The organism is Rossellomorea sp. LjRoot5 (assembly GCF_964253455.1).
Classification (GTDB): Bacteria; Bacillota; Bacilli; order Bacillales; family Bacillaceae_B; genus Rossellomorea.
In genome coordinates, this window is the sequence record NZ_CAXUQN020000001.1 from 2,985,782 (window position 1) to 3,216,467 (window position 230,686).

The following is a 230,686-nucleotide window of genomic DNA, read 5'->3' on the forward strand; positions in this document are numbered from 1 at the left end:
ATATTGTCAAAATCGAAACATGTTCTCCATTTCCCCTTCATATACATGGTTATAAGACAACTTACGGAGGGAATGGCTATGCTCGCAAAAATGAAATATGGAATCCTCCTTTTACTGATCGTAATCAGCTTCTTCATAAATATCCTTGGCCTTATGCACCTGGTACCTGTTTATATCACATCACCCATCCTCTTTCTCTCACTCCTCCTCTTCTTCCACTCCCTCGGAAACCGTAACCGCTTCAAGGGCTTCAAATCGATGAAATAAATGAGGGTCGGACCTATATGATCAAATATGCCAAATTAAAAACACCCCTCCTGAAGGTAACCCTTCAGGAGGGGTGTTTGGTTCCGTAGTGTTCTTTATTATTGCAACTTCTCAAGCAGTTCTTCCATTTCATTCAGCTTTTCTTCAAAGACTTTACAAGCATCTTCCACCGGTTTGGATGTTGTCACATCCACTCCTGCTTTCTTCAACACTTCAATCGGGTAATCGGAGCTTCCAGCTTTAAGGAAATCGATGTAGCGTTCCACTGCAGGCTCCCCTTCTTCAAGGATCTGTTGACTAAGGGCCGTTGCTGCCGAGAAGCCTGTTGCATATTGGTATACATAATAATTGTAATAGAAATGTGGAATACGGGCCCATTCCAGTCCAATCTCTTCATCAATCGAAATTTCTTCCCCGAAATATTTCTTATTCAGTTCATAATACTGTTTAGTTAAGAACTCTGAAGTCAAGGCCTCTCCTTCCTGGGCTTTCTTATGGATAAGATGCTCGAATTCAGCAAACATCGTCTGACGGAAAACAGTCCCTCTGAATCCTTCAAGATAATGATTCAACAGATACAACCTTTTCTTCTCATCATCGATCGTATTCAACAGGTAATCATTTAATAATGCTTCATTGCAAGTGGAAGCGACTTCTGCCACAAAGATGGAATAATGACCGTACGTGTATGGTTGGGAGCTGCGCGTATAGTAACTATGGACACTGTGACCGAATTCATGGGCAAGGGTGAATAGATTATTTACATTATCCTGCCAATTCATAAGGATATAAGGATTGGTGCCATATGCCCCTGATGAGTAGGCACCACTTCTCTTACCTTTATTTTCGACTACGTCCACCCAGCGATTTTCAAAGCCCATTTTCAGCACATTGGCATACTCCTCACCGAGTGGCTTTAATCCATCGAGGATCATGTTCTGTGCTTCGTCATAGCTTATATCCATTTTGACTTCCTTCACAAGTGGAGTATAGAGATCATACATATGAACCTCGTCCAGACCCAGCACTTTCTTCCGAAGCTTCACATAACGCTGAAGAAGATGAAGGTTTTTATTCACTGTATCAACAAGGTTATCATACACTTCTTCCGGAATATTGTTATTCGATAATGCCGCATGTCTCGCCGAATCGTAATGTCTGACGTTGGCGATGAAATTATCTTTCTTCACCGCTCCGCTTAATGTAGAGGCGAATGTGTTTTCAAATTTCCCGTACGTTTCATACACCTTTTTAAAGGCATCTTTCCGGACACGGCGATCACTGCTCTCCAGGAATCGGATAAAACGACCATGTGTAATATCCACTTCTTCCCCATTTTCATCTTTGATGCTCGGAAACTCAAGGTCCGCGTTATTCAGCATGCCGAATGTATTACTTGCAGCACTGAACACTTCAGATGCCTGGGCCAGCAGCGCTTCTTCTTCAGCGGAGAGAACATGTGGACGCTGAAGGTTGATTTCCTCTAAAGCGTGCTTATACTTCTTCAGTTCATCCTTCTCCTCAAGGAAACCATTCAGCTTCTCTTCGTCAATCGATAGAACTTCCGGCACCAAATAAGCAAACTTGCTTCCTAACTGGGTATAAAGACTTTTGGCACGGTCATCGAGACCCTGATAATAGGAATTGGTCGTATCCTGGTCATAGCGCATATGAGAATATGTATACACCTTCCCCATACGTTCCATTATTTCATCCTGGAAGGCAAATGCTTTATAAAGCTGATCTGCACTATCACCCAGTGTTCCCTTAAATTCGTCTGCTCTCATTGACATTCCTTTGATTTCTTTATATTCTTTCTCCCATGCTTCATCACTTTTGAAAATATCTTCCAATCTCCACGTTAACGTTTCATCTACCTCTTTTCTTCCAGGCAGACTTTTAATAGCTGTATCTTTTGACATATACATCCTCCATTCTGAAATCTACAGAAAATTCCTTATAGTTACATTCTCTCTCATCTACCAATTTCCTGCAACAATACAATCTTTGTTACAGCTTTTTTAATATATGCTTCCTTTTAGGAAAAAAAACATGCCTATGCTGTTCGAAGGCTGAAAAATGATCCGGGCAGCTCCAGGGTTCAGTGAGTTGAAAAGCATCATTTATTTTTCTGAGAACCTGCACCTCTTCAAGTAATCTTAAATACCCGCTTGCGATAATCTTTATCACTTCTTCGCTTTTTAGGAGAGGAAAGGAACGGAGCTCGATATGTCCTTTGATGAGTCTCCCATTTAACGCTTTGCACACACTCTCCACTGAGAAAAGACGGTCTTTTTTCAAACAATCTTTCCATACATAATATTGCCACTCTACTTCGTGATTTCTGATATGAATGCCATGGGGAATGACAGGAAGGCCGATATACAGGGGCAAATACAAAAACGTATCCCCTTCCTCGTACACTTCCCTTAAGAATACATCTGTTCTCGCCTTATTATAATGAATTTTATTGTATATCCACTTGGTTCTAAAATCGTTCCATTTAGATAAAGAGTAGGGAGGATGAACCGGTTCATTCGGAATGGAAGGAGGAAGTGTGAACTCAGAAACGGGGATGGTGATGGGCGCTCCACTCATAAATGCCGTACCTGATACCGGAAGGAGATGGGTGTATAGTTGAAAGATGCTTCTATCCGGGAGAAACTGAAGGAGAAAATAATCCAATGATGGAGAGTATCGGATAAAAGCTTGTTGGAAGGACGTTAGATTCAGGAGCTTTTTGGACTTAAGGGGCTGGGTCAGGATCCAGAAGGGGGTAATCCTCCGTCGATGATAACCTCGAGTGCGTTGCACTATATCTGAAATCGGTATGGTTGAACACTGAATCTCGATGGCAATCTCTGCTGTATCTGTTTTCACATAAATATCTGCGACTTGCTTAAGCTCTCTAATATAATGTTCGAGACTCACTTGATTATAGAGGGAGCTGATCCTGTCATATAAAAGCTGCTTACTTAAGAGATGTTGAGGAGTCTCACCCCTCATCAACTCGCAATCAGCGCGGGACCTATGGGCAAAATGGGGTATGTTGCGGCTACCGATTCTCATGGTCAGTATAGAAGAACAATGGGGACAGACAAATGAGACATCTTTCCTTCTTAACCCTCTCAATTCCTCCCTTGAATGATGGATTGTAGTAAATACTTGCTGGTTTAATAATGCTGTTAACATAGAACACCTCCTTCTGTTATCATTCGACATAAATCATGAAAATCCTGCATAAACAAAGCCCTCAAGCAAAAAACACTTGAAGGCTTCACTCTATAACAATGGAGACATCAGTCGGGAAGTGGATTCCAAGATCCTGTATCCCATATGTCGCTTCTGAAATTCTTCCAGCTGCAATTCTTCCGATTCCTCCAGGTCATGTAAATATTCTTTTACAATGGAGGAAGTGCTTTCTGTTTTATACAGAAATGCATTCACTTCAAAATTCAAGTGAAAACTTCTCATATCCATATTTGATGTTCCGATTGATGCCATTTCTTCATCTACAATCACGATTTTACTATGCATGAACCCTTTTTGATACTCGAATATGCGTGCCCCGGCTTCCAGAAGATCAGGAAAATAAGAGCGGGAGGCATGGAATACAATCCGTTTATCCGGTTTATGGGGAACCAGTAGTCTCACATCCACACCACTTAAAGCGGCAATCTTAAGAGCTGAGAAAATATCTTCATCCGGAACGAAATATGGAGAAGCTACCCACACACTCTTTTTCGCCGACGTGATCATCGAGAAGAATATATTCTTTAATACGCTCAATTCATTGTCAGGTCCCCCCGCAATCATCTGTACTCCACCGTCGTTCGCATTTTCAAGAGGATCAGGACTTAAATATCCAGGTGTTAAGAAGTCATCGTTCGTCATATAATACCAATCCTGCAGGAAGATCAGCTGTAAGGTCCGAACCGCTTCTCCCCTTACAAACAGGTGAGTGTCCCTCCAGAAACCGAAGTGAGGATTCTTTCCTAAATATTCATCACCAATATTAAGTCCTCCCACAAATCCGATACTCCCGTCGATTACAATGATTTTACGGTGATTCCGAAAGTTGAATTTGTTGTTCAGCACAGGGATCTTGACAGGGCCGAACGCAACCACTTCAACACCTGCACCTTTTAGATCATTTATGTAGTCCTTTGATAATTGCCAGGCCCCGACGGCATCGTAAAGGAAGCGTATTTTGACTCCATTATTAGCACGCTCAATTAGGATGTCCTTAATCTGATTTCCAATTTCATCATGACGTACAATATAATACTCCATATGAATATGATGCTTTGCCGTCTTTAACCACTTTAGAATTTCACCAAATGTTTCATTTCCATTAGTAAGGAGTTTTGTTTCACTTGAAAAAGATATGGCGCTGTTCCCGATTCTTTGCGCAAGCTGAAAATGCTTCTCTTGAAATAAACCAAACATATCAGCGTTTATTTCTTTAGGACCAGGTTCAAATTTATTATACGTTTCCTGATCCAATATGTACTTCTCCTTATACATCTTCTCTTTTCTGTAGTTACGGCCAAATAATAAGTAAAAAATGAAGCCCAAAAACGGGAATGCTCCTAATACGACGAGCCATGTCAGTGTTTGGGCTGGATGACGATTTTCAAAGAAAATGAGAAACCCAATGACAATGACCGAGAATGTAAAGACAATACTAAAATACTTCACCATGCCCGAAAGATATTGATCAAAATAAAAAATATAACTTAATGCCAGGACAGCAATAAACAAAAGGACTCTTACTGTATTCTTCATATATATGACACCTTCCACCGGCTTAATGTTTCAAAAATTAAAACCCTTATACAGAGAGTGGATATAAAAAATACCGATTTCTATATGAAACCGGTATTAATCCTTACGAAAAGTGTTCACTTAACGTCTCAAAGACATGGTCATGGATGACCACTTTGCCATACTCTTCAAGGCGATGAACGGTCATTCGTGACTCATCAGCATATTCAAGCAGTATACTCAACGTATTGTCGATATCTTCTTCAGAAAAGTGTTCTTCAGAAAATTTAACATAAATAAAATATCTATCTTCGAATGCAAGCAGCTTTGTTTCTAAATGCTCCATAGGCATGTCTTTCAATCGTTGGGATAGAGAGATCGCATCTTCGAAATCATTGAATTTCAACGTGAAGTCCAATGCTACTTCTGCTTCCCCATCCTGATCCTGTTTGATTTGGAAATGCTGATCGAGAAGATCCTCTATACGCTCATCGACAGGAAGTTCCTTGAGCTTATCCTCTGGAATGGGAAGCTCGAATCGCTGGCCATCCTTTGAGACCTGAGCTCTTGTTACAAGTACTTCAAGCCCTTTATCTAAAGCCTGAACTTGAATCCAAAGCGGTCCTTCAATTCCGAAATCTTCTTCCTGATGAACCTCATCCATCATTTCCCAGAAGAGCTCTTCACTCCGTTCGCGATTATACCAGATCTCCTCACGGTCAAATCCGCGATCTTCTATATCCCCGTAAGAAATATAGAATTTAACTGTATTTTCATTAATGCGCTCGATTTCCAATTAACACCTCTCCCTTCTTGCATGATGTTAGTGAAGGGACTACACCCTCTGAGCTCTTTCGCTCCATTGCTGGTGAAGATAGAAGATACATTTAGGTTAGTTTGTACCTTGTACTTCTATTTTATGATAAAACCTCAGTAAATGGAATTAAACTAACACCCATTTTTTCTCACAAATCCCTCTAGGTGTTTTTGACATTTTAGCGGATATTTGCAGAAAATTCAAGTGATAAAACTTATTCTAATATAAAAAGACTGACCCGAAAGGAGACGCAACGTTCCTTAAAGGGTCAGCCCCTTTTACTTATATATTCCCATACTTAGAAAAGGATACTTTAGTTTACCATTCTTTGAGCTTCGAGAAGTTGGAATGTCCGAACCTTTCTTGGAAGGAAACGTCTGATCTCATCTTCATTGTATCCGACCTGAAGACGCTTTTCATCCAGGATGATCGGACGTCTTAAAAGTCCGGGGTTTTTTTGAATCAATTCGAACAGCTCTTGAAGTGGTAAAGTTTCTAGGTCTACATTAAGCTTTTGAAATGTTTTAGAACGGGTTGAAATGATTTCATCTGTTCCATCCTCAGTCATACGAAGGATTTCTTTGATTTCATCAATGCTTAATGGCTCAGAAAATACGTTACGTTCGGTATATGGAATCTCATGCTCTTCTAACCAAGCTTTTGCCTTACGACAAGATGTACAACTAGGTGAAGTGAATAATGTAACCACGAATCATTCACACTCCCTTAAGGAATTTTTATAATATAGAGTATTTTATTTAAACGCCGTTAATTAAAATTAGTTTAAATAAGAAATCTCTATTATGTATTATACATGAATTACAGTCCCATGAACATAGTTTTAACTAATTTGTCAAATTTCCTATACAGAGGTTTAACATAGCTAAATATTCTGTTTCTATTAAGGGTTTACCCGGTACAACATGATCCTAAACATGATATTGAACATTTCCATTTTTTCATTTAGAAAACCTTATTGCGAATAGGCAATAAGGTTTTTCTTGGTTTAAAGATCTTTTAATACATCCCCATCACGTTCTTCATCTTTCTTAAGAACTTCTTCGACGGGTTGATAAGATGCACCATAAAATTTATGGTCATTGTAGGTATGAATGAGCTCGTATGTTTTTTTCATGGATTCGAAGATAAGATCTTCAGATTCATGTCGGGGAGCCCAATATAGGATTTCCATTTCATTTATTTCGTTTGTGGCGAGTGAACGGCGGGCATATCCAATGCTGACGGCGTGTTCGAAGCCTTCACGCTTGTAGAATTTCAACCGTTTCTCTGTGTCAGTGTCATCGTAGTTCACCGGTTCGACTTCCAAAATGATCGCTTTCTTCTTTTCTTTTAACTGATCGAGTAATTTATGGCCCAGACCTTGTCCACGGGCATCCTTTGAGACAAAGAGATAATCGATAAAGATAAAGTCTTCAAGTTCGACGTACATGAGTACATGGTGGGGCCCTTCATCTTTGTGATAGATGTCGCTTCTTTCTTTTAACAGAGATTCAAGATGTTCTTTTGATTTCATTTCCTCTACAGGGAAATATTGATTTAATTTTTCATACCAGTGCATGGATCTACTCCTTTGATTGAATTTTTAAGAGACATTGACTAACGTGATACCATTATCATTCTCAGAAAAAAATAGGTTTATGTTAGATGTTAGTCTTATCCGTGGGATAATCGTACGGAATCACAGGCTGTACGCCTATGAAGAGGGTAATGTGGTTGAAAGCGGTTAATCTTACCAATACTTTAATGATAACAATATTTGAACTCTTTTTCAAATGGAAAGCAATGCTTCGGTCCCGGATTCTCCTTAAACGAGAAAAAAGACTGACCTGCATGGTTCTGAGGTCAGTCTCTTCTATTAAGGAGTGTAGTCAACACCTTCAGTATAGGAATTACCTGCATCCCACAGAAGGAATTCATTGATTCCTTGATCATTCAACGCTTTGATCTGCGCCTCTACTTCTGCTTTTCCATAAGGTTTATAGTTTCCGCTGCCAAGCCAGGAGGCGGTGAAATCCTGAAGCCATGGCCTTGAGATCGGCTTATTTTTCAGGTCAGCTATTTTCGCTTTTTCTACCTTGGAGTATTCCGTTACCAGTTCGTACGGCTGTAGATCCGGTTTTGCAATTCCGAAATAAGGTGTCCAATGACTTGGATAAATCATGGATGAAATGACATCCACATTCTCAGATATCTTCGAGAAATTCTGGCCGATACCAGGTGCCTCCGGAAGAGTTGCCGTATACCCGAAAATATCAACGGATACTTTCACTCCATATGGTTCCAGCTTTTTATGAGCATATTCCACAAAATCAGTAACGGCATGTACACGTTTCTGTACATTATCACTGTCTTCCTTCGCATACTCCCCTCCATTATAAGTGAGTTCATCATCACGCTTCTCGAATCCTTCAGGGAATCGGACGTAATCGAACTGGATTTCCTGGAAGCCCATTTTTGCTGCTTCAATGGCGATGCCTACATTATAATCCCATACTTCTTTGAGGAATGGGTTGACGAAGGAGTCCCCTCCTCCATTTGACCATACCTTATCTCCGTCTTTAAATGATAAGTCAGGCCGCTGATTCGCGAGCACCGTATCCTTAAAAACAACGACACGTGCAATCGGATAGATTTTCTTTTCTTCTAAAGTCTTTAACATCGCTTTGGGATCTTTGATATATGGCTGACCCACTTTAGCATACGGGGAAGACTCTTCCGGTTCATATGTTACATTCCCTACGTCATCTTTAATATCAATGACCATGGCATTCAAATCTGTATTATCCATTAATTTCGTAAGAGTATCAAATCGGGCTCCGCCAGCTGAATGTGCCGTGACATATACCCCTCTTACCGCATCCGGATACTCGAAGTTTAGTCCGGAATCATAGACAAATCGTGGCATTGGGCTTGTAATCTCTTTTTTACTCATTGAAAAAGCTCTCTTCTCATGTTTTACCGGACCATCTTCAGCTGCACTTGCTGACTGGAAGGGCAAGATGCACATTGTGACTACACATAAAGATGTCGCTACCTTACTCCATTTCAAAATGAACCTCTCCTCTATTAAGTATGCTATCTAGTAAATTATGTAACTCCTTATCCTATTCTAACAAGGAAATTACTTGAAAGAAAAGGGTTATTCCACCTAGTCTGTCGAAATTTCCAAGGAAATGAATATTCTTCAATATATAGTATGAATCATCTTAAGAATTAGACTTTATCAACGGAAAAAGCTCCCCTCATTGAAGGGAGCTTTTGTTATCCTCTTAGCTTTTGTATGATGCTTGATATTGTGCAAATTCTTTCTCGGAACAGTAAACGAAATGTCCCGGGACCACTTCACGCATTTCAAGATTGTCATCCTCTGTATAGTTATGAACAGAAGGATTGTACTCTTTTCTCCTGCGGGTGCGCTCATACTCTGGATCCGGTAACGGGATCGCTGATAGAAGCGATTGAGTATAAGGATGAAGCGGATTTTTGTACAGGGCGTCACTTGTTGTCAACTCTACAAGCTTCCCATAATACATAACACCAATCCGGTCACTGATATACTTCACCATGGAAAGGTCATGGGCGATGAAAAGATAAGTTAATCCTTTTTCCTTTTGAAGCTCCTGCATCAGATTGACGACCTGCGCCTGAATCGAAACGTCAAGGGCTGAAATCGGCTCATCGGCAATGATGAAATCAGGATCTACAGCAAGCGCACGGGCGATCCCGATACGCTGACGTTGTCCCCCTGAGAACTCATGAGGATAACGTCCGGCATGTTCCTTGTTAAGTCCCACTGTTTCAAGGAGCTCATGAACTTTCTTCAGGCGTTCTTCCTTAGAAGTAGCTAATCCATGAATGTCAATGCCTTCAGCAATGATATCCGCTACCTTCATACGGGGATTTAGACTCGCATAAGGATCCTGGAAGATCATTTGCATTTTACGATTGAATTTCTTTAATTGAGAGCGTGACTTCTTCCCGTGAACATCCTCACCGTTAAAAAGAACCTGCCCGTCTGTTGCATCATAAAGACGGATGATCGTACGGCCTGTCGTTGATTTTCCACAACCGGATTCTCCAACAAGTCCAAGGGTTTCCCCTTTGTAAATATCAAAGCTGATATCATCTACCGCTTTAACCATATTCGGTTTTCCCGGATTAAAGTACTGCTTTAAATTTTTAATTTCAAGTAACTTTTCTGCCATTATGAACGAACCCCCTCAACAAGTACCGGCTCTCTATAATTTGAAGGCATTAGTCTCTGCCTAACTTTCACTGCTTCTGGCGGCTCTACTTGTGGAGCGCTTGGATGTAATAACCATGATTTCACGTAGTGAGTGTCTGATACTTGATAATATGGCGGTTCCTGTTCAAAATCCACTTTCAATGCATATTCACTTCGGAGAGCGAATGCATCCCCTTTTGGAGGATTCAGTAAATCAGGCGGAGTACCAGGAATCGCTACAAGCTCCTGTTCACCTTCCGTGTCGGTTGTCGGCATCGAACCGATTAATCCCCATGTATACGGGTGACGAGGGTCGTAGAAAATCTCATCGACCGTTCCCGTTTCTACAATCTGACCACCATACATGACCGCTACACGATCCGCAACGTTCGCCACCACTCCAAGATCATGGGTGATGAAAATGATGGATGTTTCAATTTTATTTTGAAGGTCCTTCATTAGCTCAAGGATCTGTGCCTGAATCGTAACGTCCAATGCTGTTGTCGGTTCATCGGCAATAAGGATTTTAGGATTACATGCAAGAGCGATGGCGATGACGACACGCTGACGCTGTCCACCTGAAAACTGATGCGGATATTGCTTAAAGCGGGTTTCAGGGCTAGGAAGACCAACCAGCTTCAATAATTCAATCGCGCGTTTCTTTGCGTCATTTTTATTCATGTTTTGATGCTTTACAAGTGGTTCCATAATCTGTTTCCCGATTGTCATCGTTGGATTTAAAGAAGTCATCGGATCCTGGAAGATCATCGAGATATCTTTACCACGGATTTTTTGCATATCTTTTTCGGGAAGCTTCGCTAAATCTTTCCCTTCAAAGTGGATCTCCCCGCCTTTAATGAATCCCGGCGGGTTTGGAATCAATCTCATAAGGGCTTTCGTCGTTACAGACTTACCTGAACCCGACTCCCCTACAATCGCTAATGTTTCACCTTTATCTAAATGGAAATCTACACCGCGGACAGCCTGTACTTCTCCACCATGCGTATTGAAGGAGACGTGTAGATCTTTCACTTCTAAAATTTTCGACATATTCATAATCTCCCTTCCATTACTTACGCATTTTCGGATCTAGTGCATCACGCAGTCCATCGGCCATTAAGTTGAAGCTTAGAATGACTAATGAAATAACAGCTGACGGTACTAGCATCATATGTGGATATGACTGGATAGATCTGTATCCTTCATTAACCAATGATCCCAGAGACGCTTTAGGTGGAGCAATCCCTAACCCGATAAAGCTTAAGAATGCTTCTGTGTATATTGCAGCAGGAACCGTGAACATTGTCGTAATGATGACAGGTCCCATTACGTTCGGTAGCAGGTGTTTGAAGATCAAACGATTACTGCTTGCCCCTAAGGTACGTGATGCAAGGACGAATTCCTGATTCTTTAATTGAAGAACTTGACCACGGACAATCCTTGCCATACCGGTCCAACCGGTTATGACCATCGCCATCGTAATCGAAAAAATACCAGGTTCAAATATCAGGATGAAAAGGATGACAACAATCAGATTAGGAATCCCTACCAAAATTTCTATGATTCGCTGCATAATGTCGTCGACTCTTCCGCCGTAGTAAGCAGAAATCCCCCCGTATGAAATTCCGATAAGGAAATCAATTATTGCGGCTAGTATACCGATGTATAAAGATACCCGTGTTCCATTCCAAGTACGTGTCCATAGGTCACGACCCAGGTCATCTGTACCAAACCAATAATTCTCTTTGATTTGTCTAGATTCATATACATCAAAACCGTCAGCATCTTTACCGTCAAACGGCAGCCAGCTGATTCCTGAAAGCGCTTCGATTTTAGGAGGCAGCTTAGCGTGGCGAATATTTTGATCACTGAATTTGTATTCGTTCATTCCCGGTCCGAATATGGCAAAGAATACAATGATCAAAGTTATTATCATACCAAGCAGGGCACCTTTATTTTTCCGTAAGCGAATCCAGGCATCTTGCCAAAAGTTAAGACTCGGTCTTGAAATCACCTCTGATGCATCTCCACTTGCCTGCTGGGGTTGAAAGAGGTCTGGACTAAGTTGCTCTAGTTTCTTTTTGTTTGCTTCCATTATTTCTTCCCTCCAGCTAAGCGAATACGCGGGTCAATGATTCCATATAGGATATCTACCAAGAAAATAACACCGATGAATAAAGCACTAAAGAAAAGGGTAATACCCATAATAACCGTGTAATCATTAGTGTTGATTGATAATACGAATTGTTCCCCTAATCCAGGAACCGCAAAAATCCGTTCAACAACTAGTGATCCAGTCATAACTGCTACTGTCATTGGCCCAAGAATAGTAACAATAGGAATCATGGCATTTCTAACTCCGTGCTTCACAATGGTACCTGTCTTTGAAATACCTTTGGCAGTTGCAAGTAAAATATAATCAGAGTTTAGTATCTCTAACATTTCTGTTCTCATAAAACGTGCAATAGTAGCTACTACACCGACTGTAAGTGCTAGTGTAGGAAGAATGGTATGCTTATACTCGCCCCAAAGTGCTACAGGGAGCCATTCGAGTTTGACCCCTACATAGTATTGTAATAGTGCTGCAAATACAAAGGACGGAATCGATATTCCCAATACGGCCATGAAAGTAGATCCATAATCTAACCATGTATTGTGTTTAATTGCAGCAATAATACCGACTAACAGTCCTATAAACGTTCCTAATACCATGGCTTGAAATCCTAAAAGTGAGGAAGGACCAATACGACTGCCAAGAATCTGTGTTACCGGGCGATTATCATATTGGAAGGACAACCCTAAATCTCCTTTTGCCAACCCAACCATATAGTTGATATATTGTTCCGGCAGCGGGTCGTTGAGACCGTATTTATCCAGGATGATTTGTTGTTGTTCCGGAGACAGCCTTTCTGTGTTTTGCAGTGGAGATCCAGGCAGGAGCTTCATCAGAAAGAAAGTGGCGGTTGCAATGATAAGCAAAGTGATGATCATATAGACGATACGTTGAATAGTATATCTGACCATTCTTTAGCCCCCCTTTATTTATCTTATTTTTTCTACATTTTCAATTATAGCTATTTTCGACAAATTTTCAATGTATTTTTACTTTTTTGATAATTATCGACATTCACTGGAAAAGGAGAGCATATGCTCATGCATACGCTCTCCCTTTAAAGGTGTGTCTACTGAGTTAATACTTACTCAATTGAAGCCCATTTGTATGAATAATCTGCACCAAATGAATGACGTAGAACATTCTTAACATACGGACGTTCTAGATAAGAAACGCCTTTTTGATACATTGGACTGATCGCTTGATCATCAAACAGGATCTTTTCTGCGTCAACCATTGCTTGCCAGCGTGCATCTAAATCGTCAAGAAGTTCACCTTTAGCTTGTTCAATTTTCTTGTCATATTCAGGATTCGAGTAACCCATTTGGTTATGAGCTCCGTCAGTCACGAACATGTCAACGAAAGTCATCGGATCTGGATAGTCAGGACCCCAACCAGCGAATGAGAAGTCGTATTGACCTTTCGTTTCTAACTCAAGCTTTTGCTTGAATGGTTGAGCTTTGATACTTACCGTTAATCCTTCTAGGTTTTGCTCAAGTTGTTCTTTTAAGAACTCACCGATTTTCTTAGAGCTGTCAGAGTCATAGTTTAATAGTTCTAATTCAATAGAATCTTTACCTAACTCTTCTTTTGCCTTAGCCCAGTAATCTGCAGCTTTCTTAGCGTCGAATCCACCGAAATCGCCAACCGCTTCACGGTATTCAGTTCCGTCAGGACCTGTTACGAAATCTTTTGGTACTAAGTAGTACGCAGGGATCGATCCGTTATTAAGAAGTACGTCAACCATACCTTGCTTGTCATAAGCAGCATCGATTGCTTTACGAGCGTTAACGTTTTTCAATACTTCATTACCTTGGTTTAAACGTAAGAAGTATACAGACGTAGCAGCTCTTGTTTTGAAGTTTTCATCTGATTTGTACTTGTCAACGAATTCAGCTGAAAGACCAGCGATATCCGCTTTGTTTGTTTCATAAAGGTTAACACCAGTAGCAGTATCTTTAACGATGTTGAAGTTAACTTCTTTCAACTTCACATTTTCTGCATCCCAGTAACCGTCATTTTTAGATAGTTTGAAACTTTGCTCATGCTTCCACTCAGAAAGTGTGAATGGTCCGTTATAAACAACCGTGTCAGCTTCAAGACCGAATTTGTCGCCTTGCTCTTCCACGAATTTTTGATTTTGAGGATAGAATGTTGCGAAAGAAAGAAGAGCTTTGAAATATGGTACCGGAGTTTCAAGCTGTACTTCTAACGTTTTGTCATCTGTTGCTTTAACACCTAATTCTTCAACTGGTACGTCACCATTGTTTACTTTAGCAGCGTTTTTGATATCGTACATGATGTACGCATACTCTGCACCAGTATCCGGGTTTAAAGCTTTTTGCCAAGCGTAAACGAAATCGTTAGCCGTAACGGGATCTCCGTTTGACCATTTCGCATCGCGGATCTTGAACGTGTATGTTTTACCGTCTTCACTGATTTTTGGCTCTTCAGCAGCCATACCAAGAACTGCCTCGTCATTTTCACCTAAACGGTAAAGACCTTCTAAGACGTTGTTCATGACGTTGAATGAAACTGCGTCAGTTGCCAAAGTAGAGTCCATTGATGGGATCTCAGCACTCTCAAGTAAGTTAAGTACTTGTTCTTTCTTTTCGTCAGAACCGCCTGCACCTGATCCTTCTTCACTGTCAGTCTTCTTGTCGCCGCCACAAGCAGCTAGGAAAGTACTGAGAGCCAGAAGAAGAACCAGCAAGAATGAAAACTTTTTCTTCATCTTGAAATTGACCTCCTCGTAAATCTCATATTTATTTATCTTCTAATTTTCAGAAGATTTGTTACTTATTATACATGATAGAGAAATTATTGCAATATGAATTTAACAGTTTTTTTGCTAAATTATCAGATTAGTAGGTATATTGTTGTTAAAATACTGGTGTATCAACGTTTTGTCTAAACATTTTGGAGAGTTTGTCCCATTACAAATGTTACAATCGTAAATTTCATCTAAATGAAACACTTTACATTACGGATGATTTTTCATCTTCTAACGCTCCCATTTTATTATAATTATTAAAACATCAGACTAAATATAAATAATAGAATTAATACTTATTTCACTCTGTATCAGTATTTGAAATGAGATACCGTTGCTGAAAGATTTGTATATATATGAATGAGGATTGAATTATTCTTCTTCCTTCATGTATACTTTGGATAAAAACATCTTAAGGAGCATTATGAAACGAATGATACTGTTCAACATACTTACCTTTGTTATTTTCATCATTGCCTTAGTAGTTGCTTCACTGCAGGAAAAAGACCTGCTTCTTTCTATTATTGATAGCCTGTTTGTGATCGGGATTGCATATATCAGCATTGGTGCCCTCCTTTATATTTTTGAAAGAGGATTTTTTAACGGGATCGTGTATGCTCTTAAAAGATTTCGCAACAGCACGAAACAGGGAAAGTATATTTCTCAGTTCGATGACCTGGATGAGATGAAAGAAGCTCACGAAGAATATGGAGTCCAACGTTCCTACTCCATTACAAAATCCTTTTTACTTATAGGGGGAGTGACACTTATTCTTTCCATTGTCATGACCTATCTTCTGTACACTTGAATTTACCTATTTTTTCTCATATAATATCTACATATGAATGAAATTATAAGCATGGATGAAGAGTAGTACTTTTCAGGATGATTAAAAGAGAGCTTGTGGTTGGTGCGAACAAGTATTCATTTGAAAAGGAATGGACTTCGGAGCTTTATGTGTGAAACGGAGTAGCATATAACGGGATGACCTTACGTTAAAGAGGTTCCATGCACGTCATGGACTAAGCTGGCTCTAACGGGCACTTAGGGTGGCACCGCGGAAATCATCCCATTCGTCCCTATTTTTCATAGGACGGGTGGGTTTTTATTTTGGGTAAAATTAGGGAGGAAATGAAATGAAGACAATATTCAGTGGCATTCAGCCGAGTGGTACGATCACTCTCGGCAATTACATCGGGGCGATGAAGCAATTCACCGAGCTCCAGGAAGAGTATAATTGTTACTTCTGTGTGGTGGACCAGCACGCGATCACGGTTGTTCAGGATAAAATGAAGCTGCGCAAAAACATCCGCAGCCTTGCCGCCCTGTATATCGCCTGTGGCATCGATCCTGAGAAATCCACATTATTCATTCAATCGGAAGTTCCTGCACACGCACAGGCAGGCTGGATCCTGCAGTGTGTGACCTATATCGGGGAACTTGAAAGAATGACGCAATTCAAAGATAAATCTCATGGTAAAGAAGCCGTTTCAGCAGGATTATTGACATATCCACCGTTAATGGCCGCTGACATTCTGTTATATGGAACAGATCTTGTTCCAGTCGGGGAGGATCAGAAGCAGCATCTGGAACTGACCAGGAACTTGGCAGAACGGTTCAACAATAAATACAATGATATCTTTACTGTACCTGAAGTAAGAATCCCCAAAGTCGGTGCCCGTGTGATGTCCCTTCAGGACCCGTTGAAGAAGATGAGTAAATCCGATTCGAATCAGAAGGCGTTCATTACACTCCTTGACGATCCAAAACTGATCGAGAAGAAAATCAAAAGTGCCGTAACCGATTCAGATGGCATCGTAAAATACGATAAAGAAAACAAGCCCGGGGTGTCGAACCTCCTTTCGATCTATTCGATCCTTGAAGGTACTTCTATAGAAGAAATTGAACAGAAATATGAAGGGAAAGGATACGGGGCCTTCAAAAGCGACTTAGCACAGGTGGTCATAAGCGCCATCAAGCCGGTACAGGACCGCTACTATGAATTGATTGATTCCGAGGAATTGGATGATATTCTTGATCGCGGTGCCGAAAAGGCAAATTTCGCAGCAAACAAAATGCTGAAGAAGATGGAAAAGGCCATGGGATTGGGACGAAAAGAGAGAAAGAGGAAATAATCGTGGGGACCAGAGACTGCTTGTGCGGTACCTGGTCTTTTCTTTCGATTTATTCCCTGCCCGCATATAAAAAAACCTCAAGCCCTTTCCGGACCCAAGGTTTACTACGACTATTAATTTACCTTTGGACGATTTTCCACTTCCCATAGTTTCTCAAAAAACGGCTGCCCCTTTATCAAATTCTCACAGAGAGTGAGGTGCTTGTCCGACCAACCGTACTGGGTTTCTTCATATAGCATCTGCCATATGTCTTCAAAGTCCATTTCCCGTATGGTGCGGTAGCGCTCTGGTGCCCATTCGGTGTACCAATACCGGATTTCCGCCGTGTTGTTTGAACTGTGAAGTTGATCAAGGGCCATGAATAACAGCTGCTTCAGTTGTCTTTCCTTCCTCGTCAGTCCACTCATCATATAAGGATTCGGGGAAAGAATGTGATATGCATCCTCCCTTTTGCCATCCGGCTCGATGGGAAACTGCATCGTTTCATGACTTTCAACCATTTCATACACCAGTTGTTCCTGTCTTGGTATGAGCCTGCTTTTTCTGATTGGGACAGTGTAACCGATTGTATCCACTGCCAGTATCCCGGTACCATCTGTCACAATGAAACAATAATCCAATTGGATCCGTTCGTGGTTTTTTCGCAGATATGCTTTTTGATAAACTTGATGGAGCAGTTGTTGAGGTAACTCTGATAGATCATTCTCGATGTAATGAAACAGTGTCGTGTCTACTTTAATCAGAGGAACCTGATCCAGTAATTCAATAACGTCCTCTTTTCTCCACTCATGAAAATGGCAGACATTGTAGCCATTTTCTTCGCCTTCGAACCAATTTACCCATACATCATGAAGATATAACATGATTGACCCCTCGCTTTGCTTCAATCTTATTTGTCAATCAGTATAGGCTAATCCGTGTTAATTTATTCCTATCATCAGGGGTTTTATGATAGTCATTATATTTTTCTGCGGGGTATATAGATCGAGAGGGTGATGATGAAGATTCCCAAAAGGAATAAATAACATTCAACACGTGTCGTGACGAAGAATATATAATCTGTAAACGTCATTCCGGTCGTAAGCAAATTTAAATACATGATTAAACTCACTCCTCCTGAAACAGCCAGTCCAAATCCTATAAAGAGCCCAAACAATTGTACCACCATACCTTCCGCCTCTATCCTTGCATTAAGATATTGGAGCCCGTCCATGCTTAGTATATTTTATGATAGGAACAGGAAGATATGACGGCACAGGACATCCTATTTTCAGGAAAATCCCACTGATTCAGCAATCCCCCTGCTTTCTATGGCAAAAATACTGAGGACGGTTCTCCTATGAGGGAAATGGTTGACGAATCCTGCTTCTTTAAAAGGTGTTGTACCAATCGATAGCCCGAGGAGTAGCCGAGCATTTTCGGAAAGGATTTCTGTCCAAGAAGGAGCTGATCGTGAAGGGGGCTGCTCCGTTTCACTTCCAAGTTAGGCTTTATCCATTTTTCGTAAAAGCGGGCCAACTCTTGTTCGTCATACGCTTTAGTCCAGGGAGCTACATACTTCTCTCCACAGTATTCCTTGACAGCATTTTCTGCCAATCCTTCAAAGATGATGGAGTCAAGGAGCGTGTATTGGTCCTCCTTTTTGCTTAACCGCTGCATTCGGACACAGTGATGATATTCATGGACAAATAACGCTTCGTATTCTTTTGGATCTTCCTGGTCAGTAACGAAAAAGAAGATTTCATCTTTAAAGCATACCCCCGATTTTTTCATGGATGATTGGAACATCCCCCTATTTTCCTGAACGGGGAATAGATAGATCGGGACGCTCGGTCCATTCCACTTCCGCTTATATTTTTTCTCAAAGAGAGCAAATCGTTCCCAAAGTTTCTTTTCTTTCATTTTTTCGTAAATATCTCCGGCGAGACGTGCAGAGCGATACATTCCGTGTTTCGTGAGGTATTGATAAAACGATTGCTGATCGTCCTTTCCATTTTTCGTTTTCTTAAGGAGATCCAAGGGATTATCGATCCACTCTGCCAACCATTCATCTGTAGGTACAACTGCCACCTTCATCCCTCTTTCCATGCTTTTTAACATGTATATGTAAAAGAGGAAAGATTCACAACAAAAAGAGCCTGCTACATGTAACAGGCTCTTCTTTGTTAACTCTGATATTTTTTGAATACGATGGTGGCATTGTGACCACCGAATCCTAATGAATTACTCATCGCTACATTTACTTCTTGTTTTCTTGCTTCGTTTGCAACATAGTCGAGATCACAATCAGGATCCGGTGTTTCAATATTGATCGTAGGAGGAAGGACACTATCTTTCATCGCCAGTACAGTGAAAATCGCTTCAACTCCGCCTGCTGCACCTAGAAGGTGGCCCGTCATTGATTTCGTCGAACTCATGGCCAGTTTATAAGCATGATCCCCGAATACTTCCTTCACAGCCATCGTTTCGTATTTATCATTATATGGGGTACTTGTTCCGTGGGCATTGATGTAATCCATCTCTTCCGGAAGGATCCCGCCATCTTCAAGTGCCATTTTCATCGCTCTTGCGCCGCCTTCTCCAGCCGGTGCCGGGGCAGTGATGTGATGGGCATCTCCGGTACATCCGTACCCGACGATTTCTGCATAAATCGTCGCTCCACGTTTTACAGCATGATCAAGTTCTTCCAGAACTACGATTCCCGCTCCCTCTCCCATTACGAAGCCATCACGGTTGGAATCAAAAGGTCTTGATGCTTTCTCAGGATCTGGATTGGTGGAAAGTGCTGTGTTTGCACAGAATCCAGCAACGGACATTTTCGTGATGGGTGCTTCTGCTCCACCGGAAACCATCACATCCGCATCCCCACGCTGAATGACCTTGAAGGCATCACCGATTGAGTTTGTACCGGTTGCACAAGCCGTTACGGTACAAGAGTTGAACCCTTTCGCTCCGAGCATAATGGATACTTGTCCAGCTGCCATATCAGGAATGATCATCGGCACGAAGAATGGGCTCACCCGGCGATATCCACGTTTTTGGAATGTCTCGTATTGCTGTTCGAATGTTTCCATTCCCCCGATACCCGAACCGATCCATACACCGACACGATGTGCATTTTCGTCTGTGATATCAAGTTTTGAATCTTTTACTGCCATTAACGATGCGGCAATCGCATAGTGAGTGAAGCGGTCCATCTTCCTTGCTTCTTTTCTTTCCACTCCGAACTCTTCAATGTTGAAGTCTTTTAGTTCTGCCGCTACTTTAGCAGGATAGTCATCGGCGTTTAAACGCGTTAAAGGCCCTACCCCAGTCTTTCCGGCCAAAATATTCGACCAGGTCGATTCTACATCATTACCTAAAGGCGTGACGCTTCCTAATCCTGTAACCACTACACGCTTCTTATTCATTCTAATCCATCTCCTTTATCTGCAAGTTGTCGATAAGCTTCTGATACTCTATTATTTACCCCAGCGCATAATGATCGCGCCCCAAGTTAAACCGCCACCGAATCCTACCATGACGACAACATCATTCTCTTTCACTCTTCCCGCTTCAAGATCTTCAACTAAAGAAACCGGGATCGAAGCCGCTGAAGTATTTCCATATTTATTTACGGTCTTAGACATTTTTTCCACCGGCAGCTCCAGGCGTTGCCTCGATGCTTCCATGATACGGATGTTGGCCTGGTGAGGAATCAGGAAATCTACGTCCTCTTTACTTAAACCTGCCTTTTCAATTACATTAATACTGGATTCGCCCATTTGACGAACAGCGAACTTAAACACTTCCCGACCGTTCATGATCAATTTTTCATCCTGATATAAATGCTTCGCTCCTGATCCGTCCGCTCCCAATTCAAAGGCAAGAATCCCCTTGCCGTCAGGAACCGGTCCAAGGACCGCCGCACCGGCAGCATCCCCGAATAGGACGGCCGTGTTACGATCCTCCCAGTCCGTGATTTTGGATAATTTCTCCACACCGACCACGAGGACATTCGTGTACGCACCATTATCGATGAATTGCTTTGCCGTAATCATACCATACATAAACCCGGCACAAGCGGCACTGATATCCATTGCAGCCGCCTTCTTTGCACCCAATCGTTCTTGAAGGAGGCAGGCAACAGATGGGAATGGATGATCCGGGGTAACGGTTGCAACCATGATCAGATCGATTTCCTCGGGATTGATCTCCGCATCAGCGATTGCCTTCTTTGCGGCTTCGAAAGCCATATCAGAGGTATTTGTTTCATTATTTGCTATTCTTCTCTCTTCAATGCCTGTTCTCGTACGAATCCATTCATCCGAAGTATCCACCATTTTCTCAAGGTCCGCGTTTGTTAAGATCTTTTCAGGAAGATAACGTCCAATTCCAATAATACCTGTATTCATACTGGCGTTCCCTACTTTCATTTATAATTTTTCCTATACTCAATGGTTATTATCAATTATTATGACTTGGTACTAATTTTATCGAAGATTTCTACTTTCTGCAATTATTTTTTACTTTTCACTACCTTCTACACGTTTTTGACTGACGTAATAAAAAACGGGCCACCGAAATTTTCCGATGACCCGTCCTTTTATAACTATTCTTTATGTAAGGCATCCTGCTTGCCTAATTCATAGGCTTCACTCATGACCTGTGTGAAAAGCGTCATGAATGGCTGCAGCATTTCAGGAGAGAACTCGACACCTGCTTGATCGAGTTGTTCCTTCGCTTGGGGGAAGTACTTCATGGCAATCTGCATAAACTCCATTGTTTTATCTTGATTCATTGCTTCGATTCCTTTCCATTCGGCAATTTGCCGGTGTCAATATAGTCCTTTACATGTTGCTTCATTTCAGATTGAAAATCTTTCGGAATGAGCGGACTGAATTTCCCCATGGAAATCACACCGTCTTCAAAATCAAATTCCAGGTTGCCTGACTTGAGCTCATCGTGAACGAACCTTTCGGCTACTACTTCATACAACTTATCAGCCTCCTGGACGGTGCTTGTCAGGACCGTTGATTCCCCGAGATCGGATTGATCGGATACGTACCCAATGGCATAAAGTCCCTTTTCCTTAAGTTTTTCGATTACAGCTACATTATAGCCGTCACCTGCAGGATACACAACATCGATATCCTCATTCAGGAGGGTGTCCAACTCTTTAAGGGCCCTCGCTTGATCGTCCCAATGATTGGTGTACTCTGCCTTAACCTCGGTCTCACTGTTCTGATACTTCGCTCCATCTATAAAACCTTGTACTTCAGGCTGCCAATCAAAGGCCGCTATCACACCGATCTTTTTCGTTTTAGAGTGAAAGGCTGCTGTCATTCCTCCGAAAAAGCCCATTGCATATCCCTTGAACTGTAGGCTTGTTGTGTTTTTCTCCGTGGCATGTCCATTAAAGCTGACAAAATGCATGTTGGGATGTTCCCCTGACAAATCGTTAAAGACATCCGCATACTCACTTCCATGTCCAAATACTAAGGTGACATCCATATCATCAAATTCTTCCACTGCATGCTTGATTGATGTATCATTCTTCATTCCCTCTTTATAGAAGACGTCTGCATTATAATCCGATTGAATTTTTAATAATCCTCTGTATCCTTTTGTTCCCCATACTCCATCATTCACTGCTTCAGGAACAAGTAAACCAACCTTTTCTATTTCCTCGCTGTTTCCTGTTGAACAGCCACTTATTCCAATCAGGAATACAATCATGAAAAACATGTACCATTTCTTACTCATGTTCAGCAACTCCTTTAAAGCCCATGCAGCATCTATAAAAGGTTCATTACATCATCCCTATTTTACCCTCACCTCTATCCACATGAAAAGAAAAAGTTTTCTCATTCCTCCATTTCATGCAAGCGTATCCCTTTTTCTTGTTGATCAATGATGCTCATGTGTGACTTGGATGGTCTGACAATCACTTCTTTTCCGACTGAATCGATTTCACGGTGACCAGCTGAAAATGTTTCATTTGTAATGTATGATAGAACTTCATTCCAGCTCATGTCTGAAAGAGGCTTCAAGGTAAAGGTGTCTTTCTTTGAGGAAAGATTGACAATCATTTTGGCTGCGTCCTTCACATAGATCGCCCCCGAGGGATCATCCACATAATCCGTCACTTCCCCTCTGCCGGTCAAAATCTGTGCAAACAGAAATTCTTCCGGTTGATGGATGCCATATAATGTTGGAAGGTAGAAAGCAGCTCCTTCCTCTTCAAGACCTATGTTTCCTTTCCCATTGGAATAGATTCGAATCATATGGAAGGGTTGGTCCACTTTTCTGAGCAGTTTATCTACTTCCGACAAATAACCGGCTCTATTCCCTCTTACCTGGTCATAGTAAGGAAGGAATACACTGGACCCTCTGCGTACGTTCTTATCCCATTCCCCATAAGGAACATACTCCAGATTTGCATTCCTTCCAATTTCCATCCATTTATCCTTCGTCTTTTCGTCCTCATCGATGGCGGTCACGGTCCATCCTTTTTCCAGAAGGGCATTACAGAGTTCGAATCCCAAAAACTGTTGTGCTGCAAAAACGAATGCATGATGGTCCAAGTCAATCACTCCAATTAATTTGTTATAACTCTTTCTCATGCAGGGAAAAGTAAGAGGCGATCTTCCCTCCAAGAGACCCTCGCTTCTCAGGAAGAATAAAGAACAGATCCGTTGAAATCCCTTTTGCTAAACGCTCCGTATATATATCTTTTATGAGAGTGAATTGATTTTTATAACGATTTAGAGTCATTGACTGAACAATATACAGGGGAATAGGGATCTCCTGGAGTATTTTGTAGTCCTGTGATTGTTGTGAGATGAAGGCTTCACAATCCTCTTCCTTCATCTTCAGCATGAATGAAAGTTCTTTTATCACTTTTTTATAAAAGAATTTCTGTTCCTTTTCTTGTTCTAAATGGTCATACATCGATACGCAGGGGGAGAGCAGGACGGCACTTCTAATATCATGTGCCAATTTCGGATAGAGATTTTTCAATACTAATGCTCCCATCCCTTCAGCCAATATGTGAATCTTTCCATTGATGATTTCGTTGCGTTTCACATACTGATAGAGGCGCCTGGCCAGTTGCACGGCTTGATCGCTACCCCAATTCGCTCCATACAGATTACTATAATATACAATGTACCCCTTGGCTGTCAGCTCTTGAATCCACTTATACCTTGCCTCATGCTGCACCCAGAAACTGCTCTTTTCATCTACATAGTGATGGGAGTCCCCTATAATCATTACAGCGAATCCATTTGGTCGTTCAGGGTAATGGATCATGCACCACTCTTGCTCTAATTGAAACAATCGTTGATACATTTAAATTTCTCCTTTTACATACTAAGTCTCTATAGTTTATGTGATGAGGCTGCATTTGTAAGGGAGATAGCCCATGGAAAACCATTTATTTGTAAATTTTGTCCACTCTCCTACAACGGATGACAGGGTTTACATTTCACAGATTAGTCATTTATTAATTGTTAAAGCTGTGGTAAACTAATAAAGATTGAAATGAGTGACAACATACGATTGTATGTGAAATACATAGGAATGAGGTGACTTGGCGTGAGATTTTTTTGGATGTTCTTCTGGGCTTTTGCATTGTCCGAAATGCTGACTTACGTTGTAAGTTCTATGAATGGTAACGAATTCCATTTTCAAACAGGATTAATCCTTTCCGTTTGTTTTACGGTATTGGTATTCCTCATCACGCTTGTTATTCCAAACGAGCCTGTAGAAAACCATTAAGAAAAGCAGCCAAATCCGGCTGCTTTTTTTAGTTTAATGAATCGATAGACCATTTTCACGTGCATCAATCGTGATGGTTTGACCCTGTCGTATGTGTCCTGAAATGAGCTCCCTTGCAAGCTTAGTCTCGATTTCCCTCTGAAGGTACCTTTTTAAAGGACGGGCTCCATAAACGGGATCATAGGCAGATTCTGCAATGAATTCTTTCGCCCCTTCCGTCAGTGAAAGGATGATTTGCTGTTCCTCTACCCGATGCTGAAGGTCCTCAATGAGTTTATCTATGATTCCCTTTATATTTTGAATGGTTAAAGGTTTAAATAGGATAATATCATCCACACGGTTAAGGAACTCAGGGCGGAAAGCAGATCGCAGCTGGCCCATGACGAGATCTTTCGTCTTAGAGTCAATCTCTTCTTCCCCTTTATTCCGTTCAAGGAGATGAGCAGAACCGATATTGGAGGTCATGATGATCACAGTGTTCTTACAATCAATGGTCCTCCCCTGAGAATCGGTGATCCTGCCATCGTCAAGCATTTGCAGAAGAATATTGAATACTTCGGGATGGGCCTTTTCAATTTCATCAAGTAAAATGACAGAATACGGTTTACGCCTTATGGCTTCCGTCAGCTGACCCCCTTCTTCATACCCTACATATCCAGGAGGTGCACCGATCAAACGGGAAACCGCATGCTTCTCCATATATTCAGACATATCGATTCGGATCATCTGTTCTTCACTGTCAAATAACGTTTGGGCGAGTGTCTTCGCAAGCTCTGTCTTCCCGACTCCTGTCGGCCCCAGAAAAATGAAGGAACCAATCGGTCTGTTCGGATCCTTGATCCCTGCCCTTGCCCGAATGACGGCATCACTAACCAGCCCAACAGCTTCATCCTGGCCGATAACCCGTTCATGCAGGATGTGATCAAGCTTCAACAACTTCTCCCTTTCTCCTTCTACAAGCTTTGTGACCGGGATCCCCGTCCATCTCGCCACAATATTCGCCACTTCTTCTTCTGTCACTTCTTCACGAAGCAGGCGCCCTTCCTGTTCTTTCAGCATTTCCTGCTCTACCGCCGCAAGTTCTTTTTCCATGGCCGGAATCCGTCCGTGCCTGAGCTCCGCGGCTTTATTCAAATCATAATCACTTTCGGCTTCTTCCAACTGGCGCCGGAGTTTCTCTAATTCTTCACGCTTCTCCTGTACCACTGAGATGCTTTCTTTCTCCTGTTGCCATTTTAATTTCATGCTATTCGCTTTTTCCTTCAGATTGCTTAAATCTTCACGGATTCGTGCGAGCCGCTCAAGACTTGCAGCATCTTTTTCCTTATTCAACGCTGCTTCCTCGATTTCAAGCTGCATCACCTTACGGGTGACTTCATCGAGTTCTGAAGGCATTGAATCGATTTCCGTCCGGATCATGGCGCATGCTTCATCGATAAGGTCGATAGCTTTATCTGGGAGGAACCGGTCTGATATATAACGATCAGAAAGCCTGGACGCAGCTACGATGGCCCGGTCATGAATATTGACCCCATGATGGATTTCAAATCGTTCCTTCAACCCTCTCAGAATGGAAATCGTATCCTCCACATCCGGTTCCTGTACGAGCACTTGTTGAAACCGTCTTTCCAGGGCAGGATCCTTCTCTATATACTTCCGGTATTCATTGAGGGTCGTTGCCCCGATACAGTGAAGCTCCCCTCTGGCAAGCATCGGTTTCAGGATATTCCCCGCATCCATGGCTCCCTCTGTTTTTCCTGCTCCGACAATCGTATGGAGTTCATCAATGAAAAGAAGAATGCGTCCTTCACTCTTTTTCACCTCTTGAAGGACGGCCTTCAGCCGCTCCTCAAACTCACCCCTGAATTTCGCTCCTGCGACTAAAGAGCTCATGTCCAGCTCGAAAATCGTCTTATCCTTCAAGCCTTCAGGAACGTCCTTACGAACAATCCTCTGGGCAAGACCTTCCACGATGGCGGTTTTCCCTACACCCGGTTCTCCAATCAAGACGGGATTATTCTTCGTTTTCCGGGAAAGAATGCGAATCACGTGGCGGATTTCACTATCTCTCCCGATGACAGGATCGATTCTCCCCGACCTCACGTCAGCCACAAGATCCCTTCCGTATTTCTTGAGTGCTTCATATTTCACTTCCGGGTTTTGTGTCGTCACCCTGCTCCCTCCTCTTATCTCTTCAATGATTTCTCTTAGGTTCTTTTCCGTTACCCCTTGCTGTGTTAAGTACAGCGTAATCGGATGATTCTTCTGCATCCACAGGGCAAGTGTAAGATGCTCAATGGAAATATAGTCGTCTTCCCATTTACGTTTCAAACTCTCACTGTCCGCGAAGAGTTGATGGACATCCCTTGAAAGATACTGTCCATATTGAATCCCTTCCCCTTCTACTGCAGGGATGTCATGTAACTTCTCATCTACCCATTTTATCAGACTCTGAATGGTTCCCCCCGCCCGCTCATATATGGTACGGAGGAAGCTTTCTTCCGACCCGAGAAGGGATTTCCATAAATGAAGGGCGCTAACATCTGTATGTAGCTTTTCCTTTGCCAATTGACCAGCCGAAACCAACCCTTCCTGAATGCTGTGGGTCATATTATCAATATTCATTATCTGCCACCTCGTATTTGACCTTTATTGACCTTTAATTTCATTATATCCCTTTCTTCCGAAAAAGGGAAAGAAAAAGGAACAAGGATAGCCTTGAACGGGGCACCCTTGCTCCTAATGGTTAAGGTTTTCTCATATACGACCAAAGACGGTTGTGATTGGAGTTCTCAGGAAACCTGTCCCCTGCTTTCAAACGCAGTTTTTGCGGATTCTTCACCATGCTCCCGGTTTCACCGATTTCTATATACTCACCATTGTTCGGTGCTTTTTCTCCGGCCCTGAATTGTCGTGACTGTCCCATTTTTCCCCCTCCTTTTTCGAAGCAATGCTTCTTTCCTATTTTTCTACAAGCATGACCTTTCATGCATGCCAGATGAAGGATAAATATGATAATTACGTTACGGTTCGGTTAACATTCGGAAAAGGGGGTTTACAGTCTTTCCCTTAATGGTGTTAAATTAAAAAATGTGGAGAAAAAAAGCTTGGAGGATATATAATGGATTTTTATTTGATTATTAAATATTTATTTTTGGGGATTTTTCAAGGGTTCACTGAACCGATCCCGATCTCATCGAGTGGACACCTGCTGCTTGCTCAGCATTTCCTCGGAATCAAAGACACAACACTGACCTTTGAAATTCTGGTCAATACGGCTTCATTACTCGCCGTGCTCATCATTTACCGGGAAGACATCATGCGACTCATTGTGAATGGACTCGGTTATTTCAAACAGAAAACACCTGAAACAAAACGTGATTTTCATTTCATTATATATTTACTGATCGGCACAATCCCTGCAGGGGTAATCGGTATATTATTCGGCGATGTCATCGAAGAACATCTTACTTCTGTCATCACGGTAGGAATCACTCTCATCATCACAGGTATCGCCCTTTGGATGATCCGTAACTTAAGAGGAAGAAAAAATGATGGAGACTTAAATGTAAAGGACGCGATCATCATCGGTCTTGCACAGGCAGTTGCCCTCATCCCTGGAATCAGTCGTTCAGGTGCAACGATCGTCGCAGCCATGGCAAGCGGTATGAAGGCAGAAACAGCCCTCCGTTTCTCTTTCCTCCTTTATATTCCCGTCAGTGTGGGCGTAATGGTATTTGGAATAAGCGACATGATGGGTGATCCGAACCTTGCTTCCATGGCGATTCCATATATCGTTGCATTCATTGCATCCCTGATCGCTTCTTACTTCTCATTGAAGTGGTTCATGAATATTATGGCAAAAGGGAACTTGAAATACTTTGCTATTTATTGTGTCGCGGTGGGAGCTGCCGTCCTGATTTTCACCTAACCTTCTATCCGCCTGAGTTTCTTTGATATCTGAAGAATGAAATTGACTGTGAAAATTGCCCGGTCTCCATTTGCCGGATCGATTGATTAACCTAAAAACCCCCTGAAGCTAACCTGCTTCAGGGGGTTTCTCATGTATTGGGTATTACCTGATTCCCAATGCGATCTTCGCATAGCGGGACATATTGTCTTTGCTCCATGGTGGATTCCAGACGATGTCAACCTCTGTTTCTTTCACTTCGGGAATGTCACTCAATGCTGTTTTCACTTGATCCACAATGGTTCCGGCCAGGGGACAACCCATTGACGTGAGGGTCATGGTCACTGTCGCTTTTCCTTCTTCATCCAGATCCACATCATACACTAAACCTAAGTTAACTATGTCTATTCCTAATTCAGGGTCGACAACCTGCTCTAAAGCACCCATCATATTATCTTTAAGATCTTGATCCATGCTAATCACTCCTTTACGCTTATACTTGTCTCTTACCCATTTTCATTACTCATCTTAACAAATAACCACATATAAAACAAAAGGTTACGCTGATAAGTGCTTCTCGAACCACTCGACGAGCCGTAGCACGCCTTCTCTCGTGACTTTGTGATCGGCTTTATCATCTTCTATGAAAAGCAGATGGTCTTCTCGTTCCTCATAATAAGGCAATATGCTGTCATAGAATTCCCTGGTAAAATGGAAGGGGACGACTTTGTCGCGCTTTCCATGCCAGAACATAAGGGGTCTGCCCCCAAGCTTCTCGGGTTGAAGGCTTAGATCATAATGGGCAAGCTCCCTCATCATGCTTTCGATTTCCCCCTCGCCAAATGGCAGATCATACCCCAAAGCTTCCACTTGAGCCAGCTGGGCCTGTGCAAATTTTACATATGTAGGATTCCCCATCAGTGAAACGGCTGAAGAGATCCATTCATATTGAGTCAAAGCACCCAATGTAACAATCCCTCCCATGGATGTACCTGCAACACCGATTCCATTGGGTGCAATCATCCCTTTTTCATCAAAGTGCTCTTTCAAGATGGATAATTCATGAATGGTATTCAACACGATCTTCCAAAAAACTTCTCCCAATTGATACTCTGACTTTCCAGAAGATCGTTCTCCGTGCTCTAAACAATCCGGGAGTATCACTCTGAACCCCTTTTCAGCAAGAAGGTATGCGTAGTGGAGATTATGCTCTTTCGCACTCGTAAAGCCATGAATAAAGAAGCATGTCGGTAACGGTTTATTCATGTCCTCTTCCTTCACAAGATGAAGAAACGGGATCATTTGTATGTTTGATTTATCAATAAGAATCATGTTGGTTCTCTCCCTCCTGATGGCTTTTCACTTTACTATGATATCCTAGATTTGGTAGTATGTATAATATTTAAATCGAAGGCGTATGTAAACATTTCTTAAAATCTATGTGCAGGCGGTGGACAACTTTCTACGTGTAACGCTACACTAGAATAGCCTTCATACCAATAAGATTGGGGATTTGTATTGATGAACTCACAAGAAAAACATCTGATTGTTCTGGATCTCGATGGAACATTATTAACCGATGAGAAGAAAATCTCGTCCAAAACACATGATATTTTAAAAAAAGCCCGCCTAAGAGGGCATGAAGTGATGATTGCAACAGGCAGGCCGTTCCGTGCAAGTGAATTGTATTATCAACAATTACAGTTGACGACCCCCATTGTCAATTTCAATGGAGCATTCGTACATCACCCAACTGATCAGTCATGGGGAATCTACCATGAACCAATGGATCTAAAAGTGGCAAAGCAAATCATTGATGCATGTGATGATTTCACGTTCCGTAATATCGTCGCTGAAGTAATGGATGATGTCTATCTTCATTATCATGACGAAAAGATCATCGATGTATTCATGATGGGTAATCCATCCATCTCAACAGGTGATATTCGGAACGTATTATCAGATCACCCTACATCCATGCTCATTCACGCTGAGGAAGAAGATGTAGCTGACATTCGTGCACACTTAGATGATGTTCATGCAGAATTGATTGACCATCGTCGCTGGGCTGCACCTTGGCACATCATTGAGATCGTTAAATCCGGATTGAATAAAGCTGTAGGAATAGAGCGTGTTGCTTCTTCCTTGAACATCCCTCAAGAAAGAATCATCGCATTCGGTGATGAGGACAACGATCTTGAGATGCTCGAATACGCAGGAACAGGTGTTGCCATGGGTAACGCCATTGATCCACTGAAGGATATTGCGAATGCAGTGACACTTTCGAATGAAGAGGATGGCATCGGACGCTACCTGCAAAAACGCTTCGACCTATAAATCTGATGGAAACGGTGGGTAAATCTTCTTACTGTACGTTCCCCATCCGAGAGCCATACTAGAAAAGAACGCATCCAGCGTTCCAACTTGCACAAGGGGTGGTAAGTGATGGGTAGAAATAAATCGAAACGATTTGTACAACAAGGTAAAATTGCTGTATCAAAACATGACGAACGTATCCCGTATCATCTGACGTATGCAGAAGCAGAGGCTAAGAAGCTCGCTTCACATGGTGACGGTGCAGGGGGGCTGGAATAATGAGCAATCCACTATTCCAGCAGGCACGTAACGCTGTAGCTTCAGCTAAACAAGCATGCAATACGGGAGAAAACGCTCAAACGTCCATTGATAAAGCGAAGAATGCTTTGTCATCTGCTTACGCTAACTCGAATGTCGAAGAGCAGAAGCAGCTTCACGCTTTTCAAGATGAGTTGAACCGCCTATCATAAGTGAGATCAAAAAGGGTTGCCCGTAAAAAGGCAACCCTGTTTATTTTAAGGAAGAGCGACAAAATAAGTGTGAATGGCTTTCAAGGTGATACCCCTTTCTATCCAGGTTCACCCAAAGTATTTGTTAAACACGAGAATCTAATCTTTTCGAAAGAAACCGAATATCCCTGTTGTCTGGACGATATTTGTAAAGGCATTGGGATCCACGTCCTTGATCGTATGTTCAAGCTCGTACAATTCATACCGTGAAATGACGATGATCAACATCTCCTTGTCCTCTCCGGAAAATGCCCCTTTGGCAGGTAAAGTCGTAATCCCCCTTACCAGCTTGGAATGAATGGCTTCACGTAATTCATTCGATTTCTTGGTGACGATCATCGCAGTCAGCTTCTCATGACGTGTATGAATCGTGTCGATCACACGTGTGGAAGCGTATAATGTGACTAGCGTATACAGTGCTTTTTCCCAGCCGTAAAGGAATCCTGCAGATATGATGATAACGGCATTCATTAAGAAGAAATAAGATCCGACCGGCTTATCTTTCATTCTTGACAGGATCATGGCGATAATATCCATCCCCCCGGTGGATGCGCCCCATTTCAATGTGATCCCGACACCGACAGCAGCAATGACCCCGCCGAATACGGCATTCAGAAGGATGTCCGGTGATAATTTAATGACAGGGAGCACTTCCAGGAAAAAGGAAGTCAGAAAGACCGAAATAAAGCTATACACAGTAAATGAACGGCCGACCTTAAGCCACCCCAGAATGGTGACAGGAATATTAAGGATGAATAATAAAATACCTGTTGAAATATTGAATGGTGCAAATTCCTTCAGTAAGCTTGACAACAACTGGGCAAGTCCCGTAAAACCACTTGCATACACATTTGCGGGAATAAGAAAGAAGTTCATGGCAATGGCTCCTAAAAGGGATCCGACCAGAACCACGACAAATTTCTTCGCCTCTAATTGAACATGATCTCTCGACATACACATACCTCCTGCATCTAGTTGTTATTTTCTATGTTCCACATTTCATCTTACCTAAACTCCTTCTACTATTCATCTTTTTATCATAAATTCATGTTCAATCGATTGTTATTTTCACTGAAAATCGCTAGACTAAAGCTATAAGATAAGTCAAAGGATGATGAGGATGACAGTAAAATTATTTGCTGATAGTGCAAGCGATCTTCCTGCTGCCTATTTCAACGAACACAACATAGAGCTTCTTCCACTTAAAGTACATATTGATGGCCAGGACTACGAGGACTTGATCACCATTGAACCGAAAACCGTATTCAATAAAATCAGGGACGGACATATGCCGAAAACGTCTCAAGTCTCACCGGACCTGTTCCTAAAAAAATTCACACAGCTTGCAGAATCGAATCAATCCGGCATTTACGTTGCCTTCTCTTCCCAATTATCAGGCACGTATCAAACGGCTGTCATGATCCGGAATCAGGTAAGAGAAGATTATCCTGATCTTGATTTGACCATCATCGATTCGAAATGTGCTTCATTAGGATATGGGTTGGTCGTCATGAAAGCGGCCGAACTCCTGAACAACGGCGGGACAAAAGAAGAAATCATCGAAGCCTCCCGATTTAACTCTGAACATATGGAACATCTTTTCACCGTAGAAGATCTTGAATATCTCGCAAAAGGTGGGCGGGTTTCAAAAGCTTCAGCCTTTTTAGGCGGACTGCTTAACATCAAGCCTCTTCTGCATATGGAAGATGGTAAGCTTGTCCCGATTGAAAAATTACGTGGAAAAAAGAAACTTCTTAAACGCATTTTAGATATGATGGAAAAACGTGGTGAGAATCTTTCTGACCAGGTGATTGCCATCAGTCACGGCGACGACGAAGAATTCGCTTTTGAAATGAAGCAGCTCATAGAGGAAAAATTTTCACCGAAGGACGTCTACATCAGTATTATTGGATGTGCCATAGGGTCTCATACAGGTACAGGAACCTTAGCCATATTTTTCCTAAACCAGCACTCATAAACTTCTCTCCCCTTCCCCATACTAATAACGAGATCCAATACGGAAGGGAGAATCACCATGCCACATACATCTGATAATGAAAAAAAGGCGAAGGACAACAATGCCCTGCGCCAGGAAAAGAATAAAATCAAAGACACAAACCGGAAAGCCGGTAAAAATCAATACTCCAAAAAAACGGATCATCTGTAAGAGATGGACCGGCCAGAAGACACCTGTTCTTTCATGAAGGGGTGTCTTTTGCGTTTGTTATTCGATGGGATTGGTTGATTCGTCATTATATGATCGACTTACTTCACTATCTTTTCTAAAAAACCTTCATCATTTCAACCAAAGAAGTTGTATGTCCCATCACTGCTTGTCTATAATGAAAAGAGAAAAAAGTATGGAGGGGTTACATATGGCAAAGGAAAGTTCGTTTGACATCGTATCCAAAGTAGATATGTCAGAAGTGAGCAATGCGATTCAAATCGCGTTGAAAGAGGTTCAAACCCGTTATGACTTCAAAGGCAGCAAGAGCAACATTAAATTAGATGGTGAGGAAATCGTCCTCGTCTCCGATGATGAATTTAAAATGAATCAGTTGAAGGACGTTCTTCTAAGTAAACTGATCAAGCGAAACGTCCCGGTTAAAAACCTTGATTACAGTAAACTTGAAGGTGCATCAGGCGGCACTGTCCGTCAGCGTGCAAAACTTGTACAGGGAATCGATAAAGAGAATGCAAAGAAAATCAACACCATCATCAAGAACTCCGGCGTGAAGGTGAAGAGTCAAGTTCAGGATGATCAAGTCCGCGTTACCGGTAAAAGCAAGGATGATCTCCAAAAAATCATTGCAGCCATTCGTGAAGCTGATCTTTCCATTGATGTACAATACGCAAACTTCCGTTAATACGGTTTTTCTAAGAAGTCTAATGGGTACAATAATTCCATTAGACTTCTTTCATTTAGGAGGAAAAACATGAAAAAAAAAGTCATCATTATCGGGGCCGTCGGCGGAGGAGCGACAACAGCCTCTCAAATCAGGAAGCTCGACAGTGAAATCGAGATCATCCTGCTCGAGAAAACCTCTTACTTATCTTACGGAGCCTGCGGCATGCCCTATTACTTAGGCGATGTAATCAAAGACAGGGAAAGTCTGTTTGCCGCCACTCCTGAACAATTACATACAAAAAAGAATATTGACGTCAGAATGCATCATGAAGCGTTAAAAATCGATCGTGAGAAGAAATCTTTACTCATAAGGGATCATGACCGCAATGAAGATTACGATGAAACATATGACTATCTCGTGCTCGCAACCGGTGCATCCCCTTTTATCCCGGACATTCCCGGGCTCGACCAAATCCCGGCGTTCCATCTCAGAACCGTCGAGGACATGGACAGGATCAAGCAGTTCATAGAAACATCAAAACCTGACTCATGCACCATCATCGGCGGTGGTTTCATTGGGGTCGAAATGGCTGAAAACTTCACCCATCTTGGAATGAAGGTGAATATCGTCGAAAGGTCTGAACACGTCATCAGTATCATTGATGAGGAGACAGCTACAGGATTGCAGAATCATATCATGGAAAAAGGGGTAAAGCTATATACGAATGATGGTCTGAAAGAGGTCCTGCCGGAAAATATGTTAAAACTCGACAGCGGTGAAACCCTACATTCCGACTTCATCCTTCTATCAGTCGGAGTGAAACCCCGGAACCAACTGGCAAAGGAAGCAGGTTTATCGATCGGGGAATCAGGAGGGGTCGTCAGTAATGAGTTCATGCAAACGGACGATGACTCCATTTATGCAGTCGGGGATGTCGTCGAATCCATTGACTTCGTTGACGATACGCCGAAACAAGTGCCCCTTGCGTGGCCGGCTCACCGGCAAGCCTACATAATCGCTAAGCACTTATCCGGGAACCCTGTCCCTTTCAAGGGCATGCTCGGAACTGCGATTGCCAAAGTATTCGATCTTTCCATCGCTTCAACCGGACTGGGGGATAAAGAATTAATTGAAAAAGGCTACATTTATCAAACGGCCGTGCACGAAGGAAAGTCCCACGCCGGCTACTATCCCGGGGCTCATGATGTGTATGTCCGTGTCCACTTCTGCCCTGAGACCGGTAAGATCTTCGGTGGAAATGTGGTAGGCGGTGAAGGTGTCGATAAACAAATCGATATCCTAGCCACTGCCATCTACGGTAGACTCTCGGTCACCGACCTTCAGGAAATCGAGACCTGCTACGCCCCTCCTTTCTCTTCACCTAAGGGATTGTTGAATATGATTGGATATAAAGCTGCAGGGTTAATGAAAAAGAAATGATTACAGGCAGGCTTCTCATTGGAGGGGCCTGCTTTTTATGTGGGGTGGTTTTATTTGCTTAATGATGATGTGAATCGTACTGAGTCTCTTATCTTGAGGTGGATAAATTTGTTAATTGGCTGGATTATGTTTCAAATCGGCTGGATTCTAGGTCATTTCGGCTGATTTTCCTGTGAAATCGGCCGGATTTTTCATTGGATCGGCTGGATTCTCGTCAATATCGGCCGGATTTTCGATTAAGACCGGCAAAATCTCCCTTCAATTTCGTCCAATCCCCCATAAGCCCAGCTAAATCTTCCTCACATTCGACCGAATTCCCCCAGGCTCTTCTCACCATCCTCTAAAAAACACGTTAATAATTATTTTTTCCGGGTAAACACTATCTTAAGATAACCTAAACCCCTAAAGGAGTGTTTGCATTGTCTCAACAACAACAAAACCAGAAACAGACTTTCCCACCTCAGCACCAGGATCATCAGCCTGGTACGGTGGATGAAATGAACCCTCAACCCATTCATACGGATCAAAACTATAAAGGCAGTGGCAAGTTGGATGGAAAGATCGCACTTATCACAGGAGGCGACAGCGGGATCGGACGGTCGGTTGCCTGGTACTTCGCAAGGGAAGGCGCTCATGTAGCGATTTCTTATTTGGATGAGCATGAGGATGCGAACAAGACGAAGGAACTGGTAGAAGCAGAAGGAGTCAGATGCATCCTGCTACCAGGTGATGTCGGAAGTTCGACTTTTTGCAAAGATATCGTGAATAAGACGATATCCGAGTTCGGGAAACTTGATATCCTCGTGAACAATGCTGCCGAACAGCACCCACAGGCAGGGCTTGCGGATATTAGCGATGAACAGTTGGAGCGTACATTCAAAACGAATATCTTCTCCATGTTCTATTTGACGAGGGCTGCCCTCCCCCACCTTAAGAAGGGAGCCTCAATCATCAATACGGCTTCGATCACAGCATATAAAGGAAACAAGGATCTGATCGATTATTCTTCTACAAAGGGGGCCATTGTCAGCTTCACCCGTTCGCTGGCTGAAAACATTGCCGCAGATGGCATCAGAGTAAACGGGGTCGCGCCAGGACCGATTTGGACTCCGTTGATACCCTCCACTTTCAGTTCACAAAAAGTGTCGGAATTCGGAGCGAACACACCCCTTGGACGGGCTGGACAACCATTTGAATTAGCACCTGCCTATGTGTATCTTGCAAGTGATGATTCAAGCTATGTGTCAGGACAGATGATTCATGTGAATGGCGGTACCGTCATCAACGGATAAGATAAAAAGCGACTGAAGTTTATGACTCTCCTCTTTTGGAGGGAGTCCACACTTCAGTCGCTTTTTATTATGACTTCACTTTACGTTCAGCGCAGGTACACCGGGTCACAAGATGATGTGGAACAATGATCCTCTTGATCGGTTCTTTCGGGTTCTCAATTTTTTGAATCAGGCTTTTCGCAGCCTCATTCCCGAGATTATAAATATTGATATCCACTGATGTAAGCGGTGGTCTGGACATTTCGGCAAGAAGTACATTATTGAAGCTGACAATGGATATGTCTTCCGGGACGCGAATGCCCATCTCATCCAATGTGTTCAAGACTCCAAGAGCCATCAAATCATCGGCTACGACCAGGGCAGTCGGGGGGGCTTCCAGCTGCATGAGCTCTTTAATGGCTTCCCGTCCCCCTTCCCGTAGGAATTCCTCATGTATGATATATTCGTCCTTCATATCGATCCCCGCATCACGGAGGGACTTTTCGTATCCTAATAAACGCTCGACCGTCACAACAAGATTCAGGTCTCCCCCGATGAAGCCGATGCATTCATGCTTAAGTTCGAGGAGATAATCCGTCACTTCTTTCGTTGCACGGTAGTTATCATTATCCACATGTGTGATTTCTTCACAATACTTATATGGCTTACCGACGACGACAAAGGGGAAATCACGATTCTTTAAGTAGTTCATCACTTTATCTTCTACCTTTGAATATAACAGGATGATTCCATCCACCCGTCCACCCTGGACCATCTGAACGACACCTTCGTAGATTTCCTCTTCCGATTGGCCAGTGGACATTTGAAGGGCATACTGTTTTTCCTGGGCTCCTTCACTTAACCCTCTTAAGACAGTCGGAAAGAATGGATTTTGTGAAAAGGCACTTGCTGAACCCGGTAATACCAGCCCTATCACTTGAGTTGACTGATTTGCCAGGCTCCTTGCAATGAAGTTGGGATGGTATCCAAGATGCTCCATCGCTTCCCGTACTTTTTGTTTAGTTTTTTCACTTATTCTTGGATTGTTTGCGATCACACGTGATACCGTAGATGGTGCAACGTTTGCAAGCTTCGCAACATCCTTTATGGTAACGGCCATATATTCCACCCCCCTTTTTTTAAAAGCGGACCCTTAGGCGGGCTGCTCATTCATAAAATTAAAACGCTTCCAATTCATTCTGCTTAAAATGGCAGCAGGGCTCATCTTTTGGGCCCTGCTCTTATTACTTGTTCTTCGCTTTTCCACGTTTCCTTACAAGATACAGGAAGAGGAAGAATAGGAAGTACATGGTTCCCAAGGCGAACAGGTAAGGATAATTCAGGCCACTCTTGTTTTTCAGCATATAGATCTCTGACTCTTCACGATCAAGAACAAGATGATAATTTCCATCCTTATCGCTGCGAACCAGGTCATCACTGATTAACCCTTTTAATTCATGATTATCCCCTAATTCTTCTTTTGTTAATTGAACATTTTGTGTTTCACTCGTATTATTGATCGCTATGACGATCGTCTGATCTTTGTACGTACGCTTAAAGATTCCCATCCCATCTTTATTGTAAATCGGTTTGATATCCCCTCTCGTCAGTGCGGGATATTCTTGACGAATTTCACCTAACCGGGTGATATAATCAATCAGCTCCTTATCAGCCCTGAAATTCATAAAGCGGCGGTTGTCAGGGTCATTCCCCCCGTCCATCGCTATTTCAGATCCGTAATAAACGATCGGGATTCCCGGGGTTGTATACATATAAGTGAGGGCTAGCTTCCATCTCGTTCCAGGGAAAAGTTTTTCTTGAACAATCATTCTCGTAAATCGTTCCATATCATGATTATCTATGAACGTTCCCATTACATATGGATTCTCATAAAAGGTTTTATTGTATTTCCAAAAGTTGAATAATCGATCCATGGATGTGTCGGGCTTTTGGAAGACGGAACGCATTTCTTCTGCTTGGGGGACATTGACGAATCCATCGATCCCTGTCCCATTGTACGCTGCGATTTTTTCCGGATCCCGGTCGTTCACTTCACCTAACAGGTAGAAGTCTTCTTTCACCGACTTCACCTCATCGCTGAACTCATTCCAGAACTCTTGAGGCACATGACGTACAGTGTCGAGACGATATCCATCGATATCGGTTTCTTTGATCCACCATTTTGCCGCATCGAATAAGTAGTTTTTCACTTCGGGATTTTCTGTATTTAAATCGGGAAGATCATATAACCAGGCATTCTGAAGACTTTCTTCATTATTGAAGTTCATCGGCTGTTTTTCATGGAACCAGTCCTCTTTTTCAGGGTCATTCACAAAAGGGTGCTCCGGTCCGACATGGTTCACAACAAAGTCCAGCATCACTTTCATATCCCGTTTATGGGCTTCTTCCACAAGCTTCTTGAATGTCTTCATCGAGCCGAAATGTTCTTCGGTTTTGTAGAAGTCTGTAATCCAATAGCCGTGATAACCCATCGGTTGATTATCAAAGACCGGGGTCAGCCATATGGCAGTGAATCCCATATCCTTGATGTAATCCAGTTTATCGATGATTCCTTGGAAATCACCGCCCTGATAGGCTTTCGGATCCTTCGTGTTAACATCTTTATCATTGCTTGTATCCCCATCATTAAAGCGATCGACCATCAGAAAATAAATGGTCTCATCCTGCCATTTTCGTTCTTCTTTTTCAACTGCACCTACCGGAAGGGCGTAAAAAAGAAGAAACGGGACTAAAATGAGAGATAATACTCTTCTTTTCATCTCCGCTCCTCCTATAAATGTTAGTAACGCCTATAAGATTATCCTTTTGTACCCCCTGCCGTCAATCCTGAAACGAAGTATTTCTGGAAGAACAGGAATAATAGGGCAATCGGTACGGCTATGAGTACAGATCCGGCAGCAAATGTTGTAAACTCCGCCCCGAATTGTTTGGCCACCATATCATAAAGGGCAACCGGTAATGTATACATCTTTTCTGAACGTAACAGGATACTTGCAATGATAAAGTCTGCGAATGGGGCAATGAATGAAAACAGTGCCACAACCGCAATGATCGGTTTCGCAAGAGGCATGACGATCTGGAAGAAGATCCGTAGATGTCCCGCTCCGTCCATCTTGGCTGATTCATCAAGCTCTTTCGGGATTGTATCCAAATACCCTTTCATCAACCACGTGTTCATTGGAATCTGTCCTCCTACATACACAAGGATCAATCCAATGTGAGTATCTAATAATTTCGTTAGTAGTGCCAATACGAAAATCGCAATCAGTGCTGCAAAGTTCGGAATCATTTGCAGGATCAAAAACGTCATCAGCCCATTCTTACGTCCTGCGAATCTGTAACGGGAGAATGAATAAGCCGTTAAACTGACCAGTAACACCGTAAGGGCCATGGTGGATAAACTGACCTTCAATGAATTCCAGTACCAAAGCATATAATTGCTTTTCTCGAGATCAAAAAGTTCCTTATAATGTGCCAGTGTGGCATTTTTAGGAATGATGGATGAACCGGATAAACTTTGACCCGGGTTGAATGATGATCCGATGATCCATGCAACCGGGTAAAGAATGATGGCAAACATGATTCCGATAGCGGCGTATGAAAGTGTCAAACGTATGAGTTTCTGTCTCTTCATATTCATATTACATCATATCCTCTTCTTGGAATGATTTCGTTCTCTTGAACTGCCAAATCGCTACAGTGATCACGATGATGGATAATAATAATGTGATGGCAGCAGCTTTCGAATACTGTGCGGATGTCATCGTCAGACTGTAGATCCAGGAGATCAGGATATCCGTCCCACCTGCATTTTGTCCGGTTAAGGCCGGTCCACCGCCGTTAAATAAGTAAATGACGTTAAAGTTATTAAAGTTAAACGTATATTGTGTAATGATGATCGGCGCCGTTGCAAAAAGGACAAGTGGCAGCGTGATATTCTTGAATTTCTGGAATGCCGATGCCCCATCGACTGTTGCTGCCTCGTAAAGTTCATCGGGAATGGATTGAAGCACTCCCGTTGTCATGGCAAAGATGAACGGGAAGCCGAGCCATGCCTGGATTCCAATCAAGGCAATTCGTGTATACATCGGTTCGGTCATCCAAGGTAATCCTTCAATACCGAAGAACCCCAGGATATCCCGGTTGATCGTTCCGAATGATTCATTGAACATTCCGGCGAAAACGAGGACCGATACGAAAGCCGGGATTGCCCATGGCAGTATGAATACTGTACGGATGATGGCTTTCCCTTTTAAATCCTTTTGATTCACAAGGATGGCAAGGAATACTCCAAGTGCCACTTGAAGCGTTGTCGCGCCGAACGTCCAAACGAGTGTCCAGGCAAGTACTGTGATGAACGTTTCTCTCCATATATCAATCTTGAAGATATCAACAAAGTTTTGAATCCCTACCCAGTCGACCAGTTTAGCCGGTGGTGAGTGATACAAATCGTAGTTTGTAAACGCCAGTAAAACGACAAAGATGATAGGGAAAATGACGACGAATACAAGTAGTAAGAACCCTGGAGACATAATGAGATATGGAAATCCATTATCGATCAGATTTTTGTACTGCTCGCGGATTGTGCTAAGCTTCTCTCCCCTGTCCCGCTTTTCCCCATTCTTATACGCATCCCGGAGATTAAACAGATAAAAACCGATTCCAAAAATAGATACAATGATTGCTAAAATACCGTATACCATTAAGAAAATGGAATGATCTCCGTATGAGACGTCTGTCCCAAGGGTCGTAATCCCCCATAATCCGTAGCCGATCAAGTCTCTAAAGACAAGAATAAAGGCGGCAGTCATGATCAGGAAGAATCCGCCTTTTAGAAACTGTCTATGATACATCTGACCTAAACCAGGGATTAGGGAAAGGGCCAGCGCTGTTTTTCTATGATTTGTTTGATAGGATTGTTGCTTCATCCTATATTCCCCTTTCTACGTTCACAGTTTTGATAAGCTTCAAGAGCTTTTTAAGAAAAGAAAGCTTTATTTCCTTAAAAAGCCCTTGAATGGTCTTTAAAAGGATAGCAGTACCTCTCAAGGTGAGTAGGTACCGCTATGTTAGTGATTAGTTGGAATGACCTGCTTCAATTTTTTCTTCAATTTGTTTCACTGCTGCATCAAGTGCCGCTTTTGGTTCCTGCTTGCCTGTTACAACCGTTTGAAGGGAATCAGCCATAGGATCCCATACTTCTCCCATTTCAGGAATGTTCGGCATTGGAACCGCATATTGAGATTGCTCAGCAACCGCTTTTGCACCAGGATTGTCAGCGATCGCAGGATCGTCGATCAGACCTTGGTTTGTTGGAACTTCCTGTGTTTGTTCGAAACGTAATTTCGCATACTCATCTTGAGTGATGAACTCGATGAATTTTTGAGCCCACTCTTTATTTTCAGAGTAGCCTGACACATGCCATCCTTTTACACCCATGAATGTTTTCATCGGCTCACCGTTTGGAAGCTTTGGCATAGCAGAGATTCCAATATCAATGCCGGCATCTTTATATCCCTGGAAAGACCAAGGTCCGTTCATGACAGAAGCCACTTTCCCTTCTCCGAAAAGACCGTCAAGTGCAGATCCTCCGTTTTCCCCGATGATCCCTTTAGGGAATAGTCCTTCTTTGTACCATTTTTGGATATATTCAGTACCCTCTACAGCACCATCATTGTTTAAGCCAAGATCTTTCGCGTCTAATGCTCCATCTTTTTCCGCAAATACATATCCGCCAAATCCACCCATCGGTGCATGTGCGAAATAGAAGTTATCCCATAAAGCTAAGAAACCGTAGTTTCCATCTTTCGTGAAATCCTTAGAGAAAGTGTATACTTCATCCATTGTTTTTGGTGCTTCTTCCATCAACGCTTTGTTGTAAATAAAAACAGGCGTTTCTGAAGATTTTGGAAGACCATATAATTTACCATCATAGCTCTCAGCCGTCATGGAAGATTCAGTGAAACGCTTTTCAATGTCCCCGTCGACTTCTAAAGGAGCGATATGCCCTGCAAGAGCGAGCTCACCGATTTGGTCATGTGGTAATGTCAAAACGTCCGGGCCAGTTCCCGCAGGACCGTCTAAACGTAATTGTTCCTTCATTTTAGAAGCCATTTCGACTTCTTTCACTTCAACCTTGATGCCTGTCTCTTCTTCAAACTTGGCACCTACTTCATCCAGCCAACCGGATTTTTCTTTATCTTCCCAGACTACCAGCTTTTCTGGTTTGTTCGCATCGTCAGCTTTTTTCTCTCCGCTGTCACTTTTTGATCCTTCCTCACGGTTTGGACCACAAGCAGCGAGCGCCCCTAGTACAAGCATGATTACCATAAGCAATGATAACGCTTTCTTCATTTCGACCCCTCCTAAGTATGGTGAAACTATTAATTCATGTTTTAGATTGAACAAACGCTTGCACATACTGTGACTTTTTCTCTAAAGATATCGCTTGCATTCTTTTGTGAAAACGATTGCACAACCTACTTCTTATTATACAAACTAAATCTCCGTTGACAATACTTATTTTGAAAATTTTTGCTTTTTACTTGTAAGAAAAGAAAACGCTTTACTGGTTTAGTTGCCTATCATTGACAACATTGTTGGTTTGGAATACTCTTTAATGGAATGAATAAGAGGAGGATATACGATGCTACTGGAAGCCATCTATCATAGACCGAAAGATAATTATGCATACGCTTGCACAAATAACGAACTACACATACGGATTCGTACGAAGAAGAATGATGTTGAAACCGTCTCGCTTCTGCACGGAGATCCTTATCAATGGGAAAACGGAAAATGGCTATATAATCGTAAGGAAATGGTTTTAACAGGAACGGATCAGTTGTTTGATTATTGGTTCGCTTCCATCTCCCCTCCTTTCAGACGGCTTCGCTATGGTTTTCTCCTCGATGACGATACGGAAGAAGTCTTTTATGGAGAAAAAGGATTTAACGAAGTCCCTTCTTCTGATATAGGTGATTATTTCTGCTTCCCGTTCCTGAATTCCATCGATGTTTTTCAAGCACCTGAATGGGTGAAGGATACAGTCTGGTATCAAATCTTCCCTGAGCGATTTGCAAATGGGAATGCGGAGAATGATCCAGAAGGGACTCTGGATTGGAATAGCACAGAGCCCACTCCGACCAATTTTTTCGGAGGGGACTTAGAAGGCGTGATCCAGAACATTCCTTATTTAAAAACACTTGGAATCTCCGGGATTTACTTTACCCCGATCTTTAAAGCTCATTCCAATCATAAATACGACACGATTGATTATTTCGAAATCGATCCCCGGTTCGGGACGAAAGAAACATTGAAGGAATTAATTGAGGTCTGTCACGAGAATGATATCAAAGTCATGCTGGATGCCGTCTTTAATCATAGCGGCTTCTACTTTGACCAGTTTCAGGATGTACTTGAAAACGGCGAAGACTCTCCTTATAAAGAGTGGTTTCATGTAAATGAATTCCCATTGGATATAGAAAGGAAGCCCCCTAATTATGATACCTTTGCATTCGAACCTTCCATGCCGAAGTTAAATACTGAAAATGAAGAGGTTCGCCATTATCTATTGGAAGTTGGCCGCTACTGGATAAAGGAATTCGATATCGATGGATGGCGTCTCGATGTCGCTAATGAAGTCGATCACCACTTCTGGCGTGAATTCCGAAAAGAAGTAAAGGGTATAAAACCGGATTTATATATCTTAGGGGAAATTTGGCACGATTCCATGCCTTGGCTGCGGGGAGATCAATTCGATGCTGTCATGAACTATCCTTTTTCGACAAATCTATTGAATCTGTTCGCCCACCAAACCATTTCTGCTTCTCAATTCGCAGAAAACATGACGTCTGTCGTGCATATGTACCCTAAAAATGTTAACGAAGTGAACTTCAACCTTGTCGGGAGTCACGATACACCACGTGTATTAACAGAGTGCTGTGAAGATATCCGACGTGCTAAACAAATCTACACGTTCATGCTCACCTTTACCGGAACACCTTGTATTTATTATGGTGATGAAATCGGTCTGACAGGTGAACAGGATCCAGGATGCCGTAAATGCTTCCCATGGGAACAGGAGCATCATAACGAGGAGCTCTTCGGGCATATACAGAAACATATAGCCCTTCGCAAGAAATACCCACTGTTAAGCAACGAAGGAAATCTGACATTTTTACCCGGTGATCTTCATGAGCATTGCCTTTCATTCACCAAGTCTAACGGAGAGGAAACAATTTTTGTTCTATTAAACTGCGGGGAAGAATCGACCACCTACTCCCTTCCTTTTGAGTTAAAAGGAAAGAAAATCACCAACCTGTGGAACGGGGAAGATTTTGCCGCAGAAGCAGAGTCCATCGATGTGGCACTCGATGGGTATGGATTTGCCATCCTGAAATTTTAATGATGTTTACTTTCTAAAAAGCGGGACTATACCAAAACGGTTAGTCCCCTTATCTATTTCATTTGTAACGAATGCCGAGGTATTTCCCCGGCAAGCAAAAGGAGAAAATCTATGAGCAATAACCAAAAAAACATGACCCTCTTTGCCTTAACCTGGCCAATTTTCATTGAAATCTTTCTTCACATGCTGATGGGAAATGCCGATACGTTAATGCTGAGTCAGTACTCGGATGACTCAGTAGCAGCTGTCGGGGTATCCAATCAGATCCTTTCTCTTATCATTGTGATGTTTGGATTTGTCGCGACGGGTACAGCCATCCTCGTGGCCCAGCATCTGGGGGCGGATGAGAATCGCACGGCAGGGGAAGTATCGATCGTTTCCATTGCTGTCAATCTACTATTTGGACTCTTATTGAGTATCGCCCTTGTATTTTTCAGTAAGCCAATCTTATTATCGATGGATCTCCCACGTTCACTTATGAATGAAGCTTCTTCCTATTTAAAAATTGTAGGAGGCTTTGCATTCATCCAGGCCTTGATCATGACTGCGGGAGCAATCATGAGGAGCTACGGCTTTACAAAAGACGCCATGTATATCACAATCGGCATGAATATTGTCAATGTGATCGGAAACTACTTATTTATTTTCGGGCCGTTCGGTGTCCCTGTATTAGGCGTAGAGGGTGTGGCGATTTCCACCATCACCTCGAGACTTATTGGATTCATCGTGAGTATCCTCGTGATAAGGAAGCGGATACCCAATGCTCTTCCATTAAGAAGACTATTCAAGCTCCCCGTCTCTCACGTTAAAAATTTATTACGGATCGGAATCCCCTCTGCAGGAGAGCATCTTTCCTATAACGGGTCACAAATGGTCATTACCTACTTCATTGCGAGTATAGGGACCAACGCTCTAACGACGAAGGTATATGCCCAAAACCTGATGATGTTCATTTTCTTATTCAGTGTCGCCATCAGCCAGGGAACACAAATCATCATCGGTCACATGATTGGCGCCAGGGAATTCGACAGTGCATACCAACGATGTCTGAAAAGCTTAAAGATCGCGATCATCATCTCGCTCATCATGGCAGGAATTTTTTCCGTTGCAGCAGAACCTCTCCTCCGCATCTTTACAAGCAACGAAGAAATCATTTCCCTTGGTAAAACATTGATCTACCTGACCATCATTCTTGAACCGGGCAGAAGCTTTAATTTAGTTGTCATTAACGCACTAAGAGCAACAGGTGACGTACGCTTCCCGGTCTACATGGGGATATTATCTATGTGGGGAGTAAGCGTCACGCTTTCCTACATTCTCGGAATCTGGTTCGGCCTCGGACTTATCGGAATCTGGATCTCCTTCATTGCCGATGAATGGCTGCGGGGCATCATCATGCTCAAACGCTGGCGATCCAAAGTATGGATCCATAAACGATTTGTCCAAAATGAAAAAAACGCCGTTTAGAGGGACGGACCTTCCTTAAGATGTATGTGAATTTTGAAACAGACCTACCCCTACCCTTTCATTTTCAATAAAGAGTCAGCTCTCAATCGGGCTGACTCTTTTTTTCTCCAAATGAAAACGCCCTCATTCATAAATGTTATGTTTTTTTACATAAAAACGTTTTCATAACAAATTAACACTTGAACTTTTGTTATTTTCTGAATATGATAAATGATATAACTTATTCATGTCATAAAACCTAACATGTAAATTCGATTTATTAAACCACATTTACAAAAGGAGGAAATCACAATGAAAAAAGTGGAAGCCATTATTCGTGCAGAAGCATTTCTATCCCTGCGAGAAGCATTATGTCTCCGTGGATTCAGCGGCCTGACCGTATCAGAGGCAGCTGGGTGTGGAAAACAAAAAGGGAAGCAGGGGATCTTCAGGGGGAATAAATTTGAACTGCAGTTAGTTCCCCGCGTAAAGGTGGAAATGATCATCGACGATGGGCAGGTGGAAGACATCATTGATCTCATCGTTGAACATTGCAGTACGGACACCGTGGGCGACGGGAAGATTTTCATCTATCCCGTCGAAGATGTCATCCGCATTCGTACAGGCGAACGAGGAAAAAAAGCCGTTTTGTAAATCACCTCTTTACTCAACCACTAAGCCGCTTTACCAAACCAATATTGGAGGGATTCCATTGATAAAAAAAATTACATTGCTTCTGTTCCTGTCGCTTTCCGTGAGCACTACCGCTTTCGCAGCTGCCCCTACCGCAGAGTCTGTTCAAGCATCCGTCGACTCCATGTGGGTCATGATTGCTGCAGTCCTTGTATTCTTCATGCACGCCGGATTCGCCATGGTCGAGACCGGATTCACCCGTGCCAAGAACTCTCTTAACATCCTCATGAAAAACTTCTTAACTATAGCCATTGCCTCTGTTCTTTATTTCATAGCAGGGTTCGGGTTCATGTTCGGAGGGTCATCTGGCGGCGTCATCGGCACGGACAGCTTCTTCCTATCAGGACGGGAAGACATCGGTTTCTTCTTATTTCAATCCGTATTTGCCGCTACTTGTACCACGATCATTTCCGGTGCTGTAGCTGAACGCATGAAACTCAAAAGCTATATCCTTTTGACCATCGCCATGACAGGAATCATCTATCCGATCGTCGGGCATTGGGTTTGGGGCGGAGGCTGGCTTTCTGAACTGGGCTTCGTCGATTTCGCCGGATCTACTGTCGTCCATTTGACAGGTGCGGTAGGCGCCTTCATCACGGTCCTGTTCCTTGGATCCCGCGTTGGGAAATACAGCAAAGGAAAAGTGAACGTCATCCCGGGCCATAATATTCCGATTGGTGCACTCGGTGTGTTCATCCTCTGGTTCGGCTGGTTCGGGTTTAATGGAGGAAGCAGCCTGGCAGCTGATCCCTCCCTTGTCCCACACGTCATCACGACGACCTTATTTTCAGCTTCCTCCGCCATTCTTTCATCCGCTTTTTACACGTTGATCCGATTTAAGCGAATCGATCCATCCCTTACATTAAATGGCGCCCTGGGTGGACTAGTAGGTATCACTGCCGGCTGTGCCAATGTATCACTGGCAGGTTCTCTCCTGATCGGTCTGATCGCAGGAATCGCTCTGGTGGAGGCCGTCACCTTCATCGATTCGAAATTGAAAGTCGATGATCCTGTTGGAGCCATTGCCGTTCATGGGATTTGTGGAATATGGGGTACAGTGGCTGTCGGATTATTCGACGTTCAGAACGGACTTTTATATGGCGGAGGGGCTGCTTTGGTCGCCACTCAAGCCCTCGGGGTGTTGGCAGTCATTGCCTGGACGTCTGTCACCGTTGGCGGATTCCTATTCATCGTAACGAGAATATCAAGTATTCGCGTCTCCCGTGAGGAAGAACTCTCAGGGCTCGATTTTACGGAGCATGGCTCCAATGCCTATGAGTTAAAAGATACAGTATTGGAATCGAACGTTTCTTCCGCTTCCCCTTTTGGATCTGACTTAGTCGAGCGATTGAACTCGATCGGAACGGGAAAAGTAAGTGACATGAATCAACGGAACACAATCTAATCTGAGTAAGAGCTGCCTTATGCGGCTCTTTTTTCTTTTTCCAAAATGGATGCCAGACAACAATAAGCTCATATGGAAGGCATCGGTGCAGCCTCCATACGAGCTTATTTATGAAATGGATGATATGATTTTCTCTTTTGCATCTTTTGATACAAAGTGCTTCTTGGAAAAAACATTATAGTGACTATTTCTAACCTCGGAAAGAATCGCACGGTATAATAGGGCAGCTCCCTTTACCGGGGTTCTCGAATATACAGGATAAAGATTCATGGTACGAAAAGCTTTTTCATAGTAATCTTCTGCAAGTCGGGCCATTTCTTCCCATATAGACTGAAAGGCGTCGTTGATTTTGTGTTCTTTTAAATCTGTTACGGTATATTCATATTTTACTAGTAGATCCTGAGGGATGTATAATCTACCCCTTTCAAGATCCTCACCGATATCTCTTAATATATTGGTCAGCTGCATGGCATATCCAAGATAGATTCCATCTTCCCTCAATGGCTGTTCTTTCCCCGGGGCAAGGATGGGCAGGAGCATTAATCCCACAGTGCTCGCTACGTGATAGGAATAGTCAAGGACATCGTCCATATTGACGTAGACCCTTTCACCAAGGTCCATCCTTTGCCCCTTTATCATGTCCCGGAAAGCTTGAACATCCATGTCAAACCGTTTAAACACATCATCCAATGCTATCCACATCGGCTCATTTTGAGGATAATATCCGGTTAAATACGATTCGAATTCCATCTCGAATAGGCGCAATTCCTCCGAAGGATTTGCGCCCTCGTCAACGATATCATCTACTTTGCGGCAAAAGGCATACACGGCCCATACAGCCTTCTTTTGGTCTTTCGGCAGTAAGGAAAAAGCTCTGTAAAATGTTTTGGAATGAACCTTTATGATATTCTCACAATGATCGTATGCTTCCAAGATCTTGTTCATGTAAGGACACATCCTTCCCTTCTGATTCTGTTTTGCAATATTCTTTAAAAGCTTGGGCAACGAGCTTCGCACCCTGCATGACAATCGGTACTCCTCCGCCAGGGTGAATGGATGCCCCGACAGCAAAGATGTTCTTCTCCGGAAAGGGTTGTACCTGGGGTCTGAAGGGACCGGATTGACCCAAGCTTGGCGCGATTCCAAAGCTTCCCCCAGAATATAACCCTTCTTGTATTGCCTCTTCAGGCGTTCTGATTTTCATCCACGTAATCCGTTTTCTCAGTTCTTCGAATCCCCTTTCTTCCATTGTATCCAATACAAGGTCTGAAAGAAATTCTGAAACTTCTTTCCAATCCAATTTCTCTGACACCGGAACCGGTATGAGAACATAAAGGACGCTTTTACCTTCAGGGGCAAGTGAAGAATCGACCTTGGAAGGATTAAATACATAAAAGGAAGGTTCTTTAGGAATTCTCTTATTCTTGAAAATATCCTCCATATTCCCGGAGAAGTCATCATTCAAATAAAATTGATGCATTTCCTTTTCATCATACTTTCTATCGACTCCCATATATAAAAGCACACAGCCGGAAGAAGGTTTATACGATTTAGGTGCTTTCTTCCTTACTAATTTTGATGCTGTAGGGAAATCCCCATTAATGATAACCGAATCGACCGGCTCCCTTTGGTCCCCAAGGATGATATGAGTCGCTTTGCCTCCTTTCGTTTCGATTTCTGAGACGGATGAGGAAGTCTTGATCGTGACCCCATGCAGGTTGCACGCTTCCTTCACATGGTCCAGTAAGCCCGCATATCCCCCTTTTATATAATAGATGCCGTGCTTGTGTTCACTGAAGGACACCAGGCTGTAAATCGCCGGGGTCGTGTAGGGATTCCCACCGATATACAGTGTTTGCAATCCATAGGCCGTCTGCAACTTTTCGTGATGAAAATAATGCTTTAAGTTCCCCATCACATTGCGGTATGCCTTTAGCTTGAGCAATGAACCAAGCGTTTGAGGATTGAGATAATCCCTCGTTTTCAGAAAAGACGTTTCAAGAAATTGCGGCTTCCCAATTGCAAATCGTTCATCCATATCGCTCATAAATTGAAGGAAGCCTTCTTCATCCCCTGGAAACTTCTCCTTGATCTCTTCATATTGCTTATGGATATCGGCATATTTCGTATACGTTTGCCCATCTGCAAAATGAACGTCATAGAGGGGATCACAGCGGACAAATTCTATTTCATTTGTATCTATGCCTGCTTCTAAAAGAATGGACATAAGCATGTCTGGCAGGAGGACAATGGTAGGTCCCTTATCAATCTTGTAATCCCCTTCCTGAACAAAGGCAAGGCGTCCGCCGATCGTCTCCTCTTTCTCATAGACCGTGACGTCGTGACCATCCTTCGCGAGTAACAATGCCGAAATCAATCCACCGATCCCTGAACCTACGACTGCTGTTTTCATAAAGCTTCCTCCATCGTTTGTTCTTTAGTGAACGAGCACGAAGGGTCTTCATTCATCAACATATTGGTCGTGATCCTCGCCGATTCTAATATTGTAGGCAACCCACTCCCCGGATGCGTCCCTCCACCTACTAACCAGCAATGTTCAAGTTCTTCAAATTTGTTATGCGGGCGGAGTGCCATCATTTGCGTTAATTGGTGACCAAGATTGAAGGTGGCACCTTCATATATATTGAAATCTGTCTCCCAGTGATGGGGGGAGATGATCTTCTCCACTTTTATATGATCCCGGATATTCTTTAAACCTGTCTTACTCTCAACGGCATCCAATACCAGATTCCGGAACATTTGTTCATTTTCTGTCCAATCGATCCCGCTTACATTATTAGGGACCGGGGCGAGGATGTATAGTGTTGAATGTCCCGGCGGAGCCAGTGTTGGATCAGTCACCGATGCATTTTGGATATAAATGGAAGGGTCCGCAGAAAGGGTAAATGTCTTCGTTATCTCCTCTACATTTCGTCTATAATCTTCCGCAAACACGATACTGTGATGGGGGAGATCAAATTGTTTATCGAGCCCCAGATAAACCATAAAAGTGGAACAGGAGTATTTCTTCTTTTTCAGCTTTTCTTTGCTGTATTTTTTCAAAGTCCCATCTTCCACCAGATTGGTCATGACATGGGCAAAGTCCCCGTTGATAATCACTTCATCTGCTTCAATTCTTTCTCCATCCTCTGTTATGATTCCTTTTACGTCATTGCCGTCTTCAATCCACAACTTCTTGACACCTTGACCGAGGTGGATTGAGCCTCCATGCTCCTTCACCACTCTTGCCATGGCTTTCGATAGTTGATTCAACCCGCCGATCGGGTGAAAGACACCGTATTCGTGCTCCATGAAAGACAGGATGGAAAATGCGCCAGGACACTCCCAGGGGGACATACCTAAATACTTTGACTGAAAGGTGAACGCCAATCGCAATTCATGTTCTGTAAAGTAATCACTCAACACGCTGTATAGGGATTTACCCAAGGATAATTGAGGAAGTGCCCTCAACACCTTCCAACTGATATATTGATAATATCGATCCATCGGGCTCTGTAAAATCGGTTTCAACCGTTCCATTTTTTTACGTGTATCATTCATGAAGCGCGAATAACCTTCTGCATTCCCTGGATAATGCCGTTCAATTTCCCGGGATAACCTTTCAGGATCTTTATACATTTTGACTTTTTTATCTTTAAAAATGAGTTCATACATCATGGAAAGCTCCCGCAGGTCAACATAATCATGAAGATTCCTTCCTGAGGTCTCGAATAATTCTTCTGCTATTTCCGGCATGCTGAGAAATGTCGGCCCAATATCGAATGTATAGCCCTCCATCGTGACAGAACCGTTTCGCCCGCCAACAAATGATTGCTTCTCATAGATTTCAACTTTGTAACCCTTACTGGCAAGAAGCATTGCCGCGGCCAGGCCCCCAGGACCTGCACCGATGACGATTATCTTATCGACCATCGTTATAGCCTCCAATGTATTTTATTTGTACAATTATTATACAATACTTATACAACTGTTTTCCACTAGGAAAAAACAATAAACTTCAATTTTCCAACTAAATTCGTTTTTTCCTCTCTATTGGACTTGTCCTACACTCCATAAACCCTTTAAAACCGCAATCGGATCTCTTTTCCATCAATTTGTTGCTAGTTAGCAACAAAATTCACAACCTGAACAACTAGGAGGCATAGTAAAGGATTTTATCCTTTTACTATGCCTCCATTTCAATCATTCATACTTTCATTCTATGTTTGTACCTGTCTCTAAATTCTTAGTCCCTTTCCTCCATTGCTTTACTCCACAATTTCAATATTATAATCCTTGAACCACACATGGATTTGGGCAAGGTGGGCAAGTAGTTGGGGACCGGTCATGAGTTGGCCGTACCAGGGGACTTCAAAGGCTGCTCCTCCGCTTGCGACGATTTCCTTCAGTTTCTCTTCGTCAAATAATTCATAGAGAATGCTTGATTTGTCTTCCAGGATTTCATTGAGCCAGCCACTGACCAATTTTGTATACTCCGGGTGATGGGTTTTCGGGTATGGGCTTTTCTTTCGATATAGGACTTCATGGGGAAGTACGCCTTCAAGTGCTTTCCTCAGGATGCCCTTTTCCCTTCCATCGTGCATTTTCATCTCCCAAGGGATGTTCCACACATACTCTACAAGTCTATGGTCGGCAAACGGGACGCGGACTTCAAGGCTCGCTCCCATACTCATGCGGTCTTTTCTATCCAGCAAAGTCGTCATGAACCATAGTAAGTTTAAATAGAATAATTGTCTCCTCTTGGTCTCCACTTCATTTTCCCCATCCAACAACGGGGTTTCCGCAACCGTGCGGTCATACTGCTCCAGGACATATTCCTCGAGGTTCAATTTCTTACTCCACTCTTCTTTCAGAAGACCCTGTCGTTCTGCAGTGGAACGCATCCATGGGAATCCCCTGCGGTTAAAATCCTCCGCCCGGTGAAACCAAGGATACCCTCCGAAGATTTCATCTGCGCATTCACCCGACAGTCCCACGGTAAACTCCTCTTTGATTTCCCTGCAGAACCATAAGAGAGATGAATCCACATCGGCCATTCCCGGAAGGTCCCTTACATGGACCGCTTCAATCAGATAGTCCTTTAACTCTTGTTGACTGATTTCACATTGGTGATGGATCGTGTCGAATTCAGCTGTCATCTTTTCAATCCAAGGGGCATCGGAGTTCGGTTGGAAATCATTCTCTTTAAAGTATTGATCATTTTCTTCATAGTCTATGGAGTACGTATGAAGTTTCCCTTTTCCCTCTTCTTTATATGAATTTGCTGCCACTGCCGTAATCGCACTTGAATCGAGTCCTCCCGATAAGAATGCGCACAATGGTACATCGGAAACAAGCTGCCTCTCTATGGCATCTGTAAGCAGAAAACGGACTTTCGAGACCGTTTCGATGAACGAATCCGTATGCTTCTTACTTTTCACATTCCAGTATCTCCATATGTTCAAGCCTTCCTTGGAGAAGATCATGCTATGGGCGGGACGCAGTTCCTTCACCCCTTTGAACACACCATTCCCGGGTGTGCGGGACGGACCGAGCCCCAGCACTTCCGAAAGCCCCTGCAGGTCCACCTGTGGCAAAACATCGGGATGGGCAAGTAAAGCCTTGATTTCTGATGCAAACAGGATCCCGTCATCCTTTTCAAAATAAAATAAAGGCTTTACGCCCATTCTGTCCCTGCCTATAAATGCATGCCCCTTCTCACTGTCCCATATGGCAAAGGCGAAAATCCCGTTCAGATGCTGGACACATTTTTCCCTCCACTCAATATAAGAAGTCAATAGGACCTCGGTATCAGAGTGCCCTTTGAAGGTATATCCCTTATCTATAAGTACTTGTCTCAGATCTTCTGTATTATATAGCTCTCCGTTATAGCAAATCGTGAAAGTGTGTCCGTTATGGAGGAGGCTCATAGGCTGCCTTCCTCCTGCCGGGTCGACTACGATTAATCGTTTATGACCGAAAGCAACATGCTGGTCAACCCAGACATTCGTTTCGTCAGGTCCTCTTTTAGAAAGGGTTTCCGCCATTTTTTCAACAACATCTTTTTCATTGGACATATCTTGTTTATAATGGATCCAACCTGTAATTCCGCACATAGTGATCATCCTCACTTTCAAGTCAAACAAACTGGGCTCACTGACACATAAATTATTCTATGCCCCTTTAGAGAAATGGTTAATTGTCTCAATCATTCTTTACATGAATGAAATATGATAATTATGACAAGAAATGTAGTTAAGGAGGGATATTCACTTGAGCAACATATTTCGATCAAACATTTTAAAATCCCAAAAAAGATCTTTTTCCGAAGGCACTGTTTTATTCGAAGAAGATACATGGTTCTTTTTCGAGATCGACGCCGAGGAAGAGTCTGAGCTCGAATTTTACCTCAATCATGAACTGAAAGTGTATAGAGATGGAGAGTGGCTTTCTGGCGTTCTCTTAGAAGATGGTCTCATCGTCACCCCCTATGAGCGAATAAGAATCGAGAATGGCGATCGAATTCAAATAAAGAAGAATATATTGTATTCGTTGGAGAATTTATTAGAAGAGATTTCTGATGATGCCTTTCATCAGTTTACAACAGCCTTAAATAACCTGGGCTATTCGATTTATGACAGTATCTTTTGCCATAACCACCTTGTATTCCTCGGAAACCAAAAAATCAAGGAAGGCGTGAACTTCATCACTTTCGATAACGGTGTGGAAGTTTGTGCAGTCCAGCATCACTTCACCTACTACAAAAAGAAACGCGACCGCTTTGAATTCACTTTAAGTACGGGTAGACGAATTGTAATTGAAAGCTTCAATATCTGATCTGATCACCAGATCAAATATGCAAATGCCTGTCAGGTAATGTACCTGACAGGCATTTGTTTTTTTTATTGATCCGGGCTTGTCACGAGATGCCGTTTCTTTAAAAATGTGTTCATTTTCTCCAATGACATGGGTCTTTCGAAAAGAAATCCTTGTGCAAAATCACAGCCCAACTGCTTCAGCAGTTCTAGCTGTCCGCTGGTTTCCACGCCTTCAGCGACCACCTTCATGTGCAATCCTTTCCCCATTGTGGATATGGATTGAACGATTGCGACATCAGGTGTATGATCGCTCATATTCTGTACAAACGAACGATCGATTTTCAGTATATGAAGGGGGAGATGCTTCAAATAACTTAAAGAAGAATAACCTGTGCCGAAATCATCAATCGCAAGCTTCACCCCTAGATCAGCAAGTGACTTCATGGCATCGATTGTATGAGCGGCGTCATGCAGCATGATTGTTTCCGTCAGTTCTAAGCACAAGTATTCTGCCGGCAGACCGGATATTGCCAACGCTTCTTCCACATCACGCACAAACGTAGGATGCTGGAATTGCCGTGCTGAAACGTTCACAGAAATATAGAACTCCCCCACCTCTTGATCCAACCACTCTTTTAACTGTATACAGGATTCGACCAGGACCCATTTTCCGATATCATGAATCAGCCCTGTTTCTTCTGCCAGGGGAATGAATTCACTCGGCGGGATCAACCCCCAGGATGGATGCTGCCATCTGAGCAATGACTCACAGCCAATCGGAGTTTGACTCTGTATATTAATGATGGGTTGAAAAGCGATGAACAACTCCTGTTTCTCGATTGCTCTTCTAAGATGAGCCTCCATCTCCACTTTCCGCGTAATCTCTTCTTCCATATCCCTTGAAAAGTAAACGGTGTTATTTCCACCCTTCAATTTGGCCCAATTTAGAGCAGAATCGGCATTTCGCAACAAGTCCGCAGTCTTTTCCCCATCCCGGGGATAGATGCCTGCACCGATGCTGACGGATATGTAGAATTCTTTACCCTGATAAGAAAAAGGCGCCTGCACGGTTTCCAATATATCCTGTGAGATATCTGAAATAGTGGCTTCATTCACCTCTTTGGTGAGAAGCACCGTGAATTTGTCACCGCTGAAACGGCCAAGGTAAGCACCCTTGGGGAGAATGCCTTGAATCCTTTGGGAAAGTTCTTTGATGATCACATCCCCTACAAAATGACCAAGCGTATCATTAATCATCTTGAAACGGTCCATATCCAGAAATAAAACCGCCAGCTGCCGTTTCTTCTTCTTTGCCCTCTGAATATGCTCGTCTACAATTTCCCTGAATTTCATCTTATTAGGCAGATCGGTTTCACCGTCATAATATGCGAGTTGCGTGATTTTCTTCTCAAATTGACGCTCTTTCGTAACATTTCGCCCTATCCCGAAGATCCCGACACATTTTCCTTCAACGGTAATCGGGATATTCTTGATTTGAAAGAAATTCACCTCACCTTTCTTCGATGCAATGGGAAGATCATAATACTGTTCCCTTCCATCCATGGCCCGGTAAAAATGCCTTCTTACCCGCACCGCATCCTCTTCCCTGATAAAGTTAAGGGCGGATTTCCCAAGAACCTCCTCCCTCGTAAATCCAAATGTTTTCATAAAAGAAGGGTTGAGGGAATTAAATCGGCCATTCAGATCGGTACTGTAGACAAAATCCGTATTATTATCAAATAGGGACCGGTAATACTCCTCAGAGATCTGGATGTTTTGTGTTAATTCTTTTATATCCTTTTCTGCTGTATTGATTAAATGGGTCAAACTCATCATCACATCGGCTTCAGGCGTTAATTGGAAATCGATCTTCATATCACTGATAGGTTCACGTATACCTTCAGACAATCCAAGATACGAAAGGGAATGAGCCATCAGCTTTGGTTTCCTCCCACTGATTCCTAACTCTCCGTAAGAGAAGAAACCGGTCAAGGGCGATACCTGGTTTAAATAGGATAACTCCTGATTCGTGACATCACGAACATACCTTCTTCTGGCTATACAATTATATACAAAATGCGTTTCTACCGGATGGCGTTTCAATCGAGACAAAAGCTTTGTTGTGGAACGGATTAAATCCTGTACATCAACAAATCCAAACGACACCGTGTCACCTTCCGTCACTTCCTGACTGAGTTCAACACTTCCATTTGGCAGCACATTAACGATATAGACCGCCACTTTATCATTCTTTTTCTGAGATAGAAACGGGAACTCTATCGATGAGTCAGGAAGATCTTCCACAAATCTCTTCCCTAAATAGGTCTCAAGGATACGGATAGGTTTCACATGATTGATTTCCTCCAAAATATTCCCTCGTGCTTTCGTGATGTTGAAGACGGGGCCAACTTCCTGCCACTCTTCTACGCTATGAGAATGGACCTTTAACTCCTCACCACTCAATGAGGCCGTTACAAAGCCTTCACTCGTTATTTCGTGGTTCGTGAATACGTATGCCGGTCTTTTATGAGGCAAATCAGAAGAAACACCACCGACGATGGCGACTTCACCCCCTCTTTCCGATACACCTTCCATGAATTCCTGGATTCCCAGCTGTAAATGGCTCGCAAAAATAATGAAGGCTTTGGTGTCGGATTTCCCCACAGCTTCGTACAATTGTTTACCAAGTTGCTTACTTGTACCTGACTTTTCTTGTAAAAGGGATTCTATCGTAGTTGTTTCAAATATCGTAAATGATAAGACGATTTCTGAAACAATCGCCTCTTTAATCACTTGACCGGTCGAGTTGCAGCCAATGAGGGTGCCACGGGGTAATATGCGGTTTAGGTGACTTTGCAAACCTTCTATAACCGCTACCGGGGAATCGCCGACAAATGCCTGGATCAGGAGGGAGGGATATTGATCTATACCGTTCTCTTGAATAAATTGGTTTAAGGATTGTTCATCTTTATATATGAATTGAAAGGACTTAACCATTTTCTACACCTACTTGAAAGACATCGTTTCTATCAAAATACCACAATTCGACAGATTTGGATATCCATTTATATGAAAGTGGCAGCACCTGATTCCTTAATCTGAGGAAAAGAGCTAAATAAAAAAGCCCGCTCCATAAATGAGCAGACTTTTTCACCTTATGCAAATGGATGAAGACCAAGTGGTAAACGCAGTCCCAAATACAGAACAATGAGCAAGGCGATAACCATGATAATCCACAATACATTTGTGCTTTTTCCTTTATTCATGCGGATCAGGATCATCTCAAACATCCCGATCACCCCTATTCCCACCAATCCTTTAATGCCGTAAAGGGCCGGATTAATTCCCTGATGCTTCCAGAATAACAGGGCACCGGTTAAAATAATGAGCAAGTAAAATAATCGTAAGATCATATGTACAACTTTCATGCCTTTTTTCTTCCCTGCGTTATGTAAGCCGACCGCTACAAAGAAAAGAATGATGGCAACGACCCACGTTGTAATATGGGCATGTGTATTATCAAACATATTGAACCTCCTAAAGGTAGATAGTTTACGCTCATAATATTACCACAGTCTGTACATCAACAGAAATTTTAACTAATCCTGTAACGGATTTGTCAAAATTCCCAATCCTTCTATTTCGATTTCCACCATATCACCCTTTCTCAAAAAGCGTGGAGGCTTGTAACCTTTCCCCACTCCAGAAGGTGTCCCTGTCGCAATGACATCCCCCGGCAACAGCGTCATTCCTTTAGAGATGGTGGAAATAATCGTCGGAATGGAGAAAATCATTTGTCCCGTATTGGAAGACTGGCGGATTTCACCATTGACCTTCGTGGTGATGGAGAGGTTCTGAGGGTCATCCACTTCATCCTTTGTCACAAGGAACGGACCCATCGGACATGTTGTATCCAGACTTTTCCCGAGGAAAAATTGGCCATGCTTTTTTTGAAGGTCCCGGGCTGTGATATCATTCAGAATCGCATAACCAAATACATGGTCCATCGCTTCTTCCGGAGAAATCCCTCTCCCTTTCTTTCCGATGATCACGGCCAGTTCTCCTTCATAATCGAGTTCTTCCGTTATGTCATCATGATGAAGCACCGTTTCTCCATGACCGATGACCGTATGGGTTGCTTTCGTGAAAATCATGATATTCTTCGGGATATCCTGTACACCACCCATTTCAATGGCATGTTCACGATAGTTCTTTCCTACACATATGATGTTTCTCTTCACTTTGGGAATTGGGGAAAGCCATTTCACTTCATCCTCTGCGAAAGATGGCAGAGCTCCCCCCTTCTCCCTAAGAACTGCTTCTACACTTTCAAGAAAACCTTCTCCGGCTTCAATTCCCTGAAGTAAATCCCCTGGTAAATCATCCACCCCCGCTAAATCAAGGATCCTTCCGTCTATTTTCGCCCCATACAGTTCTTTTCCCTCAACTGTAAAACTAACGAATTTCATCCTTACCCATCCCCTTTTCCAGTATTATACTTCTCCCTTTTTAACAACATTGCTTCTCCCATAACTCAACACTCGCCAAAGCTTTTCAACTGGCCCATATCGAAACTTGGATAACCAGATTTCAGATAGAATCACCTGTATGATATAAATCCCCACTGCAAGCATCGTCCCCGTTGTTAAGGTTACTTCTCCGTAGAGTCCAAATCCATAAGAATAGAAGAGAAGTGTGCCGATGATGGATTGCATCAGGTAATTCGAGAGGGACATCTTCCCTACTGAAGCGAATGGCTTGCTCCATTTCATCATTTTTTCATTCAACAATAATAATGAAAGGATTATTGCATAAGATACTGATAAGAACGGACCTCCGAAAAAGTCCTGTATATAGTTGTAAGCGAAATTGGACTCGATGAATAGTGGCAATGATTTAATGATGATTCCAAAGAGTAACGTAAATCCACCTGTTATCATCCAAACCTTCTTATGGTTTCTGACCTTTTCCAACAGTTGCAGTTTACTTGCGCCTGCCCCGATCATCATCATAGGAAGAATCGAAAGTAACAAGAATAAAAGATTGTCAGGTGAGTTCACCATATACCAGTCCTGAAAGCGTTGTTCCATGATATTGCTGAAGCTGCCCGAGGCATAGGCTGAGACCGAATCCTGCAATGCGGCAATATTCGTATAGTGCGTCACGCCTGTCGGATCAGAAAAGGTCATCAATACTAGTAAAATACTGAAAAACATTTGCGGCATCAGGAATAATATACCCCCGAGCCACATCAGGCCCTTCCCGGAAAGCCGCATGAAACCAAGAAGAATCAGACCGAATACGGCGTAATTTATCAGGATATCCCCTGACCAGATCAGGAAGGCATGAATACAGCCGATTCCCAATAAAGTAAGAAGTCTTCTTACCCCAAACAGGTAAAAGGATGTCCCTTTCATTTCTGCCCTTTGTTGTTGAATCCCTAACCCGTATCCAAACATCATGGCGAATAACGGATAAAAGCTTGCTTGGACCAATACATCGATCCAAGGAAATAATGCCATATCTTCAGGTGTTTTCCACCAGGTATACGGATCAAAGTACAGAAATGGTGAATGGAAGGAAATCATGTTGATGATAAAGATGCCGAGCAAAGAGAATCCTCTGATCACATCGAGACTTACAATACGTTCTGACTGTTCAATTGGCGATAAGGTGTTCATTCATCTTCCTCCGAAATCATTAATCTTGTTTCTATTCTAACCCGAAACAGGAATTTAGGCGATTATCACCTATTCATGTTCTTAACATAGAATAACAATAATTAACTTTGTCTTAAAGGTGTGAGTCGAAATGCCTGCAATTGTAGGAATTGCACAAGTCATAAACGTCGGTTCCAGTGCCGTTTTTCACATCGGGGATGTATTTAACATCAGCCCGATATCAACAGCCAAAACCTTTGCCGGTGCAGGTTCATTTATTACAGGGAGAGGGATCTCCGTCTATAACGAAAGCTCCTTGACCTACACGGTGGACGATGATGGAATGGATCAAGGAATAAACTTTACCCTATGAGTGTGATGCGAAAATGACGAATTATTATGTTCAACAATCCATACAGATTCAATTCATTAAAATCGGGGGAATGTCCAATTCTTCCATATTGCAGATTGGTACATGTGGGCAAATAAACACAAATGATTACCTGTATAATACCGGTGGTTTTACAGAGCCTGCCCCTGAAGCAGAAAAAAACGGGAGTGTTTCAATAGGACCATCAGCATCACCCTTAGTTCCTCTTCAAAGGCCTTAAAAGAGTCCGCGACAAGAAAAGAGGTGGCAGAATGACTAATTACTATATGACACCCCAACAACTGTATCAGTATATCGAGATGTTGAATACGAGAATTGTCGCGTTAGAACAAAAAGTAGATGAGCTTTCTCAGGAATTGACGGCCATCAAGGATAACCCTAAGATCAACGTAGAAAGAATTGAGTATAAGTTCGATCAGCTGAAAGTCGAGTCCCTGGATGGCACTTTGAATATCGGCCTTAACCCAAGTAATTTAAAGGATACGATAGAGGACTTAGCCGTTGATCAGAATGTGAATGTCGAATCAATCAAAGATCTGACCCCTTACAAAGAAAGAATAACGAAAGAGATACATGCTTACATTCAAAACGAATTGCCTACCCTCATCCATGACAATGAAATGCAATTCCAGCGATCCCTCGACCCTTCTTATTATGAAATGGTACAACAGGATCTGCTAAATCAGATGCCACAACGAATCGATTTCTACCTGGAAAACATACCTCATGTCGAATCCAAACAATCAGAAGGGGAATGGGAAAGAAAAATCATTTCAAAAATCAAACAAGATATTCAAACGGCACTCTTCTCCTTTATGTCCCAGATGCCGGAAAATATGGAAGGGATGAATCACAATGAACCTCCAAGTAATCAACCGTGAATTGTCAGTCGGCAGTATCGATATTGCGGGGGTAGCGAGCTCCTCCCTTGTTCTGATCGGGGATGCTGATATCATTCAGCTTACTTCTGCATTCGATACACCGCCAGAGTCATTGATCGTCGGTCCATTCGTCCCACTGACACCGAAAGGATGATAGATGTTCAAGCGATATTCGATTGTTAATAAATTAGACGGCATTACGTTATCCTTTAGCTCTCTCTATCAAATAGGCGATTCCCAAAACATAAACGCCGTATCATTTGCCTACGCTGTGCAACGAGAGAAGGAATTTTTCTTGACGAGTGAAGGAAGCTTCGATTCCAGCGTTTTTCAGGGACCACTTACTAAACCTCCGGTTGATCCCACAGTGAGGGTCAGCCGACTAAATCTTTGTCCGATCAAAGTGGATCAAGTATTTGTCAAGGCTACGGCATTTTCTTCCATTGTTCATATTGGAAATACGTCGAATGCCGCTATGGAAGCAAGAGTGAAACACATCCGTCAGCTTGAGTCTAAAAAGCATGAAGATCTGGAAAATTCCGAAACCATAGACCAGCCGGACTAAAAGCCTATAGGAACATGAACATTCTATTCTATTTCACATAGGTTAACTGTATAGATATTATTGAAGAGGATGTTGTATATGCCCGCTTTAGTAGGTCCTGTCGCTATTCTTAATGTTGGTGGAGGAAGTGTACAGTTTGGAGATACAGGTATTATTTCGCCTAAGTCCGCTTCCAAGACATTCAGCGGTTCCGGTGGCTTCAATACTGGTCCATTTCAACTGAGCTACAATGTCTTCAGTGTTAATACGACCTTTGATTGTAATGTCGTAGACCAGCCAATAACCGGAAATAACTAAAAAACCAAAAAGCCCACCAACAGGCTTTTTGGTTTTTTTATATCGACTATCTCTTCTTTCTTCGCTCGTGACTTTTCTTCGTTTTAATTAATTTGGTAGACGGCTGCTTGCGGATCCATTTTATGAATGCACGAATCTTCTCATCTTTTCTTAACTCCTCAATTGAGTTCAATCTTGATCCAAGCTCATCATTAGTGTAAAGGGAATGAATCTGCTTATGACATGGAATGCATAGTCGCGCCGTGGGGAGGAATGTTCCCCCCACCTCCTTGGGTGTGAGGTGATGAATCGTGATTTCTACATTTCTCCTGGCACATAATTCACATGCACCAATCGCTCTTTTACTCATCTTTCACCATTCCTCAATAAGTGATTAGTATAGGTATTCCCTGCGGCAGCAAAAAAAATGGGCTGGGACATAACTAAATCCATTTCCTCTAAAGACGAACAATAAAAGTTAGGATTACTTATTACACCGCTATTGATTTCCGTGCAAGACTTCGCTTTCCTCGGGCGGAAGGCAAGCCTCCTCGTCACTAACGTTCCTGCGGGGTCTTACCTATTCCGCTTTTCCCGTAGGAGTCTTCGTCTTGCACTCCAATCAATAGCTAGATCCTGCTTTATACACTGGATGTGCTTTAGCAATAATTATAAAAGTACCATTTCACCAGAATGTTATACATATACAGACTGCAGGTTTCGAATGATCGTTCAGATATTCTTTTAACAAAACACTTCGAAGCCAATGCTCCGAAGTGTTTCCTTTTATAGCTCCAACACATGTCCCCCATCAAAGAAATACAGGTACTTTTCTGAGACTGGTTCTTTCCATATGGATTCCAATGCCCGGGTGTATAATTCGAGTTGTACTTTATACCTCTCTTCAAGGACGTGCCTTGCTTCAGTGAATCCGCCCTGATAGCGGTCATGGATACCGTCTGTCTTGTAATCCACCAGGACGATTCCCCACTCATCCCTGAATACACAGTCGATGACCCCTTGAACAAGAATGGTTTCTTCAGGTGCTTCTTCACCCGTTTCTGATATTTCACTAAGGGGAACGCTCATACTGAAGGGAATTTCCCGCTCTATATTCCGGGCATTTACCATCCTCTTACCAAGTCCACTATCGAAGAAGCCTGCGATGTGTTCGACTGACACTGCTTCTTTCTGTTCTTCCGTCAGGATTTCTTTACGAACCAACTCCGATAAAAGATCTTCAACTTTTTCCTCTGTCGGCACACCATCTTCAAATGAAATATGCTGCATGACTGTATGCATAGCTGTTCCCTTTTCTGCAGGGGACAGTTCTTTCGATTGCATAAATTGAGGTCGATTATACACAGGTTTATGGTGCTGCCTCAGTATATCGATACTTGAGGTTTCATCCCTTATTTCAACCATTCGTTTCAGCTCTGAGACCGATTGCTTTGAACGGAGGTTTGTAGCGCGAATATGAGGGTATTTCCACGATAATCGTTGTAACACCTCTTCATGTTGGGAAGACACAATATCCACCACTTCCCCATTTTTCACTTTCTCCTGCCACGTTTTTTCTTCACTCATTTCCTCATCCTCGTCCGCAACCAACTCAGATTTATGAATCGTCTTGATATGAAAGCAGGAAGGATGCGTGAGAATCTCTTCATTAATCAAGCCAACTCCTGACGCGCCAAGCTGTCCACACTGAGGGTGACGCATGAGGGACGGACCTATCCAATCAAGATAAGAACTCGCCGCGGCCCGGTCATAATCAGATAATAACCACTCGGTCTGACTTAAAGCCCCTCGCCATTTCTTCAGCGATTTCTCCACGCTTTTCACGGTACCCACCAGATATAACTTCTCCTTGGCCCGGGTCAATGCCACATACAGCACCCGCATTTCCTCCGAGATCGCCTCCATCCGCTTCTTCCGCTTGAACGCCAATTGTGGAAGGGACGGGTAGCTGATTCGTTTAGCTGCATCGGTATATTTCACGGCCAATCCAAGGTCTTTATCCAATAAGTATGCTGCATTCAGATCCATCAGATTGAATTGTTTAGAGGTACCGGCGACAAATACGACAGGGAACTCAAGGCCTTTACTGGAATGGATGGTCATTAACCGGACCACGTCTTCCTGTTCACTCAGGGCTCTCGCCACTCCCAGGTCATCTCCCCGTTCCCTCATCCTGTCAATGAATCGCAGGAACCGGAATAATCCCCTGAAGGAAGTTTCTTCGTATTGCCGTGCACGGTCATAGAGGGCCCTAAGATTAGCCTGACGCTGCTTCCCGCCGGCCATCCCTCCTACATAATCATAGAAACGGGTGTCCCGGTACAGTTGCCAGATCAATTCTGTCACCGAGCCCTGCCTTGCCTTCGTCCGCCAGTTCCCGAGGTGATAAAGGAACACTTTGACCTTTTCGAATGTTTCTTCTTCACGGGGATTGCCCGGCTTCTCACCGGCAAATGTCTTCAACGCTTCGTAATACGTCCCTGCCCTTGAATGGATCCGGATACTGGCAAGACCCTGCTCATCGAGCCCGACAATCGGAGACCTCAGAACGGACGCAAGGGGGATATCCTGGTACGGATTATCGATCACTTTCAGCAGGGAAAGCATGATGGCAATCTCGGTCGCCTCGAAATATCCTGTAGATAAATTTGCATAAATCGGTATCCCCTGCCGCTTGAATTCTTCCATGATTTCTGCCGCCCAAGGCATGGAGCGAAGCAGGATCACGACGTCACGGTATTGTATCGGACGCTCGGATTTCGTTTTGGCATCATAGACCGGTGTCCGCTCTTCGATCATCTTTTTCACTTTGTTTGCCATATAACGGGCTTCAAGGACCGATTTCTCGATATCTCCTTCGTCAAAGATGGACAGCGCCTCTTCATCACCACCGGCAGAGGATTCCTCCGTTTCCTGATCGATGATGGCCACTTCAATCGGATACTCCGTTTCTTCAGGATACGGAGCACCTTTTACAAGTTCGGCTTCCCTGTTGTATTCCATTTCACCAACAGATGGACCCATAATCTGTTTGAATAAAAAGTTCGTCCCTTCTAACACTTCTTTCCGGCTTCGGAAGTTTTGGGAAAGATCGATTTTCAATCCGGCTTCCCCTCTCTCCGGGAGAAAACGGGTATACTTTCCTAAAAACAGATTCGGTTCCGCCAATCGGAAGCGGTAGATGGATTGCTTTACATCCCCCACCATGAACCGGTTTCCAACTTCTTCACGTTCCTCCGTTATGAGACGGAGAATGGATTCCTGAACCATATTCGTATCCTGGTATTCATCCACCAGTACTTCTTTGAACTTATTCTTGTAAAGATTCGCTGCTTCTGAAGGAACCAATGCAACAGATGAATGGTCCCTTAAAATGTCGAGACAAAAATGTTCCAAATCGGCAAAATCGACGAGTCCCTTTTCTTCTTTCACTACCCTGAAACGTTTACCGAATTCGACCACCACTTCCGCCAGGGTGTGGATCACGTCCTTCATCCTCCGCATATCTTCAAGGAATGAACCGGGTCTTCTTGAAAAGAAATCCTCCTGAAGCTTTTCCAATGTTTTCTTTCCTTGATCCCGGAGTTTCTTCGCTTCATCCACTATTTCTTTATTATAATCGTCCCCCCTGCAGGCTTTCAGCTTCGTAAAGGGCAGGGTTTGAATCGTTTCGTATAAAGTGTTCCAGGAATCGGCGAGACTTGCCTCAAGGCTCTCGACGATCTCGATATCGCTTAAGAAATTCTCCGCTCTCGGACCAGGCCCCCCAGGCACACGGGTAAGATCCAGTGCGCGCTGAAATAAGCTTTTTGCACCATGAAGCTGTAATCGGATGTCTGTCAGAAGAGGCTCTATAAAGGAGAGTTGATCTATTTCCTTCCCCTCTTCCACCTCATACAGAACCTCGAGCCTTCTCAACCACTCATCGGGGTTCGGATGGGAGCGAGAAAAATCATACAGCTTCCTGATCATATCCTGCAGGGCCCCGTCACTTCGGTCGTTCGTAAATGTATCGACGAGCCTAAAGAAGTCCTGATTATCTTCTTTGCCGTACTCCTCTTCAAAAAGTTCGTCAAGGACCTCATCCCGAAGCAGGTCTCCTTCTGTCTCATCTGCGATCCTGAATCCAGGATCGATATCAATGAGATAATAGTATTTTCGTATCACTTCGAGGCAAAAGGAGTGCAGGGTCGAAATGGACGCCCGGTTCAGTAAACTGAGCTGCTTCCTTAAATGACGGGAATGGGGATCCTCATCGATTGCCTTCTCCAGCGCAACGCCAATCCTATGTCTCATTTCAGCCGCTGAAGCATTTGTAAAGGTAACAACCAATAATTCATCCACATCCATCCTGTCTTCTTCTGAGAGGATTTTCTGAATGATCCTCTCTACCAGGACAGCTGTCTTACCCGACCCTGCCGCTGCAGCGACAAGGATATCCTGCCCTTTTGCCCAGATCGCCTTCCACTGATCATCCGTCCATGTAACATGATCCGGCTTGACTGGAATACTATCATTATTCATTTGATTCTGCCTCCTCTCTCACTTTCCGTAATAAATCTTCCGGTTTCGCTGTCGGCAGCACTCTGTACTCGTTTTCTTCCAAAGACTGGTCAAATTGACAGACCGAACGGAACGAACAAAATTGACACGGAGTCCGGTCCTTCAGCTTATATGGAGCTATATCCGTCTCTCCTGAGATGATCCGGTTCCCGGAGGCTTCATAGAGCTTTCTGACATGTTGACGCATATAATGGAAGTCTTCACCTGAAACCGCCTTCGAACGGGAAGATAAAGTACCATCCTTCTTGATCCCTGCTGAAATGATATCAGAATTACCCGTATCCAGCGTCTGATCCATTAATCTGACAATGTCAGAATCCCCAAGGACGAGCCCCTTCATCTTAAAGCTCTTGAAAATTTCTTTCTCGATTTGATCCATAGTCAGGATCTTCTTGCTGTTAATCATCGGGTTGTGAACATGGAAATAGAGGACACCGGCAGGCTTCGCTTCCTTTCCGACGAACTGTTTCGAATTGGTTAACACAATGTCCAAATATGTCAGCATTTGCAGGGCCAATCCGTAATAGACTTCCGTCATATCCAAATCCCTGGCGCTTGATTTGTAATCGACTATTCTGAGATACACCCCGTTTGCATCCTCCGCCTTGTCCACCCGGTCAATCCTTCCCTGAAGCTCCATCTTCGTCCCATTTCTCAATTGGAACTGGAACGGCGGCAGGGTCGCATGAGGACCGAATCCAAGTTCCACCCCGACAGGCACAAACCCGCTTGCCTTTGCATGTTCACTTAGAATGAGGCTTGCCCTGCCTATGATTTGCTCAAGCTTCTGAGCGATATAATAATGCCGGTTCGAGCTTAGTAGGATCTGATGCTGCAGCTTCGGTGCGAGCATCAGAACCGCTTCTTTCGCCAACTGCAAACACTGGGATTTCGAGAGTGATGCCCATGTCAGACCATGTCGCTCCACTTCTTCTGATATCCATTTTAATGCCGAGTGGAACATTTCACCGATATCCGGTGCTTCTAATTTGAAGAAATCCCGTTCTCTGAGCTTCAGTCCGTGACTGGCAAAATGTGAAAATGGGCAGCTATGAAAGAGCTCCATCCGGGAAACACTCGCTAGGATATGATCCCCGTACAAATCTTTGCTCGTATCCTCTGACAGTTGATTTCCGCGATTTTCATAAAAAAGGCTCGACAGGATATGCCCGGCATGCCATTTCCATTCATTGGACGCAGTATAAAAATTGTACACATCCCACCAGAAGTCATGGATCGGATACTCCCTCTTCTTTAACTGAAGCTGCGACGTCAGATGGGAAATCGTCACATTCGGATGACAGACGTAATGAAGCTGATCTTCTTCAGATAGTTCCGACGGTTCATTGATGAGAAGCTTTGTAGGTGCATCCGGGAACATTTCATTCAATCTCTTAATAAACGAGGAAGGCAAGAGCGCCTTTCCTTCTTCATTGGCGATGGGATAGCTGATGAAAAGGCGTTCTGCCGGAGTCGTGAACGCTTTATACGCCACAAACTCTTCATCCAACAGCTTCGTCCTATTACTCGGGGCGATCTTGAATCCCCTTGTGATCAATGACTCACGATCTTCATCGGACAGGACGCCGTCTTCATTCATTTTCGCAGGGAGAATCCCATCATTCACTCCAATGATGAATGCGGCTTTGATGTCGCCAAGCCTGGATTTCTCGAGGTCTGCAATAATGACCTGATCAATGGCAGGAGGGACTAACGAGAATTCCATCGTTTCAATCCCTGCCTCAAGGATGGATGAGAATTTCTTCATGGTCGTTTCTTCATCACCAAGCATCTCTACATATTGATCAAGAAGATCCATCACTGCCGACCACGCCTGGTCATGTTCCCTTGCTGCGATCAAATTCCCTTTCTCCTCTGCTTCAATGCGCATTCGTTCAAGCTTTGCCGGTATATCCAACTCTTCCAAATAAAGATATAGGGCCTCACAGTATTCGCGTCCCGTGGCGCGCTTCTTTAATCGTTTTCCAAGACGGATGATCGGTGCGGAGATAAATAACCGCAATTCATTGATCTCGTGCTCAAGCTCCCTCTCCCGATCGGTCTGAGGTGCGTCCACATGTTCAAGACCCCTGAAGCGACGGTATTTCCAACGGTCTTTCTTCGTCCATCGGTCTCCCTTTATACCATAAGCAAGCACATAGTTCTCCAACCGGTCCATCTTTTCACGCAAATCGGCAGGATTTTTCTGATAAGGAAATAAAAGGTCTGTTTTCACCGCCCGGAAGACCGGCTCATATCTCCAGTTGGTGTTCATGATCTCAAGGGTGGAACGAATGAGCTCGATGAGAGGGTGATTCAGCATCGTCCGCTTCTGATCAAGGAAAAAGGGAATCGCATAATCCTGGAAAATCGTTTCGACCTTATCACGATAATCCTGGCTGTTCCGAACCAATACGGCGATATCCTTGTAGCGGTACCCTTCTTCACGGGCAAGCTTTCTGATCTCCCTTGCGATTCCTTCAACCTCAGCACGACGATTGGACGCTTCGAGGAATTCAATGGTGTCCCTTCCTCCCTCATAGGGTATCGTTGGCCGCTCTTCGAAATGACGCTCTAAATGAAGCAGCGTTTCACTCTGGTAGCGAATCGGTTTAGTGAGTATCTCTTCATTCACCGATTCCCCTGCCTCCCTGCATATATCCTGAAGGGTATGGAAGGTTTCGTTTGTCATCCGATACAGGCTTAACTCGTTCATGGCGTCGATTGGCTGCTCAGGATCCGTTGTAAGGGCAACCGTCACTTTTTTCGTATGTTGTATGAGCTGATCGATAATGAGATATTCCTGAGGAGTGAAACTATGAAAGCCGTCTATGTAGATCTCTGCCTCTTTAAGAAGATCGGAATTTCCCACATGATCAGCCAGCAATTGAAAATAATCTTCCGAATCAATGTACTTTCCGAAAAGCTTTTCCTCAAATTTCTCATAAATCAGTTCAAGGTCATGAAGCTTATCCTTCAATACCTTGGAGCGATCACTGTCTCCCTTGAATCCCTGCAGGTCCGCGGGCGTTATGCAATAGCGTTTGAATTCCTTTACAATCGCTTCCACATGGTGAATGAACCCAGGCTTGTCCGATGCCTTGGTGAAAATATGGAGATTCTCCTTGTTTTCGTCTATGATCTTCCGGATCATCATATTTAATCCGACATCAGATAAATGATAACGGCTCATTCCACCCGTTTCCTGGAGGATCTTCCACGCAAGACGTGTGAAGCTGAACACCTGTCCGCGGATCATACCATTCAATCCCGGTGTGTTTACGAGCTCGTATTCAGATATAAAGGACATTTGATCCGGTACGATATAGATGATTGGGTCTCCATTAGGTGATTCCAACAAACTCTTCTTCATCTCATCCAATATGCGATAGGTTTTCCCCGTACCGGAGCGTCCGAGAATAAAACGTACAGACATCCTCTCACTCCTTTTCTAATACTTCTATCTATTCTAACCAAGAGGGTTTATGAATTTTTGTATAGGTTCATTATAGTACACAACCACAAATCTTTCCCGTCTCAATTTTGATTGAAAATATTTGGATCATCTGCATACAGTAAAGATAGGCAGGTGAAATCATCATGAATCAAAATTTCCACAGAATCGCTGCTGTCCTGATTGGGATGGCCGTGATGGTAGCTTGTAATATTTACACATTCATCCCCATTTATGGAAGCATCGCTGCCTCTCTTTCCATTCCACAAAGTGAAGTCGTCCTGGCCGGAACTTCATTCATCTTTTTCTACGCATGCGGTTTATTGACCTTTGCCAACGCCGCAGACCACTTCGGCAAAAAAAGGATCCTCGTCTGGGGGATGCTTGCATCTGCCTTTTCTTCGGGGCTTGTCGGGCTATCAGACGACTTTTGGAGTTTATTTATTACGAGGGGATTGCAGGGGTTCTGTCTGGGGAGCTTTGCACCTGTCGCTTTTGCCTATACGTATGATTTGTTTACAGGAAAGCATAGGACCCTGCTTCTGGCCTTCATCAATTCAGGCTTTCTCTTTGCCGGTATCCTCGGTCAGTTGCTAAGTGAAGGAATCACACGCTTCTTTGGCTGGGCTGCAGTATTCTTCTTTTTCGCGATGGTATACGCTTCCCTTTTTTTAATCGGAAACCAAACGCTTCCACCTACAAACGTTGTATCTGTTTCACCCTCACAACAATTTGCCACCATCGTGAAGCTGCTTAAGAGAAAAGAAATTCTTTACTGTTACGGAATCGTCTTTACCCTTCTCGCTACATTCATCGCCTATTATGACAGTTTGACCCGCTACATCTCAGAAGATCCCGGCCTGCTTTTCCTCACCAGGGCAGTAGGTTTGATCGGAGCCGGCTTATCCCTTTTCACCGGCCGTCTTATGGAGGCACTCGGAATCTACAAAACTCTGTTTATCGGAGTCGTTCTATCGATGATCAGTGTGGTAGCTGCTTTCATATATGCATATGGTCACGAACCCTTCATCATCATTCTTTCTTCCATTCTATTTGTCTCGGCCATCTCTTTGTTGATTCCGACCGTCATCACGTTGATCGGAAATATGAGCGGCAATGGACGAAGCCAGGCACTCAGTCTCTACTCTTTCCTATTGTTAGGAGGGACCAGTGTGGCACCGTTAATCATCATGCACCTTACTTACGTACAATCGCTGTTTCTGTTAGTGGGATGCTTTTTATTTCATGCATGGATGGGAGGCTTGTTATATGCGGGGCGGAAGAGATGGGGGACGGGGGATTAGCTCTCGATTTCCCTTCTTTCCTGTAGATTCGAGGTGTGGAGCTCGAATTGGAGAGGGTTTGTGGCAGGGAAATTGACATTCCGGGCTTAATTGCGTCGTTTTTTCATTTATTGCGTCATTCTGGATGGTGATCGCGTCATTTAACAAATCAAGGAAATTGACTGAGCGCTCACTCCCCGCGCTCAGCCTCTCCCCTCTAAAAAAAGAAGGACACCCTCATCCTTCTTTCCATTCATCCACTAATAATCCATACAATATCATGTCATATCGATTCCCGTCTCTTTGCAGGAACTGACGGAAGCTTCCTTCTTTCGTGAACCCCAGTGATTCATATAAACGGATCGCTCTCTCATTATACGAAAATACCGTTAACTGAAGACGATGTAAATTCAACTCATGAAAGGCATATGCAAGGAGACACTGCATGGCTTCCCTGCCGTATCCATTCCCCCATGACTGTTCGTCACCGATGGAAATCGAGACCCATCCCACACGATGGCTCCAAAGAATTCCGTCCAATTCAACAAATCCGATGATTCTGGCGTCATCCTTCAGGCGGACCGCAAAACGATAGGCATTGTCACCCGGATTACCCATCCATTTCTTGATTTCTTCTTCTGATTTCGGTTTATGGGGGAGGGCATCCAATAGTCTTTGCACTTCTTCATTTTGATTCCATTCCCTTATTGCCGAAACGTCTTCTTCCTGAAAGCCTGATAGATATATTCTTGTACCGGATAATAACCGTTTCATCATTTTCACCTCGATATATGTATTCGAGATATTCCTTTGTTTTCCTTTATTGACCCTGCAAAAGGTTTGTCAACGCCTGTTTGTTGACTTTACCCACATTGGTTTTCGGTAATTCTTTTACAAAGTGATTCTTCTTCCTCTAAAAAAAGACCCGGAAGACTCCAGGCCCAATTTCTTCACCAGATCATTTCTGCCCACTCGGGGTGATCAATGAATGGATTTCGATTTCCTTGATACTGTTCAAATATAATATTATTTCTGCGGACTTCCCTTCCATCAACGGGATCTTCTTCGTTCCATTCGAGAAGTACGGACATTTTCCCCATATAAGGGGCACTTCCGTTGTTGACGTTATTGTTCAATTCCAAATCCACTTCCCCGCTGTCCCCTTCATAGCGGACATCCATGTAGAAAATCATTCGGGCCACGTCGCCTTTCACTTCATCACGAGGCTCCCATGAATCGCTATCATAATAGTTGCCCGGGGCTTCACTCTGCTCGTTTCCACCATTATCGAAGTCAAGGTTTCCTCTTGTAGAGTTGACCGTAACATCCGTGGGCCTTAAATGATGAAGGTCCGTCCCCGGTCCCTGTGCCGTTCCGAAATCACCATGGGATTTAGCCCACACGTGTTCACGGTTCCAGTCGTTCACCCCTCCGCCGTTTGTCGTTTTCGATTGTGAGCGGCCAGAGTAGAGGAGAATGACGTTATTCGAATTATTCGGATCTTCATCCGTATTGCGCAGCGCACCCCATACAGCATCGTAAGAAAGGGTTTGATGATCATCGATAATGTTATGCAGCTCAGTTTTCAGGGCATCGCCCGTCTTTCCTTCAGCCGTGTTGTAATATTCTTCATAAGTTGGTGGATCGGTCGGATCGGATGGAGGGTCGGCTGGGTCTGTTTCCCCGCCTTCCAACGATTCAAACGCCGATGTCGACTTCACTCCCGGGTGGGAAAAATAGGCCGTCAAGCTGCCAGTCACCTTGATTTTTTCACCCATTAATCCCGGGTTACTTTGGAGGCCAAAGCTTGACCGGTATGAAGATGGGATTTGGACATATATCATCTGATCCGTATTGGCCTCTGATGGTGAAACCGCTAATGCCAATGCATAATCATTCGGAAAATTATTTGTGACAACTGATGAGCCCGAGGTCGGCTGCCCGACCACATATCCTTCAACGGACTGAATAGATCCATTTTGGTTTGAGATGGCTTGATCCACCGTATAAGGGGAATTCCACGTCCCATTTCCAGCAGCACTCATTTGACTCGGTGATACTTGACTGCACGCAATCGTAAAAATAAATACAAGGGCAAAAATACCGATGACTTTTTTGTGTATGGACTTCAAATTGCTTCTCCTCCTTTGAATACATTACTCATTTAGCGTACAACACCAATTGTCATAATAGGGTAAATTTTGTGTAAATAAGGGAAAATGAGTCTTATTTCACAAAGATCAAATGGTGATTTTGGTACATTTCACCAACGTAAAAAGTGCCCCCTCTCAAACAAATCTTTAAAACTATCATGTTCCCCCACCCCCTTTTCCTATATAATGAATCTACTAAATGTTAGTGAAATTGGGGGATTCATCCTTGGAGATATTTCAGCATTTTCAGCGTACCATCATCAAAAATTATCTTTTAGGCAGTTTTATAGCAGTGTTCGGTGTCGGGTCTGTGTTCATTTTCCAAACCCTGTCCCTTAAGGAAGACGAATTCATCGCCATGGGAAGCATCATCTTTCTTTCGATTGTCACGATGTTCGGTTTTGAATTTCTCGTATACCAGGAGCATATTCGTCCAATTAAAGACGTTTACCATAAGACGGATCCGACCATTAGATTGGATCTTCTCCTAACCGCCTATCACCAGACAGAAAGGTTCCCGCTGTTAACGGTTAAACGGATCATGTTTCCCCATTTTCTGGGACTTGCCGTTCCGTCAACCTTGCTGACAGTGGTCTTCATCCGGGGAGGTTTTCTTTCCATTCCATACTCTTACATTCTTTACGCCTGGTGTGGTGCATTTTTAGTGGCGATCCTTCATGCGTTGATTGAATTTTTCTTAACCTTCAAAGCTTGTCACAAGCTCCAGGGAGATCTGATCAGGAAAACAATGGAAAGGTATGGAGTCGATCCCTCAAAGCAGTCGACTCTATTTATCAGTTTAAAACAAAAGATCCTGGCTGCTTCGTTATTTCTTGCCCTGTTTCCGATTCTGCTGTTTTCACTTGCCTCACAGATTCGCTTATCCATCACGGACTCAGCTCTTCTAGTTGACTACTGGAAATGGGCGGGTGCCTTGATCCTTATTATCACGGTACTCGCCTTCTATGGGGCGATCCTTATTTTCAAAAGCATTGAAGGACCAGTAAAAGAATTGGTCAACCGTTTTGAAAAAGTGGAACTGGGTCATGTTTCACCTGCTATAAATACGTATACAGACGAGTTCTCCCACCTCTTTTCGGGATTTAACCATATGGTAGAAGCCATCAATCTCCGGGATCAGAAAAACGTGCAGCTCCTAGACCAGTTTTTCGCAGTGGTGGCAGGCACATTGGATGCCCGCGACCCTTATACTGCCGGCCATAGCAAGCGAGTGGCGGAATATTCCGTAATGATTGCCAGACAGTGTAAATGGTCTCTAGAGGAGATCGATTTACTCAATAAGGCGGCCCTCCTTCATGACATCGGAAAGATCGGGATTCGCGATGATGTGCTTTTAAAAGAAGGTAAATTGACAGATGAAGAGTTTGATCAAATCAAGCGTCACCCTGTAATCGGTGAAGAAATTGTTAGAGGGGTTCAGTTGACGGAAGAACTCCTGCCCATCTTACCCGGGATTAAGCATCACCACGAGCGTATGGATGGTTTCGGTTACCCAGATCGATTAAAAGGAGACGAGATACCCGTATTCGGACGGTTGATCGCTGTCGCCGATGCATTTGACGCCATGACATCTGACCGCCCTTATCGTAAAGGGATGCCTTATGGGAAGGCATTCTCCATCCTGCAGGAAGGAAAAGGGACACAGTGGGACAAGGAGTTTGTGGAGGCCTTTTTGAAGACGATGGAAAAGGGGTCCGGGGATACAAGGCAGACAGGATGAACACCTTCATCCCACACCGGGGATTCGTTTCAAACATTAATTTTTAAAAAAAGAAGGCGCCCCTCTTACAAGTCGCCTTCTTGGTCGTTCTATTTTTTAAACTGTACATCCCATTCATTGATCGGCCAATAGCGAAGGTCCACTTTCCCGACAATCTGCTCACGGTCGACAAATCCGAAATAGCGACTATCCATACTTCCCCGGCGATTATCCCCGAGAACGAATATCTTACCTTTAGGAACTGTTTTTTCACCTGTGATTTCCTGCAAGGTAAAGTCACCCGTCAGCTTACTCCCGATGTACTCCTGCTTGAATTTCTCTAAATAGGGTTCGGGATAATACTCCCCATTCACGTAAAGTTTGTCATCTTTGTACACGATTTTATCACCAGGCAAACCAATGACCCTCTTCACATAATCTTCTTCTTCATTTGCATGGAACACCACTACATCAAAGCGGTCCAATTCTCCTATATGATAGCCGATTTTATTGACAACAAGTTTATTTCCATCCTGCAGTGTAGGCATCATGGATTCGCCTTCCACCACATAGTTGGAGAAGAGAAAGGTCCGAATGATGATGAATATGATTAATCCAATTCCCAAGGCTTTGATCCATTCAAGTCCTTCTCTTTTTACCTCTTCTCTCAATTTGATTCCTCCTGCTTTTTCCGTTCTATTCGTTGGTCTAATTCCATTTTCTTATTCAGATGTATCTCAATTCTTTTTCCGACAAACCATAACACAAGAATAATAGCCACAACGATTACTGTACGAATTGGTTGTTTAACTAATGATATAATATCATATCCTATAAAACTTATGGTGAATATCATCACCATTTTCCCTGTCACCACCGCCAGCATATATTGAGCGATGCTGATGGAGGATAATCCTGCCACCACATTTACAACCGCAGACGGAGTAAATGGGAAACATAAAAGGATGAACAGCGGTCCAAACCCATGCCTGTCTACCCATTTCGTCAATCGACTCACTTGCTTATTCTTTCTTAAGAAGCGAAAGACCCGTGCCTCCCCGTATCTCCTCACCAATAGAAAGACAATCAGTGCACCAAGCGTAGCACCGATCCACGAGAACAAAAAGCCCCACCATAAACCGAAAGCATTCGCATTGGCCGTCACAAACACCACCAGGGGCAAGAACGGAAGAAATGCCTCCAGCAATGGAAGGAGGATTCCGGGAATCGGTCCAAATGAACGATATTGCTGAATCAAATCCATCATATTTTCAAGCGTAAACCAATCTTTTATCTTATTGATATCCATATTATATGTTTCCCCTTAAACGACCATGAACTTCGCTTTCACTACTTACTCTCCCATCATATCACACCGGAACAGGATTTCCATATTTCAATTTCACGCGTCGTTTTTATTAATACACGTTTTCCTAAAGCGGGGGATTGTAAACCTCATGCGGAAGGGTAATTTTTCGGGACGGGCCTATGAGAATCTGCCGAACGTCTAAAGGTGGTCATTCCCCTTCTCCTACTCCGATTCCCTCAAAAAAACTGCCATCCCCACTGGAATGACAGTTCTCCCAATCCTCTATAAATGCTCCCCGAACCAGTCCACGATTTCCTGTAAACGGGCTTCCCGCATGGATGGCTTTCCTGTACGGGAGAGGTTGTGGTTGGATTCCGGGAAGCGGACGAACTTCACCTCTTTATTCTGTCGCTTTAATGCGATGAATAATTGTTCTGCCTGCTCGATCGGACAGCGGTAATCATTTTCACTGTGAAGGATCAATAGAGGAGTGTTCATATCCTTCACGTAGGCGAGGGGAGAGTGCTTCCACAGAGTTTCAACGTCCCCAAGGTCGCTTTGGATCTGCCACTCGGAGAAATAGTAGCCGATGTCGCTGACTCCATAAAAGCTGATCCAGTTACTGATCGATCGCTGGGTCGCGCCCGCTTTGAACCTGTCGCTGTGACCGAGGATCCAATTGGTCATGAAGCCTCCATAGCTTCCACCGGTTACGCCAAGGCGGGATTCATCAATGAACGGAAATTCCTTCAGTGCATAGTCCACTGCCTTCATGATATCTTCGTAATCCCCGCCGCCATAATCACCCCTTACGGCATCGACGAACTCCTGACCGTAGCCGTGACTTCCACGGGGATTGACGTATAAGACAGCATATCCACAGTTTGTCAGCACCTGGAACTCATGAAAGAATGTGTTTCCGTACATCGTGTGCGGACCGCCATGGATTTCGACGATAAGTGGATACTTCTTTCCTTCCTCAAACCCCGCAGGTTTCATGATCCAGCCTTGTACCGGCCAATCTTTTGCCCCGTTGTACATGAACGATTCCGGAGAGGACAGTTCCCTCGCGGCACGCAGGTCCCCGTTTAAACGGGTGATGGTGGTCAGTTCTCCGGTCGGGACATGCAGTGTATACAATTCTCCGGGCTCTGTCGGTCTGCTCATGGCCAACAGGATGGTTTGGCGGTCCGAATCCAGGTCGAATCCGTATATATGCTGCTCTTCCTGTAAGAGTGCAGGATAAATGGCCCCCTCGATGTGAGCATAATAGAGAACCGTATTTCCCGAGTCCGATGCCAGAAAATAAAAACTTTCATTGTCCTTTGACCATTGTATCCCCGTCCGCGACGAGCCTTGGAGGCTGTCGCTGTTAAGATGATCCCCTACCGGAACATCCATCCCTTCGGTCAGGCAAATGCTGTGCCCGGTCTTAAGTTCGTGAATCCATATCTTATTATGAGTTGCGTTTTCAAATTCACGATTATGGCCAATATAGGCCAGGCGCATGCCATCCGGGGACCAGCTTGCTTCTCCGTAGTATCCCGGCTCTCCGTTCACTTGTTTAAGCACTCCCGTTTCAAGGTGAAAAAGATATAGATCGGACTGGAATGAAAAGTCCCTGTCTTCTTTCCTGTCTGTCGATACGGCAAGGTACCTTCCGTCAGGGGACCAGGAATGAAGCGTGTAGTCATGCTCATCATCCGTGAGCCTTTTCATTTCCTTCGTTCCTATATCCACACATGCTATCTGTGAATATGAATTATCATGGAAGCCGCGATCATCACTTTTATATTTCATGCTTGTTGTAACAAACGGCTTTGGTTTTTTCTCTTTTTCTTCTTTATGATCGAACGTTCCGCCTTTATCTAAGCGAATGGATAAGGCAATCTTTTCACCGCATGGAGACCACACAGGATTCGAGACCGCATGCGGACAGTCCGTGACTCGCTCTGCTTCTCCTCCATCCCGACTGATGAGATAAAGCTGATTGACACCGGACCGGTTGGAGATGAAAGCAATCCTCCTTCCATCAGGTGACCACCTTGGTGACGAAATTCTCTGTTCCCCAAACGTCCATTGACGAATGGATTTTTCTTTTAGGCCGATACTATGTAAGGTTGAGAAATATTCATCTTTTTCTTTACACATCACCGTTTGAATATATACAGCTTCTTCCCCACCCGGTGAGAGCGTTGGATCCGATACAGCCTTTAATTCGTAAAGGTCTTTTATGCTCATGCTTTTCTTCATACTATGGCACCTTCCTTTCATTCTGTACTGTTATATTTTCGACACTGAAAATACGAATCCTCCACGGATAAAAACCTGCGATCCCCTTCATAATAGAAACAAATTCAAATTCTACAATTTTCCCTATTGAAAGTAAATTGAAATCAACGTAAAATATTAAACACGAACACACGTTCTATACCAAAGTGAAAAGGAGTCTTTTCATATGACAAGGATACCGGAGACCGATCGGAATATTTTGGAGCAGGCAATCTATCTGCCCATGGTGCTGACGATATTGAATCGCGACCTGCAAATCGTCGACAGCAGCCCATTTAAATTAAAGAGACCGTATTTAGAGATGATCGAGGAGACGATGAAGGTCATACAGGGAGAACTGGCCCATGTTAAAAAGTATATGAGGACGAATAAGATGAAGGTGGAACGGATTCAATCGGATGATGCTTTTACGATGTATATGTTTTTGTATAAGGGATATGAAGAGCATCATAATTACTTCAATCCACGCCTTCGGAACCGGGTGGAGGATTTAATGAGACATTATTTGTTTCGCCGTTTCACGGAATCAAAGACCGATACAACAAAAGAAGCGTGATACTCTGCTCACGCATCGGTTTTGTGGATATGTCGATTCAAATAGAACGTCTTTACATTATGCATTTCAGTCTGGACTTTCGTATTATATTTACTTTCCATTTCGGCGATCCGCTGTGTATAGGCAATGCGTAAATCCGAGGTGCGGAGCATTTGATTTTCAAAAGAACTGTAAGAAATGGGAACCGTGCAGGATTCATTGTTTTGTAGGAAGATTCGTGTTGATCCATTTGTCAACCGTTCATATCCCCGAACATGGGAGTGGGAGATCCAGGCACATTCCTGCTTCACTGGAGAGGATGTCGGGAATAGATAAATGAACATATCAGGGTTGACCATGATGGGGGCTTTGTAGATGATACCCGTAAGTTTTTTCGTACCTTCTTTCCTGCCTTCATAAGAACAGCCAAAGAATTCACAACTTTTCTTCAGAATTTCAAAGGGTTTGAACGGAGAAATCAATACGTCATCCACCTCTATTATTTTCGTGAATGTCCTGGCGCCATATTCCATAGGCTGAAGGATCATCGTATGGGGATTTACTTCATATTCTTCTATAATTCGAGATTTTTCTCTCATTTCATCGCCTCCATTTACATTTTTCACCAAAATAATACCATAAATTCCGAGGGTTGTCTCTCATATTTTTAAAAATTCTGATATTTATCTCCCTCTACTGATTTATGAACAAAAAATTATCAGAATATTTAATTTTTTGGTTGAATTTTTATTACTTACCCCATATACTAATAAAAAGAATTCAGGGGTGACGTATATGGAAAGCAAAAAGTCCTATACAGAAATGATGAAAGCCGCTGCCATGACCCGGAAGAAAGCCACTGAAAGAAGCGTAATGGAAATATATATCGATATGGTCCTGCATGAAAGTATTTTAATGACCCGGAAATCCAAACTCCTAATTGACATTGATGCCGCCCTGGATACTAAGGATAAAGTGCTATTCATGAAATTATCAAAGGAATTGAATGAATTGAACGTTAGTTACGGTTAATCATACTAAATGGCTGACTCCATCTGAGTCAGCCATTCCCTTTTAATTGGACGGGCCTTCGGTACCTTCAGTGCATGACTTCCTCCCCATTAGCTAATCCTAATGGAAAATCTATACACGATGGAGCGAATCATCATGATCCTACTGATAAAAGTTTTGGTCCTTTACTTGATCACCATAGCGGCTATGAGGCTGATGGGTAAGTCTACGATCGTCCAGATGACCCCTTATGACCTGGTGGCCATCATCATCGTCGGGACCATTGCATCTGAGCCATTGATTTCAACAAAATTCTGGCCGACCATCACAGCCCTCATCTTTCTTGTAGGGCTCCATGTGCTGTTTTCATTCCTTACGTTAAGTCAATGGGGAAACAGATTCTTCCTGGGAGAGCCGACATTGTTAATAAAAAATGGGGAAATATTAGAAGATAACCTGGAAAAATCAAAAATCTCACTCATTCAATTAACGTCCATCCTCAGATCTCAAGGGTACCCCAAAATTTCTGATGTGGACTATGCGATGCTTGAGCCGATCGGTGAAGTGAGTATCATTCCCAAGGTAGAAAACACTCCGGTTACCGTGGAACATCTCAAGTTAAAGATCGACGACGAAGGTCTGCCGATTTCAGTCATAGTGGACGGTAAGATCCAAACCCGGAATTTGAGACTCCTGGGGAAATCTAAGGATTGGCTGGAAACTCAACTCACCAACTCCAACCTGCATCACAAAGATGTCATCTTCGCCTACATGACGGAAAAAGCAAAGAACCTTGTCATCAGCAAAAGAGAAAAGGCCTAGGTGAGTAACCAGGCCTTTTTATCTTTACTCTTTTTTCTTTTCCGCCTCATATTCTTCAAGCATCGACAAGCGCTCAAGCATGGTAGGGTGTCCGTAACGGAAGATCTTCACCAAAAGCGGCGGATTCACTTGGGATAACCCCACCTTCGATAATTTCTGGAAGGACGAGATGGCCGATTCCTTATCACCAGTCATTTCAATGGCGTAGCGGTCCGCCCTCGTTTCCTGATACCTGGAAATCCAGTTGCTGAGTGGACTGATCGTAAACAACAGCATGGATGTGATCATTAAGAATAATGGAAGGGAGCTCAAATTCGAGACTCTCGATACTTTCAAATCATCACTGTGATTGGCCACGATACCCCTCATCAGCTTAGCCGTCAGGAACAGTCCGAAGAAGGACAAAACGAGATAGATCCCGATCCCGATATAGATGTGCTTTTCCACGTAATGAGCCATTTCGTGGGCCATGACAAAGAGGATTTCCTTGTCTGTCAGCTTTTCAAGGGTTGTGTCCCATAAGACGATCCTGGAATTGGATCCCACTCCGGTGACGTACGCGTTAAGGGAATTGGTCTTCTCAGACATATCGACTTCAAATACGTGGTCTGCAGGGATATCCGCCCTGTCGGCCAGGGATAGGATCTGATCCTCCAATGCTTTATCCTTCAATGGATAGAAATCATTATAGAGGGGATCTATCAGTACAGGCTGTACAAACATCATGAAAATCGTGAATGGAACAGACAAAGCCCAGGCCGCCAGCCACCAGCGCTGTTTAAAACGTTTCATCAAGGCATACAGGACCGAGACGATGATGAACATGAGCAGATAATTCACCCAGAAATCCGTAATTTCGTCCTTCATCCACATGGAAAACGTTTGAGTGGAAATGTGGTAGCTTTTTGAAATCTTATAAGAAATATACTGCAGGGGGAAAATCGCTACAAACGAAGTGATCGATAACCAGAATAAGAAAATGGCCGTTTGAAGGAACCCGTTCTTCACCGTTCCCCTTGCCCATTTCTCAAACACACGTGATACACCGAAAATCAGGATCAAGAAATAGAATAACCATTCATACGGAGTGGATAAGAAGAACAAAAGATTCTTGATTTTTGAAAAGTCCTCACTCAACAGAATTTCTTTATTATTCATAAAGGTGGCCGGGTCCGCACTGCTTCCCTTATACATTTCAGGTAAAGTGGAATCCGCCAGGAAAAATAAATACACATATAAAAATAAGCCTAATAGCAAATAAGCCAATATCGATCTAAACGCCCATTTTCTAGCCAACATACTTCCTCCCTTCACGTTCTCATTACTTATATGTAATACCCTGTCCAAAGTTTTAGAACCTAAACACGGACGGTGAGTGAAATGGTGCCGTTCATGCAGGGAAAATCGTATACCTGCTTGTTCTGGTGATTTACGTGCCACATATCCGCCATATCTTCATTATATCTGCCAGAATAAAATTTTATCTGCCCTTTTCATAATTTATCTGCCATTCCACAACGACGCCTATGCTCAATAAAAAAAAGCCACGATTCCGTGACCAATAACCTTCTACATTATGAAGACTGTATACAAAGACAAAACGAAAATCGCCCCGATCACCACAAGGATCACGTTGGCTCCCAAGAACGCAATGGCAAAGGCAGCTACCGTCCCCACAGCTCCAAACAGGAGGTTCCCTTCCTGTATCAAAAGAATGCTCGGGAATATCAACGCTCCCAATACAGCAAAAGGAACATTCTTCAGCACCCCTTGAATAAAAGGAGGAAGCTCCTTTCCCTTAAATACAAGGAAAGGGAGCATTCTAGGTATGTAGGTAACTACGGCCATTCCAATAATCATCCACACAATCGCAGGATTCATTTGGTTTCTCCCCTCACTTTTAGCATGACGACTGCCTCTACAATCACGGCAGAAGCAATCGTAGCGGCGACAATCGACCAGCCGTTTGAAAGGTTTGTGGTAAACAAAAGGGTACTATTTAAAGCACCAGCCACCACGGCTAAAAATGTGACCTTTACGCTCTTTTTCATAGAAGGAACGAGAAGCCCGACAAACATGGCATACAAAGCAATGGTCATACTGACCTGGAGGAACCCGGGGAGGACTTCTCCGATAAAATATCCCACCCCGGAGTTCACGACCCAGCTTCCATATGAAATGAGGATGACCCCAACGACAAACCCCGGCTTTACTTTCCCCTCTTTAACACTGATGACCGTGAAGGTTTCATCCGTAATACCAAACGCATAAAAAAGCTTTTTAAACAAACGGTCTTCTTCAAGCTTCTCACTTAACGATGCAGACATCAGAAAGTGACGGATGTTTACAATGAACGTTGTAAGGATGATTTCAATAATCCCGGTACCAACCGCAATCAGACTCAAGGATATATATTGAGCGGCCCCCGCGAACACGAGCATGCTCATCAAGATCGTCTCCGTCACTGTAAGCCCGGTAGTACGTGCCAACAGTCCAAACGTCAGGGCCACAGGCATATATCCAATGGCAATGCTGACGCCACCCTGCAGGCCATAGCGAAAATCGCTCACTTTTTTCGTAGAAAGAAGTGCTTCCATCCCCTCACATCCTTTATAATAAGTATTACTCACTGTTTTAATTTTTCGATAATTTATTATATTATACATATAGACGTTATAATAAACAAGAGGAGTTTAATTCATGGAAAATTTCCCGATACAAATTGGTGATAATATCAGAAAGATCCGGAGAGAACGGGGGTTCAGCCTTGAACAAATGGCTGAACGGACAGGGGTCAGCAAGGCGATGATAGGTCAGATTGAACGGGGTGATTCGAATCCTACCGTTGCCATTCTGTGGAAGATAGCCAATGGCTTGAAGGTATCCTTTTCTTCCCTTATCGAAAAGCCGAGCAACCAGGTGTCCATCATTCATTATGAAGACGTTCAGCCTGTGCTTGAAGACGATGGCAACTACATTGTTTATCCCATCTTCCCTTTTGACCCCTTAAAGAAGTGGGAAAGCTATCGTGTGGAAATGAAACCGGGTTGTACCTATCGGAACGACGGACATACGAAGGGTGTGGAGGAATACATCACGGTCCTCTCAGGAGAGGTTTCCCTGATGATTGCAGAGGAAAAGTATGATTTGACGGCAGGAAGTTCGATTCGATTTGCCGCTGACTCCGGTCATGCATACTCCAATGAGTCGAATCAAGTAGCTGTCTGCCAAATGGTCATCTATTACGGGGAAGAGTAAAGCAGTCATGAAATGGGACCTCCATTTCATGACTGCTTTTTTTCTCAGGTGTCAAACTTTGGAACTGACCAATATACTATTACATCTTAAAGTTGAGAGGAGAATATTGAACATGACTCCTTCCCTGCCCTCATTTGACCTCCAATTCGATCATGCTGATTTACGGGAGCTGAAACGTGACATATGGAGTAACACCCCCGTTCCGGCTCAATTGAAAATAGAAGATACCGTACATGACATCCATATCCGGTACAGGGGATCCTATACACGGGAATTGGAAAAAAAATCGTATCATATAGAATTTGCCAAAGAACCCGGCTGGGACGAATCATCAGAACTACATCTGAACGCAGAATCCATTGACCCCTCCCATTTCCGCAATAAACTTTCCCTTGATTTCATGAGAGAACTGGGCATCCACACACCGGAGAGTAAGCATGTATTCGTTACCCTGAAGGGAGAACCTCTTGGTTTATACCTTCAGTTGGAATCTGTGGATGAGATTTACTTAAAAAAGAGAAATCTCCCCCCGGGAACGATCTATTATGCTGTCAGCGACAAAGCTGACTTCTCACAAAAGAGAAAGCGGGGCCTGACATCAGGATATCAGCGAAAACTCGGTAATATGGAAGATGATCACCATCTCATTCATTTCATCAGGAAGATCAATTCACCTTCAACCTTCTCACATGAAATCCCTCAGCTCTTACACATTGAAAATTACTTGAGGTGGCTTGCCGGGGCTGTCTGTACGATGAATAATGATGGATTCACCCATAACTACGCTTTGTATCTGAACGGGATAGATAAACAATTTTCCATCATACCGTGGGATTACGACGCTACGTTTGGAAGGCGGGTGAACGGGGAGGCCATGGAATGGGATTATGTGCCGATTACGGGGAAAACGAAAAACAAACTGACCACCCAGCTGATGAAACGATCCGGTTTCCGGAAATTATATAAAGATATATTGGAGGAAATTCTTGATACGAGCTTCAATGTGACCTACCTTGAAGACAAAGTGATGAGTTTACATTCTTCCCTGAGACCCTATATCCTGATGGACCCCCATTTTCAGAAAGATATTGATTTATATGACCGGGAACCCCCCTTCATCCTTCAATTCATTGAAGATCGCAGTGCTTTCCTGAGACAGGAGTTAAAGTATTTCTAGACAAAAATAAAGCGTGGGAACAAGAAATTCCCACGCTTTCCATTAACAGAACGTATCCTTCGGTTTTGGAACGGACAGGCCGAACAGAGGACGAAGATATAGTGCAAGGAATGTGCCGGCAAGGGCGAGAACTCCCCAGATGTAACCGTGTAGGCTGAAGGAAGCAATTCCTCCGAAGTAAGCGCCGATGTTACATCCAAATGCCAAGCGGGCACCATATCCCATCAACAGTCCGCCAATGACCGATGCCATGGCATTTTTACCAGTGATCTTATTGAAGCGGAACAACCCTCCGGCTGCAGAAGCCAGGAACGCTCCAAGAATGACACCGAAATTCAATACGGTTGTGGAATCAGCAAAGATTGACGCTTGAAGGGCCTCTGCGTTGACTCCCGACCAATAGCCCCAGCTGGCAACATCTACACCGAACATTCCGGCAACCTTTGATCCCCATAACGCAAAGGCAGACGTAATTCCCCATGGATTTCCCCTCGTCATGAGAGTGAGAGCATTTAATACAGCAAGAACGATGGCAGCTGCGATAAGTGGCCAGGATCCTCGGAAGATCCGCTTCCACCCTTTTGCTGACGGAAGAACTGCCATACGCGGGGGATTCTTCTTCTTTTCGATTCGAAGGGTGACCCACGCAACAAATGCGAAGAATAACATGGAAACAACCCAAGCCCCGAAATAACCTAATCCGGTGGACGTGGCAAGCGAGATTGGCTTAAAGGAAGGAAGCTCCTCTGTCCAAAATGGTAGATGAGCCGCTCCAACGGTTGCACCTACAATAAAGAATAACAGCGTGATGAACATGACGGAACGCCCTCCACCAATCGCATAAAGGGTTCCAGAAGCACATCCTCCCCCCAGCTGCATCCCGATTCCGAACAGAAAGGCTCCAACAATCAGGCTGACACCGACTGGTGACACATAGCCTGCCGCTTCCCCTCCAAAAAATGTGTATCCTGTAGCAAGAATCGGTGCAAACAAGGTAACGGCAACGGCAAGCATCACCATATGGGCACGCATCGACTGACCGTTCCCCACAGACATCACCCTGCGGAAGGCAGAAGTGAATCCGAATCGTGCATGAAATAATGTATATCCTAACAGAAGTCCGAGAACGAGAAGCATAGTTTGGGCTATTTCTTGCGTAAAGAGCAGGTATAGACCAAGAACCGCTGATACAATGATTCCACCAGCCACTAATGAGGTTTGTGGCGAGTTCAATTCAGTACTCTTTTTCTCGGGACCTTTTTGTTCATTGATTGGTTGAACGTAGTCAGCCATAACAAATCCTCCTTAATCTTATTGATTTGGTTGGAATTCATTTTACAATAGTAATGGATTCTTCGGCTTCTGTCAAAGGATGAGCTTCCATAAAAAAACCACCTGAGCGGGAACACTCAAGTGGTATTGCATTATGAAACCAGTGCCAACATGACCGGAATCGTCACGATACTCAACAGGGTCGTGACCAAGGTACTTGTTGATACGAGATCAGGTTCTGTATTGAATTGCAGTGAAAACATCGTCGTATTCGCAGCAGTCGGCATGCTGGCCAATATAATAAGAATCGAACCAAGTGTAGAGGAAATCGGCAGCAGGGAGACGATCACCAATGCCAGAATGGGCGAAGCGACCATTCTCATGATCACGATGAAGGATAATGCACTTCTCTCCACTTTCTTCCCTCCAAGAGTGGCCAGTTGCATCCCGAGAACCACCATGATCGTAGGGATTGTTGCTTGTGAGATCAAATCGATCGTTTGAGTTAAAAATAGTGGAACGTGAAGGTGCAATACCTGAAAGGCAAGCCCGATAAATGCACCATACAAAATCGGCATTTTGACAATCTTCATCCAGATTTCCTTTGAGCCACTCGCTTTGTCACTTCCACTTATGGCATAATACAATCCGATCGTATTCATAAGGAACGATTGAATCACCATCATGATGACCGCATAGCGAAAACCGAGTTCGCCAAACCCGAACAGAATGATGGGTACACCGTAATTACCCGAATTCATGAAAACCCCGGAAAGGATCATTGCCGATTCTTTCGGTTTTGAATAATTCCTGATCGCAGCCACTATTTTAATGGAAAGAATCAACATCACACAAAGTGCGATGCAAAAGAGAAAAATATAAAGATAGTCCATATTCAGTTCATTTTCGTAAAAGGTCTTGAACGCCAGAAATGGATACATTAAGTAGATGGCCATCTTCGAAATCGAATTGATCTCAAAACCAAGTTTCTTTTGACCTATATATCCAACAGCAAAGACCAGTAAGGCAGGCATTACAATCAATATTACGTCCATTTATGTCACCACAATCTATTAAAATGAAAGATAGGCCTGACTACTAGAGTCAAGCCTAAGTGTACCATATTTACAGGAGTGGGATAATTAATCCGGCTAATAGCAGGATCAATGCGCCACCAAGTCGTGAAGAAATCTGTGCAAATGGCATAAGCTCCATTCGTTTGGATGCTGACAAAACGGCAACATCCCCTGTTCCCCCCATATTCGCCATGCACAGCCCCGCTGTGATGGCTGCTTCGATCGGATAAAAACCAACCAGTTTCCCAAGGATTGCCGCACCGATGATTGCCCCCAGGACCACTCCGAGTACAGTCAGGATATATTGAAGAGTCAAGGCCTCAAGGACCGTATTCAAATCCGTGTACGCAACACCGATCCCAAATAATAAAGCGAAAGTCCAGTTACCGGCTACAAATTGATACCACTGACTCGCTCCCTCTACTACATTTTGAGGAATGATATTTGAAATCTTCGCCACAGCGACCAGAATGATCATGATCGCATAGGGATGAAGCGGAAGAATGGATCCCAGCAAGGTACCGACCGTAAAGAATGTCAGGGCAGCGAGTAAGCCTACTCCCATCTTCTCAATATGATACTTCTGCTTTGTTTTCTCATAGGTAAAGCCTTTCATGAGCTGGCCGTTTCCACTCAGGGAAGGGACCTTTTTCCCGATAATATCAAGAACCGATGCCAGAATGATGGCAAATACATTTCCCAACGCAAGTGCCGGTACAAGCATCGATATATAATAGCTGGGATCATTCCCCATCATTTCTGAATAGATTTGACTCATCGGCACTGCGCCAGCTCCCATCCCACCACCCATGATTGGCATGGTAATGACAAGGATGGCTTCTTTAAGGGTAAAGCCGACAAGAGATCCAAATATACCGGCCACAATGACCGCTCCCGCCACTGCCCCGAAAATTGGCAGAAAGTAGCGAAGGCCCACCTTTACCAACACTTTCGAATTCATCCCCAATATACTTCCGGTAATTAACGCAGCAATATAAAAATTCAAGAATCCGCCTGACTTCATAAAGTCGGTCATGGATGTGACCGTGGTTTCAGGAAGCAGGCCGGCATAGACCATATAAGCCGCGCCGAAAATCGCTATGATTGCACCGCCTCCAAGGAATGTTTTCACGATGGGGGTACGGTCTCCCGCCCATCCAAATAATTCACCAAGGACCATCATGACGAGAAGGCTTCCGATCATCCCTCCCGGCAGATTCCCCGTGTACATGCTAACCAGCGTAATCCCTGCGAAGACCAGGAACCAAAGGATCGGCATATTAAAAACCTTTAGAGAACGATCTTTCGTATCCGTCACATCCTCTTTTGTTTTCCCATTTTCATATGAAATTGTTGATGCTGCTTGTCCCATTTTGTTCATCCCCTTTGTCGATTTATCAGTACGAACTAAAATGCTGTACCGCTCTTTCCAGCACTCTCTTCCTTACACCCCTGTAATCGCACCTTAGCAACCGCTTACATTATACTCATTTTATGAAACTATTGTTTGTTTTTTGAAATTAAAATAAGCAGCCATAAGCTGCTTATAAATAACTTTCGATTCTCTGGATATTCATTTTTTTCAACGTATACTGAAATACCGGCCTTCCGATTCCATAGACCAAGGTTTCATCCACAACCCCGATTTCTTTCAAAAACCTCAGGTACTTTCTGATCGAAACCCGTGAAATCGACGTCACCTCCGCTATATCATCAGTTGAAAATGACTCCTCTTCGAAACTGACAAGCTCTTGATAAATAGACGCTAGTGTACTTCTCGCCACCCCTTTAGGAAGGGACATCTTCTCCCTGGTTTCCTGTACATCCCGTAATAAAAGTAAATCCAGTTCGTCCTGTTCGATGGTAGAGTGCTTTTGAAGCATGTGATTACTCTCCCGGTAAGACATCAACGCTTTTTTAAACCGTTCAAATTCAAAGGGCTTGATTAAATAGTCCACAACGCCCATCCTGAGGGCACTTTGAATATTTTCGACTTCTGATGCCGCTGTGATGAGGATGACATCCATCTCCCGCTGTTCCATGCGTATTTGCTCCAATAAGTCCATTCCGGTTTGTTTCCCGGGCAAATAAACATCCAATAAAATCAAATCGACCTTGAACTCGTTTACCTTCTCCATGGCATCTTCAATTGAATTCGAAATACCGATTAAATAAAATCCATTGATTTCTGCCAGATACCTTTGATTAAACCGGGCCACCATTGGATCATCTTCCACGATCAATACATTAATCACCCTTCATCCCCTCCTTATATGAAGCTTGAACAATCATGGTCGTTCCCGAACCTTCCTTCGATTCAACATGCAGCGTCCCATTCAGTTTACCGATACTCTCTTTCACTAGGAACAGACCGTAGCCGCGCCCTTCTCCCTTAGAAGAATACCCCTTGATAAAAATATCCTCTACCATATCATCCGGCATCCCTATTCCTGTATCCGTCACTACCATTTCAAACTGGCCATCCTGATAAAATATCTCCATCAACACTTCCTTTTCGTCACAATCCATCGTTGCATCAATACTGTTATCCAATAGGTTTCCAATGACGGTGATCAGCTCATGGGTAACAGCAGGGTCCCTTGGTTCCGGAAGAAAGTCGTGGCATTCGATGGTTAACGAAACGTTCTTTTCCCTCGCATAGCTTAGTTTCCCCATGATAAAACCGGCAAGGGCAGGGTCTTTCACTTTCGAGGTCACCATGCTCACTTCGTCGACACGGAAGGAAACAAGTTCTTTCACATACCGGTCTAAATGACTGTAATCCTTCATCTTTACGAGTCCCAGAATCACATGCATCTTATTCATGAATTCATGTGACTGAGCCCGGAGAGCTTCCGCATATGATTTTACACCGGTTAGTTGTTTAGCTAATTGATTCACTTCCGTCTTATCACGGAAGGTAGAGATCGCTCCGACTACTTCATCATTGACGATTAATGGAACCCTGTTCACGAGTATCGATACCCCGTTGATCGTCTGCTCCTCGTCAAGCTCGGGTTTCCCCGTCTCCATCACCCGTTCAAGACGGGTGTGCGGCATGTATTCCTTAATGGGCATACCTATCGGATCGGAGCTCAGTCCAGCTTTATTGAAAATTTTCAGCGCTGATTTATTCACAAGGGAAATGGTAGTATCCTTATTCACGGCCACCACTCCTTCATGGACCGACTGAAGCATCGTATTCCGCTCCTCTAAAATCTTCGCGATTGCAAAGGGTTCAAGACCAAATAAAATTCTCTTTATGTACCGGGCAATGATGACAGCACCTACGATCCCCACAATGATTCCGAAAGCCGACCCCAATAAAATATTGTAGTGGCTTTGATTCAGCGCTTCTTCTACACTTTCCAAGGAAATCCCGACAGACACTGCCCCGATCTGTTCGTGTTTCTCATTGTATACGGGAGAAAAAGCCCTGACAGACTTACCAAGCGTGCCCTCAGAAATGGACAGGCTTTCTTTTCCTTCCAACACATCTTTCTCGTCCCCACCGACAAAGTGCTTGCCAATTCGGTCGGAATCGGGATGTGATTTCCGTATGCCCTCCATATCCATCACCACAACAAACAGGACCTCGGCTGATTCTTGGATATCCAAAGCGTATTCTTGAATGCTGTCTTCGTTTTCTTGATTCTGAAGGCCGGTCTTCACAATCGTGGAATGAGCAACCGTCCTTGAAACAATCTTGGCTTTTTCTTCGATATTCGTTTCAATATTATCATTGATCGTCCTTGTAATCAGCAGATCGGTTATGACAAGGGAAACGAGGACAACGACACAGACGAAAAGAATGATGATGGTACTTAGTTTAAGCTTTTTCATTTTCACGGGAGTCACTCCTGTGCAGTTTGGTATGACTGTTAATTTTACATGAATTCTGGTTTTATGATAGACCCCCGTAAATAAAGAGGCTCCACGGGAACCTCTTTTTGATAAAAAGATGTTAGAAATAGTTCACCAAAACCTTTATGGGAGAAATCTTTCCTGTACCCAGTTCTTCAAAACACTCGGGCAGTTCTTCAAACGTGATCGTTTTCTCAAACAGCTCGCGTAAGCGGGAATCCTTGTCTTTGATCTGCTCAAAATACCATTTAGAATGTTGCTCATAATCCCATCCATCACTTGCCCCTGCAACCTTAAGCTCTTTGCGGAAAAAGTCAGGTTGCAGAATAAATGATTCCTTATTCCCGTCGGATAATATGCATATTTCACCTTCATACTTAAGCGACTTTTGCAGTATCTTAAATGCATCGTTAAACCCCGAGCACTCTAATGCATAATCATAGAAATCACTTGGGCATTCACTTTGATCTTTATAGACGGTTTTCGCCCCCAATTTCTTTGCTAATTCGCCTCTGAAGCTATGAGGTTCTACCATATCAATGTGACTGACCTTCATATATTCCTTCAGATAGTAGATGGTCAATAGACCCATCGTTCCGGCACCTGTAACCAAAACCCGATCGTTCCCTTTCGGATTCAATTTAAGCACACCTTTTGCTGCATCACATGACAAAATCACAAGCAATGCCTCTTGATGGGGAATATCTTCCGGAACGAAAATGGCCTTACTCTCCTTTACGATCCCATAATCCTTATGCCCATAAAATGCAACCGCCCGGTCCCCTATTTTAAAGCCTTTGACTGCCTCACCTGTGGCTATCACTTCTCCAACACTTTCATACCCGGTTTCTTTAGGGTAAGTCGGCGGAAGGTCAGTGGGATCCGTTTCATTGTATTGAGGAAGTTCTGCCCCGATGCTGATGGCTCCTGCAACAGTTTTAATAAGAATCTCATCTTCATTGAGTGGTGGTATGGTTTGTGTCGTCCACTGTAATGTTTTTTTCGCTGTTAGTTCAAGTGATGTTTGTATCATGTCGCATTTCCTTTCATTCAATATTTCCTCCAGTTTATCAGATAGTCTTTACGCCCGGCTCTTAATAGAGTCATCAGGCAATCCAGAATCGTATTATCCTTGGGTATAGAGGCAATCAGTGTCTTGCTTCATTTCGCTTTAGCAATGCAATCATTAAAAGTAGGACACCATTTAACGTCAACATCCCAACCAGAAGTTTTATGATGAATGCAATATCGGGCGCGTATAGATTGATTGAACGCCAGGGAGCAGAGAAGAAATAACACAATAGGGGAATGATTCCTATCGCAAGAAGCAAGGACAATGATCCGATGAATATCCATACTCTATTCTTAATGGAAGCTTTCGTTCTGAGTCGGGATAAAATCCAAAAGCATATTAAAAAAAGAAAACCTGTGATGAAAGAGACTATCCATTGTAAGTGATGATTAACCGGCTTCACTTCCGGCATTGTCCCATTTTCCAAAATCGTCTTGATACCATCCCTCATCTTTACAGTTGAAAGGACTTCTGAAAAGTTGTTTTTGTTTGTGAGTAAGATAAATCCATAGTTCCCATTGGGATTTATGAATAGTTCTGACCGCGAATCGGGTGTTTCCCCGCCATGGAAATAGTAAGAATCCTCTGCCCTTGTGGAGATTCTCCAGCCATAACCGTAATACATATCTTCTTTTCTATGAACTTGTGGAGAAGTATACATAGAGAAGGTTTTCTCTGAGAGCAATTCTCCGCCTCCGTCCATCATAAATCTTATGAACTTCGATATATCATCTGAAGTGGAGACCATATACCCGTATGGGACCCCGCTATCATCCATAAACCCTTTACTTTTTATCGGCTTACCGAACCATGTTTGAAACCCTGGCTGATACCCTAATTCTTGAGCATCTCTAAAATTCGATGCAGTCTTACTCATTCCAATTCTATTAAAAATTTCATCATACATAAAAGTAGCAAATGGCTGATTCGTTAAATTCTCTACTATTTTTGCCAAAAGTAAATAATTTAGTTTTATTTCCAAAAATGCATCTCCACCAGTCCACCACCATAAAAAAGGATCCGCCACGAGAGCCAAGCTCGCTCCACAGCAGATCTGCTACTCACATAAAACCTCAATCAGTCAAAACGTTCGATTCACTTTCCCTTAAACTCCGGCTTCCTCTTCTGACTGAATGCCAGTAAAGCCTCCACCCGGTCTTCAGTGGGGATCGTGATTTCATATGCTTTTCTCTCAATCTGCAAACCTGTCTGCAGGTCCACGTTCATCCCATTCTTAACGGCAAATTTAGCCTGCTGCAGTGCAACCGGGCCATTCGCTAACATAGGTTCCACGAATCCATGGACTTCACCCATGAAATTTTCTTTTTCTGCTACCTTTGTAACAAGTCCGATTTCCAATGCTTCTTCTGAAGTTAAACGTTTAGCTGTGAGGATAAGTTCGAGGGCTTTGGATTCACCGACCAGTCGCGGCAAACGTTGAGTGCCTCCTGCTCCCGGAATGATGGCCAGGCTTGTTTCGGTCAGTCCCATTGTCGTGCCCGCTACAGCTATTCGGAAATCGCATGCAAGGGCAAGTTCCATCCCTCCCCCGAATGCGTACCCGTTCATAGCAGCGATGGTCGGCTGCGGAAGGGTGGCGACAGATTGGAAGACCTCTCCGATTTTGTAGACGTTTCGGATGACCTGCTGTTCAGTCAAGGTCTTTCTTTCTTTAAGATCCGCTCCGACTGAGAAAGCTTTTTCTCCACTTCCAGTAAAAATGACGACCCGGACGTCCGGGTTGATGCGGAGTGCTTCGACAACCTGCTGCAGTTCGTTCAGTGTATCATAGTTAAAGGCGTTCATTGCATCCGGCCTGTTGATGGTGACCGTTGCAACGTTGCCCTTTTGCTGTAGTAAAATGGATTCCATGTTTGTTCTCCCCTTTGTATAAGTGTTTCCTCCTTATGTATGATTCGACACGAATCGAGAAAACCCTTTCATTTTTTATAAGGTATGAACACTTCCTTCGTGAATGCATAGACTGTTCGTGACATCTACCCATAAAGGAGCTGTATGCTATTATGTATCATCCTTATAATCAAAACCCTTACTTCCAGCATCAACAGACTGCCCATTACAATAATCAGTACTACCGTGAAACGAAAAGCCTTCCGGATCAGTGGGACGAATATATCCAACCACTCGTAACCCGTGCCTTATCAGAAGTGGAAGAAGGCATCAACCTTACCCACCTCTTCCAGGAATTTATCTTATCAGGTGTATTGGTCGGGCAGGGATTCACTCCAGATCAGGCAATTGAACAGGTCGAGACGTGGGAAAAAGGTGAATCAAAGCTATTACAGGCCAGTAAAGCTATGAAATGAAACAAAAAGATGCTCAGTGATCCACTGAACATCTTCTTTGTTTATGATTGAAGCACTTGCTCTTTCAGCGCTCTTCTCAAGATTTTCCCTGTTGTGTTCTTCGGCAGTTCATCCAGGAACTCGATGGAAGCCGGAAGCTTGTACTTCGCAAGATGCTCTTTGCAATACTCCAGCACATCTTGTTCTGTCAGGGTTGAATCGCTTTTTACAACATAGCTGTTGACGGCTTCACCAAGTTCGGGATGCGGGACACCGATGACCGCTGCTTCCACGATACCGGGATGATTGTAAAGCACTTCTTCGACCTCACGAGGGTAAACATTGTAACCCCCTACAATAATCAGCTCTTTTTTACGGTCCACAATGTAGAAATAGCCATCTTCATCCATGCGGGCAAGGTCTCCTGTATATAACCAGCCGTCGCGGATCGTTGCGGCGGTTTCTTCTTCCATTTTGTAATAGCCCTTCATAACATTCGGGCCTTTGACGATCAGTTCGCCGACCTGTCCGACAGGTACTTCTTCTCCCATTTCATCGACGACTTTATTTTCGAGGTTCATGATGGATGTTCCAATCGATCCCGGTTTCCTTGGTCGATCCAGCGGGTTGAAGCATGTCACAGGTGACGCTTCGGATAACCCATACCCTTCAGAAATCATGACATTGAATTTCTTTTCAAAATTTTTCAAGAGAGCCACCGGCAGGGAAGCGCCGCCTGAAATACAGAGCCGAAGAGATGATAAATCTTCAGGGTTTCCATCAGGGTACTGGAACAGGAAGTTGTACATGGTCGGTACTCCGGCGAATACGGTTGGTTGATAAGCCTTTGATAATTCAAAAATGGCCTTTGGACTGAAGCGTGGAACGATTAACAGGGTGGCTCCTCTCAAAAGCGGTGCATTCAGGACCACTGTTAAACAGAAGACATGGAACATTGGCAGAGCGGTAATGACGGTATCATCTTCATTCATTCGTAAATAACTGCCCACGTCGGTCGCATTGGAATAAATATTTTTATGTGTGAGCATGGCGCCTTTCGGTTTACCCGTCGTCCCGGAAGTATAAAGAATGATGGCTATTTCATTCTCATCCACTGTCTCTCCTTTAAATGCAGGGTCCCCTTTCCCCAAAACACTTGTAAACGATTTCATTTTAGGGTACACCAGAGAAATTTTTTCTAAATCAATGTCCTTCGCCCGTTCATCTCTTGATTCACACAGGATGAAGTGCTCCACATCCGATAACAGATGCTGCATTTTTACAATCAATGGCACGAGCAGATCAAGTGTGAGAATGGCCTTCACATCACCATTTTTCAGAATGTAGCCAATCTCATCCGGAGTATAAATCGGATTGATCGGAATGACCTTTAATCCAAGACGCAGTGCTCCATATAATCCGATGACAAAATGCGGTGAATTCCCCAATACAAGCGCGATATGATCTCCTTTTTTCAGACCCAATTGCTCTAAACCGCTTGCAAATTTCGATACAGCACCATTCAATTCCCCGTATGTACTTGAAGTATTCAAGAAATGATAGGCTGTTTTATCTGCTTTCTCTTGAGCAATTTGATCTAACCGTGTAGCAATATTCAATTGTTTCCCTCCCCTTTTTAATAAACTGAATGAATGGTCATTCATCAAACTATTAAAAGTATTCAAAATATATTCTATATAAAGAATAGTATTAATACAAGTATATTGATATAAAAAAACCGCCCAATTTGGACGGTTCTTCCATTTAAATCAATACACCAAATCAACGAATTCATCCATCGTGATATTACCGAAATAGTGTTGAATATCAACACCTACCAATGCCCCGGCAATGTCTTTTCGCTCATAGCGTATACCGGCAAGCTTTTCTTCAATGTCCTCTACATTTCCCACCCCGAAGAAATCACCAAAGATTTTACAGTTATCGATCTTCCCTTTATTCACTTCGAGGCGGACATCGATGGAACCGACCGGGAAGCGGTGGGAATGCTGGAGATTGAATTTTGGTGATTTCCCATAGTTCCAATCCCAGTTCTGATAGCGTTCTTTTGAGAGTTCATGTATATTCTTCCAATCTTCTTCCGTCAGGACATATTCTTCTGCGTCGCTTCCTTCGAAGATAAAATCAAGAAGGGTTGAGCGGAACTCTTCTATGCTCATTTGTTCAGTCAGGAATTCAGAGATATTGGCCACACGGCTCCGGATTGATTTGATTCCTTTTGATTCAATCTTGTCTTTTTTCACCCGTAGAGCGGACACGACGTTTTCCATTTCGGAATCGAACAGCAGCGTTCCGTGACTGAACATCCGACCTTTCGTTGAGAACTGGGCATTCCCCGAGATCTTTCTGCCTTCTGCGATGATATCGTTACGACCGCTCAGCTCAGCTTTTACCCCGAGTTTGTGGAGAGCCGTTACAACTGGCTCAGTGAATTTCTTGAAATTATGAAAGCTCTCCCCATCATCTTTCGTAATAAAGCTGAAGTTCAGGTTCCCCAGGTCATGATACACGGCTCCCCCACCGGAAAGGCGGCGTACGACGTGAAGTCCCTGTTTCTCCACGTAATCTGTATTGATCTCTTCGATTGTATTTTGATTCTTTCCGATGATGATGGAAGGTTCATTGATGTAAAATAATAAATAACTCTCATTAATATCTAAGTTCTTCAATGCATATTCTTCTATAGCAAGATTGATCCGCGGATCTGTGATTCCTTTATTATCAATAAATAACATCGTGTTTCCTCCTAAATTTCTACTACCATATCTTTTTTTGCTAATGATACGTGACCGCTATAAATCGTTTTTGCTTCTGTAATTAACTGCTCCAGGTCGCCGAAATGAGGTAAATGGGTGAGGATTAGGTTCCCGGCACTGGTTAACTGAGCAAGTTTCCCGGCGTCGAGACTAGTCATATGACCAGCGTTCGATGCATCCATCTCCCCATAGAAATTGCATTCACAGAGAAGCACGTCAGCATCCTGTCCGAATGAAATAAATTCTTCCCTGAAGGCGGAATCTGCTGTATAAAAGAGGGATTTCCCATCTGCTTCGATCCTCATCCCATAACATGGAACGGGGTGCTTTGATTTCACAAACGTTACGGTGAAGGGACCAACAGATAAAGTAGAGTCCTCAGTATACTCATGGGCTGTCATTAAATCTTTGTATGTAAGGGAATTATATCCTTGCTGATCTTCCCGATGGGCATATACAGGTAATGGACCTTTATTTTTCCCCAAGAAGTATTGAATCAATAAAGCGTGTTGTAGTACACCTATATCTGCCACATGATCGGGATGATAGTGGGACAGAAGGACTGCATCTAACTCTGTAGGTTCTATATGATGTTGAAGTTGGGATAGTACACCACTTCCACAGTCAATAAGCAGTTTAAAGCCATTAGCTTCAAGTAAATACCCGGTGCTCGCTTCTCCTGCTTTCGGATATCCGCCCCATTGACCAATAACGGTTAACTTCATATTTGAACATCGCCTTTCACTTTAGTCTGTACCCCTACTATACTTCATTGTGCCTATTTTTTCATTTTTTCCGCCCATTTTAGAATTAATTATTGACGAAACTCATACTGTTATAATACAATAAAATAAATTAACACATCAGTTATATAACACGAACAATTGATGGGTGAATACAAATTTACGGAGGGTGATGAACATGGTAAAAAATATTGTTGAGTTCTTTCGAAATTTGCCGCCTAAGTCTTGTGCACAATGTGGAGATACAATTGAGGAGCAGCATGAATGCTACGGCATTTATTGCGAGAAATGTACGACTGACTACGAATACTAAGCACATGAAAATCAAGGGGTACTAAAAAGGATGCTCTTCAAAATGAAGAGCATCCTTTTTATGATTATTGTACGTCCACTGTTTCCATCGTGTGTTCGTGAATTTCTTCTCCTTTGGTTACATGGACCTGTACATTATATGACCCTTTCTCCGGGAATGTATAGGATCCTTTATATTCTCCGCTTTCACCTTCAGTCAGATCCACCCATTCATGCTTTTCTTGACCATCCTGATAAATTTCAAAACGGACTCTGGCTTCTTCCAGTGCGACTTCTTTATTTTCTACATGCACCATCATTTCCGCTTCTTCACCCGCAGTAATACTGTCAGGCTTCGTCAAATGGATGGTAACGGTGCTTTCATGGTCGCCATGGTGGTGATCTTCACCCGCTTCCTCATGATCGCCCTCTTCTACTTCACCGATCGCAATTTCTGTTTTTGGCATCGTGTGCATGTCGCGGGCGGTCACATGAACCTGCACTGTATACGCACCGTCTTCTTGAAACGTCTTTTCTGCTTTATAAAGTCCGCCTTTTTCGTGCTTGGCCTCGATCATTTGGCTTTCATCTTTCTGACCGTTTTTCCAGATCTCATATTTTACTTCACCGGCATCGTCGACGTTCTCATCACCTTGAGTGACTTTCGTGGAAAGGGAAACCGGTTCACCTTTTTCTCCTTTCTCAGGCACGTCTAACTTTGCATCGATCGCTTCCAGTTTTTCATCTTTATTTGCTCCGTTATCTTCTTTTGAATTTCCGCATGCAGAGATAAATATTGCGAGGAAACCTACCAGCAATAATAAGCTTATTTTCTTCATGACAACATTCTCCTTTAGGCATTCTCTTTTCATGTATCACCATTATGTACCTCTCACCATTTAGTATACACCTTCATGTTTACTCGGGGTTTGTCCATTTTATGAAGAAAAAACGGCAGATGTTTGTGACATCTGCCGTTTTTTTCCTTATGCTTCTACTGTTTTCGAATATTGCTTCTTGAATAATCCTACAAAGAAAATAGCTGTCAATGCAACGAACACAATGAAGTATCCCAGCAGGATGAAGAGGTTTTGCCACATGAAGGCAAAGTCTCCACTTGAAATGACCGCCTTGAACGCTGACACCGAGTACGTCATCGGTAACAGTGCACTGATTGGCTGTAATGCAGTCGGAATCAATTCAAGTGGGAATGTACCTGCACTCGTCGTCAATTGCAGAATCAGAATGATGATGGCGACGAATCGTCCCGGATCACCCAGTACCGTCACAAGCATTTGAATCAATGCCAGGAATGTAAGACTTGTAATAATAGTAGAAAGTAAGAATAATGGTACACTTTTTACTTCAAGACCCAATCCAAAGAGTAAAATGGCTGCTGCTATCAGTGATTGGATGATCCCCACTGTCGTAAGGACAGTAAATTTCCCCATGAACCAGCTCATTCCGCTTGATGGACGGTCGGATGGTTCGCGAAGCGGATACACAATAGAGATTAATAATGCCCCTACGAATAGTCCAAGAGATAAGAAATAAGGAGCAAATCCTGTTCCGTAGTTTGGAACATGATTGATTTTCTCATTTTTCACATCGACTGGACCCGCCATCATGTCATACGTATCGTCATCCGCTTTGACACTATTGGCTTCTTTTGCTGCGTCCTTTAATTTCGATTCGTATTCCGTTGTCCCGTCTGATAGTTTCGTTGAACCGTTTGCGAGCTCAGTGGAACCATCGGCGAGTTTCCTGGATCCGTCTGCAAGCTGATTGGATCCATCATATACCCGGTTAAGGCCTGAGCTCAGTTCATTCGCCCCTGAAGCAAGACCTACCGTTCCCTGGTATACGTCTCCAAGTTTCTGATTTAATAATCCGTAGTTTTCCACCACTTTATTTTGACCGGCAACAAGTTGATTGGAACCTTCGTCAAGCTGTGCTGATCCGGCCACGAGCTGATCGACGCCGCCCTGGAGTTTCTTCTGGCCATCATTTAATGCACCGATTCCACCCGCGAGAGAGTTTGCACCTTTTTGAAGTTCAACGGCACCATTACTTAAAGCCCCGGTACCTGTCTGAAGTCCCGATGCCCCCTGCTTGATTTGGTCGATGGCTGCCTGAAGTTCAGCCTTCTTTTCTTCCGGAAGGCTTCCCATGAATGGAGTCAATTCTTCTTCAAGCTTTGAAGCCCCGGCCCCAATCGCTTGAGCGCCTGCTTGCGCGCTATCGGCTCCACCTTTCAGGTCACCGATTTTTTCTGCAAGGGTCTGTGAACCTGCCTGCAATTTAGCCGTATTGTCCACGGCACTATCAAGCCCGGCGTCCACTTGCTCCAAACCTGCCTTGCTTTTATCGATTCCGGCAGCAAGGGAATTCAACCCGGATTGAACATCCTGCGTCCCTTTATATAATTGCTGGGATTTATCCGTCATGACGCCGACACCGTCAGATAGTTCCTGAGAACCTTTAGCCAGTTTCTCGGCACCTGCACGGGTTTTAGCCACGCCGTCTGTCATCTCGACGTTCTTTTCAGCAAGAACAGCTAGATTGTCCTTTAGCTTCTTGGCACCTTGAGAAAGATCAATGGCCCCATTGTTGATTTCCCCTGCTTTGTCACTGGCAGTCTGGAAACCATCTCCCATTTCCTGAATTTTATCAAACATTGTTTCTGCATACGTTTCTGAAACGGATGTAGAAAGACTCGCTTTGATCTCTTTCATCGCCGTATCCCCAATTTGAGCAGATAAGAAGTTAAAGCTCTCATTCGGGACATATTTTAAAGAAAGCTTTTGAGGATTTTCCTCTAACAACGTAGTACCGTTTTCAGAGAAGTCCTCTGGAATTTCCACAAGCATATAATAGTCTTGTTTCTCCAGATTCTTATATCCTTCTTTTTTATCGACGAAATGAAAATCGAACTGATCGCTTTCCTTCAGCTTATCAACAAGATCCGATCCGATATGCAACTCCTTACCATCAAACTCTGCCCCCTGGTCACTATTCACAACAGCTACAGGAAGATCTGAAAGTTGCTCGTATGGATCCCAGAATGCCCAAAGGAACATGCCGCTGTATAGTACAGGAATAAAGAGCACGGCTAGTATCGGAATGAGCAGCTTCTTGTTGCGAAAAATCGCTTTGAATTCTGAACCAATAAATGATTTCTTCATGTTTTCCTCCTATTTTTTATTCAAAGAATTGAATTATTGACCAATAAACCCAAACGGTCATCGAAAGGTAAAAAATAAATGACTATTTCATTCAATTGGTCATTTTTTCCTAAAAATGAAGGACTATCAATTTGATAACCCTTTAATGATATACAGCTCAAACAGATTGGCTATTTCATCTTTATCAAGTGGACCATGTGTACGTTCCCAATCGAATATCAAGGAAACGTATAGCTTCAACAAGACGAATGCAGTCATTTCCGGGTTGCAGGGCTTAATCGCTCCTGAGGCAATGGCCTTTTCAATTCGGTGACTTAAGAAGTCTATGACCACTTTTTCCATGCGGTCAATGACCTCGGATACAGCAGGTGTTCCCATTTCACGGGCTTCCTGATATAACTTGATCGTCAGCTTATGCTCTTTACGAAATTCGAGAAGACGAAACAATGCACGGTGGACATTTTCAGAAAATGTAGCTTCCGGATCAATCACTTCTTCTGCTTCAAAGGTCATCTCATTAATTAATGATGAAACGATCTCGTCGAACAACTCTTCCTTATTCTTAAAGAATGTATAAATCGTTCCTTTTCCTACATTCGCAATTTTAGCCACTTGATCCATCGTCGTGGCTTTATATCCAAACAATGAAAAAGAATTGGTAGCTGCCTCGAGGATCTGTTTCTTTCGATCGATCGCCATGAACTCACTCCTCTCATTTGACCGTTTGACCATATTTGTAATTTAGTCATTTTGTTAACATTGATAAATTTATCACATCTACAAGCATTACACAAGTGATATTTTTCATTTTCTTTATCCCCGTTTTTTCATATCGAATAAGCCATCATGAATAGGCTATAGGTATAAGACGGTTCAGGAGGTGTCATATGAATATTTACGTGGTAAAAAGCGGGGATTCACTCTGGTCGATCGCATCAAGGTACGGGGTTGAGGTGAACCAGATCGCTTATGGTAATCAGTTGAAGAACCCCAATATACTTGTTATCGGACAAAGTCTTCTCATCCCGGAACCTTTAAAAGAATATATCGTTCAGCCAGGGGATACGTTGTATAAGATCAGTCAAAAGTATCATATGGATCCCAATGAACTACAGACATTCAACCAGATTTCTGATCCCTCCACACTATTTATCGGTCAGTTGATTGTAATGCCTGCTTTCATTCACAACGTTCGAACAGGCGATACCCTTTATACCATTTCCTATAATTATAAAGTTCCTATGCAAGAGATTTTAAATGCGAATGCCATCTCCAATCCATCCCTTATCTACCCTAATCAACAAATTCGGATCCCGAACACGAAACCGGTGATCGAGGTGAATGCATACACCACGAGGACCGACAGTCAAGGAGCAGCCGAAGTGAATGGGCTGGGAAGCTACTTCACATACCTTGCTCCTTTTACCCATTCCATTACAAAAGAAGGTTCGATTACAGAACTGAACGATACCGGCCTTATTTCGGCTGCGGATAATCAGAACGTCGATCCCCTATTGGTTCTGACCAATTATGTAGACGGAAAATTCAACTCCGATCTTGTTGCAACCATTTTAAGAAGTGTACCACTGCAAAATACGTTAATCTCTTCCATACTTAAGAAAATGGAGACAAAGGGTTATAAAGGATTGAACATTGATTTCGAATACGTTTACCCTGAAGACCGGGAAAATTATAACTCTTTTTTAAGGAGGACGGTCTCTGCATTAAAACCAAAAGGCTATTCTGTCTCAACGGCACTCGCTCCGAAAATCAAGGGAGATCAAAAAGGATTGTTATATGAAGCCCATGACTATAAGGCTCACGGAGAAATTGTCGACTTTGTTGTCCTTATGACTTACGAGTGGGGATGGGCCGGAGGGAAACCATGGGCGATTGCTCCCATTAATGAAGTGAAAAAAGTACTGGACTACGCCGTGACGGTCATACCCCGCAATAAAATTCTCATGGGGGCTCCCTTATATGGCCGTGACTGGAAAATCCCATGGGTGGATGGGACTTTTGCGAAATCCATCTCCCCTCAGGGTGCCATTGACCTTGCAAGCAAATACGGGGTGCGCATTCAATACAATGACCAATACCAGTCTCCATTCTTCAAATATTGGGATGAATCCGGGCAGCAGCATGAAGTCTGGTTTGAAGATGCGAGAAGCATGCTGGCAAAGCAAATGGTGCTGGACGACTATAGATTAAGGGGGCTGAGCTACTGGGTTCTGGGTTCTGCCTTTCCACAGAATTGGGTGCTTCAGCATTCAAGATATCGGGTGGTGAAGTAAGATGCACCTTCATTAGAGGGTGCTTTCTTTCATCTCGGAAGTGAAGCATAAAAGGAAATTCAGCATGCCCCCCTAAGAAAGACCACCAGTTTCCCAGTGGTCTTCAAAATATCTCGTTCAAATAATCCAACACTTTCGATACGGTCTTCTCCCCTTGCCCGATGCAGTCGGGAATACTTAATCCATCATATGAACTCCCAGCGATGAATACTCCTGGTAAAGTGGCCTCTGCTTGATCATACATACTTTGAATACGTTCTCTGTGGCCGACCGTGTATTGAGGCATGGAATTTTTATAGCGTGAGACGATCGTGAAATCAGGCGGACCATCAATTTCCATGATCTTACTCAAATCATCGAGCACGATTTGCTCGATGTGGTCATCGGACAAATCCACGATGGTTTCGTCACCGGACTTGCCAAGGTAGCAACGCAACAATGCTTTTCCTTCCGGAGCCGTGTGTGGCCATTTTTTATGAGTCCACGTTCCCGCTGTCAGGGAGTAATCGCTATTTCTTGATACCAGGAACTCTGTTCCGGCGATATCTTTTTTTATGGCCTCTTGTGAGAATCCCATTGCAACCGTCGCCACTGACGTAGCAGGCATCTCCTTTAAAAAATGCAAGAATGGGTAGGAAGGAAACATGGATTGCAATACGTGATGGGGGGTCGTGACGATGACGCTGTCGGCTTCCATTTGATCCCCGTTCGTGAAAGTGATGGTATAATCATCGCTGATCTCTTTTTCTATGTTGGTTACCTTCATGCTTTTGTATACCGTATTTGGTTCCAAACTTGCTTCCATGGCATCGATCAATGATTGTAGACCCCCGGTGAAAGTCAGGAAGTTCCCTTCTTCGTTTGATCCCCCCGCTTGTCCGCTCTTTTTGATGCCGGCTATTAAACTCCGATGTTTCTGCTCCAATTCATAGAGTTGCGGAAATGTAGACATTAAGCTTAGTTGATCGATATCCCCGGCGAATATGCCCGTTAAGAGCGGTTCGATCAAGTGGTCAACAACTTCATCCCCCATTCTTCTCCTGAAGAATTTCCCCAATGACTGATCTTCTCTTTCCTGGGAGCGTGGAAGGATAAAATCCGCCGCTGCCCTCATTTTTCCTGATAGTGAAAATAAGCTTGTTGTGATGAAAGGGGCGATTTGGGTTGGAATTCCTACAATGGATCCCCCTGGTATTGGATAGAGTTCACCACCGGCTATACAGTAGGATGTGCCTTTGCGATTTCGGACGAGCTTGTCCTCCATACCAAGTTTTTCCGCTAAACGGGAGATTTCCGTTTTGCTTGATAAACAAGAGTCGGGTCCCTTTTCAATGATATAGCCGTCCTTATTGAGAGTTTGGACCTTCCCGCCTAATCGGTGGGTGGCTTCTACCAGTTTTACTTCGATGGAAAGATGTTCTTCCTTGATTTTCTGTTGCAGATAGTAGGCCGTGGTTAAACCGGTGATCCCCCCGCCTACGACTACAATCTTTTTGTTTTGTTGTTCCAACACGTTCATCGCCTTCTTTAACAAAATATCTTCATATCCAATAATAGAGAAGGACTAAAGCGTTGAGAGTGAACCCACTCGCTTCAGTCCTTCCTGTACAGCCAAAAACGGGAAACTATTTTTTAAGGTGTTTTAACACGACATCTGCCAAGGCATCAATGAATTCCGGTTTGGCATTAGGCATTTCCGGACGATAGTAAGAAGCTCCGATATCATCTGTTACGACTTTACATTCATAATCATTGTCGTAAAGTACTTCAAGGTGATCAGCTACAAACCCTACCGGTGTATAAACAAAAGTAGTATAGCCTTTTTCCTTGTGAAGATCCCTTGTCAGATCCTGGACGTCAGGGCCGATCCATGGGTCGGGAGTGTTCCCTTCACTTTGCCAGCCTACTGCATATTCCGTGACACCGGCTCCTTCTGCGATCATCTTCGCCGTTTCCTCTAATTGCTTCGGATATGGGTCGCCGGACTGCAGAATGCGTTCAGGAAGGCTGTGTGCAGAAACAATGAGCACCGCATTATTTCGCTCTTCATCACTCATTCCTGCGAAGGTCTCCTTCACCCTGTCTACCCAGTACTGAATGAATTTAGGTTCTTCATACCAGCTTTCAATCGCTGTGATTGTTGGACCGCCAAGCTTTTCCGCCGTTTCTTTCGCACGTCCATTGTACGATTTGACGCTGAACGTTGAGAAATGAGGAGCGAGTACAATGGAAACTGCTTCTTCAATGCCATCATTATGCATTTGTTCCACTGCGTCTTCTACGAACGGTTCAATATGCTTTAACCCAAGATACATTTTAAATTCAATGTTGTCTTGAACCGTATTCAAATGTTCCTCCAGGCTTTTCGCCTGATCAAGGGTGATCTTCGCCAGTGGGGAAATCCCCCCGATCGCCTCGTACCGTCCCCGCAAGTCATCCAAAAGTTCGCTGGAAGGGACTCTTCCGTGGCGGATATGTGTATAGTAGCGTTCCAGATCTTCTTCTTTATATGGTGTACCATAGGCCATCACCAATAGGCCCATTTTCTTCTTTGACATACCATTTCACCTCATTGTCAGTTTCATACATTACATTATTGTGCCATGTTTCTTCAACAGAATCCATTTATAGACATGTGTGAATGTTCTCTACCTGGCACTGTATTCATGCACAAAGGATGCTAATCGCTTTAATGTATCTGGATTGACTTGAGGGAATACTCCGTGGCCGAGGTTGAAGATGTGGCTTAGGTCCTTCCCTTGATCCAGGATTTCTTTAGCTTTTTCTTCAATCACATCCCATGGTGCCAGCAGGATCGCAGGATCCAGATTGCCCATCACCGTTTTGGATATGCCTCTTTCTGTTGCTTCCTTAATCGGCAATCTCCAATCAAGTCCGACTACATCGATGGGGAGATCATGCCATTCATTCGCAAGGTGGCTTGCTCCGACACCAAACATGATCAATGGTACATTCTCTTCCTTCAGTTCATTGAAGATTCTTTCCATGACCGGTTTGATGAATGTGCGATAGTCCTGTACATTCAGTGCACCCACCCAGGAGTCGAATATTTGGAAGGCAGACGCCCCGGCTTTGATTTGGGCTTTACCATATGTGATGGTCATCGCTGCCAATTTATCCATTAAAGCAAACCAAGCTTGTGGTTCTGCATACATGAACGCTTTTGTTTTATTATAGTTTTTGGAAGGACCGCCTTCAATCATATAGCTTGCCATCGTAAACGGAGCACCGGCAAAGCCGATCAATGGAACCGATAATTGTTCCTGTGTCAGTAATTTGATTGTGTCCAATACATAAGGAACATCCTGTTCAGGATTGATTTCCCCAAGCTTTTCAACATCCGCAGTCGTACGGATAGGATTATCGATCACAGGGCCAATGCCTGATTTGATTTCGACATCCACTCCAATCGAAGGAAGTGGTGACATGATATCCTTATAAAGAATGGCTGCATCGACATCATATTGTTCCACAGGCAGCCTTGTCACATATGCACATAGTTCAGGCTGATGCGTGATTTCAAAAAGAGAATATTTCTCCTTGATCTTCCTGTATTCAGGCTGTGAACGACCCGCTTGTCTCATATACCAAACCGGAGTATAATCCGTTTTCTCTCCCCTTGCCGCTCGTAAAAAAGTATCATTCATCTGTTTCATACCTTTGTTCGTCCACCTTTCTATGTAACTCCATTAACCCTATTGTAAACTAATTTGAGTAGATTCTAAAATTGTCCTATATATTATTTGAACGTTCATTTTGTAACCCTTTTAAACTATAGACGTTTTAGGGAGAATTGTATAGTTATCAAGGGAAAATGTCATAAATTTGCCGATTTTTGAAGGGTGGTGAAAAAATATCCATCATTCATGTTACAAGAGAGAAAGAAAAGGGAAGAGTATAATAGAAGTGACTACTTTATTGAGGTGATTTGGATGAAGCTATATATGACAACAGGCACACATGATTTCCTACAAAAAATTATGGATCAGCATGCGGGTGAAAAAATGCTCTTAATGCAGGGCGAAGATGCACTGCTTTTACATGAAACAAGCGGAGAGAGTGTCTTTGAATCTCCTCGCAGCTATGAAATTGTTGATCAATCAGGGGAACTTGAAAGCAAAGGATACGTAGTCTTCAACAACATCCCCGTATCAGACGAAGGAAGGCCGCTTTTTGAATACCGCTTTAAAAACCGTGCCGGTTTGATTGAAGAGGTGCCGGGGTTTACCGCAATTCGGGTTCTGAGACCACTGGACAACGATACATATGTGATCATGACCCTTTGGGAGGACGAACGAAGCTTCCTTGGCTGGCAGGAATCCAAGCAATACGAGAAGGCCCATGCAAAGAGGGGCACTGAAGAAGGAATTGATAATCAAAAGGATATCTTCCCACGTGCATCTTATGTAAGTAAATACTATGTTTCGGGTCAATCCTGAAGAAAAAGCTGCCTGAATTCCGGCAGCTTTTTCTTTTATAATCTTTACAATTGCAGCGGGTGTGTACATACATAATTACAAATGATTAACAGTATACTTAATCGTATTGGTTACAGACATCCTGAATGAAAGGAGAGGAGTTCCGATGAGTGAAACATGTTTGATTTTGATTGATTTTCAAAAGGCATATAGTGATTCTTCACGGGGAAAGCGGAATAATCCCGGTATGGAAAAGAACGCTTATCAGCTTTTGCATGGTTGGAGAGAAAAGGCGTGGCCGGTTGTACACGTGCAACATTCTTCTTTCGATATGGAATCACCACTTCATTCAAGTTCAAGAGGTTTTGATTTTATAGAGTGTTTCCGGCCTGTACAAAAAGAAAAACACATCATTAAGCATGTCAATAGCGCTTTTATCGATACAGATCTGGATTTATATTTAAAACGGGAAAAATATAAATCCCTTGTCGTAATGGGGTTCACAACCAATCACGGTATATCCACTACTGTTCGAATGGCCGCAGATCTGGGATATGAAGTGACGGTCCCAAATGATGCCACTGCATGCTTTGAAACCTATTCGTTTGACGGTTCCCTATTTTCTGCTGAAATTGTTCATGGACTGTCCCTGGCAAATCTTCACCAAGAATTTGCTTCCATTTCTTCAACGGAGTGCCTGCTATCATCACGATTAAAATTAACTAAGCCGGTCATTTCTTAATATTCAAATTCGTTTTCAGCAGAATGGGCTTAGTCAAGGGGAATGATTTCATTCCTTTTGACTAAGCCCATTCTGCTTTCTGCCTTATATAAAACTTCTCTACTCTTTCCTTGAGGCTTTAAACAAGATCCCGTTTCGATTCGCATAAATGGCTGCCTGGGTACGGTCCGTGACTCCAAGCTTACTCAAAATATTACTTACATGGGTCTTGACGGTCTTGATTCCGATAAATAACTCTTCTGAAATTTCCTGATTCGTCATGCCCTCACTCAAACATTTCAAAACATCCATTTCCCTTGTCGTCAACTCTTCATGAGCCTTTCTTACCTGCGGACGGAATCGGTTCATCATCTTATCGGCAACTTTGGATGCTATGACCGATTCACCCTTAACCGCTTTATAAACTGCCCCGGTTACTTCTTCTGCACTTGCCGTCTTCAATAAGTAACTATGAGCACCTGCTTCGATGGCAGGAAACACCTTTTCATCGTCATAGTAGCTTGTAAGGATGATAATTTTACAGTGAGGATGAAAGGATAGGATCTTCCTTGTGGCTTCGATGCCATTCCCATTCTCCATTAATAAATCCATTAATATGACGTCGGGCATATACAGCTTGGCAAGCTGAGCTGCTTCATTTCCACTTTTCGCTTCTCCAAGCAAGTCAATTCGATCTTCTGTCAGCAAATATGTTTTCATACCCAGCCGTACCATCTCGTGATCATCAACAATCATCACTTTAATCTTTTCCAAGTGTCTTCCCCCTTTGAATTAAACCGGGATGCGGAGATTAATATACGTTCCCTCTTTTTCTTTGGAGCGAATCTGAAATAATCCTCCTATTTCTTCCGCCCGCTCTCTCATCGTTTGAAGTCCGTAAGAGGTCATCTTGTTTTCCTTTAGATCAAACCCCTTACCGTTATCACTGATATATAAGGTGACATAGCCACCTTTCTTCTCCGTCACGATCTTTACTCTTGTTGCTTCAGAGTGACGAAGGATATTTGAAAGACTCTCCTGGATGATCCTGAACATATGTGTTTCAGTCCCTTTCGATAAGTCCTCCATTCCATCCAGGGTGGCATCGATCTCAATTTGCGTTTTTTCCTTCAGTTCTCTGATTAAGATGGTTAACGCTTCCCGAAGACTTTCACCCTTTAAATCAATCGGTCGAAGATGAAGAAGAAGGGCTCTCATCTCACCTTGTGCCTTCCCTGCAATATCGGCTACTTGTCTCACGATGATTTCAACCTTTTTATAATCTTTCCCGATGCATTTTTGCGCCGCTGAAGAAAGCATATTCAGGGCAAATAACTGCTGGCTGACAGAATCATGCAAGTCCCTGGCAAGCCTCTGCCTCTCCTCCATGACCGCAGCCTGGTGAGCCTGATCGGCAAGCTCTGACTTTTCATCTGCCAGCCGCTGAAGTGATTTGACCTGCTCTTGAATGAATACCGCAAGCTGATTCAATTCGTCCGATAAAATCCCCAACTCGTCATGATCATACCGGTCCACCCTTGCAGAGAACTTACCACTTCGGAGTAAGGTGACAAAGGTGGAGATATCATCGATTCTGACCTTGAATGTATACCCTGTACGAAAACCGAAATAAATGCTTAATAGTAATAAAATGATGGCCAGCCAAGTGGTCAAATAAATGGAAAGTTTAAGAGAGATACTGGGGTCCTCTGAAAGATAAAGATAGACTTGCAAAACGATAAAAAAAAGTAGAATGGCCATGACAGCCATCATCAAAAAGCTCTTGAAAATCCAATTTCGGATATTTGAGGTTTTATTCAATCTCATTCCCCCTCGCAACCTTTATATCCGGGTAATCCGGATCGAACCGATTTTTACATCAACAGTCAGCTTGATTTTTTTGCTTGCCTCGACATATCCGGGGGATCGATAATACAGTTCAGAACGAATATCGGCAGATTTCTGTTCAAACAACTTCACATCACCCACCTGCACCTTCAAAGTGATTTCCACAGGGACATTTTCCGGTATGATCATCTTCACATCGCCAATCCATCCCTTGATATCAATAGGCGTTTCCCCTTCAGGAATGAAGGCTTTACTGAAATCAAAATAGTAATCTCCTATGGCGTTGTATAGCTTCATATTTTCCAGTGGCCAGTTCGGTTCTGAAAAACGGATATCCCCGACGATAAACCCTCTATTTATCTTATTTTTCTTCTGGAGGATCTTTTGATTTAACGGCTGTCCCTCACGAGCCGGTTCAACTGACTTATTAAAAGGATAATCACTGCTTATACTCACTTGAATCGGTTTATTCCTCACAATCCGATGAATCGCAATAGCAATAATGATAACCGGCCATAACTTCCACCAGTTCACGTAATCGAAAACCAGCACATCGTATCTATCCAGCAGGATCAGCACCCCAAGTGCCAGGCTGAAAAGGCCGAATAGTAATTTGCCAAAGCTTTTTTTCAAAAAGCTGTCTACTGACCACTTCAAACCCAACAGCAATAACAAAATAGGAATAATATTGACAAATATCTGCGTTATTTCCAAGGAAATGACACCTATATTCAGTAATAATAGCCACAATCCTATCACCATCAGCAAAAATGAGAAAAACCATTGCTTTCTTCCTTTGTATCTCATACGAACACCACCTTCACATCACTTATAACTTTCGCTATTGAACTTGCCTATTCCTGTTACATCTTCCATTATAGATTGATTTTCATGATTGTTTGAGGAGCAGCGGAATGATTCAGCCTCAGTCCAGAGGCTGAAAAAATGTATGTTTCCTGTATCACACCTTATCTGCATTTTCATAATCTATAGTACAGATCAGGGCATATGCCCAAGGTTTGAGGAACAAATGTTGAGGAGGTTTTTCTAATGGGGATTGATTTGACTGCTCTTCATTGGATTTATTTAGTTTTCATAGGGTTGATCATCCTATTTATGGTTTTCAGAAAAGACACAACCATCGTATGTATTCTCGGGATCTTCAGTATCGCTTTGGTTGCCACGGGATCGATCAGTGGGTCAATCAGTAGTATATTTAATAGCTTTATCTTTGCCATCACTGAATTACTCTCAACCATTCTCGTCATTTCCATCATCGTTGCCATGAGTAAAGGACTGACGTCGACAGGGATTAATGATGTCATGATCCGACCGTTCACTAAGTTCATCCGCACCCCTGCTCTTGCGTACTGGACAATAGGTCTTGTAATGATGTTCATTTCGTGGTTTTTCTGGCCATCCCCCGCAGTGGCTCTATTGGGAGCCGTGTTGGTACCCGTTGCCTTACGGGTCGGATTACCGGCCCTCGGCATCGCCATGGCCATGAACCTTTTCGGTCACGGAATCGCCCTTTCAGGTGACTTTGTCATCCAGGCTGCCCCAAAGTTGACGGCGGACGCTGCAGGTATTCCTGTTTCTGAAGTTATTTCGGCAAGTATTCCCCTCATCATCGTCATGGGAGTCGTCACGACCGTTACTGCATTCATCTTCCTTAAGCGAGATATGAAAAAAGGGATCCTCACAATCGATTCCAATTCCCTTGCAGCCATCGGTCCAGAGCAGGATTCTTCACATGATCTTTTATCATCCCGTTGGAAAAAAGCCATCGCGATCCTCATCCCCATTTTATTCGCTGCTGATATTACGGCAATGGTTCTATTCGATCTGCAAGGCGGGGATGCAACCGCACTTATCGGGGGAACCTCCATCATCATACTCTTATTGATTTCTTTGGCCGCCTATAAAGGAAAAGGATTAGAGAAAACGACCAGTTTCATGATTGACGGGTTTCAGTTCGGATTTAAAGTATTCGGTCCGGTCATACCGATTGCCGCTTTCTTCTATTTAGGGGACTCAGGGTTCCAAACGATCATCGGGGATTTCCTTCCGTCAACATCACATGGAATCGTCAATGATCTTGGTGCATCCCTTGCTGCTGCCGTTCCACTTTCCAAGGCGGTGGGAGCGATTACCCTTACGACGGTCGGTGCCATCACGGGACTTGATGGATCAGGCTTCTCAGGTATTTCTCTTGCCGGTTCCGTCGCCAATTTATTCGCTGAAAGCATCGGTTCCGGCATTGCTACCCTAACGGCCCTTGGTCAGGTGGCAGCCATCTGGGTCGGGGGCGGGACTCTCGTACCATGGGCACTCATTCCGGCAGCAGCTATCTGTGGAGTCGACCCATTCGAACTTGCCAGGCGGAATCTGCTCCCCGTCGTCATCGGACTGATCGCAACTACCATCGTTGCGATGTTTTTAATCTAAAGATAGAGGGACGGACCTTACCTCGGAAGGTCCGTCCCTCTTATTTTGCAGGGCGCTTTTCATATAAGAAAATACATAGCACGAAAAATGAATAACCCAGAAGGAAACCGGCAGCTACATCAGTAGGATAGTGAGCCTGTTCCGCTACCCGGCTGAATCCTGTCAACAGGGAAAGGATGACGGCCAAAGTGAAAATCATTACTTTGATTCCCAGGGACGAAATCTCTTTACTGATGAAATAAGCGATGACCAGCAGAAAGACAAGTCCCACCATGGCGTGACCACTGGGAAAGCTGAATCCTTCTTCTCCATGGGAAAATGGTGGCCTTTCACGCTCCATCAAACCTTTGATGGCTTTATTCAGGACGTTACTTCCCGCTACCAGTACCACGACAGTAATGATTCCTGCATAATCCTTTTTAATCCACCAAAGAAACAGAATCAGGACGATTGTGGCAATTCCGATGACCAGTTCGGTCCCTATCACTGAAAATAGTTCTAAAACATTCAAGTCACCCATGTTTGTCAGAAGATAATCTTCTCCGAACACCTCCAAGTCATGATAAACAAAATGGGCTATGGTCATAAAAAGTACAAATGAAATGATTGCCGTAATGGATAAGATTTTATTCATCGGATCCCTCCTTGAATTTCACTTAACCCCTCTTCCCGGGAACTTTTAGTGTTATAATATTCGTAATATTCACCAAACATTAGGAGGTTGGGGACTTGCTGAATGAATTATATCAGAAATTAGAAGATCGTTGGATAGAAATGGTTAAAATTAGAAGATTTCTTCATCAACACCCGGAATTATCCTTCCAGGAAAAAAATACGGCAAAGTATATTGCGGATTACTACAAAAAAATCGGGGTCCCCGTTCAAGAACAAGTCGGCGGCAATGGTGTGGTAGCGAGAGTGGAAGGTGCTCTCCCCGGTAAGACCGTGGCTCTCCGTGCAGACTTTGACGCCCTTCCCATACAGGATGAGAAGGAAGTGGAATATCGTTCTACCGTTCCGGGCGTCATGCACGCCTGTGGTCATGACGGCCATACCGCTACACTTCTGGTACTAGGGAAAACCCTTCATGAAATGCGCGACTCCATTCCAGGAACAGTCGTTCTTATTCATCAGCACGCTGAAGAATACGCACCGGGGGGAGCTAAGTCCATGATTGAAGCGGGATGCCTTGAAGGTGTGGATGTGATCTTCGGCACCCATTTATGGGCAACCGAACCGCTTGGAAAGGTCCTTCACCGAACTGGTCCGATCATGGCCGCTGCGGACCGCTTTGAAATTGTCATCAAAGGATCAGGAGGTCACGGGGCACAGCCTCACAAAACGAAGGATTCCATCGTGATCGGGGCTCAAGTTGTTGCAGAACTCCAACAAATCGTCAGCAGAAGAGTAAACCCGATTGATCCAGCCGTCGTGACCATCGGGTCCTTTATAGCTGATAATGCGTTTAACGTAATAGCCGATTCAGCTAAATTGATTGGAACGGTACGGACCTTCAACCCGGAAGTCAGGGACTTTATTGAAGAAGAAATCGAACAGATCCTGAAAGGCGCCTGCCTTTCAGGCCGCTGTGATTATGAATATGTATATGAGCGGGGTTATCCGGCCGTTGTCAATCACCCTGAAGAGACAAATCTATTCATTCAAAGTGCAGATACTGTAGATGAAGTGCATACGGTGGAAGAAATTGAAATGCAAATGGGCGGTGAGGATTTCGCCTTATATTTAGAACATGTAAAGGGTACTTTCTTCTTCACGGGAGCAAAGCCCGACAATGTGGAAACAGCCTTCCCACACCACCACCCCAAGTTCGATCTTAACGAAAAAGCACTTCTCATTGCAGCAAAATCATTGGCCGGTGCAACACTTCACTACCAGGATAAACATTCCGTTTCCGAAGCCGTTCCGAAATAACACAAAGAAGGATTGGACGCTCGCATCCGATCCTTCTTTTTTAATAAAAGCGATGATTTTTTTCAATTTTACTGACCACCAACACCCACCAGATCAAGAGGGGCTGAAACAATAGTCTGACCCAAAGCAGCAGTTGATTGGCATCTTCCTGTCCCGGGGCCGGAATTCCTTTAATGGCCGCGTAGATATTTGCAGGAAATACAAGCACTAAATATATCGCTGTGATGATCCCTGTTTTTTCACGAGTCTTCGGAATCAACAGCAGGACTGACAGAATGAATTCAATGATTCCCGTAATATAAACAAGCTCTTCCCTTAAAGGAATAAACGCAGGGACCATTTTCGCAAATCCTTGAGCTTCAATAAAATGAAAGAATCCTGCCAGAAAGAAGAAGAAGGAGAATAAAATAAGCCCGACTATCTTCCATGCTTTTTTCCGTTTATTCATCTATTCCACACCTCACTAAACACATTTACCCTACCTTTATCACTATACATGAAGTCATTGCGGAAAGAAAAAGATGGGTTTGTCATCACAATGACACTGACAAAAAGAAGACCGATCATGACGATCGACCTTCATACGGTACTATTCTAATGCATTAAAGCAGCGAATCCGATAAGCGAATTTTGCCACTTCACCAAGCTGATCCAAAAGCTGATAATTCGCATAGGCACCCACAACAGCCCCGACTCCCGGAATGAGCTGGAGCATCTTCACCAAATCGATGTAATCCCGATATTCCTGTTGAAAGGTTTTCCAGTCAAGTTCCTTCAGCTTTTCTTTTTCATCCTCCCAATTCTCAATGATGTGCAGGACCTTCTTCTTATGGGTATCGCTTGAGAATGCAAGTTGAAAAACATATAGAAGAAATAGACGTTCCTCATATTGTTTGGGATCATAACCATGGATCAGGGAGCATTCACTCAAAAATTTCATCTTAATAGACAGGAGCAATGGAAAATCCGCAAGACCAAGGAAGACCCCCCCGGCACCGGTTCCCGCCCCTTCGATGGTGGCAGCTTTCCGGTAAAATTCCATTCGTTCCTTCATCACGACTTCCCGTTCCTGCAGCGCTGAGCTACGGGGAATCTTCTGAAGAGACACCCATTCGCTTCCCTTCAGAGTGACCTCCACCATTTTCTTGATGCTTTCCGTGACAACTTTATGCGCTTTCTCAGGTATCCACTCATTCACTTTCGTTTGGGCCTGTTTGGAAACCCTCTGAAAAATGGATGACTTCCTGGTGTATCTTCGTTTCCACTGCTCAAGCTCTTCTCTCTCATGGTTCACTTTAGAACCACCATCCTTTTTCGTCAGCCTTTACTCATATTATGTTCATCTTACCTGTTTCATTAAAAAAGGGTTTCTTCCATCTTCTTCAATCTTTGCCCCAGGTAGAACTGACTGAAAAAAATGGAAAAGGATAAGCCTGCGAACAGCGTGATCAATCCCGGCAGCCACTCTCCCCTTACAAAAAGGGGCAGGGAAAACACAAGTGCCTGAATCATCATCGACTGGCTCATGATTTTCTGAAAAGATAATGTTTTCAATTCTCTTGAAACGGGGTAAATGAGCACCCAGATCTTATAGTCAAAACGCTTGAATAATGGAATCATCTGAAAAGCAGTCAAATAAAGAAAGACCATAGCCGTCAGGATACTGAAGACGAAAGAAGAATTTGAATAGATCAGCAACACACCGATCAGGGTCAAACGTATATACAGACCTGAATATTCACTTGTCCTCACAAGCGAGCGAAGATATAAATAGCGATAGGTTGATGCTTGTGAGAAAGGCGCCTTCACAAGCCAGTCGAGCCATTTTCTCCGATGTACTTTCCCTTTCAGCTTTGGAACATCCGTGAACATATTGGCGATGCGATAAAAGAACAGCATGCGCTGCTCTTCAAGATTGATCAATAAATCCCATTTAAGGTTCTTACCCTTTGTTGCTTGTTGAAAATAAAATGCATAGCCGAGCATCAAGACAGCCACGACGATTGTCATCCAAAGGGAAGCTCCCGATAAAACAAGGAACACAAGAGCCCCACTCAACAGAAAACGTGCCAGGTTGTCCGTCAGGTGAACTTCCCTCTCCTGAAACCTTAACATGAACCAGCGAACATAAAGATTCCATATTTTTATGACCAATACTAAGGCAAGTAACGGAAAGAAGCTTCTGAAACTGTTTCCGGATACAGCTACATACATAGGCATAAGGGCAGCCAGGACAAGCAGTTGAATGTAGGATTGGAACAAGAAGCTGATCCAGATACATTTCCTGAAATATCTGGATAGACGTTCTTCTAAAGGAAGAAGAAATACAGCATCCGCTTCCCGGAGGAAGGTGTAAACAGGACTCCATGCCAATAAGAGACCAAGTATGACTGCCATGATAAGAGGAGCCGGGAATGTTGGCTCGAGTGTCTTCACCCACTGATTATACGTAAACGCCGCGCCTCCCAATGCGAAGATCAGGACGAATAATAAATGATCGTTGAACATGTACTTCAAATACTTTTGAAGTTCCTGGTTATACTCCACAATCCTCTTTTTCCAGATGCCCTCCACGTTATTCATCATGGGATTCTTCCTTTGTCAGCTGAATATATATATCATCTAAGGTGGCTTCAGGCATAGTAAACTCCCTGCGAAGCTCTTCGAGAGTCCCTTTAGCCCGGATTTCCCCTTCATGAAGGATGATGAATGAATCGCAATATCTCTCGGCAGTGGCTAATATGTGGGTAGACATCAGGATGCCTGCCCCATTTTGTTTCATCTCCTGCATCCAAACAAGTAAGGACTGGATCCCGAGTGGGTCCAATCCGACAAACGGTTCGTCTATGATGTACAGACTGGGCTGGATAAGAAAGGCACACATGATCATCACTTTTTGTTTCATCCCTTTAGAAAAATGGGCAGGAAACCAGCTCATCTTCTTCTCCATGCGAAACGCTTTCAACAATTTGTCGATTCTTCCCTTATATTCCGCATCTGATAACCCGTAGGCCATGGCCGTAAGCTTCAGGTGCTCCTCCAGGGTTAGTTCATCATATAAAATCGGTGTTTCCGGTATGTATGAAAATTGTTTGCGGTATTGATCGGCATCCTTTTTCAACGTATGGCCATTGATGGAGACTTCACCTTGCTTTGCCTCCATCAGACCGATGATATGCTTGATGGTCGTACTCTTACCTGCCCCATTCAATCCGATTAACCCGACAATTTCATTCGATTGTATGGAAAAGGAGATATCCTTCAATACCGGCTTCCTTGTATAACCGCCGACAAGATTCTTGATTTCTAATAGTGACACGAGCAGCAACGTCCTTTCTCTTCAACGTATTATTTCTATTTTACCAAAATTTTAGGGTGAAGGCATGTTTTGAATATGGATCTTTTTCCCCTAGAGGCTGGAATGATGAATAATCAAATTATTAATTAGGATCACTTGCTACACCGCTATTGATTTCCGTGCAAGACTTCGCTTTCCTCGGGGCGGAAGGTAAGCCTCCTCACAGCTTTCGCTCCTGCGGGGTCTTACCAATTCCGCTTTTCCCGCAGGAGTCTTCGTCTTGCACTCCAATCAATAGCTAGATCCTGCTGTAACTGAATATGCTTTAGGAATAATTGCAAAAGGCCCGTTTTTCCAGGGATTTGTTATTCATACACAAACTATAGTTTTTGAATTCGGTCGTTTGGGAGTCTTAGCAGAATGGGTCATTACTGCAACTAAAAGGATAAGAGTGGTGTATGCATTGGTGTAGCAATCTCACCATTCCATTATTTTAGTGAAACACTTACACTTGGATAGTTGATTGGAGCGGAAGGTGCTCGACTCCTGCGGGAAACGCGGGAAAGTTGAGACCCCACAGGGCAAAGCCCGAGGAGGCTCAACTCACGCCCCGCGGAAAGCGAGCACCTGCAGCGGAAATCAACCAGCTCTCACTTCTTTAACAAATTTCACGACAAAGGCTTGAATAACCACCCTTCCATATTTTAGTATTCATAACCATCATGCTTTCTGCACAACATATTATCAGAAGGGGCCAGCAATAAGAAAAAGGGGATGGTTGTTAAAGACCAGCTAACCGATTTCACTATTGTTTGCGACTTGAAGGATTCGTCGTCTTCTTTAGTGAATGACACACTCACCCAATTCATTTCATCAAAAATTTGATAAATGAGGTGTTTGTTAAAGCACATTTTGACTGAATCAACTTACTTTAGTAGCTTACCTTAGCTTATTAGATAAGGGGATGGTCATTTTGCACAGAGTCATTCATGTTTCTAACGATTTACACATATCATCCTTATAGCAAATGAGGTGTTTGTCCAAGACGGCTAACAGTTTCTATTGTCTGAATGCTTAACTAGCAAAAAGATAAGGGGATGGTCGCATTGAACAATGTTCATTCTACCCAAGAATGGTACCACTACAGTAGCTACTAGCGAATGAGGTGTTTATCAAAGAGTATGAAGCCTGACATTTAAACCTTTAGAGTTTTACCCCTTCTAAGAAGAGAGGCAGGAAAATCGTTCCTGTCTCTTCTTCATTTATTCTCACTTTAATGGTAAAATACTTACACCATTACTGAAAGGTGGAAATGAGCATGAGTGACTGTATTTTTTGTAAAATCATCGATGGAGAGATCCCGGCAATGAAAGTGTACGAAGATGACCATGTCCTTGCATTTCTCGACATCAGCCAAGTGACGAAAGGTCATACACTCCTTATTCCGAAAGTACATAAAGAAAACGTCTACGAGCTGACCCCTGATGTGGCAAGTCACCTCTTCTCTGTTGCACCAAAGATCGCAAACAGCATCAAAGCTGAGTTTAACCCTGTGGGAATGAACCTTTTAAGCAATGCAGGTGAAGAAGCAGGGCAATCCGTCTTCCATTTCCATATGCACTTCATACCACGCTACGGCAATGGAGATGGTTTCGGAGCTGTATGGAAAACCCACAACGACGACTACAGCCACGAAGATTTAAAAACAATCGCCGATTCTATCGCCCGGCATCTGTCATAGAATTGAAAGCCCCGCCCTTTGTGAGTGAAGCGGCCGGGCTTTTTTCAGACATTTTCATCTTTGACACGGAGTATCTATATGTTATAATGTACCTATCTTTTCGCTGATGGCAACAGTGCACATTAGGAGAAGCAGAATACAAAGTATAGCTTAGTTGAGGAGAGATGAGAAATGAATACAAAAACACTTGTATCCCTGTCATTATTAGTAGGGATCGGAGCGGTATTGCACACAGTGATCCCGGGCATATTCCTAGGGATGAAACCGGACATGATGCTGACGATGATGTTCTTGGGAATCATTTTGTTTCCCGCAAAGAAAAACGTCTTGCTATTAGGTTTACTGACAGGAGTCATTTCAGGATTGACAACACAATTCCCTGGTGGTTTCTTACCAAACCTGATCGATAAACCAGTCACGGCATTCGTCTTTTACGGATTATTCCTGGCAACAAAGAAAATCACTCGTTCACTGGTAGGCGCTTCTGTTCTAACCGCAATCGGTACCCTCGTATCAGGAAGCGTATTCCTGCTTTCTGCATATGTGATCGTTGGCCTGCCTGGAGCTTTCTTCGCTCTATTCGCAGCAGTCGTCCTTCCGGCAACACTTGTGAACGCCGGCGCAATGTTCGTTGTGTATCCGATCATCAACGGTATTTTAAAACGTTCAACCATTCGAGAAGCTGTCACAACAGAACGGCTTTCCTAAACGAAATAATAAAAATACCCTCCATGAGTTGTGATCCTTCACATAATGGGGGGCTTTTTTTATTAACTGACTGCAAACCAAAGCAGTATCCCTAAAAGAAACGTGATCAATCCACCTGAACCCAATATGGTCGCACGCTTTTTTAATATATTTTTAGGAGGATACATTCCAGGTCTTTGAATACTAATGAAGTTATATACCATACTTAGAAATAAAACAGTACTGAGAGCAAAGAATCCAAAGATTATTCCATCCATTCTGTAAGAACCTCCCCCTTTTCCCCACCTCTTATCTTATTTTTATGCGTTTAAAGAGAAAGATATGAACCGACTTGTTTCAATCTGTTCTAAAAGGGAAAAGGAGAATACAATCTGATTGTAGAAATATAGTATTATAGAAATAGAAGAACGAGGTGAACATAGTGAATAAAAAATCTCTTGCCTACGGATTATTAATCGGTGGAGTGGTTGGAGGAGTCGCATCCCTGCTGACATCCCCTTCATCAGGTAAAGAAATCCGTGCACAAATCAAAGACAAGAAAGATGATTGGACAGTGGTCATCGAGGAGATGAAAGGCCACATCGGTGAATTGAAAGAGTCAATCGGCACCCTGTCGCAGGAAGGAAAGGAAACTGTCCTTCAGCTTTCCAAGGATCTTCAAGCTTCCTTCAAGCAGTGGCAGGCTTCAACCGAGCCGAACAACCAGCGCCTTCAGGAAGAAATCCAATCCATCCAACGAACCATCGAAGCGCTGGAAAAATCGATCAACTCCGCCAATACAACGAATCAATAACCCTATCCCCGTTTTGCCTTTCGCCCATTTCCGGGTTATGGCTTGCGGGGATTCTTTTTTATTTAAAACAAAATTTATTTTCACCCCGATTTTTTTCAGAATAGTGATTCCCTATACGAATCCCGTCATTACAGGGTTCAAACCCTCTAACATTTCTAATATGAAGCCGGTAAACCAACCAGAAATTATATACTTCGAAAAATTTTGTCAATTTAGCCTTTATTAATTATTACTTTATTGGCATAATAAAATATAAGCGCTTTCTTTTTTGATGATCGTTGTTTTAGTGAATCCTTTGGAACTGCTTACAACGCAACCATTTCAAGAATAGCTTATAGTAAAAAAAGATTTTCTAGCAAAGTGGGTGAATGAGATGAAGGAAAGAGAATTTACTTTGAAAGAGGCAATGCTCTTCAGTCAAAGGATGGCTCAGCTTAGTAAAGCTTTGTGGAAGGCCATAGAAAAGGACTGGCAGCAATGGATCAAGCCATACGACTTAAATATCAATGAACATCATATTCTCTGGATTGCGTATCATTTAAAGGGTGCTTCCATATCGGACGTGGCCAAATTCGGTGTTATGCATGTTTCAACGGCATTTAACTTCTCGAAGAAATTAGAGGAACGTGAACTTCTTGAGTTTTCCAAACGGGAGAATGATAAGCGGAATACGTATATTCAACTGACGGCCAAGGGGGAGAATATCCTTCTCGATCTAATGAAGAACTATCAGCCGGAAAGTCATTCTATCTTCAAGGGAGTGGCTCCATTACGGGAATTGTATGGGAAGTTCCCTGAAATGATCGAAATGATGACCGTCGTTCGTAATATTTATGGAAATGATTTTATGGAAATATTCGAAAAGTCATTTCACAATATTGAAAATGATTTTTCTGATGATAATGGAAAGCTCGGTGAACTGTTTGAAGATGAGGAAGAACTTGCCTGATCTATAAGCTCTTCTGTAATTGTTTCATCAAAGCTGGATAAATATTCTGAACCAGGCAACTATTCACGACTTCATGCACCTTCAGCTTTGCATGAAGCTCTTCTTCAAATTCTTTAAAAAGCGGAGTATTGTATACGAATTCTTCCGCTTTTTGTTTTTCAAGTTTCATGCTCAATCTATCACAAGTATGAAAGAACTCCTTCACTTCCTTCTCTGACAATCCATTTTTAATGATCAGACGATAAAAAGGAAACCCATTTTCAGGGCACATTTCAGCCATCAACCTCTGATGGTATTCAAGTTTTTCTATTCGCTTCATTAGTTCGTGCATCTTTATCACCCGCTATTTACCTCATACTCTTATTGTACAGAAACTATAACATACCTGTCGCCCAAAACTCCCTCCAAAAAATAAGAAAAATACTTCTAAAATGTATTGATTTTTTCCGGCAATCGTAATAAAGTATGTAAAGCACTTATTTAACCACTATTCGTCTAATGGAGGCGATTTTTTTATGCATTGCTGGAAAACAATCAACCTGGAAAAACAATTTGGATTTTACCGAGTCTTTTTACTTTCATCCATCATCATGATGATGGTATTCTCATTAATATACGTACCAATCAACTTACTATTTCCGAGTGCTTTTTACGATAAGCATTTCCTGGGATTCTTCGTGGGACTGATCAGTATTTATCCATTGCATAAATTTTTTCACATCGTGCCCATCTTGCCTTTCGTGAGAAAAATAAAATGCAAATGCAACCGAAAAATGCTTTTTTTGCCGATACTTTCATTGCGGGTGGATCAGCCAATTTCAAAATACCGTTATTTGGTCGCCCTTGTGGCTCCATTCTTTGTACTGAACAGTATTTTATTATACGGGTGCTTCCATTTCCCACATTATTCGCATTACTTTACTATGCTCCTTGCATTTCATTCAGGGATCTGTGCCATTGATTTCATTTATGCGAAACAGTTGATGGACTCACCAAAGAATGCATTAATCGAAGAAAATGATGATGGATATGAAATATTGATTTATCAGTAAGGATGATGGATGGCCATTGATGCATACACTCGATGGATGAAATCATCCTTCTCATATTTTCGGGATGATTCGCTGCTTTCATTTAACTGTTCTTCATACCGGAAGGGCATCATATACGAAAAAAGCTTCATTTACATGAACGTAGGCAACACTCTTGCTACCAATTAGGGAAATAATTTGGTAATGTATAGTCTATAGGAGATAACGGGGAGGGGTTTGGATGATCTCCATGTTTTTAGTATTTGCTGTCTTCATCTTATTTTATATAAATAAAATGACCAACGCATTATGTTTACAAAAAGAAATACCTGAAGAACGCCAACCTAAGGTATTTAGGACCATCAATATCCTAATCACCATACTGCTGGTTTCTTCTTACATAGAGATACTATTTACATAGAACATGAAATGCGAGAAAAAAGCAGATCCTTATAAACCGGATCTGCTTTTTAATCTATTTATATTAGCAAACGTATGCTGCACCAATGATGATTAACAAAATGAATAAAACTACGATTAACGCGAAACCTCCGCCGTACCCGCCGCAAGCACCTGACATATGCGCTTCCTCCTTTCATGTATGAAAAGCATAAACATATGAATATGAAGCAAAAGGGGCCAGCCTTTCTTAAGGTATTGCCCCCTCTTACAGTCTTTATCCGGTGAACCTAAACCCTGAGGCTAAATTATAGCCATGCTGCACCCACAATGATTAACAGGATGAACAGTACTACGATTAACGCGAAACCTCCGCCGTATGCGTGACCCATAACTTTCCACCTCCTTTGAAGCGCTACTTTATCTTATTCAAGTTAGCTGCCTTTTGTTTTAGGCTAATGTCATAAATTTATTTTTTTAGTAAATATATGCGGCACCAACGATGATTAATAAGATGAACAGCACTACGATTAACGCGAATCCGGAATTGTATCCACAGCTCATATTTATTACCTCCTTTTCTCTCTTCGCTCTTATCATATGAAAGTACCTAGGAAATGGGTGTGTAAAATGCCCATTTTTCTGAAGATTAGTTTGGAAAATATTTTTTAAAATGGAAGAAGTGTGTTATAGTATGTTTTGTAGATTTTGACAAGCCATCAAACGAAATTATTGTAGGAGTTGGTCACCATGAAAAAATGGATCATTTCAGTATCATTGGCTGCGGGAGTCGTAGGACTTGCAGGATGCAGCGGTGACGGTGCTGAAGGAAACAATGACGTTGTTGCAACAACAAAAGCCGGAGATGTAACAAAAGATGAACTTTACAAATCAATGAAACAAAAATTCACTCCACAAATGGAACAGGCCCTTCAGGAACTGGTGTATACAAAAGTCCTCGAAGAAAAGTATGATGTGTCAAAAGAGGAAGTTGATGAAAAGCTGAATGAAGCGAAGGATCAATTAGGGCCTCAATTTGATAGTTTCTTACAACAATATAACCTGGACGAAAAGTCGTTCAAACAATATTTGAAGCTTCAATTACTTCAAGAAAAAGCTGCGATTTCCGACGTGAAAGTAACGGATAAAGAAGTCAAAGAGTACTACGAGAAATGGAAGCCAGAAATTAAAGTTCGCCATATCCTTGTAGAAGATGAAAAAACAGCGAAAGAAGTCAAACAAAAATTGGCTGATGGAGCGAAATTTGAAGATATCGCCAAGGAGTACTCTACAGATCCCGGTTCTGCTGAAAACGGCGGAAGCTTAGGATGGGTAGACTACGCTGGGCGTCAAAACTTTGTCCCAGAATTCTCTAAGGCACTGGACACTCTGGAAAAAGGCAAAGTAAGTGAGCCGATTAAAACAGAATATGGATATCACATCATCGAAGTGACTGATAAAAAAGAAAAGAAATCCTTTGACGAAATGAAAAAGGAAATCGAAAAAGAATTGAAGCTTTCTAAAGTGGATCCTCAGAAAATCCAGGAAGCGATGAAAGCTGAAATCGAAAAAGCTGATCTGAACATCAAAGATAAAGATCTGAAAAAATCATTCGATCAAGTATTGAATCCTCCTGCAGCACCTGAAGGCGGAGCTCCGGCAACGGAAAAACAGGAATAATCAAAAAGGACTGACGGCTATCGTAAGCCATCAGTCCTTTTTTATGTTTGATCAAGACGTCAGTTGACGCCTTTTCTCTTTTTCCTCTTCCATTCGATGAATAAAGACTTCTCCTTCTTTCTCAATCCACTCATCTTCAATCGTCTTTTCTTCCTTCGCCGATTTGATCGTCATAAAGGCACTCCCGAAAATTCCTGCTACAACCAGGTACATCCAAATAGGCAGGGTCATTTGCTTCATCTCCTTATAGGTTTGTCCTCTTTTATTTACACTATATGAGGCCCTGGAAGAAAACATGACCGTAAGATAAAAATAAGAATCCGGCAATGGACCGGATTCTTGGAATCTTTATTTATGAAAGGTTGGTTTATAGAATGAACGGTTGTCGAGTGCGAATACTCTCTCCGTATACTCTCCCGGCTTCACCCGTTCAAGTGCCCGGTCTAGCATATTCATTTTTGCGTCAACATTATCGATGTAGTGAAGGATCTCTGCTTCCCGGATGAGTGGTGGCTTAGGACTTCCCCACTCGGCTTTTCCGTGATGACTCAGCACGAGATGCTGAAGAATCATGACCTCTTCGCCTTCGATTCCCAGTTCATCCGCTGCTTTCCCGATTTCATTCACCATGATCGAAATGTGCCCAATCAAATTCCCTTCAATCGTGTATGTTGTCGAAGTAGGACCCGACAGCTCGATGACTTTCCCTAAATCGTGAAGGATAACCCCGGCATAGAGAAGGTCCGAATCCAGGGAAGGATACAGTCCGGCAATGGCTTTCGAAAGATCCAGCATCGAGACCACATGATAGGCAAGGCCTGATACGAATTCATGATGATTCTTCGTAGCTGCCGGATACTCAAGGAAAGGTTTTTGATACTTCTTAATCAGGTGCCTGGTGATGCGCTGGATGTTCGGGTTCCTCATTTCAAAGATATACTGTGTAATCTTGCTTGTCATCTCATCTATGCTCACCGGCGCCGTTTCAAGGAAGTCTGAAATGGCAAAGCCATCCGCCGGGGAAGCTGGCCGGATCTGTTTGATTTTAAGCTGATTTTTACCACGGTAACTGTGTATATCACCGACAACCCTGACGATCGTTTCAGGTTGGTATGCCTTCTCATCCTGCTCAGAAGCATCCCAGAGCTTCGCTTCCATGTCTCCGCTCTTATCCTGCAGAATCAGCGTGAGAAACGGTTTTCCTGTATTGGTGGTACCTTTGGTCATTTGCTTGATTAATAATGGCAAGTCGATCGTCTCACCTACGCTGAAATGTGTAATACCTGACATCTCTTCTCCTCCGTTCCACTATAAAAGTAGTTTCAGTATATCATATTTTTGTACTCAGGTAGTCCGGATCGGCTCCTTCCTCTTTAACACAATCACCTCTTCATCCGTGAACGATTGTTTGATATGGGGGTGGCAGGTAAAGAATAACACTTGATGATCCCTTGCCACTTTCCTTAGGAGCGAAAGAAATGCCTTTGTTCTGGTTAGGTCAAAGTTGACTACCCCATCATCAATCAGAACAGGCAAAGGATATTTGTCACCGATTGATTGAATGAGGGCAAAGCGGATCGATATAAACAGCTGCTCTTTCGTACCTTGACTGAGTTCGATTGCATGAAAAGTGGTTCCATCCATCCTCCCAACTTTGATCATTTCATCATCCAGTAAGAAAATGCGTTGATAATGTCCTTCTGTCAATTCCCTGAAGTTTTCTTCTGCAAGCTCTATGACTTTCGGCATTTTGGTTTTCTGATATAGTTCCATTGTTTTCCTTAACGAGTCCCTCGCTAATGTATATGTAGTCCATTCAAAGGCAAGCTCCCCAAGCTCGGCTTTTTTGCTTTGGAATTCTTGAAGGATGGCCGAATGGCTCTTGCCTTCTTCTAACGTTTTGATTTCATACGAAAGGGAGGCGAGCTCTTTTTGATGAGCCGACAACTCTTTTGACAACTCATCTATGGATTGTAAGACCCGGGTCGACTCCTTCCTGCTTTCTTCCAGCGATTGAAAATCAAGAAACACATCAAGGGTTTTTTGGGTCAATCTTGTTTTCATCCCCCTATATTGAGACCAGAGTTCACTTCGTTCCTGAACCTTCTGAGCCTTTTCCCGGAATTCCATTTCCCCCGTGCAACCAGCTACATGAATAAGGTCATGTATATCATGGCGAATTTTCCCAACTTCTATGGAATGTTTTTCGATATCCAAAGATAAAGGCTCTAATTCTGCAGCAATATTTTCAACTACCAGCTGACGTTTCTCCAGATCCTGCAGCATCCTTTTCAATTGAAGCAGCGCTTCGTCCACTGTCGTGAACAAGAGGGCATGCCGGTGGAACCAATCACGGCATTCTTCAGTGAATGCTTTCACTTTCTCCTCTGAATAAGCTTCTTCATCGGATAAATGAGTATATGTTTCATAAGAATAGACTAATTCTTTCATCTTGGCATATGCATCACGCAGCCACTTCCAATGAAAATCGGCAGGTAAGTATAATTCCCTTTTCAGACGTTCTATCCTTCCCTCTCCCTGTACGATTGCTTTCTCAAGCTTTTCCTTCCTCTCATGAAGCTTCTGTATCTTCAGCTCCTGCTCTTCTAACGATAGGACCCGCTGCTTCCACTCGTTGCGAAATTCCATTTGTTCCAAAAGTCTTTGTTCTGCTATATCCAGAGTCTCGGTTTTATCCGGTTGGATATCTTTGGCTCTTTCCTTGAGTTTTTGGAGGGTGAAGGTTTCTTTCCTGACATTCTTCCTCGATTGAAAGATGGTTCCACCGACAGTCATCAGAAACAGCAAGCTCATACCTGCCATGATCCAATTGCCGGAGAACATACCCCATAAACCGAATCCCATTACAATCAGGAATGCTCCCCCACTGATAAGCATCTGATACGAATAGGAAGCTTTTTTTCGGTTATAGTTTTCCTCGGCCTCCTTCAGTTGGAGGTTTACCCATTCCATCTGTTCCCTCGTAGAATGCTTTCCGGTAAGAGCTTTGACCTTCCGCTGTAATTCTTGATATCCATCCTCTTCCATTAATCGTTCTTCTAAGTTTTCGCATTTTTTTTCAATGGCCTGAAGTTCTTCCATTTCCTCTTCCTGAAGCTTATCCAAGCTTTCCCGTTCATGAAGGAGTTTGGTCTGATGGTCCAAAGTCTGCTGGATGTTTTCAGACATCACCAGACTTGTGTTCAATGACGGGATATTTTCCATTTCAATCTGCAGCCCTAATTCCCTGATTGTGTCGCTGATTTTACTTTGGACCATTCTCAATTCTCTGCTTCGTTCCCCGCTCTCTTCTTTCCATTTCAAGTAAGAGGATTGCTGGGACAATAGTTTCTCCATATAGGGAATGTCTTCTCTTAATGTAAGATCCAGATCTTTTGATTCCAACTTTTCATGTAGATTCTTTTGTTTACTTTGCAGGGTATCTAGATAGGCTGACGTTTGTCTTTCTTCGATTTTCAGCTCATTCATTTGTTCTAATCCGTTTGGAGGGAAGTCAAGGTCATTCAGCTGGGAGAGGCGCTTTTCCACATCATAGAAATGGACAAGGGTATCCCAATTTTCATTTACGGAAACAAGATTTTCCCTCTTATCAGAAAGAAGCTCCTTTTCCTTCTCCATGACTGATATTTCTGATTCCAGAGATCTACGTCTCGCTAGGAGCGGCAGGTACTGATCGTTTTTCTCTTTTCCTTCCTTTATTTGTTTTTCTAGATCTTTTAGTTCGGAAAGCACTACATTGATCTTCGGTTTTCTACCTGACTTTTTAAACAGCAGTTCTCTTTCTTTCTGCCAGTCCTGCGAAAGCTTCAATAGAAGGTCCGTCCCTGTAGAACCCGCTGTGAATAAATACCGGTTCAGTTCCTCTTTTTTGAGTCGCTGGATGTTTTGAAGACCATCCAGGTTGAATGAGAAGATGTTTTGATAAGTGGACCGGTCCATTTTGCCCAATAATTGTTGGAGGGTTTCTTCCCCCTCTACTCTTCCATCTTCAAATTGGACGGTTACGTCTCCTGCAGCCTTCCCTCTGATCCGTTCGATGCTCACAATCCCTTGATCATCCATTTGGCAAAGGATTTTCCCACCATACTCGGTCGATGATTTCGGGACGTACCTCAACAAAGATTGCTGTTTCGTTGGAAATCCGAATAGAATACTATGAATGAAGGACATGATCGTCGATTTACCCGCTTCATTTTCTCCATAGAATAATTGAAGATCCCTAAGTGTATAATGCTTGTTCTCAAGCTTCCCATATCCGTATATATGGAGTTCCATCAGCTTCAATTTCTTTCACCCCCACTTTTCAGTAAGTGCTTCGTTTCTTCTATCAGATCATCCTTCTCTTCTCCCTCCAAAGGTGCAAGAAATCGGTAGATCGACGGATGTTCATACAGCTCTGCCAGGACTTCATTCCACTCTTGCCCTTCCAAGCTTTCAAGGGTTGAAATCACTTCCTGTAGAAAGGGATCCCTTTCCTTTAACCCTCTGGTGCCTGGAGACCGGCGTATGGAGTGAACCCATTTCAATCCCCCATGACTTTCAATATCGGATTGCAGTGCCTCCAGAAGATCACCACTTTCAACCTTCCTCATCATATCTTCAGGGAGCGAATCTACATCGGTTAAGACGATTTCAATCAAGCTATCTTCACTTATGATTTCCATCGCCTGATGGATGCGCTGAAATACCTCACCAAACCGGACTATACCATGCAGGGATACATCACATGTTTCCCATATCAAATCATGGGTGGGAATGAACGTCAGCTCTGTCTGATGCTCACCAAGTACGAGCTCATAGCACCCCTTTGCTCCGGTCTCCTTTCGATGCCTGCCCTGGATATTTCCGGGATAGACGATAAATGGCTCTTCATGCAATATCCGGCGTTGATGAATATGTCCGAGTGCCCAGTAATGGTAATTCTTCTCCAATAATTCATTTATCGTAAAAGGGGCATACGTTTCATGAGAAGAATTCATGCTCCCTTCACTTCCATGCAGGATCCCGATTGTATAACGCTCTGCCGATCCTTTAGGATATTCCCCGATCCTTCTTTCCCGGATATGCCTTGTTCCATAGCTGAACCCCACAATATCAACCAGGGTACCATTCCTTGTGGTAAGCTGTTTCACTTCGGTTTTCTCGTGAAAAATATGTATATTATCCGGCATATCCAGTTCTAATCGACGGCTGCCGAGATGATCATGATTTCCGTGGACGACGTATACTGGAATATCATGTGAATGAAGAATTTGAAATTGTTTCACTAATTTTGCCTGGGCCCTTATGCTTCGGTCTTCTTCATCAAACAGATCCCCACTGAGAATCATAAAGTCGATCCCTCTTTCAATCGCTTCTTTCACCACTTTTTCAAAAGAAGCAAAGGTACTATTATGTATTCGTTCAAATACTTCTGTTGGTAAATGCTTCAGTCCTGTAAACGGACTGTCCAAATGTAAGTCTGCTACATGAAAAAACCGTATGTTCTCCATGAAGTCCCCTCCTTCAACACTACGAATATACGTTCTGCTATTCATTCATTATATCCTAAAACCGGGGAAAATTTCAGTATGTATTCACAATTTATCCGATTCATGAAAAAAAAGGCTGCCAGTTTAAACGTGACAGCCTTCCAATTATTTCTTTGATGTTAAATCGATTGCTTTCTTAATATCTTTATATGAATTGGACTTCCCGTATAATAGCACCCCTCCACGATAGACACGTGCACCGAATACTCCCAGCAGAGTGATGGAGACAAGCAGGACGAGTATCCCGATGACCGGCTCATACACCGGCAGGTTCAGCATCCCGACACGCAGGAACATGACCATCGGAGTGAAGAAGGGGATGTAAGAAGTTACTGTTACAAAGCCCGATTCCGGACTTCCGAGGCCAAACATGGATATAAAGAATCCAATCATGATCAGGAAGGTCATCGGCATGATCATCTGCTGGACATCTTCAATCCTGCTCACAAGTGAACCGAGTAGCGCTGCAAGGGTCGCATACAGAAAATATCCCAGTAAAAAGAAGATGACAGCATAAATGATGACACTGAGTGATAGGGATTCAAATCCGAATCCTTCAAAGAATCCCCCTACCAGCTCATCCTTCTTACGGATCAGGGTAAAATAACCTACACCAAGGATAACGGCTAATTGAGTCAAGCCCACGAGACCGATCCCAATGATTTTGGCAAACATTTGTTTTACCGGTGACACACTTGATATGAGGATTTCCATGACCCTGGAGCTTTTCTCGGTGGCGACCTCCATCGCCGTCATATTGGCATAGGCAATCACTGAGAAATAGATAAAGAACAATAAGACGTAAACAATGCCCCTTGCCTGACTCAGTTCTTCTTCAGACTTCGCCCCCTCAAGCAGTGCTTCTTTCTCAAAATCAACGGGGGCACTTAACAAGGATAGCTCCTCCCCTGACAGATCCAGCTTACCCGCAGCAAGGGACGATTTTACATTTTGCAGGGCTGCCTGCAATTCCCCGGTCACGGCGGACTCTGATAATGAGTTCGATTTATAAAGAGCCTGTGGCAGCCCATCACTGTTTTCACTTATTACCAATAAACCTTTAAAATCTTCTGACTCTATTTTTTTCTCGATTTCCTTTGTGGATTCCGAAGCAGGCTCTAATTGAATCTCACTATTCATAGTCTCCAACTGCTGCAGGAGCGGTTCATATAATTTGCCCGTTTCATCCTGAACCGCTACCCTGCTTCCTTCATCATCTGTGAAACTCGAAATGACGCTGTCGAAATTGGCCAGTAGGACTAGTGCAGCGGCAATGATGATGGTGGATATGATAAAGGACTTGGCTTTCAATTTTGACATATAGGAATGCCCGAGGATCAAGAAGAAATTATTCATAAGATGTTCCCACCTTTTCTATAAATATATCGTTCAGCGAAGGTTCCTCAAGCTCGAATTTACGAAGGAAGCCCTTTTGGACGACATCATGAAATACCCCTTCAGCTGCAGCCTCGGATTCCACCTGAAGCAGGACTCCTTCCGTCGTTTCTTTAAGCTTAGTCACTCCCTGCATTTCCTTTAGGTAGGTAAGGTCAAAATCTGCATGTATCACGACATTCTTCTTTCCAAATGAACGTTTGATTTCCTTCAGTCCGCCATGTACGACGGGACGCCCTTTATGCATGATGCACAAGCTTTCACAAAGCTCCTCCACATGCTCCATCCGATGACTTGAAAACACGATGGTCGTTCCATTCTTCTTGATTTCCCTCACAGCGTCCTTCAACAGCTCCACATTCACGGGATCAAGACCGCTGAATGGTTCATCAAGGATTAATAGTTTCGGCTTATGAATGACCGATGCGATGAATTGAATTTTTTGCTGATTCCCTTTGGAGAGTTCCTCCACTTTTTTATTGAGGTATTGAGGAACATTGAATCGCTCCAGCCAATAATCCAATTCTTTCAGGATCGTCTTCTTTTCCATCCCCCGGAGGCGTGCCAAATAGACGATTTGATCACTTACCTTCATTTTCGGATAAAGTCCTCTTTCTTCCGGGAGATACCCGATTTCCGGACTGGTGGAGTAATCAATCCCCTTGCCGTCCCACGTGATCCTGCCTTCTGTTGCATCCAATAATCCTAACACCATCCGAAAGGTCGTCGTCTTTCCCGCCCCATTCGCTCCAAGGAAACCGAACATTTCACTTGGGGGTATTTCAAGTGACAGTTCATCTACCGCTTTGAAATCCCCAAACCTTTTGGTCACCTGTTGTAATTTCAAACTCATCGTTTGTTTTCCCTCCTGTTGCCCGTAATGAAATCCGGCATTCTTATCTCTCTAGTACTCTACGATTCTATCCATAAAAGGTTTCATTTTCCATTCTTTTTCATTATCAAACTATTTAGACTTCCCAAAAAAATGATAATATGAAAAAATAAAGAAGAACATTATTTCAAGTACAAAGGGGTATTACATAATGAAGGTATATAAACTGACGGTATTTGAGCGTGACGGCAAAAAAATCCTGGACGAATCATTCGAAGCTTCATCTGACAGCGAAGCAAAGAAAATGGGAGAAACCATGCTTGAGGAAAAAGGCTATGCTGAACATACGCATCGCTGTACGTCCCCACTTGGGAAACTCTTGCTGTTTCATGTGTAGGATTACTTCTCGCATTACAGACTTCAATGGCTGTAATGCTTTTTTATTACATGCACAAAAAAGAACCAGCCAAAAAGGCTGATCCCTGTTCTCCATTATTCACCCTTGAATTCAGGTCTTCTCTTTTCCACGAAAGCGCGAATGCCTTCCTGGTGATCGGAGGTTTGACGCATGAGCCACTGACCTTCCTTCTCAAGATCAAGTGCCTGCTGCAATCTTTCTTTGTTCAACTCAACATATACTTCTTTCGTTTTCAGCATTGCTTTCGTCGGCGCACTTAATACCTGTTTGGTATAGCGTTCTATGCCTTCCTCCAGTTTCCCTGAAGGAATGGCTTCATCGACGAGTCCTTTCATGAGGGCTTCCTGTCCTTCAAATACTTTTCCATTCCAGATTAAGCGTTTTGCCTTATGCGTCCCCAGGCGTTCCTGGAGAAGGAAATGACTTCCTCCATCCGGGATCAAAGCGATTCCGATAAAGTTCATGGCGAGCTTACTATCTTCTTCACAAAGGATATAATCCGAAGCCAGAGCGAGGCTCAACCCAAGCCCCGCCGCTGCCCCGTGAATACCTGTCAGGACCACTTTCGGCATGGAATACAAGGTCATCACCAGTTCACTGATCGTATCCATGATCCGTGAAAACTGCTCCTCTCCACTTAATGACAGCATGGACTTAATATCTCCACCTGAGGAAAATCCCTTACCCTCCCCTGTCAGGATCAATAAAGAAATCGATGGATCATTTTTCACTTCCTTCAACGCAGCCAGCAGCTCTTCCATAAGCCGGGCATCCAATGCGTTCAGGGACTGCGGCCGGTTCAAGTGAACCCTCGCCACCTTCCCGTCTTTATGTAATTTAACTGTTTCGTATTGATTTGACACTGTCAAAAAAATCCCTCCCCTTTCTATTAGCATAGCGCAGAATGATTATTTAGAAAAGTACAATAATTCGAAATGGAGATCGGCATAGAGCCGATCTCCCGTCTCATTTAAATTTGTTTCATCTGATCCTGAACCTGATCCCTTAGAGCCCTCTTTAAGAATTTCCCAACAGAGGTTTTCGGGATTTCATCCAGGAACAGTATCTCATCCGGCAGCCACCATTTCGCAAACTGAGGCTTCAGGAATTCCATGATTTCTTTTTTAGTCACATTGCCTTTCCCCGATTCCTTTAAAACGACACAGGCAATCGGACGTTCCTGCCACTCCTCATGGGGCACTGCCACCACAGCAGCTTCGAAGATATGCTCATGGGTCATGAGGGCATTTTCAAGATCTACGGAAGAAATCCATTCCCCACCGGATTTGATCAGATCCTTCGTACGATCGACGATCTTGATATATCCCTCTTCATCAATGGTGACGACATCCCCTGTATACAGCCAGCCATCCCTGAAGGCATCCTCGGTGCGTTCATCTTCATAATACTCAGAAGCAATCCAGGGACCCCTTAAGGCTAGCTCCCCCATCTCGATTCCATCCCATGCCACTTCCCCGTCTTTCCCGACGACCTTCATATCCAAGCCAGGTACGAGGATCCCCTGCTTCGCTTTCAAGTCGAGTTTCTCTTCGGCAGAAAGGTCGTCATGATAGCTTTTGGAGGCGGCGATCACAGCGAGCGGGCTCGTTTCAGTCATGCCATACGCATGCATGAACGGGATGCCGAACTTCTCTTCAAAAGACCGGATCATCCCTTTAGGTGCTGCCGATCCCCCACACAGGACGGAACGAAGGCTTGAGAGATCATACTCATTTTTCTCCAATTCATTGAGTAATCCAAGCCAAATCGTCGGCACCCCTGCGGAAATGGTCACCTTCTCATCCTGCATGAGCCCGGCAAGCAGTCCAGGAGTGAAATATGGTCCCGGCAGAACCTGCTTACTTCCGAACCAGACCGACGCAAACGGGAGTCCCCAGGCATTCACATGGAACATCGGCACCACCGGCAGGGCAACGTCCCTCTCACTGACGCCTGTCGTATCAGCCAGTCCCAATGCCATTGCATGGAGCACGATGCCCCGATGGGAATAGATGACTCCTTTCGGGTTTCCTGTCGTGGCGGACGTGTAACACATTCCCGCAGAAGTATTTTCATCAATGTCGTTGCGGAATTGGAACGATGGATCTCCTTCTTCCAACAATCTTTCATAATGATACACAGGCTCGAGGGTCGTCTCAGGTAACTCTCCATCGGTCATGACGATGAAGGCTTTAACCGTCGGGATCTGGTCCTTGACCTTTTCAATGAGCGAGACGATGTCCGGGTCGATGAGCAATACTTGATCCTTGGCATGATTGATGATGTAAACGATATGTTGGGGCGATAAGCGGATATTGATCGTATGTAGTACAGCTCCACTACATGGGATCGCAAAGTACGCTTCCAGATGACGGTGATGATTCCATGCAAGTGTACCGACTTTGTCTCCTTCTTCAACACCGAGTTTCGACAGGGCGCTTGCCAGCCTCCGCGTTCTCTCACCCCACTGCTTGTATGTGAAGCGGTTGATACCCGACTCTGTCCGGGATACAATTTCTTTCTTAGGAAAATACTTTTCAGCTCGTTCAATCATTTGGGTCAATAGCAGAGGTGTTTGCATCATATTCCATCTCTCCCCTCAAAATAGTAAGCGTTTACAAAAAATGTCTGATTTTCTATGTCTATCTTACTAATTCTCCTTTCATGAGGATTTATCCTTTAAGCACGGATGAAATAATCCAGTAATGAACAAGGAAACGGAAGGCATAATAAAGAAACACGCCGCTATATCTATGCGGCGTGTCCGGTTTATGAAAATAAATCATTCAAGATCTTGATTTTCTTTTCTGTGTACTCTTTGAATCCAAGGTTATAGGCATTCGGTTCTTTTGGATTGGCAAAATGCGTGATCTTTCCGGTTTTCGGATCGATGAATTTGCTTGCCGCCCCGCAGCCGATTCCAATGATGGTCTGGACTTCTTCCATGATCATGATGTTATAGATGCTGTCCTGCTCGGGAAGGGCGTATCCTACATTTTCCAGGTTACCGAGAATGTTCTTCTGACGGTATAAGTAATAAGGTTCATAACCGTGCTCTTTCGTCCAGTTCTCCGCAAGATTCATCATCTTCTCGATTTCAAGCCTGTCTGCCACTTTATACTTGTCCTTGTTCTTTGTCATTTCAGACGCACGCTTAAAGGACAAGGTGTGAACCGTCAACGATTCAGGCATAAGCTTCTCTGTTTCGTCCAATGAATGTTGCAGTTCCGGAAGCTCCTCCCCTGGAAGACCAATGATAAGGTCCATATTGATGTTATTCATTCCCATACCGCGGGATAAATGAAATTTATCAATCGTTTCCTCCACCGTGTGATGCCGCCCGATCGCTTTTAAGGTTTCCTGGGTGTACGATTGGGGATTGATGGAAATCCGGTCGATGTTCCATTTATTGAGCACTTCGAGTTTATCTTCGGATATTGTATCCGGCCTCCCTGCTTCCACCGTAACTTCCCTTACCTTGTCTACATCCGGGAAGGAGCGGTACATCTCTTCATAAAGAGCATCCATTTCTTCGGCTGTAATGGACGTCGGGGTACCCCCGCCATAATAGATGGTCGTAATCTTGATATTATTTTCCTTCATCCAGCGTCCCATTTCCTGGATTTCGTAATGAAGTCCCGCCAGGAAGGAATCTACCCGCCCCTGTTTACCAAGTATCGCATAGGCAGGGAATGTGCAATAGGCACATTTGGTTGGACAAAAGGGAATGCCGATATAAATGCTCACTTCATGCTGAAGATCATAGAGATCCGGTACAACGGATAATTGACGGTCCACGATGTTTTGCATCAGCTGGATCTTTTCATCCGTGATCAGGTATTCTTTTTTTAATTTCTCATGAATCTCTTCTTTGGGCAATCCAAGCTGGGTTTGCTTATGAATGAGTTTCGTAGGGCGGATTCCCGTCAAGATGCCCCACTTCTGCCTGATCCCCGTCAAATCTTGAAGAACATTCAAATACACATGAGAAACAGCCGTTTTCAGCTGTTTGAATCGTTCTTTTTCATTTTCATAGGGTACCCAGTCATGTTCATAGCGTGCAGTGTATGATTGTTCGCTTGAGTTCGTTAATACGGCTTCCGCCTCTATCAAGTCATCTGAAGAAAGTTCTATATGGACTTGAAGATCGGCCTCATCACAATCACCAAAGTGAATGGCAGACTCTTCAAAGAATAAATTCGCTATCAATCGCAGGGGACGCTCGAAACGCTCATCCTCGATTCCTTTTATCAAAACATTCACGTTCTAATCACCTTTCATAAAACTAATAAGCTTTTATAAGTGTACAGAAAGGGGTGGGAATGGTCAATGGTCCGAAACCTCCCTACAAAATAACACCCCGTATCCTTGTTGGAATGACGGGGTGTTCCTTTTAGTTACGATTTTATGATGTTCATTTTTTTCAAGAATGGGATGGGGTGTTGTTTACGGAATAACTCAGTGACAAAGTACGGAATCCCTTTTTCAACCTGACTGCGTGTGATCCAGTCCGCCGCTTCCCGCACTTGACGCGGTGCATCACCCATGGCGACACCGAGGCCCGAGCACTCCATGGAATCGATGTCATCTATCCCGGATCCGACCATCACGATTTGATGCTTCTTCACTCCGAGACGCTCAGACAGGTACATCAATCCCCTGAGCTTTGAAACACCCCTTGGCACTATATCAAGTTTATAGTCAGACGTCGGGATAGCGTCCACTTCTTCATACATGCCTTTTAAGGAAGCGACAACGTCCCACACGTCTTCCTTGTGCTCCATCACAACTGAAATCTTCGGTACCGACATCGGATTCTCCAACAGGTGATCACTTACCCGGTCCACAAACTGTTTGCTGTAAAGTAATTTCGATTCTCTTTGCCACGAGACCTTTGCCATCTCACGTGCCCCGGTACTGGTTTTGCCTACGATGGACCGCTTTTCATGGGACAAGTGTACCTGGCATGAAAAACCTTCAAGGAATTGAGAGATTTCATAGGTAATGTCTTCCGCAATTTTTTTCACATACATCGGTTTTTCAAGCTCGCCTGCGATATAGGCACCGCTGTGTGTAACAATCGGACTTTCAAGCTTCAGGGCTTTGGCTACTTTCTTAGCAGAAGCAAAACTCCGACTTGTAACCAATGTGACCGGAACCCCTTTATCTTGAACGTACTCAATTGCTTCCTTCGTTTCCTTCGCAATTTTTCCGTTTTCATTTACAATCGTGCCATCAATATTCAAAGCCAGCATTCGATAGATCATCATTGGTGTCCCCCTATATGTTGTCTACTCCCTTTCTCTACTTTTATGAAGGAGGAGAGACAAATATGCCAAGGAGTGGGATAGGAATGATGACTATTTCTTGGGAATGAAGAGATAGAGTGCTCGGCAGCTAAGAATCAGGTGTTGAAACTGGGGATAAGTGAAAATATTTCTTTTATTGGGACGTTTGGAGAATCTATATGACATTCGCGGGACGATGATTGCGTCATTTATGGGCTTGATTGCGTCATTTTCTCATTTATTGCGTCATTTTTTCTATAATTGCGTCACTCTCGACCGGAATTGCGTCATTTTACAATAAATGTAAATACTTTCAATATACCAAAGACAATCAATCAGCTCTACCAACAAAAAAAGACCGACTCCCATCAGGAAGCCGGACCCTACTCATCAGTATTATTGTTGCATGGAACCGTAAAGTTCTTCAAGCGGCTTCATGATGACTTTGTTTAAGTCATTGATCACCATGCTCATGCGTTGCTCAGCTTCCATAAGCTTCGCGATTTTTTCATGTTGCTGTACAAGTTGAGCTGTTTTTTGAGCCTGCTCCACTTCTTCCTGGGAGATTTCTTCACCGCTCATTTGTTTTTGTTGAAGAGTCATTTGGATGTTTCTGAAGTTTTCAAACATCTTGCTAGCAGATTCGTCATTGTTTACTTCATCATACATTTTCTTCAGTTGCAGGAATTCATCGCTCTGACGCAATGCGCTTTCCAGTTCGTTCGCTTGATCGTATAAGTTAATAGCCAAAATACGTACCTCCTAAAATTTCATTCTTCCTCACTATAACAAACAATGGGGTTGATTTCTAGGCAGGACCCTTATCAGGCGATGAAAAGAGCGATGATTCCCTGAATGATCCCGATCACGCCGCCGAGCAAAGCTCCGAGATAGGTGATCATTTTGAATTCACGCCGTGAAATGCCGAGGACGAGTTCTTCCAACCTGCCAACAGAGAAGGATTCTACCTGCTCCTGGACGATATGCTGAAGGTGCATCTTCTCCATGAGGTTCGGAATCTTCTTGGATAATAGGTCCGTCCCTCTATCCACCCATTTCGGCAGCTGTTTGTCGAAGAAGGATTGCTTATGCGGTTCGAGCCAAGACCTGAGCGGCTTCTTGAGGTGACCGTCGATGTTGACGAGTTTGACCAGTGATGTTTGGACGGTTTGGATGAGGTCCTCTTCCGGCAATCTGTCGATGAACTCTTCCAGTTGCATTTGTTTCAGCTTCGACCACTCTTTCGACAGTAGGTTAAAGAGGATCTCCTGTGTACCTTCATGCTTGATGAACTTGACGATTTCCGGCTGCACTTTATCCGCAACCGACGTATTACCAAGGAACATACCCAGCATGTTGCCGAGCATACCGCGTTCTTTCAGGAAATCGTCGATCATGATCTTCACTTTCATTTTTCCTTCCGGGCTAGTGAAATACGTTTCCGCCCTGTTTGCAATGAAGTCGACTAGCTTCGGAATACTTTCTGAAACCTTTTCCTGCCACCTCTCAGGAAGTGCCTCTTCCAGTTTCATAGATGTATAGGACATTTTTGTATCCTTGATCTTTACTGCGATCCAGTCCTCAAGCCATTCATTGAGTCGATCAGAGGAAACGGGGATTTGGAGGGTATCGAGCCATTCATTCACCGTTTTGTCGGATGTGAATACCGGCTGCAATTCTTCGGATAGCCAAAGGGTCACATCTTTTTGGAAGTCCTCATTCATCACTTTTTTCTGAAGACTTTCAGGGGTGATTAAGTGGTCCACCACCATCTTTCCGAGCTGTTCCGCCAGTTCCTCCCGGCGTTTCGGGATCAGTCCCGGTGTGAATGGGACTTTGTATTTTCCGATATAGTATGTCCGATAAGGCCTGAATAACATTTTTATTGCGAGTGAATTGGTGACTCCCCCAATAAGGGCCCCAACGATTACCATGAATAATACAAGGATGAAAGCATCCAGCATGAGTGCACCTTCCTTTTCTACTTCTCTTGTTTGAACATTTTGCCTATGTTTACATAGAATGCTATATCAACATTAGCCCAATAAATTATTATAAAGTCAATCTAACGGGTTATGCAAACGGGGAATGCCGGATGAAGTTAAAATGTTCATTTATTTCGCGTCATACAAAAGACCATCATCATTTATATATTCCAGGAAAATGGATGGACCGCTTCCCTTTTCAACGACATATGACGTTAAAATGTGGCAGCTCCCTTCTTGACGTTACATGCATGGAAACAAAAACGGATTCTTTACAGATTATGTTGGATACATCCGATTCATTATTCGCATCCATCCCGCCATTGCAAAATATATGGATCTCCATCGATACCAGAAATACCATGATTCATATGGGACCGGTTGTGGCTCTCTTACTCAATCAATCTTCGCTTGAGACCATCCATTCGCACTCTTTAAATGAATATTTTACAGAGTGTCAGGAATGGTTTCAACGAAAAGGTGGATTTTTCTACCTGCTTCCCCTTTCCTCCTTCGTCGGGAATAAAGGGGAAGGTCTTTATTATAACGGGAACGATTGGGAAACCGGTCCTCTACCTGATCCCCATGTCTTATACAATCGATGTCACTCACGAAAAACAGAGCGGTCACCTTCCTTTCAAAAGGCTCTTGGCCGCTCACTGGACGGGGGCATCCAGGTTTTCAATTCCGGTTTTTTGTCCAAAGATCAGGTCTACAATGCATTAAAAGACAGCCCCGTCCTCTCTACACACCTGCCCGAAACCGTAAAGGGACTACATTCCTTGGAGAAGTTGCTTACCTTATATCACGATGTTTTCATCAAAGGGATAAATGGGAGCAAAGGACGCTACATCATGCGGATCAAAAAAAGAGACGGTGGATATCACATGCAGCAGAATTCATTTTCGCCTGAGAATCCTCTCACCTTCCCGACTTACACTGCTCTTTACAACCAGCTTAAGGCCTGGTGCAATAGCTCTTATCTGGTTCAGGAGACAATCCCCTTTCTTACAGTCGAAGGGCTGCCTTTGGACTTTCGATTTCTTTGTCATCAGAATCGCGATGAAGACTGGGAGGTGGTTTCATCGGTTGCAAGAATTGCTTCTCAAGATCAATTCGTGGCAAATGTCGACCAGGGCGGCCGTATCGAAAAGCCCCTCATGGTCTTGCAAACTATTTTTTCTCCCAAAGAGAGCATGGCTATCATGAAAGAGATGAAAGAATTATGTATACATGCTTCAACGCTTCTTGCCGATAGCCTTGAAGGTCATTTCGCAGAGCTTGGCATCGATATCGGCATTGATAAGGCGGGAAAACCATGGGTAATCGAAATTAATTCCAAGCCTTCTAAACGGACCTACTTAGAGAACGACAGGATTCGTCCTTCGGTTAAAGCACTTTATGAATATAGTTTGGCCAACTGGACTAATAAGGAGGAATAATACGATGAATCACTCATTAGGCATCATGACCCTTACACCGGAAGTGACGAACGGATACTTTCTCGAAATCGCAAAACAGTCCCTTTCATATCCAATCGACCTTTTCCTGTTTTCTCCACAGGGAATATCTCCTTTAAACGAAACCGCGGAAGGATTTCATTTTGACAGGGTGAAGGGGGAATGGGAAAAAAATGCCTTTGAAATCCCGGAGTACATCTATGACAGAACCTATTATCAGAAGGATATGAAGTCCCGGCAGGCGAGAGCCGTCGTTCAATGGTTGAAAAACCAGAAGCATATCCGTTTCCTTGGTTACGGATTACCAAACAAATGGCATCTTTATGAAAAACTGAAACAGACCTCCCTCGCCCCCTATATCCCTGCAACATCCTTAGTATCCGATGGAAAACATTTATTAAATCTTCTCCTCAAACATAAAGATATTATAATCAAACCTGTCGACGGGGCCCATGGTTTTGCTGTTTACCATCTCGTTGCACATCCACATGAAATTGTGGTTCGCACCACCAAAAAGCAAGGAATCATAGAACAATCTTTCGCAAATGAAGATGTCTTTCTAAAATGGGTTGACCACATGCTCACGCTTAACACGTTCATTTGTCAAAAAAGGCTGCCAAACCTGACGAAAGGAAATGCCCCTTTCGATATGCGCATTCTCATGAATAAAGATCGCAATGGAGAATGGCGGGAATTCCAACGTGCAATCCGTAAAGGGGAAGAGAATGGGATTCTGACAAATATCAGCCTCGGTGCATCCTATCTTTCCTACAGTGAGTGGAAGAATAGCCATGATCTGCACGCATGGGATTTTATCGACGAAGAACTCACATCCATTTTAGAAGAAGTCCCTATACTTCTTGAAAAACATTTTTCCCCTCTTTTTGAAATTGGGGTCGACCTCATTATCGGGGATGATCATTCCATATGGATCCTGGATTTGAACTCTAAGCCGGGGCATAAGGTAGTGGATGCATTACATCCCGGGAAGTTATCAACATTATATCAGGCACCTTTAGATTATTGTGACTTTCTATCCTCACAATCTCTTACATCCATAAGGCGAGGTGATTTCTAATGCTCCATGCATATAAAGTCGAATACTTCCAAGATGAAGAAAGTATCCTCTACCTTCCGTCTGGATTCAAAACCCGGGAAGACACCCTTCCACATACGGTGATACTTGGGACCAGAAGACAACCTGCCAGCTGCAGGCGCCATCCGAATGGCCGGAATGTAATGGGGATCAGTACAGGTTTAGCGGAAAAGCTGCACCTTCCATCAAAAGTGGATTCCCTCTCCCTCTATTGTAAAGATGAATGTTTACACGCAGGGGTACTGATTGGCATATTCACTGCGGGTTTCACAAGTTTCCGATTAAGTCCCATCGGACAGCGATCCCACTTTTTCAAGAAGCTATTATCGGTTCAATCTTCCTTGGGAGTCATCCCATTTGTATTTGGAGAACGTCATATTGATTGGGAGAATGGACTCATCAAAGGATTTTTTCATTTTGGGGAAGGTTGGGAGATTGAAGAAATCCCTTTCCCGAATGTGATTTATGACAGACTTCCGAACAGGCAGAGTGAAAAGCGGAAAACATATCAGGGAGTGAAGGAGAGACTGGAAAGAGAGTACGGCATTCCGTGGTATAATCCAGGGTTCTTCAATAAACTCGACCTTTTCGAGAGATTGGAAAATGATCGGACTGTTCAACACTTCCTTCCGGAAACGAGACCAGTCCAATCTTTTGAGGAAATGGAACGAATGCTTTCCGCCTATACCCATATTTATTTGAAGCCGAAAAACGGTAGTCTCGGGAACGGAATACACAAAATCACGTATAACCGGTCCACAGAAGAGTATTATTGCCGTTTCAGGGACGGAGATCAGAAGAACCGTTTACTTAAGTTTAAATCACTTGAACAGCTGGCCAATACAGTGTTTAAAAGCCGGAACCTGGACTCCTTTGTCGTCCAGCAGGGAATCTCCTTACTGAAAGAGAATAATCGCCCCATCGACTTCCGGGTCCATACGAATAAAGACGAAGAAGGCAACTGGCAAGTCAGTGCAATGGCGGGAAAAGTGGCCGGAATGGGAAGCGTGACGACACATGCGAACAATGGTGGGGAAGTGAGGATTCTTTCAGAACTATTCCTTGAAGAAAGTGAAAGAGAAACCATTGAAGAGGCTTTAAAGGATGCGGCTTTATTGTTGTCACATTCCATCGAAGGGAACCTTGAAGGATTCATCGGTGAAATAGGATTCGATTTCGGTGTGGACGACCAACATCGCATTTGGATGTTTGAAGCAAACTCCAAGCCTGGCAGGTCGATATTCTCACATCCTGACTTAAAAAGGTTTGATTTATTAACAAGGAAACTCGCCTTATCATTTGGCATTTTCCTCACTCACCAAAGCTTGGATCATCCCGAGGAAATGATTCCATGATTATCCTTTACGACCGGGTGAAGAAGACCTTTTTTCACGGGGAAGAAGCGATTACAACCTATGGATTTGCAAAGGATTCCTTTCTCTTATCTTCTAAAGTTTCCAATCAATGCTATACATTTACGATTCCCCCCCGAACGAGGAATCGTCCCGCGATTCCCTTAGTCGGCATCGTCTCAAGTAAAGAAGGAAGAAATAAATATAAGGGGAACTTCGAATTATTCCGGTCGATCCAACAGGACGTCGAGCAGTCTGGAGGAATCTGTTTCGTCTTTTCCCCGCAAGATGTTGTGGGTGATTCGATAGAGGGGATCATGTATAATCACGTTTTACACAAATGGGTAAAATGCCTGTTTCCGGTTCCCAACGTCATTTATAACCGGGTCCCCTCAAGGCATGCCGAGCAAAATCAATCATACGAAAAGCTTCTTCGTTTTATCAAGAAGCATCAGATTCCATTCTTCAACCCCCATTTCTTTAATAAATGGGAAATCTACGAGTTGTTATCCAAAAATGATGATCTCAAAGTATATCTGCCACAGACCGAACTGGTTACCGATGAAGCTTCCCTTTCACGTTTCCTCTTCACTCATCGGAAAGTATACGTTAAACACTCTCTCGCTTCACAAGGAAAAGGAATTCGACTGATTGAAATGGATGACAGGGGCCGAGTTCTGTGTAAGAGCATTAAGAAAATAGAGAGGTTTACATCGATCTCCCGCCTTCATCAAACGTATAACGAATGGTTTATGGGCAATCAGTGGATCATGCAGGAAGCGGTCCCTTGCAAAACAGTGCACGAACACCGTTTCGACTTTCGCATATTAGTCCTTCACACAGGAGAAGATTTCCGTTTGATCGGTATCGGAGTCCGCATGTCCCAACGTCAGGAAGTCACCACTCATGTACCTGCCGGTGGTAAAATCATTTCCCTGAAGGAAGTAGCAGATGCAGAAACAAAAAAAGAAATTTCGAGGATCGTTCAAACATGCGGGGAAGAACTGGCCAATTCGTTTGGCTATGTAGGGGAGTTTTCGATTGACCTCGCTCCCAAAGAACAAGGGGGATTCGTGTTGTTTGAAATTAATTCAAAGCCGATGTGTTTCGATGAGGTAGAGATTGAGAAGAAGCGGAGAAAACAGCTTGTCCGTACGTTCATGACACTCAGTTCACAAAACAGTGAAGGTTGAATCTTCGTGGATGACACAAGGTTCAACCTTTTTCTTTATTGCTTATCGCAAGGAATTATAAATGGTTGAAAATCTGGTAGCATGTTCCTGTTCATCTGTCATGGCAATAAAAAGCGGTTTATACGCCTGCTGATTGGGAATCTCAAGGAGCATATCCCGGTAAAACTCGGCACCCTCCAGTTCATCCTTCAGAGCCCGAAGCACCCCTTCTTTAAAAGTGGTGAACCCCACCTTTTCTTTCTTGTGCTCATAATACTCTCCCGTCAATAAATAATGAAGATATTGAAACATTTCATAATGTTCTTTTTCGTCTTTTTGAGCGTGTTCAATAAACTCAACGTACAATGGATTATTGGTACGTGCTTTTAGCTCTTTATAGAAATAATAACCTGTCCATTCATCACTGATCGCCTTCTCTAAATCACGAATAAACGAATTCATTCTTCGTCCCTCCCCTATCTCTTCAGTAAATTCTATTAGAGGAGCCTTCCATTTATGATACATTTCACGGCCGGTCCTACACAGTTCGAGTTAAAACGTTTACAATATGAATGGAGGTGACGAATGATGATCCAACATTTTCAATTTAAGAACATGTTCGAAAATAAGCAGCTGCCCGGCTGGATGTTTTCCTTTTATTTCAGCGGGACGAAATATACAGGAACATACCATAAAGACGGAAGGATCGAATGGACCGGCCCCATTCCTCCGTCCGATAAGGAAGAGATTCTTAAGAAGCAGCTCCACGAACTGATGCTTTTCCATGTTTATGAGTGATGCAAACTATATAATAGCCCAGTCAGAAAGAATTTAATCCTGCTCCCATGCATAACTTCAGCTCCCTTTCTAAAACTAAAGAAAGGAGGCTGATGAGCATGAAAAAAGACAATATGAACGATCAATTCCTTCCTGATACGAATTACGAAGGAAAAGAAAAAGCATTTCTCGATGTCGACCGTTTCATCAACGAAGGCATGTCCGGAGGTTCCGTCCACATGAGGGAAAACACGACGAACATCGAAGAAGCGATTGAAATCACTAATCATGAAGAACGACCGCAATAGAAAAGCGGAGGCGGCTTGGTCAGGCCCGACAAGCATAAGGCGAACCAACCGGAAAGCCGCTCTTTGCCTTTTTGGTTGGTTTGACTTATGACCTCGAGGGACTAGCCGCCGGAGCTGGACAAATAGAAAAACTCAAACAAAAAAGCTGCCCATGAGGGACTTTCCCTTTTGGCAGCTCTTTATCATTCATCTACTTTTAACGAGCATATTGACAGCTTCTTGAATCGCATCTTCCGCCTTCATGCCCTCTTCTTCCGACTCGCGTATGCACGCTTCCAAATTCTTTGCCACGATGAGGCCGATCGTGCGGTCAACAGCAGTACGGACGGCTGATAGTTGAGTCACAACATCCTTACAATGTTTCTCATCTTCCATCATTTTCAATACACCGCGGACCTGACCTTCAAGACGCTTCATTCGATTGGTTACTTCTTTCGTATATTCCATTCAGGACACCCCATAAGAATTATTCATTGTACAATAGTATTAAAATTATTGTACTTTTGCAATCATGCACTCTTTGATTACTACAGCTATTTCAGTACAATGTCATTATAACCTTTTTTACTATAATAATGAACAAAGAGGGATCACATGTTTACATCTTTACGTAAAAAATATCCTGCTGCCATCATTCAGCACCATTATCCCACAAGCCTTGAATCTTCTAAAATCTGGTTTACAAACGAACAGGAAAATGAATATATAGGGATCGATCAATCAGAGATTTCCCAGCCGGAATTGGATTTATTATTTTGCTTGTTCAAAGAGATTATCCCATTACCTGGAAACGTAAATGATTCTTCCGGTTCCGCCGAGTGGTACAATTACTTATTGGAAAACGGGCCGGTCCCCTCAATGAATGATGGAGAGTTCCGCATCATTCAGTTCAGTCTGAAGGAAGGCAGGGATCAGCTACAACTGAGAGAAGCGTTCCAACATTTGTTACCACACGGGACCATCCTCGTTTTCCTGGCTGATCGCATGGGGCTGCTCATAGAAAAGAATCATGAGTGGATCGTGGATGAGGAGCAGCTGCTGTCGATATCCCATGTCATTGAATCGGACTTCTTTGTCACCCCTTCTTTTTACATAGGGCAGTTTCATGAAGCCGATTTACATCTACCAGACTATTTTGCCCATGAGCGTGAGCTATTTGCATTCTCAAGAACCATTCATAAGCAGGCATTCATCCAGTCGGCCGTGACGGTTCTGCCTGAATTCGCCCTCCACCACTTTCCACACGAGTGGGAGGAGCATTTCTTTAAAAAGGTCGCCGACTTTTTTTCTGAAGATCCTGAACAAATTCACACCATCAGGGCATTTCTCGAAAACCAATCCAATATCAGTCAGACCGCCAAGACATTATTCATGCACAGGAACAGCGTCCAGTACCGGATTGATAAGTTCATCGAAAAAACAAATATAGATATTAAAAGCTTCCAAGGAGGAATCCTTGCCTACTTTGCCTGTTTAAGCTTCCAATCTGACAACCTGCCCAATAATGATTAGGCAACTTTGTGCAGGTTGACCATATCGTTTTGAATCCGCTTTCTCTACAATGAATCTATAGATGAAAACGATTGCATTTCAAGGAGGAGAAAATAAGTGGCTGAATTAAAATTAGAAAATATCCACAAGATTTATGATAGCAAGGTAACGGCGGTAAATGACTTTAACCTTCACATTCAAGATAAAGAATTCATCGTGTTTGTCGGTCCATCGGGCTGTGGGAAATCCACTACCCTGCGTATGATCGCCGGACTCGAAGAAATATCCAAAGGGGATTTCTCCATTGACGGAAAGCGCGTGAACGATGTGGCACCAAAAGACCGTGACATCGCCATGGTTTTCCAGAACTATGCCCTATACCCTCATATGAGTGTGTATGATAATATGGCATTCGGTCTAAAACTGCGAAAGTTCGATAAACAGGAAATTGACCGTCGTGTACAGGAAGCGGCTAAGATTCTCGGTCTTGAAGCGCTGCTTGATCGTAAACCAAAAGCATTATCAGGTGGTCAGCGTCAGCGTGTAGCTCTTGGCCGTGCCATCGTCCGTGATGCGAAAGTGTTCTTGATGGATGAGCCCTTATCCAATCTTGATGCAAAGCTTCGTGTACAGATGCGTGCCGAAATCGCCAAGCTGCATCAACGTTTACAAACAACAACAATCTACGTAACACATGACCAGACAGAAGCGATGACGATGGCCACACGTATCGTTGTCATGAAAGACGGTGTGATTCAACAAGTTGGTTCTCCTAAAGAGGTATATGATAAACCGGAGAATGTCTTCGTAGGCGGATTCATCGGATCACCTGCCATGAACTTCTTCCACGGATCTCTGGAAGATGGGAAATTCGTCATCGGTCATACAAAGGTTTCTGTACCTGAAGGAAAAATGAAAGTGCTTCGCGAACAAGGTCATGTAGGAAAGAGCATCATTCTTGGTGTGCGTCCTGAAGATATTCATGACGAGCCTCTTTTCCTGGATACTGCTCAAGGTGCGAAAATCACGGCGAAGATTGAAGTATCTGAATTAACGGGTGCTGAAACGATGTTATATTCTCAATTGGAAGGACAAGATTTTGTAGCCCGCGTTGACTCCCGTACAGATATCGTTGCAGGTCAAACGATCGACCTGGCATTCGATATGAATAAAGCTCATTTCTTTGATTCTGAGTCTGAGTTAAGAATCCGATAACTATATAAGAAGAAAATGGCGCCCCCTGCTTTTCAGGGAGCGCCATTTTTTATTAAAATTCCGTCAGGTCGATACTTTTGGCTTCTTCTTCCCCACACCGAAGGCATGTAAAAAGATGAAGACAAGTATCAGAGCAGCTGCTATTCGGAATGCCGTCGACTAATTGCACGTGCTGAATATCCATATACGCACTATACTCATCGTAAAAATCATAATATCTACCCTGATCAGTTGTCGAGTCCCCACACTTCTTGCAAAGGCCCCTGTATTCAACGATCCCGTTACATAACGCGCAAGCTTTCATGATGTGTCACCATACTTTCAATCTAAATCTTTGTATAGTGTTATCCTTTTTACAATCATGGTGATTTATGTAGAAAACTTGCAGGTATTTAATAGGAATAAATTCCCTGTCACCCTCTTGAATATAATCCTCCAGAAAAACCATAATACCTAGTAACAAGGCAGTAACAAGCCTTCACTTAACCCCACTCGATGGGTTACACCATATGAAGATGGTCGCTCATGGAATAGCGGGCTGGTGCAAGTCCAGCTAACCCAACCAAAAAACTTATACATTCTAAGGAGATGACAGATTATGCAACAGCAACAATCTCGCAGCAATTCATCTAACCAACTAGTAGCTCCAGGAGCTCAACAAGCAATCGACCAAATGAAGTACGAAATCGCTTCTGAGTTCGGCGTACAATTAGGACCTGATGCAACGGCTCGTGCTAACGGTTCTGTAGGTGGAGAAATCACTAAACGCCTGGTTCAAATGGCTGAACAACAAATCGGTGGCGGGTACCAAAAATAATCACCCATTTAATATGATTGGTTAAAACTCCCGGTCTTTAGGCCGGGGGTTTCATTATGTCTTTAATAAGTTTCAGTCCATACTTTCCCATCATTTATTATGAACCATGGATGCCGGATCAATCCATTCATCATACTGTTCTTCTGTCAAATAGCCTGACTTTAGCGCCGCTTCTTTTAATGTGGAACCGTCCTGATGGGCCTTCTTCGCAATTTCAGCCGCCTTCTCATATCCAATATGCGGGTTTAAGGCCGTGACGAGCATAAGGGATCTTTGCACAAAGTCTTCAATGACCTCAAGATTTGCCTCTAATCCCTTCACACATTTATCGTTGAAGGACTTTATTCCATCTGCAAGCAGCCTTACGGATTGCAGCATATTATAGATGATGACCGGTTTAAATACATTCAGTTCGAAATTCCCCTGACTGGCGGCAAAGCCAATGGCTGCATCGTTCCCAAAGACTTGGGTCGCGACCATGGTCACTGCTTCACTTTGGGTCGGGTTCACTTTACCCGGCATGATTGAGCTGCCTGGTTCATTGGCAGGAATCGTCATTTCCCCTATGCCGCTTCGAGGACCGCTTGAAAGCCATCTGACATCATTCGCAATTTTCATAAGATCCGCTGCCAATGCCTTGATGGCACCGTGGACGTACACGATTTCATCATGGGATGTCAGGGCATGAAACTTATTATCAGATGAAACGAATTTGATGCCTGTCTGCACTTCTAATTGTGCCGCAACCTTCCTTCCAAAAGTAGGATCTGCATTGATCCCGGTTCCTACTGCTGTTCCCCCGATGGCAAGGTTGACCAAACGCTGTACACTTTCTCTTGTCATACTATAGGATTTTTCCATCATGGAGCGCCATCCACTGATTTCCTGCCCGAGAGTTAACGGCGTGGCATCCTGGAGATGGGTACGGCCGATTTTTATAATATCCTGAAATTGATCCTCTTTCTCTTTCAGTGTTGCAGTGAATTCCTGAACCACGGGAAACAGCTTGGATTCAATTTCCTGATATGCCGCTACGTGCATGGCCGTCGGGAATGTATCATTGGAACTTTGAGACATGTTCACGTCATCATTGGGATGGACCCTCTCCTCCGAGCCATTTTCACCGAGAAGTTCATTGGCACGATAGGCCACTACTTCATTTACGTTCATATTGGACTGTGTACCGCTTCCCGTTTGCCAGACGACAAGGGGAAAATGGTCATCCCATGTCCCTTCCAAAATCTCGTCACAGGCCTTACTAATCGCCTTCATCTTCCCTTCAGAAAGCTTTCCGAGAGAATGATTGACGACTGCGGCCGCTTTCTTCAACTGTGCAAAGGCATATGTAACCTCAATGGGCATCTTCTCTGTACCGATCTGGAAGTTTTCCTTACTCCGTTGAGTCTGGGCCCCCCAATATTTTTCCTTTGGCACCTTCATTTCTCCTATTGTGTCACGTTCAATGCGGTATTCCATTGTCATTCCTCCCTGTTAATGATCCAACTACTACCATATTTCCACTAAAACGTTCCTTCTAACCTTTTTCTAAAAAAGTTTATTAGCTCTGGCCGACGATATGAATAAAACCGAAAAAAAAGATGAATGAGCCCACGTCCCATTCATCTTCTCACTTTATTGTATTAAGTTAAGGAATTGCTTCGTACGTTCATTCTTTGGATTTTCAAACACTTCCTGGGGAGTCCCTTCTTCGACAATATAGCCCCCATCCATGAAGATGACTTTATCGGCCGCTTCTTTCGCGAACCTCATTTCGTGGGTCACGACGACCATCGTCATCCCTTCTTCAGCCAGGTCTTTCATGACCTTGAGGACCTCACCTATCAGTTCAGGATCAAGTGCTGAAGTTGGCTCATCGAAGAGCATCACTTCCGGCTCGATTGCGAGGGCCCTTGCGATGCCGACCCTCTGCTGCTGCCCGCCTGAAAGCTGGAATGGATAGTAATCGACCTTATCTCCGAGGCCCACTTTTTCAAGCAGCTGGATGGCTTTCTTTCTTGTTTCCGACTTGTTACGCTTTTGAACGACCGTAGGGCCTTCCATGACGTTCTCAAGCGCTGTCATATGGGGGAACAGATTATAGTTTTGAAATACCATCCCCGTTTTTCTTCTTAATTGAAGAAGCTGCTGCCTGGATGCTTTCTTAGTGAAGTCAACCGCCGTTCCCCCTATTGAAACGGTCCCGTCATTCGGGATTTCAAGGGCATTCAAACAGCGGAGGAAAGTCGTCTTCCCGGAGCCTGAAGGGCCGATCAGAACGATGACCTGACCCTTATCGACTTCTACGTTCATTCCCTTTAAGACTTCTAACTGATCAAATCGTTTCGTTAATCCTTTGATGGAAATCATATTCAATCTCCTTTTAAATTACTTGGCAATATATCGATCCAGCCTGTTCTCGATGCGGCCTTGTATGACCGATAATATAAAGCAGATGATCCAATAAAGCACGGCTGCCTCCATATACATGAGCAGGAACTCATAATTCGTCGCAGCGATTTCCTGTGCTTTTCTGAACATTTCGGTTACTAAGATCAAGGATGCAAGCGACGTATCTTTCACTAGACTAATGAACGAGTTGGCTAATGGCGGAATCGATACTCTCGTCGCCTGCGGCAGGATGATTCTTTTTAACGCCTGTGAATAGGTCATGCCGATCGAATATCCTGCTTCCCATTGCCCCTTTGGAATCGATTGAATCGCCGCACGGACGATTTCTGATGAGTACGCACCTTTGTTCAATGAAAAGGCAATGATGGCAGATGGGAATGGATCAAATTTGATTCCAAGAGTAGGTAACCCGTAGAAAATGATAAATAATTGCACGAGTAAAGGCGTACCCCGTATTGCCGAAACATAAAATCGGGCAATTCCCCGTAAAATTGATATATTTGATAAACGTGCAAGAGCAGTGAGTACAGCCAGAATCATACCTAAAGCAAAAGAAATCAGCGTCAGAGGGATAGAATAATACAAAGCTCCCTCTAACATTGGAAGCAGGGAGCTTTGTAAAATATCAATCATTGCTTCAGGATTCTGGTATATGCTACTTAGGAGATACATCTTCTCCGAACCATTTCTCAGAAATCTCTTTGTACGTACCGTCTTCCTTCATTTCCTCTAACGCTTTGTTTACTTCTTCAACCAGTTTGTCATTCCCTTTACGGAACATGAAACCACTTTGACCTGCATCTTCCGCTTCAGCAGCGATTTTAACTTTGGCATTCGGTTGTTTCTTTAAGTAGTCAAGAATGGAAATTTTATCGTTCACGGTTACATCCACTCTGCCTTGTTCAAGTAGCTGGATTGATTGTGATAATCCTTCTACACCTTGGATCTTTGCCCCGTTCTTTTCAGCGATATCCCGATAGTTACTTGTCAGGGACTGAGCTGAAGTCAAACCTTTAATATCTTCAAATGATTTGACATCCTTGTTGTCTTTTGACACGACCACTACGGCACTTGATTCGATATATGGCTTAGAGAAATCGTATTTCTTTTCACGGTCTTCACGAATTCCCACCTGGTTTGCGATCATATCGAAACGCTTGGAGTTCAAACCTTCAAACATCGCATCCCATTGCGTTTCCTGGAATTTCGCTTCTACACCAAGACGCTTCGCTACTTCACGGGCGATTTCTACGTCAAACCCGGTCAGCTTTCCTGATTCGTCATGGAATGTGAAAGGAGGATATGTACCTTCCGTCCCAACAAGTAATTCCCCATCTTCCTTTACCTTATCGTAAAGAGATGTTTTTTTCGAATCACCATTTGATTCTTCTTTATCTTTAGATTGTCCACACGCAGCTAATACCATGGATAAGGCGATTAGCATGATAATGGATAATTTCCACTTTTTCATTGTAAAACCCCCACTATTCTTATCGGATTTAAATTTGTTACGATTGTCATCATAAAACGTTACCATAAATAAGTCAATATAAAAGTTTCATATCGAGATTTTTTTCTTATCATCTTTAGTATGTATCCTTGGTTACACAAACATGTAAAAATTTCCGATTATAAGATACACTATTTTTATAAGAAAATGGGAGGGCATGATATGAAAATTGCTTTATTTGGGAGCACGGGCCGAGTTGGTTCCGTAGTCTTTCAACGGGCTATGTCAGAATATGAAGTAAATCGATTGGTACGGAGAGGCAGTGGACAAGACGCCTCCGGTACGGAAATTGTCGGGGATGTGTTGAACGAGGAAGATGTGATGAAGACCATCGATGGTTCGGAGGCCGTGATCAGCTGCATGAATACAGATAAACAGGATGTCCTCACAAAAAGCATGCCAATCCTGTTAAAAGCCATGAGAAGGCATGGAGTGAAACGGATCATCACGTGCGGGACGGCGGGCATCCTACAGACGCGGCAGGAGGATCACCTTTACCGTTTTCAGTCAAGTGAATCGAAACGGAGGAGCACAACCGCTGCGGAAGACCATTTAAGGGCCTTTCTCATGCTTCAGGCATCCGAAATGGACTGGACCATCGTTTGTCCGACCTATTTACCGGATGGAGAAAGGATGGGGAATTACCGAACGGAACGAAATGTCCTTCCTGATGCCGGGAAGAGCATTTCCATGTATGACACCGGAGATTTCATATACAAACAACTGTCAGACGAATCCTTCATCAAAAGCCGGGTTGGTATCTGTTATTAAGGATGGGATAAAAAAACGGGACTGAATGTCAGTCCCGTTTTCCTATTTATTATTTAAAGATGGTAGAAATGATTTCGTCCGTGCTCATTCCACTTTCGACGTCAAAGGTACCTGGGCGCAGCTCGTTCTCAAGGCCCCGCTTTTCTACCTCTTTATAGAAATCCAACCCATCTTTTATAATATTGGCTTGTTCCAGAGCGTTTCCTACGTCGATACTCGTCATTCCGGTAGAAACGGTGAGCATCGTTTTGTAGACCACCTTACCGTCACTTTTCTTATCCGATGCTTTCTCTTCCTGCTTTTCATTCATGGCTTTCAGCTGCTTGTTCCACTGGTCTTCTGTATGTATGACATAGCCTTTTGAAGTCAGCTTCTTCACCATTTCATCCTCTGACAGCTTTTGCACTTCCGCAGATTCTTCTTTCCCGGTACTCTTTGCTTCAGAAGGACCGAAAAGATACACAGCCCCAATCAAAGAGGTGGCGATCAATATCCCTCCAGCAAAGCTCCGTAATGAATTCGATGTCACTGTCATTGTGCCACTAAGCCCCTTTCAGCCTTCTGAGCCATAAATGGCGCAAGCATATGCTCCACTTCATTAGGCTTGAGCTTTGTTTTCCCTGCGATACTTTCAACAGAATAGCCTCTTTTATACAAATCAAGCATCTCACGGAGCAATTCGCGCTCCTCAGATACAGCAGGTGCAGCTCCTGCCTGCTGGGCTGTAATCTCTGCATCCAATTGTATATTTCGTAACTGCTTCTCCAGTTCATGAACCTCATTCAATACAGAAATGGATACATGCTCTATCTGTTGCTCAAGCTTCGAGTTGGTTTGTGTCGTTTTAATAAACGATAAAATGAGCAGCAAAACTGCTGACCCAAATAAAATGGCGATTGCCCATCCCATCATAGGATCCTCCCTTTATGAAACTTTTTTATCAATTAAATTATACATTGATAAGGGGATAAATTCGATTTAAAACGACAAAATCCCACGAAAGTCCTGTTTTCTTAACAGGAAATTGTATTTACACATGGATGAATCCCCGTAACACCGGGATATTTTAAAATTTGACGGGGTTATTTTCACTATCGAAATCGCCCAAAAAGAAAAAGCGTCCGACTGCTATCGTCAGACGCCCCTATTCTACCCTGCCAGATTATCTTTTGATCCCTGTTGAAGCTGATACATTTGATAATAACGACTCTTCCTTTTCATTAATTCATCATGATTCCCGCGTTCAACGATTTCCCCCCGATCTAATACAAGGATTTGATCGGCTTCCTTGATCGTGGATAATCTGTGAGCGATGATGAAGGTCGTCCGGCCCTTTTTCAGGACTTCCATCGCTTCCTGAATGATGGCCTCAGTTTCTGTATCGATGCTCGATGTCGCTTCATCGAGAATCAGGATCGCTGGATTAAAGGCAAGTGCACGGGCAAATGATATGAGTTGGCGTTGACCGGATGAAAGGGTGCTGCCTTTCTCGATCACCGGTTCATCATATCCATTCTCCAGGTTTTTGAACACTTTTTCCGCCCCTACAGCATTGAGTGCCGCCTCCACTTGCTCCCTTGAAATCCTTGGATCATCGAGACTGACATTTGAAGCAATCGTTCCTGTGAACAAATAAGGATCCTGCAAAACGATCCCCATATGCTCCCGAATCGTTTGATAGGGAATATCGACAATGTCTTTTCCATCAATCCGTATTTTCCCTTCATTGCTATCATAGAAGCGGAACAGCAGATTCATGATCGAGCTTTTTCCTGAACCCGTATGTCCCACCAGGGCAACGGTTTCCCCTTTGTTTGCTTCAAACGTAATATCTTTCAATACATATTCATTCTCTTTATATCCAAAAAATACATGCTCAAAGCTGACATTTCCGTCGTATCTGTTCATTTTCCCATCTTCCACCGGGGTCCCAGTCTCTTCAAGCAGCTGGAAAACCCGTTCTCCCGCAACAAGTGCCTGTTCTAGGTTGGCAAGCTGGTTCACGATCCCTGTCACCGGCTGGAACAATCGGTTGATATAGTCAACAAAGGCATAAAGGACGCCAAGCGTAACAACAGATCCCACTCCGATCGATGCTCCTCCGAAATACCATATGAACGCCACAAACGTGATATTCCTAAGGACCCCTACAAGGTTATGGGAAGTCAATGAATTTAAGCTTAATAGTTTATTTTGATATTTGAAGTGGGTTTCGTTCAAATCTTCAAATTCATCATCCGTTTTTTTCTCTCTGCTGAAAGCCTGAATGATGTTCATGCCCTGAATTGATTCATTGATCATGGCATTGATATCACTCACTTTCGATCGGATGATATGATTGTATTTCGACGCATAAATACGGTAAAGATACGTCCACACAACAAGGATCGGTATCAGGATCAAGCAGATGGCCGCTAATTTTGCGTCAAGGATAAAGAGTGCAATGTAAATCCCGATAATATAAATCGTACTGGAGAAAAACGTGGATAGTACGGTTACATACAGGTCCCTGATTGCTTCTGTGTCGTTTGTGATCCTGGCAACGACCTTCCCTGCCGGCAGATTATCGAAATAGCGGATCGGAAGCTTCTGGATGTGTTGAAACACATCATTACGCATCTTTTGTATGACACGGTTTGCCGCCTTCTGAAGGTAGAACCGCTGGCCATATTGGAAAAAGGCAGCGACGACAAGCAATCCGAAATAAAAGGCAATCAACCGGATGATCCTTGGGATTTCCGGATTATAGAATTTGAGAAGCTCATCCCCTGTTAACTTTTCAGCGGGATAGGTTGCTGATTCCCCGCCTTTTGTAATCGTCATCTCCCCTGATGATACAGATCGTTCCCCGTCAAAGGAAATGGTGGCGGGAACGAAATAAAACGCTCTGCCAACCTGAAGGATACGGACGTCTTCTCCTTTTGTCTCTCCATCTCTGAAATATTGATCACGCTTATACCAAGTTCCTTCATAAGGTACAGCTTCTTTCCCCTCCACCGTTTCATACCAGGTCGACTCAATCCCGAGAATATGGTCATCAATCAGTTTTTTGGCAATGAATGGACCGGCGAGTTCTGCAGCCACTGATACACTGAGCATCAGGAGGGCCGCTATGATGATTTTTTTATATATTAGGGCATATTCGGTTAATTTTCTTCCGACATTCATGTGCCCACCTCCTCAGGTGAAGAATCTTCAACTTGTTGGCGGTCAAATTGTTCTTTATACCAACCGCCATTCTTGAGGAGCACTTCATGGCCCCCTTCTTCTATCACTTTCCCATCTTCAAATACGATGATCCAATCTGCATGCTGAACCGCCGAGAGACGATGAGTCGTAATAATCGTCGTTTTCCCTTCACGTTCTGTTCGTATATTGTCTATGATCTTTGCCTCTGTCTTTGCATCGACTGCTGATAATGAGTCATCAAGAATCAGGATTTCAGGATTCTTGATGAGTGCCCTTGCAATCGAAATCCGTTGTTTCTGTCCACCCGAGAGTGCCACACCCTTCTCACCTACAAGAGTGGTCAAACCATCAGGCAGCATCTCGAGGTCCTTCTTGAAATCAGCCAGCTCTATCGCCTTTTCCAAATCTTCCTCTGTTGCATCATGCTTTCCGAATAATATATTTTCTCTTACGGTCCTTGAGAATAGAACATGATCTTGTGGTACATAGCCAATCCAGTTCCTTACCTGCTGAATGGATAACTCGTCAATCTGGATTCCTCCGATCGATAGCGAACCACTTCCCGCTGGATATTCACGGAGAAGCTGCTTGATGAAAGTCGTCTTGCCGCTTCCTGTCTTTCCGACTATCCCAAGCGTTCCTCCTTGATTGATGTTCACATTGATGTTGGATAGATTCAGTACCTGTGAGGAAGGATACCTGAAGTCCACATCCTTAAATCCGATCCGTTCAGGGGAATCAATCGATTTAGGATTCTCTCTATCCTGTACGTCCTGGACATAATCGAGTGTCTCCTGAACCCGATCGAGGGACGCATTCCCACGCTGCATCACATTGATCAATTCACCAATCGCAAACATCGGCCAAATCAGCATCCCGAGATACACATTAAAGGAAACCAACTGTCCAAGCGTTATGCTCTGATGGAACACCAGGTAGGCCCCGTAGCCCAATCCGATTAAGTAACTCAACCCGACAAGGACTTTAATGGTCGGCTCAAAAAGTGAATCGATCCTCGCTACACCGATATTTTTGTTATACACATCTTCCGTCATGTCAGCGAATCGCATCTCATCTGCTCTTTCCTGTACGTAAGCCCGGATGACCCTGACCCCCGCAATCGATTCTAGAACTTTATCATTCAAGTCTCCAAATGCATCCTGCGCTTCGGTGAACCGTTTGTGGATCCTCGCACCGTATACCTTCATTAACAGAGCCATGATCGGAAGTGGTAAAACAGCAGCTATCGTCAGTTTCCAGCTGATGAGAAATCCCATCGTAAAGAGGATCGTTAACATGAACACGCTGGAATCGATCAACGTCAACACCCCGAAACCTGCCGTAACCGAGATCGCCTTCAAATCATTCGTCGCCCTCGCCATTAAATCACCCGTCCGATTCTTCTCGAAGAACGTCGGGGTCATCTTTAAGAGGTGCCCCATAAATTTGCTGCGCAGCTTCCTCTCAACCAGAAAGGCTCCGCCGAACAGTTGATACATCCACACATACGTCATCCCATACGAGATGAGGGCGATTCCTGCTATCAACCAGAGATACTTCTCCACCCCATCCCAGGTCATCGCACCAAGGTGAATGTCATCGATGGCATTCCCCACTAGCTTCGGAGGAATCACATCAAGGATCCCGACAATCGTCAAGAGAACGATCGCCACTGTGTACCTTTTCCAATTTTCAATAAAAAACCATGATAATTTCTTAAAAATACTAAACATCCCACTCTACCTCCTCAAGTTGACTTTCTCATCTATCCGCCTTCTGTCTCCACAGCTGTCATCCTCTTCTTCATTTGAGCCATTACCATCTTCATTTCCTCCTCAGTAAATTGAATATATATGTGATCAAGGATTACCTTGGATACACCGCCTGAAAAAACAAAACAGACGGACGTCCTAAGGTGGTCAGATTCAGCAGAGCCCATCATTGGACTAACCGGATCTTTTGCGCCTTATGAACGTCCGTCTTCGATTTTGGACATATAAAAGCACAGATTACATTCATAACCTGTGCTCATTGATTCATATTAAATCGTAAGGAGTTACTGGTCATGTGATGATATGAAATTGATAGGACAAGCCGCTGGTGCTCCATTAACTCTAACCACTTTCATCATCACAAACCCTCCATTTCATTTAATGTTTTTATTCCATTAATAACCATACTATATGACACGAATTGTGTCAATATTATCTCTATTAGTAATTTTCTATACACTATATGTTCCACTTATGCATACGTGAACCTTCATTTTTCTATTCTATTGAACTTCCTCCATACTTTTTTGGCAAATAATAAATAAAAGATGATGGGGAATGGACACTGTATCAATCCCCAAATTCCCCAGAACCAGTAATTGTGACCGTTTTTACGAGCATCGATGAACAGATAAATGCTTTGTGTCAAAAGGATGGGGATGACAAGGGGTAAAATATAGAATTCTTCTTTCGTCATATCCTCTTCACCTTTTTCATATAGGTGATCCCTGTGAAAATCGATGCTCCCATAAAGATGATAATTTGAAGAAGAAGAAATAACACGGGCATTTGAAATAAAGTAAGGGAAAACAAAGTCAGGATGCAGCCGGCCATAAGAAGAAAAATGATGAGATCCCGTCTGAATCTGGCTTTAAGCTGCTCCTGCCTGTCCGAGACCAATTGCTCAAACCATTGCAGATTGGGCGTATTTTGATCGACTTCTTCTTCAATAGACCGGAATCCGTCCCTAAGTAATTTCTTTAATTCAACTTGTTCACGATCATTGTTCATCTATTTTCAACTCCTTTCTCAGCCTGGTGATCCCGTGATGAACCCTCGATTTAACTGTGCCTGGTGGAATTTCCGTCATATGAGCGATTTCATCATAAGAATATCCGTAGTAATGTTTCAAGATGATTGGGAGCCTGATATCGTCAGATAATGTGGACAATGCGGCTAACACATCATTCCACTCATCATTTCTTGACTCCATTTCCCACCTCAGCTTCCTTCCGTTCATTTCTTCCTTTCGCCATGTCTCTTCTCTCTTCTTTTTACGCTGAAGGTCGATATACCGATTGGTCGCAATTGAAATCAACCAGGAGGAAAATTTGGATTTTCCGTTGTATTGATGGATTTTTTCAACACACTTAGTCATGGTATCCTGGGCAAGATCTTCTGCCTGATCCCGGTTCATCGTCACTTTGATCAAGTATTTCACTAGAAAAGGATAATGTTCTCTAAAGAGCAGAGCAAAGGCTTCGTGATTCCCCTTTTTCGCTAGTTTAATCCACTTTCTCTCATCCATCCATTACTGTCCTTTCTATCCACCCCATCCGGTGAGTTCATTGATAAGACGTAAACACGGAAAAATCGTTCATAAAATCATTATACTTTTTTAAAATATTTTTCATTCTATATTATTTTTCTATCATATGGCGAGTGCTGGTTGATTTCCACTCCAGGTGCTCGCTTTCCGCGGGGCGTGAGTTGAGCCTCCTCGGGCTTTGCCCTGCGGGGTCTCAACTTTCCCGCATTTCCCGCAGGAGTCGAGCACCTTCCGTTCCAATCAACTAAGCATGTGTTTCTTAAAAACCTAATATTGATAACATTAAAGATTAGAGAACAACTTTTTCACAGTACGCAGAAAACAACTTCAGCTACTATAGAACCACCATTTTCCATGTGAAAACTATAAAAAAGCCTCCGAGAATAGTTTACCCATTCATTGGAGGCAACCAATATTATCCATTCACCACTGCGGGTTGTGTTTCTTCTTTTACGTATTTTGGAAGGATGATGGTGTAGAATACGGCTACGATGAGGAGGCATCCGCCGACGAGCCAGTAGAGCATTTCTACGGTTACGGTGGATGGGAATGTGACGGCGATGACTCCGAGAGTGATCGATTGAGACAGCATCATGAGTGGATTGATCCACCCCTGGACCCTTCCCATCATTTTAGGGTCGATGATACTCGGCATCCACCCGCCAATCGCAATGTTTACGAGTGGCAATCCAAGTGCAGCCAAGAAAATGATTGCAAGGAAGATCCATGTGGTCGGAGCAAAGGATGCAGCGATGATGAATGTCCCCGAGATTACCAGACCTGCCACAATCAGGACATGAAGCTTGAATTTCTGGGTCAGCACCGAAGAGAAGATACTTCCGATCAGCACACCGGCACCGAATGCGACACCTAATAAAATCGAGTATTCTTCATAGGAATCTGGAGCCAGTTTATATTTCAAAATAAAGATAGGAATCACCGAGAACCCGCCGTTTACGATTCCGAATACGACAAACCCGCCAATCAACGATAAGAGGAGCTTATGGTTCAGGATATACTTCATCCCGGCTGTAAAATCTTTTGCGACAGATTGAATGTTCATATCCTTCCAGGAATGCTTCCCATTTGGAAGCCGGACTTCTTCAGGGATGACACATTTTCTAATCAAGATCGCTGAAATCACAAACGTAACGAAATCCACCGCAATGGCACCGTATATCCCGGCAGTCCAATAGACAAAGATGGCCACGGCATTTCCGAGCAGCATAAACAAACTCATCACCATCTGATTCAATCCGGCTGCTGTAGCATAATCATCCTTGGAAAGTACCCCCTGCAAGATACCTTGTTCCGCCGGGAAGAAAAATTTCTGCACGCCGCTTCTCAGGAAAAGAACGGTAAAGATGAGTGGTAGCCACCCGATGAATATGGCTCCGAATAATAACAGTGTGAGAAAGGCACTGATCGTATCACAGTGATAGGCAATTTTTTGGCGGTCCAATCTGTCAGCGAACACACCTACAAGGAAAAATACGAGAAGAGTCGGGAGTGAATACATCATCTCCGTAACCGATGCATACATAGGCTGCTCCGAAAAGCGATCCAGCAGATAAAACATAAACGCCGTCAGGCCAATCACACTTCCCATATGCGAAGTGAAGTTTGCGAAAAATAATTTTAAAAATATTGGATTCTTAAAGATTTCAATCATTTTTTTCATAACATCCGTCCCCCATCAATAAGTAACTATCTTTATCATATTGAAATGACCTTATGAACAGGAGGGTCTATTGGTGGTTTTTTCCTCCGTCTCTGGTCGGAAAAGATTTAGGCCCCTCTGCAGAAACGGGAATGATTTTACGTTCCGGTGATATATTCAAGATTCCGCTGATAAAAGGTAAATTTCACAAGTATCGTTCTAATCAATCATTCAATTTCAATAAAAATAGCCTGGAACACCAAGGCTCCGGGCTATCCTTTCTTTCAATCACTGTTCAAATGTCCCTTTCACGACCGCTTCCCCGTTTTCCACCATCAATTTCCCTCTGGCGAAAACCGTATTCACGTTAAGGGTTTCCTGATCCAAAAGGACAAGATCAGCGTCCTTTTCGACTTCCACGTGACCTTTTTGCTTTAGTTTCAGGATTTTCGCAGGATTCGAGGTAATGACCCTGATCGCTGTTTCCAAAGGGATGTTTTCCTTCTGAACGGCATCCTTCACTTCTTCATAGAGGCTTGACACTTGACCAATCTGCAGTCCGATCAGCTCTCCATCCTTATCAAAATTCGGCAGACTTGCTTGTCCATCGGAGGTATAGGTGATTTGTTCCACCGGTACGCCCGCATCGAGCATGCGTTTAAGCGCTTGACTGCATTTGACTTCCCCGTCTTCCAGAAACTGAGGGATGGTACTCGTTGTAAAGTCTACATAGCCACCTTTAAGGGCATATTGAATCCCGGCTTCAAAGAGATGGGCATTCCGGTTGATATGCGTCGGATAGAACTGCTTGATCGGAATATCCGTTGTCTCGACAATCTCTTCCAGCAGGTTCAGGTGATCATAACTATCCCCGACGTGGATATTGACAATCCCGGCTTTCCCTGACAACATCCCTCCGATCCTTGCTGCGGAAGTAATTTTCGCTAACTCGTTTACCGTCGGCTGAGATGAGCGGTGATCGGCAATCGCCACTTCACCCACACCAATAATTCTATCCACTAAGATGATATCATTCTCAATCTTTCCGGTAAGTGTTTTCAAAGGTACCTGGTATGAACCTGTTTGCGTATAACAGGTAATCCCTTCTTCCTCAAGCCCCTTTGCTTTGGCTATGAGGCTTTCCATCGTCCTCGTCGTCCCGTCTGTACCGATGACACCGACAAGAGTGGTGATTCCTGAGAGAGTGGCCTGAGTCAATTGAATTTCAGGGGTTCTTGTACGGAAGCTCCCTTCGCCGCCTCCGCCCATAATATGGACATGTGAGTCGATGAATCCGGGTACAACATACTTCCCGGTTGCATCCACCACTTTTATATCCACAAATTGACCGGGAAGTTCAATCTTGTCTTCTATGAAACCTATTTTATCCCCTACCAGGAGGATATCCTTTTTCCCTAGATATGCTGGAGCATAAACTTCCCCGTTTTGTATAAGTGTTAACATGATGTTTGCTCCTTTCACTATTTATTTATAATCGAGCCTGGCCCGAAGAATGGCTAATTAAAATCCAATGAGCGTTGCTGTAATGACAAAGATGGATGATAGTACGAATAGAATAAGCATGAATTTAAGGATGAACTTAGCCCACACTCCCCAGTCGACCCGCGCTGCTCCCAATGTACCCATAAGGGCGGCAGAAGTCGGAACCAGGATATTCGTTAATCCATCCCCCAGTTGGAAAGCCAGTACCGATACTTGGCGCGTGACGCCGGCAATATCGGAAAGCGGGGCCATCAATGGCATCGTGAGCGCTGCTTGACCAGAACCGGAAACCACGAAGAAGTTGAATACTGACTGGAATACATACATACACCATGCAGAGATGGCTTCCGGGAAATCACCGACTACCTGCCCTGCACCATATAATACCGTGTTCAATACAGATGGTGCGTCCGGCGCATCTCCGCCAAGGATGATGACAATCCCTTTTGCCATCCCGACCACCAAAGCCGCAGGCAATAGATCTTTCGCACCGTCGATGAAGCCGTTTGCTACATCATCCCAACTCATTCCATTTAATTTAAACAGAACCCCGATTATCCCTGCAACTAAACCGATTGTAAAGAATTGGCTTGCAATCTCAGGAATATAATAGGCATGTTCCACTACCCCCCAAATGATCCAGGCAATCCCCACTACTACTGTAAGGATGACGAGTGAATGTCCCAAAGTGAATCTGGCATGTAAATTTTCCACTTTACCTTCTTTCCTGAAATATTCATCCGTTGTGTAAGAAAGGCTTCGTTTTGGATCCTTCTTGATTGCTTTGGCATATCTCCAGGTGTAAATGATTCCAACCAGAGTAAAGACGATCCACATGACGATCCGGAAGCCGGCACCTGATAGAACCGGAACACCGGAAACCCCTTGAGCGATCGCTACCCCGAATGGATTCATCCACGATGTGGCAAACCCGATCTGAGTGGCAACATACGTGATCATGATGCCCGTGATGGCATCATATCCGATGGCAATCATGATCGGAACGAGGATCATGGCAAACGCAATGGCCTCTTCCCCCATTCCAAAGACTGCCCCACCTAATGAGAATAAGAAGAACATGATCGGAATGATAAGGGACTCCTTCCCTTTGGTCCGATCGATTACCTTGAGGATCCCTTCTTCGATTGCCCTTGTTTTCATGATGATTCCGAAGGCTCCCCCGATAATGAGGATAAAGGCGACTACCCCTACGGCCGACCCCCATTTGTCCCCTGATACAAGTCCTTCAAATACATAATTCAGGAAGCCTATCCCACCACCAGGTTCGAACAGGCTTGTTCCTTCCCTGATCAGGTTTCCATCCTCATCTTTTAAATAACTGAACGAATCCGGATCCAAAACTGTTTTCGTTTGTTCTTCCCCATCCTGCATATACGTGATTTCTTCTGTAGCAAATTGCCCCTTAGGTATGACATACGTTAAAATAGCAGCCGCAAGCACGACGAAAAACACAATGATAAATGTATGCGGTACCTTCCAAGCTTTTTGTTCTTTCTCCATTTCTTATCCCCCCGTTTGACAGTTTAATAACCTTCATTTCCTTATATGCAAGTTCCATGCCAACTCATTATTATCTGAAAATACAAACTTCGATCCCGCTAATGGTTGAAATAGGTTAGAATATGTATAACCAAAAACCTTTGATTAACCATAAGGAGGATTCAAATGAAACGTGAATTAATTCTATTAGCCGGCACAAAAGAAACAGAGAGAGCCTTGAAGGAACAGTTACAGTCCGTTTTTGGCGAACTGATCCATATTACCAGTTATGCCTGCGATGAGGGGATTCCAACCTATTTCACAAATAAACTGATCGTATACTCATCTTCTCTGATCGAGCCAGAAGTACAAGAATATATCGATTTCGATTCCTGTACCATCATCAAAGCCCGCCGTACGGTGAACTATGAATACATAGACCGAATATTTGAATTACCTCCGGGAAAGAAGATCCTTTACGTAAATGACTTCATAGAGACGGCCCAAGAAGCCGTCGCCACTCTGAAGCGTCTCGGTATAGATCACGTGGACTATATTCCTTACTCCCCATCAGGAGGAGGGGATACGAAACAAATTGATATAGCTGTTTCTCCAGGGGAGATGGTGAGCATCCCCTCTTCCATCCCCCAAAAAATCGATATAGGTGTCAGACTGATCGATTTGAATACGATCATGAAAATCATCCACCACTTTCAATTATCAGAGAGATTGACCTTTGATATTACAGATCGTTATACAAGGAAAATCATCGAGCTAAGTCAGAAGCTCGGTGCCATCAACCGTCGAGCCAAAACATTAAACAAATTTTTAAATAAAGTGGTCGATGGAGTTAACGACGGAATCCTCGCCTTTCAGGAGGATGGGGAAATCACCGTCTTCAATGAAGTGCTCGAAAGAATGATCGGGATTAACGCGGCTCACGCTAAGGGGAAGAAATTGAGCAGGGTGTTCAAAAACATCGAGCTCAATCGTTTCCTGACCTCAGAGCAGGATGAAGATCTGGAATACTTCACACTCCGGCAGCAGAATGTCATGGTGTATCGCTTCCGTTTGGAGGCTGAAGGTGTCATTGTGGCAACTTTTAAAGATATGGAAGAGACCATTGAAATGGAGAAAGTGCGGAAACGCGAACTCCAGCGAAGGGGATATATCGCTAAGTATACATTCGACAGCATATTAGGGAACAGCCATCTTATTGACGACACTAAATTGATCGCAGAAAAACTCGCAAAAAGCGAGCTGCCGGTATTGATTTATGGGGAGACAGGGACTGGGAAAGAGCTGTTTTCCAGCGCCATGCATAATGATTCTTCCCGTAAGAACAGTCCATACCTCGCTGTTAACTGCAGCGCCTTGCCGGAAGACCTATTGGAAAGTGAATTATTCGGATATGAGGAAGGTGCCTTTACGGGTGCTAAAAAGGGCGGCAAAAAAGGATTATTCGAACAAGCCGATGGAGGCACCCTGTTCCTTGATGAAATAGGTGATATCAGCTTAAAGCTTCAGGCGAGACTTCTAAGGGTGCTTCAGGAAATGGAAATCAGAAGGATTGGAGGAAACAAAAATATCCCGGTGGATGTGAGGATCATCGCTGCTACAAACAAGGATCTTCAAGCCTTAATCATTGAAGGTACGTTCCGGGAAGACCTCTACCATCGATTAAAAGTGTTATCCTTACAGCTTCCAAGCCTTAGGGAAAGAAGTGAAGATATCCCCCTTCTTATCGAACACTTCCTCGGGATGGAACATAGTAAAATCACCACGATCGACCGTGCCGTATTGGAAGCCATGAAGAAAGCCCCGTGGAAGGGAAATATCCGGGAACTAAAAAATACTCTCCTATATATGATGACCGTCGCTGGGCACAATAGGCTGACTCTGCAAGAATTACCGAGAAATGATCATAATTTCACTGGGATAGAGCAAACTAACGGTACCTATTCTCCGGCGGAAATCACCATGTCTAAATCCCGGGAGTATATCAACATCCTGACTGCATTAGTGGGATTCTTTGAGAATGGAGAGAGTGCAAGCAGGGAAAAAATCCATTCATCACTCCAACAAAGTCCTACCCCACTCTCAGTCCAACAGATCAGGACAAGATTGAGCGAATTACAGGATTTAGGATACGTTTTCATCCAAAGAGGGAGAATCGGAACTGAAATAACACCTGCAGGAGTAAATTGGCTAAACGAACATAGGGAGAATGTTTTAACCAGTCGATAACGGGGTATCTTACCTTTAACCGGTTAGATACACAAAACATTCTTCACGATACAATAAGTCGAGGTGATTTTCATGGTACGTACGATCTTAATGGTCATTGGCGCAATTGTTGTTATTGGCTGGATCATCAGCATGCTTTAAGAGAAACCATATCAGCCAAACATTATTCTTGCAATTATTTGAGTTATATTATTGAAAGCGAAGGAGCAGAATGGATCTTCCCCCCATTCTGCTCCTTATTTTTGTTTCATATTAATCCACACCCCATCTCGGGAATCTGCCAAAGAAGATTAAAAATTCTTTAAACGGGTAAACAACAGATATCCCAATGTTGAGGTGATTAACATGTATAGACATATCCTATTAGCTTACGATGAAACAGATGGCAGTAAGAAAGCATTAGACGAAGTATCGAAATTAATGAAAAGTTCCATAGACTCAAAACTAACCGTACTGCATATTTCAGACGAAAAGACAGCGAATGAACCCCGTGACAACTTTACGCCGACACACGCACTCGCTGATACGTCACCTGGTTTCGATAACCAGTACATGGGGAATCTATCGGTTTCCCCTGACAACAAAGTTCGAGAGGAAGACAGGCATGAAATCAAGACACCTTCTTCCACTCACCCGTATTTAGTAAATGCGAGGGAAAAACTTTCTCCTCATGGAGTGGATGCCAACTACATTCATCTGTCAGGCTCTGAAGCGAAACGCATTTGTGAATACGCCAAGGAAATACAGGCCGACCTCGTTGTCGTTGGAAGCAGCGGCAAATCCGGCATGAAGAAATGGGTACTTGGAAGTGTGAGCGAAAAAGTCACACAAAACTGTGAATCCAGTGTCCTGGTGGTAAAATAAGCAATTAATCAAGAGGAGGGACGGACCTTTAAAGGTCCGTCCCTCCTCTTTTGTTATGTACTCGTTAATTCATCCAATCGCTTACGACTGCTTGCTTCATCGAAGCTGCTATAGATCCGGTAGTCCTCTGCATCGAGTATTCGATAGTGTTTGCTGAACAGATTTTGTTGAAGAATGTATTCGTCGGTCTTTTTGATATCTTTCCACCAGATCTTGCCTCCAAGTGTTTTTTCCTTCCGGTAATCAATGCCTTCCCGGGCAATGGTCTCGATGACCTCAAGGGGTTCTCCACCAAGACTGGTCGTTAACGTTTCACTGTCCTTAAATAACGCACAAATGGCGACGGCTGCGGTCCAGCTGGCCATCACTCTACCCTTTTCAATCTGCACGAGGGTTTTTTTCGATAACCCTATGACAGTAGCCATCTTATCCTGCGTATACCCCGCCTCTGTCCGTACCAGCCTTAATTTATCAGAGATGATTAATATGATTTCTTCTTTTGTCATGGTTTCACACCTTAATTGTTTATAGTGTAATATTACACCTATATCATACCTGTTTTCAACACCAATCAAATATCTTTAAGCAACCCATTGAGTTTTGAATACAAATCAATAATTTATTATACTTCTACTTAGAATGCATTTAAAAATTTTACAAACAATGCGTTAAAACCAGCATCATTTCGAGGAGGAATTAAGGTGAAGGATCCCATCATCGTTCTGATCAGAGAGGACTTAAGGATTCACGATCACCCTGCTCTCTATTCAGCTTGCCAGGAAGGAAACGTGATCCCCCTATATATCTTGGATGAGGAAACGTCCCTTGGCGAAGCAAAGAAGTGGTGGCTGCACCGGAATATCGAGAACTACCAACATACCCTTCAATCGATTAACGGCCGTCTATGGCTGGATAAGGGGAAAGTGGAAGAAGTCCTTTCCCAATGGGTGAAGAATACTAATGCAAAAGCTGTTTACTGGAATCGGATATACGACCCTGACATTTCCCAAAGGGATCGTACGATGGCCCAGTCCTTATCTTCCCAAGGAATCCAGGTCAAAACGTTCGAGGGTACCCTTCTTCTGCCCCCTTGGAAAATCAAAAAGGATGACGGTACTCCATATAAGGTGTACTCGGCATATTACCGATCACTCAGGAAAGAAGAAATTCCAAAACCCCTTCCAACTCTTAAACGGATGGAGGTACCACAGCTTCAAAACGATGGGGTGGCCCTGAACGATTTGAATCTCCTCCCGTCCATCCCCTGGCACAACATCATGGAAAGCATATGGGACCCTGGAGAAGAAGCTGCATTCAAAAGAATGAACTCATTCCTTTCTAAAAGATTAGATGATTATTCAGAAGGTAGAGATTTTCCGGGGAAGGGACTGCATTCCACCCTGTCCCCGTATTTGGCTCTCGGGGTCATTTCTGTCCGGAGTATCTATCATACCCTCATTGATATGGAGAACAAACCGATTGAACCATTTATTAAACAGCTTATATGGAGGGAATTCTCCTATTCAGTCCTCCTCCATTATCCCGAGTCACCGACACGTCCACTTAATGAAAAGTTTGCCGAATTCCATTGGCGTAGTGATGAAGAAGGTTGGGAGAAATGGACAAAAGGCAAAACCGGGTATCCAATCGTCGACGCAGGGATGAGGGAGTTGTGGGCAACCGGCTTCATGCATAATCGAGTGCGAATGATTGTGGCATCCTTCCTCACAAAGCACCTGCTTATCCCTTGGCAAAGGGGAGCAGAGTGGTTTCTTGATACCCTGATTGACGTAGACCTTGCCAATAACTCCATGGGGTGGCAGTGGGTGGCAGGCTCAGGATTTGATGCAGCACCTTATTTCCGGGTCTTTAATCCGACCCTTCAAAGTGAAAAATTTGATGAAGAAGGAACTTATATACGGATGTGGGTTCCTGAATTAAGTCAACTTCCAAATCGGTATATACACAAACCTTCAGATGCTCCCGGCGATGTGTTAAAAAAGGCAGACATCACCCTCGGAGTGGATTATCCAAATCCGGTTGTTGATCACAAAGCCGCCAGAAAAAGAGCATTGGAGCACTACGAGGAGATAAAATAATGTAAAGAAAAGGACCCGATACTAGCGTATCGGGTCCTTTTAAGATCATTGGTATTCTTTTAAACGCACCTTAACCGTTTCGAACTCTTCCTGTACTTCTTTGGCAGGAGGATTACCAACAAAACTGAAAATAAAGATAGCGATGGTCGCGAAGATGAATCCCGGAAGGAGCTCATACACATCGAAGAGTCCTCCAGACAACTGCTTCCATATAATGACCGTTACTGCACCCGTGATCATACCTGCAAGGGCACCATTACGTGTCATGCGTTTCCAGAATAAGCTCAAGATCACGACCGGTCCAAAGGCAGCACCGAAACCAGCCCATGCATAGCTGACTAATTCCAATACTTTACTATCGCGGTCATATCCAAGGAAAATGGCAAGGATCGCGATGACCACTACCGAAATACGACCAACCAACACTTCTTCTTTTTGGCTTGCTTCTTTTCGGAAAATGGCTTTATAGAAATCCTGAGCCAGGGCACTTGATGAGACAAGAAGCTGTGAATCCACTGTGCTCATGATCGCTGATAGAATGGCTGCAAGTAAGAAACCCGCTACCCATGGATTGAATAATACTTGTGAGAACATAATGAACACCGTTTCCGAGTTTTCCAACGGTGAATCGGCGAAATACGCAATACCGGAGAAACCGATGAAGATGGCTCCAAATAGGGAGACAATCATCCATACCATACCAATCAAGCGTGCTTTAGGTATTTCTCTCGTTGATTTAATACCCATAAAACGTACAATGATATGAGGCTGACCGAAATAACCCAAGCCCCATGCGAGAAGCGATACGACTGAAACAAATGTCGCTCCTGTGTAAACATTCAAGTAAGATGGATCGATGCTTGATACGGCACTTACCGTAGCATCCCAACCGCCAATCTCGGAAATGGCTACAACAGGAATGATGATCAGAGCAAGGAACATCAGGATCCCTTGAATGAAGTCTGTCCAGCTGGCTGCAAGGAATCCGCCAAAGAACGTGTAAGATAGGATAACTCCTGCACCAACCCATAAAGCTAATCGGTAATCCATATTGAATGATTCTTCAAGTAAGATTGCTCCACCCACTAAACTCGATGAAGTGTAGAACGTAAAGAAGATCAGGATGATGATAGCAGAGAACACTCGAAGAATTTTGCTTGAATCGTGAAAACGATTTTCAAAGAAATCAGGTACTGTGATTGAATCATTCGCCACTTCCGTGTAAACCCGGAATGGCTTTGCAATGAATTGCCAATTCAAGTAAGCACCTACTGATAAACCAATTGCTAACCAGATTGATCCCATACCACTGGCATAAACGGCACCCGGCAGACCCAGCATCAACCAACCACTCATGTCGGAAGAACCTGCACTCAAGGCAGCTACCCCGGCAGTCAAACGCCTGCCTCCAAGTACATAGTCGGATAAATTGCTGGTTAACTTGGCTGCCATGTAACCAATAATACCCATTCCAATTAAATAAATAATAATCGATGTTAACGTTTGAATATTAATATCCATAATCTACTCCTTTGTTTTTTCTGTAAAAAAAGTAATGATTGATAAAATGATCAAGGTCGGCATCGGAATTAATAACCATAACCAGGTTCCCAATGTTAATTCTTCACCCATATCACGTACCTCCTCCTTATGCATTTAAGTGTATTTTTTATACACTTACTTTTCAAATATTAATTTCCCGGCTGTTATAGACACAAGAATTATCATACCATAAACGAGAATTTTTTAAAGTCATCTGCTCCTAACAGGGATAAATACATGAATAAATATACGATAATATTCGATATTTTCGTCTTATATCAAATATTACTCAATATTTATTCACAAAAAATTATTTAAATTTATTGAAAAACAGTACTTTTTTCTCACCCTAATCAAAATAACGTACCAAGCAGATATGCTTTATTCATAGTTTTTTCATAATCAAATTTTTTATCCCTGTCCATTGTGTCAAAAAAGATCTCCACTTCTTTGTCAATGACTCCCATTTTTTCGGAAATTCCCTTTATTAGCTGGTGTCTCAACGTTTCATCATGACCATTAGAAATAAATTCCTCTTTCGTTTCACCTGCGAGCCCGACCCAAAGAACCTTCTGAGGATTGACTTGAGTGAATGCCGGATATGTAAAGACTCGATCAATATACCCTTTCATGATGGCAGGTAAACCATACCACCAAATCGGGAACACAAAGATCAGGGCGTCATACCGCTTTAATTTTTTCCTTTCCTTCTCAACAATATAAGAGGGCTTCCCTTTCATAGGGTTATCCCATTCATCTTCACCCTTTTCATCAAGTAGGGGATTGAATTCCTCCCTGTACAAATCTAAGATAGATGACTTATATTCTTTGTCATGCAGACCTTTCTGAATATGCTTTGTAATGGAAAACGTGAGGGAATTCGTTCGTGGATGGGCAACAATCATCAGTACTTTCAAGAAAAACAACTCCTTAAATGGACTACAGTGATCACTGTGCGGCTTTCACTCCCCAGGATAACATACCGGATTTCTCACCACGTCCGTCTCAAATAATTTGTCGGATCAGCATGTAGAACATACATACCCAATACGACCAGCTCGTTTTTACATTCGTAAACTTTGTTGCTATGTAAGGTAGCGAGTAGTGGTTGATTTCAGCTTGAATTTGCTGTTTCATTCGTTTTTTCACTGGTAAGCTCTGTCACTCTATCTCATTAGATGGGGAGGGGAACGGCGTAGACTCCTGCGGAAAAACGGACGAGACAAGACCCCGCAGCGAATGCGAGGAGGCTTGGCCGTTCGTCCGCCGGAAAGCGAAGCCGTTCCCCTCACCATCAATCCATATACTCATAGACAGAGCCTCAGAGTTCCTATGTTAGAAAACAACAATCTTTGTGAAAAGAGTTTTACAAAAAAAAGATGAAATCGTATTGATTTCACCTTTTTCCTTGCAGAATGGCGGGAACGGTTATGATTCGCCCCTCTGGATCTTAATGGTCCGTTTTTTCTCTGACTCGGATACAAACAGGGCACATGCAGCATCCCCTGAGATATTAATGGATGTACGGGCCATATCCAATAGACGGTCTATCCCAAGGATCAAACCTATCCCTTCAACTGGAAGATTGACACTGCTTAATACCATGGCCAGGAGGATCAACCCGACTCCCGGCACCCCTGCTGTACCGATACTTGCAAGTACGGCTGTAAGGACGACGGTAATCAGCTGTTCCATGGATAAATCCACATTATATACCTGAGAGATGAACACCGTGGCCACCCCTTGCATGATGGCCGTACCATCCATGTTGATCGTGGCTCCCAGGGGTTGAACGAATGAGCTGACCGACTTTGAGACACCCAGTCGCTGCTGGGCAACGTCCATTGAAATCGGAAGGGTTGCATTACTGCTGGATGTACTGAATCCGACACTCATGGCAGGACTGAAATTCTTGAAGAACCAAATTGGGTTCTTCTTTGCGAGTAAGAGTATCGTTCCGCCATACGTAATAAATGCATGAACAAGTAAAGCCGCTAATACGACTACGAAATAAAGCCACATCGCTTTCAGGGCACTGGAACCCTGACTGCCGATTGCCGAAGCGATCAATCCAAATGTTCCGTATGGAGCGAATTTCATCACAAGGGTCACGAGATACATCATCAGGTCGTTTCCTTGCTCCACAAGTTTCAGGATTCCTTTTGTCTTATCACCCAGAGCCGTCAATCCGAATCCGATGAAGATGGCAAACGCGATGATCTGGAGCATATTGCCCTCGGTCATGGCCGTTAAAGGGTTTTTAGGGATGATGTTCATAAGTGTTTCGCCTACAGGAGGAGCCTTTTCTGTTTTAAAGCCCTCTGATTGAGAGGCGTCGATTCCTTCCACCAATCCCGGATCGATGATGTATGCCAGAGTCAAACCGATGACAATGGCGATACAGGTTGTCAGTAAAAAGTAAACGATCGTCTTTAATCCGATTCTTCCAAGCTTCTTCGGGTCCCCTAATCCTGCCGATCCAAGGACGATGGAAAGAAAAACAATCGGCACGACAAGCATACTGATCAGGTTGAGGAAAATCTTGCCTAGAGGTGTGAACAGATAAGGATCTAATATATCGAATAAATCTTTTGCAAATATGTTCAGAATCAATCCTACTACGGCCCCTAATATCAAGGCTGTAATAATCTTTGTTGTCAAATTAAATTTCATAGATGTACCTCCCTATAATTTTCCAAATAGTATAAAGATATTACCCTTATATCATTTTTATAAAACCAAAAATTTTTAGAACTTTTAATGAATGAATTTCTCTGATGTCATCCCCCGGCTGCCTAGTTCGTTCAAGAACTTCATTCTCCTTCCCCCATTATACTGATTTTTTATTAAATGAAAGAAGGTTGACGAAGATTCACATCGAATTTACTAGATTTACGGCTCGAGATTTCATAATTTCAGGCAGTTCAATGAATCCATTCTACCAAGAAAGCCTTTCCAAAAATTTCTTTTCGCATTTCATGGATTATCTTTTACGTGATTGGGTAAATAGTAATAACAGCATGAAATAGAAAGGAACATACGATTATGAATAAAACCGTCTATTTTCTTTCAAGTAGTCAACAGCGCAGCTTGATGGCTGAGGGCTGGGCAGAGAAGCTCCAAGTGTCGGATTGGTCTTTTAAAAGTGCCGGATGGGTTGCTGATAGCCGTGAGGAATTCAGCGTTCTGGCAATGAAAGAATTATGTATCGATATCAGTTCATTTCCTCTTTCGCGCATTGAAATGAAGGAACTTGGTGAGGCCTCGGTTATCGTTGCGATTCAGGATACAGAATATGATGATAAGATCGAACTTCCCTCTGAATTAGAAGAAAAAGTCATCTATTGGAACTTACCGAATCCACGAAAGCGTTCTGCGACATTGATTGAAGAATGGGTACACTACCAGGAAATTTGTGACGAAATTGCTATGCGGGTAAAGGATTTGGAACATTTACTCCCACAATTACATTAAGAGGACTGATTACAACGGTACGTTTAATGTAATCAGTCCCTTTTTTTTTACGTGAAATATTCCAGCTTTGCTTTCGGAAACTGCTTCTCCATATAAGCATACAGATGATCTTTGATTTCCTGCTCTTCATCCTTCTGGTATATATACTTACCGATTCCATATTTACCCCATTTGTATCGGCGTTCTTCTTCATTTAATTCTAGCTTCGTCATCGGGTAATTCTTCTCGATCACCCTTTTAGCCGGCTTCGTGAAACGGTGCTGGATAAATTCGAATGTTAAATCCTTTTTAGCTTCTTCCGGAAGGCGCGCTTCGAGGTGTTCGAACATTTGCTTATACCCTTCCTGCCATCCTTCATGTATATAAATGGGAGCTACGATAAAGCCCAAGGGATACCCTGCCCTGGCAACCTTACCGGCTGCTTCCAACCTTTTATCCAGTGGGGATGTACCCGGTTCAAAATTCTTGATGACATAGTCTGCGTTGATACTGAAGCGGAATCTTGTCTTCCCATTATGTTTCGCATCCAGCAAATGATCAACGTGATGAAATTTGGTGACGAAACGTAACTTACCATACTCCGATTCACCAAAATGTTCGATCGCGCGCTTTAACGTATGCGTGAGATGGTCCACGCCGACGATATCAGACGTACACGCTGCTTCAAAACGCGTGAATTCAGGTGCTCTTTCCTCTATATACCGATCTGCCGCCTCAAATATTTCATCTACATTCACATACGTACGAATATAAGGTTTACTACCCATCGTCGTTTGAAGATAACAATAATGGCAGTGCCCCATACACCCTGTCGCAAACGGGATAGCATACTCAGCTGACGGCTTGGATGTATCGAACTTAAGCGTTTTCCGCACGCCCACCACTAACGTTGATTTGGCGATCCTGTATTTTTGAAAATGATTCTCTCCAGGCAGATTTCGCACCTGATTGTGGGAGGTAGTATAACGGATTTCCACATCCATCTTCTCGAACTTTTCCTTTAGTTGCTTCCCTAATGGGTAATCCAGTGCATTGGGTTCAAAATAGACCAATTGAGGCACGAACGGTTTTACCATATTATTTCCCTCCTACAGGTCTCCAAATGTTTGTGAGTAGGCCTCTTCTGCTTCTGATTCTGTAGAATAGACGGCTACTTCATGTGTTAACGGATAATAGGTTTCATAAAGAAATAATGCTAATTCGTTTGGGTTTTCCGGATCGTGCACAACCGCTGCTTCCTGCACATTGGCCACACTTTGTGTATGTGGGTTGCGGTAAATCACGTAAACAACATCGCCAGCTTGATATGGCATATAGTGATCGTTCAATTCCATTTTCCTCACCTTTTCCTATCATTCATTACTTTCATTTTCTGTCAATCGAGATAGAAATATGATGGTAAAAGATGTTTAATCGTATTCCGGCAAATAAAAAGAGGCCTCCCTTGGCACCGGAAACCTCTTTTTCTATACCCTATAAAATTCTATGGGCAACAATAAGCAATGATTTACACATATTGAGACAATTCCTCAAAAATATCCGTTTTCCATTTCAGGAACTCCTCGGTCAGAAGGATTTCTTTTTCACGCGGTCGCGGAAATGGCACATTGAACTCCTTTTGCACACGGGCCGGTCTGGTTGATAACACAATAATACGGTCCGACAAGAAGAGTGCTTCGTCGATATTATGAGTGACAAACAGTACCGAACTTAAGTCTTCCTCCCATATGGAAAGGAGCCACCTCTGCATGTCCAGTCGGGTAAATTCGTCGAGGGCAGAAAATGGTTCATCCAGGCATAAAAAGGATTGAGGACTGACCAGTGCACGAATAAAAGCGACACGTTGTTTCATCCCTCCTGAGAGATCCTCAGGATATGCGTCCTCATAGCCCTTTAAGCCGGCACGTTCAATCATCCCCATCGCCATTTCCTTATCCCTCTTTCCGTGTAATTCCTGACCAAGCATCACATTCTCGATCACCGTTCTCCACGGTAAGAGGGACGGACTTTGTGGCATATAGCTGATGGATCCTCTACGGCCATTTATCGACTGTCCATCGAGCTTTATATCTCCTGAATCTGGTGCGAACAATCCACCGATCACGTGAAATAACGTACTTTTACCACTTCCGGAAGGGCCAAGAATAGAAACGAACTCACCTTCCCCCACTTGAATGGAAAGATCATCGAGAATCAATTCACCATCAAAGGATTTGGACATATTTTGTATTGATAGCATCGTCATATTATTTGTCCTCCTTTCGATTCCACTTCACCATGATTTTTTCTAATAGTACGATGATTCCAAAGAACAGCAGGCTGAGGAGCATGATCATGAAAATGGCGACAAACACCCTGTCGGTCCTGAAGGAAGAGGATGCAAGTGTCATATAGACGCCAATTCCTTTTTGAGCACCAAGCCACTCCGAAATGACCGCACCCATGACACTATAGGTAGCTGAGATTTTCAAACCGGAGAAGATGGAAGGCAGTGCATGTGGCCACTCCACTTTCCGGAAAATCTGCCCTTTTGTTGCACCTGACATTTTCATATAAAGGATGTACTCCCCATTCGTCTGTCTGAACCCATCCATCGCCGAAACGGCAACAGGAAAGAAACAGATCAAGGTAATGACGATGATTTTGGGCAGGAGTCCAAATCCGAACCAAATGACAAGGAGAGGAGCCAAGACAATGATGGGTATATTCTGGGACAAGATCATGAGTGGATAGACCGCTTCCCTTACCTTTGGCAGGAGATGCAGTATGACCGCTGTCACGAGTCCAATTGAACAGCCAATCGCAAACCCTGTGATTGTCAGCAATGCCGTTGATGAGAAATGTCCCTTGAACTCAGACCACGAAGCCATTCCTTCTTCCCATATCTCTGAAGGCGACGGCATCAGCCAGGCTGGCACCTCAAATACGTTAATAACAACTTCCCAGATAATGAATAAAAGGATGAGGACCAAGAAGGGTCTCCATCCTTTTGAAATCCAAGTTCTCATCCTTTATATTTCTCCGTTAAGTCGTTCATTTCGATCCCATCCGGCTGGTACAATACTTTGATTTGGGAAATGACGTTTTTGCTTCCCATTTCAATCATTCGTTCATTCATTTGTTCAATCACCTTGAATAATTGTGACAGATTCCCCTCCATCGTCGTTTCCAAAGGATGGACTTCATATCGTATTCCCGATTTTTCGATGATTGCGATCGCTTCATCCACATATGGAATCACATCTTCACCGTTCTTTGTCTTCGGAATGATTTGTATACTTACAAGTGCGTTCCCCATTTTGTTCACCCCTTATTTTGGTAAGAATTCATTCGTGAATGCTTTCTTGCTTTCGAGTTTCTTATCTAATAAATCATTTTTATACATCCATGACGCATAGTTCTCCCAGACTTCCAGTTTCTGCTCTCCCCATCGATCAGCATCATCTTTATATCTGGGTGCGAGCCACTCCTGACTCTTCATGACTAATTCTTTATCAAGGTCTGGAGCTGCATCCAACAGAATCTCCCCCGCCTCTTTCGGGTTGTCAATCGTATATTGATACCCTTTGGAAGCAGCTGCCATGAATGCCTTGACCGTTTCAGGGTCTGAATCGATCATTTTTTCATTTGTTGTGAGGACTGGAGTGTAGTAATCCAGTTTATCGGAATAATCCTTCACATACATCATGTTCAACTCTTCTCCGCGAAGTTCTGCTTCGATTCCTGTCCACCCATAATAAATCCAGGCGAAATCCACGTCGCGTTTAACGGCAGTAAAGAAATCGGTGTCTCCCATATTTATGAATTTCACTTTTTCCACATCCGCGTTTTCTTGCTTCATGATTGAATCCATAACGGCTTTTTCCACGGGTGACCCCCAGCCGCCATAGCTTTTCCCTTCAAAATCCTTTGGTTTTGTAATACCCTTACTCTTCGGGGAAGCAAACCCTGACGTATTATGCTGAATAATGGCAGCGATGGATACGATCGGTACATCCTGAACCCTCGCTTGAGTGACACCCTCCTGATATCCAACACCGAATTCGGCTTTCCCCGATGCAACGAGCTGATCGGCACCTGCTTCTCCGGGCAGGATGATGTCTACGTCCAATCCCTGATCCTTGAAGTAGCCTTTTTCTTTCGCTACATATAATCCGGTGTGGTTGGTATTCGGTGTCCAGTCGAGGACGACACTTACTTTTTTAAGATTGTCCTTCTTCTCATCGGCTGTATCTTTTCCCCCATTACAGGCGGATAAAAGAAGTACAGAGCAGATGAGGAACATCCATTTTTTCATGGTGATTCCTCCTTCGATCTTTTGCGGTGTAACGTTTCATTCCATTATTCTTCGCTTATTATTGAGAATGAATGTAAACCAATGGCAGTTTGAGACGTAAAGTCCGGGATACAACAAAAAAACGCCCCAAGATTCAGCCGCGGGACGCATCGTTAAACAGGTTATGTATCGTTTAAGAGAATGTTTCCTACGCTGGTATCAGCCAGTTCAGGTTCAAAGGGTCAGTATCTACACGATACAATCTCAACCGGCCACTCCGGTCCCCCTACACGTGGAATATGAAATTAAACGTTATCTTCCTCCCTACTTTGCCATAGAACGAAAGGTTATTCAAGCTTTTCCTTCTCTTATTGAAATACTCCATGGAAATGAACGGATCCAATCAGTTTCTCGATGAAATCCATGCAGGAAGAACCAGCTTCTGGATGTCCTTGTTGAAAGTAAAAAAAGGCATATTGCAGTAGAAAGAGAATGACTAGTGAAGGCACGATCCTTTTCTCTCCTGCAGTCAAAGGATCCTGGCTTTCATATCCTTTCATAAAAGCCAAGATCCAATTAATAGAATGATCTTTTTTCTCCTCTGGGACCATTTTAAGCATCCCTGCGAGGAAGTAGCCGATGTCAGTGATCCTGGGTGCCGTCCGGATCCGTTCAAAATCAATGATCCCGCTCACTTCTCCTCCCTGCATCAAAATATTCCCGGGATTGTAGTCGCTGTGAACGAATTGCTGGGGCAAACACTCATAGGGTTTCCAACACCCCTTCATCCTCGATAGGATCCCTTGCCCCCTTCTCCCGATCGATTCAGAACCAAGCTCCTTCACCCACTCTCTTACATGCCGTTCAATCTCCCAGCCCTTCACTTCATTATGACACCGGTATTCTTTAAGGATAAGATGCAGGGATGCAAGGTATGTTCCTGCATTTGTGAGAGAGGCGATGGAAAATTTCTTCAATGGCGTTCCTTCGAGTGCTTCATATAAAGAATAGATTCGTTCTCCTTCTTTTACATACGGAATTTGTGAGGAAGTTAAAATAGGAGATTCAACGTTCTGGTGATGATTCAATAAATATGAGGTTAGATAGAACTCCTCCATTCGATTTTCAATGGAAAAATACTCTCTTCTTTTCAAATAGAAGGTCTTTCCTTCTGCCTTTACTTTCGTAACATTCGGATGAAGAAGTAGCGGTTTCATGGAAGTAGGATCCATTCCCCAATGACTAAAGATATCCTGAAGAGGTTCAATCATTTCTATTTCCTTTCAATACATAGTAATATACATGTAGTATGACTATGAAAGTATAACTACATACCATATGAAGAGAGGTTTCACCTATGCAAAGAATACAAATGACAGAAGACTTATCATTCTCTAGGATCATTCATGGATTATGGAGACTTTCAGACTGGAAGCAGTCCAAGGAAGATACGTTATCATTGATTCAACACAATATTGAAAACGGAATCACAACGTTTGACCATGCCGATATTTATGGTTCTTATACGTGCGAAACCTTATTCGGTGAGGCGCTTGCCCTTAAACCTTCATTGCGGGAGAAGATGGAGATCGTGACAAAATGCGGCATTGTCCTGCCTTCTGACAATCGCCCGGAGCATAAGACGCATCACTACAACACCAGTAAAAAACATATTCTCACTTCGGTTGAACATTCTCTCCAACAATTAAAGACGGATTACATTGATCTATTGTTGATTCACAGACCGGATCCTTTCATGAATGGCCACGAGGTATCCGAAGCCTTCACTCAATTAAAGGAAGAAGGGAAAGTCCGTCATTTTGGAGTCTCCAACTTTAAAGATCATCAGTGGAATCTGCTTCAATCTTATTTACCATTTCCATTGATTACAAACCAAATTGAATTATCCGCCTACCACCTGGAAAACTTTGAAGACGGCACGTTAAACCTCTGTCAGGAAAAGCGTGTGGCACCCATGGCCTGGTCACCACTGGCAGGCGGGGCGGTCTTCAAAGGGGAAGATAGGAAAGCTGTCCGTCTTCAACATACCTTAAAGAAAGTGCAGGAGGAAACAGGAGCGACGGGGATCGACCAGGTCCTATATGCCTGGCTGCTTAACCATCCGGCCAACATCATGCCGATCGTCGGTTCAGGTAAGAAAGAACGGATCCAACATGCAATCGACTCTCTTTCCATCCATTTGGACCATGATCAATGGTTTGAAATCCTGCAGACTTCCATGGGACATGATGTTCCTTAAACGCTCGCACAAAAAAGACGATCCTTTCTTTAAAGGGTCGTCTTTTTATTGAGCTATATCTCCACCAACATAATATTCAAGGTAAACATCCTGCAATTCATCCATTGAAAGTTCATAAAGCTGCTTCCCGAACGATTTATAGACGCCGATCCTCAATAATTGTTGTATATAAAAGTCTTTTTTTAATTCGGGTGTTTTGTTCTGTTCTGATTTCGTTTCTTGATGTAGCATGTTCATCCCTCCAGTTGAGGATATACCCCAATCATGGAGAGACATAAACATTCGTTTTCCATTTTTCTTGAATCATCTATTAAAAGAACCCTTCATTACAATCATTAGAGAAAATGAATGCATAATATTCCCAACTGATCATGTACAACTATGATGATGCCCCCCAAGCACGTTTTTCCCTTCCACTTGGATGGTAGAGTGATGAATCTCAAACTCTTGTTCTAGAAAAGCTGACAGCTGCATTAAGATAGTATCCCGATTTACTTCATCCCCTACGACGACATGGCAGCTTAAAGCTTTAAAATCCGAAGTGATGGACCACACATGCAGATCATGGACTTCCATGACTCCCGGTACCTGAGACAGGCTCTTGGACACCTCTTCCATATCAACATCCCCCGGAGAACCTTCCATTAAGATATGAATGGAATCCTTTGTCACCCTCCATCCGGAGATGACAATAAGAATCGCTACGATGACAGAAGCAATCGGGTCTGCCAGATTCCAGTCAAAGAAGTAAATGAGAAGACCCGCAATGATGGCCCCGACTGATCCGAGCATATCCCCCAGTACATGAAGGAACGCACTGCGGACATTCAAGTTATGTTCCTTGTCCCCTTTCATCAGGATCCAGGCGACAATAATGTTCACAATCAAGCCGATTACGGCGATGACCATCATACCGGGTGATACTGTGGGAGTGTCGATGAAGCGGCGGTAAGCTTCCCAGAAAATATAAAGGGAAACCAGAATCAGGGTGATCCCGTTCAGGAAAGCAGCTACGATTTCAAAACGTTTGTACCCGTAAGTCTTCCCCAAATCCGACGCCTTCTCCCCTATATAGAAAGCGGCGAGACTAAGGCCAAGTGCCGCTGCATCACTAAGCATATGCCCTGCATCTGAAAGAAGGGCGAGACTATTAGTAACCACTCCCCCCACCACTTCAACAATCATAAAAGTAAAAATGAAAAGAAAGCTGATTAATAAAGCTTTTTTATTTTGGTTGTGGCCGTGACTGTGATCGTGACCCACATGATATCCCTCACTTTCGATTCTTCTTCTAAGTACATAAATACTATTTAATATTATACGTACCGTCGCTCCCATTAAGCAAAAATATGGTACGCACTCTATGGCAAGGGAGACTCCGGAAGCCGATCTTTGAACATAAAAAAACCCCGGACACTAATTCCGGAGCTCGCTGAAGGATTAATTTTGTTGAAGCCTTTTACGCTCGCGCTTTATGAAGAGGTCAAGTGTTACCCAGAACACAACGGATGTAATGGCGAAGATGGCGATGGCGAAGTAGATGTCTTCTGTTTTCCAGTCTAATCGTGGAATAAGCAGGCCCAATACACCTGATAATATATAATAACCGCCAATTAATTGCAGGTATAACCGTCCTGTTTGTGATTGAAGGTTTTCAAGATACCCTTTTCCTGCTTTGCCGAAGAAAATAGCTACTCCTCTTAAAGTGACATAAACGGAAAAGGCAATGATAAGGGCTACAACAAACCCTTGATTAAATACGTCTGCCATGATCGTCCTCCTTTCCAACTATCCAGTGTCTTGAATCCTAAATGATTGTATTGTTCTTAAATATTCACTATGATGAAATCATGAATCATTCCAGTTAATCGTTATATTTCAGAATAACCCAATGCGTGTTGCATTTCAATGACAAACGGACAAACGAAATGGGATAGGAATGTAATACGTTAAAAGGATATACTCAATGCGAAAGGATTTCAAGTGGCATTCGTCCCTCAATTCTTACGTTATCATGACTATTTTATACAGGAGGTGATTGAAGCGAAAGAAAGGGACAACTTCCCGTTCTTTTGACTTCTACTACTTGGATATTTTAATTAATTTACTACTTATTGCCCTGCTAATTGGATTGACAGCGTTCTTCGTCGCTTCTGAATTTGCCATTGTGAAAGTGAGGGGTTCGAGAATCGATCAGTTGGTCTCTGAAGGAAATCAAACCGCTGTTGCTGCGAAAAGGGTCATTTCCCATCTGGATGAATACCTTTCTGCCTGTCAGTTGGGGATTACCATCACCTCCCTTGGACTTGGGTGGTTAGGAGAGCCAACCATTGAAACGCTGCTTCACCCTGCATTTGAAAAGTTTGATTTAAACCCGTCCATTTCAAGCATAATTTCATTTGCACTGGCTTTTTCTGTCATTACCTTCTTGCATGTGGTGATAGGGGAATTGGCACCGAAGACATTTGCCATCCAAAAAGCTGAGAAAATCACCTTATTATTTGCCAAGCCTCTCATTTGGTTCTACCGGATTGCTTATCCATTTATTTGGACCTTGAATAGTTCGGCACGCGTGTTTACGGGGATGTTCGGTTTGAAACCGGCCTCAGAGCATGAAATCGCCCATTCGGAAGAAGAGCTCAGAATCATTCTTTCCGATAGCTATAAGAGCGGTGAAATCAACTCATCTGAATTCAAGTATGTGAATAAAATATTTGAATTCGACGAGCGCATCGCCAAGGAAATCATGGTCCCCCGGACAAACATTGTGACGCTATCCGCAGAATCCACCATTGATGAAGTATTATCGGTCATTAAGGAAGAGCGGTATACGAGATACCCTGTGGTGGATGGTGATAAGGACAATATCCTTGGGGTTGTGAATGTGAAGGAACTCTTAACGACCCTCGTGAATCATAAAAGCGAGCATGAAGACGTGACCTCCTTCATTAAGCCCGTCATCCGCGTCATTGAAACCATCCCGATTAAAGCCCTGCTCCTCAAGTTGCAAAAAGAACGCTCCCCGATGGCCGTCCTTCTTGATGAATACGGTGGAACGGCAGGCCTGGTTACGGTGGAGGACATCATCGAAGAAATCGTCGGTGAAATCCGGGATGAATTTGATATCGATGAAATTCCTGAAGTCCAGAAGATAAAAGAAGATCATTATATTTTCGACGCCGTCATGCTCATTGAAGATGTGAATGACCTTCTGGGCATCTCGATTGAAGAGGAGGAAGTCGATACAATCGGCGGCTGGTTCCTAACTCAAAAATATGAAGTCAAGCCTGAAGATAAGATCGAAGAACAAGGCTATTGCTTTAAAGTCAAAGAGATCGACGGTCACCATATTCAGTATCTGGAAGTCACTAAAATGAAAAAGAATACTTTTGAAACGAACGAGTCTCACTAAGAGGCCGTTCGTTTTTTTTGTTCCTCAAGACGTCAGCAAAGAATAAATCTTTTCATATATGAATCAACCACAATTTGTCAGATTGACTTCCTCATTTATCATAAACAGAATGAAAAAAAGACCATTTCATCATAAAGGGTTTCATTGTAAAATAATGTTAGAGTAGAGATGACGGTTGGATAAAGGAGAAACAATGAAAATCTATTGGCAAATCAGCTATTTTGTAATCGGGTTACTTATTTTCAGCTATGGAATCAGTATGTCCATTAAAGTCCAATACTTAGGCATCCACCCATGGGATGTATTAAATATCGCCATGTTTGATAAGTTCGGGCTGACCATCGGAACGTGGAATATCATTGTCGGTGCCACTCTCATAGCAGGCACGCTTATGTTGAAAGGGAAATATATTCAAATCGGAACCATCCTGAATGGAGTAATGGTCGGCATGCTCGTTGACTTTTTTCTTTTTTATGATTTGCTGCCTCCACAAACGGGTCCGGTTATCGATATCCTGATTCTCCTGTCTGCCATTCTGTTGATGGGGGTTGGAGGCGGGTTGTATTCTGCTGCACATCTTGGAACGGGACCAAGGGACGGATTTATGCTCACCATTTCAGACCTGACCAATCTTTCCATCAGCAGAGTCCGGATCATATGCGAGTGCACCGTCTTACTGATCGGTCTGTTCCTCTCCGGTCCCGTCTTTGTTTTCACGTTTATTTATACGTTCATCCAAAGTCCCATCTTTCAAAAATCGTTTCTATACTTCACAGAAAGACTCCATACCCGCTTTCCGGATAGAAGCAAAGAAAAGCGGAGGCGGCTTGGTCAGAGGCGACAAGCGTAAGATGAATGGGCCCAGAAGGCGGCTATTTGCCTTCTTGGACCATTTAGCTTATGACCTCGAGCCTCTAGCCGCCGGAGCTGGACATCCCGAAAAGCGGAGGCGGCTTGGTCAGAGGCGACAAGCATAAGATGAAGGGGCCGAGAAGGCCGTTTTTGCCTTCTTGGACCATTTAGCTTATGACCTCGAGCCTCTAGCGCCGGAGCTGGACATCCCGAAAAGCGGAAGGGGCTCCCACTGGGGCGACAAGCCCCTGGGCTGAATCAATAAAGGACAAGCTGCCAGAATCGCAGTTTGTCCTTTTCACGTCATGACATCTCGCATGCCACTAATCCGTATTGCCGTCCATGGTCCAGCTTCTTGATGAATTGAAACAATTGCTGCACCTCATTATTATCCTGCTCTTTCTTATAGTAGTCTTCCAGCACCGACAGCATTTCATCAGGATACATCAGACAGGTATGGCTCCCCCAGTCTGTTTGCCTGCCTTCGAATTTTTTATAGTAAATGCCATCCAAAAGGGCGAAAAACAGTTCATACCCTTTAGGAAAGAACGGACTGATCCGTTTCGGATAATTATGATTCCAGTCTCCCCCCTCATAATGGAATGTCCGGTCAGTCAAATCACCGATAAAGACTTCAACATCCGCCATCCTATCTCCTCCTCAATCAATAAGTGCCTACTCTACAATGTATAAACCCGTCCATCATTTTTAGAACAAAAAAAGGGCCGCCTCAGGATTCTTCTCCCTGATGCGACTCCCGGTTTATTAAAGATATTTTCGTTGGACGCTCCTTCCGTCATACGTAAATAGCATATCCCGGTTCTCCACATGGGTCTCGATATGGACCGGTCTTCCCCAGAGCTGGTGCAAATAAGGTAAAACCTTTTCCAAATATTTAATATCAAGCTCAACATCCTCGAACCAGTGCTTTAGGTAAAGTTCCCCGCTTTTCATGTAGTCCCCGTCATTCACGGTGATGTAAGGGAAACCGCCATTCACCCTCATGCCCACGAGCTGATCCCGGACATGGGTCCATTCTTTATCGACAATTTTATAATCCTTCCCCTGTTTTTGGAACAGATACATATCCTCTCTCATCACCAGATCCTTCGTTAAATAGTTTCGCAAGAAGGAAATATCCGATTCGATTTCACGCACTTCAAACATTTTTTCACGACCGGAATTCGGCTTTACCCCCCGTTTTTTCATCTCTTCTGTCGGATTATCGAACCGATCCTCAATATCTTCGAAAATCTTCAGACCTAGATAATATGGATTGATTTGTGTACGTGACGGCTGTACGACACCAGCATTCAACTTGGCAAACTCGATCGATTCACCACTTGTCAGATCCATTTCACGAATGATCCGCTGGTGCCAATACGAGGCCCACCCTTCATTCATGATCTTCGTTTCAAGCTGTGGCCAGAAATACAGCATTTCTTCCCTCATCATCGTCAATATATCCCGCTGCCAGTCCGACAATTCCCTGCTGTACTGCTCGATGAAAAGAAGTATGTCCTTTTCCGGCTGCGGTGGAAACTTTTTCTTCACTTTCTTCTTTTCCCTGCTCTTTGGTTTTTCATCCAATGACCATAGATCATCATATGGAGATGTATGGCTCACTTCTTCTTCTTCCCACTCCACATCATCCAGCGTCCACGACAGCTTCGGTCGCATAAGTGAAGGATCGATGTGTTCATCCACCGCAAGGACCGCATCGAGGAAATTCTCGACTTCCTGCTTCCCATGTTCGATCTCATACCTGCGCACACGTTCAGCCGTAGCTGCCATACTTTCCACCATATCCCGCTTCGTATTCTGGAACCGAACATTGTTTTTAAAGAAATCACAGTGTGCCAGAACGTGAGCCACAATCAATTTATTCTGTATGAGGGAATTCGAATCCAGCAAAAACGCATAACAAGGATCGGAATTGATCACAAGCTCATATATTTTACTCAAACCCAAATCATACTGCAGCTTCATCTTATGGAACTGCTTCCCGAAACTCCAGTGCGAAAACCGTGTCGGCATCCCATAAGCCCCAAATGTATATATAATCTCAGCAGGACAAATCTCATAACGCATCGGATAAAAATCCAGACCAAACCCGGCTGCAATCTCAGTAATTTCCCCTATCGCATTCTGCAAATTCTTCTGCTCCTCTAAATTCATCTCCATCCCCCTCTTTATACTCTTATCTAAATGTATGAAGACAATGGGGATTTGATGAAAAGAAAAGCGGAGCCGGGTTGGGCAGGCCCGACAAGCATAAGATGAATTGGCCAGAAAGGCGCTCTTTGCCTTTTTGGTCGATTTAGCTTATGACCTCGAGGGACTACCCGGCGGAGCTGGACAATTAGAAAAGCGGAAGGGGCTTGCACTGGGGCGACAAGCATAAGATGAATGGGCCGAGAAGGCCGTTTTTTGCCTTCTTGGACCATTTAGCTTATGACCTCGAGCCCCAAGCCCCTGGAGCTGGACAAAAGAAAAGCGGAGCCGGGTTGGGCAGGCCCGACGAGCATAACCTAAAAAGGCTGTCCCCTAATCCAGGGAACAGCCTTCTTATCCACCTCACGTATTCAGATTCTTATGCAGTATTTTAACTGGGATGAGCGTAGTGAGTAAGAGGAGTGCAGACCATGTGAAAACCATTGAAACACTCATGACTTCCAGGAGAAGTCCGACCCCCACTGACGATAAGCCGAACAAGAGAGTGGTTAATGCCCCTTGTGCAGCATAAATCTTCCCGAGCTCCTCAGGTGGCGCACTCTCCTGTAGATACGTCTGCAGCACAACATTCTTAATCTGATCAAACAACCCGAACACAAACGACAAGATAAGTGCCATCACGGCAATTTTATTCCAGGCAAATACAAGGGTGACACCTGAAGTGACGATCATACAGTAGGGGAGCCACTTTTGCCGGTGTTTTGAAAAAATGCCATGCAGCTTAAATATGAGATACGAGGCAAGGACCAATCCGACAAAGAAGCTTGAGTTGATGAATCCCCACCACTCTTCACCCCGCTGAAGTAAGAGATCCACATACAAATAAAGAACAGCCGCGATCCAGACGGTCCCTGAAATCGACTCCAGCCCGTATATCCAAAAAACGGGAATCAGCCCTTTCCGACTTTTAACCTGTGACCATCCTTCCCCAAGCTCCTGCCACCAAATCTTGCGAACTTCAAGCGTGCTACTTGGAATGACCGGCAGCTTCAGCATAAAAAAGGTGCTGGCCAGGAACAAGAGGATCACCACAATAAAAAGATTCGTCGCATTCAGAACCGCTAAAAGCATTCCGCCCAATGCCCAGCTCGAAAATTGAATCGTCTGATCGACGGTAGAGAAAAAGCCATTCGCTCCCATCAGTTCTTCCCGCTTCACCAGGAAAGGCACATATGAGTTCCTCGCCGGGAGTGCCCAACCATCCAAAAATGAAATGATACTGGCGCAAACGAGATAGATCCACACATTTCCCATACCCAGTACCATCATTAGGAGGAACACGCATAAAAAAAAGGTCTTTCCCATTTGCGAATACGCGATTAAGCTCCTCATCTGTGTACGATTCAACAACAAAGGCGCTGCCATATTGCTGATGAATCGTGAAAAGGTGATGATTAAAGGAACAGCCGTCATGTAAATAGCAGAACCGGTTATGTTGTATACAAGGGAGATCAACCCTACGATATAGAAAACATCCCCCATATTGGCCAATGCCTGACCGAACCACAGATTTCTAAATGCATTGGAATGCATATCTCTTCCTCCCTTTATTTTAGTTTATATATAGGTAAGAAAAGAACAGCATCACATCGGAACAAAGATCCCCTTTCAGAATCAAAACGATTTATGTATGATTTCATTTTAGCAAATTGGTGGTGAATTTGCAGGTAATACTTTAGTTTATTGTACATATAGGTATGCGTGTGCAGGTTTTATGGGGAAATGGCCAGTCTCACCTATAAACAAAAAAAGCCTCCTTAATCAAAGAAGACTTCATCTGTTCCCGTTATTCCTTCACCGAGATGTTGAGTACCTTTTCATTGTCTAGATCGTGTACCACGATGACAACGACCTTTTTCTCTGCATTGTTTTCTTGCACGGTAAATTCAAAGGCATCAGATACTTTGTTCTCCGTCAATTTCTGACGTCCCTGGTACTGATAATCCTTTACAGGCTGCCCGGGATAGTCCTCTTTGATGACTGCTGTCGCAATGCGTCCAAACTTCTTGTAATCCGACTGCTCGGCATGCGCCAGATTTGAAAATACTAGAAAAAATACAGTTGATACTATCACGATTGCTTTCTTCATTTTCATCACCTCTGTTTACGTTTCATTACATAGGATGAATTAATCAGGCGTTTTTATTCACCCAATAGAAGGAAAACGAGCATTTGCAACAGTACCAACTTTTACAGAGAAATAATAACGGTTTTCTCCATACAATAGGAGTACCCCTTCAGAAGGAGGGAAACCAAGTGAACAAAGTCGATTACGATCGGGCCTTGTATTACACTCACCGATCAGAATGGGATAACCTGTTGATCCTTATGGTGAGAACGAAGGATGACCTTCTTTCAAAAAGAATTGAACATTTCTTACATGCGTATCATTTTTCAAATGATTACACGGTTGTAGAGCGTAATCTCTATACGCTTTTACGATATATCGAACATGCAAACTTCACCTATAGTGTCGAGCAACCACTCCAGGAAACCTTTGCAGAGATGTAACAAAAAGAGAATTCCACCTGGCTGATCCAATTAGTATGCGCTATTGGATCAGCTTTTATTTATTTCCAAAATTATTTTAGATACAATATCAAATAAAAAAACCGGCAAAATGCCGATTTTTCATCAATGGGACGAAATTTCAGTTTTTACCAGTTCAGCCGCTTTGACATACACCTTTAGTTCCCTCATCAGGTCATCCACTAACTTTGCTGGTTCCTCTAATAGCCCACCACTTTCATAATCAAAGCAGTGGGGATCAAGAACAAGCTGTTTCGGAATGACATTTGCATACACTCCCCGACCGACGATACGAAGATTATTCAAGCAGTTGATACCGCCTTTCCCTCCGCCTGCACATGCAAGTAGCGCAACAGGTTTATGGGCGAATTGCTCACTGCTTAAGAAATCGAGTGCGTTTTTGAGTGCTCCGCTCATACCGCTGTGATATTCCGGGGAAGCTAAAATGACGGCGTCCGCATCTTTCACTTTTTGCTTAAGTGACTGAACGGCTGTAACCTTAGATTGCTCTTGTTCTCCCGTGTACAGTGGAAGAGAGCCATCACTTAAGTCAATAAAATCACAGTCATATGTCCTTGCAATGAATCTTGACGCAATTCCAGTACGTCCTCGTTTTCTCGGGCTTCCGTTAATAATTACGATGTTCATGATATAAAAATCCTTTCCAGATTAATTTTTTGTCAACTGATGCTTCACGGCATAGAGTGCCGCTTGTGTCCGGTCTGACACTTCCAGCTTGGAAAAAATGTTCGAAATATGGGTCTTGACGGTTTTTTCCGTAATATAGAGGCTTGAAGCAATCTCTTTATTACTCTTCCCTTTCGTCAGCTCAATCAAAACATCCTTCTCCCGTTTGGTCAGTTCATGAATTTTATGTGGAGGGTCTTGCTTTGTAATCCTCGTCAGTAAATGATTGGTTGCTTTCGGGTGAAGAGAATTTTCACCCGATAGGAGTTTTCGGATTCCACTCACTAATTCATCGGGTTCAATGTCCTTTAACTGATATCCAGCCGCTCCTGCTTCTATAGCGGGAATCACGTGATTCTGGTCGGAAAAGCTCGTCAGTATCAGAATTTGAATGTCCGGATACTTCTTTTTGATTTCCCTGGTCGCCTGGATCCCGTCCATGACCGGCATCATCAGATCCATTAGAATGATGTCGGGTTTCAAGGTTCCAGCCATTCGGACGGCCTCTTGCCCATCCTTCGCTTCACCGACAATATCCAAGTCCTTTTGTGTTTTCAAAAAGAAAACCAATCCTCTCCGCACGACGTGGTGATCATCTGCTATCAATACTCTAATCATTTACCCGGCACCTCCTAATACGGTAATTGAACCTGTATGACGGTTCCCCTTCCAAGCTGACTGTCGATTGTCAACGTACCACCAATGCTTTTCACACGTTCTTTCATACTTTGGATCCCTACTGAAGGCAGGGACTGCTTTCCATCATATTGAAATCCGTATCCTCTATCTTCAATCGCCAGATGAATGGATTGCAACTCACTTTTCAATGTATAGAGGATGTGTTTCTCCCCGGAATGCTTTTTACAATTATTCAGTGCTTCCTGACTCACACGCCACAGCACTTCTTCTATTTTAGAACTTAAAGAAATGACTCCTTCCACTTTCGTTTCCAAGGTTAATCCAAGCATCTCTGCGTATCCTTTGGCCGCTTCTACAACTCCATTCTCAAGTCCATGGGGTCGCAATTGCCAGATGAGGGCCCTCATTTCCGATAATGCTTCCTGAGCCATCCCTTGAATCGTTTTGAACGTATCCTTTACTTCTTCATCTTCGGTCATTTCTGTACCTCCCCTTGCCGTCAGCGTAAGGGAGAATAACAATTGATTGACCGAATCATGAAGATCTCTGGCCAGCCGGTTCCTTTCTCCGATCAATGCCACTTCCTGCTCTTTTTTCGTGAGCAGAATGCGCTTGATGGCGGATCCGATTTGGAAGGCAACCGATTCAAGAAGCGCCAGTTCGTCTGTTGTGAAGTGGGTCTTGTTCGGTGCTGCCACATTCAATAACCCAAAGGACTCATCCCCGGACTGCAGGGGGACCGTCGCATGATGCGTAATATCATCTGTATCTTCACTGTTCTCTTCGATGGCCAGCTCGATCCGCTGACATTCAATAATATTGGACGCCTTGGTGAGTTTACCTTTGCGAAATCGATTTACACACCAGCACCCACCCTTTTTCATCGGCTCACATTTACGGTCTGAGAGGGATTCCGGCAGATTCTCATAAGAAACAAGCTCGTGGCTGCCTTCTTTTTCAATGAAAAAGATCCACCCTGTTGTAAAGCTTGAACCCCTGATCAGCTTCTTCAATGCACCTGAAAGCATGGAATCAAGGTCTGTTTCGTTATTCAGCAACTCGGCTATTTCTTTCAAAAGTCCGATATTTGAAAGGGATTCAGCATTCATATTCATCTTCCTCTCCGATCCTATATTACTATTATATAGATTTCACATAAATCCGGTATTATCAAAAAGAATGATACTATTCTACGACCTTTGACCGAAAACACATGTTCTCATCACAATCCAAAAAACAAGAGATGCAGGAACACATCTCTTGTTTTAGAAAGATAAAAAGGTTTACGCCTTCCCTACAGACGAACGGATCATCGTCTCGACTTTCGCCATGATGGCATCTTGCAGAGCTTGTAATTTATCATCGCTTTCGCTTTCGGTCTCACCGATCACGCTGAAATAGAACTTGATCTTCGGCTCGGTTCCTGATGGACGGAGACAAATCCAAGATCCATCTTCAAGATGATATTTCAACACATTGGAAGAAGGCAGATGAATGGAGGTTTCCTCCCCGGATACCAAATCCACTTTCTTACTTATTTTGTAGTCCTCTGAAGAAACCACACGTAAGCCTGCCACTTCTTTCAACGGTTCATTCCTGAAGTCCTTCAGGATCCCCTGAATTTGTTCGGCCCCTTCTTTTCCTTTAAGGGTCAGACTCTTCAGTCCTTCCTGGTAGAATCCGTGTTTTTCGAATAAATCATGCAAGACATTGTATAGCGTTTTGCCCTCTTTTTTATAATATGCAGCCGCTTCTGCTGCCATCAATACTGCTTGAATGGCATCCTTATCACGGGCGAAGTCGCCGATTAGGTAACCATAGCTCTCTTCATATCCGAATAAGAATGAATACTCACCTGTCTGTTCGTATTGCTTGATTTTTTCACCGATGAATTTAAAACCAGTCAGTACATCCTCGACTGAAGCACCATAATGCTCAGCGACTTTACGACCCAATTCGGATGTCACGATGGTTTTGAATACCCGGCCGTTCTCAGGGATCATGTTCTTTTCCTGTTTGCGGCCAAGGATATAATCCAGGAGGATGGCACCTGTCTGGTTTCCGGTAAGGAGGATATACTCGCCTGTTTCCCCTTTTACCGCTACACCTAACCGGTCTGCATCGGGATCTGTCGCAATCAGGATATCCGCGTCGATTTCCTTCCCGTCACGGATGCTGTATTCAAATGCCGCTTTATCTTCAGGGTTCGGAGACTTCACTGTTGTAAACTCAGGATCAGGGACTGCCTGTTCCCTTACAATGTGAACTTGCTCATACCCTAATGCCTTCAACCCTTTTTCTGCCATCTTCAAGGCAGTGCCATGCAGTGGGGAGAATACGATTTTCAAATCGGTTTCCTTGGCGACCTGAGGCTTCTCGGAAATCGAAATCAAATGTTCCAGGTAGGATTGGTCGATGTCTTCCCCGATCATTTTAATCAGGCCGGCTGATTTTAATTCTTCTTCGGTCTGAACATGGATTTCAAGTTCGTTTTCAACGGCGTTCACTTTTTCGATCACTGCATCCGCTACATGTGGAGGAAGTTGAGCACCATCTTCCCCGTACACTTTATACCCATTGTATTCAGGCGGATTATGGCTGGCAGTCACCACGATACCGGAGAAGGCCTTTAGCTGCCGGAGGGCAAATGAAAGCTCCGGTGTCGGTTTCAATTCATCGAAGACATATGTTTGGATTCCGTGGGTTGCCAGGGTCTTCGCTGACTCCATGGCAAATTCAGGTGATTTATAACGGGAGTCGTAAGCGATTACAACTCCTCGGTTTTTAGCCTCTTCACCTTGCTCTTCTATGTATCGCGCCAGTCCTTCAGAGGCTTTTCTGACTGTATAGATGTTCATTCGATTGGTTCCGGGACCGATTTCTCCCCTCATTCCACCAGTACCGAATTCCAGGTTTTTGTAGAATGCGTCTTCCAAGGTCTTTTCGTCGTCTTTCATTGACTCTAAAAGTTCATTGACTTCTTTGTCCAGATGTAAGTAGCTGCTCCATTTTCCCCATGATGTTTTCCAACTCAAAACGATCCCCTCCTAATGCTGTATAATAATGAATTCTATCATATATTGTAGAATTCCTTCTAAAACAATCCGTCACATGTCGACAAGATTCGTTTAATCCTTATTTTAGCATAATTTCTCTCATTGGAATTTGTCTTTTTTCTTTTTGAAAAAAGGTTAATATATACCAATAGGATTTAGATCACGTGGTATACCGCTGCCCGATTTCCGTGCAAGACTTCGCTTTCCTCGGGCGGAAGGCAAGCCTCCTCGTCGCTGTCGCTCCTGCGGGGTCTCACCTATTCCGCTTTTCCCGTAGGAGTCTTCGTCTTGCACTCCAATCAACAGCTGGAACCTGCTAAATAAAATAATCATATTGTCACAAAAACTATGAAAAATCCGAACGAATTCGAATTTCATTAACGAAATTCAAGAACCGTTCGGATTTTCTATGCTAACAATATTCATTCGTTTTGGATTACTTCTTATAGTTCACTCCATAGACATCATGGCGTCGGTCTTTGAGCTGGCGGACGGTGCCTGATTGGCGCTGGCGGCGGAGGACTTCTAGGTCGACGTCTCCGATCATGACCATTTCGATGTTCGGGTTGGTTTCGCCTACGATTCCGTCACGTGCGAATTCAAAGTCGGACGGGGCAAAGATGCCGGACTGGGCATATTGGATGTCCATATTTTCCGTTTGTGGAAGATTACCGACCGTACCGGAAATGACTGTATAGATCTGATTCTCGACAGCACGGGCCTGGGCACAGTATCTGACGCGAAGGTAGCCTTGACGATCCTCTGTACAGAATGGGGTGAAGATGATCTTCGCCCCTTTGTCTGTAGCGATACGGGCAAGCTCGGGGAATTCAATATCATAGCATATTTGAATCGCGATCTTCCCGCAATCCGTATCGAAGACCCTAACAGAATCCCCGGGGCTGATTCCCCACCATTTTCGTTCATTCGGTGTGATATGAACTTTGTATTGCTTTTCGATCGTCCCATCGCGGCGGAAAAGATAGGCAATATTGTAGATCTCATCGTTTTCTTCCTTGACGAAATGTGATCCCCCGATGATGTTGACGTTGTACCTGACAGCAAGGTCCGTGAATAATTCAATGTAGTCCTCTGTGAAATCGGTCAACCTTCTCACTGCAAGGCTCGGTGACTGAATGTTAAGGAATGACATGAGCTGGGTGGTGAAAATCTCAGGGAACACCACGAAATCTGATTTCGCATCGGAAGCCACATCGGTGAAATACTCCACCTGGTTCGCAAACTCTTCAAAGGAGTTGATTTTCCGCATCATATATTGAACGACACAGATCCGGACTGGATAGCTCGTTTTGAAGTGACGTTTGCTGGATGGACGATAGTCGACATTGTTCCATTCCATCAGTGTTGCATATTTATGGGACCGCTTATCATCTGGCAGGTAGTTCGGATTGATCCTCATCAGGGTGAATCCGTTCAGAAGCTGGAACGAAAGCACGGGATCGTAAATCTTATGACGTCCCACTGAATCCACATACTCCCTTGGAGACATTTCATCAGAATGTTTATGATAATTCGGGATTCGTCCCCCGATGATGATACTCTTTAAATTCCACTGTCTCGCAAGGTCCTTTCTTGCTTCATACAAACGGTGACCTACCTTCATGCGACGGTAATCCGGATGCACCATCACTTCGATCCCGTACAGGTTATAGCCATCGGGATTGTGATTCGTTATGTAACCATTATCCGTTACATCATCCCATGTATGGCGGTCGTCATATTCATCAAAGTTAATGATCAGACTCGAGCATGATGCGATGATTTCCCCATCTAATTCTGCTACGAGCTGACCTTCCGGAAACACTTCCAAGTGACTTTCCAGATGCTCCACTTTCCATGGGTCCATCCCTGGAAAGCAGACAGACTGCATATTGATAATATCCTTAATGTCCTTATGTTCCATTGGACGAATGATCATTTTCTTTTCGAACTGTGATAAGTCCAGTTTTTCTGCCATCTATGATCTACTCCTTCATGAAATACCTGAATTATATACCCTTATAGTGCACTGTTGAAACGAAGTTCATGACAGTCCATTCTTTTATTTTAGCAAAGGGGTGAGGATTTTTTGAAGAAATATGAATTTTCCTTTATATGTTTTTGAAAAGCCAGTAGTGGTGGATTTCCGCTCCAGGTGCTCGCTTTCCGCGGGGCGTGAGTTGAGCCTCCTCGGGCTGAAGCCCTGCGGGGTCTCAACTGTCTAGCTCCGGCGGCTAGCCCCTCGAGGTCATAAGCTAAATGGTCCAAGAAGGCAAAGAGCGCCTTCTTAGGCCCATTTAGCATATGCTTGTCGGGGCTGTGCGAGCCGCCTGCGCTTTTCGTGCTTTCCCGCTTTTCCCGCAGGAGTCGAGCACCTTCCGCTTCAATCAACTTGGTTATCATTTTTCCACAGATTTAAGAACACCCAATCATAAAGATGCTGCCCTTCATACTATCCTTTAAAATAATACACGGTCGCTTCCCAAGGGTTTAATGTAAATGCATCTTTTTCATGCTTATCTTCGTTTGTTATGAGGATTTCAGCTTGATTGATATCAAATGAAGCGACGTTTTCGATGACTTGCTCTTCTCCTGACACATTGCAAAGGACGAGGATCTTTTGATTCCCATGTGTTCTTGTATAGGCATATACGGATGGGTGATCTGCATAATGAAGCTCGAATAATCCGTATGGAATGATGTCATGCTTTTTGCGGATGGCTATTAATTTTTGGTAGTAGTAGAAAATGGATTCCGGATCGTTTAAGGCTTTTTCGGCATTGATTTCTTTGTAGTTCGGGTTACTTGCGATCCAAGGTTCTCCTTCTGTGAATCCACCGTGTTCCGTTCCGTCCCACTGCATAGGAGTCCTTGCGTTGTCTCTTCCTTTTACGTAAATGGATTTCATGATTTCTTCCGGATCCATACCCTGGGCTATTTTTTCCCGGTACATGTTCAACGTTTCGATATCCTTGTATTCATCAATAGAAGAGAAACGGACATTCGTCATACCAAGCTCTTCCCCTTGATAAATATAAGGCGTCCCCTGCATCATATGGAGGAGGGTCGCAAGTATCTTCGCAGACTTCACTCGATACTCCCCGTCTTGCCCAAGTCTTGAGACGACTCTTGGCTGATCGTGGTTATTCCAATACAAACTGTTCCAACCCTTACCGTGTAGTTCGGTTTGCCATTTAGTAAGGATTGATTTCAGTTTCACTAGATCGAATGGAACGACATCCCATTTCCCTCCTGGACCCGAATCGACATCCATATGCTCAAACTGGAATACCATATTCACTTCATTGCGGTCTTCCCCTGTATAAAGTACGGCTTCCTCCGGTGTCACACCCGGCATCTCACCAACCGTCATCGCCTCATAGTGAGAGAGAACCTCTTGATTCATTTCCTGAAGAAATTCATGAATGCGGGGACCGTTCATAAAGTACTCATGACCGGAAGCATACGGTTTGCCTTCAGGGTTCGGCGCATCTGGCAATGTTGGCACTTTCGAGATAAAGTTGATGACGTCCATACGGAAACCATCGATTCCTTTATCCAGCCAGAATGTCATCAGGTCATAGATTTCCCGGCGCAACTTCGGATTTTCCCAGTTCAGATCCGGCTGCTTTTTCGAGAAGAGATGTAAGAAATACTCTTCTGTCGCCTCATCATATTCCCAGGCAGAACCGCTAAAGACAGATTCCCAGTTATTCGGCTCTTTACCGTCTTTTTCTTCACGCCATATATAATAATCACGATATGGATTATCCTTTGATTTCCTCGATTCCACAAACCAGCCGTGCTCATCGGAAGAGTGATTCACCACAAGATCCATCACAAGTTTCATACCACGGTTATGCATTTCTCCAAGCATTTCTTCCCAATCAGCCATCGTGCCGAACTCATCCATGATTTTTTTATAGTCGCTAATATCATATCCATTATCATCATTCGGGGATTCGTAGACAGGAGATAACCATATCACATCAATGCCCAGTTTTTTTAAATAATCCAATTTAGAAATGATTCCTTTGATATCCCCGACTCCATCACCATTGCTATCCATGAAACTCCGAGGGTAAATTTGATAGACGACCGATTCTTTCCACCATTGTTTTGTCATATGTGTTCCTCCTGTAAGATCTGTCAGTATCAAGCGAACGCTTTTTTGCAACCGTTTGCACAAATCGTTAAAAAAATATCACATTTCTTCATAAAGTTTTCTCATTTTACTTTTATAATAATATCATACTATAATTTGATAGAATATACGTAGAAAGGAATTCTATATGAATAAAAAAGCAGATTCTCTGTTATTCCTAGCTTGGGCTTCTTCTCTGATCGCCACGATGGGGAGTTTATATTTCTCTGAAATCATGAAATATGAGCCATGCGAATTATGCTGGTATCAGCGTATTTTGATGTACCCGATGGTGATTTTATTAGGAGTGGCTTATGTACGCAAAGATTTTAAAGCGACATTATATTCTACGATTTTTTCCGGCATCGGCCTTCTCATTTCCATTTATCACTACTCTATTCAGAAAGTTTCGATCTTAACTGAAAATGCCCCTGCCTGCGGACGTGTTCCTTGTACAGGTGAATACATCAACCTGTTCGGTTTTATCACGATTCCGTTCCTTGCACTCATGGGGTTCATCATCATCTTCATTTCAAGTGTTATCGTATTAAAAGCCATAAAGGAGGAAAACTAGATTGAAGAAAATCATCATATTCCTGGTGGCGATCGTGGGACTATTCGCAGCTATCGCCATTGTCACTAGCGTCCAGAACAATCAAAAAGCCGAGGGGAATAAATTCAATAAGGCAAAACTGGATCCTGCGACCGTTGAACTGCTGGATGATCCGAACTATCAAAATGTCATCCTTCCCGAAGAGCTGGAAGAGAAATTAAAAAACAAAAAGAATGCGACCGTATACTTTTACAGCTCAACTTGTATTCATTGTAAAAGAACGACACCTACCCTCGCACCTCTTGCCGAAGATATGGGAGTCGACATGGTTCAGTACAATCTGCTTGAATTCGAACAGGGCTGGGATCAATACGGAATCGAAGCCACCCCTACACTCGTTCATTACGAGAATGGAAAAGAAGTGGCGAGAATCGTAGGAGAACATCCTAAAGAAGATTTCAAATCATTTTTTGAAGAGAACGTAAAATCAGAATAAAAAAAGAGGGGCTGACTTTTCCACGAGTCAGCCCCTTTCAAGTGAGGAGGAATTTCAAGATGAAGATACGTTGTATCTTCAGGATTAACTTATTACTTGCTATTTTCCCCTCACGTGAACCTTTCAAACATGTAAATGCGAATTTTCTAAAGTATCTAACTATTAAGAACGTGATACAGCTTATACAAGCAGCTGGTTATCCGCTCTCGAGTAAATGCTAAGATTATGTTTGCAGTCCGATTCAGCCGTAAATTGATCATACGATAAAGGGAAGAACATGCCAAAGCTTTGAAGGATCCCGGCATTGTGGTAGAACATATCTTCATATACGTCTTCTTTTAAGCCGCTTTCAACGATCGAAATCAGCGTTTGCAGGCTTGAGATGACCTGAAATGCTTCCTTAAGTGTCCCGAAATATTCAAAGTTTCTCGTCGTCGTATGTAATACTTGCATATCATCGAATTGTTCGATTTCATCATCTGTGAAATAATCAGGGAAAATAGTACAATACATGTACTGTATAAGCTCTTGGATTTTGTCTTCCTGTTCATGTGTTGATGCTAGTAAAACTTTCACCATCATAACCCACCTTCGTAATGGTTGTAATCTCTCTGTAATAGATATATTAAGGATAACATAGAAGTAGAACCAACAGCGTGGTAATTATACCCATGAATTGGGTTGAATAGGGGCTATGGTAGGATGAAATACCCATAAGAGTATAAGATTTTTGTCATTTAAAGGAGTTTTTTGATGAAAACAAGGAAAATAGGCGAACGATTCGACCTAGTCATTCCAGGTAATTGGAAAAATGTAACGATTGAAACAATTCTTAGAAACCACTGGCAGGCCCCTAAGAAACTGGTTCATTCCATGAGGATGGAAGGTGATGTCAAAGTGAACGGAGAGTCGACTTCATGGACTGCCCCCCTCTCACAAGGGGATATTCTACAGATCCGATTATTCAAGGAGGTCGAATATGATGTTCCCCCCACCTACGGGGAGCTGGACGTATTATTTGAAGATGAACATCTGATTGTCGTCAACAAACCGGCCGGTATCGATACTCATCCGAATACTCCTGATGAAACGGATACCCTCGCCAACCTTGTCGCGTTCCATCATCTGGCCCAAGGGGAAAGCTGTCGCATCTTGCATATCCATCGGTTGGATCGGGATACGTCCGGCGCGATCATCTTCGCCAAGCATCCGTTAAGTAAAGCGATCCTTGACCGGCTTCTTGCCGAAAGACAAATCAAGCGTACCTATCATGCCCTCGTTCACGGTCGATTAAAGCAGAAAAAAGGCACCATTTCAGAACCGATCGGGAGAGACCGTCATCACAATACGAGAAGAAGGGTTTCGCCTTCCGGTCAGGATGCAGTCACCCATTATAAAGTAATGGAAGTCAGGAATCCCTATACACTCATTGAAGTACAGCTTGATACCGGCCGAACACACCAAATCCGTGTACATATGAGTCACATCGGTCACCCTCTGGCTGGCGACACATTATATGGGGGAAAACCGGTATTCACCAGGCAGGCACTGCATGCAGCCCGAATTTCGTTCCCTCATCCGCTGACGGGGGAACGGATTGAATGTGAGGCTGAATGCGAAGACGATATCGGTCTGTAAGAATATAAAAAAACACGAGTCACGCTCCTTCATGCGTGACTCGTGTTTTTTATATTCTTTATTTCAATCCATTTTTCACCGCTTCAGCGATTTGGATTGTACGGCGGGTTTGGTGTTTCACGGCAGGTTCTACGGATTCGACCATATTGCCTTCCTGATCGACCGTTACACTCGTACCGTATGGATTCCCTCCAGTTGCAAAGCTTGATTGGTCTGTGTATCCAGGTGCGGCGATGATGGCACCCCAGTGCATCATGGTTGTGTACAAAGCCAGAACCGTTTGCTCCTGTCCACCGTGTGAGTTGCTTGCAGATGATGTGGCGCTCACTACTTTGTTGGCCAGTTTTCCATTGAACCAAAGGCCTCCAGTCGTATCAAGAAACGCTTTGACCTGAGAAGGTACATTTCCGAATCTGGTTGGGACATTGAATAGATAAGCGTCTGCCCATTCCAGATCATCAAGGGTTGCTACAGGGACCGTATCTTTTGTTTCTTTATAGTGCTTTTCCCATGCCGGGTTGGAAGCAATCGCTCCTTCTGGTGCAGTCTCTTCAAAACGAAGTAATTTCACTTCTGCCCCTGCTTCTTTCGCAGCTTCTTCAGCCCATTTCGCCATCTGATAGTTTGTTCCAGTTGAACTGTAATACATGATTGCCAATTTTACATTAGACATAAAACCTCTCCTTTAAATATGTTTTTTATATAGTAAATGGGTGAAACACAGATTCAGGTTGCATGTAAATCCATTAACCAAATAATAGTGCATCTATTGAAAAGCTCCCTGCTCCGACCAAGGCTACCCCAAGTGCCACAACAATGAGCATCACATTATATTCTGTACCATTTTGTGTCGCCCAATAACCGTTTGCACCGTGAACCTTCACGATTGCGACAATCATTGTGCCAATGATGAGTAGTGCTCCTAATGGCGTAAGGAAGCCTGCGGCAAACAATAATCCACCCGCTACTTCGGATATCCCTGCAAGTAACGCCATCGTTCTTCCCGGCTTGATTCCAATGGACTCAAAGAAGCCTCCAGTGCCCTGTACACCCTGACCTCCGAACCAGCCAAATAATTTCTGTGTTCCGTGAGCAGCGAATGTCAATCCCACTACTAAACGAATAACCAATAAACCGAACGCAGCTAAAGCTGTCATCTTTTTTCCTCCTTCATATTTTCCCTTCGAGAGTTACCTTCAAACATTTCAAATTCAATTATTCTTACGTCAATTATCTCGAATATGAGATATATAATTAAAAAAAAGACAAGTTATCTCGAATATGATTATTTTGATTTCGAGATAATTGTATAATATTCTTCTCCACTCTGTCAATATCTATTTTCAACATTTATTGAAATGGGTTGGAGTAAGAAAAAAGAGGTCCGTCCCTTTTCTTGAGGGACGGACCTCTTTCGAAATATCGATTAAAAATCGAAGTTGTCTGGATCTGGACCAAAACGTTCGTCCAAATTCAGTTGGTTGATTTGATTCATTTCTTCCAGTGAAAGCTCGAAGTTGAACAGATCTGCATTTTCTTTGATGCGGTTTTCATGAACTGACTTTGGAATGATGATGACATCATTCTGAAGGTGCCAGCGCAGAATCACCTGTGCAGCAGACTTTTCATGCTTATCTGCAATGTGGTTTAATGTAGGTTCATCCAATACACGCCCTTGAGCGATCGGTGACCACGCTTCGACTGCGATATTGTGTGAAGCACAGAATTCTCGTATTTTCTCCTGGTTCAGACGGGGATGTAACTCGATTTGATTTAATACAGGCTTTTCATTGCCATTTTTCATTAAATCTTCAAGATGATGCTGATGGAAGTTACTTACACCGATTGATTTGATCAATCCTTCGCCATGGAGTCTCTCCATTGCTTTCCATGTATCATTGTACTTTCCTTCTGCCGGCCAGTGAATGAGATACATGTCCAGGTAATCCATCTCCAGCTTCTTCAGGCTCGTTTCAAATGCCTTTAAAGTCGTATCGTAGCCTTGATCACTATTCCACACTTTCGAAGTGATGAACAGGTCTTCTCTCGCTACTCCACCTTCTTTCACCCCTTGTCCTACGCTTTCTTCATTGTCGTAGATCGCGGCGGTATCGATGGAACGGTATCCGGACTGAATCGCTGCTCGAACAGCCTGGACCGTTTCAGACGGATCTTTCATTTGGTAAACTCCTAAACCGACATACGGAATTTCGATCCCGTTATGTAGCGTTTTCGTACTCTGTAAGTTTTTCAACATATTGCATCCCTCCTGATTTATTATTTTACAAACTTAAACGACAGAAAGCTAATTTTATGATTCCTTAGTATTCAATGATAATAAATAGGTCCGTCCCTCGGTTTAGAGGGACGGACCTATTCTTCTACTTTGACTACCGGCCGATAAATTGTTCTCTTTTCTTCCCTACGAACGCAAGCTTATGAAGGGGTCGTGTCATGGCAACGTACTGCAGCTTGATGTCGAGTTCGTTATCCGGGTTGAAGGACTCTTCCACCGCAGCGATGATCACCACGTCAAACTCGAGTCCTTTCGAGAGATAGGAAGGAACGACCACAATCTGATCTTTCGGGATCGATTCCTGTTCTTCCAACAGCTTTACCTTCCCGGGCTGCCTATCTTGAAGGATTTCGCTTATTTTCACACAGTCCTTCATGCTTTTTCCGATGACGGCGAAGGTTTGGAATCCTTCTTTCCGTCCTACATCCACTTTCTTCTCGATGAAGGAAGCGAGTTCATCCACTTCCACATACTCATCAAAGCTCGGAGAATCTCCGTGTCGCACCACCGGATTCACTTTCGGAAAATCATAGGGCAGGAGACTAAGCAGTTTATTCGCTTCCTCCATGATTTCAATCGTCGTACGGTAGCTTTTTTGAAGCTCAGTGTACGTCGCCCTCGGAAAGATGTCCCGGTAAACCGGTTCCCAGGACTGAAGGCCCCGGTATGAGTGGACCCCTTGAGCGAGATCCCCGACCAGTGTGAACATGTCGGTCTCAAGTGCCCTCTTCAATGAATAGAGCTGCATATAACTATAATCCTGTGCTTCATCTATGACGATGTTTTTTGCTTTGTGAAATTTATCGATTCCGAACAAATGGGATTGCAAGTATAGGAGAATGGCCAAGTCCTCTACTTCATACTGCTTTTTCTTTGCATATTTCAACGTGTACTGACAGAGCTGTTCCGCCTGTCTCCCGCTGAGCTCCCCCTTCGAGTAGGAAGCAAGGCGAACGGGATCCGAGAACAACTCAATGAAATATTGATGCAGATTCTTCTTTTCAAACTGCTTCATGTATCCATTGACACTTGTACGTATTGCTTTCTTGATCTCGTCCACACGCTCTGTTTTCTTATCCAGTGCTTTCGAGACATATTCCTTTCGATTCCCTGCCTTGGAACGTTCAAAGAGTGCGGTTTCAATCCGCTCATCAAAGAATTTCTCGACCTTCGCAACCATTTGCTTCTTGTTCGAGCGGACATAGCTTTGAAGGAGTGACTTCAGCTTTTCCATCCTGCGATAGATTGGCATATACGTATATTCCTCTTTGAAAAGATGAGTGAATCTTTTGGCGGTATAGAGCTTGTATTTATCCACATAGAAGTCCTTTGATGTATAAAAGCGCTGTTCGACTTCTTCTATATAATGCTCGAGAATTCTCCTGAATGCTTTAGACCCTTTGAATCCAGATATCCATGATGCGGTCTCTATCTTTTCATCATGGGTCTCGATCAGCTGAATGAGCTTGTTATCTTCTACAATAGTAAGCTTCTTCTCTAAGCAGGTCATAACATAATCCGTAAATGTCGTTTGCCTTACCCGTTCCACCCCCAGTTCCGGCAGCGCTTCTGAAATATAGTCGATGAACAAATTACTCGGGGCCAGAATCATCAGTTGTCTCGGATCAAAGTGCTGTTTGTAGTTATAAATAAAATAAGAAATCCGATGAAGGGCAATGGTTGTTTTCCCACTTCCCGCCGCCCCCTGTACAATGATCGGCTTGTTCAGGTCGGCCCGGATGATCCGGTTCTGTTCCTCCTGGATGGTGGAGATGATTTCAGTCAGCCGGTTGCTGGAGCTTTTGGCTAATGAATCCTGAAGCAGTTCATCGGTGGTCGTTAAGTCAATATCGCGAATTTCTTCCAAGCATCCATCCTCGATCATGTATTGCCGCTTCAGGGACAAATCACCTTCGTATGTTTCACCTTCCACCTCGTATGAGACATCGCCGATCCTTCCTTCGTAGTACAGGTTGGCGATAGGGGATCTCCAGTCGACGATGATTTGCTCCTGATTTTCACGCTGATACAAGGAGGTCTTCCCGATATAATGCTTCTCAACCTTGCCGGAGCCCTCATGTTGAAAATCAATCCGGGCAAAGTACGGTTTCGTCTTTGCTTTGGTCAGGGACTCCAATTCTTCTTTGGACATCTCAAAAAAGCTTGAGTTCGTCAAGATATCGATGTAGGCGGCACTCGACTCTCCCCAATCAATATCTCCAAAAGCTTTTTCCATGTTTTCCTTATACTTTTCCTTACTCGTCTGGGATGTACTGATGACCACATCAATATAGCGCTTCGTAAACTCTAAGCGTTCTGATTCACTTGAAAAATCGGGATGAATAGTTGATTCCTTCGTCATACATTTCTCCTTCCAAATGTTTTAGCCGCAATGGAGAAAAAACGTCCTGCCACTTCCACCAAGGTAACGACTCTCAGTGGGGAAAACGTTTATAACGAAAAGCGGAGGCGGCTCGATCTGGCCCGACAAGCATAAGATGAGTCTGGCGAAGGCGTTTTTTGCCTTCTTGAGAGACTCATCTTATGACCTCGAGGGCCTAGCCGCCGGAGCTAGACACTATAAAGACATATCGAAATCTGTAAAAATTATGTAGGCGTTTGGGAGCAGAAATATATATTATCAGATAATTCAGGAATAAACAAGTAAAAAAACCCTCCACCTAATCAGATGAAGGGTCCTTCAGTTTATCCACAGGGAACACAATCCGGAAACTAGTGCCCTTACCCACTCGACTCTCCACGGTAATGACACCCCTCATGGCTTCGATGATCCGGTAAGAAACCATCAGTCCGAGGCCCGTTCCCTTTTCCTTCGTAGAGAAATAAGGTTCGCCGAGTCTCTCTTGTTGATCCGGTGTCATTCCGACTCCGGTGTCAGTGATGGAAATGCATACGGTCCCTTTTTGAATCTTCGAAAGGATTGTGAGCGTACCTCCATTGGGCATGGATTCGATGGCGTTTTTGATGATGTTGAGAAAGGCCTGTTGGAAACTGCGGGTGTTCCCAACGATGGAGGCATCCTCGATCTGTTTATGTACTAGCACCGATTGTTGATTGCTCAAGGGTTCAACCATGTCGGTGAGCTTATGAAGCTGCTCTGAAATGGAGATGTTCTCCACTTGATCCGGATCCGGTTTGGCAAATGTGAGATAATCGTTGATGATTTCTTCTGCCCGGTTCAGTTCGGATGAAGCGATCGTTAGATATTGTTCCCTTTTTCCTACAGGAAGATTTTCCTGATGGAGCAGCCTCAGGAAACCTTTGATCACCGTCAAAGGATTTTTCACCTCATGGGAAATGCCGGCGGCCAGCTGAGCGAGCACTTCCATCTTTTCTATTTTCACGAGTGCTTGTTTGACTTGAATCTGTTTCAGCAACGTCTCACATATGTACGTCAGGATCAGCATGCCCAAGGAAGGGAGAAAAATAAAATTTATCAGATAGCTTTCGTCGATCACAAACACAGTCATTGCCTTCGCAATAAGAGCTGCTGCGATGGAATGAATCGTAAAAAGCACCACTGAGAATATGATCTTCTTCCTGCTTGATAACCGGTTGAAATTGAACCATTTCACCCCGATGATCGTCAAGAGGTAGATCACGGCATAAATCACGAGTGCTACCATACTCCAACTGTAGATCATCGTCCTGGATACCAATAAGACAGCGAGCAATGCGAGACCTGTAAATGGACCGCCATACAGAATGCCGAGAACAAACGGGATCATCCTCAGATCGTGGACACAGTATGGGTTATTGTATATGGGGGAGAGCATGCACAGAATAATGGCGATGCTTAAAGAAACAAGGGTTGCTAACCTTGTATACCAACCGTGTATCATCTTTTTTTCAACAAGGAAAAAAATTAAAAAAATACTCAAAATGATATAAAAGAAATTATTAATGACTTCCTGATTAAAAATAATCATCCTTATCCTTTGACCTTTCACGGAAATTGTCTTCTTTATAAAAATTCTACCATACTAATCCCTATATCGTTACAATTATATATGTAGCCTTACATAAGAGAACTCTCCTGTACACCTACAGGAGAGTCATCACCTTACACCGTTTTCAATTGTTCACCAAGATATTTTGCCAGCTTAAGCATTCCGTATTGTCCGGACTTCGCCTCGGCATCTTTATTGTAATTCGTATTCGTGTTCACGTCATACGTGTAGATGTTGCCTTCTTTGTCCTGGATAAATTCAATCCCGGCAATATCGATTTGATTCGCATGCAAAAATGCTTCATATGATGTCAGGATGTCATGTGAAAAGTTCTCCCTGATCTGAAATTTAGGCTTGTCTTCCTGTTCCCCTACAGGACAGAATAGATCATCTACTTGACATACATCAGCAGGACATAACTCGAATCCTTCCGATGTATCCACCTTCACTGCATACATGAACTTACCACCTATGAATTCGCAGCGTGTAATCGATGCATCGGGTGCTTCAATGTACTCCTGTATGAGTGTCGTGCCGTCTAACGGTTCTTCAAAGTTGTCACTGTACACATAATTCTTCAATGCTTCCACAGATTGGAACAACTGAACTCCCAAACCTTTTCCTGCACGATTATGCTTCGTGATAAAGGATGGTTTATCAAGCTTTTCAGCAGCTTCGATTATCTGTTCTTTCCCAACTGCTGCAATGGTTTCCGGTGTCTTGATGCCTGCAGCATTCAAGGCCATATACTGATTCACTTTACTTACTTCCAAGCGAAGGGCACGGCTTCCATTCAGGACTTTCCGTTCGTTCCGCTCTAACCAGGATAGAACGCTTTCCGTCAATTCCGGTGCAAAACGATGGTTTCGCGTATGCGACGAGGCACTGATTCGATTATAGAAAATACCTTCCGGAGGCTTTGATGATAACTCGACGAGTCCACGATCAAGGAACCATTCCTCATAAGGCAATTGGAGCTCATCAAGCCTGGACGTTAAATGATTGGTCCATTCACTGTTTTCATGAATGATATGAATTTTTTTCATGGTCATTACCCCATTTGTTCGTAAGATTTTAAAATAAAGTCTTGCAACACAAAGTAATCCTACTATAAAAGTAGGATTTAGGCAATGATCATGGATTCACTTTGACTTACGATTCGTCCTCATTTGAATTTTCATGCCGCTTTTCGTCAGGAGGTCACGGACTTTGACAGGTGCCTCTAGCCGCACACTCCTAAAATCGTCCTTCAGGATGTCTCGGATTTCCTGCAGGACTTCAAAATTGTTCGTCCGATTCACCTTAGAAGCCTGATCACTGACAGTTAAGCGATTCACCAGTTTAATCATGAGAAAAATACTCGTGGCAATAAGAATAAGGTCAACCAATGAGCCAAGGAACTTCCCCAATCCAATCACCCCTGTCTTATCTGAGGATGCTTCACTAGTTTAAGATATGGTGAAAAGGAGTGAGTTATGAAGACTATAAAATTTCTTATAAAAGATATCTTCCTACGATTGCGATTAACACAATACATGCGACAACCCCCATCAGGATGACGAGTCTCTTTTCTTCCTTGTTCCCCTGCATTGTTTTCCCTCCCTCTTATGAGTTTCACAACTTAGACGCTTCCACGTTCAAACAATTTTGTATTCAATATGACCGGATCAGGATGTTTATTTTCCAGAAATAGTTTAAATGCTTCTTCCCCTACTTTTCTTATCGGTACTTCAAAAGATGTGATATCGAGGGCATCGGCAAGGGGATGGTTATCAAAACTGAGGATCGCCAGGTCATCTGGAATCCTAATTGATCTTTTTCCCGCCTCTGCGACCATCCCCGCAGATACTTGATCGCTCGTCACGATAAGGGCGGAGGGCTTTTCTTCCATGTGTTCCCATGCACTCAACACATCCCGCCCGTCTTGAAGATCGTAGCAGTCATTGAATATCCACTCGTCACGTACGGGATGGCCGGCAGCCTCTGCGCTGTCGAAGAATCCCCGGATCCGCTCTTCGCTATTCGTCCCAAATGTCCTGTGCAAACACAACCCGATTCGCGAGTGCCCTTTAGAATAAAGATAATCAAGCCCACTGCGAATCCCTTGATAATGATCAATGAACACCTTTTTATAAGTGGGGTCATACACGTTTTCACAAAAAACCACATTAGGATTGATAAATGAAGCAAGAGCATCCAGAGAATTGGAGCGTGACGTCAGGATCAATCCATCGACTTCCTTCATCTGAAGTCGATGAAAGGCATCCAGTTCAGCCCCCCTGTCATAATCCGTCTGAAAAAGCTGGAGGTGATAACCATGTTTTAACGCTTCCCCTGCTATGCCTTGAAGAATCTCACCGAAGTAAGGGAGATTCAAATAGGGTAGGATCACTCCGATACTATAGGTTTTCCCTTTTGATAAATGGACGGCATTCGCGTTCTTTATATAGTTTAACTGCTCCACAGCATCAAGGACCTTTCTGCGCTTCTCTTCTTTCACATAAGGATGATCATTCAATACCCTCGAAACGGTTGATACAGAAACTCCTGCAAGCTTCGCAATACTTCTAATATTTGTCATACCCATACCCCTCAAGTAACCATATTCCAATCAAAAATATCTCTTCAAAAAACGCTTGCTCTGAAACGCGTTTCACACTTTAAAGTAAATCATGCAAGGATCCAATGGCTATTTCATTCCCAAAACATGATAAGGAGGCTATACTATGCTCGGCATTTTATCCTTACCCATTCTCTGTGCCATCATCATCGGCGGAAGTTACGCTGCATTAAAGCCCATCCATTTTCACACTCCCTACGATCATGATGATCCCTTTGAGAACATCTACAACTCTAAGCTCCTTTAGTTCATACGAGGCTTAGACATAACTAAATCCATTTCCCTTAAAGACGAAAATTAGTTAGGATCACTTGTTACACCGCTATTGATTTCCGTGCAAGACTTCGCTTTCCTCGGGCGGAAAGCGAGCACCTGCCGCGGAAATCAACCACTACTCGCTACAGCCAAAAGCAACAGTATTTACGTAAATAGCCGTATGATAATACTGAACCATTTTCTTTTATATTCAAAACATCCACCGCGGATCGTTCTTTCACACATCCTAAAACTTCATTCCTTGACGCAAACTATAACGTCGGTTATATTGTTCGTATTGCTTTGTGACTTACAAAAAGTAAGTAACTCACAAATATATACCACATTATAACATTTCTTCATACATCAAGGAGGCATACTCATGGATAATTTCTTTCAAATCGTCGACGAACGCCGCTCCACGAAAGTATACGACCCTCACGTGGAAATCCCCCGTGAGGAATTAGTCAGCCTGCTCGAAGCGGCTGGGAAAGCTCCATCTGCCTGGAATCTGCAGCAATGGAAATTCCTTGTATTTGACCATAAAGAAGTACAGGAACGCTTACTTCCGATCGCCTATCACCAGCAGCAGGTACATGATGCTTCTGCTGTCGTGGCTATACTTGGTGATCTCGAAGCCAATAAGAACATCGATCCCGTCTTTGATCCTGCGATTGAAAAAGGCGAAATGACGGCAGAAATCAAAGAGGTCCTTAAGAAACAAATCGAAGGCGCGTACAGTCGTGAGGAATACCCGCGGGACGCTGCATTCAGCAATGCGTCACTCGCTGCCATGCAATTCATGCTTGCCGCGAAAGCGAAGGGCTGGGACACTTGTCCGATCGGTGGATTCAATCCGGCTGCCCTTTTAAGCGAATTCAATGTATCTGAGCGTTATCTTCCCATCATGCTGATCACAATCGGAAAACCGCTTCAAAAAGCACGAAAGACTGATCGCCTGGATATCCGAAACTTAATTGATTGGGCAGAATAAGACGATGAAAAAGCCACTGCCAATAGGTGTGTGGCTTTTTCTGTCTGTTAAAAAAGTACGCTCTTTTCAATTTGTTTCATTTTATAGAAGTACCCTTTTTTGCTCATCAACTCCTCATAGCTTCCTGCTTCCACGACCTTCCCTTTGTCCATCACGACAATCTGATCCATTTCATCAAGTCCCGTTAAACGGTGACTGACGAGAATGAGTGTATCACCATCGGCTGCTGTATACAGATGGTCGAAAATCTCTTTTTCCATCAATGCATCCACGGAAGATGTCGGTTCGTCGAGCATCCATAACGGTGAGTCTTTCAAAAGGGCCCTTGCGATCGCTAACCGCTGCTTTTCTCCCCCAGATAGATTCTCTCCTTTCTCTAATACTTCATCCTCTAAAGAAATGTGATCCAGTTTCACACTATCCAATGCCGACTCCATTTCTTCTTCTGACAAATCATCACGCACCATCATCAGATTTTCCTTTATTGTGCCATAAAAGAAATGGTTTTCCTGAAGAACAACATTGGCATGCCGCCACAATGACTCTTTATCGATATCCTTAATGGAAGCATCATTTACGAAAATGGCCCCTTCATCCGCTGGGTAAAAATGTAATAACAATTGAAGTAATGTCGACTTCCCTGATCCCGATGGGCCTACTATCGCTGTTTTCGAACCTGCGGGCAGCTCGAGGCTCACCCCATCCAATGTCTTCCTTTCCTCACCAACAAAGGAAAAACTCACATCCTTCATGCAAAAGGAAGGAACCTCCCCTTCAAGGACCAAGCCCAATGGAGGTCCGTCCCTCTCAATAGGTTCTTCAGGCATGATAGTAGAGAGTCTGGTTGCCGCCCGGCGTGAATCTTCATAGTGGGTCGGCAGGAGCGCCATTGGTGTGGCATTTTCGAATACAGTTAATGAGATCATGACAAGCATGGCAAGAAATATTCCGTCCAGTTGACCTGCTGCTACTGAATAAGCTCCCAAAGCCAAAACGATCCATGAAATGAGCAGGGAAACCAGGATGTTCGTTGAATGACTAAAGAGGGAATACCGGCTCTCCCTTTCCTGCTCACTTACATACCCTGTTGCTGCCTGAACAAGACTTGCCTCTTTATCCTCCAGTCTACGATAGATTTTCAGGTCCCTGAATCCATACAGGAATTCAGTCACCTCTGTCGATAACTCCCCTCGTCTTTCCCGCAGAGTCGCCTCTATCTTTCTCTGTTTAAAAGCGAAGTAGGCGGGGACGATATAGCCTGTCAGCAATAGTCCTCCGAGGATGACCAAGGCAATCGAAACAGAGTAAAACACCGTAAACAAAATCGTGCTTAAAAATACCATCACAAGTATGACTGGCGGATAAAAGACACGGAGAAAGAAATTCTGCAGGCTCTCAACATCCCCTACGATTCTTGAGAGGAGATCCCCGCTTCTGTAACGCCCGAAAATCCCCGGTGCGAGCGGCTCGATTTTTTCGTAGATGGAAACCCGCAAGTTCGCCAAAATCGTGAACGTGGCCCGATGGGAAAAATAACGTTCCCCATAGCGGCTAACCGCCTTCGTTAAACCAAACATTTTTAAAAGAGCAATCATGACGATCAGGGCGTAAAGCGGTACCTCCAAGGCCGCCTTGGAAATTAAATATCCACTTGAAGCAAATAGTCCCACAGAGGTTATTCCAGCCAGAAAGCCCAAAAGAATCGAATACACAATATCCTTCTTTTCCTTCATCATCAACTTCACGACAAATGCTAATTCTTTCATTTAACGTTTCACCCCTTGCTGTACATTCACCATTTCACAATAGTGAGGGGCCGATTGCATGAGTTTTTCATGAGTTCCCATCCCAGCCACTCTCCCCTTATCCAACAACAAAATGGTATCTGCTTTACGTATCGTGTGAAGGCGGTGCGCTACGGTAATGACAGTAGCACCCTTAGCCAACTCCTCCATCGAAGACTGCAGGATTTGCTCGGTACCAAGATCCAATCCGGTTGTCGGTTCATCAAACAAGACGAGGGACGGACCTTTGAGAAACGCCCTTGCAATGGCAATGCGCTGTTTCTCTCCGCCGGAAAGGCCTCTCCCCGCTTCCCCGACCGGTGTATCATAACCCTTCTGAAGGCCCGCGATCATTTCAGCAATCCCTGCTTTTTCTGCAGCGAATTCGATTTCTTCACGGGTGACCCCCTCTCTTCCCCCGATCTCAATATTCTCAGCTATCGTGCCTGAGAATAAGTACGGATTCTGTGAGATGTAACTCATTTGATCAAACCAGTCTCTTTCCACGTATTCGCCTCTTGATACTCCATTAATGAGGATATCTCCCTCTGAGGGATCAAGCAGACCCCCTATCAAATGAAGGAGGGTTGTCTTCCCTGCCCCACTCTGACCGACAATGGCCACTTGGCCCCGTGATGGGAAGACGGCGGTGACCCCTTGCAGGGCATATCCTTTTTCACCATAAGAGAACCCGAGGTTACGCAGTTCAATGGTGGGAGATTTCCCATTTGCGGACATTTCCCTATTCCCCCATTTGACCGGCTGATCCTTTTCCTGAAGCTCCTCCATGACCTTCTTAGCGGCGCCCATGCTTCCACGCCCGGTATGAAACGCATTCCCCAGCTCTTTTAAAGACTGATAGAATTCCGGTGCCAGGACAAGAACGAAGAAGGCGGTAAAGAATGGGATACTCTCAAAGACTACCAACTTCAGCCCCACCTCCAGGGCGATCAGGCCGATACTTAGCATGGAAATGAATTCAAGCATCAACGAAGACAGAAATGCCGTCTTCAATACGTCCATGGTCGCTTCCCGGAAGTCCAGACTACTTGATTTGATCTCCACTTTCTGTTGAGCTCCCCTCCCAAGTAACTTTAAAGTAGTCAATCCTTGAAGAGTATCGAGGAATCTTCCTGAAAAAGCGGTCAGCTTGTCCATCTGCTTCTCTGATTTCTTCTTGGTCATGACCCCGATGATGGCCATGAATAATGGGATGAATGGAGCCGTCACCACCATGATCAAACCTGTATACACATGCTCCGTGAAGATGGTGATCAACAGGATCAAAGGAACGATGGAGGTTTGAATCCTTTGAGGTATATACTGACTGTAATACCCGTCCAACCCATCGACCGCATCCATCATCGTACTGACCTTTTGTCCGGATTGACCCTGAATGGAGGCCTGAATCGGGTTTTTTGCCCATTTCTTTAACAGCCGTTCCCTCAAATCCTTCTTCACCGTTGCGGCCATCCTGATTCCTGTCTGTCCATTGACATATGAAAGGAAAGCTCTCCCCGTAAGAACAACAAGCAAGGCCCCAAGCATAGGGAGGACTTCCTGGAACTCAAGCTTCTCTATAAAAATTGCATTGACAATGCTTACGAGCAAATAAGCCTGTCCAACAACGACTCCCCCCATCAACAGGGACGCCCCATAAAGGGTGAGTGTTGATGCTCTTTGCTCTTTAGCCAATTGATTAAGCTCTTTCATCGCAGTTCTCAACTCCAATGTTAAAAGTTAGTGAAATATTTCACAATCTAATAACTTCATTATAGTAAACTTGTTCCCTTTATGCATCTTTTGGGATTGACCGTTTTGTGACAATTTTATAATAAAAAATAGAGAGAAAATAACCTCTCTACTTTTTCCATATCATATTTCCAGTAAGTCCTTCGTCACCCGCCTGATGATTTCCGGCAGTACGGAGAACGTATAGGGTTTATACACTCTTTCGGTCCACTGATGACCATCTTTCCCGTAGACTCCTATATTAATGGAGGGGATGTTCAGCTTTCTGATCAAGTCGATGGGCACCGGATACAGGTGATCGATGAGGGGCAGATTCTTCTTGAACACTTCAATATCTTCATCTTCTTCATGAAGAGAAAGAAAGCTGCCATCTGCGAGATAAGGGAAAAACCGTTTGATGACGAATTCTTCGCCTGTCTCATTGGATATATCTTCTAAGCAGGTTCCGAGCACCTCTCTCACCTTTTTGCCGTACTCATTTTCCTCATTCACAAAATTATGTGGTAGAAAAGGAGGAGCGAAGAACAGGATGACTCTTGGTGTCCGGTCGGGATCAAGATGCTGCAGGGCTTCCACCATCGTATAAGCAATCGTCCGCCTGTCCTCCCCTTCCATATCATGAAAGATTTTCTTCATGACAGGGTCCGGATCTAAGCCCCTTTCTTTCAGCCAGAATATATACTCCCTTAATGTAAGGACTTCCACTTCCCATGAAAATTCCCGTTCAGGGAATCCGTGATAATTCCGGTACTGTTCAAACTGCTTTTTGCTTCGCTCTTCCATTTCACTTACTACCTTCAAGGCGACCTTTTTCATATCGTACAGCACTTCCCGAGCCGTTCTTTCATATACAAAATAGTTGAAATAAAGAGAAGCGCTGAGAGGAGTCTGAACATTATACGTATGCTTATCATCTTTAAAATAGAGACATGAAGGCGGCAGGGTGAATTCACCCGGAATATCCTCCAAATAGTCAAGATTCTGATTGATTTCGAGATTGATCTTGGAAGCGATCACGGTCGGATCAATCGAAGTCAGGACATCCCCGACATGCGCTTCCCTTCCATATATATAGAAACTTGGCAGAAGCTTTCCAGCCGCTCCGGTATAGATGTATCGTTTACAATCACCGTCATAAATAGGCGAAATGAAATCCGTATTGATCGCTGCCAAATAGTCCATTCCTTCGTTTTTCAAGCGGTGGAGATCACTTAAAGCCGCAATCATCCCGGCATGCTCACTTTCTTCATCCCCATTGAAGAGGTAGAGTAAATTCCCACCCGGCTGTTTTTCACCTGTATGATATAAAAGATTCGCTAAATGGACGGCGATCCCGCTCTGCATATCCAAGGCGCCCCTCCCGAACAGCCAGTTCCCTGAAAGGGCATCTTCCTTTACCTTTTCTTCCCCTTCATAATCCATGAAGTACTTCTGCAGGAAGTCCGGATCATGGGCCATATCCTGGAGGGCTCCATAATCGTCGGTCCCCACCGTATCGTAATGGGCATGAAATACGACGGTTTTAGAGGCCGTCCCTTTCACAAGGGCAAAAACGTTCTTCCTTCCAATCGGATCGTTAGGGACTTCCTGGAGCCAGACTCTATCGGGATGATGCTTGAAATATGGGAACGAAGAGATCAGCTTATATATAAATAGAGCTTTCTCACTTTCTCCGATTGTACCGTTATAACTTTTCAGAGCGATTAAAGATCGTGTGATGAGTTCAATTTGTTCAGAAGTTGACTTATTTTTCAGTTGAGTATACATAGTACCGCCCCTTTCTTAAAGAAATATGAGCCTATGCGTGGTAAATCGTTCAATGCATGGGCATTATAGAAACTGATTCCTCTATAATTGATAACATCTTATCGAAAAAGGATGGGGTTTGGAAGGGGTTTCAAGATATTTTCTTAAAAATAATTCGGTACTTCCTATTGAAATTCGTTCTATTACCGAATATTATAGAAGTTGTGTGTTTTTAATGTTCGTTTTTATTGGAGGTTTTACAATGTTTAAATTAAAGGAACACGGCACGGATCCTAAAACGGAAATACTTGCCGGGATCACAACATTCCTGACAATGGTGTACATAGTGGTTGTGAATCCCATCATCTTATCCGATGCAGGAGTCCCGTTTGATCAGGTATTTTTAGCAACCATCATTTCGGCCGTTGCCGGTACGTTATGGATGGCATTGTTTGCAAATTACCCGATCGCCATTGCTCCTGGCATGGGATTGAATGCTTATTTTACTTACTCAGTGGTCGGTGCACATGATGACATTTCATATATTGTTGCATTCTCTGCCGTTTTCGTAGCAGGTATCGTCTTCATCCTGCTCTCATTGACACCTCTACGAAAAAAATTGATCGAAGCCATTCCTCAAAATCTGAAGCATGGAATTACAGCAGGAATCGGTTTATTCATAGCCTTTATCGGTTTGCGTCTGACAGGTTTGATCCAGGCACATCCGACAAATTTAGTACAGCTGGGGGATCTTCATTCCCATTCAGCACTTCTTGCATTGACCGGATTGGCTGTAACCCTGATTCTCATGGTCCTGAATGTCCATGGTGCCCTATTCATCGGTATGATTGTGACTGGATTGATTGCGTACTTTACAGGGGATTTATCCTTTAAAGAAGGATTTGTGGCCATTCCCCATCTTCCTGAAGGACTGATGGTGGCAAACCCGTTAACGGCTTTTGCTGACGTCTTCCAGTATGGATTATATGCTGTCGTCTTCTCATTTTTGCTTGTCACCATCTTTGACACAACGGGAACGATGATCGGAGTGGCACAGCAGGCAGGCCTGATGAAGGGAAACACTCTTCCGAGAGCCCGCCAGGCACTGCTGGCCGATTCCATCGCGACCACGATCGGTGCGATGTTCGGTACAAGCCCGACATCCGCATATATCGAGTCTTCGGCAGGTGTTTCGGCAGGGGGAAGAACGGGATTAACTACCTTGACCGTATCGATCCTGTTCATCGCTTCCGCCTTTTTCGGACCATTGGTCAGTTCCGTGTCAGGGATCTCAGCCATTACGGCTCCTGCCCTTATCATCGTGGGCAGCCTGATGATGGGCAGCATCTCTCAAATTAAATGGGATCAGTTGGATGAAGCCTTCCCAGCATTCCTCATCATCCTGAGCATGCCCTTAACATCCAGCATCGCAACGGGGATTGCACTGGGATTCATTTCTTATCCTTTACTTAAAGTAGTGAAAGGACAATGGAAACAAGTCCATCCTCTTGTTTATATCTTTGCTGTCCTGTTCTTCTATCAGCTGGCATTCCTGCCTCATTAATTTATAATAGAACTTTTAAGACCGTTCACAGTGAACGGTCTTTTTTTATGGGCTGCGATTATATTCTTGATACACTCTCGAGATTTCTATCTTGGAATGTTAAACAGTATACATCCGGCATCTCAAGCTCTCTCCAGAATTCCACACCATATTTCCCATCAAAATAATTCATGATCAGGACCATAATATTTCCGTGGGTTCCAATCACCACGTTTTTACCATTATATTCTTTCAATATTTTAAATATCCCATGTACCCCCCTCTTTTGAGCGGTAAGGTTCGACTCTCCCCCTTCTAATGAAAGGGACGGATCTGCCCAAACCGATGAAATGGCTTCCTGAAAATTTTTCACGGGTACTGATGATAGAGTGCGTTCTCTCATCTCTTCTACTAATTCGATTTCCTGATTGATATGTCGGGCTATACCTTCTACTGTTTCCATGGCTCTTTTATAAGGACTGGAACAAACGACATCAATCTTTTCTTTTATTAGTCGTCCGGTCACATTGAGTGCATCCCGTCTTCCTTTTTCAGACAATGGCCTCGTACGCTCTTCAGAGGTATAAATCGAGTGGGCATGCCTGACCAGATATAATTTAGTCACGTTCATACACGTTCACTCCTTTCTCTTTGCCACCATAAATAGGACCGCTCTGTTTGAACAGCCCCTGACTATTCGATATGTACTACAACATTAAGTTACTCGGGTATGAACTCCATCAACCAGGAATCATGGTATACCCCTTCATGAAGCTCATGCTCCCGCAATATTCTTGCTTTACTATATCCACATTTTTCATAACAACGGATCGCTCTCGTGTTCCATGTCATCGGGTCCATCACGAGGCGGTGGACTCCCTCCTTCTGAAGCAGGTACTCCACCACAGCACGGATAAGCTGTGTTCCGACTCCTTTATTCCAATACCCTGCCTCCCCGATGAATTGATCCGTACCGTAAATCACTTCATCCAGATTCGTATAGCCGTAGCGTATCATCGTCTCATGATCGAGCTGATAATATTGGAGATAACCAATTTCAATTCCTTCATACTCAACAAGACAACTCATGACACCCCTATCCGAGAAGAATTTCTCCTCCACCATCTCGGGGGTGAAAGGACGGTCCCTTCCTTCATAAAATTCCAGGACCACGGGATCCGATAACCACCTTGAGAGCGTATACTTATCCCCATCCACTAACGGACGGACATTCAACTCCCCACTCTTCACATTCATACACCCACACCTCCATAAACAAACCTCTTCCTATATACATTCATCAGAGCCAATAAAAAACCCTTCTTTTTAGAGGGATGGACCTTGATTCCTAGGACCAGGTCCTAGGAATCAAGGTCCGTCCCTCTCCGATAACTTCGACACATTTGTGAATAATTTCACAAATATGTATGATATGATACGTTTATCAATAGAATATCAGTGCAAAACATGTTATGATCTATTTGTGAATAACTTCACAATATTAGCAGTTTCAATCCAATCCTCCCCTCGAATCATCAGGGACGCATGTTACCAATCGCAAGGACAAATTATAAAAGAATAGGTGATGACGTATGACAATCAAATGCACAAACAAAATAGCTTTAATCGGTACAGGATTTGTCGGTTCCAGTTATGCCTTCGCTCTTCTCAATCAAGGAATCGCCCATGAGCTTGTGATGATCGACCTGAATAAGGAGAAAGCCGACGGAGATGCACGTGATTTAAATCACGGTCTTGCCTTTGCTTCCCCGATGAAGATTTCAGCAGGAGATTATCGTGATTGTAAAGACGCTGATTTGGTCGTCATCACTGCCGGAGCAAATCAAGCGCCTGGTGAAACCAGATTGGACCTCGTAGAGAAAAATGTGAAGATTTTCAAAAACATCGTAGACTCCGTCATGAAAAGTGGTTTCAACGGAATCTTCCTTGTCGCGACGAATCCTGTCGACATCTTAACCTATGCCACGTGGAAATTCTCCGGCCTGCCGAAAGAGAGAGTCATCGGCTCCGGGACAATACTCGATACAGCCAGACTCCGCTACTTGGTTGGTCAGCACTTCGATATTGATACTCGAAATATCCACGCCTATATCATGGGGGAACATGGTGACACGGAGTTCCCGGTTTGGAGCCATACGACGGTTGGTGCAAGTCAGTTGAATGAACTGATTGATATGGAGCAGGAGAACGTCCAGAAAGAACTGGATGACATTTTTGTCAATGTAAGGGACGCAGCCTATCACATCATCGAACGAAAAGGGGCAACGTATTACGGAATCGCCATGGGACTTGCCCGGATTACTAAAGCCATCTTCAATAATGAAAACAGCATCCTGACCGTTTCTGCCCTTCTCGAAGGAGAGTATCAGGAACAGGACATGTATATCGGCGTACCGGCCATCATCAATCGGGATGGGATCCGAAAGGTTGTCGAACTTCCGTTGAATGAAAAAGAAAAGGCCCAGTTCTCCCATTCTGCACAAACATTGAAAAACGTCATGAGAAAAGCGTTGGAAACTTGATTCACCACCTTTTCCAAGCAGATTAGACACGCACGCCCACTCCCCCTCCTCATAAGATAAAGAGAATTCTTTATGAGGAGGTTCTTCTATGTACGATCACAGACAACTATTCCCCGGCTTGCCCGGTGGCGGATCCGGCGGCGGATTTCCTGGTTTTCCTGGGGGAGGACAGGGTTCCGGTGGAGGCTTCCCAGGCATACCTGGATTTCCAGGCGGCGGTGGAGGTTCTGGTGGCGGCGGCTTCCCAGGCATTCCGGGTTTTCCCGGTGGAGGCCAAGGGGCACCAAGCTCACCACCCCCTTCAGGCGGGCAGGGCGGACAAAACCAACCACCACCCGGTCCACCACCGAACTTCCAACCACAAAAAACGGCATTTCAAGGAACGCAGGGTGGACCGAGCACCTTCGCAGTCGACCCGGGTGCCATCAGAAGATGCTTATTCCGATATACCTATATATGGTTAAGAAGAGATGCTTTCTGGTTCTATCCAGTGTTTGTCGGGCGCCGTTCCATTGCCGGATGGAGATGGATCGGATTCACATGGGTGTACTTCGGCATCGATTTGGATAAAATTGAATCCTTTACGTGCGTGTAGGTGGGGCCATGTACTCCTATCCGTACTATCGAACCAATCAATCGAATGGCATTATAACCGTGAGCGGAGAACATACATTATATGTGGATCCGGATCAGGCTCTTGTATCGATTGGAATCGTTACGAATGATAAAGAGCTTGAAGCTGCCCAAAACGAGAACCAGCAACTTTCCAGGTCGGTCGTTCAATCCCTATTAAATAACGGGGTGCGCCGCCAGGATATCCAGACGTCCACCTACCAAGTACTTCCACAGTACCAATTTGAGGATGGAAAACAAACGTTCACCGGTTATGAAGTTCGACAAGTATTCAAGGTCACTGTTAGGTCGATTGAAAAAGTCGGGAAAATCATTGATGATGCCATAAAGAGCGGGGCCAATCGTGTGGAAAACATTCAATTCATTCAGTCTAACCCCATCGAGTCCTACCAGCAGGCTCTCGCCCTAGCCTATCAAGAGGCGTATCAAAAGGCACTCACATTATCAGGCCAATCAAATCAACAGCTTAATCCACAGCCCAAATCCATTACGGAACAATCCCGGCCCACAGCCGTTCCCTTCATGAACACCGCCTATTTAAAAGCAGCCGACGAAAGTACGGCCGTTCAGCCGGGTCAAATAGCCGTCACAGCCATCATCACAGTAGAATTCAGAACCCATTAAAAAAACTGCCAAAGTAGATTCCTACTGAGGCAGTTTTTTAAAATCGAGGGACGGACCTATAGGTGAATGAAGGCATATTGCATCAACCACCAAATAGGCGGGTAAGAAAGAATTGCGTAATTTCGGCCTATTCACCGAGCGACTTCGATTTCCGCCCGCAGGCTTCCATAGCCGATAATACAGCCCCCTTGAACTGGTGTTTCTCTAAGGCCGCCACTGCTTCAATCGTTGCTCCCCCGGGTGAACAGACGCCATCTTTCAGCTCTCCGGGATGGGTGCCCGTTTCAAGGACCATTTTCGCAGCCCCAAGCACAGCCTGTGATGCCAGCTGATAGGCAAGACTCCTCGGGATTCCCTGGAGGACGGCTCCATCGGCGAGTGCTTCAATGAACATAAACACGTAGGCAGGAGAGGATCCGCTCACAGCCGGTATCGCATCCATCAAGCTTTCTTCGATCTTTTCCGCCTTTCCGAAGCTTTCAAGGATTGCCTGTACATGTTCTAAGTCGGTTTCTGTTATTTCTTCATTCACACAATATGCGGTCATTCCTTCGCCCACAAGACTCGGAGTATTCGGCATCGTCCGTACGATTTTGGCAGTAGGGGAAATCTGCTCTTCCATCCATTCGATCGTGATGCCAGCTGCAATCGTAATGATGATGCTGTCTTTTTTCAAGGAATCTTTGATCGATGCGATCAGTTCCTTGTATTGATCCGGTTTCACCGCAAGGAACACAATATCTGAAATGGCTGCTATATCCAGATTGTCAGCCGTCGCCTTCACTCCAAATTTCTCTCTGACCATATCCAGGGTTTCTGGAGTCCTGGCACTCGCACGAACAGAGTGTCTGTCCACCAGCCCGGACTTCAAAATCCCTCCCATGATGGCCTGCGCCATATTTCCGCATCCTATAAATCCAATGGTTTTATCCATTTCTTTCACCTCTCGATTTTATGTAAACAGTCTTTAGCATCATACCAAACTTTCACTCCTATTAAAATGTTTCACCTCTTCACTTTAAAAAGGCTCAGGGAGACCACTCCTGCCTGAGCCTTTCCATCATTCCACCAGCTTCCCGCAATGGGGGCACAGGGATTTAGAATAATCCTTTGGAATCTTTTTATGACAATGACTGCACGTTTTCACATACACCGGCTTCTCGAACAAGTCTTCCGACATGCCGTATCCACTCTTGAAGGTCACCCTCATCACCCTGACCAATAACCCGATGATGCCCCCGGTAATCAGTAAAGCCCAAATCATCTTCTACGGACTTCACGAAGGATCTTCTCATAATCTAGTTGAACGATTGATTCATCCTCAAGTAATCTCTCCCTGATTTGAGCCAACAATGCACCCTCACCTTCCGATAGATTCTCAAGATCCCATTTTTTATGGAAGACAGCGTATAGAGTCAGATCCCTGAGAAGCAGGAAATGCGGGATGCGCTTGACCCATTCGTCATCGATGTCACACTCCGTCAAATATCCATGAAGAAACGCGATGAGGAATCTTTCCCCGAACCCACTCCGGGTTTCGAGTGTCTCATTCCGGAACTTCCACCATACCGAATAATAGAGGGGGATGGCCACGTCACTTACAAAAAAGAATTGTGTACTGTCATCAAAGTCGAAAACATGGAGATCCCCATCGTGATAAAAGAAGTTGCCTGGATGAATGTCCGAATGGATGAGTCCAAACGAATCACGTGTCTCCTTAAATCCTCTGATCGTTTCCTTATTTTGATTTCCTTTACTAATAATGTCCCTGTCTTCATGACTCGTCAAATATTTCCCGTAATCCAGCACATCATCTTGATCCCAGCGGTCACGCCCGGCTTCATCCTGCACATATCCCTTCGTTACCCGGTGCATATGACCGGTGAGTTTCCCCCATTTATAAAAAAGCTCATCATTAAATAAGGGGTCATTCACTTTCACAGGCCCTCCAGAAGCTTTGTCAAAAAGACAGACAAAAAAATGCGTTTCACCTGACTCTATGACTTCCACAAGATTCCCTTGGTCAGAGTCATTCACGAGTGAAACATTCACTCCATGTGTATGTAAATAATTGATCCATTTCAACTCCGCTTCCACTTCCCTTCTGGAACGGTGTGAACTGTGGGTAAGACGCAGAATATAAGGGGTTCCTTCTCTATGAACCTCGTATACATAGTTTTCAAAGTCACCAAGTTTTTTTGCCCCTGCCGTGTCACAGCTGAAACGCGATGCCGCTTCCTTTAACAGATCCTCTGTAAATAGTTCTTCAATCCACTTTTCCATTCTTCCTTCACCTACTCTATAACTTTATTTGGTTCTTTCCGTAAGTAGTGCCACAATAAACTCCATTTTCCCCTCTCCCTTCCCAATACTTATACGACTCAGGAAGGGGAGAACCCTTTTTCCATCGACAAAAAAAGCCGTTGAGTCCCACTCAACAGTCATTGGTGTTCATTCATGCGCTTATCTATCCGCAGGAAATACCAATCCGATCTGTTTCCTCGCCTTATCCATCACCCTGGCGCTCAGGAGGGAATGATCATACGAATTGATCAGAGATTCGAACTTTTCCCCTGATGTAATGATAGAAACAAATTCCTGGATTTCATAATACATCGGCGGATGATCCTCTTGTTGAGTATAGGTACGGGTTTCTCCGTTTCGATAATAAAACGTCACGGTACTGAAATCTCCAATTTTATCGATGGTGACCGTTCCTTCCTCGCCTTGGATTTCAGTCGGGATATGAGTGTCCGAGATTTTGGAGAAGGCTGCTGCTATATCCATTTGTTCATACTTCATGATGACACTGCCTGATCCGTCGACACCTGATTCAAGCATGAACGCATCGGCCTTTATGTTATTTGGTTCCCCAAACAGGACAATCATGGGATAAATGCAATATACGCCCAAGTCCATCAGGGCACCATTGGAAAAAGCGGGATTGAATGCATTCAGGACCGTCCCATCTTTATACGCGTCGTATCGGGAAGAATACTTACAACAGCTGACATTGACTTTCCGAATGGTCCCGATGGTGTGCAGCTTCTCTCTAAGCAACTGAAAATTGGGCAGGAAAGTGGTCCTGACCGCTTCCATGAGTAGTACATTGTTCTCCTTGGCAGCAGCAATCATCTCTTGAGCTTCCCTCTCATTGGAAGCTAACGGTTTCTCACATAATACGTGGATGCCTTTATTTAAAAAAGTGATGGCCTGACTGCAGTGTAAGGAATTGGGACTGGCTATGTATACGGCGTCGATATGATTCTTACTTGCCATCTCATCTATATCCGTGAACCAGTCCCTGATCCCATGGGTTTCAGCGAATGCCTTTGCCCTCACTTCGGCCCTAGAGTAAACCGCTTTTAATTGAAAGTCATCCACGCCTTCTGACGCTTGTATAAAACGGTCAGTGATCCAGTTGGTTCCGATGATTCCGAATCTAATCATATGATCTCTCCTTCTTTCATTCATGTATATTCTAGTATAGAATGCTAAGTAAAACGATGACTACGTTAGAAAGGGGCAATGCAGTGGACAACCTGGAAAAGAAATTGGCCGGTGAAAAAGCAGCAGAATATATACAAGACGGAATGACGATCGGATTAGGTACCGGCTCAACCGTTTATTGGACGATTCATAAATTGGGGGAACTTGTCTCTCAAGGTTTACAAATCAAGGCAATCCCCTCTTCAGTGG

At 43.6% G+C, this 230,686-nt stretch carries 225 protein-coding genes, 1 pseudogene, 1 riboswitch and 1 other annotated feature (1 of these 228 only partly in view); of the genes and pseudogenes, 74 read left to right on the forward strand and 152 right to left on the reverse strand.

Going from position 1 to position 230,686, the window contains the following annotated elements; translation table 11 throughout:
- The first annotated feature begins 78 nt into the window (after nt 1-78).
- Complete coding sequence (locus ACSQ2E_RS15260; RefSeq protein WP_435991864.1) at nt 79-267, forward strand: hypothetical protein; 189 nt, start codon at nt 79-81, stop codon at nt 265-267.
- Between the two features lie 98 nt (nt 268-365).
- Here ACSQ2E_RS15260 and pepF read toward each other — a convergent pair whose 3' ends face one another.
- From pepF to ACSQ2E_RS15320, 12 genes are all read right to left on the reverse strand, one after another.
- Nucleotides 366-2,189, reverse strand: a complete 1,824-nt coding sequence (gene pepF / locus ACSQ2E_RS15265) for an oligoendopeptidase F (protein ID WP_435991866.1) — start codon at nt 2,187-2,189, stop codon at nt 366-368.
- An 88-nt stretch (nt 2,190-2,277) separates the two neighbouring features.
- Nucleotides 2,278-3,459, reverse strand: coding sequence for a competence protein CoiA (locus tag ACSQ2E_RS15270; RefSeq protein ID WP_435991868.1), 1,182 nt, complete (start codon nt 3,457-3,459; stop codon nt 2,278-2,280).
- A gap of 90 nt (nt 3,460-3,549) precedes the next feature.
- Nucleotides 3,550-5,055, reverse strand: coding sequence for a cardiolipin synthase (cls, locus tag ACSQ2E_RS15275; protein ID WP_435991870.1), 1,506 nt, complete (start codon nt 5,053-5,055; stop codon nt 3,550-3,552).
- A 103-nt stretch (nt 5,056-5,158) separates the two neighbouring features.
- On the reverse strand, nt 5,159-5,830 hold the full coding sequence (gene mecA, locus ACSQ2E_RS15280) for an adaptor protein MecA (protein WP_435991872.1): 672 nt from the start codon (nt 5,828-5,830) through the stop codon (nt 5,159-5,161).
- A 334-nt stretch (nt 5,831-6,164) separates the two neighbouring features.
- Nucleotides 6,165-6,560 carry a transcriptional regulator SpxA gene (spxA, locus tag ACSQ2E_RS15285; protein WP_032089161.1) on the reverse strand — a complete coding sequence of 132 codons (396 nt, stop codon included), beginning with the start codon at nt 6,558-6,560 and terminating at the stop codon, nt 6,165-6,167.
- A 297-nt stretch (nt 6,561-6,857) separates the two neighbouring features.
- Nucleotides 6,858-7,430, reverse strand: coding sequence for a GNAT family N-acetyltransferase (locus tag ACSQ2E_RS15290; protein WP_435991874.1), 573 nt, complete (start codon nt 7,428-7,430; stop codon nt 6,858-6,860).
- Nucleotides 7,431-7,727: 297 nt separating this feature from the next.
- Nucleotides 7,728-8,879 (reverse strand): putative glycoside hydrolase, encoded by a 1,152-nt coding sequence (locus tag ACSQ2E_RS15295; protein ID WP_435994568.1) that lies wholly within the window; start codon nt 8,877-8,879, stop codon nt 7,728-7,730.
- Between the two features lie 262 nt (nt 8,880-9,141).
- On the reverse strand, nt 9,142-10,077 hold the full coding sequence (locus ACSQ2E_RS15300; protein ID WP_435991876.1) for an ABC transporter ATP-binding protein: 936 nt from the start codon (nt 10,075-10,077) through the stop codon (nt 9,142-9,144).
- Nucleotides 10,077-11,147 carry an ABC transporter ATP-binding protein gene (locus ACSQ2E_RS15305; RefSeq protein ID WP_435991878.1) on the reverse strand — a complete coding sequence of 357 codons (1,071 nt, stop codon included), beginning with the start codon at nt 11,145-11,147 and terminating at the stop codon, nt 10,077-10,079. Before ACSQ2E_RS15305 ends, ACSQ2E_RS15300 begins: the two co-directional genes overlap by 1 nt.
- 19 nt (nt 11,148-11,166) lie before the next feature.
- Complete coding sequence (gene opp3C, locus ACSQ2E_RS15310) at nt 11,167-12,192, reverse strand: oligopeptide ABC transporter permease (protein ID WP_435991880.1); 1,026 nt, start codon at nt 12,190-12,192, stop codon at nt 11,167-11,169.
- Nucleotides 12,192-13,121: an oligopeptide ABC transporter permease gene (gene opp3b / locus ACSQ2E_RS15315; RefSeq protein ID WP_034763453.1), complete on the reverse strand. Its 930-nt coding sequence runs from the start codon at nt 13,119-13,121 to the stop codon at nt 12,192-12,194. Before opp3b ends, opp3C begins: the two co-directional genes overlap by 1 nt.
- Nucleotides 13,122-13,294: 173 nt before the next feature.
- Entirely contained in the window at nt 13,295-14,944 is a 1,650-nt protein-coding gene (locus ACSQ2E_RS15320; protein WP_435991883.1) for a peptide ABC transporter substrate-binding protein, read from the reverse strand.
- A gap of 463 nt (nt 14,945-15,407) precedes the next feature.
- Here ACSQ2E_RS15320 and ACSQ2E_RS15325 point away from each other — a divergent pair, with 463 nt between their 5' ends.
- A complete protein-coding gene (locus tag ACSQ2E_RS15325; RefSeq protein ID WP_435991885.1) occupies nt 15,408-15,791 on the forward strand; it encodes a DUF3899 domain-containing protein in 384 nt (127 codons plus the stop codon).
- Nucleotides 15,792-15,834: 43 nt separating this feature from the next.
- Nucleotides 15,835-16,067: a binding site (T-box leader), on the forward strand.
- Nucleotides 16,068-16,119: 52 nt separating this feature from the next.
- Nucleotides 16,120-17,118 carry a tryptophan--tRNA ligase gene (gene trpS / locus ACSQ2E_RS15330; protein ID WP_435991887.1) on the forward strand — a complete coding sequence of 333 codons (999 nt, stop codon included), beginning with the start codon at nt 16,120-16,122 and terminating at the stop codon, nt 17,116-17,118.
- A 113-nt stretch (nt 17,119-17,231) separates the two neighbouring features.
- Here the strand turns inward: trpS and ACSQ2E_RS15335 are convergent, their stop codons facing one another.
- From ACSQ2E_RS15335 to ACSQ2E_RS15375, 9 genes are all read right to left on the reverse strand, one after another.
- Complete coding sequence (locus tag ACSQ2E_RS15335; protein WP_435991889.1) at nt 17,232-17,981, reverse strand: YjbA family protein; 750 nt, start codon at nt 17,979-17,981, stop codon at nt 17,232-17,234.
- A gap of 95 nt (nt 17,982-18,076) precedes the next feature.
- Nucleotides 18,077-18,286, reverse strand: coding sequence for a hypothetical protein (locus ACSQ2E_RS15340; protein ID WP_435991890.1), 210 nt, complete (start codon nt 18,284-18,286; stop codon nt 18,077-18,079).
- A gap of 140 nt (nt 18,287-18,426) precedes the next feature.
- Nucleotides 18,427-19,188: a DUF2268 domain-containing protein gene (locus ACSQ2E_RS15345; protein ID WP_435991892.1), complete on the reverse strand. Its 762-nt coding sequence runs from the start codon at nt 19,186-19,188 to the stop codon at nt 18,427-18,429.
- A gap of 95 nt (nt 19,189-19,283) precedes the next feature.
- Nucleotides 19,284-20,528 carry a beta-ketoacyl-ACP synthase II gene (fabF, locus tag ACSQ2E_RS15350; protein WP_435991894.1) on the reverse strand — a complete coding sequence of 415 codons (1,245 nt, stop codon included), beginning with the start codon at nt 20,526-20,528 and terminating at the stop codon, nt 19,284-19,286.
- Nucleotides 20,529-20,579: 51 nt separating this feature from the next.
- Nucleotides 20,580-21,512 carry a beta-ketoacyl-ACP synthase III gene (locus tag ACSQ2E_RS15355; protein ID WP_435991896.1) on the reverse strand — a complete coding sequence of 311 codons (933 nt, stop codon included), beginning with the start codon at nt 21,510-21,512 and terminating at the stop codon, nt 20,580-20,582.
- Between the two features lie 197 nt (nt 21,513-21,709).
- Nucleotides 21,710-21,898: a ComZ family protein gene (locus ACSQ2E_RS15360; RefSeq protein WP_034763435.1), complete on the reverse strand. Its 189-nt coding sequence runs from the start codon at nt 21,896-21,898 to the stop codon at nt 21,710-21,712.
- Nucleotides 21,895-22,863 carry a BMP family ABC transporter substrate-binding protein gene (locus ACSQ2E_RS15365; RefSeq protein WP_435991899.1) on the reverse strand — a complete coding sequence of 323 codons (969 nt, stop codon included), beginning with the start codon at nt 22,861-22,863 and terminating at the stop codon, nt 21,895-21,897. The genes ACSQ2E_RS15360 and ACSQ2E_RS15365 overlap by 4 nt, the downstream gene beginning before the upstream one ends.
- 101 nt (nt 22,864-22,964) lie before the next feature.
- Nucleotides 22,965-23,684, reverse strand: a complete 720-nt coding sequence (locus ACSQ2E_RS15370) for a hypothetical protein (protein WP_435991901.1) — start codon at nt 23,682-23,684, stop codon at nt 22,965-22,967.
- A gap of 22 nt (nt 23,685-23,706) precedes the next feature.
- Entirely contained in the window at nt 23,707-24,450 is a 744-nt protein-coding gene (locus tag ACSQ2E_RS15375) for a hydrolase (protein WP_435991903.1), read from the reverse strand.
- A gap of 261 nt (nt 24,451-24,711) precedes the next feature.
- Here ACSQ2E_RS15375 and ACSQ2E_RS15380 point away from each other — a divergent pair, with 261 nt between their 5' ends.
- On the forward strand, nt 24,712-24,879 hold the full coding sequence (locus tag ACSQ2E_RS15380; RefSeq protein WP_309137639.1) for a YjzD family protein: 168 nt from the start codon (nt 24,712-24,714) through the stop codon (nt 24,877-24,879).
- Between the two features lie 33 nt (nt 24,880-24,912).
- Here ACSQ2E_RS15380 and clpB read toward each other — a convergent pair whose 3' ends face one another.
- Both clpB and ACSQ2E_RS15390 read right to left on the reverse strand, forming a co-directional pair.
- Nucleotides 24,913-27,504 (reverse strand): ATP-dependent chaperone ClpB, encoded by a 2,592-nt coding sequence (gene clpB, locus ACSQ2E_RS15385; protein ID WP_435991905.1) that lies wholly within the window; start codon nt 27,502-27,504, stop codon nt 24,913-24,915.
- A 121-nt stretch (nt 27,505-27,625) separates the two neighbouring features.
- Nucleotides 27,626-27,805, reverse strand: coding sequence for a YjzC family protein (locus tag ACSQ2E_RS15390; protein WP_034763424.1), 180 nt, complete (start codon nt 27,803-27,805; stop codon nt 27,626-27,628).
- 192 nt (nt 27,806-27,997) lie between these two features.
- Here ACSQ2E_RS15390 and ACSQ2E_RS15395 point away from each other — a divergent pair, with 192 nt between their 5' ends.
- Nucleotides 27,998-28,810 carry an undecaprenyl-diphosphate phosphatase gene (locus ACSQ2E_RS15395; RefSeq protein ID WP_435994571.1) on the forward strand — a complete coding sequence of 271 codons (813 nt, stop codon included), beginning with the start codon at nt 27,998-28,000 and terminating at the stop codon, nt 28,808-28,810.
- Nucleotides 28,811-28,954: 144 nt separating this feature from the next.
- Here the strand turns inward: ACSQ2E_RS15395 and ACSQ2E_RS15400 are convergent, their stop codons facing one another.
- Together ACSQ2E_RS15400 and ACSQ2E_RS15405 are read right to left on the reverse strand one after the other, a co-directional pair.
- Entirely contained in the window at nt 28,955-29,263 is a 309-nt protein-coding gene (locus ACSQ2E_RS15400; protein ID WP_034763420.1) for a metal-sulfur cluster assembly factor, read from the reverse strand.
- Between the two features lie 84 nt (nt 29,264-29,347).
- Nucleotides 29,348-30,121, reverse strand: a complete 774-nt coding sequence (locus ACSQ2E_RS15405) for a prolyl oligopeptidase family serine peptidase (protein WP_435991907.1) — start codon at nt 30,119-30,121, stop codon at nt 29,348-29,350.
- Nucleotides 30,122-30,310: 189 nt separating this feature from the next.
- Between ACSQ2E_RS15405 and ACSQ2E_RS15410 the strand changes: the two genes are divergently transcribed.
- The 3 genes from ACSQ2E_RS15410 to ACSQ2E_RS15420 all read left to right on the forward strand — a co-directional run bounded on the left by ACSQ2E_RS15410 (nt 30,311) and on the right by ACSQ2E_RS15420 (nt 31,575).
- Nucleotides 30,311-31,126: a Cof-type HAD-IIB family hydrolase gene (locus ACSQ2E_RS15410; protein WP_435991909.1), complete on the forward strand. Its 816-nt coding sequence runs from the start codon at nt 30,311-30,313 to the stop codon at nt 31,124-31,126.
- A gap of 108 nt (nt 31,127-31,234) precedes the next feature.
- Entirely contained in the window at nt 31,235-31,384 is a 150-nt protein-coding gene (locus ACSQ2E_RS15415) for a hypothetical protein (RefSeq protein ID WP_179886584.1), read from the forward strand.
- Entirely contained in the window at nt 31,384-31,575 is a 192-nt protein-coding gene (locus tag ACSQ2E_RS15420; RefSeq protein ID WP_435991911.1) for a DUF3813 domain-containing protein, read from the forward strand. The genes ACSQ2E_RS15415 and ACSQ2E_RS15420 overlap by 1 nt, the downstream gene beginning before the upstream one ends.
- Before the next feature lie 138 nt (nt 31,576-31,713).
- Here ACSQ2E_RS15420 and ACSQ2E_RS15425 read toward each other — a convergent pair whose 3' ends face one another.
- Nucleotides 31,714-32,568 (reverse strand): YitT family protein, encoded by an 855-nt coding sequence (locus ACSQ2E_RS15425; RefSeq protein WP_435991913.1) that lies wholly within the window; start codon nt 32,566-32,568, stop codon nt 31,714-31,716.
- A gap of 166 nt (nt 32,569-32,734) precedes the next feature.
- Here ACSQ2E_RS15425 and ACSQ2E_RS15430 point away from each other — a divergent pair, with 166 nt between their 5' ends.
- The 5 genes from ACSQ2E_RS15430 (at nt 32,735) to ACSQ2E_RS15450 (ending at nt 37,195) form a co-directional block, all read left to right on the forward strand.
- Nucleotides 32,735-33,592 (forward strand): DegV family protein, encoded by an 858-nt coding sequence (locus tag ACSQ2E_RS15430; protein WP_435991915.1) that lies wholly within the window; start codon nt 32,735-32,737, stop codon nt 33,590-33,592.
- Nucleotides 33,593-33,649: 57 nt separating this feature from the next.
- Nucleotides 33,650-33,781, forward strand: coding sequence for a DUF3941 domain-containing protein (locus tag ACSQ2E_RS15435; RefSeq protein WP_435991917.1), 132 nt, complete (start codon nt 33,650-33,652; stop codon nt 33,779-33,781).
- 208 nt (nt 33,782-33,989) lie between these two features.
- A complete protein-coding gene (locus ACSQ2E_RS15440) occupies nt 33,990-34,481 on the forward strand; it encodes a YajQ family cyclic di-GMP-binding protein (protein ID WP_435991919.1) in 492 nt (163 codons plus the stop codon).
- Nucleotides 34,482-34,550: 69 nt separating this feature from the next.
- Nucleotides 34,551-35,903 carry a CoA-disulfide reductase gene (locus tag ACSQ2E_RS15445; RefSeq protein ID WP_435991921.1) on the forward strand — a complete coding sequence of 451 codons (1,353 nt, stop codon included), beginning with the start codon at nt 34,551-34,553 and terminating at the stop codon, nt 35,901-35,903.
- A gap of 419 nt (nt 35,904-36,322) precedes the next feature.
- Entirely contained in the window at nt 36,323-37,195 is an 873-nt protein-coding gene (locus tag ACSQ2E_RS15450) for an SDR family oxidoreductase (protein ID WP_435991923.1), read from the forward strand.
- A 67-nt stretch (nt 37,196-37,262) separates the two neighbouring features.
- Here the strand turns inward: ACSQ2E_RS15450 and ACSQ2E_RS15455 are convergent, their stop codons facing one another.
- From ACSQ2E_RS15455 to ACSQ2E_RS15475, 5 genes are all read right to left on the reverse strand, one after another.
- Complete coding sequence (locus ACSQ2E_RS15455; RefSeq protein WP_435991925.1) at nt 37,263-38,294, reverse strand: LacI family DNA-binding transcriptional regulator; 1,032 nt, start codon at nt 38,292-38,294, stop codon at nt 37,263-37,265.
- A 124-nt stretch (nt 38,295-38,418) separates the two neighbouring features.
- A complete protein-coding gene (locus ACSQ2E_RS15460) occupies nt 38,419-39,954 on the reverse strand; it encodes an alpha-amylase family glycosyl hydrolase (protein WP_435991927.1) in 1,536 nt (511 codons plus the stop codon).
- Nucleotides 39,955-39,992: 38 nt separating this feature from the next.
- Nucleotides 39,993-40,835: a sugar ABC transporter permease gene (locus ACSQ2E_RS15465; RefSeq protein ID WP_079534824.1), complete on the reverse strand. Its 843-nt coding sequence runs from the start codon at nt 40,833-40,835 to the stop codon at nt 39,993-39,995.
- A 1-nt stretch (nt 40,836) separates the two neighbouring features.
- Nucleotides 40,837-42,123, reverse strand: coding sequence for a carbohydrate ABC transporter permease (locus ACSQ2E_RS15470; RefSeq protein ID WP_435991930.1), 1,287 nt, complete (start codon nt 42,121-42,123; stop codon nt 40,837-40,839).
- Nucleotides 42,124-42,271: 148 nt separating this feature from the next.
- Nucleotides 42,272-43,549, reverse strand: a complete 1,278-nt coding sequence (locus ACSQ2E_RS15475; RefSeq protein WP_435991932.1) for a sugar ABC transporter substrate-binding protein — start codon at nt 43,547-43,549, stop codon at nt 42,272-42,274.
- Nucleotides 43,550-43,841: 292 nt separating this feature from the next.
- On the opposite strand from ACSQ2E_RS15475, the gene ACSQ2E_RS15480 reads away from it, so the two are divergent.
- From ACSQ2E_RS15480 to ACSQ2E_RS15495, 4 genes are all read left to right on the forward strand, one after another.
- Complete coding sequence (locus ACSQ2E_RS15480; protein ID WP_435991934.1) at nt 43,842-45,602, forward strand: alpha-glycosidase; 1,761 nt, start codon at nt 43,842-43,844, stop codon at nt 45,600-45,602.
- 111 nt (nt 45,603-45,713) lie between these two features.
- Nucleotides 45,714-47,069 (forward strand): MATE family efflux transporter, encoded by a 1,356-nt coding sequence (locus ACSQ2E_RS15485; protein ID WP_435991936.1) that lies wholly within the window; start codon nt 45,714-45,716, stop codon nt 47,067-47,069.
- A 291-nt stretch (nt 47,070-47,360) separates the two neighbouring features.
- Nucleotides 47,361-47,702: a P-II family nitrogen regulator gene (locus ACSQ2E_RS15490; protein WP_098441062.1), complete on the forward strand. Its 342-nt coding sequence runs from the start codon at nt 47,361-47,363 to the stop codon at nt 47,700-47,702.
- A gap of 58 nt (nt 47,703-47,760) precedes the next feature.
- On the forward strand, nt 47,761-49,146 hold the full coding sequence (locus ACSQ2E_RS15495; protein WP_435991938.1) for an ammonium transporter: 1,386 nt from the start codon (nt 47,761-47,763) through the stop codon (nt 49,144-49,146).
- 108 nt (nt 49,147-49,254) lie between these two features.
- Here the strand turns inward: ACSQ2E_RS15495 and ACSQ2E_RS15500 are convergent, their stop codons facing one another.
- From ACSQ2E_RS15500 to asnB, 4 genes are all read right to left on the reverse strand, one after another.
- On the reverse strand, nt 49,255-50,091 hold the full coding sequence (locus ACSQ2E_RS15500) for a phytoene/squalene synthase family protein (RefSeq protein WP_435991940.1): 837 nt from the start codon (nt 50,089-50,091) through the stop codon (nt 49,255-49,257).
- Nucleotides 50,057-51,559, reverse strand: a complete 1,503-nt coding sequence (locus tag ACSQ2E_RS15505) for a phytoene desaturase family protein (RefSeq protein ID WP_435991942.1) — start codon at nt 51,557-51,559, stop codon at nt 50,057-50,059. Before ACSQ2E_RS15505 ends, ACSQ2E_RS15500 begins: the two co-directional genes overlap by 35 nt.
- On the reverse strand, nt 51,556-53,079 hold the full coding sequence (locus ACSQ2E_RS15510; protein ID WP_435991944.1) for a phytoene desaturase family protein: 1,524 nt from the start codon (nt 53,077-53,079) through the stop codon (nt 51,556-51,558). Before ACSQ2E_RS15510 ends, ACSQ2E_RS15505 begins: the two co-directional genes overlap by 4 nt.
- 335 nt (nt 53,080-53,414) lie before the next feature.
- Nucleotides 53,415-55,271 carry an asparagine synthase (glutamine-hydrolyzing) gene (gene asnB, locus ACSQ2E_RS15515; protein WP_435994573.1) on the reverse strand — a complete coding sequence of 619 codons (1,857 nt, stop codon included), beginning with the start codon at nt 55,269-55,271 and terminating at the stop codon, nt 53,415-53,417.
- 148 nt (nt 55,272-55,419) lie between these two features.
- On the opposite strand from asnB, the gene ACSQ2E_RS15520 reads away from it, so the two are divergent.
- Nucleotides 55,420-55,983, forward strand: a complete 564-nt coding sequence (locus tag ACSQ2E_RS15520) for a DUF2777 family protein (RefSeq protein WP_435991946.1) — start codon at nt 55,420-55,422, stop codon at nt 55,981-55,983.
- Nucleotides 55,984-56,048: 65 nt separating this feature from the next.
- On the opposite strand, the gene ACSQ2E_RS15525 is transcribed toward ACSQ2E_RS15520, so the two are convergent.
- The 4 genes from ACSQ2E_RS15525 to ACSQ2E_RS15540 all read right to left on the reverse strand — a co-directional run bounded on the left by ACSQ2E_RS15525 (nt 56,049) and on the right by ACSQ2E_RS15540 (nt 61,645).
- Entirely contained in the window at nt 56,049-58,961 is a 2,913-nt protein-coding gene (locus ACSQ2E_RS15525) for a bifunctional diguanylate cyclase/phosphodiesterase (RefSeq protein ID WP_435991948.1), read from the reverse strand.
- 158 nt (nt 58,962-59,119) lie between these two features.
- Entirely contained in the window at nt 59,120-59,491 is a 372-nt protein-coding gene (locus tag ACSQ2E_RS15530; protein ID WP_435991950.1) for a YisL family protein, read from the reverse strand.
- Between the two features lie 72 nt (nt 59,492-59,563).
- A complete protein-coding gene (locus ACSQ2E_RS15535) occupies nt 59,564-60,433 on the reverse strand; it encodes a fumarylacetoacetate hydrolase family protein (RefSeq protein WP_435991952.1) in 870 nt (289 codons plus the stop codon).
- Nucleotides 60,434-60,457: 24 nt separating this feature from the next.
- Complete coding sequence (locus ACSQ2E_RS15540; RefSeq protein ID WP_435991954.1) at nt 60,458-61,645, reverse strand: DUF418 domain-containing protein; 1,188 nt, start codon at nt 61,643-61,645, stop codon at nt 60,458-60,460.
- Between the two features lie 130 nt (nt 61,646-61,775).
- Between ACSQ2E_RS15540 and ACSQ2E_RS15545 the strand changes: the two genes are divergently transcribed.
- From ACSQ2E_RS15545 to ACSQ2E_RS15570, 6 genes are all read left to right on the forward strand, one after another.
- Nucleotides 61,776-61,997 carry a spore germination protein gene (locus ACSQ2E_RS15545; RefSeq protein ID WP_224520486.1) on the forward strand — a complete coding sequence of 74 codons (222 nt, stop codon included), beginning with the start codon at nt 61,776-61,778 and terminating at the stop codon, nt 61,995-61,997.
- Between the two features lie 13 nt (nt 61,998-62,010).
- Nucleotides 62,011-62,235 (forward strand): spore germination protein GerPB, encoded by a 225-nt coding sequence (locus ACSQ2E_RS15550; RefSeq protein ID WP_435991956.1) that lies wholly within the window; start codon nt 62,011-62,013, stop codon nt 62,233-62,235.
- 31 nt (nt 62,236-62,266) lie between these two features.
- Entirely contained in the window at nt 62,267-62,896 is a 630-nt protein-coding gene (gene gerPC, locus ACSQ2E_RS15555; RefSeq protein ID WP_435991958.1) for a spore germination protein GerPC, read from the forward strand.
- The gene (locus ACSQ2E_RS15560) at nt 62,871-63,050 is read left to right on the forward strand and encodes a hypothetical protein (RefSeq protein ID WP_034763377.1); all 180 of its coding nucleotides are present in this window, start codon (nt 62,871-62,873) and stop codon (nt 63,048-63,050) included. The genes gerPC and ACSQ2E_RS15560 overlap by 26 nt, the downstream gene beginning before the upstream one ends.
- A 3-nt stretch (nt 63,051-63,053) precedes the next feature.
- The gene (locus tag ACSQ2E_RS15565; protein ID WP_435991961.1) at nt 63,054-63,461 is read left to right on the forward strand and encodes a spore germination protein GerPE; all 408 of its coding nucleotides are present in this window, start codon (nt 63,054-63,056) and stop codon (nt 63,459-63,461) included.
- A gap of 78 nt (nt 63,462-63,539) precedes the next feature.
- Nucleotides 63,540-63,758: a spore germination protein gene (locus ACSQ2E_RS15570; protein ID WP_034763373.1), complete on the forward strand. Its 219-nt coding sequence runs from the start codon at nt 63,540-63,542 to the stop codon at nt 63,756-63,758.
- Between the two features lie 46 nt (nt 63,759-63,804).
- Here ACSQ2E_RS15570 and ACSQ2E_RS15575 read toward each other — a convergent pair whose 3' ends face one another.
- From ACSQ2E_RS15575 to addB, 3 genes are all read right to left on the reverse strand, one after another.
- Complete coding sequence (locus ACSQ2E_RS15575) at nt 63,805-64,107, reverse strand: HNH endonuclease (RefSeq protein WP_435991963.1); 303 nt, start codon at nt 64,105-64,107, stop codon at nt 63,805-63,807.
- Nucleotides 64,108-64,523: 416 nt separating this feature from the next.
- The gene (gene addA, locus ACSQ2E_RS15580; RefSeq protein WP_435991965.1) at nt 64,524-68,282 is read right to left on the reverse strand and encodes a helicase-exonuclease AddAB subunit AddA; all 3,759 of its coding nucleotides are present in this window, start codon (nt 68,280-68,282) and stop codon (nt 64,524-64,526) included.
- Entirely contained in the window at nt 68,275-71,757 is a 3,483-nt protein-coding gene (gene addB, locus ACSQ2E_RS15585; protein WP_435991967.1) for a helicase-exonuclease AddAB subunit AddB, read from the reverse strand. The genes addA and addB overlap by 8 nt, the downstream gene beginning before the upstream one ends.
- Before the next feature lie 164 nt (nt 71,758-71,921).
- On the opposite strand from addB, the gene ACSQ2E_RS15590 reads away from it, so the two are divergent.
- Entirely contained in the window at nt 71,922-73,079 is a 1,158-nt protein-coding gene (locus ACSQ2E_RS15590) for an MFS transporter (protein WP_435991969.1), read from the forward strand.
- Nucleotides 73,080-73,295: 216 nt separating this feature from the next.
- Here ACSQ2E_RS15590 and ACSQ2E_RS15595 read toward each other — a convergent pair whose 3' ends face one another.
- A complete protein-coding gene (locus ACSQ2E_RS15595; protein ID WP_435991971.1) occupies nt 73,296-73,832 on the reverse strand; it encodes a GNAT family N-acetyltransferase in 537 nt (178 codons plus the stop codon).
- A gap of 176 nt (nt 73,833-74,008) precedes the next feature.
- Complete coding sequence (locus ACSQ2E_RS15600) at nt 74,009-75,103, reverse strand: endonuclease (RefSeq protein ID WP_435994575.1); 1,095 nt, start codon at nt 75,101-75,103, stop codon at nt 74,009-74,011.
- Nucleotides 75,104-75,437: 334 nt separating this feature from the next.
- On the opposite strand from ACSQ2E_RS15600, the gene ACSQ2E_RS15605 reads away from it, so the two are divergent.
- Nucleotides 75,438-76,952 (forward strand): HD domain-containing phosphohydrolase, encoded by a 1,515-nt coding sequence (locus tag ACSQ2E_RS15605; RefSeq protein ID WP_435991973.1) that lies wholly within the window; start codon nt 75,438-75,440, stop codon nt 76,950-76,952.
- Between the two features lie 89 nt (nt 76,953-77,041).
- Here ACSQ2E_RS15605 and lepB read toward each other — a convergent pair whose 3' ends face one another.
- The 3 genes from lepB to ACSQ2E_RS15620 all read right to left on the reverse strand — a co-directional run bounded on the left by lepB (nt 77,042) and on the right by ACSQ2E_RS15620 (nt 80,493).
- Nucleotides 77,042-77,602 carry a signal peptidase I gene (gene lepB, locus ACSQ2E_RS15610; protein ID WP_435991975.1) on the reverse strand — a complete coding sequence of 187 codons (561 nt, stop codon included), beginning with the start codon at nt 77,600-77,602 and terminating at the stop codon, nt 77,042-77,044.
- Complete coding sequence (locus ACSQ2E_RS15615; protein WP_435991977.1) at nt 77,599-78,240, reverse strand: TVP38/TMEM64 family protein; 642 nt, start codon at nt 78,238-78,240, stop codon at nt 77,599-77,601. Before ACSQ2E_RS15615 ends, lepB begins: the two co-directional genes overlap by 4 nt.
- A gap of 282 nt (nt 78,241-78,522) precedes the next feature.
- Nucleotides 78,523-80,493 carry a S9 family peptidase gene (locus ACSQ2E_RS15620; RefSeq protein ID WP_435991979.1) on the reverse strand — a complete coding sequence of 657 codons (1,971 nt, stop codon included), beginning with the start codon at nt 80,491-80,493 and terminating at the stop codon, nt 78,523-78,525.
- Between the two features lie 205 nt (nt 80,494-80,698).
- Between ACSQ2E_RS15620 and ACSQ2E_RS15625 the strand changes: the two genes are divergently transcribed.
- Nucleotides 80,699-81,088 (forward strand): hypothetical protein, encoded by a 390-nt coding sequence (locus ACSQ2E_RS15625; RefSeq protein WP_435991981.1) that lies wholly within the window; start codon nt 80,699-80,701, stop codon nt 81,086-81,088.
- Between the two features lie 8 nt (nt 81,089-81,096).
- Here ACSQ2E_RS15625 and ACSQ2E_RS15630 read toward each other — a convergent pair whose 3' ends face one another.
- Nucleotides 81,097-81,666 carry a competence protein ComK gene (locus tag ACSQ2E_RS15630; protein ID WP_435991982.1) on the reverse strand — a complete coding sequence of 190 codons (570 nt, stop codon included), beginning with the start codon at nt 81,664-81,666 and terminating at the stop codon, nt 81,097-81,099.
- A 196-nt stretch (nt 81,667-81,862) separates the two neighbouring features.
- On the opposite strand from ACSQ2E_RS15630, the gene ACSQ2E_RS15635 reads away from it, so the two are divergent.
- Together ACSQ2E_RS15635 and ACSQ2E_RS15640 are read left to right on the forward strand one after the other, a co-directional pair.
- Complete coding sequence (locus tag ACSQ2E_RS15635) at nt 81,863-82,099, forward strand: IDEAL domain-containing protein (protein WP_435991984.1); 237 nt, start codon at nt 81,863-81,865, stop codon at nt 82,097-82,099.
- A 135-nt stretch (nt 82,100-82,234) separates the two neighbouring features.
- The gene (locus tag ACSQ2E_RS15640; protein WP_435991986.1) at nt 82,235-82,900 is read left to right on the forward strand and encodes a DUF421 domain-containing protein; all 666 of its coding nucleotides are present in this window, start codon (nt 82,235-82,237) and stop codon (nt 82,898-82,900) included.
- 24 nt (nt 82,901-82,924) lie between these two features.
- Here the strand turns inward: ACSQ2E_RS15640 and ACSQ2E_RS15645 are convergent, their stop codons facing one another.
- The 3 genes from ACSQ2E_RS15645 to ACSQ2E_RS15655 all read right to left on the reverse strand — a co-directional run bounded on the left by ACSQ2E_RS15645 (nt 82,925) and on the right by ACSQ2E_RS15655 (nt 85,497).
- Nucleotides 82,925-84,196: a M48 family metallopeptidase gene (locus ACSQ2E_RS15645; protein ID WP_435991988.1), complete on the reverse strand. Its 1,272-nt coding sequence runs from the start codon at nt 84,194-84,196 to the stop codon at nt 82,925-82,927.
- Between the two features lie 273 nt (nt 84,197-84,469).
- Nucleotides 84,470-84,781: an AzlD domain-containing protein gene (locus ACSQ2E_RS15650; protein WP_435991990.1), complete on the reverse strand. Its 312-nt coding sequence runs from the start codon at nt 84,779-84,781 to the stop codon at nt 84,470-84,472.
- A complete protein-coding gene (locus ACSQ2E_RS15655; protein WP_435991992.1) occupies nt 84,778-85,497 on the reverse strand; it encodes an AzlC family ABC transporter permease in 720 nt (239 codons plus the stop codon). The genes ACSQ2E_RS15650 and ACSQ2E_RS15655 overlap by 4 nt, the downstream gene beginning before the upstream one ends.
- A gap of 103 nt (nt 85,498-85,600) precedes the next feature.
- On the opposite strand from ACSQ2E_RS15655, the gene ACSQ2E_RS15660 reads away from it, so the two are divergent.
- Together ACSQ2E_RS15660 and ACSQ2E_RS15665 are read left to right on the forward strand one after the other, a co-directional pair.
- Nucleotides 85,601-86,158, forward strand: a complete 558-nt coding sequence (locus ACSQ2E_RS15660) for a helix-turn-helix domain-containing protein (protein ID WP_435991994.1) — start codon at nt 85,601-85,603, stop codon at nt 86,156-86,158.
- 112 nt (nt 86,159-86,270) lie between these two features.
- Nucleotides 86,271-87,335, forward strand: coding sequence for a CotH kinase family protein (locus ACSQ2E_RS15665; RefSeq protein WP_435991996.1), 1,065 nt, complete (start codon nt 86,271-86,273; stop codon nt 87,333-87,335).
- Nucleotides 87,336-87,377: 42 nt separating this feature from the next.
- On the opposite strand, the gene ACSQ2E_RS15670 is transcribed toward ACSQ2E_RS15665, so the two are convergent.
- From ACSQ2E_RS15670 to ACSQ2E_RS15705, 8 genes are all read right to left on the reverse strand, one after another.
- On the reverse strand, nt 87,378-88,628 hold the full coding sequence (locus ACSQ2E_RS15670) for a YeeE/YedE family protein (protein ID WP_435991998.1): 1,251 nt from the start codon (nt 88,626-88,628) through the stop codon (nt 87,378-87,380).
- Nucleotides 88,629-88,759: 131 nt separating this feature from the next.
- Nucleotides 88,760-89,662 (reverse strand): AEC family transporter, encoded by a 903-nt coding sequence (locus ACSQ2E_RS15675; protein WP_435992000.1) that lies wholly within the window; start codon nt 89,660-89,662, stop codon nt 88,760-88,762.
- A 70-nt stretch (nt 89,663-89,732) separates the two neighbouring features.
- Entirely contained in the window at nt 89,733-91,055 is a 1,323-nt protein-coding gene (locus ACSQ2E_RS15680; RefSeq protein WP_435992002.1) for a 2-hydroxycarboxylate transporter family protein, read from the reverse strand.
- Nucleotides 91,056-91,227: 172 nt separating this feature from the next.
- Complete coding sequence (locus ACSQ2E_RS15685) at nt 91,228-91,938, reverse strand: response regulator (RefSeq protein ID WP_435992004.1); 711 nt, start codon at nt 91,936-91,938, stop codon at nt 91,228-91,230.
- Nucleotides 91,931-93,526, reverse strand: coding sequence for a DcuS/MalK family sensor histidine kinase (dcuS, locus tag ACSQ2E_RS15690; protein WP_435994577.1), 1,596 nt, complete (start codon nt 93,524-93,526; stop codon nt 91,931-91,933). Before dcuS ends, ACSQ2E_RS15685 begins: the two co-directional genes overlap by 8 nt.
- Before the next feature lie 121 nt (nt 93,527-93,647).
- A complete protein-coding gene (locus tag ACSQ2E_RS15695; protein ID WP_435994579.1) occupies nt 93,648-94,580 on the reverse strand; it encodes an alcohol dehydrogenase catalytic domain-containing protein in 933 nt (310 codons plus the stop codon).
- 115 nt (nt 94,581-94,695) lie between these two features.
- Nucleotides 94,696-95,601 carry a serine hydrolase domain-containing protein gene (locus ACSQ2E_RS15700; protein ID WP_435992006.1) on the reverse strand — a complete coding sequence of 302 codons (906 nt, stop codon included), beginning with the start codon at nt 95,599-95,601 and terminating at the stop codon, nt 94,696-94,698.
- Between the two features lie 113 nt (nt 95,602-95,714).
- The gene (locus ACSQ2E_RS15705) at nt 95,715-96,491 is read right to left on the reverse strand and encodes an enoyl-CoA hydratase-related protein (RefSeq protein WP_435992008.1); all 777 of its coding nucleotides are present in this window, start codon (nt 96,489-96,491) and stop codon (nt 95,715-95,717) included.
- A gap of 152 nt (nt 96,492-96,643) precedes the next feature.
- Between ACSQ2E_RS15705 and ACSQ2E_RS15710 the strand changes: the two genes are divergently transcribed.
- Nucleotides 96,644-96,946, forward strand: coding sequence for a hypothetical protein (locus ACSQ2E_RS15710; protein WP_435992010.1), 303 nt, complete (start codon nt 96,644-96,646; stop codon nt 96,944-96,946).
- Between the two features lie 41 nt (nt 96,947-96,987).
- On the opposite strand, the gene ACSQ2E_RS15715 is transcribed toward ACSQ2E_RS15710, so the two are convergent.
- From ACSQ2E_RS15715 to ACSQ2E_RS15725, 3 genes are all read right to left on the reverse strand, one after another.
- On the reverse strand, nt 96,988-98,544 hold the full coding sequence (locus ACSQ2E_RS15715; RefSeq protein ID WP_435992012.1) for a fatty acid--CoA ligase family protein: 1,557 nt from the start codon (nt 98,542-98,544) through the stop codon (nt 96,988-96,990).
- Nucleotides 98,545-98,694: 150 nt separating this feature from the next.
- Nucleotides 98,695-99,681, reverse strand: coding sequence for a lipoate--protein ligase (locus tag ACSQ2E_RS15720; RefSeq protein ID WP_435992014.1), 987 nt, complete (start codon nt 99,679-99,681; stop codon nt 98,695-98,697).
- A gap of 11 nt (nt 99,682-99,692) precedes the next feature.
- A complete protein-coding gene (locus ACSQ2E_RS15725) occupies nt 99,693-100,427 on the reverse strand; it encodes an MBL fold metallo-hydrolase (protein ID WP_435992016.1) in 735 nt (244 codons plus the stop codon).
- A gap of 196 nt (nt 100,428-100,623) precedes the next feature.
- Here ACSQ2E_RS15725 and yhfH point away from each other — a divergent pair, with 196 nt between their 5' ends.
- Entirely contained in the window at nt 100,624-100,758 is a 135-nt protein-coding gene (gene yhfH / locus ACSQ2E_RS15730; RefSeq protein ID WP_079533738.1) for a protein YhfH, read from the forward strand.
- Nucleotides 100,759-100,822: 64 nt separating this feature from the next.
- Here yhfH and ACSQ2E_RS15735 read toward each other — a convergent pair whose 3' ends face one another.
- From ACSQ2E_RS15735 to ACSQ2E_RS15745, 3 genes are all read right to left on the reverse strand, one after another.
- Nucleotides 100,823-101,575: a FixH family protein gene (locus ACSQ2E_RS15735; RefSeq protein WP_435992018.1), complete on the reverse strand. Its 753-nt coding sequence runs from the start codon at nt 101,573-101,575 to the stop codon at nt 100,823-100,825.
- Between the two features lie 147 nt (nt 101,576-101,722).
- Nucleotides 101,723-103,921, reverse strand: a complete 2,199-nt coding sequence (locus ACSQ2E_RS15740; protein WP_435992020.1) for a YhgE/Pip family protein — start codon at nt 103,919-103,921, stop codon at nt 101,723-101,725.
- Between the two features lie 126 nt (nt 103,922-104,047).
- The gene (locus ACSQ2E_RS15745; protein WP_435992022.1) at nt 104,048-104,620 is read right to left on the reverse strand and encodes a TetR/AcrR family transcriptional regulator; all 573 of its coding nucleotides are present in this window, start codon (nt 104,618-104,620) and stop codon (nt 104,048-104,050) included.
- Between the two features lie 188 nt (nt 104,621-104,808).
- Here ACSQ2E_RS15745 and ACSQ2E_RS15750 point away from each other — a divergent pair, with 188 nt between their 5' ends.
- Nucleotides 104,809-106,215, forward strand: coding sequence for a glycoside hydrolase family 18 protein (locus ACSQ2E_RS15750; RefSeq protein ID WP_435992024.1), 1,407 nt, complete (start codon nt 104,809-104,811; stop codon nt 106,213-106,215).
- A 103-nt stretch (nt 106,216-106,318) separates the two neighbouring features.
- On the opposite strand, the gene hemY is transcribed toward ACSQ2E_RS15750, so the two are convergent.
- From hemY to hemE, 3 genes are all read right to left on the reverse strand, one after another.
- Nucleotides 106,319-107,725 (reverse strand): protoporphyrinogen oxidase, encoded by a 1,407-nt coding sequence (gene hemY, locus ACSQ2E_RS15755; protein WP_435994581.1) that lies wholly within the window; start codon nt 107,723-107,725, stop codon nt 106,319-106,321.
- 115 nt (nt 107,726-107,840) lie between these two features.
- Nucleotides 107,841-108,773, reverse strand: a complete 933-nt coding sequence (gene hemH / locus ACSQ2E_RS15760; RefSeq protein ID WP_435992026.1) for a ferrochelatase — start codon at nt 108,771-108,773, stop codon at nt 107,841-107,843.
- Between the two features lie 90 nt (nt 108,774-108,863).
- Entirely contained in the window at nt 108,864-109,892 is a 1,029-nt protein-coding gene (hemE, locus tag ACSQ2E_RS15765) for a uroporphyrinogen decarboxylase (RefSeq protein WP_435992028.1), read from the reverse strand.
- A gap of 276 nt (nt 109,893-110,168) precedes the next feature.
- Between hemE and ACSQ2E_RS15770 the strand changes: the two genes are divergently transcribed.
- Both ACSQ2E_RS15770 and ACSQ2E_RS15775 read left to right on the forward strand, forming a co-directional pair.
- Entirely contained in the window at nt 110,169-110,675 is a 507-nt protein-coding gene (locus ACSQ2E_RS15770) for an antibiotic biosynthesis monooxygenase family protein (RefSeq protein ID WP_261751478.1), read from the forward strand.
- 145 nt (nt 110,676-110,820) lie between these two features.
- Nucleotides 110,821-111,396, forward strand: a complete 576-nt coding sequence (locus ACSQ2E_RS15775; RefSeq protein WP_435992031.1) for a cysteine hydrolase family protein — start codon at nt 110,821-110,823, stop codon at nt 111,394-111,396.
- 99 nt (nt 111,397-111,495) lie between these two features.
- Here the strand turns inward: ACSQ2E_RS15775 and ACSQ2E_RS15780 are convergent, their stop codons facing one another.
- From ACSQ2E_RS15780 to liaF, 3 genes are read right to left on the reverse strand one after another with little or no spacing between them, the layout of a single operon-like run.
- Complete coding sequence (locus ACSQ2E_RS15780) at nt 111,496-112,149, reverse strand: response regulator transcription factor (protein ID WP_435992033.1); 654 nt, start codon at nt 112,147-112,149, stop codon at nt 111,496-111,498.
- 18 nt (nt 112,150-112,167) lie between these two features.
- On the reverse strand, nt 112,168-113,202 hold the full coding sequence (locus tag ACSQ2E_RS15785) for a sensor histidine kinase (protein WP_435992035.1): 1,035 nt from the start codon (nt 113,200-113,202) through the stop codon (nt 112,168-112,170).
- Between the two features lie 15 nt (nt 113,203-113,217).
- The gene (gene liaF / locus ACSQ2E_RS15790) at nt 113,218-114,030 is read right to left on the reverse strand and encodes a cell wall-active antibiotics response protein LiaF (RefSeq protein ID WP_435992037.1); all 813 of its coding nucleotides are present in this window, start codon (nt 114,028-114,030) and stop codon (nt 113,218-113,220) included.
- A 243-nt stretch (nt 114,031-114,273) separates the two neighbouring features.
- On the opposite strand from liaF, the gene ACSQ2E_RS15795 reads away from it, so the two are divergent.
- A complete protein-coding gene (locus ACSQ2E_RS15795; protein WP_435992039.1) occupies nt 114,274-115,671 on the forward strand; it encodes a hypothetical protein in 1,398 nt (465 codons plus the stop codon).
- Between the two features lie 40 nt (nt 115,672-115,711).
- Here the strand turns inward: ACSQ2E_RS15795 and ACSQ2E_RS15800 are convergent, their stop codons facing one another.
- A complete protein-coding gene (locus ACSQ2E_RS15800) occupies nt 115,712-116,305 on the reverse strand; it encodes a phosphatase PAP2 family protein (protein WP_435992041.1) in 594 nt (197 codons plus the stop codon).
- A gap of 95 nt (nt 116,306-116,400) precedes the next feature.
- Between ACSQ2E_RS15800 and ACSQ2E_RS15805 the strand changes: the two genes are divergently transcribed.
- Complete coding sequence (locus tag ACSQ2E_RS15805) at nt 116,401-117,603, forward strand: M20 family metallopeptidase (RefSeq protein ID WP_435992043.1); 1,203 nt, start codon at nt 116,401-116,403, stop codon at nt 117,601-117,603.
- A 40-nt stretch (nt 117,604-117,643) separates the two neighbouring features.
- Here the strand turns inward: ACSQ2E_RS15805 and ACSQ2E_RS15810 are convergent, their stop codons facing one another.
- The 4 genes from ACSQ2E_RS15810 to ACSQ2E_RS15825 form a co-directional block, all read right to left on the reverse strand.
- Nucleotides 117,644-118,051, reverse strand: a complete 408-nt coding sequence (locus ACSQ2E_RS15810) for a DoxX family protein (protein WP_435992045.1) — start codon at nt 118,049-118,051, stop codon at nt 117,644-117,646.
- A gap of 141 nt (nt 118,052-118,192) precedes the next feature.
- Nucleotides 118,193-118,897 (reverse strand): EcsC family protein, encoded by a 705-nt coding sequence (locus ACSQ2E_RS15815; RefSeq protein ID WP_435992047.1) that lies wholly within the window; start codon nt 118,895-118,897, stop codon nt 118,193-118,195.
- Between the two features lie 62 nt (nt 118,898-118,959).
- A complete protein-coding gene (locus tag ACSQ2E_RS15820) occupies nt 118,960-120,189 on the reverse strand; it encodes an ABC transporter permease (protein WP_435992049.1) in 1,230 nt (409 codons plus the stop codon).
- Nucleotides 120,179-120,922 carry an ABC transporter ATP-binding protein gene (locus ACSQ2E_RS15825; protein WP_435992051.1) on the reverse strand — a complete coding sequence of 248 codons (744 nt, stop codon included), beginning with the start codon at nt 120,920-120,922 and terminating at the stop codon, nt 120,179-120,181. The genes ACSQ2E_RS15820 and ACSQ2E_RS15825 overlap by 11 nt, the downstream gene beginning before the upstream one ends.
- Before the next feature lie 1,297 nt (nt 120,923-122,219).
- On the opposite strand from ACSQ2E_RS15825, the gene ACSQ2E_RS15830 reads away from it, so the two are divergent.
- Both ACSQ2E_RS15830 and ACSQ2E_RS15835 read left to right on the forward strand, forming a co-directional pair.
- Nucleotides 122,220-122,642, forward strand: coding sequence for an HIT family protein (locus ACSQ2E_RS15830; RefSeq protein WP_435992053.1), 423 nt, complete (start codon nt 122,220-122,222; stop codon nt 122,640-122,642).
- 171 nt (nt 122,643-122,813) lie between these two features.
- Nucleotides 122,814-123,350, forward strand: coding sequence for a tryptophan transporter (locus ACSQ2E_RS15835; protein WP_435992055.1), 537 nt, complete (start codon nt 122,814-122,816; stop codon nt 123,348-123,350).
- A 62-nt stretch (nt 123,351-123,412) separates the two neighbouring features.
- On the opposite strand, the gene ACSQ2E_RS15840 is transcribed toward ACSQ2E_RS15835, so the two are convergent.
- On the reverse strand, nt 123,413-123,607 hold the full coding sequence (locus ACSQ2E_RS15840) for a hypothetical protein (RefSeq protein WP_435992057.1): 195 nt from the start codon (nt 123,605-123,607) through the stop codon (nt 123,413-123,415).
- A 164-nt stretch (nt 123,608-123,771) separates the two neighbouring features.
- Here ACSQ2E_RS15840 and ACSQ2E_RS15845 point away from each other — a divergent pair, with 164 nt between their 5' ends.
- Both ACSQ2E_RS15845 and ACSQ2E_RS15850 read left to right on the forward strand, forming a co-directional pair.
- Nucleotides 123,772-124,143 (forward strand): YtxH domain-containing protein, encoded by a 372-nt coding sequence (locus tag ACSQ2E_RS15845; protein WP_435992059.1) that lies wholly within the window; start codon nt 123,772-123,774, stop codon nt 124,141-124,143.
- 373 nt (nt 124,144-124,516) lie between these two features.
- The gene (locus tag ACSQ2E_RS15850) at nt 124,517-125,092 is read left to right on the forward strand and encodes an HTH-type transcriptional regulator Hpr (protein ID WP_435992061.1); all 576 of its coding nucleotides are present in this window, start codon (nt 124,517-124,519) and stop codon (nt 125,090-125,092) included.
- A 1-nt stretch (nt 125,093) separates the two neighbouring features.
- Here the strand turns inward: ACSQ2E_RS15850 and ACSQ2E_RS15855 are convergent, their stop codons facing one another.
- Entirely contained in the window at nt 125,094-125,423 is a 330-nt protein-coding gene (locus tag ACSQ2E_RS15855; RefSeq protein ID WP_435992063.1) for a DUF1878 family protein, read from the reverse strand.
- 184 nt (nt 125,424-125,607) lie between these two features.
- Between ACSQ2E_RS15855 and ACSQ2E_RS15860 the strand changes: the two genes are divergently transcribed.
- Together ACSQ2E_RS15860 and ACSQ2E_RS15865 are read left to right on the forward strand one after the other, a co-directional pair.
- Nucleotides 125,608-126,144, forward strand: coding sequence for a DUF3267 domain-containing protein (locus ACSQ2E_RS15860; protein ID WP_435992064.1), 537 nt, complete (start codon nt 125,608-125,610; stop codon nt 126,142-126,144).
- 220 nt (nt 126,145-126,364) lie between these two features.
- Entirely contained in the window at nt 126,365-126,544 is a 180-nt protein-coding gene (locus ACSQ2E_RS15865) for a hypothetical protein (protein WP_034763303.1), read from the forward strand.
- A gap of 63 nt (nt 126,545-126,607) precedes the next feature.
- On the opposite strand, the gene ACSQ2E_RS15870 is transcribed toward ACSQ2E_RS15865, so the two are convergent.
- From ACSQ2E_RS15870 to ACSQ2E_RS15880, 3 genes are all read right to left on the reverse strand, one after another.
- Nucleotides 126,608-126,703 carry a YjcZ family sporulation protein gene (locus tag ACSQ2E_RS15870; protein WP_079534381.1) on the reverse strand — a complete coding sequence of 32 codons (96 nt, stop codon included), beginning with the start codon at nt 126,701-126,703 and terminating at the stop codon, nt 126,608-126,610.
- A 127-nt stretch (nt 126,704-126,830) separates the two neighbouring features.
- Nucleotides 126,831-126,914: a YjcZ family sporulation protein gene (locus ACSQ2E_RS15875; RefSeq protein WP_060670486.1), complete on the reverse strand. Its 84-nt coding sequence runs from the start codon at nt 126,912-126,914 to the stop codon at nt 126,831-126,833.
- Nucleotides 126,915-126,999: 85 nt separating this feature from the next.
- Entirely contained in the window at nt 127,000-127,086 is an 87-nt protein-coding gene (locus ACSQ2E_RS15880; RefSeq protein ID WP_034763301.1) for a YjcZ family sporulation protein, read from the reverse strand.
- A gap of 186 nt (nt 127,087-127,272) precedes the next feature.
- Here ACSQ2E_RS15880 and ACSQ2E_RS15885 point away from each other — a divergent pair, with 186 nt between their 5' ends.
- Nucleotides 127,273-128,202, forward strand: a complete 930-nt coding sequence (locus ACSQ2E_RS15885) for a peptidylprolyl isomerase (protein WP_435992067.1) — start codon at nt 127,273-127,275, stop codon at nt 128,200-128,202.
- Between the two features lie 51 nt (nt 128,203-128,253).
- Here the strand turns inward: ACSQ2E_RS15885 and ACSQ2E_RS15890 are convergent, their stop codons facing one another.
- The 6 genes from ACSQ2E_RS15890 to ACSQ2E_RS15915 form a co-directional block, all read right to left on the reverse strand.
- Nucleotides 128,254-128,433: a sporulation YhaL family protein gene (locus ACSQ2E_RS15890; RefSeq protein ID WP_435992069.1), complete on the reverse strand. Its 180-nt coding sequence runs from the start codon at nt 128,431-128,433 to the stop codon at nt 128,254-128,256.
- Between the two features lie 117 nt (nt 128,434-128,550).
- Nucleotides 128,551-129,492, reverse strand: coding sequence for a 3'-5' exoribonuclease YhaM (yhaM, locus tag ACSQ2E_RS15895; protein WP_435992071.1), 942 nt, complete (start codon nt 129,490-129,492; stop codon nt 128,551-128,553).
- A 54-nt stretch (nt 129,493-129,546) separates the two neighbouring features.
- Nucleotides 129,547-132,498: an ATP-binding protein gene (locus ACSQ2E_RS15900; RefSeq protein WP_435994584.1), complete on the reverse strand. Its 2,952-nt coding sequence runs from the start codon at nt 132,496-132,498 to the stop codon at nt 129,547-129,549.
- A gap of 5 nt (nt 132,499-132,503) precedes the next feature.
- A complete protein-coding gene (locus tag ACSQ2E_RS15905; RefSeq protein ID WP_435992073.1) occupies nt 132,504-133,715 on the reverse strand; it encodes a metallophosphoesterase family protein in 1,212 nt (403 codons plus the stop codon).
- Nucleotides 133,716-133,859: 144 nt separating this feature from the next.
- Complete coding sequence (locus tag ACSQ2E_RS15910) at nt 133,860-135,110, reverse strand: ABC transporter permease (protein ID WP_435992075.1); 1,251 nt, start codon at nt 135,108-135,110, stop codon at nt 133,860-133,862.
- Nucleotides 135,103-136,002 (reverse strand): ABC transporter ATP-binding protein, encoded by a 900-nt coding sequence (locus ACSQ2E_RS15915; RefSeq protein WP_435992077.1) that lies wholly within the window; start codon nt 136,000-136,002, stop codon nt 135,103-135,105. Before ACSQ2E_RS15915 ends, ACSQ2E_RS15910 begins: the two co-directional genes overlap by 8 nt.
- A 190-nt stretch (nt 136,003-136,192) precedes the next feature.
- On the opposite strand from ACSQ2E_RS15915, the gene ACSQ2E_RS15920 reads away from it, so the two are divergent.
- Nucleotides 136,193-136,378 carry a YhzD family protein gene (locus ACSQ2E_RS15920; RefSeq protein ID WP_336198856.1) on the forward strand — a complete coding sequence of 62 codons (186 nt, stop codon included), beginning with the start codon at nt 136,193-136,195 and terminating at the stop codon, nt 136,376-136,378.
- Nucleotides 136,379-136,473: 95 nt separating this feature from the next.
- Here ACSQ2E_RS15920 and ACSQ2E_RS15925 read toward each other — a convergent pair whose 3' ends face one another.
- From ACSQ2E_RS15925 to ACSQ2E_RS15950, 6 genes are all read right to left on the reverse strand, one after another.
- Complete coding sequence (locus ACSQ2E_RS15925) at nt 136,474-137,268, reverse strand: enoyl-CoA hydratase (RefSeq protein ID WP_435992079.1); 795 nt, start codon at nt 137,266-137,268, stop codon at nt 136,474-136,476.
- A gap of 101 nt (nt 137,269-137,369) precedes the next feature.
- The gene (locus tag ACSQ2E_RS15930) at nt 137,370-138,983 is read right to left on the reverse strand and encodes a long-chain fatty acid--CoA ligase (RefSeq protein ID WP_435992081.1); all 1,614 of its coding nucleotides are present in this window, start codon (nt 138,981-138,983) and stop codon (nt 137,370-137,372) included.
- Between the two features lie 185 nt (nt 138,984-139,168).
- The gene (locus ACSQ2E_RS15935; RefSeq protein ID WP_435992083.1) at nt 139,169-140,662 is read right to left on the reverse strand and encodes a coproporphyrinogen III oxidase; all 1,494 of its coding nucleotides are present in this window, start codon (nt 140,660-140,662) and stop codon (nt 139,169-139,171) included.
- A 134-nt stretch (nt 140,663-140,796) separates the two neighbouring features.
- Nucleotides 140,797-141,669, reverse strand: coding sequence for a Cof-type HAD-IIB family hydrolase (locus ACSQ2E_RS15940; RefSeq protein WP_435992085.1), 873 nt, complete (start codon nt 141,667-141,669; stop codon nt 140,797-140,799).
- A gap of 414 nt (nt 141,670-142,083) precedes the next feature.
- Entirely contained in the window at nt 142,084-142,437 is a 354-nt protein-coding gene (locus ACSQ2E_RS15945; protein WP_435992087.1) for a YlbF family regulator, read from the reverse strand.
- Nucleotides 142,438-142,511: 74 nt separating this feature from the next.
- The gene (locus ACSQ2E_RS15950) at nt 142,512-143,651 is read right to left on the reverse strand and encodes a DUF445 domain-containing protein (RefSeq protein ID WP_435992089.1); all 1,140 of its coding nucleotides are present in this window, start codon (nt 143,649-143,651) and stop codon (nt 142,512-142,514) included.
- A gap of 131 nt (nt 143,652-143,782) precedes the next feature.
- Between ACSQ2E_RS15950 and ACSQ2E_RS15955 the strand changes: the two genes are divergently transcribed.
- Genes ACSQ2E_RS15955 through ACSQ2E_RS15970 form a run of 4 tightly spaced genes read left to right on the forward strand, consistent with a single transcriptional unit; the run spans nt 143,783 to nt 148,773 of the window.
- Nucleotides 143,783-145,114: a YheC/YheD family protein gene (locus ACSQ2E_RS15955; RefSeq protein WP_435992091.1), complete on the forward strand. Its 1,332-nt coding sequence runs from the start codon at nt 143,783-143,785 to the stop codon at nt 145,112-145,114.
- Nucleotides 145,115-145,118: 4 nt separating this feature from the next.
- On the forward strand, nt 145,119-146,210 hold the full coding sequence (locus ACSQ2E_RS15960) for a YheC/YheD family protein (RefSeq protein WP_435992093.1): 1,092 nt from the start codon (nt 145,119-145,121) through the stop codon (nt 146,208-146,210).
- Nucleotides 146,210-147,583 carry a YheC/YheD family protein gene (locus ACSQ2E_RS15965; protein ID WP_435992095.1) on the forward strand — a complete coding sequence of 458 codons (1,374 nt, stop codon included), beginning with the start codon at nt 146,210-146,212 and terminating at the stop codon, nt 147,581-147,583. Before ACSQ2E_RS15960 ends, ACSQ2E_RS15965 begins: the two co-directional genes overlap by 1 nt.
- Entirely contained in the window at nt 147,580-148,773 is a 1,194-nt protein-coding gene (locus ACSQ2E_RS15970) for a YheC/YheD family protein (protein ID WP_435992097.1), read from the forward strand. The genes ACSQ2E_RS15965 and ACSQ2E_RS15970 overlap by 4 nt, the downstream gene beginning before the upstream one ends.
- Nucleotides 148,774-148,815: 42 nt before the next feature.
- On the opposite strand, the gene ACSQ2E_RS15975 is transcribed toward ACSQ2E_RS15970, so the two are convergent.
- The gene (locus ACSQ2E_RS15975; protein WP_060670520.1) at nt 148,816-149,214 is read right to left on the reverse strand and encodes a ferritin-like domain-containing protein; all 399 of its coding nucleotides are present in this window, start codon (nt 149,212-149,214) and stop codon (nt 148,816-148,818) included.
- A gap of 126 nt (nt 149,215-149,340) precedes the next feature.
- On the opposite strand from ACSQ2E_RS15975, the gene ACSQ2E_RS15980 reads away from it, so the two are divergent.
- Together ACSQ2E_RS15980 and ACSQ2E_RS15985 are read left to right on the forward strand one after the other, a co-directional pair.
- Nucleotides 149,341-149,550 carry a YheE family protein gene (locus ACSQ2E_RS15980; RefSeq protein ID WP_435994586.1) on the forward strand — a complete coding sequence of 70 codons (210 nt, stop codon included), beginning with the start codon at nt 149,341-149,343 and terminating at the stop codon, nt 149,548-149,550.
- Nucleotides 149,551-149,648: 98 nt separating this feature from the next.
- Entirely contained in the window at nt 149,649-149,837 is a 189-nt protein-coding gene (locus ACSQ2E_RS15985; RefSeq protein ID WP_435992100.1) for a hypothetical protein, read from the forward strand.
- Nucleotides 149,838-150,023: 186 nt separating this feature from the next.
- Here ACSQ2E_RS15985 and ACSQ2E_RS15990 read toward each other — a convergent pair whose 3' ends face one another.
- Nucleotides 150,024-150,284, reverse strand: a complete 261-nt coding sequence (locus tag ACSQ2E_RS15990) for a metal-sensitive transcriptional regulator (protein ID WP_258264150.1) — start codon at nt 150,282-150,284, stop codon at nt 150,024-150,026.
- Nucleotides 150,285-150,431: 147 nt separating this feature from the next.
- On the opposite strand from ACSQ2E_RS15990, the gene ACSQ2E_RS15995 reads away from it, so the two are divergent.
- Entirely contained in the window at nt 150,432-151,349 is a 918-nt protein-coding gene (locus tag ACSQ2E_RS15995; protein ID WP_435992102.1) for a PucR family transcriptional regulator, read from the forward strand.
- Between the two features lie 96 nt (nt 151,350-151,445).
- Complete coding sequence (locus tag ACSQ2E_RS16000) at nt 151,446-152,543, forward strand: ABC transporter ATP-binding protein (RefSeq protein ID WP_435992104.1); 1,098 nt, start codon at nt 151,446-151,448, stop codon at nt 152,541-152,543.
- A 52-nt stretch (nt 152,544-152,595) separates the two neighbouring features.
- Here ACSQ2E_RS16000 and ACSQ2E_RS16005 read toward each other — a convergent pair whose 3' ends face one another.
- Nucleotides 152,596-152,847 carry a hypothetical protein gene (locus ACSQ2E_RS16005; protein ID WP_435992106.1) on the reverse strand — a complete coding sequence of 84 codons (252 nt, stop codon included), beginning with the start codon at nt 152,845-152,847 and terminating at the stop codon, nt 152,596-152,598.
- A gap of 294 nt (nt 152,848-153,141) precedes the next feature.
- Here ACSQ2E_RS16005 and ACSQ2E_RS16010 point away from each other — a divergent pair, with 294 nt between their 5' ends.
- The gene (locus tag ACSQ2E_RS16010) at nt 153,142-153,360 is read left to right on the forward strand and encodes an alpha/beta-type small acid-soluble spore protein (protein WP_034763234.1); all 219 of its coding nucleotides are present in this window, start codon (nt 153,142-153,144) and stop codon (nt 153,358-153,360) included.
- Nucleotides 153,361-153,450: 90 nt separating this feature from the next.
- Here the strand turns inward: ACSQ2E_RS16010 and fumC are convergent, their stop codons facing one another.
- The 4 genes from fumC to ACSQ2E_RS16030 all read right to left on the reverse strand — a co-directional run bounded on the left by fumC (nt 153,451) and on the right by ACSQ2E_RS16030 (nt 157,240).
- Complete coding sequence (gene fumC / locus ACSQ2E_RS16015) at nt 153,451-154,836, reverse strand: class II fumarate hydratase (RefSeq protein ID WP_435992108.1); 1,386 nt, start codon at nt 154,834-154,836, stop codon at nt 153,451-153,453.
- A 156-nt stretch (nt 154,837-154,992) separates the two neighbouring features.
- The gene (locus tag ACSQ2E_RS16020) at nt 154,993-155,727 is read right to left on the reverse strand and encodes an amino acid ABC transporter ATP-binding protein (protein ID WP_435992110.1); all 735 of its coding nucleotides are present in this window, start codon (nt 155,725-155,727) and stop codon (nt 154,993-154,995) included.
- An 18-nt stretch (nt 155,728-155,745) separates the two neighbouring features.
- A complete protein-coding gene (locus ACSQ2E_RS16025; protein WP_435992112.1) occupies nt 155,746-156,441 on the reverse strand; it encodes an amino acid ABC transporter permease in 696 nt (231 codons plus the stop codon).
- Entirely contained in the window at nt 156,425-157,240 is an 816-nt protein-coding gene (locus tag ACSQ2E_RS16030; protein WP_435992114.1) for an amino acid ABC transporter substrate-binding protein, read from the reverse strand. Before ACSQ2E_RS16030 ends, ACSQ2E_RS16025 begins: the two co-directional genes overlap by 17 nt.
- A 201-nt stretch (nt 157,241-157,441) precedes the next feature.
- Between ACSQ2E_RS16030 and ACSQ2E_RS16035 the strand changes: the two genes are divergently transcribed.
- Entirely contained in the window at nt 157,442-158,050 is a 609-nt protein-coding gene (locus tag ACSQ2E_RS16035) for an NAD(P)-dependent oxidoreductase (protein ID WP_435992116.1), read from the forward strand.
- A gap of 49 nt (nt 158,051-158,099) precedes the next feature.
- Here the strand turns inward: ACSQ2E_RS16035 and ACSQ2E_RS16040 are convergent, their stop codons facing one another.
- The 10 genes from ACSQ2E_RS16040 to yfcC all read right to left on the reverse strand — a co-directional run bounded on the left by ACSQ2E_RS16040 (nt 158,100) and on the right by yfcC (nt 169,244).
- The gene (locus ACSQ2E_RS16040) at nt 158,100-158,585 is read right to left on the reverse strand and encodes a hypothetical protein (protein WP_435992118.1); all 486 of its coding nucleotides are present in this window, start codon (nt 158,583-158,585) and stop codon (nt 158,100-158,102) included.
- Entirely contained in the window at nt 158,582-158,962 is a 381-nt protein-coding gene (locus tag ACSQ2E_RS16045) for a hypothetical protein (RefSeq protein WP_435992120.1), read from the reverse strand. The genes ACSQ2E_RS16040 and ACSQ2E_RS16045 overlap by 4 nt, the downstream gene beginning before the upstream one ends.
- A gap of 237 nt (nt 158,963-159,199) precedes the next feature.
- The gene (locus ACSQ2E_RS16050) at nt 159,200-161,218 is read right to left on the reverse strand and encodes an ABC transporter ATP-binding protein (RefSeq protein ID WP_435992122.1); all 2,019 of its coding nucleotides are present in this window, start codon (nt 161,216-161,218) and stop codon (nt 159,200-159,202) included.
- On the reverse strand, nt 161,215-162,972 hold the full coding sequence (locus tag ACSQ2E_RS16055) for an ABC transporter ATP-binding protein (RefSeq protein WP_435992124.1): 1,758 nt from the start codon (nt 162,970-162,972) through the stop codon (nt 161,215-161,217). Before ACSQ2E_RS16055 ends, ACSQ2E_RS16050 begins: the two co-directional genes overlap by 4 nt.
- 529 nt (nt 162,973-163,501) lie before the next feature.
- On the reverse strand, nt 163,502-163,708 hold the full coding sequence (locus ACSQ2E_RS16060; RefSeq protein ID WP_435992126.1) for a sigmaY antisigma factor component: 207 nt from the start codon (nt 163,706-163,708) through the stop codon (nt 163,502-163,504).
- Nucleotides 163,705-164,022, reverse strand: coding sequence for a YxlC family protein (locus ACSQ2E_RS16065; protein ID WP_435992128.1), 318 nt, complete (start codon nt 164,020-164,022; stop codon nt 163,705-163,707). The genes ACSQ2E_RS16060 and ACSQ2E_RS16065 overlap by 4 nt, the downstream gene beginning before the upstream one ends.
- The gene (sigY, locus tag ACSQ2E_RS16070; RefSeq protein ID WP_435992130.1) at nt 164,012-164,539 is read right to left on the reverse strand and encodes an RNA polymerase sigma factor SigY; all 528 of its coding nucleotides are present in this window, start codon (nt 164,537-164,539) and stop codon (nt 164,012-164,014) included. Before sigY ends, ACSQ2E_RS16065 begins: the two co-directional genes overlap by 11 nt.
- Nucleotides 164,540-164,975: 436 nt before the next feature.
- On the reverse strand, nt 164,976-166,241 hold the full coding sequence (locus ACSQ2E_RS16075; protein ID WP_435992132.1) for an MFS transporter: 1,266 nt from the start codon (nt 166,239-166,241) through the stop codon (nt 164,976-164,978).
- 267 nt (nt 166,242-166,508) lie between these two features.
- Nucleotides 166,509-167,684 (reverse strand): beta-aspartyl-peptidase, encoded by a 1,176-nt coding sequence (gene iadA, locus ACSQ2E_RS16080; protein WP_435992134.1) that lies wholly within the window; start codon nt 167,682-167,684, stop codon nt 166,509-166,511.
- 57 nt (nt 167,685-167,741) lie between these two features.
- Nucleotides 167,742-169,244, reverse strand: coding sequence for a putative basic amino acid antiporter YfcC (gene yfcC, locus ACSQ2E_RS16085; RefSeq protein WP_435992136.1), 1,503 nt, complete (start codon nt 169,242-169,244; stop codon nt 167,742-167,744).
- Between the two features lie 165 nt (nt 169,245-169,409).
- On the opposite strand from yfcC, the gene ACSQ2E_RS16090 reads away from it, so the two are divergent.
- Both ACSQ2E_RS16090 and ACSQ2E_RS16095 read left to right on the forward strand, forming a co-directional pair.
- Entirely contained in the window at nt 169,410-171,470 is a 2,061-nt protein-coding gene (locus ACSQ2E_RS16090; RefSeq protein WP_435992138.1) for a sigma-54 interaction domain-containing protein, read from the forward strand.
- A gap of 345 nt (nt 171,471-171,815) precedes the next feature.
- The gene (locus ACSQ2E_RS16095) at nt 171,816-172,334 is read left to right on the forward strand and encodes a universal stress protein (protein WP_336198887.1); all 519 of its coding nucleotides are present in this window, start codon (nt 171,816-171,818) and stop codon (nt 172,332-172,334) included.
- A 53-nt stretch (nt 172,335-172,387) separates the two neighbouring features.
- On the opposite strand, the gene ACSQ2E_RS16100 is transcribed toward ACSQ2E_RS16095, so the two are convergent.
- Complete coding sequence (locus ACSQ2E_RS16100) at nt 172,388-172,840, reverse strand: helix-turn-helix transcriptional regulator (protein ID WP_435992141.1); 453 nt, start codon at nt 172,838-172,840, stop codon at nt 172,388-172,390.
- A gap of 195 nt (nt 172,841-173,035) precedes the next feature.
- Between ACSQ2E_RS16100 and ACSQ2E_RS16105 the strand changes: the two genes are divergently transcribed.
- Nucleotides 173,036-174,433 carry a cryptochrome/photolyase family protein gene (locus tag ACSQ2E_RS16105; protein ID WP_435992143.1) on the forward strand — a complete coding sequence of 466 codons (1,398 nt, stop codon included), beginning with the start codon at nt 173,036-173,038 and terminating at the stop codon, nt 174,431-174,433.
- Between the two features lie 45 nt (nt 174,434-174,478).
- Here the strand turns inward: ACSQ2E_RS16105 and putP are convergent, their stop codons facing one another.
- The 3 genes from putP to ACSQ2E_RS16120 form a co-directional block, all read right to left on the reverse strand.
- On the reverse strand, nt 174,479-175,954 hold the full coding sequence (putP, locus tag ACSQ2E_RS16110) for a sodium/proline symporter PutP (protein WP_435992145.1): 1,476 nt from the start codon (nt 175,952-175,954) through the stop codon (nt 174,479-174,481).
- Nucleotides 175,955-176,328: 374 nt separating this feature from the next.
- Complete coding sequence (locus tag ACSQ2E_RS16115) at nt 176,329-176,892, reverse strand: NAD(P)H oxidoreductase (protein WP_435992147.1); 564 nt, start codon at nt 176,890-176,892, stop codon at nt 176,329-176,331.
- 511 nt (nt 176,893-177,403) lie between these two features.
- The gene (locus ACSQ2E_RS16120) at nt 177,404-178,648 is read right to left on the reverse strand and encodes a dicarboxylate/amino acid:cation symporter (RefSeq protein WP_435992149.1); all 1,245 of its coding nucleotides are present in this window, start codon (nt 178,646-178,648) and stop codon (nt 177,404-177,406) included.
- 372 nt (nt 178,649-179,020) lie between these two features.
- On the opposite strand from ACSQ2E_RS16120, the gene ACSQ2E_RS16125 reads away from it, so the two are divergent.
- Nucleotides 179,021-179,449 carry a phosphatase gene (locus ACSQ2E_RS16125; protein WP_336198893.1) on the forward strand — a complete coding sequence of 143 codons (429 nt, stop codon included), beginning with the start codon at nt 179,021-179,023 and terminating at the stop codon, nt 179,447-179,449.
- Between the two features lie 47 nt (nt 179,450-179,496).
- Here ACSQ2E_RS16125 and splB read toward each other — a convergent pair whose 3' ends face one another.
- The 7 genes from splB to ACSQ2E_RS16160 all read right to left on the reverse strand — a co-directional run bounded on the left by splB (nt 179,497) and on the right by ACSQ2E_RS16160 (nt 184,996).
- A complete protein-coding gene (splB, locus tag ACSQ2E_RS16130) occupies nt 179,497-180,525 on the reverse strand; it encodes a spore photoproduct lyase (RefSeq protein WP_435992151.1) in 1,029 nt (342 codons plus the stop codon).
- 12 nt (nt 180,526-180,537) lie between these two features.
- Nucleotides 180,538-180,783, reverse strand: coding sequence for a transcriptional regulator SplA domain-containing protein (locus tag ACSQ2E_RS16135; protein ID WP_435994588.1), 246 nt, complete (start codon nt 180,781-180,783; stop codon nt 180,538-180,540).
- Nucleotides 180,784-180,956: 173 nt separating this feature from the next.
- Entirely contained in the window at nt 180,957-181,694 is a 738-nt protein-coding gene (locus tag ACSQ2E_RS16140; RefSeq protein ID WP_435992153.1) for an ABC transporter ATP-binding protein, read from the reverse strand.
- 1 nt (nt 181,695) lies between these two features.
- Nucleotides 181,696-182,457, reverse strand: coding sequence for an ABC transporter permease (locus ACSQ2E_RS16145; RefSeq protein WP_435992155.1), 762 nt, complete (start codon nt 182,455-182,457; stop codon nt 181,696-181,698).
- The gene (locus ACSQ2E_RS16150) at nt 182,454-182,747 is read right to left on the reverse strand and encodes a thiamine-binding protein (protein WP_435992157.1); all 294 of its coding nucleotides are present in this window, start codon (nt 182,745-182,747) and stop codon (nt 182,454-182,456) included. Before ACSQ2E_RS16150 ends, ACSQ2E_RS16145 begins: the two co-directional genes overlap by 4 nt.
- 12 nt (nt 182,748-182,759) lie before the next feature.
- Nucleotides 182,760-183,746, reverse strand: a complete 987-nt coding sequence (locus ACSQ2E_RS16155) for an ABC transporter substrate-binding protein (RefSeq protein ID WP_435992159.1) — start codon at nt 183,744-183,746, stop codon at nt 182,760-182,762.
- Nucleotides 183,747-183,913: 167 nt separating this feature from the next.
- Nucleotides 183,914-184,023: riboswitch (TPP riboswitch) on the reverse strand.
- 70 nt (nt 184,024-184,093) lie between these two features.
- Nucleotides 184,094-184,996: a phosphotransferase enzyme family protein gene (locus tag ACSQ2E_RS16160; RefSeq protein ID WP_435992161.1), complete on the reverse strand. Its 903-nt coding sequence runs from the start codon at nt 184,994-184,996 to the stop codon at nt 184,094-184,096.
- Between the two features lie 86 nt (nt 184,997-185,082).
- On the opposite strand from ACSQ2E_RS16160, the gene ACSQ2E_RS16165 reads away from it, so the two are divergent.
- On the forward strand, nt 185,083-185,985 hold the full coding sequence (locus ACSQ2E_RS16165; RefSeq protein ID WP_435992163.1) for an aldo/keto reductase: 903 nt from the start codon (nt 185,083-185,085) through the stop codon (nt 185,983-185,985).
- A 45-nt stretch (nt 185,986-186,030) separates the two neighbouring features.
- On the opposite strand, the gene ACSQ2E_RS16170 is transcribed toward ACSQ2E_RS16165, so the two are convergent.
- The 3 genes from ACSQ2E_RS16170 to ACSQ2E_RS16180 form a co-directional block, all read right to left on the reverse strand.
- Nucleotides 186,031-186,216, reverse strand: coding sequence for a Fur-regulated basic protein FbpA (locus ACSQ2E_RS16170; protein ID WP_336198901.1), 186 nt, complete (start codon nt 186,214-186,216; stop codon nt 186,031-186,033).
- Between the two features lie 138 nt (nt 186,217-186,354).
- Nucleotides 186,355-187,248 carry a cation diffusion facilitator family transporter gene (locus ACSQ2E_RS16175; RefSeq protein WP_435992166.1) on the reverse strand — a complete coding sequence of 298 codons (894 nt, stop codon included), beginning with the start codon at nt 187,246-187,248 and terminating at the stop codon, nt 186,355-186,357.
- Nucleotides 187,249-187,425: 177 nt separating this feature from the next.
- Complete coding sequence (locus ACSQ2E_RS16180) at nt 187,426-187,755, reverse strand: hypothetical protein (protein ID WP_435992168.1); 330 nt, start codon at nt 187,753-187,755, stop codon at nt 187,426-187,428.
- 316 nt (nt 187,756-188,071) lie between these two features.
- On the opposite strand from ACSQ2E_RS16180, the gene ACSQ2E_RS16185 reads away from it, so the two are divergent.
- Entirely contained in the window at nt 188,072-189,397 is a 1,326-nt protein-coding gene (locus ACSQ2E_RS16185; RefSeq protein ID WP_435994590.1) for a hemolysin family protein, read from the forward strand.
- A 193-nt stretch (nt 189,398-189,590) separates the two neighbouring features.
- Nucleotides 189,591-190,247, forward strand: coding sequence for a YczE/YyaS/YitT family protein (locus ACSQ2E_RS16190; protein ID WP_435992170.1), 657 nt, complete (start codon nt 189,591-189,593; stop codon nt 190,245-190,247).
- A 305-nt stretch (nt 190,248-190,552) separates the two neighbouring features.
- Here the strand turns inward: ACSQ2E_RS16190 and ACSQ2E_RS16195 are convergent, their stop codons facing one another.
- The 4 genes from ACSQ2E_RS16195 to ACSQ2E_RS16210 all read right to left on the reverse strand — a co-directional run bounded on the left by ACSQ2E_RS16195 (nt 190,553) and on the right by ACSQ2E_RS16210 (nt 194,573).
- A complete protein-coding gene (locus ACSQ2E_RS16195) occupies nt 190,553-190,897 on the reverse strand; it encodes a hypothetical protein (RefSeq protein WP_435992172.1) in 345 nt (114 codons plus the stop codon).
- A gap of 117 nt (nt 190,898-191,014) precedes the next feature.
- Nucleotides 191,015-192,427 carry a SpoVR family protein gene (locus ACSQ2E_RS16200; protein ID WP_435992174.1) on the reverse strand — a complete coding sequence of 471 codons (1,413 nt, stop codon included), beginning with the start codon at nt 192,425-192,427 and terminating at the stop codon, nt 191,015-191,017.
- Between the two features lie 399 nt (nt 192,428-192,826).
- Nucleotides 192,827-194,017: an MFS transporter gene (locus tag ACSQ2E_RS16205; RefSeq protein ID WP_435992176.1), complete on the reverse strand. Its 1,191-nt coding sequence runs from the start codon at nt 194,015-194,017 to the stop codon at nt 192,827-192,829.
- Between the two features lie 253 nt (nt 194,018-194,270).
- Entirely contained in the window at nt 194,271-194,573 is a 303-nt protein-coding gene (locus ACSQ2E_RS16210) for a DUF3889 domain-containing protein (protein WP_435992178.1), read from the reverse strand.
- A gap of 167 nt (nt 194,574-194,740) precedes the next feature.
- On the opposite strand from ACSQ2E_RS16210, the gene ACSQ2E_RS16215 reads away from it, so the two are divergent.
- Complete coding sequence (locus tag ACSQ2E_RS16215; RefSeq protein ID WP_034763164.1) at nt 194,741-194,995, forward strand: YhdB family protein; 255 nt, start codon at nt 194,741-194,743, stop codon at nt 194,993-194,995.
- A gap of 123 nt (nt 194,996-195,118) precedes the next feature.
- Here the strand turns inward: ACSQ2E_RS16215 and ACSQ2E_RS16220 are convergent, their stop codons facing one another.
- The 6 genes from ACSQ2E_RS16220 to ACSQ2E_RS16245 all read right to left on the reverse strand — a co-directional run bounded on the left by ACSQ2E_RS16220 (nt 195,119) and on the right by ACSQ2E_RS16245 (nt 203,521).
- Nucleotides 195,119-195,661, reverse strand: a complete 543-nt coding sequence (locus ACSQ2E_RS16220; RefSeq protein ID WP_435992180.1) for an NADPH-dependent FMN reductase — start codon at nt 195,659-195,661, stop codon at nt 195,119-195,121.
- A gap of 21 nt (nt 195,662-195,682) precedes the next feature.
- Nucleotides 195,683-196,318, reverse strand: coding sequence for a response regulator (locus ACSQ2E_RS16225; protein WP_435992182.1), 636 nt, complete (start codon nt 196,316-196,318; stop codon nt 195,683-195,685).
- Nucleotides 196,319-196,332: 14 nt separating this feature from the next.
- Nucleotides 196,333-197,448 (reverse strand): GAF domain-containing sensor histidine kinase, encoded by a 1,116-nt coding sequence (locus ACSQ2E_RS16230; RefSeq protein ID WP_435992184.1) that lies wholly within the window; start codon nt 197,446-197,448, stop codon nt 196,333-196,335.
- A gap of 174 nt (nt 197,449-197,622) precedes the next feature.
- Nucleotides 197,623-199,374, reverse strand: coding sequence for a phospho-sugar mutase (locus tag ACSQ2E_RS16235; RefSeq protein ID WP_435992186.1), 1,752 nt, complete (start codon nt 199,372-199,374; stop codon nt 197,623-197,625).
- Nucleotides 199,375-199,831: 457 nt separating this feature from the next.
- Nucleotides 199,832-201,373 (reverse strand): GNAT family N-acetyltransferase, encoded by a 1,542-nt coding sequence (locus ACSQ2E_RS16240; RefSeq protein ID WP_435992188.1) that lies wholly within the window; start codon nt 201,371-201,373, stop codon nt 199,832-199,834.
- Between the two features lie 474 nt (nt 201,374-201,847).
- Entirely contained in the window at nt 201,848-203,521 is a 1,674-nt protein-coding gene (locus tag ACSQ2E_RS16245) for a glycoside hydrolase family 13 protein (protein WP_435992190.1), read from the reverse strand.
- A 166-nt stretch (nt 203,522-203,687) separates the two neighbouring features.
- Between ACSQ2E_RS16245 and ACSQ2E_RS16250 the strand changes: the two genes are divergently transcribed.
- Both ACSQ2E_RS16250 and ACSQ2E_RS16255 read left to right on the forward strand, forming a co-directional pair.
- Nucleotides 203,688-204,113 (forward strand): disulfide oxidoreductase, encoded by a 426-nt coding sequence (locus ACSQ2E_RS16250; protein WP_435992193.1) that lies wholly within the window; start codon nt 203,688-203,690, stop codon nt 204,111-204,113.
- Between the two features lies 1 nt (nt 204,114).
- The gene (locus ACSQ2E_RS16255; protein ID WP_435992195.1) at nt 204,115-204,588 is read left to right on the forward strand and encodes a thioredoxin family protein; all 474 of its coding nucleotides are present in this window, start codon (nt 204,115-204,117) and stop codon (nt 204,586-204,588) included.
- Nucleotides 204,589-204,768: 180 nt separating this feature from the next.
- Here the strand turns inward: ACSQ2E_RS16255 and ACSQ2E_RS16260 are convergent, their stop codons facing one another.
- Nucleotides 204,769-205,170 (reverse strand): DUF5365 family protein, encoded by a 402-nt coding sequence (locus ACSQ2E_RS16260; RefSeq protein WP_435992197.1) that lies wholly within the window; start codon nt 205,168-205,170, stop codon nt 204,769-204,771.
- Nucleotides 205,171-205,341: 171 nt separating this feature from the next.
- Here ACSQ2E_RS16260 and ACSQ2E_RS16265 point away from each other — a divergent pair, with 171 nt between their 5' ends.
- The gene (locus ACSQ2E_RS16265) at nt 205,342-206,226 is read left to right on the forward strand and encodes an RluA family pseudouridine synthase (RefSeq protein ID WP_435992199.1); all 885 of its coding nucleotides are present in this window, start codon (nt 205,342-205,344) and stop codon (nt 206,224-206,226) included.
- 58 nt (nt 206,227-206,284) lie between these two features.
- On the opposite strand, the gene wrbA is transcribed toward ACSQ2E_RS16265, so the two are convergent.
- The 8 genes and pseudogenes from wrbA to ACSQ2E_RS16305 all read right to left on the reverse strand — a co-directional run bounded on the left by wrbA (nt 206,285) and on the right by ACSQ2E_RS16305 (nt 215,074).
- On the reverse strand, nt 206,285-206,899 hold the full coding sequence (gene wrbA, locus ACSQ2E_RS16270) for an NAD(P)H:quinone oxidoreductase (protein ID WP_435992201.1): 615 nt from the start codon (nt 206,897-206,899) through the stop codon (nt 206,285-206,287).
- 73 nt (nt 206,900-206,972) lie between these two features.
- Nucleotides 206,973-207,383: a DoxX family protein gene (locus tag ACSQ2E_RS16275; RefSeq protein WP_435992203.1), complete on the reverse strand. Its 411-nt coding sequence runs from the start codon at nt 207,381-207,383 to the stop codon at nt 206,973-206,975.
- Nucleotides 207,384-207,652: 269 nt separating this feature from the next.
- Nucleotides 207,653-208,483, reverse strand: coding sequence for an aldo/keto reductase (locus ACSQ2E_RS16280; protein ID WP_435992205.1), 831 nt, complete (start codon nt 208,481-208,483; stop codon nt 207,653-207,655).
- Nucleotides 208,484-208,616: 133 nt separating this feature from the next.
- Nucleotides 208,617-210,884, reverse strand: coding sequence for an RNA polymerase recycling motor HelD (helD, locus tag ACSQ2E_RS16285; RefSeq protein WP_435992207.1), 2,268 nt, complete (start codon nt 210,882-210,884; stop codon nt 208,617-208,619).
- Nucleotides 210,885-211,203: 319 nt separating this feature from the next.
- A complete protein-coding gene (locus tag ACSQ2E_RS16290; protein WP_435992209.1) occupies nt 211,204-212,385 on the reverse strand; it encodes an ATP-binding protein in 1,182 nt (393 codons plus the stop codon).
- A gap of 221 nt (nt 212,386-212,606) precedes the next feature.
- Nucleotides 212,607-213,539 carry an ATP-grasp domain-containing protein gene (locus ACSQ2E_RS16295; protein WP_435992211.1) on the reverse strand — a complete coding sequence of 311 codons (933 nt, stop codon included), beginning with the start codon at nt 213,537-213,539 and terminating at the stop codon, nt 212,607-212,609.
- A 96-nt stretch (nt 213,540-213,635) separates the two neighbouring features.
- Nucleotides 213,636-213,914: pseudogene (locus tag ACSQ2E_RS16300) on the reverse strand (MscL family protein); the annotation flags it as partial.
- A gap of 200 nt (nt 213,915-214,114) precedes the next feature.
- Nucleotides 214,115-215,074 carry a LacI family DNA-binding transcriptional regulator gene (locus tag ACSQ2E_RS16305; protein ID WP_435992213.1) on the reverse strand — a complete coding sequence of 320 codons (960 nt, stop codon included), beginning with the start codon at nt 215,072-215,074 and terminating at the stop codon, nt 214,115-214,117.
- 145 nt (nt 215,075-215,219) lie between these two features.
- Between ACSQ2E_RS16305 and ACSQ2E_RS16310 the strand changes: the two genes are divergently transcribed.
- Nucleotides 215,220-215,360: a hypothetical protein gene (locus tag ACSQ2E_RS16310; protein WP_435992215.1), complete on the forward strand. Its 141-nt coding sequence runs from the start codon at nt 215,220-215,222 to the stop codon at nt 215,358-215,360.
- 384 nt (nt 215,361-215,744) lie between these two features.
- On the forward strand, nt 215,745-216,362 hold the full coding sequence (locus ACSQ2E_RS16315; RefSeq protein ID WP_435994592.1) for a nitroreductase family protein: 618 nt from the start codon (nt 215,745-215,747) through the stop codon (nt 216,360-216,362).
- A gap of 47 nt (nt 216,363-216,409) precedes the next feature.
- On the opposite strand, the gene cydC is transcribed toward ACSQ2E_RS16315, so the two are convergent.
- From cydC to ACSQ2E_RS16330, 3 genes are all read right to left on the reverse strand, one after another.
- Nucleotides 216,410-218,128, reverse strand: a complete 1,719-nt coding sequence (gene cydC, locus ACSQ2E_RS16320; protein WP_435992217.1) for a thiol reductant ABC exporter subunit CydC — start codon at nt 218,126-218,128, stop codon at nt 216,410-216,412.
- A complete protein-coding gene (gene cydD, locus ACSQ2E_RS16325) occupies nt 218,129-219,859 on the reverse strand; it encodes a thiol reductant ABC exporter subunit CydD (RefSeq protein ID WP_435992219.1) in 1,731 nt (576 codons plus the stop codon). It lies immediately after the preceding gene.
- A gap of 162 nt (nt 219,860-220,021) precedes the next feature.
- Nucleotides 220,022-221,665 (reverse strand): M20/M25/M40 family metallo-hydrolase, encoded by a 1,644-nt coding sequence (locus ACSQ2E_RS16330; protein WP_435992221.1) that lies wholly within the window; start codon nt 221,663-221,665, stop codon nt 220,022-220,024.
- A gap of 241 nt (nt 221,666-221,906) precedes the next feature.
- Here ACSQ2E_RS16330 and ACSQ2E_RS16335 point away from each other — a divergent pair, with 241 nt between their 5' ends.
- Nucleotides 221,907-223,208 (forward strand): NCS2 family permease, encoded by a 1,302-nt coding sequence (locus tag ACSQ2E_RS16335; protein ID WP_435992223.1) that lies wholly within the window; start codon nt 221,907-221,909, stop codon nt 223,206-223,208.
- A gap of 58 nt (nt 223,209-223,266) precedes the next feature.
- Here ACSQ2E_RS16335 and ACSQ2E_RS16340 read toward each other — a convergent pair whose 3' ends face one another.
- Nucleotides 223,267-223,812, reverse strand: a complete 546-nt coding sequence (locus ACSQ2E_RS16340; RefSeq protein ID WP_435994594.1) for a histidine phosphatase family protein — start codon at nt 223,810-223,812, stop codon at nt 223,267-223,269.
- Nucleotides 223,813-223,907: 95 nt separating this feature from the next.
- On the reverse strand, nt 223,908-224,444 hold the full coding sequence (locus ACSQ2E_RS16345) for a GNAT family N-acetyltransferase (RefSeq protein ID WP_435992225.1): 537 nt from the start codon (nt 224,442-224,444) through the stop codon (nt 223,908-223,910).
- 335 nt (nt 224,445-224,779) lie between these two features.
- Between ACSQ2E_RS16345 and ACSQ2E_RS16350 the strand changes: the two genes are divergently transcribed.
- From ACSQ2E_RS16350 to ACSQ2E_RS16360, 3 genes are all read left to right on the forward strand, one after another.
- Nucleotides 224,780-225,730 (forward strand): L-lactate dehydrogenase, encoded by a 951-nt coding sequence (locus tag ACSQ2E_RS16350; protein ID WP_435992227.1) that lies wholly within the window; start codon nt 224,780-224,782, stop codon nt 225,728-225,730.
- A gap of 88 nt (nt 225,731-225,818) precedes the next feature.
- Nucleotides 225,819-226,325: a hypothetical protein gene (locus ACSQ2E_RS16355; RefSeq protein ID WP_435992229.1), complete on the forward strand. Its 507-nt coding sequence runs from the start codon at nt 225,819-225,821 to the stop codon at nt 226,323-226,325.
- A gap of 8 nt (nt 226,326-226,333) precedes the next feature.
- On the forward strand, nt 226,334-226,987 hold the full coding sequence (locus ACSQ2E_RS16360; protein ID WP_435992231.1) for an SIMPL domain-containing protein: 654 nt from the start codon (nt 226,334-226,336) through the stop codon (nt 226,985-226,987).
- A gap of 127 nt (nt 226,988-227,114) precedes the next feature.
- Here the strand turns inward: ACSQ2E_RS16360 and proC are convergent, their stop codons facing one another.
- The 4 genes from proC to ACSQ2E_RS16380 form a co-directional block, all read right to left on the reverse strand.
- Nucleotides 227,115-227,921 (reverse strand): pyrroline-5-carboxylate reductase, encoded by an 807-nt coding sequence (gene proC, locus ACSQ2E_RS16365; RefSeq protein ID WP_435992233.1) that lies wholly within the window; start codon nt 227,919-227,921, stop codon nt 227,115-227,117.
- A 126-nt stretch (nt 227,922-228,047) separates the two neighbouring features.
- The gene (locus tag ACSQ2E_RS16370) at nt 228,048-228,251 is read right to left on the reverse strand and encodes a hypothetical protein (protein ID WP_435992235.1); all 204 of its coding nucleotides are present in this window, start codon (nt 228,249-228,251) and stop codon (nt 228,048-228,050) included.
- Nucleotides 228,248-229,270: a phosphotransferase enzyme family protein gene (locus ACSQ2E_RS16375; protein WP_435992237.1), complete on the reverse strand. Its 1,023-nt coding sequence runs from the start codon at nt 229,268-229,270 to the stop codon at nt 228,248-228,250. The genes ACSQ2E_RS16370 and ACSQ2E_RS16375 overlap by 4 nt, the downstream gene beginning before the upstream one ends.
- 180 nt (nt 229,271-229,450) lie before the next feature.
- The gene (locus tag ACSQ2E_RS16380) at nt 229,451-230,437 is read right to left on the reverse strand and encodes a Gfo/Idh/MocA family protein (protein WP_435992239.1); all 987 of its coding nucleotides are present in this window, start codon (nt 230,435-230,437) and stop codon (nt 229,451-229,453) included.
- 56 nt (nt 230,438-230,493) lie between these two features.
- Here ACSQ2E_RS16380 and rpiA point away from each other — a divergent pair, with 56 nt between their 5' ends.
- Nucleotides 230,494-230,686 carry the 5' portion of a ribose-5-phosphate isomerase RpiA gene (rpiA, locus tag ACSQ2E_RS16385; RefSeq protein ID WP_435992241.1) on the forward strand. It continues 521 nt past the right edge of the window, so 193 of the gene's 714 nt are visible here — the first part of the coding sequence; it begins with the start codon at nt 230,494-230,496; its stop codon lies off the right edge, out of view.

Excerpts from the sequence above, each read along its gene's own strand:
- ACSQ2E_RS15260 (WP_435991864.1), top strand. The coding sequence starts at position 79 with ATGCTCGCAAAAATGAAATATGGAATCCTCCTTTTACTGATCGTAATC.
- pepF (WP_435991866.1), bottom strand. The coding sequence starts at position 2,189 with ATGTCAAAAGATACAGCTATTAAAAGTCTGCCTGGAAGAAAAGAGGTA.
- ACSQ2E_RS15270 (WP_435991868.1), bottom strand. The coding sequence starts at position 3,459 with ATGTTAACAGCATTATTAAACCAGCAAGTATTTACTACAATCCATCAT.
- cls (WP_435991870.1), bottom strand. The coding sequence starts at position 5,055 with ATGAAGAATACAGTAAGAGTCCTTTTGTTTATTGCTGTCCTGGCATTA.
- ACSQ2E_RS15290 (WP_435991874.1), bottom strand. The coding sequence starts at position 7,430 with ATGCACTGGTATGAAAAATTAAATCAATATTTCCCTGTAGAGGAAATG.
- ACSQ2E_RS15295 (WP_435994568.1), bottom strand. The coding sequence starts at position 8,879 with ATGTGCATCTTGCCCTTCCAGTCAGCAAGTGCAGCTGAAGATGGTCCG.
- ACSQ2E_RS15300 (WP_435991876.1), bottom strand. The coding sequence starts at position 10,077 with ATGGCAGAAAAGTTACTTGAAATTAAAAATTTAAAGCAGTACTTTAAT.
- ACSQ2E_RS15305 (WP_435991878.1), bottom strand. The coding sequence starts at position 11,147 with ATGTCGAAAATTTTAGAAGTGAAAGATCTACACGTCTCCTTCAATACG.
- opp3C (WP_435991880.1), bottom strand. The coding sequence starts at position 12,192 with ATGGAAGCAAACAAAAAGAAACTAGAGCAACTTAGTCCAGACCTCTTT.
- opp3b (WP_034763453.1), bottom strand. The coding sequence starts at position 13,121 with ATGGTCAGATATACTATTCAACGTATCGTCTATATGATCATCACTTTG.
- ACSQ2E_RS15320 (WP_435991883.1), bottom strand. The coding sequence starts at position 14,944 with ATGAAGAAAAAGTTTTCATTCTTGCTGGTTCTTCTTCTGGCTCTCAGT.
- ACSQ2E_RS15325 (WP_435991885.1), top strand. The coding sequence starts at position 15,408 with ATGAAACGAATGATACTGTTCAACATACTTACCTTTGTTATTTTCATC.
- trpS (WP_435991887.1), top strand. The coding sequence starts at position 16,120 with ATGAAGACAATATTCAGTGGCATTCAGCCGAGTGGTACGATCACTCTC.
- ACSQ2E_RS15335 (WP_435991889.1), bottom strand. The coding sequence starts at position 17,981 with ATGTTATATCTTCATGATGTATGGGTAAATTGGTTCGAAGGCGAAGAA.
- ACSQ2E_RS15340 (WP_435991890.1), bottom strand. The coding sequence starts at position 18,286 with ATGGTGGTACAATTGTTTGGGCTCTTTATAGGATTTGGACTGGCTGTT.
- fabF (WP_435991894.1), bottom strand. The coding sequence starts at position 20,528 with ATGAATAAGAAGCGTGTAGTGGTTACAGGATTAGGAAGCGTCACGCCT.
- ACSQ2E_RS15355 (WP_435991896.1), bottom strand. The coding sequence starts at position 21,512 with ATGAATACAGGTATTATTGGAATTGGACGTTATCTTCCTGAAAAGATC.
- ACSQ2E_RS15360 (WP_034763435.1), bottom strand. The coding sequence starts at position 21,898 with ATGAATCAAGATAAAACAATGGAGTTTATGCAGATTGCCATGAAGTAC.
- ACSQ2E_RS15365 (WP_435991899.1), bottom strand. The coding sequence starts at position 22,863 with ATGAGTAAGAAATGGTACATGTTTTTCATGATTGTATTCCTGATTGGA.
- ACSQ2E_RS15375 (WP_435991903.1), bottom strand. The coding sequence starts at position 24,450 with ATGTATCAACGATTGTTTCAATTAGAGCAAGAGTGGTGCATGATCCAT.
- ACSQ2E_RS15380 (WP_309137639.1), top strand. The coding sequence starts at position 24,712 with ATGTTCTTCTGGGCTTTTGCATTGTCCGAAATGCTGACTTACGTTGTA.
- clpB (WP_435991905.1), bottom strand. The coding sequence starts at position 27,504 with ATGAATATTGATAATATGACCCACAGCATTCAGGAAGGGTTGGTTTCG.
- ACSQ2E_RS15390 (WP_034763424.1), bottom strand. The coding sequence starts at position 27,805 with ATGGGACAGTCACGACAATTCAGGGCCGGAGAAAAAGCACCGAACAAT.
- ACSQ2E_RS15400 (WP_034763420.1), bottom strand. The coding sequence starts at position 29,263 with ATGGATCAAGATCTTAAAGATAATATGATGGGTGCTTTAGAGCAGGTT.
- ACSQ2E_RS15405 (WP_435991907.1), bottom strand. The coding sequence starts at position 30,121 with ATGATTCTTATTGATAAATCAAACATACAAATGATCCCGTTTCTTCAT.
- ACSQ2E_RS15410 (WP_435991909.1), top strand. The coding sequence starts at position 30,311 with ATGAACTCACAAGAAAAACATCTGATTGTTCTGGATCTCGATGGAACA.
- ACSQ2E_RS15415 (WP_179886584.1), top strand. The coding sequence starts at position 31,235 with ATGGGTAGAAATAAATCGAAACGATTTGTACAACAAGGTAAAATTGCT.
- ACSQ2E_RS15420 (WP_435991911.1), top strand. The coding sequence starts at position 31,384 with ATGAGCAATCCACTATTCCAGCAGGCACGTAACGCTGTAGCTTCAGCT.
- ACSQ2E_RS15425 (WP_435991913.1), bottom strand. The coding sequence starts at position 32,568 with ATGTCGAGAGATCATGTTCAATTAGAGGCGAAGAAATTTGTCGTGGTT.
- ACSQ2E_RS15430 (WP_435991915.1), top strand. The coding sequence starts at position 32,735 with ATGACAGTAAAATTATTTGCTGATAGTGCAAGCGATCTTCCTGCTGCC.
- ACSQ2E_RS15435 (WP_435991917.1), top strand. The coding sequence starts at position 33,650 with ATGCCACATACATCTGATAATGAAAAAAAGGCGAAGGACAACAATGCC.
- ACSQ2E_RS15440 (WP_435991919.1), top strand. The coding sequence starts at position 33,990 with ATGGCAAAGGAAAGTTCGTTTGACATCGTATCCAAAGTAGATATGTCA.
- ACSQ2E_RS15445 (WP_435991921.1), top strand. The coding sequence starts at position 34,551 with ATGAAAAAAAAAGTCATCATTATCGGGGCCGTCGGCGGAGGAGCGACA.
- ACSQ2E_RS15455 (WP_435991925.1), bottom strand. The coding sequence starts at position 38,294 with ATGGCCGTTACCATAAAGGATGTTGCGAAGCTTGCAAACGTTGCACCA.
- ACSQ2E_RS15460 (WP_435991927.1), bottom strand. The coding sequence starts at position 39,954 with ATGAAAAGAAGAGTATTATCTCTCATTTTAGTCCCGTTTCTTCTTTTT.
- ACSQ2E_RS15465 (WP_079534824.1), bottom strand. The coding sequence starts at position 40,835 with ATGAATATGAAGAGACAGAAACTCATACGTTTGACACTTTCATACGCC.
- ACSQ2E_RS15470 (WP_435991930.1), bottom strand. The coding sequence starts at position 42,123 with ATGAAGCAACAATCCTATCAAACAAATCATAGAAAAACAGCGCTGGCC.
- ACSQ2E_RS15475 (WP_435991932.1), bottom strand. The coding sequence starts at position 43,549 with ATGAAGAAAGCGTTATCATTGCTTATGGTAATCATGCTTGTACTAGGG.
- ACSQ2E_RS15480 (WP_435991934.1), top strand. The coding sequence starts at position 43,842 with ATGCTACTGGAAGCCATCTATCATAGACCGAAAGATAATTATGCATAC.
- ACSQ2E_RS15485 (WP_435991936.1), top strand. The coding sequence starts at position 45,714 with ATGAGCAATAACCAAAAAAACATGACCCTCTTTGCCTTAACCTGGCCA.
- ACSQ2E_RS15490 (WP_098441062.1), top strand. The coding sequence starts at position 47,361 with ATGAAAAAAGTGGAAGCCATTATTCGTGCAGAAGCATTTCTATCCCTG.
- ACSQ2E_RS15500 (WP_435991940.1), bottom strand. The coding sequence starts at position 50,091 with ATGAACAAGATCTTGGAAGCATACGATCATTGTGAGAATATCATAAAG.
- ACSQ2E_RS15505 (WP_435991942.1), bottom strand. The coding sequence starts at position 51,559 with ATGAAAACAGCAGTCGTAGGTTCAGGGATCGGTGGATTGATTTCGGCA.
- ACSQ2E_RS15510 (WP_435991944.1), bottom strand. The coding sequence starts at position 53,079 with ATGGTCGATAAGATAATCGTCATCGGTGCAGGTCCTGGGGGCCTGGCC.
- asnB (WP_435994573.1), bottom strand. The coding sequence starts at position 55,271 with ATGATCACTATGTGCGGAATTACAGGTTGGATCCATTATAAACAAGAT.
- ACSQ2E_RS15525 (WP_435991948.1), bottom strand. The coding sequence starts at position 58,961 with ATGGTTAAGTCCTTTCAATTCATATATAAAGATGAACAATCCTTAAAC.
- ACSQ2E_RS15530 (WP_435991950.1), bottom strand. The coding sequence starts at position 59,491 with ATGTTTGATAATACACATGCCCATATTACAACGTGGGTCGTTGCCATC.
- ACSQ2E_RS15535 (WP_435991952.1), bottom strand. The coding sequence starts at position 60,433 with ATGAAATTCGTTAGTTTTACAGTTGAGGGAAAAGAACTGTATGGGGCG.
- ACSQ2E_RS15540 (WP_435991954.1), bottom strand. The coding sequence starts at position 61,645 with ATGAACACCTTATCGCCAATTGAACAGTCAGAACGTATTGTAAGTCTC.
- ACSQ2E_RS15545 (WP_224520486.1), top strand. The coding sequence starts at position 61,776 with ATGCCTGCAATTGTAGGAATTGCACAAGTCATAAACGTCGGTTCCAGT.
- ACSQ2E_RS15550 (WP_435991956.1), top strand. The coding sequence starts at position 62,011 with ATGACGAATTATTATGTTCAACAATCCATACAGATTCAATTCATTAAA.
- gerPC (WP_435991958.1), top strand. The coding sequence starts at position 62,267 with ATGACTAATTACTATATGACACCCCAACAACTGTATCAGTATATCGAG.
- ACSQ2E_RS15560 (WP_034763377.1), top strand. The coding sequence starts at position 62,871 with ATGAACCTCCAAGTAATCAACCGTGAATTGTCAGTCGGCAGTATCGAT.
- ACSQ2E_RS15565 (WP_435991961.1), top strand. The coding sequence starts at position 63,054 with ATGTTCAAGCGATATTCGATTGTTAATAAATTAGACGGCATTACGTTA.
- ACSQ2E_RS15570 (WP_034763373.1), top strand. The coding sequence starts at position 63,540 with ATGCCCGCTTTAGTAGGTCCTGTCGCTATTCTTAATGTTGGTGGAGGA.
- ACSQ2E_RS15575 (WP_435991963.1), bottom strand. The coding sequence starts at position 64,107 with ATGAGTAAAAGAGCGATTGGTGCATGTGAATTATGTGCCAGGAGAAAT.
- addA (WP_435991965.1), bottom strand. The coding sequence starts at position 68,282 with ATGAATAATGATAGTATTCCAGTCAAGCCGGATCATGTTACATGGACG.
- addB (WP_435991967.1), bottom strand. The coding sequence starts at position 71,757 with ATGTCTGTACGTTTTATTCTCGGACGCTCCGGTACGGGGAAAACCTAT.
- ACSQ2E_RS15590 (WP_435991969.1), top strand. The coding sequence starts at position 71,922 with ATGAATCAAAATTTCCACAGAATCGCTGCTGTCCTGATTGGGATGGCC.
- ACSQ2E_RS15595 (WP_435991971.1), bottom strand. The coding sequence starts at position 73,832 with ATGAAACGGTTATTATCCGGTACAAGAATATATCTATCAGGCTTTCAG.
- ACSQ2E_RS15600 (WP_435994575.1), bottom strand. The coding sequence starts at position 75,103 with ATGAGTGCTGCTGGAAATGGGACGTGGAATTCCCCTTATACGGTGGAT.
- ACSQ2E_RS15615 (WP_435991977.1), bottom strand. The coding sequence starts at position 78,240 with ATGGATATCAATAAGATAAAAGATTGGTTTACGCTTGAAAATATGATG.
- ACSQ2E_RS15620 (WP_435991979.1), bottom strand. The coding sequence starts at position 80,493 with ATGAAGAAAAGCATGAGCATAAAAGACCTTTACGAATTAAAGGCTGTA.
- ACSQ2E_RS15625 (WP_435991981.1), top strand. The coding sequence starts at position 80,699 with ATGACAAGGATACCGGAGACCGATCGGAATATTTTGGAGCAGGCAATC.
- ACSQ2E_RS15630 (WP_435991982.1), bottom strand. The coding sequence starts at position 81,666 with ATGAGAGAAAAATCTCGAATTATAGAAGAATATGAAGTAAATCCCCAT.
- ACSQ2E_RS15635 (WP_435991984.1), top strand. The coding sequence starts at position 81,863 with ATGGAAAGCAAAAAGTCCTATACAGAAATGATGAAAGCCGCTGCCATG.
- ACSQ2E_RS15640 (WP_435991986.1), top strand. The coding sequence starts at position 82,235 with ATGATCCTACTGATAAAAGTTTTGGTCCTTTACTTGATCACCATAGCG.
- ACSQ2E_RS15650 (WP_435991990.1), bottom strand. The coding sequence starts at position 84,781 with ATGAATCCTGCGATTGTGTGGATGATTATTGGAATGGCCGTAGTTACC.
- ACSQ2E_RS15655 (WP_435991992.1), bottom strand. The coding sequence starts at position 85,497 with ATGGAAGCACTTCTTTCTACGAAAAAAGTGAGCGATTTTCGCTATGGC.
- ACSQ2E_RS15660 (WP_435991994.1), top strand. The coding sequence starts at position 85,601 with ATGGAAAATTTCCCGATACAAATTGGTGATAATATCAGAAAGATCCGG.
- ACSQ2E_RS15665 (WP_435991996.1), top strand. The coding sequence starts at position 86,271 with ATGACTCCTTCCCTGCCCTCATTTGACCTCCAATTCGATCATGCTGAT.
- ACSQ2E_RS15670 (WP_435991998.1), bottom strand. The coding sequence starts at position 88,628 with ATGGCTGACTACGTTCAACCAATCAATGAACAAAAAGGTCCCGAGAAA.
- ACSQ2E_RS15675 (WP_435992000.1), bottom strand. The coding sequence starts at position 89,662 with ATGGACGTAATATTGATTGTAATGCCTGCCTTACTGGTCTTTGCTGTT.
- ACSQ2E_RS15680 (WP_435992002.1), bottom strand. The coding sequence starts at position 91,055 with ATGGGACAAGCAGCATCAACAATTTCATATGAAAATGGGAAAACAAAA.
- dcuS (WP_435994577.1), bottom strand. The coding sequence starts at position 93,526 with ATGAAAAAGCTTAAACTAAGTACCATCATCATTCTTTTCGTCTGTGTC.
- ACSQ2E_RS15695 (WP_435994579.1), bottom strand. The coding sequence starts at position 94,580 with ATGATACAAACATCACTTGAACTAACAGCGAAAAAAACATTACAGTGG.
- ACSQ2E_RS15705 (WP_435992008.1), bottom strand. The coding sequence starts at position 96,491 with ATGGAATCCATTTTACTACAGCAAAAGGGCAACGTTGCAACGGTCACC.
- ACSQ2E_RS15710 (WP_435992010.1), top strand. The coding sequence starts at position 96,644 with ATGTATCATCCTTATAATCAAAACCCTTACTTCCAGCATCAACAGACT.
- ACSQ2E_RS15720 (WP_435992014.1), bottom strand. The coding sequence starts at position 99,681 with ATGTTATTTATTGATAATAAAGGAATCACAGATCCGCGGATCAATCTT.
- ACSQ2E_RS15725 (WP_435992016.1), bottom strand. The coding sequence starts at position 100,427 with ATGAAGTTAACCGTTATTGGTCAATGGGGCGGATATCCGAAAGCAGGA.
- yhfH (WP_079533738.1), top strand. The coding sequence starts at position 100,624 with ATGGTAAAAAATATTGTTGAGTTCTTTCGAAATTTGCCGCCTAAGTCT.
- ACSQ2E_RS15735 (WP_435992018.1), bottom strand. The coding sequence starts at position 101,575 with ATGAAGAAAATAAGCTTATTATTGCTGGTAGGTTTCCTCGCAATATTT.
- ACSQ2E_RS15740 (WP_435992020.1), bottom strand. The coding sequence starts at position 103,921 with ATGAAGAAATCATTTATTGGTTCAGAATTCAAAGCGATTTTTCGCAAC.
- ACSQ2E_RS15745 (WP_435992022.1), bottom strand. The coding sequence starts at position 104,620 with ATGGCGATCGATCGAAAGAAACAGATCCTCGAGGCAGCTACCAATTCT.
- ACSQ2E_RS15750 (WP_435992024.1), top strand. The coding sequence starts at position 104,809 with ATGAATATTTACGTGGTAAAAAGCGGGGATTCACTCTGGTCGATCGCA.
- hemH (WP_435992026.1), bottom strand. The coding sequence starts at position 108,773 with ATGTCAAAGAAGAAAATGGGCCTATTGGTGATGGCCTATGGTACACCA.
- hemE (WP_435992028.1), bottom strand. The coding sequence starts at position 109,892 with ATGAAACAGATGAATGATACTTTTTTACGAGCGGCAAGGGGAGAGAAA.
- ACSQ2E_RS15770 (WP_261751478.1), top strand. The coding sequence starts at position 110,169 with ATGAAGCTATATATGACAACAGGCACACATGATTTCCTACAAAAAATT.
- ACSQ2E_RS15775 (WP_435992031.1), top strand. The coding sequence starts at position 110,821 with ATGAGTGAAACATGTTTGATTTTGATTGATTTTCAAAAGGCATATAGT.
- ACSQ2E_RS15785 (WP_435992035.1), bottom strand. The coding sequence starts at position 113,202 with ATGAGATTGAATAAAACCTCAAATATCCGAAATTGGATTTTCAAGAGC.
- liaF (WP_435992037.1), bottom strand. The coding sequence starts at position 114,030 with ATGAGATACAAAGGAAGAAAGCAATGGTTTTTCTCATTTTTGCTGATG.
- ACSQ2E_RS15795 (WP_435992039.1), top strand. The coding sequence starts at position 114,274 with ATGGGGATTGATTTGACTGCTCTTCATTGGATTTATTTAGTTTTCATA.
- ACSQ2E_RS15800 (WP_435992041.1), bottom strand. The coding sequence starts at position 116,305 with ATGAATAAAATCTTATCCATTACGGCAATCATTTCATTTGTACTTTTT.
- ACSQ2E_RS15810 (WP_435992045.1), bottom strand. The coding sequence starts at position 118,051 with ATGAATAAACGGAAAAAAGCATGGAAGATAGTCGGGCTTATTTTATTC.
- ACSQ2E_RS15820 (WP_435992049.1), bottom strand. The coding sequence starts at position 120,189 with ATGATGAATAACGTGGAGGGCATCTGGAAAAAGAGGATTGTGGAGTAT.
- ACSQ2E_RS15830 (WP_435992053.1), top strand. The coding sequence starts at position 122,220 with ATGAGTGACTGTATTTTTTGTAAAATCATCGATGGAGAGATCCCGGCA.
- ACSQ2E_RS15835 (WP_435992055.1), top strand. The coding sequence starts at position 122,814 with ATGAATACAAAAACACTTGTATCCCTGTCATTATTAGTAGGGATCGGA.
- ACSQ2E_RS15840 (WP_435992057.1), bottom strand. The coding sequence starts at position 123,607 with ATGGATGGAATAATCTTTGGATTCTTTGCTCTCAGTACTGTTTTATTT.
- ACSQ2E_RS15850 (WP_435992061.1), top strand. The coding sequence starts at position 124,517 with ATGAAGGAAAGAGAATTTACTTTGAAAGAGGCAATGCTCTTCAGTCAA.
- ACSQ2E_RS15855 (WP_435992063.1), bottom strand. The coding sequence starts at position 125,423 with ATGCACGAACTAATGAAGCGAATAGAAAAACTTGAATACCATCAGAGG.
- ACSQ2E_RS15860 (WP_435992064.1), top strand. The coding sequence starts at position 125,608 with ATGCATTGCTGGAAAACAATCAACCTGGAAAAACAATTTGGATTTTAC.
- ACSQ2E_RS15865 (WP_034763303.1), top strand. The coding sequence starts at position 126,365 with ATGATCTCCATGTTTTTAGTATTTGCTGTCTTCATCTTATTTTATATA.
- ACSQ2E_RS15870 (WP_079534381.1), bottom strand. The coding sequence starts at position 126,703 with ATGTCAGGTGCTTGCGGCGGGTACGGCGGAGGTTTCGCGTTAATCGTA.
- ACSQ2E_RS15875 (WP_060670486.1), bottom strand. The coding sequence starts at position 126,914 with ATGGGTCACGCATACGGCGGAGGTTTCGCGTTAATCGTAGTACTGTTC.
- ACSQ2E_RS15880 (WP_034763301.1), bottom strand. The coding sequence starts at position 127,086 with ATGAGCTGTGGATACAATTCCGGATTCGCGTTAATCGTAGTGCTGTTC.
- ACSQ2E_RS15885 (WP_435992067.1), top strand. The coding sequence starts at position 127,273 with ATGAAAAAATGGATCATTTCAGTATCATTGGCTGCGGGAGTCGTAGGA.
- ACSQ2E_RS15890 (WP_435992069.1), bottom strand. The coding sequence starts at position 128,433 with ATGACCCTGCCTATTTGGATGTACCTGGTTGTAGCAGGAATTTTCGGG.
- yhaM (WP_435992071.1), bottom strand. The coding sequence starts at position 129,492 with ATGTCAGGTATTACACATTTCAGCGTAGGTGAGACGATCGACTTGCCA.
- ACSQ2E_RS15900 (WP_435994584.1), bottom strand. The coding sequence starts at position 132,498 with ATGGAACTCCATATATACGGATATGGGAAGCTTGAGAACAAGCATTAT.
- ACSQ2E_RS15905 (WP_435992073.1), bottom strand. The coding sequence starts at position 133,715 with ATGGAGAACATACGGTTTTTTCATGTAGCAGACTTACATTTGGACAGT.
- ACSQ2E_RS15910 (WP_435992075.1), bottom strand. The coding sequence starts at position 135,110 with ATGAATAATTTCTTCTTGATCCTCGGGCATTCCTATATGTCAAAATTG.
- ACSQ2E_RS15915 (WP_435992077.1), bottom strand. The coding sequence starts at position 136,002 with ATGAGTTTGAAATTACAACAGGTGACCAAAAGGTTTGGGGATTTCAAA.
- ACSQ2E_RS15920 (WP_336198856.1), top strand. The coding sequence starts at position 136,193 with ATGAAGGTATATAAACTGACGGTATTTGAGCGTGACGGCAAAAAAATC.
- ACSQ2E_RS15930 (WP_435992081.1), bottom strand. The coding sequence starts at position 138,983 with ATGATGCAAACACCTCTGCTATTGACCCAAATGATTGAACGAGCTGAA.
- ACSQ2E_RS15940 (WP_435992085.1), bottom strand. The coding sequence starts at position 141,669 with ATGATGATCTATCGAATGCTGGCTTTGAATATTGATGGCACGATTGTA.
- ACSQ2E_RS15950 (WP_435992089.1), bottom strand. The coding sequence starts at position 143,651 with ATGCTGGATGCTTTCATCCTTGTATTATTCATGGTAATCGTTGGGGCC.
- ACSQ2E_RS15955 (WP_435992091.1), top strand. The coding sequence starts at position 143,783 with ATGAAGTTAAAATGTTCATTTATTTCGCGTCATACAAAAGACCATCAT.
- ACSQ2E_RS15960 (WP_435992093.1), top strand. The coding sequence starts at position 145,119 with ATGAATCACTCATTAGGCATCATGACCCTTACACCGGAAGTGACGAAC.
- ACSQ2E_RS15965 (WP_435992095.1), top strand. The coding sequence starts at position 146,210 with ATGCTCCATGCATATAAAGTCGAATACTTCCAAGATGAAGAAAGTATC.
- ACSQ2E_RS15970 (WP_435992097.1), top strand. The coding sequence starts at position 147,580 with ATGATTATCCTTTACGACCGGGTGAAGAAGACCTTTTTTCACGGGGAA.
- ACSQ2E_RS15975 (WP_060670520.1), bottom strand. The coding sequence starts at position 149,214 with ATGAATTCGTTTATTCGTGATTTAGAGAAGGCGATCAGTGATGAATGG.
- ACSQ2E_RS15980 (WP_435994586.1), top strand. The coding sequence starts at position 149,341 with ATGATCCAACATTTTCAATTTAAGAACATGTTCGAAAATAAGCAGCTG.
- ACSQ2E_RS15985 (WP_435992100.1), top strand. The coding sequence starts at position 149,649 with ATGAAAAAAGACAATATGAACGATCAATTCCTTCCTGATACGAATTAC.
- ACSQ2E_RS15990 (WP_258264150.1), bottom strand. The coding sequence starts at position 150,284 with ATGGAATATACGAAAGAAGTAACCAATCGAATGAAGCGTCTTGAAGGT.
- ACSQ2E_RS15995 (WP_435992102.1), top strand. The coding sequence starts at position 150,432 with ATGTTTACATCTTTACGTAAAAAATATCCTGCTGCCATCATTCAGCAC.
- ACSQ2E_RS16005 (WP_435992106.1), bottom strand. The coding sequence starts at position 152,847 with ATGAAAGCTTGCGCGTTATGTAACGGGATCGTTGAATACAGGGGCCTT.
- ACSQ2E_RS16010 (WP_034763234.1), top strand. The coding sequence starts at position 153,142 with ATGCAACAGCAACAATCTCGCAGCAATTCATCTAACCAACTAGTAGCT.
- fumC (WP_435992108.1), bottom strand. The coding sequence starts at position 154,836 with ATGGAATACCGCATTGAACGTGACACAATAGGAGAAATGAAGGTGCCA.
- ACSQ2E_RS16020 (WP_435992110.1), bottom strand. The coding sequence starts at position 155,727 with ATGATTTCCATCAAAGGATTAACGAAACGATTTGATCAGTTAGAAGTC.
- ACSQ2E_RS16025 (WP_435992112.1), bottom strand. The coding sequence starts at position 156,441 with ATGTATCTCCTAAGTAGCATATACCAGAATCCTGAAGCAATGATTGAT.
- ACSQ2E_RS16030 (WP_435992114.1), bottom strand. The coding sequence starts at position 157,240 with ATGAAAAAGTGGAAATTATCCATTATCATGCTAATCGCCTTATCCATG.
- ACSQ2E_RS16035 (WP_435992116.1), top strand. The coding sequence starts at position 157,442 with ATGAAAATTGCTTTATTTGGGAGCACGGGCCGAGTTGGTTCCGTAGTC.
- ACSQ2E_RS16040 (WP_435992118.1), bottom strand. The coding sequence starts at position 158,585 with ATGACAGTGACATCGAATTCATTACGGAGCTTTGCTGGAGGGATATTG.
- ACSQ2E_RS16045 (WP_435992120.1), bottom strand. The coding sequence starts at position 158,962 with ATGATGGGATGGGCAATCGCCATTTTATTTGGGTCAGCAGTTTTGCTG.
- ACSQ2E_RS16050 (WP_435992122.1), bottom strand. The coding sequence starts at position 161,218 with ATGAATGTCGGAAGAAAATTAACCGAATATGCCCTAATATATAAAAAA.
- ACSQ2E_RS16055 (WP_435992124.1), bottom strand. The coding sequence starts at position 162,972 with ATGTTTAGTATTTTTAAGAAATTATCATGGTTTTTTATTGAAAATTGG.
- ACSQ2E_RS16060 (WP_435992126.1), bottom strand. The coding sequence starts at position 163,708 with ATGACGAAAGAAGAATTCTATATTTTACCCCTTGTCATCCCCATCCTT.
- ACSQ2E_RS16065 (WP_435992128.1), bottom strand. The coding sequence starts at position 164,022 with ATGAACAATGATCGTGAACAAGTTGAATTAAAGAAATTACTTAGGGAC.
- sigY (WP_435992130.1), bottom strand. The coding sequence starts at position 164,539 with ATGGATGAGAGAAAGTGGATTAAACTAGCGAAAAAGGGGAATCACGAA.
- ACSQ2E_RS16075 (WP_435992132.1), bottom strand. The coding sequence starts at position 166,241 with ATGAAAAAAATGATTGAAATCTTTAAGAATCCAATATTTTTAAAATTA.
- iadA (WP_435992134.1), bottom strand. The coding sequence starts at position 167,684 with ATGTTAACACTTATACAAAACGGGGAAGTTTATGCTCCAGCATATCTA.
- yfcC (WP_435992136.1), bottom strand. The coding sequence starts at position 169,244 with ATGGAGAAAGAACAAAAAGCTTGGAAGGTACCGCATACATTTATCATT.
- ACSQ2E_RS16090 (WP_435992138.1), top strand. The coding sequence starts at position 169,410 with ATGAAACGTGAATTAATTCTATTAGCCGGCACAAAAGAAACAGAGAGA.
- ACSQ2E_RS16095 (WP_336198887.1), top strand. The coding sequence starts at position 171,816 with ATGTATAGACATATCCTATTAGCTTACGATGAAACAGATGGCAGTAAG.
- ACSQ2E_RS16100 (WP_435992141.1), bottom strand. The coding sequence starts at position 172,840 with ATGACAAAAGAAGAAATCATATTAATCATCTCTGATAAATTAAGGCTG.
- putP (WP_435992145.1), bottom strand. The coding sequence starts at position 175,954 with ATGGATATTAATATTCAAACGTTAACATCGATTATTATTTATTTAATT.
- ACSQ2E_RS16120 (WP_435992149.1), bottom strand. The coding sequence starts at position 178,648 with ATGAAATTTAATTTGACAACAAAGATTATTACAGCCTTGATATTAGGG.
- ACSQ2E_RS16125 (WP_336198893.1), top strand. The coding sequence starts at position 179,021 with ATGAATAAAACCGTCTATTTTCTTTCAAGTAGTCAACAGCGCAGCTTG.
- splB (WP_435992151.1), bottom strand. The coding sequence starts at position 180,525 with ATGGTAAAACCGTTCGTGCCTCAATTGGTCTATTTTGAACCCAATGCA.
- ACSQ2E_RS16135 (WP_435994588.1), bottom strand. The coding sequence starts at position 180,783 with ATGGAATTGAACGATCACTATATGCCATATCAAGCTGGCGATGTTGTT.
- ACSQ2E_RS16140 (WP_435992153.1), bottom strand. The coding sequence starts at position 181,694 with ATGACGATGCTATCAATACAAAATATGTCCAAATCCTTTGATGGTGAA.
- ACSQ2E_RS16145 (WP_435992155.1), bottom strand. The coding sequence starts at position 182,457 with ATGAGAACTTGGATTTCAAAAGGATGGAGACCCTTCTTGGTCCTCATC.
- ACSQ2E_RS16150 (WP_435992157.1), bottom strand. The coding sequence starts at position 182,747 with ATGGGGAACGCACTTGTAAGTATACAAATCATTCCGAAGACAAAGAAC.
- ACSQ2E_RS16155 (WP_435992159.1), bottom strand. The coding sequence starts at position 183,746 with ATGAAAAAATGGATGTTCCTCATCTGCTCTGTACTTCTTTTATCCGCC.
- ACSQ2E_RS16160 (WP_435992161.1), bottom strand. The coding sequence starts at position 184,996 with ATGATTGAACCTCTTCAGGATATCTTTAGTCATTGGGGAATGGATCCT.
- ACSQ2E_RS16165 (WP_435992163.1), top strand. The coding sequence starts at position 185,083 with ATGCAAAGAATACAAATGACAGAAGACTTATCATTCTCTAGGATCATT.
- ACSQ2E_RS16170 (WP_336198901.1), bottom strand. The coding sequence starts at position 186,216 with ATGCTACATCAAGAAACGAAATCAGAACAGAACAAAACACCCGAATTA.
- ACSQ2E_RS16180 (WP_435992168.1), bottom strand. The coding sequence starts at position 187,755 with ATGGCAGACGTATTTAATCAAGGGTTTGTTGTAGCCCTTATCATTGCC.
- ACSQ2E_RS16190 (WP_435992170.1), top strand. The coding sequence starts at position 189,591 with ATGAAAATCTATTGGCAAATCAGCTATTTTGTAATCGGGTTACTTATT.
- ACSQ2E_RS16195 (WP_435992172.1), bottom strand. The coding sequence starts at position 190,897 with ATGGCGGATGTTGAAGTCTTTATCGGTGATTTGACTGACCGGACATTC.
- ACSQ2E_RS16200 (WP_435992174.1), bottom strand. The coding sequence starts at position 192,427 with ATGAATTTAGAGGAGCAGAAGAATTTGCAGAATGCGATAGGGGAAATT.
- ACSQ2E_RS16205 (WP_435992176.1), bottom strand. The coding sequence starts at position 194,017 with ATGCATTCCAATGCATTTAGAAATCTGTGGTTCGGTCAGGCATTGGCC.
- ACSQ2E_RS16210 (WP_435992178.1), bottom strand. The coding sequence starts at position 194,573 with ATGAAGAAAGCAATCGTGATAGTATCAACTGTATTTTTTCTAGTATTT.
- ACSQ2E_RS16220 (WP_435992180.1), bottom strand. The coding sequence starts at position 195,661 with ATGAACATCGTAATTATTAACGGAAGCCCGAGAAAACGAGGACGTACT.
- ACSQ2E_RS16225 (WP_435992182.1), bottom strand. The coding sequence starts at position 196,318 with ATGATTAGAGTATTGATAGCAGATGATCACCACGTCGTGCGGAGAGGA.
- ACSQ2E_RS16230 (WP_435992184.1), bottom strand. The coding sequence starts at position 197,448 with ATGAATGCTGAATCCCTTTCAAATATCGGACTTTTGAAAGAAATAGCC.
- ACSQ2E_RS16240 (WP_435992188.1), bottom strand. The coding sequence starts at position 201,373 with ATGGCAGAAAAACTGGACTTATCACAGTTCGAAAAGAAAATGATCATT.
- ACSQ2E_RS16245 (WP_435992190.1), bottom strand. The coding sequence starts at position 203,521 with ATGACAAAACAATGGTGGAAAGAATCGGTCGTCTATCAAATTTACCCT.
- ACSQ2E_RS16250 (WP_435992193.1), top strand. The coding sequence starts at position 203,688 with ATGAATAAAAAAGCAGATTCTCTGTTATTCCTAGCTTGGGCTTCTTCT.
- ACSQ2E_RS16260 (WP_435992197.1), bottom strand. The coding sequence starts at position 205,170 with ATGATGGTGAAAGTTTTACTAGCATCAACACATGAACAGGAAGACAAA.
- ACSQ2E_RS16265 (WP_435992199.1), top strand. The coding sequence starts at position 205,342 with ATGAAAACAAGGAAAATAGGCGAACGATTCGACCTAGTCATTCCAGGT.
- wrbA (WP_435992201.1), bottom strand. The coding sequence starts at position 206,899 with ATGTCTAATGTAAAATTGGCAATCATGTATTACAGTTCAACTGGAACA.
- ACSQ2E_RS16275 (WP_435992203.1), bottom strand. The coding sequence starts at position 207,383 with ATGACAGCTTTAGCTGCGTTCGGTTTATTGGTTATTCGTTTAGTAGTG.
- ACSQ2E_RS16280 (WP_435992205.1), bottom strand. The coding sequence starts at position 208,483 with ATGTTGAAAAACTTACAGAGTACGAAAACGCTACATAACGGGATCGAA.
- helD (WP_435992207.1), bottom strand. The coding sequence starts at position 210,884 with ATGACGAAGGAATCAACTATTCATCCCGATTTTTCAAGTGAATCAGAA.
- ACSQ2E_RS16290 (WP_435992209.1), bottom strand. The coding sequence starts at position 212,385 with ATGATACACGGTTGGTATACAAGGTTAGCAACCCTTGTTTCTTTAAGC.
- ACSQ2E_RS16295 (WP_435992211.1), bottom strand. The coding sequence starts at position 213,539 with ATGAAAAAAATTCATATCATTCATGAAAACAGTGAATGGACCAATCAT.
- ACSQ2E_RS16305 (WP_435992213.1), bottom strand. The coding sequence starts at position 215,074 with ATGACAAATATTAGAAGTATTGCGAAGCTTGCAGGAGTTTCTGTATCA.
- ACSQ2E_RS16310 (WP_435992215.1), top strand. The coding sequence starts at position 215,220 with ATGCTCGGCATTTTATCCTTACCCATTCTCTGTGCCATCATCATCGGC.
- cydC (WP_435992217.1), bottom strand. The coding sequence starts at position 218,128 with ATGAAAGAATTAGCATTTGTCGTGAAGTTGATGATGAAGGAAAAGAAG.
- cydD (WP_435992219.1), bottom strand. The coding sequence starts at position 219,859 with ATGAAAGAGCTTAATCAATTGGCTAAAGAGCAAAGAGCATCAACACTC.
- ACSQ2E_RS16330 (WP_435992221.1), bottom strand. The coding sequence starts at position 221,665 with ATGTATACTCAACTGAAAAATAAGTCAACTTCTGAACAAATTGAACTC.
- ACSQ2E_RS16335 (WP_435992223.1), top strand. The coding sequence starts at position 221,907 with ATGTTTAAATTAAAGGAACACGGCACGGATCCTAAAACGGAAATACTT.
- ACSQ2E_RS16345 (WP_435992225.1), bottom strand. The coding sequence starts at position 224,444 with ATGAATGTGAAGAGTGGGGAGTTGAATGTCCGTCCGTTAGTGGATGGG.
- ACSQ2E_RS16350 (WP_435992227.1), top strand. The coding sequence starts at position 224,780 with ATGACAATCAAATGCACAAACAAAATAGCTTTAATCGGTACAGGATTT.
- ACSQ2E_RS16355 (WP_435992229.1), top strand. The coding sequence starts at position 225,819 with ATGTACGATCACAGACAACTATTCCCCGGCTTGCCCGGTGGCGGATCC.
- ACSQ2E_RS16360 (WP_435992231.1), top strand. The coding sequence starts at position 226,334 with ATGTACTCCTATCCGTACTATCGAACCAATCAATCGAATGGCATTATA.
- proC (WP_435992233.1), bottom strand. The coding sequence starts at position 227,921 with ATGGATAAAACCATTGGATTTATAGGATGCGGAAATATGGCGCAGGCC.
- ACSQ2E_RS16370 (WP_435992235.1), bottom strand. The coding sequence starts at position 228,251 with ATGATTTGGGCTTTACTGATTACCGGGGGCATCATCGGGTTATTGGTC.
- ACSQ2E_RS16375 (WP_435992237.1), bottom strand. The coding sequence starts at position 229,270 with ATGGAAAAGTGGATTGAAGAACTATTTACAGAGGATCTGTTAAAGGAA.
- ACSQ2E_RS16380 (WP_435992239.1), bottom strand. The coding sequence starts at position 230,437 with ATGATTAGATTCGGAATCATCGGAACCAACTGGATCACTGACCGTTTT.